Genomic DNA, 220,502 nt, shown 5'->3' on the forward strand with positions numbered 1-220,502 from the left:
AAGGAGGTGGCGCGGCGCGCCCCGGGCCGGGGCGCGCCGCGAGGTGTCAGCGGCGGCGGGCGCGGGTGCGCTTGACCTTGAGTTCCTCGAAGCGGGGGGTGTCGCCCTCGCGGACCCGCTGCCACGCCCTGCGGTACAGGTCCGCGACGGGCTGCGCGGGCACCATCGGGCCCACGGCGGCGGCCTCGTACATGGGGAGCTTCCATTGCTCCACCGGCAGCACCGGGGAGTTCTGCTCCGACCAGCCGCCGGGCAGGAAGAGGGAGCGCCCCGCCCTGCTCCGGGTGGCTTCCACCACCAGGTCGGTGGCCGCGAGTTCGGAGCGGGCCGCCTTGAGGCGGGCGGGCTTCCAGCCGGTCCAGCGGGCCGTGTTGCGGTCGGTGGGGTCGGGCATGGCGAGCAGCATCAGGTACAGCACGGCGGCGTCGGCGCCGAGGCCGTGCGCGGCTGCCGCCTCGGCCACCAGGTCGGGCACGGACCGGCCGGGGTCCTGCGGCCACCAGGTGCCGTCCGCGTCGACGGTGCCCGCCGCCGGGGCGCCGGGGTCGGCGAGCAGTGCGGCGAACGCCGGGTCGTGGACGAGCCGCAGGGCGCTCTCGTTCCGGCTGGGCTGCTGGTCGGCGCCGCGCAGCAGCGGCAGGTACGGGTCGCGGCCGGTGGAGTCGAGCAGCGTCGGCCGCAGCACGGGCATGGGCCGGTCGTCGTGGGTGGGCAGGATGACCGCGCCGTAGCGTTCGTAGCCGTCGGGGCCCTCCACGGTCTCGGTGGGGGTGCCGGCCGCCTTCCGGAATTCGGCGATGTCGGTGTAGTACCCGATGAGGAGGAGCAGTTCGGGGGCGGCCAGCCGCTGCCGGAGGGCGGTCAGCACGGGCGGCAGGGCCGCGCGCACCGGGTCGCCCGCAGGCAGCCGGTGGGCCATCCAGGCGGCCAGGGCGAGGGCGCTGTTCAGCACGGTCGTGGTGAAGGGTGCCGTGGCCGGCTCGGCGGGCTCGGCGCGGTCGCCCTTGACCCGCCAGGGCACGTCGGCGGAGAGCTCCGGCGAGGCCTCGGGGTCGAGAACCGCGGGCAGGGCCCGGTGCAGGGACCAGCCGCCGCGCATGGCGCGCGCGGCCTCGGTGAGCAGCCAGTCGGGTACGGGCGTACGCCGTCCCACGCGCCGGTTCCACACCTGCGCGGCCGCGGCCGCGTCGGGGCCGTCGCTCCACAGCCGTTCGGGGTCGGCGGGCAGCAGGGCGGCGACCACCTCGCGCCGGACCTCGGCGTCGAGGTCCCGGAGCTCGTCGCGGGCGTGGTCGGCGTCGGCGGACTTGACGCCGAGGGCGGTGCGCAGCGGTGCGGGCAGGAAGTGGTGCTGCCGCTCGTCGATGTGCGGGAGGCCGGCGACGACGAGCCTGGCGACGGTGCCGGAGACTCCCGTGAGCCGGGCGAACTCCTCTGCGGCCTCCGGGTGGAAGGGCACGGGGCCGTGCTTCTCGGCGGCGTCGAGGAAGGTACGCAGCCAGCCGGCGGCCCGCTCGCGGTCGCCCAGCGGTGCCTCGCCGCGCAGGGTGTAGGGGCCGGGGACGTCGAACCGTCCGGTGGGGTCGTGCAGCAGGGCGCCGAACTCGTGTCCGTCGGGGACGGAGTTGTGGTGCTCGGTGAGGGCCAGTACGGCGCCGCCGCCGAGCGGGAGCAGGCTGCGGTGGTACACGCTGCGTTCGGAGCCGTCGGGGGTGCGCAGGTGGCGCTGGTCGAGGTGGAGCAGGACCCGGCGCCAGTGGCCGGCGGAGCCCGCGGCCGAGTCGAGGCCGAGCGCGTCCACGGCGTCGAGGAGGCAGCGCAGGGCGGCCCGCTGTTCGTCGGTGGAGGTGGAGCCGGCGGCGCGGTAGGCGAGGGCGGCGGGCTGGTCGAGCCAGGGCGTCCACGTCAGGTTGGAGTGCTCCAGGGCGGGCAGGTCCCAGTGGAGGCGTCCGGGCACCCCGGGTGCGTCGGCGTCGGCGCGGGCCGCGGCGAGGGCGCGCAGGAGGCGGTGGGCGCCGTCGTGGTCGGGGCCCCAGTAGTAGTGCGCGGTGCCGACGAGGCCGCTCAGTGCCTCGCCGAGCAGGCGGTCGGTGGGGCCGGTCTCCTCCTGACGGGCCGGGTCCCGGTCCGGGTGGAGCCGGGCGGCGACGGCGTCCAGGGCCTTCTGCTGGGTGAGGGCGAAGCGCAGCACCTCGATGATTCCGCCGACCAGTTCGGGGGCGGTGATCTGCGGGAAGGCGGCGCCGACCAGGCCGGGCAGGTCGGAGACCTTCTCCGCGGCGGCGGCCGACTCCAGGAGGGCGGCGACCGTGTCGCGGTCGGCGGCGCGCAGGGCGGTGGAGCCCTCGGGGTCGCGGGGGCGCAGGGCGTACCAGAAGGGCAGCGGCGGAAGGTCGACACTGCCGGTGGCGAAGCCCTCGTTGCGGTGGTCGCCGTTGGTCAGCGCGGTGACGACGCCGTCGGGGTCGGTGATGTTGAGTTCGCGCCAGCGGTGCGTGAGGGCACGCGGCCGGTCGGCGCCGGGGAAGGCGAGGGCGGCGACGGGCATGTTGCCGTCCTCGGGCGTGCGGACGGTGCGTCCGGCGGTGTCCGTCCCGTACCAGCCTTCGCCGTTGACGCGTACGGCGCACCAGCCGAGGAGCCCGTCGGCGGGCTCGCCGAGGGCCGAGCCGGCGACGGTGGGCGCGGGCCGCAGCCAGGCGGAGCGGGCCGAGAAGTCGGTGGCGGGGCGGCGGGCGGCCAGCGTGTCGGTGAGGAAGGCCGGCTGGGAGAAGCGTCCGTGGGTGCCGTCGGCGGGGTTGTACTCGCACCAGCCGGAGCCGCCCTGGTCCTTGTCGCGGGACCGCCACACCCAGTACGAGGTGCCGTCGCACAGCACGGACCGCTCGGGGGGCAGTTCGGTGTCCCCGGCGTGCAGGACGCCGCCGCCGACGGTGCGGCCGCCGCCGGCCAGGGGCAGGCTGATCTCGTCGGAGCGCAGCGACCAGTGGGCGCGGTCGGTCTTCAGTGTGAAGACGTGCTGGGGGTCGGTGTGCCAGTAGCCCTGGACGTCGCTGCCCCAGGTGGACCAGAAGACGAGGAGCGCGCCGTCGACGTAGTGGAATCCGTACCGGTAGGAGCCGCTCCGGCCGCCGGCCGGGACGCGCAGGTCGTGGGTGAGCACGGTGGAGTCGGCGTCGATGACGCGGACCTGGACGCCGTTGGCGACGATGAGGTGGGGCCAGGCCTCGACGACGGTCAGGTTGGTGCGGTGCAGGGCCTTGCGGTCGGCGAGTTCGACCAGCGCCTCCTCGAACGCGGGCCAGACGAACTCCTCGAAGAGGCCTCCGCGCAGGGTCCGGGTGAGGATCGCGGCGAGGTCGGCGGCGGCCGCCTCGGCCACCTCCTCGCGGGCGAGTTCGAGGGCTTCGGCGGGCAGCCAGGTGAGCCGGCTGATCGCTTCGGGCAGCCCGGGCAGGCCCGCGGCCTTGGAGTTGCGGGCGACCTCCCGCATCCATTCGGTGAGCATGGGGCGGCCGCCGGGCGAGGCGGCGAGGCGGCGCATGACGTCGCCGCCCGTGGTGGCGTCGCCGAAGGCGTTCAGGGCGCGGGCGAACGCGGGCCGGAAGCGCTGGTCGGCGCCGAGCGCGAGCAGCTCGCGGCGCTCGTCGGCGCGTGCCCAGTCGGCCACGTTCAGCTGGTCGTGGCGGTAGTACCGGGGGGCGTTCTCCTCGGGGTCGGCGACGGGGATGCCGAGGGTGAGCACCAGGTCGAGCAGGTCGACGTCCTGGACGCCGATGCGCAGGCCGGTCTCGCGGCCGGGCTCGGCCAGCTCGGTGCGCAGCCGGTCGGCGGCGCGGGTGACGAGGCCGAGGAGGGCAGGCGGGGTCGGGCGCTGGCCCCAGCCCGTGTGGCGGGCGGTGTGGTAGCGCTCCAGCCAGCCGACGGCTCCGTCGGCGCAGCGCTGCTCGGCGGGCAGGGCCTCGTCGACGAGGCCGGCGGTGGCGCCGGATTCCTCGAGGATCTGCAGCCAGAGGTCGGACAGTTCGACGTCGCCGCCGGGCGGCATCAGGCCGAGCAGCGTTCCGCGTACGGAGGGGACGCGGCGGGCCAGCGCGACGAGCGCGGTGCGGTGGGCCTTCCACCAGCCGGTGGCGGCGCGCAGGGTCGCGGGCAGCGGCAGCAGTTCGGCGAGGTAGTCCTGCTCGGCCTCGGTGCCCTTCTGGCCTGCGGCGCGGGCGAGGCGGCGCAGCTCGGTGGCGGCCTGCGCGGAGGGCGGCAGTCCGCCCGCGGTGCGGCGCACGCACAGGCGGCGGAAGCGGTCGTAGGCCTCGGCGGGGGCGACGCGTGCGGCGAGGTCCTTGCCGTAGCCGGTGAGGACCTTGACCGGGAGGGCACCGGCCAGGGCGAATTCGAGGAAGACGGAGTCGAGGCGGTCCTCGTCGACGCTCAGCCCGTGCTGTGCCTCGGCGGTCCGGGCACGGCCGAACAGCTGGGCGGCGTAGGTGGTGTTCTCGACGGCGAGGAAGATCCGGGCGGCCTGCTCGTAGAAGACGGGCAGGAAGTGCGGCACGGCGGCGGCGAGCCGGCCGGCGAGCTCGTTGCAGGCGTCGAGGGCGGCCTTGGGCTTGGTCTTGGCCTGCGGGGCGATGCGGTCGAGTTCGGGGACGACGGCGAGGGCGTGGTGGCCGTCCTCGGGGTGGTGCACGAGGACCCATTCGGGGAAGCCGAGTGCCTGGCGGCGGCTCAGGCCGACGACGGGCGGCTCGGCCTGGTGGGGCACGAGGCCCAGGAACCCGGCGGCGAGGTCCTCGGCCGCGCCCAGTTCGGCGGGGGCGAGGCGGACGACCACGCGGTCGTCACCGAGGGCGGGGTGGCGGTAGGAGCGTGCGGTCAGCTCGACGGCGGTGGGTCCGGCGCCGGGGGGGCCGGGCGGGAGCACCGCGCCCGCCCTGAGCAGCAGTTCGGCCTCGCCGGTGGTGGTGGCGTCGTCGTTCTTCAGGTTCGTGCTCATGCTCCCGTGCCCTCCTCGATCTTGCGCCCGGCGTACAGCGCCGCGGCCATGCGCATGCCTTCGGACCAGGCGACCGGTCCCACGTGGGCCAGGGTCACCGCCCGCCCGTTCTCGTCGTGCCAGGTCAGGGCACCGGTGGTGGTCTCGTCCTCGTAGTAGGGCTCGCCGATCCACACCGCCGCCTCCGTGCCGGAGCCCGAGTCCCCGACCTTGCAGGTGGCGTAGCCGCCGGAGACCCGGTAGCCGAGGCTCGTGGCCCGGGCGGCGAGGCTGAAGCGGGTGGGGAACTTCCCGCCCGCGTAGTCGCGGACCTCGGTGGCGCCGGGGGCGAGCCCCTCGGGCTTCTGCCAGGTGGCCCGGTGGATCTGCTCGACGCCCTGCACGATGCCCAGTTCGGCCGCGAACTCCCGTACGTCGTCCAGGTCGGGCAGCAGCACCGGGTGCGGCAGGGTCACCGTGCGCGGCGAGAGCCGTACGGTCTCGCCGTCGAGGTTGACCACCTTCAGCTCGCCGGACTCGGTGGCGTCCCGCAGGAAGCCGACCTCGTCCGGGTCGTCGCCTACGACGGCCACGTCACGCAGCGCGCTCTGCCAGGCCTCGTCCGGCCAGACCCGGGCGAGCAGTCCGGTCGGGACCGGGAGCGAGGACACCATCCAGGTGTCGACCTGGGCGGCGCAGGCCGCGGCGTGCCGGTCGAGCCATTCGGCGAGCCGGCGCAGCCGGTCCACCTCGGGGTGTTCCTTGAGGGCCTTGGGCAGTGACTTCAACTGCCGTCCCGCCGCCCGGCCGGTGGTGGACCGTGCCGCCACCCGCCCTTCCACGAGGGAGATCTCGTACCCCTCGCCCGCCGCCAGCCATGCCATCAGACCGTGCCCCTCGCTTGCCTGTACCCAACGGATCAGCGCAGCCTTGACAGGGGGGACGAAGACCCCCCTGAGCTGCGGTATGCCGGGAGACTAGCGAGAGGCACTGACAATGCCCGCCGGAGGGTCCCCGGCCGGTTCCATGTCCGGTTCTGGGTAGTCTTCCGGGGTCAGTTGTGGAGCGGGGCCGGGCCGGGGTGGGGTTATGGGACGTCATACGAGGGCGAGGGCCGCGGTGGTGGCGTCCGCGCTGCTGCTGACGGTGGCCGGATGTTCGGGGACGGCGGTTCCCGGTGCTCCGGACGCGAAGCCGTCCGGGGCGGCTTCGTCCGCGCCCGCCGACGCCAAGCCGGCCGGCGGTGAGGTACTGCCGGGGATGGTCACCGTCGCCGTCGCCCGCACCCAGTTGGAGGGGCTGAAGGTGGCGCCGGTGGGCACGATGGCCGGTTACAGCCGGGACAAGTTCACCCACTGGATCCAGCAGGGCGACAAGTGCGACACCCGTGAGGTGGTCCTCGGGCGCGACGGCAAGGACGTCACGCGGGACGCCGAGTGCCGGGCGGTGTCCGGGACGTGGAAGAGCCTGTACGACGGGGTGGTCGTCACCGACGCCGGGAAGATGGACATCGACCACATGGTCCCGCTCGCGGAGGGCTGGCGCTCCGGGGCGGCCGGCTGGGACGCCGCCAGGCGCAAGGCGTTCGCCAACGACCTGACCCGTCCTCAGCTGCTGGCCGTGAGCGCGGCCTCGAACCGCTCCAAGGGCGACCAGAGCCCGGACCTGTGGCAGCCGCCGGACAGGTCGAGCTGGTGCCAGTACGGGCGGGCCTGGACCACCGTGAAGTCCACCTACGGACTGACCGTCACCGAACCGGAGAAGAAGATGCTCACCACGATGCTGGACACCTGCGCCTCATGACGGGCGCGCTCCGCTGGCAGGACGACGTGACCGCCGGCCCGGGCGGCGCCATGACCGACGAGGTCGGCGTCGTCACCGGGCCGCTCACCCTGCGCACCACGGTGCTTCCCGGGGACCGGGTCCGCTTCGACGTCCAGTACAAGGACGCCGACGAGTGGTACACCCTCACGGGCAGCCCGCTCCCCCACCACGGCGCCCCGCGGTCCCTGCACGCGGCGGCCCTCGCGGAGATCCGCGCGGGCCGCGGCGCCCAGGCCCCGGGCACGAGACCCGCCTGAGCGGCCCGGCCCCGGTGAGCGGCTCTGGGGACGGGTCGGAGCGGCTCAGAGCACGGCGATGCCCAGGGGGCGGCTGCCCGCCGGGAGGCGGTGGGTGGTGCCCGTGGTGAGATCGACCGTGGTGATGCCGTTCCAGTAGCCGTCGCGGGTGTAACCGCCGGTGACGTAGGCGGTGCGGCCGTCGCGGGAGACGGCCACCGTCTCGTGCGGGCCGTCCAGCGGATACACGCGTTCCGTGCCGTCCGGGGAACGCACCGTCAGGGAGGGGCCTTTGCCCGTGCCGGGTTCCACCGCGCCCGTGCCGACCACCAGGAGGCGTCCGTCGGGGGTGAGTCCGGCCCCGTGCTGGTGGGTGTCGGCGGTCATCGGCTCGATGGTGGTGCGGCCGGTGCGCGGGTCGACCACCGCGAGCCGTTCGCCCTCGAAGGGGAGGAGCAGCATCCCGTCGGAGGGGCGGACGGCCGTGTAGTGCGGCTTGAGCCAGGAGCCGAGCCCGCCCCCGGTCCCGTAGGGGGCGACCTCGATGCGGCGCGGCCGCAGCGAGCCGGTGTCGACCACGGTGACGTCGAAGGAGTCGTGGCCGGTCGCGTAGACCTCGGAGCCGTCGGGCGACACGTCCACGTCGAAGGGGCGCCGGCCCACCGGCACGGCCGCGGTGACCGTGTTCGTGGCGGTGTCGACGACCTCCAGGACGCCGTTCCCGCCGGGGACGTTGACCCCGACGTAGGCGTGCGCGCCGTCGGGCGAGAGGGCGATCCCCATGCCGCCGCCGCGGTACTCGCCCTCACCGGCCGGGCCGGTGCCGGTGCGGTACGGGACGTCAGCCACCCGGGTCCGGCTGCGGGTGTCGACCACGGCCACACCCTCGGCGGTCGCCACCCAGGCGCGGCTGTCGGCACCGACCGCGAGACCGTACGGGGCCCGTCCCACGGTGACGGAGGCGACGGCTCCGCGCCGCGGGTCGACGAAGGTGACGGTGTCGGCCCCGAAGTCGGCCGTCAGCAGCAGCCCCTGCGGCGTCGGCGCGCCGGCCGGCAGCGGGGAGGCCGCGGACGGTGCCGGGGCGGGTGCCGAGGTGGCGGCCTGCGTGCACGCGCCGAGCAGCAGGGCCGCGGCGAGCGGGGCGAGGACCGTACGGGCGGCAGGCGCGCGGCGGTTCACCGGCCCCTCTCCCGCTCCGCCTCGGCCGCGCGCAGGAGCTGGGCCATGCCGTCGAACCCCCGTCGGGCGGCGTGCTCGTACGGGGTCACGCCGTCGTGGTCGCCCAGTGCGGGGTCGGCGCCCGCCGCGAGCAGCAGGGCGACGGTCTCCTCGTGGCGCGGGCCGCCGTCGCCGAGGATCACCGCCTCCAGGAGCGCGGTCCAGCCGAGCCGGTTGACGTGGTCGACGTCGATGGCGGTCTCTTCGAGCACGGCGCGCACGTACGCGGTGTGTCCGCGTTCGGCGGCGGGGATGAGGGAGATCCCGCCGAACCGGTTGCGCTGCTTCAGGTCGGGCCCGGCGGGCAGCAGCAGCCGCATCATCCGCACGCTGCCCGTGACGCCGGTGACCAGCCAGGGGCTGTCCTCGCGCGAGTCGGGGGCGTTCGGGTCGGCTCCGGCGGCGACCAGCAGCTCGGCGACGGCCACGTGGTCCCCGAGCACGGCCAGCAGCAGGGGCGTGCGCAGCTGTTCGTCGCGGGCCTCGACGGCGGCGCCCGCGGCGAGGGCGGCGCCCACCGCCGCCGCGTCGCCGCGCCGGGCGCCGTCGAGGAGCTGTCGGTCGTGCGTGTTCATGGTGTCCCTCTCGGCTCCGGGGCGGGGAGGTCCCGGGAGGGTCCGGTGCGCCTCCCGCCCCGGTCCATCGTCGCCCGGCGGCGGCCGCGGACCGGTCCGCCTGCGGGATGGTCCCCGGGATCGTTCGGACGACCCCGGGGTCAACCGATCGGTCGATGCGGCCGGAGGGACGCGTGGTCCGCCGGATCAGGCCTCGTACTCGGTGAGGTCGATGCCGTGGATCTGCAGGAGGTGATGGTGTTCCGGGTCGGTGGTGTCGCGTTCGTGCTCCATGCCGAGCTTGCGGATGACGTTCTCGGACTCCTCGTTGCCGGCCCGGTTCACGGCGATCACCCGGTCGAGCCCGCGGTCCTGGAGGGCGAACTCCAGCGAGGCCTGGGCGGCCTCGGAGGCGTAGCCCTGGCCCCAGTACTGGCGGCCCAGGCGCCAGGTGACGGCGATGTCCGCGAGGGCCTCGGGCGGGCCGTCCGGCACCGTGAGGCCGACGACACCGATCAGTTCGCCCGAGGCGAGGAGTTCGACGGCGAAGAGCCCGAAGCCCTCCTCGTCCCACTCCTCCTCCATGCGCTCGATCTCCTCGGCGGTCTGGTCCAGGTCGAGCGTGGAACCGTCGCCGATCCAGCGCATCACCTCCCGGTCGGCGTTGATCTCCGACAGGGGGACGAGGTCGTCGTCGGTCCAGCGGCGGAGGAGGAGTCGGGGGGTGCGGATCTCGGTCATGACCCCATCCTGCCGAAGTTCGGCGGATCGGCCCAATCGGCCCCCGCAGGGGCCGCGCGGCCGGCCCGGCCCAGGTCAGGGGGTGTGGAAGCGGACTTCCGGGGCGTCGGCGGCCGGGCCGTCGAGGACGGGCTGGGGCGTGCCGCGCAGGTGCAGGTCGAGGAAGGCGGTGACGTAGCGGCGGGTCAGTTCGACGGAGCGGGTGCCGGGGAGCGGCGCGCCCGGGTCGAGCGGGAGACCCAGCTGTTCGCCGATCGCCGGGAAGTCGGAGAAGGTGAAGTGGCCGGAGCCGGTGAAGGTGATCCAGCGCTTCCATCCGTCGAGCAGCGGCCAGTCGCGGTCCCAGCTCGGGTTGCCGCCGGGGCCGCGTTCCTGTGCGCCGACCAGCATGAAGGGGCGCCCGCCGAGCCCGGCCGCGGGGACGGGCGTGGCGAGTCCGCCGTCGAGGTTGATCCCGGCGCGGATCCTCGGGTCCGCCGCCATCGCGGCGACCGCGGAGGCGCCGCCGATGGAGTGGCCCGCCATCGCGATGCGGTGCTCGTCGATGAGTCCGGAGTGGCGCCAGACGGGGTCGTGTCCGGTCAGGCGGTCCAGGAGGAACGACACGTCCCGGGCGCGGTTGTCGCTGACCGCCCGCATGGGGGTCCCCGCCTCGGTCCTTTCGCAGGCCAGGCACTCCAGCACCCGCCCGCCGGGGAAGGCGGTGCCCACGCTCTCGTACGCGTGGTCCACGGAGGCCACCACGTAGCCGCGGGAGGCCAGCTCCTCGGCGAGGGCGGTGAGGGTCGAGCGGTGGACGGTGAAGCCCGGGGAGAGGACGACGAGCGGGTACTTCCCGGCGAGGGGGCGGGCCCCCGACCGGGAATGCGTGACGGTCCCGGCCAGTGTCCCGACCGGGACGACCTTGTCGAGCCCGCGGTCCACGAGCAGCAGGCGGGCCTCCTCCGGGGTGAGGTAGCGCGCGGTGCCGCCGGTGTCGCGGCGGGCGGGGTAGCGCATCGTGACCATCAGTTCCCTCGGCCCGGACCGCGCCCAGGGATCGGTGCGGCCGCGGTCGACGAGGTGGAGGGTGTCCTGCCCGACGGCGAAGCGGCCCGTGGGGCGCGGGAGTTCCGGCACCGCGGTGCGGCTCGCGGCCGCGGACGGGGAGTCGGCCGCGGACGCGGTGCCCGCGGCGGCGAGCGGTATCGGCAGGAGGAGGACCAAGAGGGCGGCGGTGGTCACCGCGCTGCGTGAATTCATGAACTGGACGCTACGGAACGGAGCATGGCGGATCGTCAGCTCACAGGATGATCGGGCCGTCCCACCTCGGCGGGGCGCGGGTCATTCCGAGGTCGCACCGTCCCCCGGCACGCTGATCGCGTCCAGTTGTCCCCGCAGGTACACGTGGGAGTCGACGGGGTCGTGGGCGATCCGGCCGATGGGGGCGGGCAGGGATTCCACGCGGGTGTGCGCGTCGCATTCGTAGAAGTAGACCAGGGAGATCAGCTCCTCGGCCGGGCTGTCGGCGGGCGGCGGCAGCACCCGGTGGCGGCCCGCCCGCCACCGGTCGCCCGTCCAGCGGGCCATGAGGTCGCCGATGTTCACGGTGAGCGCCGCGGGGTCGAAGGGCGCGTCCTGCCAGCCCTCGGCGTCGGTGTGGATCTGGAGTCCGCCCGAGCCGAGCTGGCGGTCGAGGACGGTGACGGTGCCGAAGTCGGTGTGGGCGCCGATCCGGAACTGGCCGGGCAGCGGCGGGCCGACGGTGTCGGTGCCGGGGTACCAGTTGAGGTTGAACCCCCAGGTGGGGTGTGAGGTGTGGCGGGTGAAATGGTCCTGGGCGAGCCCGAGGGCCGTGGCCAGCAGCTCCAGCAGTTCGTCGGAGAGGGCCCGCATCAGGCGCAGGTACTCCTCCACCAGCGGCCGCAGCGCCGGAACCTCGGCCGGCCAGGTGTTGGGCCGGAACCATTCGGCGTCGACGGAGGCGATCCCCGTGGGCTCGTCGGCCGCGAAGGACCAGGACTCCTTGAGGTCGGGCGGCGAGGGCTCCCCCTCCGCGTAGCTGTTGGCCTCGGCCCCCGGCCCGAGCCAGCCGCGCCCGCCGACCGTGACCGCGTACGGCTCCTTCACGTCGGCCGGGAGCCGGAAGAACTCTCCCGCCGCCTCCCGGATCCGGGCGGGCAGCGCGGGGTCCACGCCGTGCCCGGTGACGAGCAGGAATCCGGCCGCCCGCAGGGCCTCGTCGACCCGGGCGGCCGTACGGGCCCGCGCGTCGGGGCCGCCGGACCGCCACGGGCCGAGATCGATCACGGGAACGACGGGGGTCGCGGCCATGCCGGGGGGCGCGGAGGCTGCGGCCGCGGAGGCGGCAGGGCCGGCGGGATTCGCGGGAGCCGGGGAACCGGCCATGGGAGACCTGCCTTCCGAGGGTGCGGGTACGCGTCCGGGACCGAGGCTAGCGCGGCGCGGCGGCACGGATCACCACGGAGCGTGATTCAGGTTCACTTCTCGTATACGAAGGGGAAAGTCGACCGGGTGGGTCGTCCCCAAAAGGACCAGAATGGGACCAGGGGTGCGCGAGGGATGGAGCGAGCTGTGGAGATTTCGACGCGGGAGGTCTTCGGGGCGCCGTGCTGGGTGAGCCTGATGGCCCGCGACCTCGACACGGCGCAGCGCTTCTACGGTGCCGTCGCGGGCTGGAGGTTCCGGCGGGCCAGCCTCGGCGAGGCCTTCTCGGTGGCGCTGCTGGACGGTGTCCCGGTGGCGGGCATCGGCGCCCTCGCCGGTGATCTGGCGGTCCCGGTGGCCTGGACCCCGTACTTCGCCGTCGACGACGCCGATGTGGCGGTGGACCGGATCCGGGAGCGCACCGGCACGATCGCCGTCGGTCCGGTCTCCTTCGAGTCCGGCGGCCGCGGGGCCCTGGTGGCCGATCCCGACGGCGCGGTCTTCGGGATCTGGGAGGGCGACGTGGCCGCGGACTGGCGGGTGGGCAAGGGCCCGGCGCCGGCCTGGCTGGAGCTGCGTACCAGGAACGCCCTGGACGCGGCGATGTTCTACGGCGCGGTGCTGGAGTGGGCCACCGGGCGCCCGGGCTGCTGCGAGGTCAGTTACGAGGAGGACCAGGTGGTGCTGCGGCAGGAAGGCGTGCCCGTCGCCCGGCTCAACAGCGGCCCGGTCGAGCTGGCGTCCTACTCCCCGCACACCCGGCCTCGCTGGCACGTGCACTTCCGGGTGCCGAAGCTGCAGCCGGCGGTCGAGGCCGCCGTCGCGCTCGGCGGCCGGACCGTCTCGGACATCGCCTCGAACGCCGAGGAGCGGTGGGTGACGCTCCGCGACCCGGACGGCGCCCTGTTCACGCTCACCACCGCCCTCGGGGCGGACACGGCCTGATCTCAGCCGAGCACGGCCAGCACCCGGTCGGGGGTGAGGGGAAGGCTGCGCAGCCGGTGTCCGGTGGCGTGGGCGACGGCGTTGCCGATCGCGGCGGCCACGCCGACGATGCCGATCTCGCCGATGCCCTTGGCGCCGAGCGGGCCCACGTGTGCGTCGTGCTCCTCGATCCAGTGCGCCTGGATGTCGGGTACGTCCGCCTGCACGGGCACGTGGTAGGCGGCCAGGTCGCTCTCGGCGAAGTCGCCGTGGGCCGGGTCGACCGAGCTGTGTTCGGTCAGGGCCATCCCGAGGCCCATGACCATGCCTCCGACGAACTGGGACCGGGCGGTGACCGGGTTCAGGATCCGCCCGGCCGCGTACACCCCGAGCAGGCGGTGGACGCGTACCTCGCCGGTGACGGTGTCGACCCGGACCTCCGCGAAGTGGGCGCCGAAGGAGTGACGGGCGTACGGGGGCTTCTCCTTGGCCGCCGCGGCGGTGTCGGCCGTCGCCGAGAGCCCTTCCGGCGGCAGCGGCCCTCGGTGGCCGGCCAGGCGGGCGGCGAGGGCGGTGCACGCCTCGTGGACGGCCCAGCCCCAGGAGGCGGTGCCGGCCGAGCCCCCGGCCAGCGGGGCCGCCGGGAGGCCCGAGCTGCCGATGGTGACGGTGACGGAGTCGGCCGGGACCCCGAGGGCGTCGGCGGCCACCTGCATCAGGACGGTGCGGGCGCCGGTGCCGATGTCGGTGGCGTTGAGTTCGACTACGTGCTCGCCGCCCGGCCGGGCCACCGCCCGCGCGGTCGAGGGGGCGATCCACACGGGGTAGGTGGCGGCGGCCACCCCGACCCCGCACAGCAGCGGTCCCTCGCGGCGCGGTGTGCGCAGGGCGGTCCAGCCGAACCGTTCCGCACCCTCGCGCAGGCATGCGACGAGGTGGCGGCTGCTGAAGGGGAGGCCGCTGTCCGGCTCGACGGCGGGCTCGTTGCGGACGCGCAGCTCGACCGGGTCCATGCCGAGGGCGTCGGCGAGTTCGTCCACGGCCGATTCCAGGGCGTACATGCCGGGCGTCTCACCGGGCGCCCGCATCCAGGAGGGGGTGGGGACGTCCAGGGGCATGATGCGGTGACGGGTGCGGATGTCGGGTACGTCGTACATGATCCGGGTGGGCACGGCGGACTGCTCGACGAACTCCCGCACCCGCGAGGTGTGGCTGGTGACCGTGTGGGTGAGGGCCGTGAGCGTGCCGTCGCGCCGGGCGCCCAGCGCGATCCGGTGCAGGCTGGGCGCGCGGTGCCCGACGACGGCGGGCAGGTGGCGCCGGGGCAGGGCCAGGGTGACGGGGCGGCCGGTGCGCAGCGCGGCCATCGCGGCCAGGACGACGTGGGGGCGCGGGGTGCCCTTGCTGCCGAAGCCGCCGCCGACGTGCTCGGCGTGGACCTCGACCTGGTCCTCGGGCAGGTCGAAGAGGGCTCCGAGGGTCTTGCGCACGAGGCCCGTGCCCTGGCTGGAGTCGTGCACGGTGAGCCTGCGCCGGGCGGTGTCCCAGGCGGCGGTGGCGGCGTGCGGCTCCATGGGGTGGTTGTGCAGCGGCGGCACGGTGTACACGCAGTCGATCCGCACGGGCGCTGCGGCGAGCGCCGCGTCCGGGTCGCCCCGCTCGCGCAAGGCGGGGAAGCCGCCGTTGACCTCCTCGGGGGTGTGGGCGGCCGGGTGGTCCTCGTACAGGACGGCGTCGTGCGGTTCCGTGGCGTACTCGATGCGCAGCGCCTCGGCGGCGGCGCGGGCGGCCTCCGCGGTGTCGGCGACGGTCAGGGCCACGTACCAGCCGCGGTGCGGGACGGCCGGGTCCTGGAGCACGTGGAGGGTGGGGTCGTCGTCCCAGGGGCCCAGGCGCGGCGCGTCGAAGGGGGTGAGGACGGCGAGCACGCCGGGCAGGGCCAGGGCGGCGGCCGTGTCGACGGCGGTGACGCGTCCGCGCGCAATGGTGGCGGGGACGGGCCAGGCGTGGGCGCGGCCGGGCGGGCTGTGGTCGGCGGCGTAGCGGGCGGCGCCGGTGACCTTCTCCGGCGCCTCGGCGCGGACGGTGGGGGTGCCGAGCGCGGGGTACGGGGGCACGGGGCGGCTCCTCTCCGATGCTGCGGGGGTCACAGGGCGGTGTCCCGGGCGAGTGCGCCGAGTACGTCGCAGGCGAGGTTGCGGGCCAGTACGACCTTGAAGCCGTTGTCCCGCAGGGGCCGGGCCTCGGCCAGTTCCGCCTCGACCGCCCGCCGGAACGTCTCGGCGGTCGGCGCGGCTCCGGTCAGCGCCCGCTCTGCCGCGGTGGCCCGCCAGGGCCGGTGGGCGAGTCCGCCGAAGGCGAGAGCGGCGTGGCGGACCAGGCCGGATCCGGGGTCGACGTCGAGGACGGCGGCGACGGAGGCCAGCGCGAAGGCGTACGAGGCCCGGTCGCGGGCCTTGCGGTACCGGGACCTCGCTCCGGGCGCGACGGCGGGCAGCAGCACCCCGGTGATGATCTCGCCGTCCCGGATCTCGGTGTCCCGCTCGGGGTGGTCCCCGGGCAGCCGGTGGAAGGCGGTGGCGGGCACGGTACGGGTGCCCGCCGTCCCGTACAGCTCGATGCCCGCGTCGAAGGCGGCGAGGGCGACGGCCATGTCCGAGGGATGGGTGGCGACGCAGTGGGTGGAGTGGCCGAGCACGGCGTGGTCGCGGTGGATCCCGTCCAGCGCGGAGCAGCCGGTGCCGGGCTCGCGTTTGTTGCACGCCTTGGAGAGATCCTGGAAGTAGCTGCAGCGGGTGCGCTGGAGGAGGTTGCCGCCGGTCGTGGCGACGTTGCGCAGCTGCGCCGACGCCCCTGCGAGCAGGGCCTGGGCGAGGGCGGGGTAGCGGGTCCGTACGAGGGGGTGGGCGGCCACGTCGGCGGCGCGGGCGTTGGCTCCGACGAGCAGGGCGCCGCCGGGGCGCTCCTCGACGGCGCCGAGCGGGAGCCGGGAGATGTCGATGAGGGTGGCGGGACGCTCGACGCCGAGTTTCATGAGGTCGACGAGGTTGGTACCGCCGGCGAGGTAGCGGGCGGCGGGGTGCGCGGCGTGGGCCTCGGCGGCTTCCCGGAGGGAGGCGGCCCGGACGTAACCGAAGGGCTTCACCGGGCGGCGTCCCGGTCGGCGGCGTCCTCGGCGGCGTCCTCGGCGGTGGCTTCCCGTACGGCCACGTCCCGTACGGCTCGGACGATGGCCGGGTAGGCGCCGCAGCGGCAGAGGTTGCCGCTGAGCCGCTCCCTGGTCTCCTGCTCGGTGAGGGTGACCGGGCCCGCGGGGTCGGCGGCGGCCTCGGTGAGGGCGCCGACGGCGGAGCAGAGCTGGCCGGGTGTGCAGAAGCCGCACTGGAAGGCGTCCCGGGCCGTGAACGCCCGCTGGAGCGCGGCGCCGGTGGCGGTCCCGGAGAGCCCCTCCACCGTGGTGACGGCGGCACCGTCCTGGGCGACCGCGAGCAGCAGGCAGCCGCAGACCCGCCGCCCGTCGAGCAGGACGGTGCAGGCACCGCACTGGCCGTGGTCGCAGCCCTTCTTCGCTCCGGTGAGGCCGAGATGGTCACGGAGGGCGTCGAGCAGGGTGGTGCGGTGGTCGAGCTCCAGGGCGTGTTCGGTGCCGTTGACCCGCAGCGTGATGCGGGTGCTGGTGAGGGTGCTCGTGCCGGGGCCCGGGCTGGTGCCGGGGCTGGGGCTGGTGCCGGGGCTGAGGGCGGCGTCTTCGTCCGGGTCGTTTCGGCTCACCCCCACAGGTTCGCCCTGGGGCCCGGCTCCGGCATCCGCGGTCGGCCATTCGCGTCGTCCCGTACCCCGCCGCTGGGCTCCGTTTCACGCTCCGTGACGGTTCGAGATGCGTGCGCGCGGCGGTGCTGGTTCGCTGGGTCCGCCCGCTCTCCCCCACTGATCCGAGGAGCGATCATGAGCGTTTCAGGCGAGTCCCGCGGCCGGTCCCAGCAGATGCGCATGAAGGCCAAGGAGCTGAACGACGCGGCCGCGCGTTCGACCGACCCGGAGGAGCGCCGCCGGCTGACGGAGAAGGCGCGCCGCCTGCAGGAGCAGAGCGAGCAGGAGGGCCGCATGGACGACCGGGGCATGGACCCCATGTAGGTCCGTCCCCTCCCACGTGCCGTACCCCGGCCGGTGGGCGCCGCGTCTCCCGTCGCGGCGGCCACCGGCCGGAGCGTTTGCGCACTCCCTTACTACTGCACGCGTACTACTGCACGCGTGGCACGTGCTGGGTGACGCAGTGGACGCCACCTCCGCCCCAGGCCAGGGTGCGTGCCGGGGTGCCGACCACCTGGCGGCCGGGGAAGAGCGAGGCGAACCGGTCCAGGGCGGGCGCGTCGGCGGGTTCGCCCGAGAGCGGGACGACGACGCTGCCGGAGGTCAGGTAGTAGTTGGTGTAGCTGAAGGTCTCCACCAGCAGTCCCTTGTGGCGGAAGTGGGGCTGGAGCTCCATCTCCACCACCTGGAAGGGCCTGCCGCAGGCGTCGGTCGCGGCCTGGAGGACCGCCTTGTTCGCGGCCATCCGGGCGTGGTTGGGTTGGGACGGATCGGGCTGGGTGTGGAGCAGGATCCTGGCCGGTCCCAGATAGGCGGCGACGAGGTCGACGTGGCCGTTGGTGATGTCGTCGTGGTGGAGGCCGTACGGCAGCCAGATGACCTTGCTCGCACCGTACGAGGCGAGCAGCTGGGCTTCGATCTGGGCCCGGGTCATGCCCGGGTTGCGGTTGGGGTTGAGGAGGCACTCCTCGGTGGTGACGAGGGTGCCCTGCCCGTCGGTGATGACCGACCCGCCCTCCAGGATCATCCCGACCTGCGTGCGGGGGTCGCCGAGGTACGCGCAGACCCCGACGGGGAGGAAGTCGTCCTTGTCGTACGGATACTTCCCGCCCCACCCGTTGAACCCGAAGTCGACGCCGGTGCGGCGCGTGGTGCCCGGGTCGACCACGAAGAGCGGTCCGGTGTCCCGGGTCCAGCAGTCGTTGACCGGGTACTCGACGACGGTGACCGTGCTGCCGCACTGCTGGCGCGCCTGGGCGGCCGTGCCCGGTTCGGCAACCATGATCACCGGCTCGAAGCGGGCGATCTCCCGGGCGATCCCGGCGATCTCCGCCTGGACGTCGGCGAGCAGCGAGCCCCAGCCGGCGGTCCTGTCCCAGGGCCAGGCCATCACACAGCCCGCGTGCGGCTCCCATTCGGCCGGAGCGCGGAGCAGGTCCGCGCTCGCCTCGGCGGAGGCGGTCCGGGCGAGCAGGGGAACGGCGGCGGCCGCGAGCGCGGCGACGCCGAAACCGCGGCGGGTCATGCGCGGCAGGTTCGTACGGGCTGCGGTCGGACGTGGCAGGTCCATGACATTACTCCTTCGATGTGAAGCGGATGCCTGAAGCACGGCAGAGCTGCGGGATGAGAAGAGGATCAGCGGCGGACCGGAGCGGTCAGCGGCGGACACGAGCGGTCAGCGGCGTGCCGGAGCGATCAGAGCCGGTCGGCGGCGAGGACTCCCCCGCTCGGCTCACCCGCCGCGGCCGTGCGCAGCGCGTGGTGGGGCTTCTTGACCGCGAGGTAGAGCAGCCCGACCGTGATCACCGCGCCGGTGCCGATCAGACCGGCCCAGACCTGGTACCAGGGGGCTCCGAGCGGCGCCATGACGGCCCGCGGCCAGCAGACGTTGACGACCTCGAAGGCGGTCCACAGCACGGCCAGCACGTTCAGGAAGGTGCCCTTGCGCCCGAGCCGGATGTGCCCGGAGGGGACCCAGGTCCCGCGCACCCGGGCGATCAGCGCGGCCAGCGCCACCAGGAAGAACGGCAGGAAGGTGGCCGCGGTGCCGAAGGCGATCAGACTGCCGATGGCGGTGGCGTTCAGGCCGAGCAGCAGGCCGGTACAGCTGACGAGGGTGGAGGCGATCAGGCCGCCGATGGGGGCCTGACGGCGGTTGACCTTGCGCACATGGCGCGAGAAGGGGAAGCCGCCGTCGCGGGCCAGCGAGTACACACCGCGGGCGGCGCCGCCCTGGGAGGCCATGGCGCAGGCGAGGAAGCCGACCAGGACCACGGCCACGAAGGGCTTGTCCGACCAGGAGCCGAAGGCGGTGGTGACGGCGGTCGTCACCGGGTCCAGGTCCTCACCGGCGACGACGGCCTCGGGCGCGGGGTGGGCGAGGGCCACGGCCATCGCGTTGAGGATGACGACGAGGCCGACGCTGAGCAGCGCCCACCACATGGCGCGCGGTACCTGCCGGCCGGCGTCCTTGGTCTCCTCAGCGGTGGAGACGCAGGCGTCGAACCCGATGAACCCCCAGCCCGCGACCGCCAGCACGGCCAGGAAGGCCGCCACGGTCGATCCGCCGGACAGCTCCTCGGCGCCGAGGGTCTCGGTGAACAGCGAGAAGCCGTGTTCGCGGAAGAACAGCAGCAGCGCGAAGCCGACGATCACGGAGGCGATGGCCTCGGCGGCGATGCCCAGGGAGACGAACAGGCTCAGGATCCTGATCCCGTACGCGTTCACGAGCATGCACGCCAGCAGGATCCCGGCGGCCACCGCGACCATGGCGCCCGGGGTGGGGGTGACGCCGACGAGGGCGAAGACCCAGGGGGCCGCCAGGTAGGCGACGGTGGTGTTGCCGAACATGACGGCGAACTGCCACACCCAGCCGCTCATCCAGCCGAAGGACGGGCCGAGCAGCCGGCGCCCCCACTGGTAGGGCCCGCCGGCGAGGGGCCACTGGGAGGCCAGCTCGGAGTAGACGTTCACGACGAGGCACTGGCCCAGCAGCACGATCGGCAGCGCCCACACCCAGGCGGGCCCGGCGATCATCGTGCCGACCATGGAGACGGCGTACAGGGCCACGACGGGCGAGACCACGGCGAAGCCCATGGCGATGTTGCCGAGGACGCCGAGGCTGCGGTTCAGCTCCTGGGTGTAGCCCAGGTCGCCCAGCCGGGCGGCATCCGTATCGGTGCGCGCATCCGGGCCCGGGCCTGGGCCCGCGGCCGCGCTCGTGCTCGCGTCCGGGCGGGGGGAGGGAAGGTCTGGCATGTGTACCTCTCATGACGCCGGGGCGCGCCGGGGCGGCCGGCACGACCCGGCACGTTAAATCTAACGTCGTTAGGTTGCGGGATTGCGGGGACCTTAACCCGACCCGGACCTCAGGGGAAGACCTTGCCAACGGGTAACCTGACGGCCACGAACGAGGGGGATCACACGTGGGCCGTCCGAACCAGCCGCTGCTCAGCCGGGGGAACATCGCCCGCGCGGCCCTCGAGCTCCTCGACGAGGAGGGCCCGCAGGCCCTCAAGATGCGCACGCTCGCCGACCGGCTCGGGGTCAGGGGCGCATCGCTCTACCACCACGTCGCCTCCAAGGAAGACGTGCTGGACGCGGTCTCGGAGCTGATCAACGAGGAAATCGACCTGAGTCCGCTCGACGGACCCGACTGGCGCGAGGGGATCGCCGCGTACGCGCGCGGCTACCGCCGCGTCTACCTGCGCCACCCCAACGCGATCGCACCGGCGGCCCGCCGCCGCGTCGAGGCGGACCGGGCGCTGCGCGGTTACGACGCCCTGCTCGGGGCGCTCGTCCGGGCGGGCTGCACCCCGGCCCGGGCCGCCGAGGCGGCCGCCGCCATCGACTACCTGGTGCTGGGCTCCGCGCTGGAGACCTTCACCGCCGGCTTCACCCGCCCCGCCGCCGAGTACCGGCCCGAGTACCCCGCGCTCGCCGACTCCCTCGCCGGGGCGGCCGCCACCGGGGAGGGCCTGGCCGCGCTCGACGACCGCGGCTTCGAACTGGGCCTCCGACTCGTCCTCGACGGACTGGCCGCCGGACCCGGAGCACCTGTGCCCGCCATGTGAGAACCATTACCTTCTCTCCCTAATCGGACATTTCCATGGTGATGATGGATGACCTCAACCGTCATCTACGCGCCCCTGCCGCGGCCTGCGAGCCGCCCGGCGACCGGTCGGCGCCACAAGGAGAGATGTGCGACCTGCGGGCAGCTGGACAGGAAATCGGCGGATCGCCGCGATGGCGACGGGTGGCGCCCTCGCCCTCGGGCTGGGCGGCCTCTACGTCGCCGGGCTCGTGGCCGGGGACGACATCGCCCCGGGCACCCGGGTCCGCGGCGTGGACATCGGCGGTATGAGCCCCGCGGCGGCGGAACGCAAGCTGACCGGCGCCCTCGGGCCGCGCGCGACCGCGCCGGTCGCCGTGCGCGTCGGCGACCGCGTCGAGGAGGTCGCACCGGCGGCCGTGGGGCTGTCCCTGGACACCTCCGCGACCGTCGACCGGGCCGCCGGTCCGGGCACCGGGCCGTTCGGCGTCATCGGCCGGCTGTTCGCCTCCGGGGACCCGGACGTCGAGCCCGTGATCCGTACGGACGCGCAGACCGCGCGCACCGGCGTCGAGCGGCTCGGCGAGAGCACCGCGCAGCAGGTCCGCGACGGATCCATAGCCTTCGACTCGGGCAGGCCCAGGGTGGTCGCCGCACAGGCCGGAGTCACCCTCGAACAGGGCGCGGCCTTCGACACCCTCCGGAACGCCTACCTCGCGCCCCGCGCGGAGTCCGGCCCGCTCGAACTGCCGGTCCGGCGCACCGAACCGCGGGTGGGCGCCGAGGAGACGAAGCGGGCCCTGCGCGAGTTCGCGGAGCCCGCGGTGTCCGGGCCCGTGACCCTGACCGTGGCCGGCACCCGCGTACCCGTGAGCCCCGTGGTCCTCGGCGAGCACCTGAAGATGAAGGCCGACGCGGCCGGCCGGCTCGTACCGGCGCTGGACTCCGGCGGCCTGCTCGCCGACCCCGCCGTGGCCGGCCCCCTCGGGGAGGCCGCCGGATCCCCGCGCGACGCCGTGCTCGGCGTGGACGCGAAGGGCCGCACCGTGGTCACCGAGCCCAGCCGCTCCGGGCACGAGGTCACCGAGGAGGCCCTCGGCCGCGCCGTGATGCCGCTGCTGACCCGCTCGGGCGCCGAGCGCAGCGCCGTGGTGTCCACGACGGCCGTCCAGCCGCAGCTCACCGACGCCGCGGCCGTGCGCCTCGGCATCAAGGAGAAGCTGTCCTCCTTCACCGTCCAGTTCCCGGCGGCCCCGTACCGCTCCAAGAACATCGGGCGGGCGGTGGAGCTGATCAACGGCTCCGTGGTCATGCCGGGCGAGGAGTGGAGCTTCAACCGCACGGTCGGGGAGCGCACCAAGGAGAACGGTTTCGTCGACGGCATCATGATCAACGACGGCCGGTACGTGAAGTCGCCCGGCGGCGGCGTGTCCGCGGTCGCCACGACGATGTACAACGCCGTGTTCTTCGCCGGTCTGAAGCCCCTGGAGCACGGGGCGCACTCCTTCTACATCGAGCGCTACCCGGAGGGCCGGGAGGCGACCGTCGCATGGGGCACCCTCGACCTGCGCTGGCTCAACGACTCCGGCCACCCCGTCTACGTCCAGGCGCAGTCGACCGACACCTCGCTGACGATCACCCTGCTGGGCACGAAGAAGTACGACGAGATCCGCGCGACCAAGGGTCCGCGCACCCACGTCACCCCGCCCGCCAAGCACACGGACCCCAGCCCGACCTGCGAGGTCCAGACGCCCCTGGAGGGCTTCGACGTCAAGGTCGGCCGGATCTTCGTCAAGGACGGCCGGGAGGTGAAGCGGGAGGAGTACTCCACCCACTACACCCCGCGTGACGAGATCGTCTGCGAGCCCGCTCCGGCGCCCTCCACGACGCCGGGCACCGGCCCGACGGCGGCCGCGCAGGCGGCGCCGTCCCCGGGCGCGGCGTAGGACCTGGCTCCGGCCGCCGCGTCACCACCAGTAGACGGGGTAGGCCGGAGCCTTCCGGCGCACGCGGGAGGCCGCGTACCCGGTCAGTACGAGCAGGACGGTCGCGCCGAACAGCAGCGGGACGAACCGGCCGGGGGCGGGCGTCTGGAGCACGATGATCACGGCGGTGGCCACGGCCGGCGAGTGCGGGGTGCGGGCGAGCATGTTGAGGCCGAGCGTGAGGCCGGCCGCCACCGCGGCGGCCCAGGCGCTGCTCCCGGCCGCCGCGAGCACGGCGTAGCCCATGGCGCTGCCCAGCAGGTGGCCGATGACGACGTTGCGCGGCTGGGCGAGCGGCAGGGTCGGGGCGCTGTGGACCAGGGCGGCGCTCGCGGCCAGCGGGGGTATCAGCACCGGTTCGTGGATCATCGCGCCGATGGCGACGAGACCCAGCAGGACCGCGGTCGCCGCCGTGATGCTGTGCAGGGCCGCCGCCGGGGCCGGCCGGGCCGGGGCCCGCACGGTGAGGTCCGGCCACCGGCGCGCCGGAGCGCTGCCGGGTGCGGGGGCGGGGTCGGCTGCTGCGGCTGTGGCTGCCGGGGCAGGCGTGGGCTGCGGGCGAAGCGCGGCGTTCGTACTCATTCAGCGGTTTCCGGGCAGGCGGCCGCACAGCGGCCGGGGAGGGCAGGACGACGCCGGGCAAGGGTGGTGCCGGGACAGGTGCGGATGCCCCCGGGGCTGCGGTGGACCGGGGACATTTCAGACGACCCTACCTGGCGGGTGCCGGGCAACCGCCGCCGAGGGGGGTGATTTCGCTCCTACGGGAGTGCGGGGGACGGGCGGGGAGCCGTGGGGCCGGCCGTGGTCGTCAGGGGCGGTGTCCGGCCACCGACCGGTGCGCGACGGGGAAGTCGAAATAGCTGTCCGGGAAGAGTTCGGGCTTGTACGTGAAGTGCCACCACTCCTCGGGCAGGTTGACGAACCCCTCCGCGGCCAGCGCCGTCCTGAGCAGCAGGCGGTTGGCGCGCTGCGCCCCCTGGACGCGCGGGTCGTCGGTGTGCGACAGCGTGTCGAAACAGTCGAAGCCCGTTCCCATGTCCACCGAGTTGTCCGGGTACCGCTCCGCCTGCGGCCCGTAGCAGGGCACCGATTCCTGCCCCGGCCGGGGCGGGGGCGCCGGGGCCGCCGGCAGCGGGACGATCGTGACGTCCGTGGTGCTGCCCCGGCTGTGCCCGGACTTCTCCGCGATGTAGCCGTCCTCGAACAGCCTGGACTTGTCGACCCGGGTATAGAACTCCACCTTCCGCCTCTCGTCGGCCAGGTCACCGGCCCACCGGACGAAGTGGTCGACGGCCCGCTGCGGCCGGTAGCAGTCGTACACCTTGAGCGAGTACCCCTGGGACACCAGGCGCGTCTGGACCCGGTGCAGGGCTTCGGCCGCCGGCCGGGTCAGGATGCAGACGGGCTGCCGGTAGCCGTCGATCCGTTCCCCGACGAAGTTGTGCGCCGACACGTAACGCATCTCCTGGATGATCGTGGGGTCGACGGAGCCCAGCGCGACGAACTCGCGCGGCGCCCTGGGCTCCGGCGCCCGGCCGGCGGCTTCGGCGCCGAGGGCCGGAGCCGCCGCGAACAGGGCCGTCGCCCCCACGGTCAAGGCGAGACGCGCCATCGTGGACATGGTCATCGGGTGCTCCCTGCGTCTGATCCGGTACCGGTCCGAATGCGGACATGCCCACCTCGGCGCCCCGCCACGCCGCACCGCCCGGCCGCCGGCCGGGTCCGGATCAGAGCCTGACGCTCCACGCGGCCGTCGCGCGCAGGGTCTTGATGATCTTCGGGTCGCGTACGGACGGGGTGCGGTCCTCGGCCGTCACCGACAGGCGGTGCGTGCGGAGGTCGAAGAGCCGGAGTTCCGCCACGGCCACGTCAGTGCGGCCCTCGAAGCGCTTGAGCTCCTTGCCGTCGAGGTACCAGCGCACCGTCAGCCGGCGCCCGTCCGCGCCCTCCAGGACCGGGACGGCCACCTTCGCCCGGTCCCACAGCCGCAGGGTGCGGTCGGTCGGGGTAAGGGGGGTGACGATCCTGGCGTGCTGGTAGAAACCGGCGATCATCGCCTCGGTGCCCGGGAGGTTGAACGGCTTCCCGAGCACCCGCATGATCGAGTTGTCGGTGGGCCGGTACAGCCCGGTCACGTAGTAGCCGCCGCCCTCGTAGGCGCCGACCGTGCCGCCGTCCGGGGACGGCTCGCCCAGCCAGCGGTACCACTTGGCCCGCTGGGTCGCCATCCGGTCGGCGGGGAGGCCGGAGACGTTGGACTCGCCCGGCTCGGGGCCCGTGTACTTCTCGTAGTCCGGGACGCCCGGGTAGAAGTACTCGTCGGCGAGCTTGCCCAGCGAGTGGCCGGTCTCGTGGATGGCGACCTGCCCGGACTTGGGGTGGCCCGCGGAGGCGGTCGAGATCCCCTCGTATCCCAGGGTGGCGCTGCGTTCGTTGTAGCCCGCGCCGCCGTACTTGGCGCTGTTGGCCAGCACGATCACCAGGTCGGCCTGGGGCGCCTTCGCCACGTACGCGTCGACCTTGGCCTGGTCCACGCAGAGCAGCCGCTCGATGTCCTCGCACCAGAAGTACGAGCCGAGGGCGGTGTCGCGCACGGTGGCCCGGTCGGGGTCGCCGGTGACTCCGGAGTCGTGGGAGACCGCGTCGACGGTCCACACGTTGAAGAGGTTGCGGTAGGTGGTGTACGGCTCGACGGCCGTCACCTCGGCCCACTTCTGCGCCGCGTCGGCGTGGAAGCGGTCCAGTTCGGCGGCGGTGTAACCGTCCCCGATGACGACCACGTCGAGGCGGTCGGCGGTGGGGCCGCTGTCGACCAGTTTGGCGACCTCGCCGTCGGCGGCCCGTTCGGCCGGGCTCAGTCCGCCGGCGGTCTTCGCCGGTCCGGCTCCGCCCGGCGGGACCAGGACGTGCCCGGATCCGGCGTCGCCGCCCTGCTCGGGCCCCGGCACCTCGACGGCCACCCGCGGTTTCGCGGGCGGTTCGCCGCTCGCGGCGCGGGCGGGGCCCGCGGCCACCAGAACGGCCGTCGCACAGGCCGCGGCGGCGACCGCGCGCAGGGCGGCGCGAGCGCCCGGGCGTATACCGACGTCCATGAAGTCCTCCCCCGTGAAAGGCAGTTAAGCGTGCTGTTAAGTCTGGTGAAGCAGCTGCTTAAACTAGGCGGGGTGCGGGGGCCTGCGCAATGGCCCACTCCCCCTGAATACCGGGGAGTTCGAGCGATCAGGGAGTCTCCATGGACGAACCGGCCAGCATCGGACGCAGGGTTCAGCGCCTGCGCAGCGAACTCGGCCTGACCCAGCGCCAGCTGGCGGAGCCCTCCTACACCTCCGCCTACATCTCCACGCTGGAGTCGGGCAAGGTCCGCCCTTCCGAGACGGCTCTGCGCTTCCTCGCCGGGCGCCTGGGCACCTCGTACGAGGAGCTCACCACGGGCCGCCCCGCCCGCCTGGCCACCGAGCTGCGCCTCGCCCTCGCCGACGCGCAGCAGACCCTGGCCACGGGCGAGGCCGACGAGGCCGCCGACCGCTACCGGGGCCTGCTGGCCCGCGCCGAGGAGCTCGCTCTGGCGCCCGAGCAGGCGGAGGCCCGCCTCGGGCTCGGTGAATGCGCCCTGGAGTCCGGCGAACTGGCTGCGGCGATCGGCCACTTCGAGGAGGCGGAGCGGCTGCTGGCGGACGAGCCGCTCCCCCGCCGGGCCCGCCCGATCCGGGGCCGCGCCGTGGCGCACCTGCTCTCGGGCGAGCTGCGCTACGCCTGCTACCTCCTCGAATCCACCATCGACGAGCTGGGCGCGAGCGGTCTGGCCGATCCGGAGGCGCTGGTGCTGCTCTACGCCGCGGTGATCGGGCCGTACATCGACATGGGCGCCCACGCCCGGGCCGCGCGCGCCGCCGAGCTGGCGCTCGCGCTGGCTCCGCAGGTCGGCGATCCGGCGCTGGTGGCGGGCATGCACCGGCAGGTGGCGCGGACGTTCCTCGCGGAGGGCCGGGTCGCCGACGCCGACGCCTCCCTCGCCAAGGCCCAGGCGATCTACGGGCAGTTGCGGCTGCGGACCGATCTGGCGCACTGCCACTGGATGCGCGGCTACGTCCAGGCCCAGAACGGCGACCTCGCCTCGGCGGAGCGGGAACTGCGCACGGCCCGGTCCATGCTCTCGGCCCGGCGGGCCGCCCTGTACACGGCCCAGGTGGAGGTGGAGCTCGCGGACGTACTGCGCCGGCTCGGGCGGTACGAGGAGGCCACCGGGCTGCTGTCGGCGCTGCTGGAACTGGACGAGCACCACGGCGCGGTGCACGCGGGCGGCGCCCACCGGCTCCTCGGGCTGATGGCCGAGGAGCGCGGCGAGACCGGCGCCGCCGAGCGGCACTACGTGCAGGCGCTGGCGCTGCTGGAACGCAGCGGGGCGACGGGCGATCTGGCCGACCTGTGCCGGCTGCTGGGCGATCTGCTGCGGCGCACGGGCCGGGTGGAGGCGGCGCTGGACGCCTACCGCACCGGACTGGGGCACCGCGCGGCACCGGGCACCACCACGCTGGGCCCGGCGCCGGCCGGGCTGAGCCCGGTCAGTGGTTCTCGGTGGGCCGCAGGTCGTGCGGAATGAGCGTCCAGGTGGTGGCCGCGGCGGCGACCGCGAGGGCGCCGGCCATCAGGAACGCGGGTGTGATCGCCAGGGTGTAGGCGTGCGAGGCCGCGTCGAGCAGGGTCTGGCCGACCGCACCCCCGAGGCGTTCGGCGGTGTGGGCCGCCTCGCCCACGGAGTCCCGTACGGCGGCCTCGGCGGGTCCGTCCAGTTCCAGGGCGGGCAGGTTGCCCCGGTAGAGGGCGGCGGCCGTGGAGCCGAGGATGGCGACGCCCATGGCCGAGCCGAGTTCGTAGCAGGTCTCCTCGATCGCGGCGGCGCTGGAGACCTCCGCGGCGGGGGCGGCGGAGACCAGCGTCACCGAGGCCACCGTGGTCGCCGAGCCGGCGCCGAGGCCCATCACGGTCAGGGCGGCGGCGAAGGCAGGGTAGCCGAGGTCCGTGAACTGCTGGAACACCCAGGGCAGGGCCATCCCGGCGGCGAGTACAACCAGTCCGGCGCCGAGCACGTGACGGATCGCGAAGCGCTGCATGAGGGTGGGAGCCACCATCGAGGCGGCGATCAGCGCAAGGGGTGCGGGCAGCAGGCGCAGGCCCGCCTCCAGCGGGGTGTAGCCCTGGCCGTACTGGAACCACTGGGTGACGAGGAACAGGATCGCGCCCATGCCCACCATCGGCAGGAAGATCGCCGTGGCGGCGACGCTGAAGGCGGGCTTGGCGAACAGCCGCACCTGGAGCAGCGGGTTCGGCACGCGCAGCTGACGGCGCACGAAGACGGTCAGGGCCACGGCGGCGAGGAGGAGCAGACCCCAGGGCAGCGGGTCGCCGACACCGCTCTTGCCGAGCTGCTTGATGCCGCCGGCGAGGGCGAGCATGCCCACGACGGACTGGCCGACGCCCCACCAGTCCCAGGCGCCGTCGGTGCGCGGGGCGCGATTCGGGGAGGTAGCGCATGCCCGCAGCCATGATCACGGCGGCGACGGGGAGGTTCAGGAGGAAGGCGGAGTGCCAGCCGTAGTCCTGTACGAGCAGCCCGCCGATGACCGGGCCGAAGGCCATGCCGCCACCGAAGACGGCAGCCCAGACGGCGAGCGCGAAGGCGCGCTCCTTGGCGTCGGTGAAGACGCTGCGCAGGATCGACAGGGTGGACGGCATGATGGCCGCGCCGCCGACGCCGAGCAGGGCGCGGGCCGCGATCACGTGCCAGGCCTCGGTGGACGGCACGGCGATCAGCGAGGCGAGCGAGAAGATCGCGAAGCCGGCCATGAGCAGCCGCTTGCGGCCCCAGCGGTCGCCGAGGGCGCCCGCGGTGACGAGCAGGCCGGACAGGGCGAGGGCGTAGACGTCGATGATCCACAGCTGCTGGACCGCGCCCGGCTGGAGGTCGCCGACGAGGGAGGGGAAGGCCACGTTGAGGATCGTGGTGTCCATGGAGATCAGCAGGAGGCTGCCGGACAGGATCGCGAGGACGATCCAGCGGCGGGCGTCCTGCGTGGGGGTGTGCATGGGAATCCGTTCAGGGTTGAGCGGGGCTGGGGTGCGAGGGCCCGCGGTCACGGGTTCGGGGTTCGGGTCCGGCCGTCCGCGCTAGGCGGTGGGCCGTACGCCGCCGAGGAAGGAGGTCAGGACCAGGTGGCCGATCTGGCGGGGCGCGAGGTGGCCGTCGCGCACGCCTTCGGCGGCGGCGTCGAGCAGGCCCCAGAGCGAGTACCAGATCCAGTAGGGCGGGAGGTCGGCGCGCAGCCGCCCCAGCCGCTGGCCCAGCGCGAGGAAGGCGAGGGCCCGCTGGTCCTGCCGGTCCACGCCGGCCCGGAACTCGGGGTCGGCGAGCACGGTGGCGTCGCGCGAGGTGAAGCCGTACAGGTGCGCGGCGGGCAGCAGGGCGACGACCAAATCCTCCAGGGCGGCGTCGAAGGCGGCCCCGTCGGCGCTCTGCGGCAGGTCGGCCGGGGTGAGGCAGGCGTCGACCACCTGGATGGCCCGCACGGCGACGGCCTTCAGCAGGGCCTCGCGGGTCGCGTAGCGGCGGCCGAGGGTGGCGCGGCTGGTGCCGATGCCCGCGGCGATCTGCACCATCGAGGCGCTGTGGTCGCCGGCGAGGACACGGGCTGCCGCGTCCAGCAGTTCTTCTTCACGCACGAGAGTGAACCTCCTTCACCTCGGATGATACAAAATTGTCTCACCTGAGGCGAAGAAGGTCCACTCCTTTACCCTGCGTCTCCCGGGTCACGGGTCACGGGTCACGGGTCACGGGTCACGGGTGTCAACGGGTCACGGGGCACGCGGCACGGGCCGAGCCGGGGCCGGCGGCCCGGCCTATTCCTCGCCGGTGCGCGCGCGTGCGCCGTCGCGGGTGCGGGACGCGGTCTGGGCGCGCTGCGGGTGGCGGCGTACGTACTCGTGCTCCAGCTCGTTCATCCGCTTGGTGTGGGTGACCAGGGCGTCGTCGGACCCGTGCAGCAGGGTCTCGTGGCGCGTGCGGTGGATGGCCTCCAGCTCCTTGAGGAGCCTGCCCTCCTCCAGCTTGCTCGCCGACGGACCGCCGTCGTGCTCCGTCATGTCGCGTGCACCTCCTCGGCACGAGTCCTGCGGACTTCGCCCCCCGCCTCCATCATGCGCCGCCGGGGCCCCGGCCGCCGATCTCCGCCACGAGCGCGCCGCAGAACGCCTTGAGGTCGCGCGGTCGGCGGCTGGTGATCAGGGTGGCCGGCGCCGCACGGCAGACGTGGACCGCCTCGTCGACCCAGGCGCCGCCGGCGTTGCGGATGTCGGTGGCGAGGCTGGGGTACGAGGTCAGGGTCCTGCCGCGCACCACGTCGGCCTCGACCAGGATCCAGGGGGCGTGGCAGATCGCGGCGACCGGGCGGCCCGTGCCGAAGAACTCCCGGACGAACGCGACGGCCCGCCGGTCCATGCGCAGGGCGTCGGGGTTGGCAAGACCTCCGGGCAGCACCAGCGCGTCGAAGGTCTCGGCCGGGTCCTCGCCCAGGACGTGGTCGACGGCGTGGGCCCCGGCCTTGTCGAGGTGGTGGTAGGCGCGGACGACGCCCGGTTTCGTGGAGACCAGCCGGGGGATCGAGCCGGCCTCCAGTACGGCCTTCCAGGGCACGGTCAGTTCGACTTCCTCGACGCCCTCGGGCGCCGTCAGGAACGCGATGCGCATGCGGGTGGCCTCCTTCCCTCCTCCCAGGGTGCCCGCCCGGGCAGCACCCGGGCGCGCGGGAGCCCGCGAATGGGGGGTGCGGCGCCGCGGGCGGCCGCGCAGCAGGCGCCGATCACGGCACCCGTCGGCAGCGGAGCCTGCCATGGTGGCCGGCCCTGGCTGACCCGGAGCGCCCCGTAGGCCCGTTGGCCCGTTGGCCCGTTGGCCCGTTGGCCCGTTGGCGTGAGTAGACATTGTCTACTCACGCTGGTAGACAGTGTCCATGGACGAGCAGGAGAAACCGCTCCGGGAGCGGCTGATCGACGTGGGCGTGGAGCTCGTGACGACCGAGGGCACCGCCTCCCTCGGGCTGCGGGAGATCGCCCGCCGGGCCGGGGTCTCACACGGGGCGCCGCGCCGGTACTTCCCCACCCACCACTCCCTGCTGTCGGCGATCGCCCGGCGCGGGTTCGCGGATCTCGGCGCGCGGTTCGCGGCGGCGTGCGCCGGGCAGCCCTCCCCGCGCGGGCAGGTGCGGGCCCTGGGGACCGCGTACGTCGGCTACGCGCTGGAGCGGCGCGGGATGTTCGAGCTGATGTTCCGCCACGACCTGCTCGACAGCACCGGGCAGGAGCCCACGGGCGGGCCGGGGCTGCGGGAATCGACGCTCCCGCTCTTCGGGATGCTCGTCTCGCTCGTCTCCAGCTGCGGGGCGGCGCAGCCGCAGGTCACGGCGGCCGCGCTGTGGGCCAACCTGCACGGCGTGGCGCAGTTGTGGGGCTGGGGCAGCCTGCCGCTGGTGGTGGCGGACGCGGGGATCCCCGTCGAGCGGCTGGTCGAGGCGGCGCTGGACGCGCACCTCGGCCCGGCCTCCGGGAGCCCCTCGTGAGGCCCCGGATCGCGCTGGTCGTCAGCGTGGCCGGCGCCATGGTCGTGGCGCTGGACGGCACGGTGCTGAGCGTGGCGCAGCCCAGCCTGCGGCGTGACCTCGGGGCGAGCCTCGCGCAGGTGCAGTGGACCAGTACCGCCTATCTCCTCGCGGTGGCCGCGTTCCTCGTCGTCGCCGGGCGGCTGGGCGACCGGTACGGGCACACCCGGCTGCTGTTCACCGGCGTTCTCGGCTTCGCCGCGGCTTCGGCGGGCATCGCGTACGCGCCCGGCGTGGGCTGGGTGATCGCGCTGCGCGGCGCCCAGGGGGTGTTCGGGGCGCTGCTCCAGCCCGCCACGCTGGCACTGCTGCGCCTCGCCTATCCGCCGGAGCGGCTCGGCACCCCGGTCGCGGTGCGGACCAGCGCCATCGGGGTGGCCGCCGCGGCCGGTCCGCTGCTGGGCGGTGCGCTGGTCGGACAGTGGGGCTGGCGGGCCGTGTTCGTGATCAACGTGCCGGTGGCGCTGCTGATCGCCGTGCTGACCCTCGCCGTACGGGCGCCCGCGCCCGCCCGCGAGGGGTACGGGCGGCTGGAGTTCACCGGTTCGGCCCTGCTCACGGCGGCGCTCGCGGTGTTCGTGCACGCGCTGGTCGGGGTGCCCGCGTACGGGTGGCTCTCCTGGCCGACAGTGCTGGGGCTCGGCGCCACGGCCGGGCTCGCGGTGGTGTTCGTAGGCCGTGAACGGCGGGCCGCCCGGCCGCTGGTGCCGGCCGCCGTGGCGCGCTCGGTGCCGGTGGCCGCGTCGATCGGGCTGCTGCTGGCCGTGTCCGCGGGGCTGTTCGGGGCGCTGTTCACGGCGACGTTCCGGCTCCAGGACGCCCAGGGCCTCGATCCGCTCGCCACCGGGCTGCGGGTGCTGCCGCTGACGCTGGCGATGGTCGCCGGGGCTCCGGTGGCCGGGCTCGCGCTGCGCCGGTTCGGGCCGCGGCGCACCGCGCTCACCGGTGCGGGCCTGGTGGCGCTCGGCATCGCGGGGCTGGGCTCGGCTTCCGGGACGGCTTTCGGGGTGCTGGGCGCCGGGTTCACCACCGTGATGGTCACCGCCACCGGGACCGTGGTCGGTGAGGCGCCGGCCGGGTACGCGGGGGTGATCGGAGGTCTCAAGCAGACGGCGATGAACGTGGGCCCGGCGCTGGGCATCGCGGTCGCGGCGGGCGCGGGGGCCGGCCCGCTCTCCCTCGCGGCTCTGGCCGCGCTTGCCCTCGCCGGACTGGTGCCGGCGTCACTGCTGCCCGCGTCACCACTGGCCGCGTCACCACTGGCCGCGCCACTGCCGGCCGCGTCACTGCCGGCCGGCGCCGGCCGCGCGGGCCGTGCAGCTGCGGGCGACTTCGTCGGCGAAGGCGAGGGCCGGCGGGGCGAGGGCGGACCAGCGGCGGACCGCCCAGCCGACGGCGAGGGGCGGCAGGCCGGGGACGGGGACGAGCCTGAGCGGGCCGTCGGAGCCGGGGACCCGCCAGCCGGGCAGCGCGGGCACGACGGCGTGGCCCAGGCCCAGTTCGGCCAGTAGCAGGGCCGTGTCCCAGTCGGCCACGCTCGTGTCGGAGCGGACCCGGATGCCGGATTCCGCGAGGGCGGCGTCGAGGTGGGCTCGGGAGGTGGAGTTCTCCGGGAGCCGGATGTGGCGGATCCCGGCGAGGTCGGCCGGCTCGATGCGGGCGCGGGCCGCGAGGGGGTCGTCGGCGCCGACCGCGAGCACCCACGGCAGTTCCATGACCGGGCGCTGCTCGATGCCGCGGACCGGCGCCCCGATGGTGATCCAGGCGAGGTCGAGGTCGTCGGCGGCGAGGGCGTCGAAGCAGCTGCGGCTGGAGTTCTCGGTCTGGAACTCCAGGCTGACCCCGGGGTGGCGGCGGCGGAAGGTGACGACGGCCTCGGACATGAAGTGGCGCACGGTGGTGGCCCCCGTGGTGACGCGCACCGTACCGGCGCCTCCTCCGGCGAGTTCGTCCAGGCGGCGCAGGGCCCCGTCGAGACCCGCGATCCCGTCGGCGGCGGCCGCCTGCAGGATGCGGCCCGCCTCGGTGGGCACGACGCCGCGGGCGTGACGTTCCAGCAGGCTCATGCCGGTGCGCTTCTCGAGCCGGCGGACGTGCTGGCTGACGGCGGACTGGGTACGGCCGAGGTCGCGGGCGACGGCGCTGAGGCTGCCCGCGCGGCAGACGGCCACGAACACACGGAGATCGTCCAGGGTCACGTGACCCAAGGTATCGCTTGGATGCGGGGAGCAAACCGGAGGATTGACTTGGGTTTTGGACTGGCCCAGGATCGTTGCAGGCCCGGGCGGCAACCCGTCCGACGCCTCCGCCTGGGGTCCGGACCCCAGGCGGAGGCGAGGACGGGTGCCGACCCGTCAGCGGTGGCTCACGGTGTGAAGGTCCACCGCTGGGCCGGGGTGCTGTCGCAGGCGGTACGGGTGAGGGCGGTGCCGTCGGCGGTGGCGGAGCCGACCGGGGCCAGGCACTGGCCGGCGTTGCGCAGCGTGCTCTGGGGGCCTGCCTGCCAGATCTGGCCGGCGCTGCCGTCGCAGGTCTGGACGGTCACCCGGGAGGCCTTCGCGGCGTCGAGACAGACCCCCGCGAGGCCGGTGAGGCGGCCGTCGGGCTGGAGGGTCCAGCGCTGGTTGGGGCCGCCGTGGCAGGGGTAGAGGGTGGGTTCGGTGCCCGGGGCGGTGGCGCTGTGCGGGAGGTCGGCGCAGGTCGCGGAGGCCGCGTTGACGAGTTCGGCGTCGGCCGGGAGCGGGGCCGGGCGGCCGGTGAGGGTGATCTCGGCGGCGCTGCTCCAGGGGCCCCGGCCGCCCGCCTCGGTGAGGGCCCTGAGGCGGACGTAGCGGCCGGCCTTCGGGGAGAGGGCCGTGTTCTTGGCTGTCGCCGTGTCGGCGAAGGTGCCGCTCGCCACCGGGGTCCCCCAGTCCGCGGTGGTGTCGGAGACGTAGACCTCGTAGGAGCCGATCCGTCCGTTGACCCCGCCGTCCTGCCGCGGCAGGTAGCCGAGGCCGTCGACGGTGTGGCGGGCCCCGAGGTCGATCTGGATCTCGTGCGGGAGCGCGGCGGGCTTCGAGGAGGACCAGGCGGTGTGCCACATCGTCGCCGGGTTCCCGTCGATGGCGTTCGCCGCGGCGCCGTTCTCGGCGGCGGTCTCCTGGCTGTCGGCGTACACCAGGGACCAGGCCGACCGGTCGATCGGCGAGGGGGAGGGCAGGGCTTCGGCCGCGGGGACGCTCGTGCCGGTGGCCGAGACGCTGAACGCGCCCGTCTTCGTACCGGTCTTGACCCACAGGACACCGGAGCGGTCGGCGGCGTCGAAGAACCATCCGGTCGCGGCCGCGTCGTAGGCGGCCTTGGAGACCTGCCGGGTCAGTGCGGCGCCGTCCACCGTGACGGCGGCGGGCGCGGAGGCGACGTGGAGGGTGAACTCGTAGCCGCGGGAGGCCGGTTTGCCGGCGTAGTCACCGGTCGGGGCGCCCACGGAGACGGTGACCGCACCGGAGCCGCCGGTGGGGGCGGTGACGTCGACCCGCTGGCGGGCGTAGGCCCCGGACTGGTGGGCGCGGGTGCGGCCGTCGTCCTCGTACAGGCTGAAGGAGGAGGCGCCGCGCGGGTGGATGTCGTAGGTGAGCGTGGAGACCGGCTTCTCGCCCGTGAAGTTCATCTGCGGCCACATGGGCACGATGCCGCCGCCCTTGACGAAGAGGGGCAGGGTGTCGAGGGGCGCCTGGTAGCCGTTCAGCCAGCCGGGGCCCGCGTACGTCTTCCCGGTCCAGTAGTCGGTCCAGCTCCCTGCGGGCAGGTAGATGCCGTCGCGGACCGAGGTGTCGGAGACGACGGGCGCGACGAGGAGGGAGTCGCCGGCCATGAACTGGCCGCTGGTGAGGTTGCCGCGGGCCACCGGGTCGTCGGGGTACTCCAGGACCATCGCGCGGGTGCTGGGGACGCCGCTCTCGTGGGCGACGCGGCTCATCGTGTAGAGGTACGGCATCAGCCGCATCTTCAGCTGGAGGTACTTGCGGTTGATGGAGAGGTACGGCTCGGCGAAGCGCCAGGGCTGCTTGTCCTGGTATCCGGCGGACGGATTGGTCGCGCCCCAGCCCGACATGGTCATGAAGGCCGGGGTGAGGGCCTTCCACTGGAGGTCGCGCGTGTACGTCTTGGGGCTGCCGCCGAAGATGCCGTCGACGTCGCCGGAGGCGTAGTTGAGGCCCGACAGGCCCGCGCCGGCGATGGCGGGGACGTGCCAGCGCATGTCGTCCCAGGTGCCGTAGGTGTCACCGGTCCAGACGACGGCGTTGCGCTGGGTGCCGGCCCAGCCGTCGACGGTCCAGACGTAGCGGCGGGCGTCGGAGTTCTTCTCGATGCCGTCGACGGCCTGCTGGACGCCCTGGAAGGCGGTCTTGTAGCCACCGCCGATCCAGGCCACGTCGGTCTTCACGCCGCGGGTGCCGGCGGTGCCGACCTCGTCGGCGATGGAACCGAGGCCTGTGGAGGTCCACAGGCCGGTCTCGAAGCCCTTGGCCTTCAGGGCGTCGACGGTCGATTTGAGGGGCGCGGTGTAGCCGCAGCCGTAGCCGTCGTTGGGCAGGAACCAGCCCGAGGGCATGTCGGCGGCGCGCGCGTCGGTGGCGTACCCGACGACATCCGGGGTGGTCTGGTGGCGCAGCCGGTCGTGGTCGCCCTGGTAGGCGGGGTTGGAGGCGTTGAAACAGTCCGCGTTGCCCAGCTCGAAGCCCCACATCGGCGCCATGAACGGTTTGCCGCTGACGTCGGTGTAGGCGTCGAGCACGGACTTGAGGGAGTCCCCGGTGAAGTACCAGGCGTCGAAGCGCTTCTCGTCGTGGGCGAGGGTGCTGGGCGCGTTGAATCCGTAGGAACCCGGGGCCCAGGTGTTGCGCATGACGCCGTAGCCGTTGGTGGACATGTAGAAGGGGGCGGGGCTGGCGTTGTCGTTCTCGCGCCATTTGTTGTCCACGGCCACGGGGACGGTCTTGCCGCGCAGCGCCCATTCGCCGAGTCGCAGGCCGGTGCCGTAGAACTGCTCGTCGGCGCCGCGGGCCAGGTACTGGGTGGTCCGGCTGTTGGTCCAGCTGGTGGGCTGCGTCTCCTGCCAGACCGGGGTGGTGTTGTCGGCGCGGTAGACGGAGAACTGGAGGGGTGATTTGTTCACCCGGATCGACAGGGCTCCCGTGGTGATCCGGTAGTACGTGCCCGCGTCCGCATAGCCGGTGGCGACCGGGCCGAAGTCGGTGGTCGGGGCGAGGTCGGAGCCGGCCGGGTCGTTGGTGAAGGTCCCGTCCGGGGAGAGCCAGAGCCGGAAGATGTCGGAGCGGGCGACGACCACGCGGGCCTTGGCGCCGCCGGAGGCGGTGACGGTGAAGGTGTTCCCGGACTGGGTGAAGCCGGTGACGTCGCCCGCCGTCGCGGCGGGGGCCGCGGACGCCGGTGTGGCGACGGGTCCGGCGGCGGCCAGACCCAGGACGGTGAGGGCGCCGGCGAGCAGGGCGGCGCGCAGGCGGCCGGCCCGGGGGCGGATGCGGGGCAGTCTCATGGGGCAGCTCCTCGTGCGGTCCGGATCACGAACTCAGCTCTTTGGCATGCACCTGGCAACTTGCACGGGCAACATAGCGCCCGCGAGGCTCCACTTGAAGGATGATGCTCGAAATTGCCACTGATCAAGCAACTTTGAGCACGGAAAGGGCGCGCACCTCACCGGCACGGCCGGGTGGACCGCAGGGCTGCCTAGCTTCCGGAGCCCTGGAGCACGACCGTCAGTACGGGCGCGGCCGGGGAGATCCGCCGGTGGCCGCAGGGCTCGAAGGCCAGTACCACCGGCTCCCCCGGCCGCTGGCGCCAGGAGATCCGCTCCGCCGCTCCCCCGCACACCGGGCAGCAGGGCAGCGGGCCGGGCTCCGGCGGGCACTCGGGGGCGGCCGCGAGGGGCGTGGGGTGCGGATCGCGCATGGAGGCTCCCTGCTGGTGCGGGTGGTCTGATCGCACTGTGCCATGGCGGGGCCCGTCACCGCACGGGCGGATCCTCCAGTGTTCTGGCTGGTCAGAGGTGTGGTCGGCAGGGGGATTCCGGTCTTCTTGGGGGCACTTGGTGATCAACCGCTCCCGCCCGCGGCCGACACCAGGCCGGATTCGTAGGCCGCGATCACCGCTTGCGCCCGGTCGCGGACGCCGAGCTTGCCGAAGACACCGGTGATGTGGTTCTTGACCGTGGACACGCTGATGTCCAGTTCCCGGGCGATCTCGGCGTTGTCGAATCCGGTGGCCAGCAACTGCCAGATCTGCAGCTCGCGCGGGGTCAGCTCGGCGGGCACCGCTGCCGCCGTCGGGCGGGTGCGCGCGGGGGTGCGGACGTACGCGGCGATCAGCCGGGTGAGCAGCCTCGGCGCGACGGCGGCCTCTCCGGTGTGCACGGTGCGGACGGCCGCGCCGAGCTCCTCCGGGGAGACGTCCTTGGGCAGGAAGCCGTACGCGCCGGCGCGCAGGGCCGCGACCACGTACTCGTCCATGTCGAAGGTGCTGAGGGCCAGGACGCGGGCTTCGGGGAAGGTCCGGGCCAGCTCCTCGGTGGCCTTGACCCCGTCGAGGACCGGCATCCGGATGTCCATGACGACCACGTCGGGCTTGAGCTCGGCGGCGAGGGCGACGGCCTGGGCGCCGTCCTCGGCCTCGCCGACCACCTCGAACTCGGGATCGGGGCCGAGGATCAGCGCGAGGCCGCGGCGCACCAGCGGCTGGTCGTCCGCGATGAGGATCCGGATCACCGGGTCGCCTCCGCCTCGGCGGGGGCCGGGAGGCGGGCCGCGACCCGGAAGCCGCCGCCGTCCGCGGCACCGGCCTCCAGGGTTCCGCCCTGGAGGGCGACGCGCTCGCGCATGCCGATCAGCCCGTACCCGGGCCGGTGGGCGGGCCGGTGGCCGGGCCGGGCTCCGGCCGGGGTCCCCGTGCCGTCGTCGCGGACCTCCACCGCCACCTCGCCGGGCCCGTAGGTGAGCCGGACCGTGGCACTGGCACCGGCCGCGTGCTTGCGGGTGTTCGTCAGCGCCTCCTGCACGATGCGGAAGACGGTCAGGCCGACGGTCGGCGGCAGCGGGCGGACCGGGCCGTCCACGGTGAACTCGGTCTCCGTCCCCGACAGCCGGGCCTCGGCCACGATCCGCCCGAGGTCCGCGGCGCCGGGCTGCGGGGCGGTCGGAGCGTCCTCCGGTTCATCACCGGCCCGCAGCACGTCGAGGAGCTGGCGCATCTCGCGCAGGGCGAGCCGCCCCGAACCCTCCAGGGTGACGAGGGCCTCGCGGGCCACCTCCGGATCGTGCGCCAGGTTGGCGCGGGCCCCACCCGCCATCAGCTGCATGGTGGTGATGTGGTGGGCGACGATGTCGTGCAGCTCGCGGGCGATCCGGCGGCGTTCCTCGGCCACCGCGCGGTCGGCGAGGAGCCTGCGGTGGTTCTCGGCCTCCCGCTCGCGGCGGTTGACGACCTCGGCCGCGCCGACGGCGAGCAGGGTGACGAAGGCGTTCCCGAACAGGCCCCACCAGCCGAAGGGCAGGGGCCAGCCGCTCTGGCCCACGGGTATGAGCGGTACCGCGGCCAGGGCCGCCACCGCGCTCACGGCCGGGCGGCGGTACCTCGCCACCGAGTAGAGGGCGGCCACCAGGGTGAGGCCGAAGTGCGGGGAGTGCGGCGTGGCCAGGTTCAGCAGCACGCCGAGGGCCAGGACCGCGGCGAGGACCGACACCGGGTAGCGGCGACGGGCGAGCAGCGGCAGCCCGGACACCACGGCGATGACCGCCGCGCCGACGGTGAGGGACGCGCCGTCGGAACGGGAGCCCAGGGAGAAACCGATGAGGTCGGTGGCGGCGGCCCCGACGGCCACGAGGGCGTCGTTCCGCGTCCAGGCGGCCCACCGCGCGCCCCCGACCGGCCCCGACCCGCCGCCCACTCCCCGGGCCGGGGCCGGGGCCGGGGCCAGGCCCGGCGGCGGGACCGAGGCCGAAGCCGAAGCCGAGGCCGAAGCCGAAGCCGGAGCCGAAGCCGAAGCCGAAGCCGAAGCCGAAGCCGAAGCCGGAGCCAAGGCCGGAGCCGAAGCCGAAGCCGAAGCCGAGGCCGAAGCCGGAGCCGGAGCCGAGGCCGGAGCCGAAGCCGAAGCCGAAGCCGAGGCCGGAGCCGAAGCCGAAGCCGAAGCCGGAGCCGGAGCCGAAGCCGAAGCCGAAGCCGAGGCCGAAGCCGGAGCCGGAGCCGGAGCCGAGGCCGGAGCCGGAGCCGGAGCCGGAGCCGAGGCCGGAGCCTCGGGCGCCGCCGGGGTTCGACTGCCGACCTGGGTCCGGCCGACGGCCGGGAGCTGGACCGCAGCCGAGGACCGGCCGGAGACCGGGGACGGGCCGGAGACCGGAGACTGACCCGCCGCCGGAGACTGGCCGGAGGCCGAGGAGCGGCCCGTGGCAGGGGGGCGGGGGGTGGCTTCGGGGGTGGGGCCGGGCGGCACCTCGTGCTCGGCCGAGCACGGCGTGCCCGACGCCTCGTCGACAACCATCGTCGCAGGTCCTCCCCCTCCGGCCGGCCCTCCCGGCGGGTGCCGGCGGGCGCGCGGCCGCGCTTTCCGGTGGTCCATTCTGGCATCGGCGGCGGCCCCCGCCATCGGCCCCGGGCCGGATCCGGACCAGGACCCCGGTCCTGGTCGCGGCCCGCCCCCGGACCCCGGTACCGGCGCCGGGATCCTCCCGCGACCCGACGTCTTCCGGGCCCGGCCCTGATGGTCTGGAGTCAGGCCGGGAAATCCCCCGGCCGGCACCGCACCGACCTGAGGAGACCAGTGATCCGCGCCCTGACCGGAGTCTCGACGAGGCATCCGTGGAAGGTCATCGCCCTCTGGGCGGTCCTCGGCATCGCCCTGACCATCCTGGGCCAGGCGACCGTCTTCCGCGCCACCCAGAGCGGCACCGGCGGCTTCCTGCCCGCGCAGTACGACTCGGCCGCCGCCCTGCGGATCGCCGAGGACCGCTTCGGGGCCGATCCCGACGCCAACCCCCTGACCGTGCTGGTGGCCCGGTCCGACGGCGCACCGCTCGGCGCCGCCGACGAGGCCCGCATCGACGCGGAGGCCGCGCGGCTGGCCCGGACCCGGGTCGCCATGCCCCGGACCGAGGAGACGATGCCCTTCGCGCAGGACCATTCGCAGCTCCCGCGGGTCGCCCCCGCCATGACGGCCCCCGACCGCTCCTTCCGGCTGCTGTCCGCCGAACTCACCGGCAACCCGGCCGATCCGGGGCTGCTCGACACCTACCGTGCCTTCCGGGATTCCGTACGCGAGCAATTCGCCCGGGAAGGTTTCCGTACGGGCTTCACCGGCGGCCTCGCCGACCGGACCGACACGGCGGACGCCGAGAAGACCAGGACGATGGTGGTCGGCATCCTCATGCTCGGGGTCATCATCCTCCTGCACGTACTGGTCTTCCGCAGCCTCCTCGCCGCCCTGCTGCCGCTGCTCGCCGTGACGGTCATCGGCGGGGCCGCGGCCGGTGTCGTGGTGTGCGCCGCGCTGCTGACCGGGACCGGACTGGCCGACTCCACACCGGGGCTGATCAACGTGGTGCTGGTGGGCATCGGCATCGACTACTTCCTCTTCCTGCTCTTCCGCTTCCGCGAGCAGTTGCGGCGCGACCCGGAGCAGTCGGGCCGCGCGGCGGCCGCCGAGGTCGCGGGACGCGTGGGTACGGCGATCACCTCCGCGGCGCTGACGATCGTCGCCGCGTTCGCCACGCTCGGGGTGGCCTCCTTCGGCCAGTTCCGGGTGCTCGGCCCGGCCATCGCCCTGTCTGTCCTGGTGATGCTGCTGGGCAGCCTGACCTTCATGCCGGCCCTTCTCGCGGTCGCCGGCCGCAGGATGTTCTGGCCCTCCCGCTCCCTGAAGCACGCACCGCGGCCGGGCGCCGCCGCGGGGACGGGTGAGCTGGTGGCGCGGCGGCCGCTCGTACTGGTCCTCGCCTCGGTGGCGCTGCTCGGCGCGCTGGCCGCCGGAATGCTGGGCATGCGGATGGACTACGGGCAGGGCGGCGCGGGCGGGGAGCGCACCGCCGCGGCCGTCACCGCGGCGGAGGTCGCGCGGGCACTGCCGGCCGGGGTCTCGGACCCGACCAGCGTGTTCGTCACGGCGAAGGACGGCTCCGTACTCGACGCCGAGCGGCTGGGCGGGCTGTCGAGGGCGCTCGCCGGGGTCCGGGGTGTGGGCCGGGTCGCGGGCACCGTGCTGAGCGAGGACCGCAGGGCGGCGCGGATCGACCTCTTCCTGACGGCCGACTCGCAGACGCAGGAGGCCCGTGACCTGGCCTCCGGGCCGGTACGGCAGGCGGTCGCGGCGAACACGCCGGCCGGTACGGAGGCCCATGTGGGGGGCACCGCCGCCCTGTTCGCCGACATCTCGGCGGCCGTGGACGAGGACCTGAAGGTGGTCTTCCCGGTGGCGGCCGCGCTGATCGCGCTGATCCTGTTCGCGCTGCTGCGCAGCCTGCTCGCCCCGGTGATCCTGCTGGCCGCCGTCGGGCTGGGCTTCGCCGCGACGCTCGGCGCGTCGACCCTGCTCTTCCAGCACGCGCTGGGGCGGGCCGGGGTGGACTTCACGCTGCCGCTGGTGCTGTTCCTGTTCGTGGTCGCGCTGGGCACGGACTACAACATCCTGATGAGCGACCGGATCCGGGAGGAGATGGAGCGGCCCGGTCCGGCCCGCGCGGCGGTGGGGCGGGCCGTCCGGCACACGGCGCCGGCCATCGCGACGGCGGGTCTGGTGCTGGCCGCGTCCTTCGGGAGCCTGGCGGTCAATCCGGCCCCGTCGACGCAGCAGATCGGTTTCGCGACGGCCCTCGGGATCCTGTTCTCGGCCTTCGTCCTGTCGATCGTGCTCGTGCCCGCGGTGGCCGCCCTGCTGGGGCGGGCCACGTGGTGGCCGGTGCGGCCGCGCCCGGCCCGCGGGGCCGCCGGTCCGGAGCGCGCCCCGGACCGGGTCCTGGTCGGCTGAGCACACCGCACCGGCTCGGGCGCGACGGACGCCGGGTCGCGCGGGACCGTACGGGTCCCGCGCGCCCCGGCGCCCTCCGCCACGTCAGCGCGGCGTCCTCCGCCACGTCAGCACGGCGTCCTCCGCCACGTCAGCCCAGGGCGTCGGCCTCGGGGTGCTCCTCGAGCCAGGCGCGGACCGCCTGCTGCTCCTTGCCCTTGCCGGTCCGCTGGATCTCCGCCTCCAGGCTGGTCAGCTGCTTCTCGCTGAGCTTGAACGAGCGCAGCCAGGAGGCCACCTCGGGCTCGTCGGCGGCGAAGCCCTTGCGGGCGAGGCTGTGGATGCCGTCGCCCTTGCCCCAGGCCCCCTTGGGGTCCTGCAGCTTGGTCAGCTCGTACGTGGAGTACGCCCAGTGCGGCGACCACAGCACGACCGCCACGGGCTCCTTCTTCTCGTAGGCCCGCTTGAGCTCGGCGAGCATGCCGGGGGTGGAGCCGTCGACGACCTGGTACTCCGAGTCGAGGCCGTACTCCTTGAGGACCTTGTCCTTGAGCGCGCCCATCGCACCCGCGCTGGGTTCGATGCCGATGATCCGCCCCTTGAACTGCCCGGCCCTGCCCTTCAGGTCGGCGAGGGAGCGCACGCCCTCGACGTACGAGGGCACGGTCAGCTCCAGCGAGGTGGGGCCGTACCAGGAGCCGAGGTCCTCCAGCCGGTTCCCGTACTTCTCCCAGTACTGCGCCTGGGTGACGGGCAGCCAGGCGTCGGTCTGGAAGTCGAGCTGCCCGCCCGCGAGCCCGGTGAACAGCGCGCCCAGCTCCAGCTGCTTGGCCTCGACCTTGAAGCCGCGGCGCTCCAGGAGCTCCTTCCAGAGGAAGGTGGAGGCGGTGCCCTCGTCCCACGGGATGTAGCCGACGGACAGGGTGCGGCCCTTGCCGATGTTCGCGGTGCCGGCCGGTCCGTCACCGGTGGAGGACCCGCCGAAGGTGTTCAGGCCGCCCGCGACGAGGGCCAGGACGACGGCTCCGGTGACGGCGAACGCCGGCTGGGGGCGATGGCTCCACAGCCTGGCCGCGCCGGTGGCGGCGGACCGCGCCTTGGCGAGGGCGCGCCGGCCCAGCGGGGAGACCTGGCGGCCGAGCGCCCCGGTCATCCGGTCGAGGTACATGGCGAGGATGACGATGGCGATGCCGGCCTCGAAGCCGAGGCCGATGTCGACGCTGCCGATGGCCCGGTAGACGGCGCCGCCGAGCCCGCCGCCGCCGACCATGCCGGCGATGACGACCATGGACAGGCCGAGCATGATGACCTGGTTGACACCCGCCATGATCGTCGGCAGGGCCAGGGGCAGCTGCACGCGGACGAGGGTGTCGCGCGGGGTGGTGCCGAAGGCCTCCGCGGCCTCGACCAGTTCGGAGTCGACCTGGCGGATGCCGAGTTCGGTCATCCGCACGCCCGGCGGCAGCGAGAAGATGATGGTCGCGATGATGCCGGGCACCACGCCCACCCCGAAGAAGATGATTCCGGGGATGAGGTAGACCATGGCCGGCATGGTCTGCATGAAGTCCAGGGCCGGCCGCAGCAGCGCGCTGACCCGGTCGGACCTGGAGGCCCAGATGCCGAGCGGGATCGCGAACAGCAGCGTGACGAGGGTCGCGACCAGGACCAGGGAGAGCGTGGACATGGCGTCGGACCACAGGCCGACGGAGTCGACGAGTGCGAAGCCCGCGAAGGCCAGCAGGCCCGCGAGCAGCCCGCGCAGCCACCAGGCGCCGAGCGCGAGGATGCCCGCGGACAGCAGGGGGGCGGGGGCGTTCAGGACGGCGTCGATGCCGTCGTAGAGGCCGGTGACGAGCGCGCTGACTGCGTCGAACAGCCAGGACAGGTGGCGCTGGAGGAAGTCGACACCGCTGTCGACCCAGGCGCCGAGGGGCAGGCGGGGCATCAGGCGGCCACCTCCGCGCCACAAGCCATCGGGGGCCGCTGTTCGTCGCCGATGAAGGCGACGAGCCGGTCCTGCGGCACGGAGCCCACGACGGTGCCCGCACCGTCGGTGACGGCGACCGGGTGCGGGACCAGGGCGCTGACCGCGCAGAGGTCGGCGAGCGGGGTGTCGGCGTGGACGGTCGGGCAGCCGCAGGGGGCTGCCTCGGGCTCGTCCATGACGGCTTCGGCCGTGAGCACCCGCGAACGGTCGACGTCCTGCACGAAGGAGGCGACGTAGTCGTCGGCGGGGCGGGTGAGGATGTCCTCGGCGGTGCCCTGCTGGACGATGCGGCCGTCGCGCATGACGGCGATGCCGTCGCCGATGCGCATGGCCTCGTTCAGGTCGTGGGTGATGAAGACGATGGTCTTCTTGAAACGCTTCTGGAGTTCGAGGAGCTGGTCCTGCATGTCGCGGCGGATCAGCGGGTCCAGGGCGCTGAACGACTCGTCCATCAGGAGCAGGTCGGCGTCGGTGGCCAGGGCCCGGGCGAGGCCGACGCGCTGCTGCATGCCGCCGGAGAGCTCGTCGGGCCAGGAGTCCTCCCAGCCTTCCAGGCCGCACAGCGCCAGTGCCTCGGCGGCGCGCCGGTCGCGCTCGGCGCGCGGCACTCCCTGCACTTCGAGGCCGTAGCCGGCGTTCTCCAGGACGTTGCGGTGCGGGAAGAGCGCGAAGTGCTGGAAGACCATGGAGATCTTCGTGGAGCGGACGCGGCGCAGCTCGCCCGCGCTCAGCGCGGTGAGGTCCTGGCCGTCGAAGAGGATGCGCCCCGAGGTGGGCTCCAGCAGTCCGTTCAGCATGCGCAGCAGCGTGGACTTGCCGGATCCCGACAGACCCATGACGACGAAGATCTGGCCGGCTTCGACGCGGAACGAGGCGTCGATCACCGCTGCCGTGGTCCCTTCGGCGCGCAACTCGTCACGGCCGGTGCCGTTTTCGAGCGCGCGGACCGCGTCGCCGGGCCGTCGTCCGAACACCTTGTAGACGTGCTCGGCTTGGAGCGTGGACACATGCACCTCACGGGTCGTACGGGTACGGCGCGCCGGCGGCGCCGGCGGGCCGTAGAGCGGGACGGGATCTGCCCGTGTGCGCCGAGCCGCCGGCACGCATGGCCGGAGGGATCGGTTCCGCTCCACGTCGACCATGCCCCGTGCTCGTTCCCTCAATCAAACTCGGGCGTGATCCTCGTCACTTGTGGGAACCGTAGGCGCTCCGCCGCGGCGGGCACCGGGGACCGGGCGGCCGAGGGCGTGTACGCGCATGCTCCGGACGGGAGTTGCGCCGGGCTCGCGGTGGTCCCGGACCCGCCGGGGGGCCCGGCGCGCCGCCGCCCGGGGCGTGTCGGAAGCCACAGTGCGCGCCGGGCGGCCCGGCGGGGGTCCCGGGCCGGCCCGGGGATGTGAGCTACGTGACGCGGAAGCCGGCGGCGGCGCGGTCGGGGCGGTGGCGGTGCAGGACGAGCCGGTCCCAGGTGGGGAAGGCCAGGTCGGTGACGGCCAGCAGCAGACCGGAGCCGTCGTGCAGGGTGCGGCGGGCGGTCAGGCCGCAGGCCGCGGCGGCGACCGGGGGGTGGGTGGTGCGGGTCATGGTGAGGGTTTCGGTGACCCGGCCGTCCACCGCGGCCCGTTCGAGCCAGTGGTGCACCGTTCGAGGGTCCGCGTCCCCGCCCGCCGCCATCCGGTCGCGGCAGCGGGCGAGTTCGGGGCTGCTGGCGATGGCGCCGGGGCTGACGTAGGTGACGGCGTCGCGCAGCGCCTCGCCCGCGGGGCCGCGTTCGCGGTGGTGGTGCACCAGGGTGCGGTCCCCGCCGCGCATGCCGAGGAGGACGGCGAGCGAGGGCGGGACGGTGACCAGGTCGACCCGGCTCAGGGCGGCCGGGGCGCGGCGCGGCGCGGCCGCCGTCGCGGGCGCCGGCGCCCCGGCCGCAGTGGCGGGTCGCGTCCCCCGGCGTCCGGTGACGACGAGGCCGTCCTCGCGCAGGTGCTGGAGGGCGGCCCTGATGGTCTGCCGGTTGACCTGGTAGCGGGCGGCCAGGGTCCGCTCGGAGGGCAGCCGGGCCCCGGGGATGTGCGCGGTGCGGGCGAGTTCGTGCCGCAGCGCTGCGGCGATCCGCTGGTACTTGGGCATGGCGGCCGGGCCGCCGCTCCGCGAAGGGGAGGGCATGACATCTCCTCTGACGGGGGGTCAGGACTGCGCGGTCTGCCCGACCAACCTAGCATTGGTCTATACCTGTTGGTGAGGGGAGGCCGCCCCCGCCGCCCACCTTGGCCGATTCCTTACTCCGCCCGCAGCGGGTTCGGCAGCGGGATGTAGCGGGCGTCCGCGCCGTCCGCGCGGGTCCAGCGCAGCAGCAGGTTGGTCTTGCCCGGGAGGGACGGGGCCGTGAGGAGATCCGCGATCTCGGGGAGCTCGTGGGCGGCCGCGTAGCGCAGGAACTCCTCCCGCGCGGCCGGCCACAGCCCGGGGGCGGCGTGCGGGTGCCGGTCGGCGAGTTCCGCCGCGATCTCCGTGAGGTGGTTGACCACCAGGCAGTAGACCAGCCGCTGCCAGGCGGCCTCGCGCGGCAGGTCCGGCAGCAGCTTGACGCCCTCCGCGTCCCGGAACAGCGCCTGCACGGGCGTCCCCGCGGCGTCGACCGCGACCAGTGTGTTCTGGAGGTGGGCCTCCAGTACGACCCCGTGCCGCTCGAAGAGCTCCAGCACCGGCGGGACCACCTGGCGCAGGTACGCCCGCCACCAGGCGGCCGGATCGCGCGTGCCGGCCAGCGGGCTCCCCGGATAGCCCTCGGCGAGCGCGGCGGCCAGCAGCGGGGTGGCGCCGGGGACGGTGTGCGCGCGCAGGCCGTCGCGGACCAGTACGGCCAGTTCCTCGAAGGCGAACCGCGCGGTGCGGTACCCGCGGTCGGGGAGCCAGGCCGCCCGCGAGCCCGACCGGCGCAGCTGCGCGAAACCCGCCTCGACCGCCGCGTCGGTGCGGCGCAGTTTCAGCAGGTCGTGCCGCCACAGCCGGCGCACGTCGTTGGTGATCCGCACGTCGAGGCTGAACTTCACGAAGAGGTCCGCCGATGCGTCCGGCGCGTACAGGGTACGGATCGAGGCGGTCGGCCAGGCCGGCCGCCGGCCCTCCCCCAACCGCAGCAGGCGCCCGTCGGCGAAGGCGTCGCGCACCGCGGGCCGGGCGGCGACCAGGTCGAGCTGCCACGGGTGGGCGGGCAGCAGCCGGTATCCGGCGGGCGCGCCCGGCCCGTCGAACAGGCCGGCGAGGGAGTCGACGGCCTCGGCGGCGGCCGGCCCGCCCTCCTCGGCGCACTGGTCCTCGCGCAGCCCCAGGAAGAGCAGCGGGAAGCGGGCGTGGGCCTCCGGCGCCCAGGGCAGCCAGCTCGCGGCCGGGGCCCCGCCGCGGGCCTTGGGGGCGGGGTGGTGCGGATGGCCCATGACGAGGGACTGTTCGGAGAGCAGGTACGGATCCGCCGGGGGCTCGGCGGCCAGACGGGCGGCCAGCAGCGCGGCGATCGTGTCGCGGCTGTCGGCGATCTCGCCGGGGAGTTCGTCGTTCGGGGTACCGGTGAAGCGGCCCAGCTCCTCGGAGGTGAGCTTGACCAGCTCGGTGTGGCCCAGCGGATGCCAGCCTTCCGCGGTGCGCAGTTCCGGGCGCGCGGAGCGGCGCCCGCCGTGGACGCGCAGCAGCCGGCCGCTGCCGCGCAGCCGGTGGACCTCGCCCCCGAGCGGTTCCGCGGCCTCCCTCAGCAGGCAGTTCAGGAGCGGGGTGGTGGCGTACGCGTCGGCGGCGGCGTTGAGGTCCACGGATTCCATTCGGTCTGTCCGGTCCATCCGGTGCGCCGGGGGTTCGCGGGACGCGACCGCCCGGCCGTGATCCTCAGTATCCGCGATGATGAAGTGATCATCCCTTCGAGCCACGATCCGCGGAGCCGCAGCATGTACCTTCCCGCTTCACCGGCCGAAGACGCCGTCGCCGCCGAGCTGGAGGGCGTCCGCCCCGCCCTCTCGGCCGCGTACGCGGACGCGCTGGGCGGGGCCCGGGCGGCGGTGCTGACCCGGCTGTGGCGTGCGCTGGCCTTCGAGCCACTGCCGTGGGTGGTGGGCCGCGAGCGGGGGCCGGGCGGGCTGGCGCTGCTGCTGGAGGGGGGCGCCCGGCTGGAGGGCCCGGCGCCGGACCCGTACGCGACGGCGCCCTACGTCCGCGAGCTGCTGCTCGACGGGCGGCCGTACGGGCAGCCCGCGCGCCTGGTGGCGGCGCTGGGGGTGCCGCACGGGGAGGGCTTCGCCGCCGAACTGGACGGGAGCACGGCCAACCTCGCGCTCTCCCGCGCCGGGCAGCCCCCGGCCGAACGGGACACTCGCGCCCTCAGTACCTGGGAGTGGGAACAGCGGATCGTGGACGGGCACCCGTACCACCCGAACTGCCGCTCCCGGCCCGGTTTCTCGGTGGCCGAGCAGCTGGCGTACGCGCCGGAGCACCGACCGCTGGTGGAGCTCGGGCTGGTGGCCGTACGGGAGCAGGAGTGCCTGCTGACCGGCGGCTGGCCGGACGAGCTGAGGGACGGCGGCCGGATCCTGCTCCCGGTGCACCCGTGGCAGGCGGCGCACACCCTCGGGCACGAGCCGGTGCGGGCCGGTTTCGCGGCGCACCCGCTGATGGCCCTGCGCACGCTGGCGCCCGCCGACGGCGGTCCGCACGTCAAGACGGCGCTGAGCGCCCGGCTGACCTCCTCCGTGCGGGACATCTCCGTCTACTCCATCGAGACGGCGGCGGCCGTCTCCGCCTTCGCCGGGGCCCTCGCGGAGCGGCTCGACGGGCGGCTGCACATCACCCGCACCCTGGGCGCCGCGACCGCGCACAGCCCCGACCTGGCGGCCGTGCTGCGCGAGCCGCCCGAGGCGTACGCGGACGCCGCCGCCGGTGAACGGGTCCTTCCGGTGGCAGCGCTGGCCGCGCTGCCCGAGGCGCGCTCCGCTGCCTGGCGGGCCGGTTTCGCCCGCCTGTCGCTCTCGGTGTGCCTGCGCGTGCTGGAGCTCGGGGTGGCGCTGGAGGCCCACGGCCAGAACCTCCTCGTCGTGCTGTCCGCCTCCGGGGAACCCCTGCGGCTGGTCTACCGCGACCTCGCCGACATCCGGATCAGCCCGGCCCGCCTCGCCCGGCACGGGCTGCCGGTGCCCCCGCTGTCCGGGCGGCTGATCACCGACGACGTGACCGTGCTGCGGCGCAAGCTCTTCGGCTCCCTGCTCGCCGGGGCGCTCGGGGCCACCGCGGGCTCGGCCGCCGCCTTCCGCGAGGACCTCGCCGCGGCCGTCCCGGCCCTGCCGGCCACGGCCGACGCGCAGGCACTGCTCACAGGGCCGCTGCCGGTGAAGGCGCTCACGCTGATGCGGCTGAGCCCCGGCGTTCCGGGGGACCAGTGGGCGGACCTGCCCCATCCACTGGCCGTTCACCGGCCGGGGGATGAACCGGGGCGCCGCGCGGGCTACTGTCCAGGGGCATGACAGGTACCTCGGATCTGAGCTCCGTACGGGCGTCCTACGACTCCGTCGCCGTCGACTACGCCCGTCTCCTCGGCGCGGAGCTGTCCGGCAGGCCCCTGGACCGGGCGATGCTGTCCGCGTTCGCCGAGTACGTACGCGGGGACGGGGCCGGCGAGGGGCGTGGGGACGGCCGCGGCGGCCGCCCGGTCGCGGACGTCGGATGCGGTCCGGGCCGGATGACGGCCCATCTGGCCGGGCTCGGGGTGCCGACCTTCGGCATAGACCTGTCCCCGGCGATGGTGGCGGTGGCCCGGCGGACGTATCCGGGCCTGCGCTTCGAGGTCGGTGCGATGGCGGCGCTGGACGTGGCGGACGGGGTGCTCGGCGGGGTGCTGGCCTGGAACTCCACCGTGCACACCCCGCCGACGGAGCTGCCCGCCGTGTTCGCCGAGTTCGCCCGGGTCCTGGCGCCCGGCGGTCATTTCCTGATCGCCTTCAGGGCGGGCGACCGGCGGGCCCGGCTGGAGCACGCGTACGGGCATCCCGTCGCCTTGGACGTGTACTGGACACCGCCGGAACTGATCGCCGGGCTGCTGGCCGGGGCCGGGCTCACCGAGGTGGGCCGCCTGGTGCGCGAGCCCTTCGGGGACGAGGCGGGTCCGCAGGGCTTCCTGCTCGCCCGCAAGGCCTGATGCCCCGGCTCACCAGCGCAGCGGGAGGCGGCTCACTCCCCTCATGAGGGTGCCCGGAAGCCACCGCAGGGGGCCCGCGTCCGGGTCCTCGGCGAGGTCCGGGAAGCGTTCGAGGAGCGAGCGGATAGCGATCCGGCCCTCCATGCGGGCCAGCGGCGCGCCCAGGCAGAAGTGGATGCCGTGGCCGAAGGCCAGGTGGCTCTGGCCGGTGCGGCGGATGTCGAAGACGTCCGGTCCGGGCTCCGCGAACCGTGCCGGGTCCCGGTCGGCCGCCGCGAGGGCGACCAGGACCGAGGAACCGGCCTCGATGCGGGTGGAGCCGATCTCCAGGTCGGTGCGGGCGAAGCGGTACGTGGCGTGCTGGACGGGGCCGTCGTAGCGGAGCATCTCCTCCACCGCCCCGTCGATGAGGCCGTCCGGGTCGGCGCGCAGGGCCGCCAGCTGCTCGGGGTGCGCGAGGAGGGCCCGTACGCCGTTGCCGATCAGGTTGACGGTGGTCTCGTGGCCCGCCACCAGCAGCAGGAAGGCCATCCCGATCAGCTCGTCGGGGGCGAGCTGGTCGCCGTCCTCGTCGCGCGTGCGGATCAGGGCGCTCAGCAGGTCCTCGCCGGGCTTCTCGGCCTTGGCCCCGACGAGTTCGAAGAGGTACGCGGTCATCTGCTCCATGGCCCGGGGGTCCGGGCCGGCGGGGTCCGCCGAGGTGACGATCTCGCTCGACCAGAAGCGGAAGCGCTCCTGGTCGAGGTCGGGGACGCCGAGCAGCTCGCAGATGACGGTCATCGGCAGGGGCGCGGCGAAGGACCGGATCAGGTCGGCCCTCCGGTCGGGGCGGGCGGCCATCGCGTCCAGCAGCTCGTCGGTCACCTGCTGGACCCGGGGGCGCAGCGCCTCGACGCGGCGGGAGGTGAACTCGCGGGCCACCAGGCGGCGCAGCCGGGTGTGGTGCGGCGGGTCGGACTCCAGCATGTTGCGGTTGGCGGCGTAGGCCTGGGAGGTGTCGAACAGCTCGGATCCGAGCCAGTTCTTGGACAGGGCCGGGTGGTTCAGCGCCTGTCTGGCCTCCTCGTGGCCGACGACCAGCCACGAGCGCTCCCCGCCGATCACTATCCGGTGGACGGGTCCCGCCTGGCGCAGCGCTGCGTAGAAGGGGTAGGGGTCGGCGTCGAACTCCTCGGCGTGCGAACCGAGATCCACAAGAGGCATGCGCGCAGCGTACGGCTGTCCCCCGCCGGGCCGAAGCGGATATCCGGAGCGATGTACGGAGCGATGTCCGAAGTGTTTGTCAGACGAGCCGAAGCGTTTCCTCGGCGGCCGCCGGCGGTGGGCCGTTCGGGCGGCAAGGCCGGTCCGTGTGGGCCCGCCTGCACGGGGATCGGGCCGGGCGGTGGCAGAAGGGAGTATGAGCCTTCCTCGCCGCCGGGTCCTGGGCAGCGCCGCAGCGGCCGTCCTGGCCGGCGTCGGGGCGGTGGGCCGCGGCCCCGACTACGCCGCTCTGGCCCGCGGTCTCGACGGGCGGCTGGTGCTCCCCGGCGACCGGGACTACGCCGAGGCACGGCAGCTGTTCCAGCCCCGCTACGACACCGTCGCCCCGGCCGCGGTGGCCTATCCCGCCCACGCCGCGGACGTGGCGGCCTGCCTCGACTTCGCGCGCCGCTCGGCCGTTCCCGTGGTGCCACGCGGCGGCGGGCACGGTTACGCGGGCTGGTCGACGCGCGCCGGGGGGCTGGTCGTCGACCTCGGGGCCGTGGCCGGGGTGACCGTGGCGGGGGACGGCGTGCGGATCGGCGCCGGGGCCCGGCTCGGGGACGTCAACGCGGCGCTGGCCGCGCGCGGGCTGGGCGTCCCGACCGGGCTGTGCCCCTCCGTCGGCATCGCCGGCCTCGCCCTGGGCGGCGGTCTGGGCCTGGCCTCGCGGTCGTACGGCGCCACCTGCGACCGGCTGACCGGGGCCACGGTCGTCACCCCCGACGGGGCCGTCCGCGAGGCCGGCCCGGATCGGGAGCCCGAGCTGTACTGGGCCCTGCGCGGCGGCGGGGGCGGCAACTTCGGGGTGGTCACCGAGTTCCGGTTCCGCACGCATCCGGTGGCCGACGCGGCCTTCGCCGAACTGCACTGGACGGGGGCCGACTCGGCGGCGGTGCTGCGGGGCTGGCAGCGCTGGCTCACGGCGCTGCCCGACCCGTTCTGGAGCCAGGTGGAGTTCACCGCCGGCGCCGGCCCGGGGGCCGACGGCGTGCCCGCGCTGCGCGTGGTGTGCCTCGACGGGCGGCGCGAGCTGGAGCGGGAGCTCACCCGGCTGACGGACCTGGTCGGCAGGCCGGTCCGGGACGACTGGATCGTCGTACGGGGGTACGGGGACACGGTGCGGGCCATGGCGGGCTGCCTGGAGCGGAGCGCGCAGGAGTGCCGGCTGCCGGGGGTGCTGCCGGGCCGGGGCCCGGGCGGACGACTCGGCCGGGAGTCGTACGCCGCCCGCTCCGACTTCTGGACGGGCGCCGGACTGCCGGACGCGGCGATCGGCGCGGTGCTCGGCGCCCTGCGGCGCCATCGGTCGGCGGCGCCCCGGGGCGGGCTGGCGGTGGTGCAGTTCGACGGGGTCTGCGGCGGGGCCCTGAACCGGGTCCCGGCCGGCTCGACCGCGTTCGCGCACCGCGCCGCCGCCTTCCTCGGCCAGTACCTCGTCTCCTGGCCCGGGTCGGCCCCGGCCGCCGAGGTGGCCCGGCGCCAGGACTGGCTCGACGGGCTGTGGCGGGACCTGCGCCCGTGGGCGAGCGGGAGCGCGTACCAGAACTACAGCGACCCGAGGCTGACCGGCTGGCGCGAGGCCTACTACGGGCGGAACCTCGCCCGGCTGGAGGCGGTCCGGCGCCGCTACGACCCCGACCGGCTGTTCCGTTTCCCCCACGCCCTCTAGGAGCTGCGCATGGTGCTACGTACGTTGACGACGGCCGCTGCGGCGGCCGCGCTGCTGGTGCCCGGCGGGCGGCCGCCCCTGGCCGCGGCGGAGCACGCCGTCGCCGTCCCGGAGGCCGTGACCGCCGGCCGCTGGACCGCCCGGGCGGCGCGGTCCTTCTGGACGCCCGAACGCATGGCCTCCGCGGTCCCGCTGCCCGACGGCCCGTCCGCGAGCGCGGCCGACGCCGCCCCGGGGACGGTCCCGGCGGCGACCCCCGGCCGCCCCGCCCGCGCCCCGGCTCCCGAGGCCACGCCCTCACCGGCTCCCGCCCCGGCTCCGGACCACGAACCGCCCCCGGTCCCGGACGTGGACCCGCTCCCCGGTCCGCTGCCGGTCCCGGACGTGGACCCGGACGTCGAAGCGGTGAACCCGCCCCCGATCCTGGACCCGGCCTCGCCCCGCCTGCCGGCCCCGGGCCCCGGCGTCGGTCAGGACTTCAACGGCACTCCGGTCGTCGGCAGGATGTACCTCGTCAAGGGCGGCGGCGCGTACTTCTGCACGGCGAGCGTGGTCGCCTCCCCCGGCCGCGACCTGGTGATGAGCGCGGCGCACTGCCTGACCGGGTCGGACTACCAGCAGGTGGCCTTCGTACCGCAGTACACGCGGGCCAGCCCCCAGCCGTACGGCATGTTCCCGGTGCGGCGGACCGCCGCGGGGAAGTCCAGGATCTGGATCGATCCGCGCTACCGCTCGCAGGGCGTCAACCGGGCCGCCGCCCTCGACGTGGCCTTCGCGCAGGTGGGGCCGGACGCCGACGGGCTGCCGGTGGAGGACGTGGTCGGCGGTAACCGCCTGGTGACCGGAGCCGGTTACGCGCACCCCAAGGTGACGCTGATCGGCTACCCGGCCTCGGCCGCCCGGCCGCGGCTGTGCGTGAACCGGACGACGAAGTTCACCAGCTCGGACGCGGACATCCCCGGATCGTTCCTGCGCATCGACTGCACCGGCTATCCGGGCGGGACCAGCGGCGGCCCGTTCCTCAGCCGGTACGACGCGCGGACGGGAACCGGTGACGTGATCGGCGTCATCGGCGGCTGGAAGACCGGCGGGGACACCGCCGACACCTCCTACAGCTCCTACTTCGGCACGGCCGTCAGGAAGTTGTACGAGAAGGCGGTTGCCGAGGCGAAGGCGGGCTGATCGGCACCCGCACCCAGCGGGTGCGGCGCGGGTTGCCGACCGTGCGCGGGGCCGCGGGCAGCCCGTCGGCGGTCAGCGGGTCGGCGGGTGCGAGGCCGAGCCGGCGCCGCAGGTCGGCGAGGGCCGCGTGGACGGGCGCGAGGACGACCTCCGCGCCGGGGTCGATGTGCGCGAGGGCGTGCGCGGTGGTCTCGATGGCTTCCGCGGCGTCCTCGGCGGCGCCGCGGCTCCACCCCCCGTGCAGGGCGCTGTCGTAGAGGTGGCAGGCGGCATCGGCGACGGCGTCGGCCCGTTCACCGACACCCGGCGCCGCGATGGTCGGCAGTTCCATACCGGGTCAACGAGCCGGTCCCGCCGGAGGCTACGACCGGATCCGGCGGGCCACCGCGTGCGCGGCCACCGTGGCCGCCCCGGCCACGGCCAGGGCCCGGACCAGGTCCGCCGGCCGCGTGGGGCGCAGCACCCCGGCCCGGCGCAGCCGTCCGCGCGCCCACAGGGTGAAAGGGATGACGAGCAGCGGTGAGGTGACCACCCCGGGCGTGTAGCCGCGGGTCGCGGCGGCCTGCGCGAGGTGGACGAGGCCGTGCAGCCCGAATCCGTTGAGGGAGTCCTGGTAGAAGGCCGAACGCCCGCCCGTGCGGTGGCCGTCCGCGGCGGCGGCCGCGACGACGAGTCCCATGACGCCGACGGCGGTGGCGAACTCGCGGCCGTCCACGGATCCGAGGCTCTGCAGGACCCGGTCGGGCAGGCGGGGACGGCGTTCCCGCAGCACCGGGACCCGGGTGCGCGACCAGCGGGCCATGGTGGCGACCTCTTCGAGGTCGTGCACGGCCCAGGCGGCGAACAGTCCGAGGGTGGCGGCGCCCGCCGGTAAGGAGATTCGTGTCATGGGACGACAGTCTGCAGCCAGAGCGGCAGCAGCAGGAGGGAGATCACCGAACTCTTGATCACGAGGGAGGCGGAGAGGTCGACGCCCACGTCGTAGCGCTGGGCGAAGATGAAGAGGTTCTGCGGGGTGGGCATCGCCGCGATCAGGACCAGGTACGCCAGCCACTCGCCCCGCACCCCGAACAGCCACCCGCACACCGCCCAGGCCAGCAGCGGGAATGCCAGGCACTTGAAGCCGATCAGGGCGAGCTCCTCGCGGGTGGTTCCCCGGATGTCCAGCCCGAGGCCGCCGAGGTGGAGGCCGAGGGCGAACAGCGCCACCGGGGAGGCGCTGTCGCCGACGAAGGCGGCGGCGTCCAGGACCACGGAGGGCACGTGCACGGACAGCAGGTTGAGCAGGATGCCCGCGTTGCAGGAGAGGACCAGGGGCGTGGCCAGCGAGGCGCCGACCGCGCGCCCGAGGCGCCGGCCGGGGCCGCCGCCCGTGGTGGGGTCGGCCCGGCCCAGTTCCATGAGCGAGATGACGGCCAGGGACAGGACGCAGACCTGGAAGAGCAGGATCGGGAAGATCGGCGCGGCGGTCCCGAAGACGGTGATGAAGACGGGGACGGCGAAGTAGGCGGTGTTGACCTGCACCCCGGCCATCACGCGCAGGGCGACGGCGCGCGGCTCCCGCACCGAGCGGGCGACCGACGCCACCGCGACGAGGGCCACCGCGAGGGCGGCGGCGGTGGCGTAGCCGCTGATCGACCGCCAGTCGAAGAGGGCGCCGAGGTCGCTGGCGTAGATGTTGCCGAAGAGGTAGCAGGGGACGGCGAAGAGGAAGGCGTAGTCGGAGAAGGCCTTGGACGCCTCCGCCGGAACGGTCTTGCGGCGGGCGAGCAGCACCCCGCCGCCGAAGGCCAGCAGCACCGGCAACAGCTTCTCCAGCGCGGCTGCGCCACCCATGCGTACCGGACTCCCCCGTGATCGACCGGCCAGCAGCCTACCCGTACCCGCGGTTCCCCCCGGGTCCGGTCCGCGGGCGCATAGGCTGGACCGATCATGAGCGACAGACCCCGCGTCCGGCCGGGCCGCCGGAACCGTGAACGCCCCCGCGAGACCGGGGCCGCCGGGCCCGGCTCGCTGGCCCGGCTCGGCGTCATGCTGCGGACGCCGGCCCGGGAGGGGGAACCCCTGCTGGCGCAGGCTCCCAAGGCCTGGCAGCGGATCCTGCCCTTCGCGGCCGTCGGCGCGTTCGTGGTGTCGCTGCTGCCCGTGACCATCACCGTCCTGACCGTCGACTACGGGCTGGGCGGCGGCTGGTCGGGGGCGCTGGGCGTGGCGCAGACCGTGCCGCTGCTGCTGGCCGTGACCCGGCCGGTGCGGGCCTGGGCGGTGGTCCTGCTGGCGGACACCACCGGCGCGCTGCTGCTGACGCATGCCGAAGAGGTCGCCTCGCACCCGTGGCCGTGGCCGCCGATGACCATCGTCGGCTACCTGCTGCTGATGGCGTGCCTGGGGCTGCGCGAGTCCGTACGCACCATGGTCGGAGTGTGGCTGGCGACCGGCGCGGTCGGGTTCACGCTCGAACTCCTGCGGCCCACGGGCACGTCGACCACCTCCGCCCTGCTCTTCGTGCTGGCCGGGGTGGTGCTGGCGCTGACGGGCGCGCTGCGCGGCTACGGCGACGCCCAGCGGAGGATCGCCGAGCAGGAGAGCATCAGCGAGGCGGAGCGGGCCCGGCGCACCCTGCTGGAGGAACGGGCCAGGATCGCACGTGAGTTGCACGACGTGGTGGCCCACCACATGTCGGTGATCACCGTGCAGGCGGATTCGGCTCCGTACCGGCTGCCGGGCATGGCGGAGCCGGTGCGGGAGGAGTTCGCGGCGATCGCGGCGAGTGCGCGGGAGTCCCTCGGCGAGATGCGGCGCCTGCTGACCGTGCTGCGCGGCGACGGCACCGAGCGCGCCGAGGGCGAGAAGGCCCCGCAGCCGGGGATCGACCGGCTCCAGCAGCTGGTGGAGGCGACCGTACGGGCGGGCCAGCCGGTGGAGTTGTCCCTGTCGGCGGACGCGGCCGGGGCGGCCCGCACGGCGCCGCCGGCCGTGGACCTGTCGGCGTACCGGATCGTGCAGGAGGCCCTGGCCAACGTGGTGCGGCACGCTCCGGGGGCGGCGACACGGGTCTCGGTGACGGTGGACGCGGACGAGGTGCTGGTGCTCGTGGTCAACGGCCCCGCCAGGGGCGCCGCGGTGGCGCTGGAGAGCTCGGGCACCGGGCACGGTCTGGTGGGGATGCGGGAGCGCGTACGGTTGACCGGCGGGACCCTCGACACCGGCCCGCTGCCCGACGGCGGCTTCCGGGTGGCGGCCCGCCTGCCCCTGAACGACGCTACGCGGGAGACGACTTGACCATCCGGGTGCTCATCGTCGACGACCAGGCCATGGTGCGGGCGGGGTTCGCGGCCCTGCTGTCGGCGCAGGCGGACATCGACGTGGTGGGCGAGGCCCCGGACGGCCGCCAGGGGGTTCAGGTCTCGCGTTCCACGCATCCCGACGTGGTGCTCATGGACGTACGGATGCCGGAGATGGACGGGCTCAGCGCCGCGCGGGAGCTCCTCGATCCCCCGCCGGGGGTGGTGCACCGGCCGAAGGTGCTGATGCTGACCACCTTCGACATCGACGACTACGTGTACGAGGCGCTGCGCGCGGGCGCCTCCGGCTTCCTGCTGAAGGACGCCCCGCCGGCCGACCTGATCTCGGCGGTCCGGGTCGTCGCCTCGGGCGAGGCCCTGCTGGCCCCGTCGGTGACCCGCCGCCTGATCGCCGACTTCGTCCGGCGGCGGCCGGCCCCGCGCAAGGACCCCGCGCTGCGGCTGAACGGTCTCACCCCCCGCGAGACCGAGGTACTGGAACTGATCGCGCGCGGCCTGTCCAACCAGGAGATCGCCGGCCATCTCGTCCTCGCGGAACAGACGGTGAAGACCCACATCGGCCGGGTCCTGGCCAAACTCGGCCTCCGGGACCGCGCCCAGGCCGTGATCTTCGCGTACGAGGCGGGCCTGGTCCGCCCGGGCGGCGCCGGCTGACGGGACCGTCCCCGCTCACGCCTCAACCCGGCGAGCGGCCCGGCGACTTCGAGCCCGGTGGGGAGTACTCCTCGCACACCGGCCCCTCGTCTCACACCCGGCTGCCCAGCACCCGCGGGGGCTTCCGGCCCTCCCGGAGGGCCTGGGCCGCCGGCGCCGTTCGGGCAACGTCTCCTCCACCCCCTACCGGGGTATGACATCCGACTTGGCTCCCCGGTGCGACGCCGGCCCCGGTACCGCGTTCCTACCTTCCTCCCCGTCACGAGAGCTCGCCACGAGGAAGGGAGAAGGGGCATGCGCCGCTTCGGGAGGACGATGGTCACGGCCGCGGTGGCGGTGGCCGTCGTCGCGGGGACCGCCGGATGGGCCGCCGGGGAGGGCCAGGCGGCCGTCACCGGGCCGCCGCCGGGCGCCGCGGCCTGGCGGGCGGACTCCGTGCACGGCAGGGCGCTGCCCGATCCGGCGGGCGCCACCCCGGCCGAGGTGGCCCGGTTCTTCGCCGGGCTGGACGACGCCGCGCGGCAGGCGCTCGTACGGGCTCACCCGCTGGTGCTGGGGAACCTGGACGGGGCGCCCCTCGCCCTGCGGTACGAGGCCAACCGGATCGCCGTCGAGGCCACGGGCGAGGCCCGGTACGCCTCCCTCGCGGCGCCGGGCCGCCAGGTCCTGGCCTTCGATCCGCGCGGCCGGGGGCAGGTCGCCGAGGTGTTCGGGGACATGGAACGGGCGCGGCACGTCTCGGTGGTGGTGCCCGGGTCGGACAACGACGCCACCGCCTACGACGCGGTGCGCCGAGCCCACACCGGTCCGGCCGGGATGGCCCGTGCCCTGCGCGCGGCCGCCGGGAGCGGGGGCAGCGGCTCGGGGGATCCGGCCGTGATCGCGTGGACCGGTTACACCACCCCGGCCGGTGCCGGCTGGGACGTGGCCGACGGCCGGCTCGCCGCGGCGGGCGCACTCCGGCTGGCCCGGTTCACCGCGGGGCTGGACGCGGTCGGCGTGCCCGACCCGGTGCTGTTCTGCCACAGCTACGGCTCGGTGGTCTGCGGGCTCGCCGCCCGGCACACCGACGCCACCGACATCGTCGCCTTCGGCTCCCCCGGCATGCGCGCCGCCACCGCCGCCGCCCTCGGCACCCGCGCCCGTGTGTGGGCGGCCCGGGGCCCCTCCGACTGGATCGCCGACGTGCCGAACGTCCGGTTCGGCGGGATCGGCCACGGCACGGACCCCACCTCCCCGGCCTTCGGCGCGCGCCGCGTTCCCGCCGCCGACGTACAGGGCCACACCGGCTACTTCGCGCCCGGCACCCAGTCCCTGGCGGCCTTCGCCGCCATCGCGAGGGGAGAGGTCCGATGAGCACCCTCACCGCTTTGAGGCGGGCCGCCGAGCGGATCGACCGGCGGACTCCCGCCCACCGCGACCGGGCGGTCGACGGACTGCGCGCCCTGGCGCTGCTGGCCGTGCCGACCGGTCACTGGCTGCTCGGCGGTTTCACCCTCGACGCGGACGGCGGCCTGCACAACGCCAGCCCCCTGTCTGCCTTCGGCGCGCTCGCCCCGGCGAGCTGGGTGCTCCAGATGCTGGGCATCTTCTTCCTGGTCGGCGGGTACGCCTCGGCGCTCTCCTTCAACCGCCGCAAGGGGTCGACGGGTGCCTGGCTGAAGGGCCGGATCGTGCGGCTGGGGCGGCCCGTGCTCGGGGTGACCGCCGTGTGGGCGCTGGCCGCACCCCTGCTGTACGCGGCCGGGGTGCCGGAGGCGACGCTGCGGACCGGGGCGACGCTGGTGATCCAGCCGCTGTGGTTCGTCGGGGTGTACGTGGTGATCACTGCGCTGACCCCGTATTGCGTGCGTGCGTCGCACCGGCTCGGCGGCTGGGCGGCGGCCCCGCTGCTCGGTGCGGTGGCCGTGGTGGACTTCCTGCGCTACGGGCCGCTCTCCGGTTCCGTGCCGTCCTGGGTATCGCTGCTGAACATCCTGCCGGGCTGGCTGTTCGCGTACCAGCTGGGCGTCTCGTGGGGCGAGCGGCGGATCGGGCGGCGCGGGGCCTGGCTGCTGCTGGCCGGCGGGACGCTGCTGTTCGCCGCACTGCTGGTGGTCTTCCACTACCCGGCGTCGATGGTGGGCGTACCGGGCGCGGCGCGCACCAACTCGCACCCGCCGTCGCTGCTGGTGCTGGCCCTGGCGTCGGCCCAGTCGGGGGCGGCGGTCCTGGTGCGCGACCGGCTGGCGGCCCTGCTGGCGCGGCCCGCCGTGTGGGCCCCGGTGGTCGTGGTCAACCTGTGCGCGATGACGATCCTGTGCTGGCACCAGACCGCCATGCTGGCGGCGGCCGTTCCCGGTTCCTTCGTGGGCGGGGCGGCCGGGCCGGCGGGGCTGGCGGGGCTGACCACGGCCCCGGACAGCCTGGGGTGGATCGCGGCGCGGGTGGCGTGGATGCCGGTGTTCGCGGTGCTGCTGGTGGTCATCGCCCGGTACGCGCGCCGGTTCGAGGAGGCGCCGCGGGCCGTGCGGGAGGGCCGGGCCGTGCGGCGGACCGTGGCGGGGCTGCTGGCGGCCGGGTTCGCGGTGTTCGCGCTGGGCCTCGCGTAGACGTCCGCGGATACGTCGAGAGCGCCGCTCCCCTCGGGGAGCGGCGCTCTCGACATCCCGTACGCGAGCGTGTCAGGCGATCGAGGCGGCGACGATGGCGGCCACGGCGAGGTTGCAGGAGGCCGTGACCCAGACCGCCGGGTGCGGCTCCGGGTCGACCACGATGGCGCCGAGCTTGCCGGGGGTGACCAGGTCGAGGACCAGGAAGGCCACCGCCATCAGGACCAGGCCGAGCAGGCCGAAGGCCGCCGTGGACAGCAGGCCCTTGCCGAAGTCGTCGTAAGTGGTCCAGATCGAGGTGAAGACGATGCCGCCGATGCCCAGCAGCGCGGAGCTGAGCATGATGGCCGCGTTGCGGTTGCGCTCTTCCCAGATCTGCTTGGGCAGCTTGCCGGGCGTCAGCACGTCGACGAGGACGATCCCGAGGATCAGCAGGACCAGGCCGAGGGCACCGTAGGCGCTGGTGCGGCCAAGTCCGTTGACGATGTCGCTCATTGAGAAGCCTGTCTCCGCGGGGGTGGGATAAGTATGTGCCGTGGGCTGGCCGAATGTATCGCACAGCCCTACGGCAGACCATGGGGAGGTCGGCAATTGGTAAAGGTCAGGCCCGCGCGTGCGGACGAGGCCGAGGCCCTGACGGGGCTGGTGATGCGGTCGAAGGCGCACTGGGGGTACGACGCCGGCTTCCTCGCCGCGTGCGCCGGCGAACTGCGGATCCGGGCCGGGGAGGTGACCGCCCGCAGGATCGTGGTGGCCGAGGACGGGGGTGGGACGGTGCTCGGGCTCGCCTCCCTGGAGGGCGCTGCCCCGCACGCCGTCCTCGGGCTGCTCTTCGTGGAACCGGCGGCCATCGGGCGGGGCGTGGGGCGGCTGCTGTACCGGGACGTGCTGCGGCGGGCGTTGGAGCTCGGAGTGCGCCGACTGGCGATCGGCTCCGACCCGCACGCCGCCGGGTTCTACCGGGCCATGGGGGCCCGGGCCGTGGCGGGCGGCCCGGGCGCGGGCAGCGGCCCGGGCGCGGGCACCGGCGCGGGCGGGAGCACGGACCCCAACACCCTCGTGCCCTTCGAGGTCACCCCCGTCCCGCTCGCCGCCTGGGCCCGGGAGTGGACCGGCGGCGGCCGGGCCGTGCACCTGGGCAACGTCGCCGAGTACAACGTGCAGTTCGCCGACGCCACCTTGGACCGGGAGCAGCGGCCCGCCCACCACTACGCGTCCCTGGCCGCCTTCTACAGCCCCGAACCGGCCGTGCTGGTGCTGCCCAAGGCGCTGCCCCGCGGCTGGACCGACCTCGTGGGCCGCCAGCTGGGCTGGTCGGGGGTGGAGGTGTACGACGGACTGGTGGAGCGGGGCCCGGGGCTGCTCGACGCCGTACGGGCACGGCCGGCGCTCGCCGCACGGCTGACGGGGGCCGGGCTGCCGCTCGTACCGTGGGGGCTGACGAAGGCGTACGGGGAGCTGACGGGCCGGCCGTGGCGGCCCCTGGAGCTGCGGTACGAGTCGAAGGCCGCGGCGCACGGGCTGTTCGGCCGGATCCTGGCGGAGGGCGGGCATCCCGGCATCGTCCTGCCCGCGCAGTGGTGGGCGGCCACCCGGCGGGCGGCGGTCCGGCTGCTGTCCGCCCGGGCGGAGGCGGGCGAGAGTACCGTTCTGAAATCGGAGCACGGTGTCGGCGGCTCGGGCACGACGGTGGTCACCCCCGAGCGGCTGCGGGCGGCCGGCGGGGCCCGTGCCCTGCTGCGGCGGCTGCCCCGAGGACCGCTGCTGGTGGAGGAGCACGTCGAGGACCCGGCCGGGGACGACGGCCCGCGCGACCTCACCTACGACGGCTTCGTGGGATCCGACGGCCGCGTCCACGAGGTCGGCGGGGCGGTGATGGAGGTGCGGGACGGCTGCTACGCGGGCGCCACCGTCGGGCCCGGGGTGGTGCCGGCGTGGGCCGGGAAGGCTCTGACCGCCTTCGGCACGGCGGTGGGCCGGGAGCTGGCGGCCTCCGGCTACCGGGGCTGGTTCGACGTGGACTTCGTCGCCGCCCCGGGGCGGCGGCTCGCGCCGACCGAGACGAACCTGCGGCTGACCGGGCCGTCCGTCGCCTTCATGGTGGCGGCCCGGCTCGACGCGCTGCGGGGCGCGGGGCACCTCGTTCGGATCGTCGACCGGGTGGAGCTCGGGGCGCGGCTGCCGGAGGCGCAGCTGGACGAGCTGTGCACGGACCTGGCGCGGGCCTGCGCCGGGCTGGGGGCGCTGTTCGTCCCGGCCATCGCGACCGCGGCCTTCGACCCGGCGCCCTGGCTCGGCGCGCTGGTGGCCGCGCACAGCGCGGAGGTCCTGGACGCGGCGGAAGCGCTGGTGCGGGCCGGGGCGCTGGCGGTGGGCACCCCTTTCGGCCCGCCCCTGGCTCCCTAGGCCTTCTCCTCCGGGTCGAAGTGGAAGGGGTCGTCCGGCTTCCTGGCGAGGAACAGGGCCACGATGAGGCCCGCGATCATCAACGGGACGTTGAAGAGGTAGACGAGGAGGGCCTGTTGCGGCCAGTCCTGCTTGGCCGCCAGCCGGTAGAGGTTGTCCTGCGGCCACCAGGCCAGGAGGAGGTAGCTCGCGGCGAGGTGGGCCGCCCTGGTGTGCCGCCGGCTCAGCTTGCGGTGCTTCATCCTGCGGTGCCCGTTGATCAGGAACAGCACTCCGGCGCCGAAGGCGAGCACCTCGCACACGTAGAGGAGGAAGAAGAGCGTCGACCACGGGAACGGCACCCCGCTGAGGTCCGTCGAGCCGGGCCACAGCACGTTGGTCAGCAGCATCGCGACGAAGCCCACTACCGCCGCCATGCAGCCGAAGGCGCAGCCGCCGGGACTCCCGGCTGCCTGGGCGACGCCGCCGAACTTGTTGGGCCGTGCCACCGATTGGGGGACGTGCCGTGCGGGCAGCGGCAGAGCCGTCCGGTCCTCCTGTCCGGCCCGGCCTCGCGGCAGGGCGCGCAGCTTGATGACGCTGCGCGGGGTCTCCTCCTTGGGCACCACTCCCGCGAGGTGGTCGCGCAGCCCCCCGATGTCCGGCAGCGCGGCGGCCGCGTCCCAGGCGATCTCGTCACCGGGCGGCGGGGCGACGTACGCGACGAGGCGCCGCTCCCCGGTGGCGACCTCGACGGCGGTCACGGCGGCCCGCCCGACGCCGGGGTGGCTGCGGATCGCGGCCTCGACGGGGTACGGGTCGAGGGTGCCTCCGGGCACGCCGATCCGGTCCCGGAGCCGGCCGCGGAACTCCAGCAGCCCGTCCGGGCGGAGCAGCCCGAGGTCTCCGGTGGGGATCTCGTCACCGCCGCCGGGCGGCGTGAGCCGTATCTCCCCCTCCTGGACGCGGACCCCGACGCCGGGGAAGGGGACGCCGAGCAGCGAGAGCCCGTACGGTTCGTCGACCGGGCCCCGCAGCTGCGGTAGTTCGAAGTGGGCGGCGATTCCGGCCGTCTCGGCCAGGCCGTAGACGCTGAGCACCCGTACGCCCGGCCGCAGCCGCGACTGGAGGGCGTCCAGCTCGTCGAGGAAGACCCGGTCCCCCGTGAGGGCGAGCAGGCGCAGGGACCCGAAGCCCGCCCCGAGCGTGCCCCGGCTCCGCGGCACCCCGGGTGCGGGTTTGGACGCGCGTACGAGGAGCCGTTCGGCGGAGGCCGGGTCGGTGTGCAGGACGGAGACCCGCTCGCCGTCGACCGCCCCGCGCAGGTCCTCGGGCTTCCAGGGGGAGATGACGGGGAGGACGAGGGTGCCGCCGGAGCACAGGGCCCGGGTCCAGCCCGCGGCGAAGTCGGTGAGGGCCGCTCCGGCGGTGATCAGGTGTCGGTCCTCGGGGGCGGGCCGGGCCACTTCGGCCCACGCCTCGTACGCGGCGAGCAGCGTCGTGTGGCTGGTCGGTACGGCTCGCGGCTCCGAGCCCCCGGTGAAGAGGACCGCGGCCGTCCGGGCGGGCCCCGGGGCGTCGGGCGGCCCGGCGGGCTGTCGCGCGATCGCGGCGGTCTGCTCCTCCAGGCGGATCACCCGCAGGCCGTTCCCGTTGTCGAGGGCCGCTGCCTGCGCGGCCCGGGTGAGCAGCGCGAAGGGTTCGACGGCGGCGAGCTGGAGCCGTCCGGTGCGCGGGGTGTCGACGTCGACGACGGTGTAGGAACCGCCGGCCTTGAGGACGGCGAGGACGGCGATGAGGAGTTCGGCCTGGCGGGTGGCGCCGATCGCGACGAGGCCGCCGGGCGGCAGTCCGGAGGCGAGCAGGTGGTGCGCCGTCCGGTTGGCGTCCGTGTCGAGCTGCTCGTAGGTGAACGTCTCGTGCCCGGCGACGACGGCGAGCCCGTCGGGTGTTTCGCGGGCCCACTGCTCGAAGCGGTGCAGGACTGTCTCGGTGGTGCTCCTGCCGATGCGGACTGACTCGGATCCCTGCGTCATGGACCGATGATGCCACCGGGCACCGACAGCGGGCGGAAGTCGGCGATTTCGGCGCAGGGAACGCCGGTTGGGCGTTCCCTCCGCGGGCGGCGGGTCAGTTCGTGGCGCCGTACCAGGTACCGTCACGCCCGCCCATGCCGGTCTTGACGGTCGAGTTGTGGCTGCCGCTGCAGTCGCTGCTGCTGTAGAGGTAGAGGGTCGGGCCGGAGTTCCACCACCAGCCGTTGAACTGCGTCTCCCAGCCGGGCGTCGACCAGCAGGGATCCTTCAGAAGGCCTTCCTGGTTGTAGCCGACGACCCGCACGGAGTTCGCGACGTGCTGGTTGTCGAAGAACTCGATCTGACGGTTGATGTTGGTGAGTGTGGTGTTGCCCGGGCGTCCGATCGCCTGCCAGTCGTTGCTGGAGGTCACGGGGATGTTCACGGACCACTGATAGCTGCTGTTGGCGGTGTTGTTGTTGCTGCAGTTCGTGGAGTTGTCGTACCAGTAGACCGTCATGCTGTCCCGCCACCACCAGCCGGAGATCCAGGTCTGGTACCCCGAGACGGAGAAGCACTGCCGGACGGGGTTGCCGTCCTGGTCGTTGCCCCGGACCAGGAAGGTCTTCGCGGTCCCGCCGTTGTCGAGGACCATGATCTGCTGGCCCCTGCTGCCCGCGTGGGCACTGCCGGCAGTGGCCAGGCCGACGGTGAGGGCGAGGCCCAGGGACCCGACGATGGCTGCGATCTTGTGGCGCACGGTACTCATGGTTCCCCCGAGGATGGTGCGGCGGGAGCGGCGCTAGCCCGTTCCCGGTGGCTGATCTGCCGCCGGAATGATCGCGGGACGGCCCTTCTTCAGTCAACTGGCTTGTTTCATCGCTCTCTTGAGGGTCTTACGACGGGAACCCTTGCCCTCAAGTTTGGTTGAGGTATTAGCGTTCGGGCCATGGACATGGAAGTCACCGCCTGGACCTCGCTCCACAGTGCGATCAACGCCCAGCAGGACCGCCGCCCGCTCTCCCGGGCGAGCCTGCGCCGCGTCGCCGCCTTCGCCCGCCCGCACCGTCGCGGGCTCACCTTCTTCCTGCTGCTGAGCGTGGTCACGGCCCTGCTCGCGGTGGCCACCCCGGTGCTCGCCAGCCGGGTCGTCGACGCGATCGTCGCCGGGCGGGACAGCGACACGGTCGTCCGCCTCGCCCTGCTCATCGCGCTGATCGCCGTCGTCGAGGCGGGCCTGGGTCTGCTGACCCGCAGGCTGTCCGCGACGCTCGGCGAGGGACTGATCCTGGACCTGCGGACGGCGGTCTTCGACCACGTGCAGCGGATGCCGGTCGCCTTCTTCACCCGCACCCGCACCGGAGCCCTCGTCAGCCGGCTCAACAACGACGTGATCGGGGCCCAACGGGCCTTCAGCAACACCCTGTCGGGCGTGGTCGCCAACACCGTGACCCTGCTGCTGACGCTGGCCGTGATGCTGAGCATCTCCTGGCAGATCACCCTCCTCGCGCTGGTGCTGCTGCCCGTGTTCGTGCTGCCGGCCCGCCGGATGGGCGCGCGGATGGCGGCGATGCAGCGGGAGGCCTCGGCGCTGAACGCCGCGATGGGCACGCAGATGACGGAACGCTTCTCCGCCCCCGGCGCGACGCTGGTCAAGCTCTTCGGGCGGCCCGCGGACGAGTCCGCCGAGTTCGCGAAGCGGGCGGCGAGGGTGCGCGACATCGGCATCCGTACGGCGATGGCCCAGTCCGCCTTCATCACGGCCCTCACCCTGGTCTCCGCCCTGGCCCTCGCGCTCGTCTACGGCCTCGGTGGCTTCTACGCCCTGCGCGGCACCCTGGACGCCGGTTCCGTCGTCGCCCTCGCCCTGCTCCTGACCCGGCTGTACGCCCCGCTCACCGCGCTCGCCGGCGCCCGCGTCGAGGTGATGAGCGCCATGGTGAGCTTCGAGCGGGTCTTCGAGATCCTGGACCTGAAGCCGCTGATCGCCGAGAAGCCGGGGGCCCGGCGGGTGCCGGACGGCCCGGTGACGGTGGAGTTCGACGCCGTCTCCTTCGGCTACCCCTCCGCCGACAAGGTCTCGCTCGCCTCGCTGGAGTCGGTCGCGACGCTCGACACCCGGGGCGGGACGCGGGTGCTGCACGAGGTGTCCTTCCGCGCGGAGCCCGGCCAGATGATCGCCCTGGTGGGCTCGTCCGGTGCCGGCAAGTCGACCATCGCGCAGCTGCTGCCCCGGCTGTACGACGCGGACGCGGGCGCGGTCCGCCTTGGCGGGATCGACGTACGGGACCTCACGGCCGACTCGATCCGCGAGACCCTCGGCATGGTCACCCAGGACGGGCACCTCTTCCACGAGTCGGTACGGGCGAACCTGCTGCTGGCCCGGCCCGACGCCACGGAGGAGGAGATCTGGGAGGCTCTGCGCCGCTCCCGCCTGGACGGGCTCGTCGCCTCGCTGCCGGACGGGCTCGACACGGTCGTCGGCGAGCGCGGCTACCGGCTGTCGGGCGGGGAACGGCAGCGGCTGACCATCGCGCGGCTGCTGCTGGCCCGGCAGCGGGTGGTGGTCCTCGACGAGGCCACGGCCCATCTGGACTCCACCTCGGAGGCGGCGGTGCAGGAGGCCCTGGGCGAGGCCCTCGCGGGGCGGACCGCGGTGGTCATCGCGCACCGGCTGTCGACCGTACAGGCGGCGGACCTGATCCTGGTCGTCGAGGACGGCCGGATCGTGGAGCGGGGCACGCACACCGAGCTGCTGGCGGCTCGGGGGCGGTACGAGGAGCTGTACCGGACGCAGTTCGCGGCGGCGGACACGGCTCCGGGCGACGGGGTACCGGTCCCGGGCGGCGGGGCACCGGTCCCGGGCGGCGGTGTCGCGGCTCCTGGCGCATGATGCCGGGATGGACATCAAGCTGGAACTGGTCGCCGTACCCGTCACCGATGTGGACCGGGCCAAGGCCTTCTACGAGCGGATCGGCTTCCACGCCGACCACGACGTGACCGTGAGCGAGGACATCCGCTTCGTGCAGCTGACCCCGCCCGGGTCCGCCTGCTCGATCGCCATCGGCAAGGGCCTCACCCGGATGGCCCCGGGATCGCTGGACAACATGCAGGTCGTCGTCACCGACATCGAGGAGGCCTACCAAGACCTGCGGGGCCGGGGCATCGAGGTCACCGAGATCCAGGACATGCCGTGGGGGTCGTTCGTCTACTTCTCCGACCCCGACGGCAACGGCTGGGCGGTCCAGCAGACCACCCCGCGCGAGGCGGCCGGTGCCGAGGCGGCCGAGCCCCCCGCGTGATCAGCGCGGAGCCGGCCGCCGGGGCGCGGGCGGACGGCGGTCAGGCCTCCGCGGAGACCACGTCGTGGTGATGGTGGTCGAGTTCCCAGGCGTGGTGCTTGAACTCGTGGCGGAAGTCCGCGTGGTCCTCCCACTGACGGGCGATCCCGCGCAGGACGTCCCAGTTGTGCTCGACCGACTGGTCGATGACGCGGCGCATGGCCGGTTCGGCCGACTCGCGCTTCTCCAGCAGGCCCTTGATCGCCGAAGCCTCCAGGACGGCGTTGCGCAGCGCCCGCAGCGCGCGGCCCGTGTCGTCCATGGAGAAGCCGTACTCGCTCCCCGTCTCCGCGTCGAACAGCGGGGTGAGCCGCGCTTCGATGAATGCGGTGATCCGCTCGAAGTGCTGCACATCCATCAGGGGCTCCCTCTCCTGCCGGGCCTCTCTTCGGCCCGGCGTCTCACACGTCCACTCGCTTCGGCTGTCCGGCGCCATTATGCCGGGCCCCGCCTCCGGTCTACTTTGATCATCATCCGCCAGGGGAGGAATGAAGAAGTGGACCAGAGCCCGACATTGACGGAGCGCTTCGAGGAGCACCGCTCTCATCTGAGAGCGGTGGCCTACCGGATGCTCGGCTCGCTCAGCGAGGCCGACGACGCCGTGCAGGAGGCCTGGCTGCGCCTGGACCGCTCCGACACCGGCGAGGTCGAGAACCTCGGCGGCTGGCTGACCACGGTCGTGTCACGCGTCTGCCTGAACATGCTGCGCGGCCGCCGGACCCGGCGCGAGGACTCCATCGACGCCTACCCGACCGACCCGGCCGCCGGCCGGGAGGACGGGATCGATCCCGAGGAGGAGGCGGTGATGGCCGACTCCGTCGGCCTGGCCCTGCTGGTCGTGCTCGACAAGCTGGCACCGGCCGAGCGCCTCGCGTTCGTCCTGCACGACATGTTCTCCGTGTCCTTCGACGAGATCGCCGAGCTGATCGAGAAGACTCCGGCCGCGACCCGCCAGCTCGCCAGCCGGGCCCGGCGCCGGGTCAAGGGCGTGCCGCTGGTGCCCGATGCCGATCTGACCCGTCAGCGCGCCGTCGTGGACGCGTTCCTCGCCGCCACCCGCGGCGGCGACTTCGACGCGTTGGTCACCCTGCTGCACCCCGGCGTGGTGCTCACCGCCGACACGGCGGTCGGCCCCTCCCCGAAGCCGGTCGTCGTCAGGGGTGCCGTCACCGTGGCCACGGGTGCGATGGCCGCCATGCAGCGCGCCCTCGCCACGCAGACCGCGCTCGTCGACGGCACGGTCGGCCTCGCGATGGCGCCGTACGGACAGCTGTTCCTGGTCCTCCGCTTCACCGTCGAGGACGGTCTGATCACCGCGATCGACATCGTGGCGGAGCCGGAGCGGCTGAGCGGGATCGAGATCGCCGTTCTCGACGCCTGACGGCGCGCGGCTGTGCGGCGCCGGCGCGGATGACCGCGCCGGCGCCGTGTAACGGGCCGCGGCAGCGGGGAAATGCGGTTGAGTGGTGGGCACGGACCGGGGGCGACGAGGACGGCGAGGTGGACGTGGGCACGCAGCGCGTCATTGTGGTGATGGGCGTGGCCGGCACGGGCAAGACGACCGTGGGCCAACTGCTCGCGGAGGCCCTGGGCGTTCCGTACGCGGAGGGCGATGCCTTCCACCCCGCGGCGAACGTGGCCAAGATGTCGGCCGGTAGCCCGCTCGACGACGCCGACCGGTGGCCGTGGCTGGACGCCATCGGCGAATGGATCCGCAACAGCGCCGGGCTGAACGGCGGGGTGGTGGCGGCCTCCTCGCTCAAGCGCGTCTACCGGGACCGGCTGCGCGCGGCGGCGCCGGGGGCCGTGTTCGTCCACCTCACCGGTGACCGTGCGCTGATCGAGAAGCGGATGGCCGCCCGCAAGGGGCACTTCATGCCCACCTCGTTGCTGGACTCGCAGTTCGCCGCCCTGGAGCCGCTCCAGGCGGACGAACTCGGCGTCGCCGTCGACGTGTCCGGGTCTCCGGAGGAGGTCGCCGGGCGGGCGCTCGCCGCACTGCGCCGGCTCCGCGCCACGGACGGCTGAGGGGCGGAGCGGTCACTCGTCCCGCAACTGCACGGCGGCGAGGGCGAGACCGGCGGCTGCCGTCGCGCAGCGGTCGGCGAGCGTCGCCACCTCGGCGCGCAGACCGTCGGTCTCCGGGCCGTGCCAGCCCGGCGCGGCGGCCGTCGCGCGCAGCCGGACGGCGTACGAACGCAGCGCAGCGGCGTGGTCGCAGAGGCCGAGCGGGCCGCCGGACGCCGGACGCGGTGCCCGCCCGGGCAACTGCCCGGCGGCCCGTGCCCGACGGGTGGCGGCCTGCCGCGCACGGGCCGGCTGTACGGCGGCGAGCCAGGCGGGCTGCCCGGCGCACGGCTGGGCCCTCGTCCTGGAGCGCGGCTCGGCACCCGGCTCGGCTTGCCCCACGGGCCGTTCCGACAGGCCTTGTCCCCGGGCGCAGAAGGCGAGGAAGGCGGCGCCCAGCCCCAGGAGCGGTTCGGCCGTCTGGGCCCGCCCCGTGGCGACCTGCCAGCCGGCGTGGTCGTTGAAGGGGTTGACGTCGGTCAGGGCGCTCCAGGCCAGGACGTCGGCGAAGTACGGGGACAGCAGCCCGTACGCGTGCTCGGCTCCCCGGTCCCGCACGATGCGCCGGAACCGGCGGACCGCCTCGGCCTGCCGCCCCTCCCCCACCGCCGCGAGGACGGCCGCCGCGCCCGGGTCCGCGAGGAGTTCGGGACAGGTCGCGCCCGCCGCCCTGATCCTGGCCCTCAGCCCGCACACCGCGATGCTGATCGCGAGGCTCTCACGGCCCGTCAGGACCCCGGCGATCCGGCCCACCCCCGCCATTCCGCGGCCCCGCGGTGCCCAGCCCAGCCCCGCCGGGTCGGTGAGGGTGCGCAGCAGGGTGCGCCAGCCGAGCCGGTGGGCGCCTCCCCGGGCGAGGGCCGCGGCGGGCAGCCGGCGGCCGAGGGCGAGGGCGGAGGCGTCGCGGGCGGCCTCGCCGACGGCGTCGGCGGCCTCGGCGAGCCCGCGGCACAGGGCGTCGAGCAGGTCGGCGTCCAGGTCGGGAGGCGGGAACGGCGGGTACGGCGGGGAGGACGAGGACGCGGTCGCGGCGTCGGGCATGGGTTCCTCTTGGGGTCGGCCGGGGGACGGAGGGCGAGGGGTCGGACGGGACCGTCAGCGGCGGGTGAGCGTGATCCGGACGGCGCCCGGGTCGAGCGTGGCGGGCAGCGGCCCCACCGGGTCCAGGACGGGCCGGGCGGCGGCGAGGCGGTGGCCCCGCAGGACCTCCGCGCAGAACGCCGCGGTGATCATCAGGCCGAGCTGGTCGCCCGGGCAGCGGCCGCCGCCGTGGCTGAAGGGTGCGATGCGGATGTCCTGGTCGGCGTCGGGGTTCTTCCACCTGCCGGGCACGAACACGTGCGCCGCCGGCACCCGTTCGGGATCGCGCTGGTGGAAGGCCGCCGGCAGCAGCACGGAGGTGCCGGGCGGGTAGCGCACGCCCCGCCATTCGGTCTCGGTCCGGGTGACGCGGATCAGGTCGGGCACCACCGGGTAGAGCCGCAGCGCTTCCCGGACGCAGGCCCGCAGCCGGGGCAGTTCACCGTCGTCCCCGCACCGCAGGGCTTCCGCGGCGGCCGCGTCCTGTTCGGCCGGGTGTGCGCCGAGCAGGAGCAGGGTGCGCAGCAGGGTGCCCGGTACGGCGTCCATGGCGAGGAGCCAGTGGTGGGCCTGGCGGAGCGGGTCGAGGGCGCCGGCCGGGTCGGCGCTTCGGGTGGCCCGGCCGACGAGGGTGTCCTCGCCGGCGCGGGCGGCGTACCGCTGGATGCGCGCGTGGGCCTTGGCGTAGACGGTGCGGGCGGACCGGGCCCGGCCGCCGCGCAGTTGCCGGAGCCAGCCGGCGAGCTCCTCGTCGGAGGCAGCGTCCTCGCCGAGCACGATCCTGCGGGCCGCGCGGTGGACCGCGTGCCGGGCGCGTACGAGGTCGAGGGTGCGGGCCGCGGTCAGATGGGGGGCCTCGGCCGCGACGGCGGCGAGGAAGCTGCCGTACGAGGGGTGCACGGGCATGCCGGCCGCCAGTGTCTCCTCGTTGATCCGGCGCCGCTGGGCGCGCAGTTCACCACGGGCGCAGCCGATGCCGGCGGGCTCCTCGGCGGCGGGGCCGCGGCACTTCTCCGGCGGGTCGGCTGCGAGCAGGCTCACGGGTTCGGCGTAGAAGCGGTCGAGGTCGCGGGGGTCGAGCAGGACGAGGAAGGTGCGTCCGGACCGGGTGCGCAGGAGGGCGGGCGCGTCGCCCCGGCGGGCCCGCAGGGCGCGCAGGGCGGCGGCGGTCGCGCGCGGTGTGCCCGTGCGGACGAAGCCGCGCAGGCGGGCGCCGAAGGTGGGGGCGGCGGGTGTCCGCCGGTCCGGAGCTTCCGTGCCGAGGCCCCGGACACGGGCTCTCAGCCCGTCCAGGGCGGCCCCTTGGACCGTACGCATGCGTGTACCTCCGCGGCATGGGCGACGACGGTCGGTGACATCGGCATCACCGTACGTCCCGCCCCGGGAGTGCGCGAGCGCCGGTCCGCTGGAAGGCGGCCTCGCGGAAGGCGGTGCGCAGGGGCCGCTGTCCGGGGCCCGTCGGGAGGAGGAGCGACCACCGCCGCAGGCGCGGGGAGACGCATACGGCCGGGCCGTCGTCGGCGGGGGCCGGGTGGGTCCAGACGCCGTGGGGGGCGGGGTGCCAGAGGAGGCCCCGGGCGGGGGTGAGTTCCCCGGTACGGATGCGGAGGGACTCGGTGGTCCAGTCGTGGGTGGGCGCCGTTGGGCCGGTCGGCTGCGTCGGCCCGTGCCCCGGACCCGGCTCCGGCCCTCGACCCGGATCCGGCGCGAGGAGGTGGCGCAGGAAGCGGACGAGGTCGTCGAGGGAGGCGTGGAGGGTGCCGTCGGCGAACCGGGTGGCGCTCATGCCGAGGGGGCCCCAGACCCTGGTGGCGGCGAGCTCGCCGAGGGGGCTGCCGGAGAGCCGTTCGGCGAGCCGGGTGAGGTCGGCGGTTCCGGCGGGGTGCGTCAGGAGGTGGTGCGCGGTGGTCCCGGCGGGAGCGTCCGTGTCCCCGTAGGCCGCGATCGGGGTGTGCAGCCGCAGGGAGCCCTCCTCGACGAGGCTTCCGATCACCGGCCAGAGGGCCAGCACCGCGCAGAGCCCGCCCGCGTCGACGACGGTCCGCCCGTCGTGCGAGCCCGCGTGGACGCCGTCGCCGTCACCGAAGGCCCACACCGCCCCGGGATCGGCGGCGGCCACGAGGGCCCGGACGTCGTCGTCGGCCTGGTCGCTCAGGAGCGTCATGGTCAGCCACGCTAACCAGCGGCGGGCCGGCCGCGGCGCCCGTCGCGCCGGAGTCCGCGCGCCGGCCACTCGAATGCCGGTCCGCCCGTCCGGCCCCGCCCGCCGGGAGCGGCTGCCTCCGGGTGGCCTTTCGGGGCCGCGCGCGACAGCCTGGGGGCATGACCGCACCCTCCGGCCCCGGTGACCGGGGCGACCCGGGCGCCCCCCGGGGTTCCGCAGCTCCCGCAGCTCCCGGTGTCGCGATCGCTTCGGCGCGGGGCCGGTGGATCCTGCTGACCACGGTGCTCGGGTCGAGCATGGCGCTGCTGGACTCCACGGTGGTCAATGTCGCCCTGCCGCGCATCGGGCAGGACCTCGGCGCCGATCTGGCCGTGCTGCAGTGGACGGTCAACGCGTATCTGCTGACCCTGTCCGGGCTGATCCTCGTCGGCGGGGCGCTCGGTGACCGTTTCGGGCGGCGGCGCGTGTTCGTGCTGGGCGTGGTCTGGTTCGCGGTGGGGTCGCTGCTCTGCGGGATCGCGCCGAACGCCGGGGTGCTGGTGGCCGCCCGCGCGCTGCAGGGCGTCGGCGGGGCGCTGCTCACGCCCGGTTCACTGGCGCTGATCCAGGGCTCGATCCGCGGCCGGGACCGGGGGCGGGCCGTCGGCCTGTGGTCGGGGCTGGGCGGGGTGGGCGCGGCGGTGGGGCCGTTCCTGGGCGGCTGGCTGGTGGACGGGCCCGGCTGGCGCTGGGTGTTCCTGCTGAACGTGCCGCTGGCCGCGGTGTGCGTGCCGGTGGCGTTGCGGCACGTGCCGGAATCGCGGGATCCGCAGGCGCACGGCCGCTTCGACGTGGCCGGCGCGGTGCTGGGCGCGGCCTCGCTGGCGCTGGTCACGTACGCGCTGATCGAGGCCCAGGCCGCCACGGCCCCGGTGATCGCCGCGGCGGTGGCCGGTGTGCTGCTCGCGGTCGCGTTCGTGTGGCTGGAGCGGCACCGGGCCGACCCGATGGTGCCGCCGGAGATCTTCCGCTCGCGGCAGTTCACGGCCGTCAACCTGGTCACGCTGTGCGTGTACGGGGCCATCTCGGGGTTCTTCTTCCTCGTCGTGCTCCAGTTGCAGGTGGTGTCCGGGTACTCGGCGCTGGCCGCCGGGGCGGCGATGCTGCCGACCACCGTGCTGATGCTGCTGCTGTCGGCGCGTTCGGGTGAGCTCGCGGAGCGGATCGGGCCGCGGATCCCGCTCACGGTGGGGCCGCTGGTGTGCGGGGCGGGGGCGCTGCTGATGCTGCGGGTGGGGCCGGACGCGTCGTACGCGGGGGACGTGCTGCCCGCGACGGCCGTGATGGGCCTGGGGCTGGTGGCCCTGGTGGCTCCGCTGACGGCGACCGTGCTGTCTTCGGTGGACCCGGGCAGGGCGGGTCTGGCCAGCGGCATCAACAACGCGGCCGCGCGGGCGGCCGGGCTGCTCGCGGTGGCGGCGCTGCCGCTGCTGGCGGGGATGGGGCCGGAGTCGTACCGCTCGCCGGTGGAGTTCGACGCGGCCTTCGGGCGGGCGATGGGCTGGTGCGCGGGGGCGTTCGCGGTGGGCGCGGCGGTGGCCTGGGCGACCGTGCGCTCGCCGGCGCCGGGGGCCTGTCACCCGGAGTGCCAGCGGTACTGCGCGGTGGCCGCTCCGCCGCTGGAACCGCAGCGGGAGGCCGATGAGGGGCGTGGGCGGAGTTGACCGCGGCCTCGGGCCCCGTGGCCGAAGCCGGGCTGATCGCGTGTGCTGGAGCGCCACGGCCGATCTGGCGGCGGGCACGGTCATCGCCGGCGTGGGGGTGGTGTGCCTGGCCCGGGTCCGGCGGGTGCGCGATCTGCCGCTCGCGGCGCTGCCGCTGCTGCTGGGCGTGCACCAGCTGCTGGAGGCGGCCGTCTGGGCGTCGGACGGCGGCCGCTCCGCCGCCGCCACGGCCTGGGCGGTGATCGCCTTCCCCCTGCTGCCCGTGTGGGTGCCGCTCGGGGTGGTCCTCGCGTCCGGGCCGGCGGCCCCGCGCCGCCTGTGGGGGCCGTTGGCCGTGGGCGCCGCCACCGCGGGCGTGCTCGCGTACTGCCTCTGGGCGGGGCCGGTCAGTGCCGAGGTGCGGGGGCGCACGCTCGGGTACGGCGTGAATGTTCCATGGATGCCGGTGGTCCTGGCGGGCTATCTGTTCGCCACCCTGGGCTCCCTGCTGCTCGCCGGTGACCGGCGGCTGCGGGTCCTCGGCGCAGTGCTCGCCGCCGGGGCATTGGCCTGCTCAGCGCTGTGGCGACTGGAATTCGCCTCCACGTGGTGCGCGTTCGCGGCGGTCGCCTCCGTTCTGGTCCTGGGGTGGCTCCGGGGCCGGGATCCGGCCCCCGCGGTTACGTGATCGACCGAAAGTTACCTAGACGTATGTAGTGACTTCACACGAGGGCGGCAGTAGAACTCGTTCCCATTCCGCCGAGAGTGAGGAACGTCACATGAGTGACAGAACCCTGCCCGGAAACGATTCCAATGGATTTTCGCGCCGCGGATTCATCGCTAGAACGAGTTCCATTCTCGGGGCCGTGACCCTCGCCGGTCACATCGCCCCGGCCGCCGCCCAGGCACAGGAACAGGCCGCCGCGGGGGCCGGCCCCATCCCCAGCGGCGCCCACGTACCGGCCCTGGTCATCGGCACCGGCTACGGCGGCTCGGTGGCGGCGCTGAGGCTCGCGGAGGCGGGCGTCGACGTGCAGATGATCGAGATGGGCATGGACTGGGTCACCCCGGGGTCGGACGGCAAGGTCTTCCCCAAGGTGACCAGCCCGGACTACCGGTCGTTCTGGCTCCGCACCCGGACCAAGGCGCCGCTGAGCAACTTCCTCGGGTTCCCCATCGACAAGGACGTCCCCAAGTACACGGGCATCCTCGACGCCGAGGACTTCGCCGGCATCACGGTCTACCAGGGCCGCGGCGTGGGCGGCGGCTCGCTGGTCAACGGCGGCATGGCCGTCACGCCCAAGCGGGCCAACTTCCAGTCCGTGCTGCCGTCCGTGGACGCGGAGGAGATGTACGCCACCTACTACCCGAGGGCCAACGCGGGCCTCGGGGTGGGGATGGTGGACCCGGCCTGGTTCGAGACGGCCGAGTGCTACCAGTTCTCCCGGGTGGGCCGGAAGCACGCCCAGCGTTCCGGCTTCGCGTGGACCTTCGTGCCCGACGTGTACGACTGGGACTACATGAAGCAGGAACAGGCGGGTACCGTCGCCAGGTCGGCGCTGGACGGCGAGATCCTCTACGGCAACAACCACGGCAAGAAGTCCCTGAACCAGACCTACCTCGCCCGGGCGAAGGCCACGGGCAGGGTCACCATCTCCCCCCTGCACAAGGTCACCTCGGTCTCCCCCGCGACCGGCGGCGGCTACACGGTCGTCATCGACCAGCTGAACACCACCGGGGACACGGTGGTCACCAAGACGGTGACGGCGGACCGGGTGTTCTTCGCGGCCGGCAGCGTCGGCACCAGCAAGCTCCTGGTCAAGCTGAAGGCCACGGGCGCGCTGGCGAACCTCAACGGCGAGGTCGGCAAGGGCTGGGGGGACAACGGCAACGTCATGTGCGGCCGCGCCAACCACATGTGGGACCCGACGGGCAAGCTCCAGTCCACCATCCCCTGTTCCGGGATCGACAACTGGGACGCGGGCGGCGCGTTCGCCGAAGTGGCGCCGCTGCCCACCGGGATCGAGACGTACGCCTCGTTCTACCTGTCGATCACCAAGAACCCCAACCGCGCCGAGTTCACCTGGAACGCCGCCACCGGCAGGGCCGACCTCAGCTGGCAGACCGCCTGGAAGCAGCCCTCCATCGACATGGCCAAGACCATCTTCGACAGGATCAACTCGAAGGAGGGCACGATCTACCGGACCGACCTGTTCGGCGGCAACAAGATCTGGAACGACACCCTCACCTACCACCCGCTCGGCGGCGCGGTGCTGAACAAGGCCACCGACAACTACGGCCGCCTGCACGGCTACAGCGGCCTGTACGTGATCGACGGCGCGCTGATCCCCGGAAACACCAGCGTGAACCCGTTCGTCACCATCACGGCGCTCGCCGAACGCAACATCGAGAAGATCATCGCCACCGACCTGTAAGAGGCGGCCGAGCCCCCCGGGGCGGCCGAGCCTTCACCCCCCACCGCAGCCGCCGCCCGGCGGCTGCGGTAGACCCGTGTCAGTGGCCGGGCAGGACGCACACGCTGTCGAGGCCCAGGACGTGGTTCAGCCGTCCGAAGGCCAGCCAGGAGCCGATGCTCATGGTCAGCTCCACGATCTCCAACTGGCTGTAGTGCGCGGTCATCCGGTCCCAGAACTCGTCGTCGAGGCCGTGGTGGTCGAGCACGTACCGCTCGGCGTACTCGGCGGCCAGACGGGTCCGGTCGTCGAAGGCCCCGGTGGTGCGCCACTCGGTGACCGCCTCGGAGAACTCCTCCTCGACCTTCTCCCCGTCGCGCTCCGTGCGCCAGTCCAGGCAGAAGACGCACCCGTTGATCTGCGCGACGCGCAGCCGGGCCGCCTCGAACTCCCGCAGGCCCAGGGTCGTGTGGGCGTACACCGACAGCGAGAAGTTCGCCGCGGCCATGCCGATGCCGGGGACCATGTCGCCCCAGACGTACTCGATGGGGTGCTGGCCTTCGGGGATGTCGATCCTCATGACTGTTTCCTTCCGAGTCTGCCGATGGCGGGGCGCAGCGGGACGTCGAGGGCGTCGTAGAGTCCGGGTTCCGCCTCCGTGAGCCAGTCGATGGCGCTCACGAGACGGCCCACGGCGGTGGCGTTGCCGCCCGCCGAGCGGTTGTCGCCCTCGTCGGTGGCCTCGACGGTGACCTCGATGCGGGGCCGGCCCTCGATGACGACGCGGTGGGCACCGTCGCCGCCGTCGGGCGGGGTCGGCCAGTCGGGAGCGCACGAGGCGTGGATGCGGGTGACGTGCTCGATGACGATGCGGGGTTCGCCCTCGACGATGCCCTGCACCTCGAAGCGGATGGCCCCCTGGGTGCCGGCCTCGAACGCGCCCATGGTCCGGGTCGTCACGGTGGTGTCGAGCGCGCGGCGCTCCGACGTCTCGCGGATCTCGTCGAGTTCGACGCCGAGGGCGCGGGCCATCATCCGGATCTGCCCGCCCCACACCATGGTCGGTACGGAGGGCATCAGCATCATCGGCTCGTAGTCCATGGGCCGGCCCATACCGACGAGGTAGCGGACGGAGTCCGGCTGGTCGTAGGTGGAGTAGTCGAAGATCTCCTGGCAGCGGATGGCGTCGACGGTGGTGCCGAGTCCGCTGATCAGGAGCGGGAGGACGTCGTTGCCCCAGCCGGGGTCGACGCCGGAGGCGAAGAGCGAGCCGCCCCCCTCCTCGATGGCCGCCAGCACCGGATCACGGAACTCCGGCGGGGCGTTGCGGTGGTCGTAGAGCGGATAGAGAGCGGGGCTGACGACGACGGCGCCGGACCGGACGGCCCGGGTGATGTCGGCGAGCGCCTCGTCGGGGCGGACGTCGCCGGAGGCGGCGTACACCACGGCCCGGGGGCGGGCGGCCAGGACGGCTTCGATGTCGTCGGTGGCCGCCACCCCCAACGGGTGGTCGAGGCCGCCGAGTTCGCCCGCGTCGCGGCCGACCTTGGCCGGATCGTGGACGATGACGGCGGTGAGTTCCAGCGCGGGATGGGCCTCGACGGCGCGTATGGCCAAACGGCCGACGTTGCCGGTGCCCCAGACAACCGTGGGAATCATGCGCGGAGGGTAGCCGCGGGACCTGCACGTTTCCAGAGTCGTGCGGGGTGCGGTCGGATGCCCCGCGGCATCACTGGTTCTGGCCTCCGAGCACGAAGAGGAGGTAGACGAAGAAGGCGAAGAGGTGGCCGACGAACAGGTAGGCGACCAGCCGGATCACGAGCCCGCGCGGGAACTTCGATTCGAAGCGCGCCCGTATGGTCATCTGGGTCTTTCCTTCGGACATGGGTACGGCTCCTCGGCTAGGCGCGGTGCGTGGACGTGGTGGATCCGCCGAGGCACAGCCCGGCGAGACTGCTCTGCAGCAGGGTGTGGACGAAGAGCAGATCGGCCCCGCCCGTGGAGGCGGCGGCGATCCGGTGCGGGGTGAGCGAGTCGAAGTGGGCGCTGTCCCCCGGTTCGAGGAGGTGCTCGGCCTCCCCCAGGTGCAGCCGCAGCCGGCCGTCGAGCACGTACAGCCATTCCTCGCCGGGATGTACGCGCACCAGTTCGCCCTGGCTGCGTCCGTGCGGGACGTGCACGCGCAGCGCCTGCATCCCGCGCCCGGAACCGCCGGCCTGCCAGTACGTCCACCCGTCGGCCTCGCGGGCGCCGGGCCCGCCGGCCCGTACGATGGGATCCGCCACGGCCGGGGTCTCGCCGAGCAGCTCCGAGACCGTCGTGCCGTAGGTGCGGGCGAGCCCGAGCAGGAGCGGCAGCGAGGGCTGGCGGCGGCCGGTCTCCAGGCGGGACAGATGGGCGGGCGACAGCCTGGCCCGGGCGGCCGCGGCCTCCAGGGTGAGGCCCGCGCGGCGGCGCAGTTCGCGCAGTTGCGGGGCGACGGCGGGCAGCTCGTCCGCCGGGGCGCCGGTACCGGCCGAGCCTTCGGGGCCGGTGTCGGATCCGGAAGTCATACGCCGATTGAGCCAGAGGATTGCCCGTATGGCAAACCCTCTTGCCTCTGAGGCAAACCGTCGTCGGGAGCGGCCCCGCCTCACCTGTTCGGGGCCCGTCCCCAGGGCGAATGCGTCACCGCGGTTGCGCGCGCTTCCCCGCCGCACAGGCTGGGATCCACGGCACCGGATGACCCACGGCGAGGGACCATGATCGTATCGATGCTGTCCATGCCGGAGGGCACCCTGACCCATGGCGACGTGTCGCAGGCCCGCGAGCGTCTGGCCACCTCCCCCTTCCTGTTCATGGACGTGGAACTGCCCGGGGAGGAGGACGAGGGGGACGACACATCCGGCGGACCGCCCCTCGACCACCTGCTCGGCCTGGAGGCCGAGGGCGTGCCGTGGCTGGGGCGGAAGGACGAATCCCCACGCGCCGAGATCTCCGGGGACGGCGGGGCCTTCGTCGTGCCGGCGGTCGACGGGGACCGGGTCGTCCACGTCCACGTCCTGGTGACCGAGCGGTATCTGCTCGCGGTGCACCGGGGGCCGGCACCCCTGATCGGGGACGTGACCGCCCGCTTCCCGGCCGAGGACCCGCAGGACTCCGTGGCCATGCTGTTCCTGCTGCTGGACGAGGCCATGGACACCTACCGCCGGGCCGCCGTCCAGGCCCTGCTGGAGGTGGAGGACCTGGAGGACGCCATGTTCCGCCGGCGCGAGCCGAACCAGCTGTACCGCCTGTCGCGGCTGCGGCGCACCGCGGCCATGCTCCACCACACCCTCCTCCCTTACCACCGCGTGGCGGAGGAGAGCGTGACGCGCCGGATGATGTACCGGGGGTTCCAGGAGGAGCGCGGGCAGCGGGTCCGCGAGTACCGGCGCACCGCGAACCTGGGGCTCGCGGACATCGAGTCCCTCCAGGAGACCGCCAGGCGGGCCTTCGCCAGCTACTCCTCCCTGGTCTCGGGCGACCAGAACGGCGTGATCAACCGGCTGGCGGTGGTGTCGACGATCTTCCTGCCGCTGACCTTCCTGACGGGGTTCTTCGGCATGAACTTCGCCTACCTGACGGACGAGCTGGAGAGCAGGGCCGTCTTCTGGCTGCTCGCGGTGGGCCTGCAGGTGCTCTTCCTGCTCGCGGCGCTGTACCTGCTCCACCGCACCGACCTCTGGCGCAGGCTGCGCGAGGACGACAGCGACGTCGACGGCTGAGACCGCACGCCGACTGCCGGGCGTACGCCGCTTCTACCGGGCGTACGCCGCTTCTACCGGGCGTACGCCGCCAGGACGGTGTCCACCGTGTCCGCCTCGGCCGCTGTCTTGTCCGGGCGGTGGCGCAGCACCCGGGCGAAGCGCAGGGCCACCCCCGCCGGGTAGCGCGGGGAACGCTGGAGGCCGTCGTAGGCGATCTCCACGACCAGCTCCGGCCGCACCCGCACGGTGAACCCGTCGTCCGAGGTGGCCAGGGCGCGCAGCGCATCCGTCTGCCAGCGCAGCATCTCGTCGGTGAGTCCCTTGAAGGTCTTGCCGAGCATGGCGAAGGTGCCGTCGGCGGCCCGTGCCCCCAGATGCAGGTTCGACAGCAGGCCGGTGCGCCGGCCGTGGCCCCATTCGGCCGCGAGGACCACCAGGTCGAGGGTGTGCACGGGCTTCACCTTCAGCCAGTGCTTCCCGCGCCGGCCCGCCGCGTAGGAGGAGTCGAGGCCCTTGACCATGACCCCCTCGTGGCCGCGCCGCAGGGCCTCGGCGCGGAACTCCTCGGCGTCGTCCGCCTGTGCCGCCGGGTCCTCCACGACCAGCCGGCGCACCCGGGCGTGCTCGGGCACGAGGGCGGCCAGGGTGGCGTACCGCTCGCGGACCGGCAGGTCGAGCAGGACGTCCTCGCCGCTGACCAGCACGTCGAAGAAGTACGGGACGACCGGGAGCGTCCGGCGGGCCGCGGCGACGTCCACGCGGGAGCCGACCCGGCTCGCGATCTCCTGGAAGGGGACCGGCCGGCCGTCCTGTGCGAGGCCGATCACCTCGCCGTCGAGGATGAACCGCTCCCCTTCCAGCGCCCGCGCCAGCTCCGCCACCTCCGGGAGCCGGTCGGTGATCTCGTCGAGGGAGCGCGTGTACACCCGTACGGCGTCCCCCTCACGATGGACCTGCACCCGGATCCCGTCGAGCTTCTCCTCCACCGCGCAGGGCCCCAGCGCCGCCAGGGCCTCGGCCAGCGATCCGGCGGTGTTCGCCAGCATGGGCTGTACGGGCTGCCCGACGCGCAGGGTGAACTCGCCGAGCGCGCCCGCGCCCCGGGCCAGCACGGCCTGTGCGACCCGGGGCAGCGAGCCGTCCAGCATCACCGCCCGGCGCAGGGCAGCGGCCGGCACCCCGGCGGCCGCGGCCACGCCTTCCAGGGCCACCGCGTCGAGGGCGCCCTGGCGCACCTCCCCGGAGAGCAGGCCGCGCAGGAAGGCCTGTTCGGGCCCGGTGGCCGCGCCCAGCAGGGTGGCGATGATCCGGCGGCGCTCCGCCTGCGACCCGGCGCCCGTGGCGGCGGCGAGGGCGGTCACCGCCTCGTCCACGTCGAGGACCCCGAGGCCGGGCTCCCGGGCGGGAGGAACGTCCTGGGCGAGGGCGCGCCAGCCGATGCCCGGGCGGCCCTGCGGGAGGCGCCCGGCGAGGTAGGAGATCACCAGCCCGGCCTCCTCGGGCGGGGCGGCGGCGAAGACCTCCGCGAGCAGGGCGGTCTTCCTCGAACGGGCGGAGGTCTCGGCGACCTCCCGGGACACGCGCGCGACCTCGGCCAGCAGCATGCGGCCATCCTCCCGCCCCCGGGCCCGCACCGCAGGTCGGATCCGGGGGCCGTGTACCGCGGACGCGGTACACGAGCGCGGCTGGAGTACTCCTCGGGAAGTGCGGGACATCCCCCTCCGGGCGCTCGGGCGCGGGGCATCGCGGCGTCTAGTGTTCCCGTATGAAGCTCCGATTGCCCCGGCGCCGCCGGGACCGCCTGCTCGCGGGCGCGGCCGCCCTCGTCGTCGTCGCGGGAGCCGGCACGTGGTCGGCCGCGGCGGGCGACGACGGTCCGGCCGTGCACCGCCGGGACCAGGTACTGAACATGGCCGGTCCGGCCGCGCCCGGACAGCCTGCCGCCGATGTCGGGATCGACATCTCGTACTTCACCACCGGCGGCGGGGAGAAACGCCCCGCGGTGCTCCTCGGGCACGGTTTCGGCGGCAGCAAGGACGACGTCCGCGCGCAGGCAGAACGGCTGGCCCGCGACGGCTACGCCGTCCTGACCTGGTCGGCGCGCGGCTTCGGCCGCTCCGGCGGCCTGATCGGGCTGAACGATCCCGACCACGAGGTCAAGGACGTCTCGCGGCTCGTCGACTGGCTCGCGGCCCGCCCGGAGGTGCTCCTCGACGGCGAGGGCGATCCGCGCGTCGGCGTGGCCGGTGCCTCCTACGGCGGGGCCGTCTCCCTGCTCGCCGCCGGCCACGACCGGCGGGTGGACGCGATCGCCCCGCAGATCACCTACTGGAACCTCGCCGACTCCCTCTTCCCCGGCGGCGTCTTCAAGAAGCTGTGGTCCGGGATCTTCTTCACCACCGGCTCGGCGGGCGGGATGCAGCAGCAGGCGGGACCGCAGCGGGCCGCCGCCGGCGCCCCCGCGCCCGCGGCCCCCGGCTGCGGCCGGTTCCAGCCCGAGCTGTGCGCCATGTACGAGCGCGTCGCGGTCGCCGGGAAACCGGACCCCGAGGCGCGCGCCCTGCTGGAGCAGCGCAGTCCGTCCGCCGTCGGCGCCAGGATCAAGGTGCCGGCGCTGATCGTGCAGGGGCAGGACGACTCCCTCTTCCCCCTGGACCAGGCCGACGCCATGGCCAAGGCCATCGCCGCGAACGGCGCGCCCGTCTCGGTGGACTGGGCCGCCGGCGGTCACGACGGGGGCATGCGCGAGGCGGACCGGGTGGAGGCCCGGGTCGAGGCCTGGTTCGACCGCTACCTCAAGGAGGACACGGGCGCGGACACCGGTCCGGTGTTCAGGGTCTCCCGCTCGGGAGGCATCGACTCCACCGACGGTGAGGTGAAGCTGCGCGGCGCGAGCGGCGGGCAGTACCCCGGGCTGACCTCCGCCCCGCGGGAGTTCGCCCTGGCCGGACGCGAGCAGAGCTTCGCCAACCCGGCGGGAGGGGCGCCTCCCGCGCTGTCCTCGCTGCCGGGCATCGGCGGGCAGCTCTCGGCCCTCGGCGCCGGTCTCTCACTGGACTTCCCCGGGCAGAACGCCCGGTTCGACTCGGAGCCCCTCGACCGGGAGCTGCGGATCACCGGTACGCCGACCGTAACCCTGAACGTGAGGTCGACGGCTTCCGACGGTTCGGCCGTGCTGTTCGGCAAGGTGTACGACGTCGGGCCGGACGGCCGCCAGCAGGTGCTGCCCAGCCAGCTCGTCGCCCCGGTCCGGGTGGAGAACGCCCAGCAGGGCACGGCCGTGGAGCTGCGGCTGCCCGCGATCGACCACTCGGTGGCGGCGGGACACCGGCTCCGGCTGGTGGTCGCCGCGACCGACCTCGGCTACGCGACCCCGGCCGCGCCGGCCACGTACACGGTCTCGGCGGGCGGCGCCCTGGCCGTGCCCGAAGCCCCGCAGGTGCGGACCGCCGCGGCCGGGCTCCCCGGCTGGACGTGGGGGCTGCCGCTGGGCGCCGCCGCGCTGGCCGCGGCGCTGCTCGGGATCCGGCGGACCGGCCGGACCCCGGCGGCACCGCCGCCGCAGGCCGCGCTGGCCGACGTACCGCTGGAGATCAGCGGTCTGACGAAGCGGTACGCCGGGTCGCAGGACCGCTACGCGGTCCGGGACCTGTCCTTCCGGGTCGAGAAGGGGCAGGTGCTGGGCCTGCTCGGACCCAACGGGGCCGGGAAGACCACCACCCTGCGGATGCTGATGGGGCTGATCTCGCCGGACGCCGGGGAGATCCGGGTGTTCGGGCACGCGGTGCGGGCCGGGGCGCCGGTGCTGTCGCGGGTCGGGGCCTTCGTGGAGGGCGCGGGATTCCTGCCGCACCTGACCGGGCGGGCCAACCTGGAGCTGTACTGGCAGGCCACCGGGCGGCCCGCCGAGGACTCCCACATGGCGGAGGCGCTGGAGATCGCCGGGCTCGGCGACGCGCTGGAGCGGGCGGTGCGCACCTACTCGCAGGGCATGCGCCAGCGGCTCGCGATCGCGCAGGCCATGCTCGGGATGCCGGACCTGCTGATCCTCGACGAGCCGACGAACGGGCTGGACCCGCCGCAGATCCGGGAGATGCGGGACGTGATGATCCGTTACGCCGCGGGCGGGCGGACGGTCATCGTCTCCAGCCACCTGCTGTCGGAGGTGGAGCAGTCCTGCACGCACCTGGTCGTCATGGACCGGGGCCGGCGGGTGGCCGCGGGCGAGGTCGCCGAGATCACGGGCGGCGGGGACACCCTGCTGGTGACGCTGGCGGAGCCGGTGGACGAGGCGGGCGTCGAGAAGGTGGCGGCGCTGGAGGGAGTGGGTTCGGTGGCGGTCGCCGACGACGGGCTGCTCGTACGGCTGGAAGGCGCGACGGCCGCGGGGCTGATCGCCGAACTCGTGCGGCTGGAGGTGCCGGTGACGGGAGTGGGTCCGCACCGGCGGCTGGAGGACGCGTTCCTCACCCTGATCGGAGGTCCGGCATGAGCGCGGTGCGGAACGTGGCGCGGGAGGTGGCCCCGGGCTACCGGGCGAACCGTACGCTGCCGCTGCGCGTGGAGGCGCTGCGGCAGTGGCGCCGGCGGCGGACGCTGGTGATGGGCGGGGTGCTGGCCGCACTGCCGTTCATCCTGGTGATCGCGTTCGCGGTGGGCGGGGGGCCGGGCAGCCGGGGTGGCGGTGACGGCCGGATCACCCTGATCGACACGGCCACTGCCTCGGCGGCCAACTTCGCCGCGACCTGCCTGTTCGTGTCGGCCGGTTTCCTGCTGGTGGTGCCGGTGGCGCTGTTCTGCGGGGACACGGTGGCCTCGGAGGCCAGCTGGTCCTCGCTGCGGTACCTGCTGGCCTCGCCGGTGCCGAGGGCCCGGCTGCTGTGGAGCAAGCTGGTGGTGGCCCTCGCGTTCAGCCTGGCCGCGATGGTCCTGCTGCCGGTGGTGGCCCTCGCCGTGGGGACGGCGGCGTACGGGTGGGGGCCGCTGAAGCTCCCGGCGGGCGGGACGCTGCCGGCCGGGGACACCCTGCCGAGGCTCGCGCTGGTGGTGGCGTTCGTCTTCGTGTCGCAGCTGGTGACGGCGGGGCTGGCGTTCTGGCTGTCGACCCGGACGGACGCGCCGCTCGGCGCGGTCGGCGGGGCGGTTGGGCTGACCATCGTCGGCAACGTGCTGGACGCGGTGACCGCGCTCGGCTCCTGGCGGGAGTTCCTGCCGGCGCACTGGCAGTTCGCCTGGGCGGACGCCTTGCAGCCGCACCTGGAATGGGGCGGGATGGTCAAGGGGGCGGCGGTGTCGGTGTCGTACGCGCTGGTGCTGTTCGCCCTGGCCTTCCGGGGGTTCTCCCGCAAGGACATCGTCTCGTGACGGTCGCGAGCGGGAGAACCGTCCGGAGTCAGACGGCCTGGCCGAGCAGTCGAACGGGTGAGCCGTCGAGGAACGCGACGATGTCCTCGACGGCTTCGCCGTAGTACGTGGCGTAGTTGGCGCGGGTCACGTACCCGAGGTGCGGGGTCGCGAGCAGGCGCGGCGCCGTGCGCAGGGGGTGGTCGGCGGGCAGCGGCTCGATGTCGAAGACGTCGATGCCCGCGCCCGCGATCCGGCCCGCGCGCAGGGCGGCGAGGAGCGCCTCCTGGTCGACGATGGCGGCCCGGGAGGTGTTGACCAGGTAGGAGCCCGGCCGCATCAGCTCCAGCTCGGCCGCGCCGACGAGCCCCCGGGTGCGGTCGCCGAGCGCGAGGTGGACGGATACGAAGTCGCTGCTCGCCAGCAGTTCCTCCTTGGAGGGCGCGAGGGTGACGCCCACCTCGTCGGCGCGTTCCTTGGTGAGGTTGCTGCTCCAGGCGACCACGTCCATGCCGAAGGCGAGCCCGACCCGGGCCACCTTGCTGCCGATCTTGCCGAGGCCGAGCAGCCCGAGCCGCCGTCCGTGCAGGTCGGCGCCGACCGTCTGCTGCCAGGGACCGCCGTCGCGCAGCGCGGTGGACTCCTGCACGAGGCCGCGGGCGAGGCCGAGCAGCAGGGCCCAGGTCAGCTCCACCGGCGGGGTGGAGGAGCTGGCGGTGCCGCAGACCGTCACGCCGTTGCGTGCGGCGGCCGCGTAGTCGATGACCGAGTTCCGCATGCCGGAGGCGACGAGCAGGCGCAGGCGGGGCAGCCGGTCGAGCAGGGTGGCGGGAAAGGGCACGCGCTCGCGCAGGGTGACGACGATGTCGAAGTCCGCCAGGCGGGCGGCGAGTTCGTCCACGTCGTCGGTGTGCCCCGGAAAGCTGACCACCTCGACGCGCCCGGCGAGCGCGGACCAGTCGGCGGCGGTGGTTCCCACGCCCTGGAAGTCGTCGATCAGCGCGCAGCGCAGCGGCGGTACGCCGGTCATGCGACGGCCGGGGCGATGGCGTCGATCTCGGCCAGCAGTTCGGCGTCCAGCGGCCGGTCGGCGACGGCCGCGTTGGCGCGCACCTGCTCGGCGGAGGTGGCACCGGCGATGACGGAGGCGCAGCCGGGCCGGGCGGAGAGCCAGCCGATGGCGAGTTCGAGGACGGTCCGGCCGTGCTTGTCCGCGAGGGCCGCGAGGGCTTCGACCACGTCGAGGCGCTCCTCGGTGACGTAGCCGTCGCGGCCTTCGAGTCGGGAGCCGGCGGGGACGGGCGCGCCGCGGCGGATCTTGCCGGTGAGCAGGCCGTTGGCGAGCGGGAAGTACGGGAGCACGCCGACGCCGTAGTGCAGGGCGGCGGGGACGAGTTCGCGCTCGGCCGAGCGCTCCAGCAGCGACCACTGGTTCTGCGCGGACACGAAGGGGACCGCGCCCGTCTCGCGGGCGACGTGGGCGGCTTCGGCAAGCTGCCAGCCGGTGAGGTTGGAGTGGCCGATGTAGCGGACCTTGCCCTCGGTGACGAGCTCGGTGAGCGCGGCGAGGGTCTCGGCGATCGGGGTGGCCGGGTCGGGGCTGTGCAGCTGGTAGAGATCGATGTGGTCGGTGTCCAGGCGGCGCAGGGACTCCTCGACGGCCCGCCGGATGTAGGCGCGCCCGCCGCGGGATCCGGCCGCGGGCCCGTACCGCATGTCCATGCCGGCGAAGCCGAACTTGGTGGCGAGGACGACCTGGTCGCGGCGGCCCTTGAGGGCCTGGCCGAGGTGGCTCTCGGAGCCGCCGAGCCCGCCGTAGATGTCGGCGGTGTCGAGGAGGGTGATGCCCGCGTCGAGGGCGGCGTCGACCACGGCCCGGGTGGCGCGTGCGTCGAGGCGGCCGCCGAAGTTGTTGCAGCCGAGGCCGACGGCGGAGACCTGGAGACCTGAATTGCCCAACGGGAGATGGCGCATGTGATTCGTTCCTCCGCACTCGTCAAGACGAAGATCGACCGAGCAGACAGTCTAGGCGGGTCGCCCGGGCCCTTCGGCGGCGCCGCCACACGGCACCGGTCCCGCGTCGGGGTCCCCCTGGTCGCGGACTCACGCGTCCGAGTAGTCGTACTTCATACCGATGCCCAGCGTGCTCTGGGACGGCAGGAGGCCGGTGGCCACGATGTCGAGGACCGGAGGGAGGAGCAGGTCCGCGAGCCGGGCCGCCTCCTGGACGCTCAGTGCGGACCACGGGGCCGCGGCGAGTTCGTCGGTCAGCTTCTCGACGGCGGTGCGCACCGCCATGCCCGCCTCGGTGGCCGTGCCGTCCTCGGACAGGAGGTTCCGGGCGGCGAGACGGCCGTGGGCCCGGTGCCATGCGCCGGCGGACCACTGGCGGCTCTCGAAGGCCTCGGCCGGCGCCGCTCCGGCCCCGGCGTGCAGGACCAGGGACTCCACCGGGTCGAGGTGGTGGGCCTGGAGCGCGACGAGGTGGCCGTCCCCGCGGTGCTCGCGCAGGATCGTGGCCGCGTGCCACAGCACCGCGTGCGGGGCCTCGGGCCAGGGCAGCGCGGCGTTGGCGGCGGCCAGCGGGCGCCCGGCGGTGACGGCGGCCTCCGCCGCGCGGCGGGCGAGCCCCGCCGCCTCGGCGAGCTCGCGGGAGGCGGCGCGCTCCCCGAGCGCCGCCCGCAGGGAGCGGTCGGTGGCCGCGGCGCGGGCCTCCAGGACCCGGGCCGGCGGCGCGACCTGCCAGGACCGTCCGGCGTACCGCCGGACCATGGCCGGGCTGAAGCTGTAGAAGAGGGCGTTCACGAGCTCCGCGTCCACCGGCCCGAGCGGAGCGGCCCGGAAGGCGAAGTACATCGGCCACCGGTCGTCGGTGGCGTATCCGAGGGCGCCCGCTTCCTCGTAGGACTCCGGCGCGAACCAGACGAGGGCGTGGACGGGCTCCAGCAGTTGCCACAGCTGCCGGACCGTACCCAGGTCGTGTGCTCCGTCGTACGTCATCTCGCTTTCCCCCAGGCTCGGTTGGTGCAACGGAACGGACGGGTGCCAGCCTAGATCAGCGGCGGCGGCCGGGTCGGCCGAAAGCGGGTTCGAAGCGTGACATAACGTGCCCCCATGGATCAGGAGCACATAGCCGGGGTCACCGGGAGCGGCGACGTCGCGGGCAGGCGGCGGTTCCTCGCGATCGCGACGGGGGCGGCCACCGTGGCCGGGCTGGGGGCCGTGTCCGGCTGCGCGGGCGCGGACGGCGGCGCCGAACTGCACGGCGGGGACCGGCAGGGCGCGTCCGGCGCCCCCGGCGGCAAGCCCTCGCCGGCCGCACCGCACGCCTTCGACGTGAAGGCCGAGAACGCCCGCCCCGGCAACGCGGACTGGCCGGTGACCAAGGCCGGTCCGGACCGCGCCGTCGAGGGGTTCGCCGACAAGGTCAGCGTGCTGCCGGGCGAGTCCTTCGGGCTGTACGTCTCGACGACGGCGCCCCGGTTCACCGTCTCCGCCTACCGGATGGGCTGGTACGGCGGGGCCCGCGCCCGGCTGGTGTGGCGCTCCGAGGCCCTCCCGGGGGTGCGGCAGCCCGAGCACACCGTGGACTCCGGGACCCGCATGGTCCGCACGCGGTGGGCCCGCACCACCACGGTGGAGACGAAGGACTGGCCCGAGGGCAGCTACCTGCTGCGGCTGGACGCGCAGGGCGGCGAGGGCCAGCGCTTCGTGCCGGTGACGGTACGGTCGGCGTCCACGGCCGGACGTACGGTCGTGGTCAACGCCGTCGCCACCTGGCAGGCCTACAACCGCTGGGGCGGCTACAGCAGCTACGACGGCCCCGGCGGCGGCTACGCCTCGCGCTCGCTCGCGGTGACCTTCGACCGGCCGTACGACTACGACGACGGCGCCGGGCTGTTCCTGGTGTACGAGGCCCCGCTGATCGCGCTCGCCGAGCGGCTCGGCATACCCCTCGCGTACGCGACCACCACCGACGTCGCACGGGAGAAGCGGCTGCTGGAGGGGGCGGCCGCGATCCTCTCCCTCGGGCACGACGAGTACTGGTCCCCGGAGCAGCGGGCGCACATAACGGCCGCGCGCGACGCGGGCACCAACCTCGCGGTCCTCGGGGCGAACTGCTGCTTCCGGCGGATCCGCCTCGAAGCCTCCGACCTCGGCCCGGACCGTACGGTGGTCTGCTACAAGTCCTCGTACGACCAGGATCCGGCGATCCGGCGCGGCCACCCGGCGACGGTCGACTTCCGCTCGCCGCCGGGCGCGGACCCGGAGAGCTCCCTCCTCGGCGTGATCTACGACGGCTACCCGGTGGACGCCCCGTACGTGGTGACGAACCCCGGTCACTGGCTGTTCGAGGGCACCGGCGCGCAGGCGGGCGACCGCTTCGAGCACCTGGTGGGGGTGGAGTACGACAAGGTGAACACCGGTTTCCCGACGCCCCGGCCGATCGAGATCATCGCGCACTCCCCCGTGGTGTGCGACGGCCGCCCGAGCCACCAGGACACGGCGTACTACACGACCACGAGCGGCGCGGGGGTCTTCGCGACGGGAACGATGCGGTGGGTGGAGGCCCTGGACGCCACGGGCGACGGCCGCAGCGGCCGCAACCACGGCCTCGACGCACGCTGCGGGACGCTGACGACCCGCGTGACGGAGAACCTCCTCCGTGTCTTCGCGGCGGGCCCGGCGGGCCGGACGCATCCGGCGCAGGACAACGTCAAGGCGGTGTACGGGGGTTCGTGAACGAGCAGGCCGCCGCCGGAGGCCGGGACAAGGCGGTGGACTCCGCCCGGACGCCCCCATAGGATCGTGATCACGGCATCGCGTGCCGGTCACCGACCGGGTGAGGCATGGAGGTGCCCGTGACGTGCCTTTCGGAGGCATTCACTCATGTCAGTCGAACTGAACCACACGATCATCCACTCCCGTGACAACCGGGAATCCGCCGCCTTCCTGGCGGACGTCCTCGGCCTGGAGGTCGGGGCGGAGTGGGGTCCCTTCATCCCCGTCGGAACCGCCAACGGCGTCACCCTGGACTTCGCGACCGTCCCGGCCGGGTCCATCACCGTGCAGCATTACGCCTTCCTCGTCTCCGAGGAGGAATTCGGCGCGGCGTTCGAGAAGATCCGGGCGGCGGGGATCCCGTACTTCGCCGACCCGCACGGCAGGCGCCCCGGCGAGATCAACCACAACGACGGGGGCCGCGGGGTCTACTTCACGGATCCGAGCGGGCACGGGATGGAGATCATCACCCGCCCGTACGGCTTCCAGGAGGCGGCCGGCACCGGGCAGCCCTCCACCGACTGAGCACGCGCGCCGCGGGGGATGAGTATCCGCACTCATCCTCCTCGGCCGCCGCCCCGCCAGACTTGGTACATCACCCCGCACCACCAGTCGCGAGCAGGGAGCCCCGAACATGTCCGCCCCGCACCCCACCCAGCCCTACCCCTACTCCCCCGCGCCCGCGCCCGCGCCCGCGCCCGCGCCCGCGCCTACCAACAAGCTGCTCGTGGCAACGGCCGTACTGCTGTGGGGCATCACCGGGACCGCGCTCGCCGTCATCGCCTTCTTCGTGCTGATGGTCGGCGTCTGGAGCGCCGCGTCCGGAACGGACGTCACCGGGCTGCTGCTCTGGCCGGTGGTCGTGGTCGCAGGGGCGGCCGGGGTCCTCACCCTCCTCTACTTCGCCCCCGGCGTCCGACGCCTGTCCCGCGAGGCCCGCTTCGCCCTGCTGGGCGCCCTGGCCTGCCCGGCCCCGGTCGCGCTGGCGCTGTACGCGGTGACGAGGTGATGCCGAGTCCGTCGCGTCCCCGGAGGGACGGCCGAGGCCCTGCCCGGAGTGTGATCGTTTAGGGTCCGAAGGCTCGGACCTTACGAACTCTGGGGGATGGCATGGAGCAGCTTCTGGCCTTGGTCGGCGGGCTGGCGTGGACGGTTGTGTACGTCGAGGCGATACGGGTGGGACGGCGGGACCGGACGTACGCCATACCCGCCGGGGCCCTGGCGCTGAACTTCGCGTGGGAGGCGACGTACGCCGTCGAGGGATTCAGCGGGTCCGCGGACACGGCCCAGGCTGTCATCAACGCGGTGTGGACCGTCGCCGACGTCGTCATCGTCTGCGCGTACCTGCGCTACGGTCGGGCCGAGTTGCCCGACTTCGTCACCCCGCGACTGTTCGCCGTGTGGAGCGTGCTCCTCTTCGCGAGCGCTTTCGTCGTCCAGTGGCTCTTCATCGCGCAATTCGGCCCGCAGGACGGGGGCCACTACTCGGCCTTCCTGCAGAACCTGCTGATGTCCGGCCTCTTCGTCGCCCTCTACGCGAGCCGGCGTGGCCCGCTCGGCCAGTCGCTGGTCATCGCGGTCGCCAAGTGGATCGGCACGCTCGCCGCGGCCTTCCTCTTCGGGGTCGTGGAGTATTCCCCGCTCGTCCTCGGGCTGGGAGCACTCTGCTCCGTCCTGGACCTCACCTACATCGCGCTGCTGGTCAGGAATCCGGCAGCCGAGAGGCGGCCCGCCGCCGCCCCTCCGGCGGTGGACGGACCGGCGACCACGGTCTCCACGAGCTGAACCCCCGGCGGTTCACCCGCCCCCGACTGCCCGTGTGACACGGCTCGCGAGAGCCAGAGCGGGCTCGGTGGCGTGGGAATCGAACTTGTCCATGACCGCCCCGAGTTCACGGGCGCTTCGACGCGAGAGGGCCTGCATCACCGAGTCCAGGAGCAAGCGGCCCTCGACCGGGTTTCCGCAGCAGTACCAGTGTGCGCTTCCCCACTCGCAGAGGTCCCACTGGCGGCTCTCCGGGCAGCGGACGAACTGCTGCCAGCGGTGGAGGGCGAGGAGGACGTCCCCGACGTTCAGGTAATTCCTCGTGAGTTCGAGCCGGAGTATCTCCCCCACCGCCCGACCGGACAGCCCGTCGACGGACGGGCCCCGGCGGCGTACCGCGGAGCGTTCGTGATTCTGGGCAGCCTGGACTCGTAGCCGCCTCGGCCGGCTACGCGGCACGGGCCTTTCGGAAGGTCGTCATGCCCTCCATGCTGACACGGTCGCGGGGAGTCCGCGCGGACATTTGTGTGCGCCGCAGCGGGGTCGGGTCCGTGCGGACCGGTCTCGCCCGGCTCTGTCGGTGGCGGATGCGATGCCGGCGTCTTCACCGCCTTCCGGCTCGGCGCAGAGCACTACGCACCCTCCGCGCTCTCGGACCGAGCCGGACCCGGCCCCTGACCGGCCGCCTCGGCGTTGAGACGGGCCGCCTGTCGGATGAGGTGGGTGCGTTCGGCCACGGTCGGGGCGCGGTGGGCGGCCTCGGCGTAGAGGCGGGCCGCACCGGCGGGGTCTCCGTCGCGCTCGTGGAACCAGGCCTCGACCGCGGTGTAGCGGGGCAGGTCCGGGTCGAGTCCGGCGAGCGCTGCGAGGCCGGCGCGCGGGCCGTCGGCTTCTCCGACAGCCACCGCCCGGTTGAGGCGGGCGACGGGGCTGCCGGTGAGGGCGACGAGTTCGTCGTACCACTCCACGATCTGGGGCCAGTCGGTCTCCTCGGCGGTGGGCGCGTCGGCGTGGAGGGCGGCGATGGCGGCCTGGGCCTGGTACTCGCCGAGCCGGTCGCGGGCGAGCGCGCCGTGCAGGATCCCGATGCCCTCGGCGATGGCGGCCGTGTCCCAGCGGCCGCGGTCCTGTTCGGCGAGGGGGACGAGGCTTCCGTCGGGGGCGGTGCGGGCCGGGCGGCGGGCGTGGTGGAGGAGCATCAGCGCGAGCAGTCCGGCCGGCTCGGGGTGGTCGACGTACGCGACGAGGCGGCGGGTCAGGCGGATGGCCTCGGCGGCGAGGTCGACGTCCCCCGAGTACCCCTCGTTGAAGACGAGGTAGAGGACGCGCAGCACGGTGGCGACGTCGCCGGGCCGGTCCAGCCGGACGCCCGAGACCGTCCGCTTGGCGCGGCTGATGCGCTGCGCCATGGTCGCCTCGGGCACGAGGTAGGCGCGGGCGATCTGGCGGGTGGTGAGACCGCCGACGGCCCGCAGTGTGAGGGCTACGGCCGAGGACGGGGAGAGCGCGGGGTGCGCGCACAGGAAGTAGAGGCTGAGGGTGTCGTCGGTGTCGGGCGCCTGGCCCGGCTCCGGCTCGCGGTCGACGAGGTCCTCGCGGCGCCGGCGGGCGGTGTCGGCCCGGGTCGCGTCGAGGAAGCGGCGCCAGGCGGTGGTGACGAGCCAGCCCCGCGGGTCGCGGGGCGGGTCGGCGGGCCAGGTGCGGAGGGCGTCGACAAGGGCGTCCTGTACGGCGTCCTCGGCCGCGGCGAAGTCGGCTCCGCGGCGGACGAGGATGCCGAGGACGGCCGGGGTGAGCTCCCTCAGCAGGGCCTCGTCGACGGTGGACGCCGGGGCGGCGCCGGGGCCCGGGGCCGGGGCCCCGGCCCGGACGGCGGGGTCCGGGCCGGGGCGGGAGTCCGGGGTGGGGGCGGTCATCGGGGCCGGTCACTCCGTGATGGTGGGCGGCTCGGCCATGAAGGGTCGCAGCTCCAGCCACTCGTGGATGGGCCGGCCGCCGGCACCCGGGGCCGCGGACAGCTCGGCGGCGAGCTCCAGGGCCCGGTCGTGGGTGTCCACGTCGATCACCATCCAGCCGGCGATCAGGTCCTTGGTCTCGGCGAACGGGCCGTCGGTGACGGGCGGGCGTCCCTCACCGTCGTACCGGACCCATGTTCCCTCCGGCGCCAGCGCCTGTGCGTCGACGAACTCTCCGGTCTGCTCCAGCTTCGCGGCGAAGTCGCGCATGTACTGGATGTGGGCGGAGACCTCCTCGGGGGTCCAGCGGTCCATGGGGACGTCGTTGCCCGGGGCCGGGGCGCCGCGGTAGTGCTTGAGCAGCAGGTACTTGGCCATGACGGTTCTCCTCGATCCGTTCCGACGCGTCCATTCTGGCCGCGCTCACACCTGGGACGGAGCCGGCGCCGGATTCTCGACATCCCTCTCGAAGATTTTTTTCCGGGGCTGGAGCGCCTCAGGGCGGTGCCTCGCCGACCGGGCCGGTAATCCGTTGTCCGCTCCGACAGCGGGTCGGGTATCTTCACGCCGCACGTCACCCGCGTGCGCCCGATCCTGGATGGAGTCCCTTGCAAGACAACCACATCGCCGCCGGCCTCGTCGGCCTGCTCCTCGTCGTCGTCGCGTTCCTCATACCGCTGGGGGGAGCTGTCGTCGCCGCACTGGCGATCCGCCGACGAGGGCGGAACGCCCGCCTCGCCATGGCGGGATGCCTGGTCATGCTGCCCGGGCCGATCGTGTCGACGGTCGGAACCGCTGTGGGCCTGGGACCGCTCACGGAGGCCGTCGGAATCTACATGGCCCCCCATGTGCTCACCGCGATGACGCTGCCCTTCCACCTGGTCGGCTTCGGGCTCGTCCTGGCCGGGGCGCTCTCCGCTCCGAAGCAGCCGTCCGCACCGGACCTGCCGCGACCGGCTCGGGTCCCGGCCCCCGCCGCGGCCGTGGCGACCGACGTCCGGCCGCACTGACCGCCCTTCCTCGCGGTGGCGCACGTCGGTGGCGTACGGGGTGGAAATGAGGGAGGCTCGGGCGCATGGTTTCGATGGTGCAGAACGTGGCGATCGACTGCGCGGATGCGTACGAGCTGGCCCGGTTCTGGAGCAGAGTGACGGGCCGTCCGGTGGATCCGGAGTCCGAACCGGGTGACCGGGAGACTCGGGTGCTGCTGGCGGAGGGCCCGGTGCTGTACTTCAACCAGGTGTCCGAGGCCAAGAAGACGAAGAACCGGATCCACCTGTGTCTGCGCCCCGAGACATCGCGTGAGCAGGAGGTGGACCGGCTGCTCGGTATCGGCGCCACCCTTGTCGGTGATCACCGGAATCCCGATGGGACCGGCTGGGCGGTCCTCGCCGACCCCGAAGGCAACGAGTTCTGCGTTCTCCGCAGCGAGTCCGACCGAACGGCGAGGGCTTCCTGACGCCACGCGGCAGCCCGTCACGGCTGCGCGGCGTCCGCTTCACCGGCTCGGGCGCCACCGAACCCAGCCAGATCTCGGCCATACGGGCAGGCTACCGGCGGGCCGGGCCTCCGCGAGCACGAGCGCGGGCTCGGGCTCGGGCGCGGGCTCGGGCTCGGGCGCGGGCTCGGGGTCCGGGTACTAGCCGACCAGACGGCGGCGCCAGTCCAGGCGGGTGACGGTGATGGCCCTGCCGGGGTCGCGGTCCCACTCGGGGTGGAGGCCTACCGTCTCGAGGGCGGCCACGACCTCGTGGCCGATGGCCGCAGTCGTATCGGCCGAGCCGTCGAAGCCGCCGTAGAAGAGCGTCAGGCCGTGGCCGGCTGCGGCGGAGTCCGTGCACTGGGTGTGGAAGTAGACGAAGCCACGGGCGTCGGGGCCGGCTTCGTCGCCGATCTCGGACTGGCCGCAGCTGCGGCAACAGGTGAAGTTCTCGCGGGCGGTGATGCCGGCCTCCTGCAGCGCGGTGAAGGCGCGGGTGAGCCGCTCGGGGTCGGTCTCGCCCTGCCATCCGGCCTGCTCCGCGACCCGCTCCAGCCACATCCGGTCCGCCAGCGCCTGCGCCTGCTCGCGCGAGACGGGCCGGCGGTCCCCGGTGACCAGGTAGTCCTCGGCGAGCTCGGCCAGTTCCGAGCGGGTGGAGTAACCGCCGACGAGTACCTCGCGGACGCGCTCCTCCAACTCCCCGCGTTCCTCTTCGTCGAGGGCCAGGGGTGGCACCTCGGAGGCAGGGCCCATGTCCAGCAGCGCCCAGGCCGCACCACCGTCCCATCCCGCCTCCTGACGGGCCCAGCCGGCGAGCGTCTCGATCACCGCCCCGGGCCCGTCCGCTGTCGCGTGGAAGTGGCGGTCGGCGGCACCGTCCCGGTGCTCCAGCGTGTAGTCGCCGCCGGCCTCGTGCCAGACCTGTGCGAACACGTCGGGCAGGTCGGGTACCCGCTGGACCACCAGGAACCGGTCACCGTCACCGCCGATGCGCCGGACCAGACCGGCCAACTCCTCCACGGACACGCGGACGTGCCGCTCCCGGTTCTCCGTCTTCACCACGATCTCGAGCATGCGGCGACTCTGCCACGTCCCTCTGACAACAGGTGTCCGGTGGTCAGGGTCCCGATACGAAACGGTCGAGCCGCTCACCGGCGCCGCGAGGAAGACGCGCGACGGCCGCCTCCGGCAACGCCGCGACCACGGTGCGCAGCTGTCCGGCGAGGTCCGGCAATGGAGACCAGGCAGCGGAAGGGACGTCCACCGTGGCGAGCAGCAGGTCCCCCTCGGAGAAGTAGGCGTCGATCAATGGCTCCTCGAGCAGCAGGCGCACCGCGAGGGGGAGCGTGTACAGCAGCGCCACCTGCTGCGAGACGAGGGTGCGCAGATCCGCAGGGCCGATCTCCCCGAGCGGGACGCGCCGCAAGGCGTGCACCTTGCGGACCAGATGCGTCGCGCCGGGGGCAGGAGGCCCCCAGTGGGGTGGGTCCAGCTCATCGAGTGTGCGATCGAGATGCAGCAGATGATCCATGCCGTCAACGGTCGCACGGTCCTGGCCTGCGGCTCATGCGGTCGGCTGCCGGGCCCGCCCCCGAGGGTCACCCGCTGTGCGGGACGTACGCCAGGCCGTGGGCGCCGGCTTCGCCGAGTTTGGCGATGTCCAGGCGGGCCAGGCGCTCCAGCGACTCCAAGTCGACGATGTCGACGGTGGAGGAGACGACGCAGGACACGTAGCCGAGCCTGCCGTCTGGCGACGAGGTGATGGTCAGGGGGAAGAGCCCGACCTCGACCTCGCCCAGGTGCTTGCGGGTGTCGGCGCAGAACACGGTGAGGCGGCCCGGTGCGTGGCGTCCGAGGTGCGCGCCCGGCTCGGCGGTCATGCGCAGCTCGCCGGCGAGGAGCCTGCCCGTAGACGTCAGGTGCACCGGCAGGATGACGTTCTCCGTGGGGAGGGTGTCGACGACGGTGGCCGTGCGGGGGTCGATGACGCGGATGCCGGCGGCCGGCCGGTCCCCGGCGCTGCCGGAGAAGTTGCCGTACGGCGCCGCGACGAAGGCGTGGGCGCCGTCGGCGGAGACGGCGAGCCCCTCGCTGCCCGGCACCTCGACCTTCGCGGTGAGGACGCCGCGTTCGAGGTCCACGACGGACACGAAGGGCGCCTCCTTGTTGGTGGCGTAGCCCGTGCGCCCCGCCGGGTCGATCGCGAACCAGTGCGGGCCCGGAGCGTCCGTGTCGATCCTGCCCAGGGGCCGGCGGGTCCCGGTGTCGACGACCACGACGCCGCCGGGCCGGTCCTCCCCGCCTTCCACGCTGACGTAGAGCCGCCCGCGCGCGGTGTCCAGCGCGAGCCCGTGCGGCCCGTGTTCGGGGGCGAGGTCGACGATCTCGACGATGCGGCGGCTGTCGGGGTCGATGACGGCCAGTTCGGTGCGGCGGCCGCCGTTCGCGTGGTAGTAGCCCGAGTGGTACGTGAGCGTGCACCACAGCAGGCGTTGCGTGGGGTCGTAGCACAACTCGTGCGGTTCGGCGGGGACCTGCACCTCGCCGAGCCGGAGGTCTGACGCGGCGTCGAAGAACGAGACCGTCGGTCCGCTCTGACTGACGACGGCGAGTACGTCGCCTTCCCGGCCGGTACGGGGGGACTGCTGCTGCACAGGGGCTCCTTGCACGGGGGTGAAGCGGGAACGCCGCGCGGCTTCGCGGGCCCCTCCACTCTCCGGTGCCGGTAGTCGGCACAGCAATGCAAAGATTGGCACCCAATCATTGCTTCAGACGGAAAACTGCAGTTCAGGAGTGCTCGTCGATGGATCTCAACCTTCTGCGCGTCCTGGACGCCCTGCTCCAGGAGAACAGCGTGACCCGCGCCGCCGAGCGCCTCGGCACCTCGCCCGCCGCAGTCAGCCGTACCCTGGCCCGGCTCCGCCGCACCGTCGGCGACCCCCTGCTGGTCCGCGCCGGCCAGGGTCTGGTCCCGACCCCGCGTGCCGACGAACTCCGCGAGGAGGTCGGTGCGCTGCTGCGCGGTTGCGACAACGTGCTGCGCCCCGGCGCGGGGTTCGACGCCGCCCGGCTCCAGCGCACCTTCACGGTGCAGGCCGCCGACCTGCTGCTGGTGGGCGTGGCCGGGACCCTGACCGAGCGGATCCACGCGGAGGCCCCTCAGGTGGACGTCGTCTTCCTGCCGGAGGCGGTGGAGGGCGGCCCCGGGTTGCGGCAGGGCTGGGTCGACGTCGAACTGGGCGTTCTGGGACACCTGGACCCCGAGATCCGGACCCGCCGGCTCACCCGGATGCCCGTGGTCGGGATCGCCCGCAGTGGTCACCCCCTCTTCGCGGGGCGGACCGACGGCCGGATCGACGCCCGCCGCTTCGCCGAAGCCGACCACATCGGCATCTCCCGCCTCGGCAAACGCAGCGGTCCCATCGACACGGCCCTCGCGGAGCTCGGCCTGCGCCGCCGCACCGCGGTGGTCGTGCCCAGCCACACGAGCGCGATGATGCTCGCGCGGGAGACGGACCTCGTCGCGCTCGGCCTGGTCGACTGGCTGCCCGACACCATCGCCGCCATGGGCCTGCGGACGTTCCCCATCCCCCTGGACCTGGAGCCCCTGGACCTCGGGATGGCCTGGCACCCCCGCAACTCCGCGGACCCGGCGCACCGCTGGTTCCGCGACCACCTCGCCGCCGCCGTCCTGACCCCGGCCGGCCCGCGTCCGTCGTCCACCCGCACCCCGGACTGACCACCCGCACCCAGCCGCCCGGACCGACCGGACCGACCGGCCTGTCCGGCCTGTCCGGCCTGTCCGGCCACGTTCAGCCAGGCCATGGCCGGCTTCCCTCCCCTTGCCGACGCCGCCGGTCCAGAACGCTGTCGTGGCGGTGTCTCCTCCCCCCATCCTGGCTGATTACAGATGGGGTTGAGGGTGCCGCTGGGGCCGGGTGCGTCGGTGAGAAGGCTTCCAGCGCCTCGAACGGCCCTGTTCAAGCGTCCACCGCGCGTCTCACGAAACGGTCGTTTCTTTGCGGGTCCGAGCGTTTCCGTGATCTAGTGGCCGGAACAGGTCGCGGACTTGTCCGGGCCACACGTTCCCTTCCATCCTGTCTGGAGGGTCGATGAGCGACGCGTACGAGCAGCTCGCTGAGACCATCAGAGAAGTCGAGGCCCTCCAAGCGGAGTCGAAGCTCGACCGCGCTTCGGTCTTCAACCTGCGGGACCTCTCCTTCCACACCTCCCTCCCCGAGGCCGACATCCGGCGCCTCCTCGACGGCGAGGTCGTCGAAGCTCCCGCGAGCGGATCGGCCGAGCTCGCCCGCCGCATCATGTTCCTCAGGGAAACGCGCCTGACCGTGGACGGGAACACGGGCGGCCGGCGCCAGTACACGACCGCCGAGATCGCCGCCGGCAGCGGGATGACGCCGCAGTGGCACGGCAAGTTGCTGAACCGGAGCACGCCGAACATCTGGCACGGAGCAGGTCTGGCCAAGTTCTTCGACGTCCCGATGGAGTACTTCACGCACACTCCGCCCGAGGCCCTGAAGCGAGTCCTGGAGCGGACGGTCATCCCGGACCTCACCGCGTTCCTCAAGAATCCTTCCGAGGCCGTGCGCAACCGTCACGCGATGCAGATCCAGCTCCGTCTCGGCAACAGGGAGCTGCCGCCGAACCTGGAGACGGCGCTGATGGCCTTCGTGGACGCGATCGCGCGGGAGAGCTCCGGCTCCTGACACCGGGCGCGGCGCGGCCCGGGGGCGGCCCGGGGGCGGCCCGGGGGCGGGGCCGCCCGGGGCGCGCGGGACACGGACCGCGGACACGTGGCGCGGGTACGCAGGCGACTGGCCTGAACTTCAGTCACAGCAAGCGCGAGCAGCGCAGGAAGCGGCACGGCTGGCCGCGGCTTCACCACCCATCGGAGGGAACGCAGAGTGGGGGCATTCGCATGAACGAGCGGCACACGGCCGGCTTTCGCCAGGGGATACTCGCGGCCCTCCGCCGGCCGGCGCCCCCCCGGGGCCTGCTCACGGCGCCGAGGAGGCACCTGGCCCGGCGGGCTGCCGAGCGCAGGATCGCGAGGTTCTGCGACGAGGTCATCGCGGGTCTCGCCAGGCCGATCCCCTCGGATCCGGACCGTCTGTTCGCGGTGTTGCGGGCGGACGTCGAGCGGCGCCTCAACGAGGACCGCGGCGATCTCCCGTACCGCCCGGTCCTCCTGTGCTTCCGCGAGTTTCCCGAGGATACGGCCAGCGGCCTCACCGCGCGGTTCGACGACCGGCTCGTGATCGTCGTCGAGCGCCGTACGAGCGCGCTCCACCAGTTCGTGATCTTCGCCCACGAGATGTGGCACGCCCTGAAGGGCGAGTGCCTCTCCCACGGGACGCACAGCGCCGTCGGTACGGCTGCCGCCCGCTCCCTCGGGGGTGAACTGGCCGGCGACGAGCTCGTCGCCCTGGCCGCGAGGAGTCACGTCCGCACCGAGGAGGAGAGCGACGCGGAGGAGTTCGGGCTGCAACTCGGAGCCCGGCTGCGGGAGCACCTGCAAGGCGGCGGTGCCGTGCCGATCACCGGTCTGGCAGGCCGGATCCAGTCCAGCATGGGCAGAGGCTACTGAGCGTGACCGGATCGGATTACTACATACCCGCCGCCGTCCTGGCGGTCGCCCTGGTGGTGAAGGGGCCCTCGTTGTGGAGTACTTGGCACTCACCGATGTCGAAGTCGATCTTCGTCATCCTCGTGTCCTCGGCCTCGGGCTTCGTGTTCGGTGCTCCGCCGACGATCGCGCGGGTCAACCGGATCACCGGCGTCCCGAACATCTCGGCGCTCATCGTCTACTGCATCCTGTCGTGCCTGTCGTGCGGCTCGCTGGTGCTCCTCATGCACTGGCGCGGGGGGCCCGAGGAGACCGTCCGACGGCACACCAGGATGTGGATCGTGGCGACCACCGCGGTGATCGCGACGTTCTGCGTGCTCTTCTCGCTCAGCCACGTGCCCATCGAGCAGCAGCGCGACTTCGACACGTTCTACGCGACCACCCCGTACGCGCGCGAGATGATCGTCCTCTATCTGACGGCGCACACCGCCACGAGTCTCGTCGTGGCGGCGAAGTGCTGGCGGTGGGCGCGTGAACTGCGGGAACTCCAGGCCGCGTGGACCCATTGGGGCCTGCTCATCCTGGTGGCCGCCTTCGGCCTCACCCTGTCGTTCTCCCTGGTCAAGTTCCTGGCCGTCGGCGCCCGCTGGGCCGGTACGGACACATGGGACTCGCTCAGCACCGACATCGCGCCTCCCCTCGCGGGGCTGGGCGCGGGCATGACCGCGGTCGGGTTCCTGGTGCCCGTCGTCGGGCCGCGGCTGGGGTCGATGTGGGTGTCCTGGCGGGCCTACCGGGCGATGGAGCCCCTCTGGCGTGCGCTCGAACCGTTCGCGGGGCCCGGGAAGCCGATGCGGATCGGTCCCACCTCGTCGCCCGAGATCCGGGCCATGGCCAGGTCCACCGAGATCTCCGACCGTCTGCTCAATCTGGCGCCCCACCTGGACGTCGGCCACCGCGAGGCGGCCGAGCGGTACGCCTCCTCGCAGGGCCGTGCGCCGGAGGACGCCCTCCTCTTCGCCGAGGCGGCCACGATCCACGCGGCCCTGCTCGCCGCGGAGACCGTCGCGATCGAGGGGATGGAGGGGGCCGAGGGGACGGGCGGGATCGACGCGACGAGCGGGATCGACGCGACGGGCGGGATCGACGTGACGAGCGGAATCGACGCGACGGGCGGGATCGACGAAGTCGACGCTGTCGACGAGACGCAGGCGTCCGCGCAGACGGCCGTCGCCGTCGAGACCAACGCCGCGGCTCCCGCCCGCGTATCCGGTACGGACAGCCTCGCGCGGCTGAGTATCCAGTTCTCCAGCATCCGCCGCTCCGGCCTCCCGGTCGGCGCCGCCCCCTCGAAGAGCAGCTGATGAGCGCGGGTACGGCCTTCGTGTGGGCGACCGCCGGCCTGGTCTCCGCTTCCGCCGTCAAACTCTGGGCGCTGCGCAAGAACCCCCGGGATCCGCTTCTGAGGGCCGTCACGGCGACCCTCCTCGTCGCCTCGCTGCTGTTCGTGACCGCCGCTCCGCCGAGTCTGACGGCCGTCAACGCGGCGCTCGGCGTGCCGAACATCGCGGCGCCCCTCGTGTACTCGCTCCTGACGGCGTTCGACGGCATCAGCATCGTGCTGCTGATCCGCTGGCGGGGTGACGACGATCCGCGGGTCACCGTGCGCCGGACCCGGCGGTGCCTGGCGGCCTACGCCGTCGTGATCGTGGCCATCTGCACCCTGTTCGCGCTGGGCGACGCACCGGTCGAGCGGACCCGCGACCTGGACACGTACTACGCCCGCACCCCCTGGATCCGCGAGATGATCCTGCTCTACCTGACGGCGCACACCGTGGCGGCCGTCACCACGCTGGTCCTCTGCCGGCGCTGGTCCGGGCAGGTGCCCGGCACGCTGAAGGCGGGGCTGCTGCTGATCTCCGCGGGCGCGGCGGGCGCGTTCTCGTACGACCTCCTGAAGTACACCGCGATCGTGGCCCGCTGGCTCGGCCGCGACTGGGACCGGCTCAGCACCGACGTCGCCGTCCTCCTGGCCTGTGTGAGCGCCTTGCTGACCGCCTGCGGTTTCCTCCTCCCGCCCATCGGACAAGGCGTCGGCTCCCGGTGGCGGGCCCTTCTCCGCTTACGGCGGCTGCGGCCCCTGTGGCTGGAGATCCGCCCGGAGATCCCCCGTACGAGTCCGCCGCCCATGCCGTGGTGGCAGCCCGTGGAGCGCCGCCTCATGCAGCGGGAGCGGGACATCTTCGACGCGTTACTGCGGCTGACGCCCTGGTTCGACCGCTCGACCGGCTCGGAGGCGTACGCGCTCGCCCTGGCCGAGCACTCCGACGGCGCCCGGGCCCGCGGCGAGGCCGATGCCTCGGTGATTGCCCACGCGGTGATCCGGAAGGGCTGTTCCGCGCCCGCGGTCACGCCGGAGCACCGCTGGACGGTCGGTTCCACCGAGGACTCCGACGACCTCGTCGGCCTGTCCGCAGCCATGCTGTACTCCCCGCGGGTGCGGATGACACGGCAGTCCACGGCACGGGCCTGACTCCACGACTTCACACGACGACACCCTGAGGGGAACCCTCCATGCACCTGTCCACACCTCTCGTCCTGCGGAACGGCACCCGCATCGCGAACCGGATCGCGAAGGCAGCCATGGAGGAAAGCCTCGCCCGCCAGCCCGGGCAGCTGCCCGGCCCGGAGATAGAGGCGCTCTACCGCAGCTGGGCGCGCGGCGGCAGCGGACTGATCATCACGGGGAACGTGATGGTGGACCGGCGGGCCCTGACCTCTCCGGGCACGATCGTGCTGGACGCGGAGACCGACCTGGCCCCCTTCCGCCGCTGGGCCGCCGCGGCCGGCTCGGGGGGCGCCCAGGTGTGGATGCAGATCAACCACCCCGGCCGGCAGGTCCGCTCCGACCTGCCGGGGGTCGCCTGGGCGCCGTCGGACATCGGCGTCAGCCTCGGCAGGCACACGAGTCTCTTCGCCCGGCCCACGGCCATGACCGAAGCGGACATCCGGGCCACCATCAGCCGGTTCGCCACGACGGCACGGCTCGCGGAGGAGAGCGGCTTCCACGGCGTCCAGGTCCACGCGGCCCACGGCTACCTGCTGAGCCAGTTCCTCTCCCCCCTGGTCAACCGCCGTACGGACCAGTGGGGCGGCAGCCTGGAGAACCGGTCCCGGCTGCTCCTGGAGGTGGTGCGCGCCGTCCGCGCCGCGGTGTCCCCGTCCTTCGCCGTCGGAATCAAGATCAATACGGCGGATTTCCAGCGCGGCGGCTTCGACGTAGACGAGGTGGAAGAGGTCCTCGCCTCACTCAAGGACCACGAAGTGGACCTCGTGGAGCTCTCCGGCGGCAGCATGGAGAGCGCCGCGACCATGGGCCGCACGGCCGACGACACGAAGCTCGGCAGGGAGGCGTACTTCCTCGCCATCGCCGAGCGGCTGGTCGCGTCCGCGCCCATGCCGCTGATGCTGACGGGCGGCATCGGACGGCGCGCGTCCGCCGAGCGGGTGCTGGCGAGCGGGTTCGCGATGGTCGGACTGGCCACCGCCCTCGCGCTGCGCCCCGACCTGCCGGCGCGGTGGCAGGAGGGCGAGGACGTCGAGGTCGCCGCGGTGCGCCTCGACTGGCGGGACAGGGACATGGCCAGCGCGGCCGTGCTGGCCGTCGTACGGGCGCACATGAGCCGTATCGCCCGCGGCCGCGCACCGCGTCCGGGGGCCTCCGCGCGTCTGGCCCTCCTCCTCGACACCCTGCGGAACCGGGGGATGATCCGGGCGTACGGGCAGTGGCTCGCCCGCAACCCGGCACCGGAGGCGACGACACCGTCCGGCGGCTGACGGACCGGCCCGGCGAAGTCGTCTGCCGACGCCGGGAGGATCGCGGGATGCCGCTGCCCCGGCACATCCCTTTGCCGCCGCCGGTTGCCAGGGGGCGATGCCTACGCGGTCGTGGCGAACGGGGCCGCTGTCGGCGCCTGCTGGCTGTTCCGCCGCGAGGGGAGTCCGGAGAGGGGGCGCGAGCTCGGCTACTGGCCGCACCCCGCGGCCACCGGCCGCGGCCTGGCCACCCGGGCCGCGCGGGGAGTTGACGGCGAAGGCCCGGACGGACAGAAGTCCGGCCCGGGCGTGGTCGTTGGCAGGGGTGGCAGGATTCGAACCTGCGGCATCCGGTTTTGGAGACCGGCGCTCTGACCAGCTGAGCTACACCCCTTCGGCGAGACCAACCATGGCACGGACCGCTCCGGAGATCCAATGGATTTGGCGAATGTCCACCTCCCGGGACGACCGCCGGTGGCGCGGGCCGGCGTCGGGGAGGATCGTAGGCAGGGTGACCAGCGGATCCGGGGGTTGCCTCACCTACAGGAGACGGGGACGGGGACGGCTCGGGGTGGGGGCGGGTGCCCTCGTGCTCGTCGTCGGCGCGCTGGTCGGGGTCGAGGGCGGGCCCGGCGGTTCCGGGGAGACCGTTTCGCTCGGCGGGCCGGGGAGCGGCGAGCGGCTCGACGTCACCCTCGTGCGGGTGGTCGATCCGGCGGCTCCCGCGACCGTGGTCGCGGCCGTTTCCGGGGACGCCCGGGTCGACGAGCGGCTGGTGGCCGTGCGGTTCCGGCTGGAGAACACCGGGAGCGCCCGCTACGAGGACTCCCCCGCCGCCTCCGCCCACCTGCTGGACTCCGAGGGCCGTCGGTTCGAGGGGACCGATGTCCCCACGGCCGCCGGGCCTTCCTTCCCCCGCACCGTCAGGCTGGACCCCGGCGGCACGGCCGAGGGGTTCGTGACCTTCCGGCTGCCTCAGGACGCGGGCCCGGCCGCGGTGCAGTTCGCGTTGAACGGCGGGCTCGCCGATGACGTCGGCCAGTGGAGTCTGGCGCAGCGATCCCCGTCCCACCCTTGACGCACTCTGGTCCAGACCAATAGTTTCCGGCATGCACAGCGCACGCGCACACCCCTCGGTTCCCCGCCTCCGCAAAGGAAGCCCATGCGCCGCAGCACGCTCGGCAGGCTGGCCGTCGCCGTCTGCTCCCTCTCCCTGCTGACCGCCCTCGCGCCCGCCGACGCCGCGGCGCAGGCCGACGGCGGGCACGACCGCCCGTACAGGAAGGTCGGCTACTTCACCCAATGGGGGGTCTACGGGCGGGACTTCCAGGTCCAGGACCTGGAGGCGAACGGCTCCGCCGGGAAGCTCACCCACATCAACTACGCCTTCGGCAACATCGGTCCGGACGGCAAGTGCTTCACCGGGAACGTGCCGGGTGAGGCGGACGCCTGGGCCGACTACGTGCGCCCGCTCGACGCGGCGAACTCCGTCGACGGTGTCGCCGACACCTGGGAGCAGCCGCTCGCGGGCAACTTCAACCAGTTGCGCGAGCTCAAGGCGAAGCACCCCGGTCTCAAGGTGCTGATCTCGCTGGGCGGTTGGAGCTGGTCCACGCACTTCTCGGACGCCGCGCTCACCCCGGCCTCCCGCAAGGCCCTCGTCGAGTCCTGCATCGACCTGTACATCAAGGGCAACCTCCCGCAGGACGGCACCCGTGGCGGGGCGGGCTCGGCCGCCGGGGTGTTCGACGGCATCGACCTCGACTGGGAGTGGCCGGGCTCGGCCGGGGACACCGACACCACGTACCGCCCCGAGGACAAGGCGAACTTCGCCGCGCTCGTCAGGGAGTTCCGTACGCAGCTCGACGCGTACGCCCGCAGCCGCGAGCGGAAGCCGGCGTACGAACTGACGGCCTTCGTCCCCACCGCCCCCGCCAAGATCGACGCGGGCTTCGACGTCCCCCGGATCATGCGCGACCTGGACTTCGTGACCCTCCAGGGTTACGACTTCCACGTGTCCGGTGAGCCGCGCACCGCCCAGCAGTCCGCGCTGTACGCCCGGGGCGACTTCAGCGTCGACGGCACCGTGGAGGCGTGGCGGCGGCGCGGGGCGCCCGCGCGCAAGCTGGTGACGGGCATGCCGTTCTACGGGCAGGGCTGGACGGGCGTGAGCGGCGGCGGGGACGGCATGGGGCAGCCCGCGACCGGTCCCGCGCCGGCCACCTGGTCGGCGGGGTACGAGGACTACAAGGCGCTGAAGAAGCTGGCCGATTCGGGCGCGTACGAGGTCTACCGGGACCGGCGCGGCGGGCACGCCTGGCTGTTCGACGGCAGCACCCTGTGGACGTACGACGACCCGCAGGTGCTGCGCGCCAAGACGGCCTACATCCGCGAACACGGCCTGGGCGGAGCGATGTTCTGGTCGCTGGACGCGGACACCGCGGACGGCGAGCTGATGAGCGCCGTCGACCGCGGGCTGCGCGGCCACTGACCGGCGCCGCCGGGCCGCGGAAAATGGACCCGGCCCGGCGGCGTCCTCCACGTACCCTCCCCCGCATGAGGATCTCGACGGTACGGGCGGTCAACCGCCTCACGCGGCGGTGGGCCGCGCAGGACACGGCCGACGGCGGGGGCACGGTGTTCACCGCGGCCGGCGTCTGGCCGCTGCTGGCGCTGCTGGCGGACGGCGCGGGCGGAGCGGCGCGCGAGGAACTGGCCGAGGCCCTCGGCATCGGCGCCGGGTCCGCGGCGGGGGCCGCGCGCGAACTGCTCGCCGCGCTGGACGGCGTACGGGGGCTCCAGGCGGCGACGGGGCTGTGGACCGCGGCGGGATTCCCGCTGGAGGAGCGCTGGTCGGAGCGGCTCCCGCCCGGTACCCGGGGCGCCCTGACGGGGGACGCGGCCCGCGACCGCAAGGCGCTGGACGCCTGGGCGGCGGAGCGCACCGGCGGGCTGATCGAGCGCATGCCGGTGCCGGTCACCGAGGACACCCTGCTGGTCCTGGCGTCGGCGCTGACGCTGCGGCTGCGGTGGATACGGCCGTTCACCGAGTACCCCCACGTCCCCGACGCGGGCCCGTGGGCCGGGCGCGAACTGCCCGTGCTGTACCGCACCACCGCCCTGCTGGACCGCGTGTCGGTGGCCCGGGGGCCGCGGGGCGCGGTCACCGTGCTCGACGTGGTCGGCAGCACGGGGGTGGACGTCCACCTCGTGCTGGGGGAGCCGGAAGCCACCCCCGGGGCGGTGCTGGCCACCGGGATCGACGCGGTCACCGGGGCCCTGCCGTCGACGGGCGCGAGCCTGCTGCCCGAGGGGGCCGCCGGGCCGGGGCTGACCGTCGGGACCGTGCGGTCCACGGATCCCGAACACCTGCTGACCGTCCGGACGGTCGCCTTCGAGGTGCGCGCCGAGCACGATCTCCTCGCCCACGCCGGGCTGTTCGGGCTGAGGACGGCGAGCGACGAGAGCCGCGGGCACTTCCCCGGCGTCGGCCCGGAGCCGCTGGCCGTCGAGGCGGCCCGGCAGTCGGCGCTGGCCCGGTTCCACGCGAGGGGCTTCGAGGCCGCCGCCGTCACCGCGGTCGCGGCGGCCGCGGGGTGCGCCCCGCCGCGGCTGAGGTACCGGGTACGGCGGGTGGACGTCCGGTACGACCGGCCCTTCGGGTTCCTGGCCGTGCACCGCGCGTCGCGGCTGGTCCTGGCCGCCGGGTGGGTCGCCGAACCCGGACCGGTACGGTCTCACGATGATTACTGACATGATCACCGCGGATGCCGCGGGCACCTGGCGGCTCGGCGACCTGACCGTCAACCGGATCGGCTTCGGCGCGATGCGGCTGACGCAGGACGGTGCCGCGCTCCGGGCCGACGCGCCCGCGGGCGACCGCGACCGCGCGATCCGCGTGCTGCGTCTCGCCGTCGAGCTCGGTGTCGACCACATCGACACCGCCTCGTTCTACTTCTCCAGCCTCCGCTCCGCCAACGAGCTGATCAACCGGGCCCTCGGCCCCTACGCCGACGGGCTCGTCATCGCCACCAAGGTCGGTCCCGGACGCGATCCGTCCGGCGCCTTCCACTGGGCCACGCCGGAGCAGCTGCGCGGGCAGGTGGAGGAGAACCTGCGCCAGCTGGGCCGGGACCATCTCGACCTGGTCAACCTGCGCCTCCCGGGCTCCGCGTCCGAGTCCTCGCTCGCCGAGCACTTCGGGGCGCTGGCCGACCTGCGCACGGCAGGGCTCGTCAGGCACCTCGGGATCTCCAACGTGCGCGCCCACCACCTGGCGGAGGCCCGGTCCATCGCGCCGGTCGTGTGCGTGCAGAACCCGTACGGAATCGATTCGCCGGCCGAGGACCACGCCCTCGTCGACCTGTGCGGCAGGGAGGGCATCGCCTTCGTCCCCTTCTACGCCATCGCGGGCGCGGGCAAGGAGGCCGGGTCGGTGGCGGACGAGGGCGAGCGCCTGCGCGCCGCCGCCGCGGCACGCGGCGTGTCCGTCGCCCAGCTGCGGCTGGCGTGGACCCTGCACCGGGGCCCGCACGTACTGGCGATCCCCGGCACCGGGAACCCGGACCACCTGGTGGAGAACGTCGCCGCGGGGGCCCTGCGCCTCACGGCCGAGGAGATCTCGGCGCTGGAGGCCCGCCCGTCCTAGCGGCCAGCTCCGCCGTCTCCGTGAAGGCGGGCACCCGCCCGGTGCCTCCCCGGCCGGCGACGGAGAGGGACGCGGCGGCGATGCCGTACGCCACCGCGTCCGCGAGGGTGTCGCCGAGGGCGAGGCGGGCGGTGGCGGTCCCGGTGAAGCAGTCACCGGCTCCGGTCGCGTCGACCGGAGCCGGGGCGGGCGGTACGGGGTGGTGGCGGGCGGTGGTTCCGTCGTCGAGCAGCAGCCGGCGGGCGCCCGCGGTGACGGCGACCGCACGGGCGCCGAGGGCGCGGTAGCGTGCGGCGGCCGTCCCGGGGTCCTCGGTGTCGACCAGCGCCAGTGCGTCGGCCGGGCAGGAGGTCTTCAGCAGCCCGGTCAGGGGGGCGATCCGGGCGAGGAGCTCGCGGGCCTCGGCCCGGCCGGTCAGCCGGGGGCGGAAGTTGGGGTCGTAGGAGAGGTGCCCGCCGGCCCCGTGCACCAGGCGGGCGGCGGCGAGTACGGCCGCGCGGCTGGTGGGTGACAGGGCGCCGGTGATGCCGCTGGTGACGAGCGCCCGGCAGCCGGTGAGCAGCCCCCGCCAGGACTCGACGTGCTCGGGTGCGAGGGTGGAACCGGCGCTGCCGGTGCGCCAGTAGACGAACTCGCGTTCGCCGTCCGGGTCGGCGGAGAGCAGGTAGGCACCGTTGGGGCGCGGGGCGCGGCGTACGTGGGAGACGTCGACGCCCAGGTCGGCGGCCCGCCGCAGCAGGGGCACGCTGAGCTCGTCGTCGCCGACCACGGCCAGCAGCGCGGTCCGGGCCCCGGCGGCGGCCGCCGCTGCGGCCGCGTTGAGGGCGTCCCCGGAGTAGGAGATGCGGGCCGGGGTGCCGTCCGCCGCGCTCCGCAGGGGCGTGCCGGCGTGGATCTCCACGAGCACCTCCCCGAGCACGAGGACGTCGTAAACCTGGGGGCCGCTCACCCGGCCTCTCCCGTCCCGCAGTCCGCGCAGCGCTCGCCGCACGGCCCGGCCGATCCGGCGAACAGGGCGGCCAGCTCTCCCGGGTCGGCGGGGAGGCCGGAGCCGATGCCGACGGCGCTGGCTCCGGCGGCGATCCAGTCGGCGACTTCCGCGGGCCGGATCCCGCCGGTGGGGATGATCACCGCGCCGGGGAGGACGGCCTTGAGGGAGCGGATGAACCCCGGACCGCCCACATGGGCCGGGAACACCTTGGCGGCGCCCGAGGAGCGGACGGCGGCGGCGATCTCGCCGGGGGTGAACCCGCCCTCGACGAAGACGGCTCCGCGGGCGGCCGCACGTGCGCGCACCTCGGGGGCCGGGTACGGGGAGATCAGGAAGGCGGCGCCCGCGTCCAGGGCGGTCTCGGCCTGCGCGGCCGTGGTGACGGTGCCGACGCCGATGAGGGCGGGGCGGCCGTGGGCGTCCGCGAGCGGGACCGTACGGGTGAGGGCCTCGGCCCAGCCGGGGGTGGAGGTGGTCAGTTCCACGGCCCGGCAGCCGGCGGCGAGCAGGGCGCGGGTGTCGCGTACGGCTTCGTCGGCGTCGGCGTTGCGCAGCACCGGCAGCAGGCGCTGGGCCGCCAGTACGTCGTACGGGTGGCAGGACAAGGACCCCTCCCCTGTGTTCCACGCGGTGGAACGCCCTGTCGTCGTTCGCCGCGCGGAGACGATGTGGTCTAGACCCTACCCGGACGGCCCGTCAGATGCGGTGGATGCGGTCGATCCCGTACCACTTCGACACGCAGGCGGCGACCCAGTCCTTGTCGTAGGCGGACGTGTAGAAGGGCTCGGCCAGGTTCCCGATGTGCAGGGGGCGGTATCCGATGTCGGTGGCTCCGCGTGCGGCCTCGGTCCAGATGCGGGAGTTCTGGGCGTCCCAGGCCACGGCGCGGGTGACGGTGGCGGTGGTGAGCTGCTGGACGGCGGGGACGAGCGCGGCCAGTGCGGCCAGCGCGAGGCCGCCCGCGGCCACGATGCCGGCGGGCAGGGCGAACGCGGAGGTCCGCCCGCGTGCCGGGAGCCGCCGGGCCCACGCCCCGAGCAGCGCACCGTAGGCGCACAGTGCCAGTTCCATCGGCACGAGATAGTTCGTCCACGTGCGGGCGTACGTCCACCCGCTCGGGCCGTAGCCGCTGCGCAGGCCCAGCACCACGGCGAACGAGCCCAGGACCACCACCGGCACCGGAAGCAGCAGGGCCGCGACCAGCGTGGCCCGCGGGACGGCGGGGCCCCGGTCGCGCTGCCGCAGCCGCGTCGCCGGGACGCGCAGCCCTGCCGCCAGGCCCAGGAGGACGCCGACGGCGACGGCGCCGAGGTAGGCCCACTGGCCGGTCACGGTCTCCCACATGTGGAGCCAGTCGCGCAGGGCGGCCCGGAGTTCGGCCGGGGAGAGCGGGGACTCCTGCTCCGGCTGCTGGGCACGGCGCCATCGGGCGCCGGGTGAGGTGTAGAGCACGATCAGGCCGCAGAGGAGTCCGGAGCACCAGAGCAGGCACCAGGTGGACGGGCGCCAGGTCCGTGCCAGGCCGAGGCGGGGCAGCGCCAGCAGCCCGGCTCCCGCCGCCAGCAGGCCGCTGACGAGCGCGAACGGTTCGCTGAGGGTGCCGATCGCGAACCCGATGAGGAACGCCGCGGCGAATCCGAGCGCACGTGCGCCGGAGCGGGACGTGCCGGCGGTCCGGATCGCCAGCAGGAACGCCCACACCCCGATGACGCTGGGGACCGTGTGCGAGATCGTGGCGGGTGCCCAGAGCAGGACCTGGAAGCTGCGCGTTCCGGCGTAGTAGAGCACCGCCTGGATGACGAGGGCGCAGGCGGTCAGCGTCAGGACCCCGGGTCTTCCGCCGAGGAGGCGGACGAACCGGCTCCCCAGCAGGACCAGGCCGACCGTGAAGGCGACCGTGATGACGGTCGGGAGGATCTTGACTCCCGCGAGTCCCTCCCCGTAGACGAGGCCGCTCAGGAAGGCGTTGGTGAGGCGGCCGTTCTGCGTCAGGTAGAAGTCGGAGGTGATGCCGACGACGCCGAGGTCCCGGGCTTTCCAGGCGGCGCACCAGTCGTCGGAGGTGGGCCGCAGGTAGAGGCCGAGGAAGCACCCCACGGCGACCAGGGCTCCGGCCGCCGCGAGCACGGCCGCGCCGGCGCCCCGCAGCATCCGGTGGACGAGGCGGCGCCGGCCCGTTTCGCGGCCCGCCACGGAGGCGTGCGTCCGGCGGCCCGCGTCCTCGTCCTCGGTGTCGCTCCCGGTCGTGGCAGTGATCATTCGGCAGTCCTCCGCAGCGACGGCTCCCGGCCGGGCCGACGGCCGGTGTGCCTGCCGGTGGCGGTCACGTCAGGGCGGGCCCGATCACACCAATGTGCACACTCCGCCGCCGACCGGCATCCGGGGCGGGCCCGGTCACCCGGGCGGCGGGCGTGTCGTGGCGGGCCTGCCGCGCCTGCCCCACGATGGGCCTTCCGGGGGTCCGCGTGCGCAGAAGGAGCGGTCATGTCCGCTGTCCCGCTGGTCCGCTGGGCAGTCGTCACGGCGACCCTCGCCGGCGTCGCGCTGCCGGTGTGCGTCGCGGCGGTCCCGGTCGCCCGGCCCGCCGCCGAGAAGCGACAGGTGTTCTTCGTGCGGGCCCTGGGGCACCAGAGCCACGGGGAAGCCGAGGGCAGCTACGCGCCCTCGGCGATCCTCGCCGTCCCCACCGTCGGCCTCCTGGCCCACGCGACCGCCGTCGAGGGCATCACCGCGGCGCTGGCCAAGGACGCGCAGTACGTCGAGCGGAGCAACGTACTGCGGCTGCCGTCCGGCCGCTGGAGGTACGTCCCCGCCGACCGGACGGCCTCGGTTCCGGTCGCCGCCGGCGATCCGGCGGCCCGGCGGCAGATCGCGCGGAGCCGCGGCTGGCTGGCGGCCGGCCGGGTGCCGGGCAGGTCACCCGCACAGCGGGCGGCGGCGGAGCGGGCCCTGCTGTCCACGCGCGCCCTGCTGCGGCCCAACGGGGCCCTGGCGGCGGGATGGACGCCCGGCTGGATGTACTCCTGGCCGCGGGACGCCAGTTTCGCCGCCGCCGCGTTCGCCCACACCGGTCACGAGGACGAGGCGTACCGGATCCTGCGCTACAGCGCGGCGACCCAGCGGAAGGACGGTACCTGGGACGCCCGGACGAAACTCGACGGCTCCGGTCCCCCGGACGGCCGGCGGTGGCAGCTCGACGCCAACGGCTGGGTCCCCTGGGCGGCCTGGCAGTGGTACCGGACGGCACCGCGGGCCACCCGCCACGCCCGGCTGACGGCCCTCTACCCGATGATCCGCAAGGCGGCCGACCGCGCGGCGGCCTCCTTGGGGAAGGACGGGCTGCCGCCGGCGTCCCCGGACTACTGGGAGCTGATGACGGCCACGACGAACCTCGGCACGGCCGCACCCCTGCTCGCCGGGCTCAACGCCTCCGCGGACCTCGCCCGGGAGCTCGGCCGCCCGGCCGAGGCGGCACGCTGGTCCGGCGCCGCCGCGCGGCTCTCCGCCGGGATCGCCGGCAGGTTCGCGCCGCTGGGGTACCAGCGCACCGTCGACGGACAGCACGGCCGCGACAGCGCGGTCACCTTCATGGCGCCGCCGTTCAACGCGGCCCCGGCCGACCTGCCCCGCGCGCTCGACGCCACGTACAGGGCCCTGCTCCTGCCCCAGGGGGGCCTCACCCCCGGAAACGATCCGACGGCGCCGTGGGGCGGCTACGCCTGGACGCCGAGTACGTCGCTCTTCGCCCTCGCCTGGGCCGGCACGGGCAGGACGGCGGAGGCCGGGAAGGTCCTGGACTGGGTCCTCGCCAAGCGGAACATGCTCGGCGAACTGCCCGAGAAGGTCGACCGGGCGGGCAGGCCCTCGTCGGTGGCACCCCTGGCGTGGACGGGTGCGATCCTCGTCCTCTCGCTGGTCGCGCTCGACGACGGGGGCCTCCCCGCGCCGCCGTCGCGGTCCTGAGGTCCGCTCCTGTCCGGGCCGGACGTCGCCTCAGACCGGCTCCGTCCCGTCACCCGGCGGCGGAGCGGTGCGCACGCGCTCCAGCTCTGCGAGGAGGTGCTCGTACGCGCGCCGCTCGGCCCGCACGGCGCGCGTGAACGGGAGGTGGTGCGGATCGTGCCCGGCCGCCGCCTGCCCCGCGGCGGCGGCCCGCCGGGCCCTGGCTCCGTGGAGCTCGTTGCGCGCGGCCACGTATCCGGCGTCGACGAGCTCGTGGTCGAGGACCTGCGTGAAGGCCCGTTCCGCCAACGCGCCCATCCGGTCGAGGTGTTCCACGCAGCTCGCGGGGGTCGTCTCGTCACAGCCCTCCGCCAGGCTCGCGGACAGCGACCGCAGGGTCGTCCTGAGCTGCGGGTACCCCCAGGCGGGCGCGGCGTCGTTCCTGCACCCCGTCACCAGGGCCACGAGGGCCGCACAGGCGGCCGCGGCACGGATCGCACCGGGCCGCACGCACGCGCCCCGTCCGCACGAGGGGGAGGGAGGGGTCATGGGCACCCCGATCGCTGGTCGGTGGGGGTCGTGCCGCCGGCCCGCGGGGTGGTCCGTCGCCCGGCGAGGTGGTCCGGCGGTTCGCGAGGTGGTCCGACCGTCATCGTCGCCCGCTTCGCCCGCCGCGGCCACCCGGGTTCCGGGTCCGCGGGCGCACGGCGCGGGTCACCGCAGCGGAGGTCCTCCCGCGACGGTCCGGCCGGCGTTCGCGTCCTGCGCGTGCGGCCGGGGCTGGACCGCCCTGTGCCACGGGGAAAGGGTCCGGCCGCCGTGCGGCCCGGCCGGCGGGACGTCGTTGATGACGTGCAGCTCGGCGTCCAGGCCGAGGACCACCGCGAGGGCGGTTCCGGCCGGCCCGGCCACGGCCGCCGGGGCGCCCGTGTAGAGCATCTGGGACTGCTGCCAGGAGCGCGTGCCGTCCGTGACCGCCGATCCGATCGTGCCCGCGTCCGCGCGCCCCGTGAGCAGGTGGCCGGCGACGCCGACCGCGCCGTAACCTCCCAGGCCGCCCTCCTCGGCGACCGGGGAGAACTCCGGCGCGGGCGAGCCCGCGCCGGCCAGGCTCGTGGCGACGTTGCCGGTGCCGGGCCGGCGGAAGAACAGCCGGACCCCGTCGCCCTCCGGGGTCGCCGAGAGCACGCCCGTGGTCTGCGGGAGCCCGGTCGGGAACGGGCCGTCGAACGGCCCTTCCGGTGCCTGCCGGACCCAGGCCAGGACCGACCCCGAGGTCGCCGCGTACACGTGCTGCCGCCCCGATCCGTCGGTCGCGGTGACCGGATCGCCCAGGAGGCCGGCGCCGCCCAGGGCTTTCCACGCGCCGAACGGGCCGCCCGGCGCCGTCTGCGTCCGGGCGCGCAGCGTGTGCGCGGAATCGCGTACGTACACCGTCATCCGGCCCGCCGGATCGACCGCGACCGCCGGTCCGCTGATCGCCGAGGTGCCGGATATGTCCACGCTGTCGGGGGTGCCGAGGGACTGCCACGGGCCGAACGTCCCGCCCGCGGCGGCCTGGACGGCGTACACGACGTCCCTGCCGTAGTCCTGGGGCGTCGTCCCGAGGGTCGTGCGGGTGGCGAACACGGCGATCCTGCCGTCGGGCAGCCGTACCGCCCTCGCACCGGTGTCCACGACGGTGCCGGCGCCGGTGCCGGGGAGGAACCGGGGGCCCTGCCAGGGGGCCTGCGCGCCGGTGCGCGACCAATACGCCACCCGGCCGTCGAGCACCGCGAAGGCCCACAGCCGCCCCCGGGCGCCTTCGGTCATCCAGGACGTGCCGTCGCCCCGGCTGTAGCGGATGGTCTGGCTCCAGCCCGCGCCGGTGGGCCGGGTCGCGGTCTTGCGGTCGCCGCAGCCGGCGGGGCTGCCGCACCAGTCCTGGTGGTCCGTCCAGGCGTAGGTCTTGAGGTAGCCGAGCTTCTCCTCGGCGGTCCGCGGGTCGAGCGTCGGGGGCAGCGCGCTGTTCGGGTAGCTGACGTAGTTCTGGACGGAGAAGTGCGGCCGGTCCGCGGACTTCGCGTAGCGCTCGGCGGCCGCCTGCACGAAGCGGGCGCCGTACACGTGGTCCTGGTGGTCGAGGAAGGTGCCGGCTCCCGTCCTGCCGGGGGTCGGGTCCTGCGTCCGTATCGTCGTCGGCCGGTAGCGCGCGAACACGTCCGCTATGGCGGCCACCGCCTGGTCCCTGCTGTACGAGAACCAGGGCTTGACCGGCGTCCCGGAGGTCAGCTGCGCCCCCAGGGCGGGCACCTTGCCGTCCCACAGTCCGCGCAGGCTGTCCGGGTTGTCCCCGGAGATGCTGCGGGCCTCGCGGAGCTGCATCCACACCAGGTTGACCTCGGGCCTGGCGACGAGCACGTCCACCTCCGCGCTGCCCCCGCCGGCGGTGGGTATGGACCTGCGCTGCCAGGCACTGGTGCGTTCGCCGGTCGCCATCTCCGCGTAGGCGGCCCGGATGCCGTTCTGCCGGGCCTCCGCGTAGGCGGCGCGGTCGGCGGGGCCGGCGGCGTCCTGCAGGTGCGGGCTGTGGGCCTCGTTCCTGCCGTCGGACTCGCCGGAGGTCAGGTAGACGGTGGTGACCTTGATGCCCGTCGATATGGAGCGGCTCAGGTCGGGGTTCATGAAGAAGAGGTCGTCGTCGGGGTGGGCGACGACCTGGAGCGCGGCGCCCTCGGTGACGCTCGGTGTGACGAACGCCTCAGGGCCGCCCGTCTGTCGATCGGTCACGTGCCCGTAGGCCCAGGCCGTCGTCCCGGCGACGCCGACGGTGATCGCGGCGAGCAGGGCCGCGAGGCGGGGGCGGCTGGCCAGGAACATGTGCGGGTGCCTTGGGGGTCGGTCGGTGCGGAAGTCCGCCTGGGAGATTGGTCCGTGCCCCCATGGCTCCACCGCTTCCGGAGACGACCGGTCCGATTATGCCTCGCACGATTGCCACTGACACAGCATCAAGGGGCATATGACGGAAAGGGAGTTGATTGGGCGCTTTCACCCATTTGTACCTTTTTGACGGTTCTCGGGGCGCCGGGAAAAAGAGGTTCCGGATAACTGTTATCGGGGCCCCTCTCGACGGTCTCCCAGGTATTGGGCATCATCGACCGCCGGTACGGACAGGGACATCACATGAGTACTCAGCAGACGGCAGCGCTGGTGGCAGCGGCCCGCGCGGGCGATCCGCGGGCGCAGGACGAGCTCGTCGCCACCCATCTGCCGCTGGTCTACAACATCGTCGGGCGGGCGCTGAACGGGTCCGTGGACGTGGACGACGTGGTCCAGGACACCATGCTGCGCGCGCTCGACGGGCTGGGCGGCCTGCGCTCGGACGAGAGTTTCCGGTCCTGGCTGGTGGCGATCGCGATGAACCGGGTCCGGGCGCACTGGCAGGACCGCCGGAACGGCTTCGGCCAGAGCGCCGGTCTGGACGCGGCCGATGACGTGGCCGACCCGGGGGCCGACTTCGTCGACCTGACCGTCGTACGCCTGAACCTGTCGGGCCAGCGGCGCGAGACGGCCCGCGCCACCCGCTGGCTGGAGCCCGACGACCGGGCGCTGCTGTCCCTGTGGTGGCTGGAGTGCGCAGGGGAGCTGACCCGCGCCGAGGTGGCCACCGCGCTGGAACTGCCCCCGCAGCACGCGGCGGTGCGGGTGCAGCGGATGAAGGCGCAGCTGGAGGCGGCCCGGGTGGTCGAGCGGGCGCTGGACGCACAGCCGCGGTGCGAGGAGCTGCGGGCCGTGGTGGCGACCTGGGACGGGGAGCCGTCCGCGCTGTGGCGCAAGCGAATAGCCCGCCACGCGCGCGAGTGCGCGCGGTGCTCCGGGCTGTGGAGCGGTCTGGTCCCGGCGGAGGGGCTGCTGGCCGGACTGGCGCTCGTACCGCTGTCGGCGGCGCTGCTCGCGTGGAGCCGTACGGCCGGGGCGGACGGCTTCGCCCCCACCGCCTCGGCGGCCGACGCGGGCCCGGGCGAGCTCGCGCAGGTGGGCACCGGCGCGGGCGGGGCGGGGGACGGCGGCCGCGGCACACTGCGCAGGCGGCGTCGGCAGCGCCGCCGCGTGGTCGGCGCCGCGGTGATCGCGGCGTGCGTGGCCGGCGGCGGCCTGGTGTACCTGGGCACGCTGCCCGGTTCCGGCGGTGAGAAGGACGCGGACGCGCCCGCCCCGCTGGCCGCGCTCTCGGCGACCGAGTCCGCCGCGGCGCTGCCCTCCCCGTCGGCCTCCGCCTCGCCGTCGCCCTCCCCGTCGGCTTCGGCATCCGCCTCCGCGAGCCCGAGTCCCAGCCCGACCCCGGCGAAGACCTCGGCCTCCCCGGCCAGGAAGACCTCCGCTCCCCCCGCGGCCCCGGCCCCGCAGGGCATGGCCGGGCAGGTGATAGCCCTGGTGAACTCCGAGCGGGCGGCGGCCGGCTGCGGCCCCCTGAAGGAGGACTCGCAGCTGCGGGCGGCCGCCCAGGGGCACTCCGACGACATGGCGGCGCGGAACTTCTTCGACCACACCAACCCGGACGGCCAGGACCCGGGCGACCGGACGACCGCGGCCGGGTACCGCTGGTCGACGTACGGCGAGAACATCGCGCGGGGCCAGCAGACGGCGAAGTCGGTCATGGACTCCTGGATGAACAGCCCGGGCCACCGGGCGAACATCCTCAACTGCTCCTTCAAGGACATCGGGGTCGGCATCCACCAGGGTGCGGGCGGCCCCTGGTGGACGCAGAACTTCGGCGCCCGGTGACCGTGCCCTAGGCGGTCCGGGCCCGGAGGCCGCGCAGCTTCCGCGGATTGATCGCGAGGCGCAGCGCGGTGATCCGGCCGTCCACGGCGTCGAAGGTGAGGGCTCCGGCGTTCAGGCCGCCGTGCACGAGCAGCAGGCCGGGCTCGCCGTTGATCTCGGCGGGGTGCATCTCGACGCCCTGGACCTCCGGCTTGGCCAGGACGCCGAGGAACCATCGGGCGACGTGGTCCGGGCCGTGGAGCGGGCGGCGGGCGGCCGTGACGACACCGCCGCCGTCCGACCAGGAGACGACGTCGGGGGCCAGGAGCGCGAGCACCTCGCCGAGGTCTCCACCGGCGCAGGCCGCGCGGAACTTCTCGGCGATCTCGCGCTGTTCGGCGGCGTCGGCGGTGAAGCGGGGGCGGCGGGCCCGCAGGTGTTCGCGGGCCCGGTGGGCGGACTGGCCGACGGCCGCCTCGGACTTGCCGACGACCTCGGCGATCTCGGCGTAGGAGTAGCGGAAGACCTCGCGGAGCACGAACACGGCGCGCTCGGTGGGGTTCAGGGTTTCCAGGAGGACCAGGACCGCCGTCGAGACGGTGTCCGCCAGTTCGGCCTCCTCGGCTGTGTCGGGCGTGGTGAGGAGGGGTTCGGGGAGCCAGGGCCCGACGTACGTCTCACGCACGGCCCGGGCCGACTTCAGCCGGTTCAGGCTGAGGTTGGTGACGGTGCGCACCAGGTAGGCCCGGGGGTTCCCGACGGATGTCCGGTCGGCGCGGTGCCAGGCCAGCCAGGCGTCCTGCACGATGTCCTCGGCGTCGGCGACGCTGCCCAGCATGCGGTAGGCGGCCGCGAACAGCAGGCGCCGGTGCTCCTCGAAGGGGTCAGTCATGATCGACACGTTGGCACCGCCCGGCCGGACGATCAAGGTCCGGCCGGCGTCCGTCGTGGTTTCCCGCTCGCCTTCCCGCTCACCCGGCAGCGAGCGCCCGAAGGACCTCGGTGCATCCGGGGTGGCTCGGCGCCCAGCCGAGACCGGCCCTCGCCTTGGCGTTGGAGACGCGCATGTTGGTGTTGACGACCCGGTGGACGTAGGAGAAGGGGCGCATCAGCCAGGCGGGCACGGTCGGCGGCTTCGGGGTGCCGAAGGCGTCGGCGACCTTCTTCACGTACCCGCCGAAGCCCATCGGGGTGTCGTCGACGATGTTGTACGCCTCTCCCGGGCGGCCGCCTTCGACGGCGAGGGCCACGGCGCGGCCGGCGTCGGCGAGGTCGACCCAGGGCAGCACCCTGCCCCGGTCGGCGACCGCCGCGATCTTCCGCTTGCGCAGCAGCTCGACGAACGACTCGGTTCCGCCGGCGCCGTAGAAGAGGCCGAAGCGCAGCGCGATCCCCTCGATGTCCCGGTCGCCGAGGACCAGTTGCTCCTTGACCCGCATCCCTTCGAGGTGGCGTTCCACGGCCGGGTCGCCGACCGGGGCGTAGGGGTCGGCCTCCTCGGTGACGACGTGGTCGCCGAAGTCGCGGTAGCCGTAGCCGAAGACCATCGACTCGGCGACGACGCGGCGGGCGCCGACGATGTGGGCGGCCTCCATCAGGTACTTGGTGCCGGTGAGGCGCAGGTCGTCGGTGGCGAACACGTCCTTGTGCCGCATCGGGGCCTCGCGCAGGGCGGTCGCGGCGTGCACGACGGTGTCGGCCTTGAGGCCGTCGACCGCGCGCAGCAGTCCGTCACGGTCCATCAGGTCGGCCCGGACGTCGGCGCCGGCGCCCCGGCCGAGGCTGATCACGGTGTATCCGGTGCGGGTGAGGGCCTCGGTGATGTGGCGTCCCAGGACTCCGCTCGCCCCGGCCAGCAGTACGTTCTTGGTCTCGTTCATGTCCATGGGACAAGACAACCCGACCGGACTTGACGCTCCCTGGTGTGACCCGTGTCACGACCTTCCGGGCGCCTGCGTCAAAATCAGGGCAGGATAGGAGCTGGAGACGAATCAGCAGATCAGGGGGGTGGGTGAGGCAGATGGTGAGAAAGCAGCTGCGCCCGCACCAGCGTGAGGCCGTCGACGCGGTGGTGCGGGCCCTGGAGCTGCCCGCCGACGGCCGGGTCCCGGAGGCCGGGCTGCGCACCCAGGTGATCATGGCGACCGGGTCGGGGAAGTCCCTCGTCGCCGTCCGCTCGGCCGAGGAGCTGCGGGCCGGGCGGGTCCTGGTCCTGGTGCCCTCGCTGGACCTGCTGGTGCAGACCGCGGCGGCCTGGCGGGACGGCGGCCGCACGGGGCGCTCGCTCGCCGTGTGCTCGCTGCGCGGTGAGGACGCCGGGGTCCCCACGACCACCGATCCGGCGGAGCTGGCGCGCTGGTGCGGCCCTTCGGTGGACCGGGTGACCGTGTTCGCCACGTACGCCTCGCTCGGCCTGGGCATCGTCGAGCGGGCGCACCTGTCGGGGCTGCCCGGCTGGGACCTGGTCGTGGTGGACGAGGCGCACCGGACCTCGGGGCGGATCGGCAAGCCCTGGGCGGTGGTCCACGACAACACCCGGATCCCCGCCGTGCGGCGGCTCTACATGACGGCCACGCCACGGGTCTGGCAGGACGGCGAGGAGAGCGAGGAGAGCGAGGAGGGGGGCCGCGGCAGCGGCGCCAAGGGGCGCGGCGAGTTGGTCGCCTCCATGGAGGACGACCCGCGGGGGCCGTTCGGCGCCCGCTGCTACACCCTCTCGCTGTCCGAGGCCATCGACCGGGGGATCTGCGCGCCGTACCGGGTGGTGTGCGTGGACGTGACCGATCCGGGGTTCCAGGCGGCCGTGCTGATGGGCCGTGACGGGCGGTCGGACGAGGTGCGCGGGGCCCGGCTCGCCGCTCTGCAGACGGCACTCGTGAAGGCCGCGGTGCACCAGGGGTTCCGGCGGACGCTGGTCTTCCATCACCTGACCAAGGAGGCGGAGGCGTTCGCCGCCGGTCTGCCGGCGGTGGCCACGCGGCTGCGGCTGGCGAGCCGCAGCCCGCGCCCGGTCCATCCCCGCCGGGTGTGGGCGGACTGGCTGTGCGGACAGCATTCGGCGGCGCACCGGCGGCGGGTGCTGTCCGCGTTCGCCGATCCCCGCGTCGCCGAGAAGGCGTTCCTGGGCAGCGTCCGGGTACTGGGCGAGGGCGTGGACACCAAGGAGTGCGACTCGGTCTTCTGGGCGGACGTACGGGGATCCATGCCCGACCTGGTCCAGGCCGTCGGGCGGGCGCTGCGGATCCGCCCCGGGGAGGGGAAGGTCGCCTCGCTGGTGGTGCCGGTGCTGCTGGGGCCCGGCGAGAGCCCCGCCGAGATGCTGACCTCCCGGGCGTACGGGGACCTGGCGCGGCTGCTGGAGGCGCTGCGCGCGCACGACACCCGGCTGGTCGAATCGCTGGCCCAGCCGCAGGTGCCGGGCGGGACCCCGGCTGCCGTGGCGGCGCCGGGCGGCCTCAGCGGCGGGGCCCAGGGGCTGCTGAGCTTCTCCACGCCCCGGGATCCGGCGGTGCTGGCCGCCTTCGTCCGGCTGCGGGTGCTGAACCCGGAGCACGAGCACTGGCGGCGCGGGGTCGAGGCCGCCCGGATCTACGCCGCCCTGGCCGGGGACCTCAAGGTCCCCTTCGGCTTCAAGGCGCCGGCGGGCGACGAGGCCTGGCCGGCCGGGCTCGCCCGGTTCCCGCTCGGCCAGTGGATCGCGGACGTGCGGCGCACCTACCGCCGGGGCGCGCTCGGCCGGGAGCGGGCGGCCGAGCTCGACGCGCTGGGCATGGTGTGGAGCCACTTCGACGTGGCCTTCGCGGAGGGGCTCTCGGCGGCCCGCGGCTGGGCGGCGGAACACGGGCACCTGCTTCCGCCGGTGGAGGCCACCTGGGGCGGTGCGCCGGTCGGGGTGTGGGTGAAGAACCAGCGGGCCGCGGCCCGCCGGCAGGGCGCCGGGGCACTCTCGGAGGACCGCCGGGAGGCGCTGGAGGCCATCGACGCCTCCTGGTGCCCGGACTGGGAGATCTCCTGGCAGCGCGCCTTCCACCTGACCCGGGTGCACCTGGATGCGGGCGGCCGGCTGCCGCTCGCCCCCGGCGAGGTGCTGGTCCAGGGCGAGGACCTGGGCGCCTGGGTGCGTACCCAGCGGCTGAACTGGGAGCGGCTGTCCTGGGCGCAGCGCTGGCTGCTGGAGCACACCCTCGGTGTGACCCCGGCGAGCGGGGCGGAACGTCCGGCGCCGCGCACCAGCCACACCGAGGCGTGGGCGAACCATCTGGAGGCGGCCCGGCAGTTCCACCTGCGCGAACGGCACCTGAGGGTGCCCCGCAGGCACGTGGAGCGGGTCGGCGACCGGGAGGTGCGGCTGGGGGCCTGGATCGCCAACCAGCGCTCGCGGGCGGGCTCGCTCACCCCGGAGCGGGTGGCGGCCCTCGACGCCCTTGGCATGCGCTGGTCGGCGTCCGGCTGAGGACCTCAGTGGTGGAAGCCCGACCGGGGCTCGGTCGCGGGCGCCGGCGGGGGCGTGGCGGTGAGGTGGTCGACGGCCCGGCGCATGTCGCCGGCGAGGAGGGCGATCTGGTCGCGGGTCACGCCGTGCCGGATGAGCACCCGCTGGATCACGGTGTCGTCGCGGGCGGGCGGCAGCGGGTACGAGGGCACCTGCCAGCCGCGCATGCGCAGCCGGTCGGAGAGGTCGTAGAGGGTGAACGGGGAGGCCGCCGGGTCGGTGAGCGTGTAGGAGACGGCGGGGAGTCCGCCCTGGCCGTCGTAGAGGAGGGTGAAGGGGCCCATGGCGGCGATCTCGCCGGCCAGGTACCGGGCGGTGTCGGCGCAGGCCTGCTGGACGCGCCGGTAGCCGCCGCGGCCGAGCCGCAGGAAGAGGTAGTACTGGGCGATGACCTCGCCGCCGGGGCGGGAGAAGTTGAGGGCGAAGGTCGGCATGTCGCCGCCGAGGTAGTCCACGTTGAAGACGAGGTCCGCGGGGAGCAGGTCGGCGGTGCGCCAGACGATCCAGCCGACGCCGAGGGGTGCGAGGCCGTACTTGTGCCCGGAGGTGTTGATGGAGGCCACGCGCGGCAGCCGGAAGTCCCACACCACGTCGGGGTGGAGGAAGGGCGCGACGAAGCCGCCGCTCGCGCCGTCGACGTGGATGGGGACGTCCCAGCCGTGCTCGGCCTGGATCGCGTCGAGTGCGGCGGAGAACTCGGCGACGGGCTCGTAGTCGCAGGTGTAGGTCACGCCCATGATGGCGACGACGCCGATGGTGTTCTCGTCCACGTAGTCGGCGAGCTGGTGGGCGCGCAGGCCGGTGGCGCCGGGCTCGAGCGGGACCGGGCGCAGTTCGACGTCGAAGTAGCGGGCGAACTTCTCCCAGCAGATCTGGACCGGGCCGCAGACCAGGTTGGGGCGGTCCACGGGCAGGCCCTGGGCGCGACGGCGCTCGCGCCAGCGGAACTTGAGGGCGAGTCCGCCGAGCATGGCGGCCTCGCTGGAGCCGGTGGTGGAGCAGCCGGTGGCGGCGGTCCCGGCGGGGGCGTTCCAGAGGTCGGCGAGGATGTTGACGCAGCGTTCCTCGATCTCGGCGGTCTGCGGGTACTCGTCCTTGTCGATCATGTTCTTGTCGAGGCACTCGTTCATCAGGCGGTGCACGCCGTCGTCCGACCAGGTGGTGCAGAAGGTGGCCAGGTTCTGGGCGGCGTTGCCGTCGAGGAGGAGCTCGTTGTGGAGGAGCTGGTAGACCACCTCGGTGGGTGAGTGCTCCTCGGGGATGCGGTACTTGGGGAGGATCTGGCCGCTCAGCGCGGAGGCGAACACATCCGTCTCGGCGTCGAGCGCGCCCTCGTCCTTCGTCTCATGGAGAGCCATATCGGGACTATATGGGACAAAAGGTAAGGAACCCTGGCGGCAGCCGGTCGGCACGCAGCGCCGCTTCCGGCCGACTCGGGGATGTGACCCTCTCCATAGCCCGCCGGTTCGACCGCAGGATTTACCGTCCAGTAGGGTTCTGCCCGCAGGTCTTCCCGTTCGGGCCACTGGAGCCGGTCCGAACGGGAAGATCATCCAACTTGTTCTACCGGCAACTTATCCATGGATGTCCGGATATCGGTCGATGGTCTTCTGTGCCCTGATACCTCTTCGGCCATGAACAAGATCACCCGCCGACAGGCCTTGGCAGGCACCACTGCCGGCGCACTCACCGCTTTGGGCATGGCGGCCACCGCCGCGAACGCCACCCCGGCCACCACCCCGACGACCTCGGGCACGGCCACCGAAGAGGTCTACCAGGGCCGCCGCATCCGGATATCACAGGACGGGGGCGGCCACCACGGCGGCCACCACGGCGCCGGACTGCCCACGGTCCGGATAGACGGCCGCGAGCTGCACGTGATGCGCAACGCCGACGGCACCTGGATCAGCGTGGTCAACCACTACGAGACGTTTGGCGACCCGCTCTCCCTCGCCCGCGCCGCGGTCCGCGAGCTGCAGGGCTCCGAGCTCGCCCCGTTCGGGGGTGCGGCATGACCGTCCGCAAGAACCAGGCCGCGCTCACCGCCGAGGAGAAGCGCGCCTTCACCGCGGCCCTGCTGGAGCTCAAGCGCACCGGCACGTACGACCGCTTCGTGACCACGCACAACGGTTTCATCATGTCCGACACGGACTCGGGCGACCGGGTCGGCCACCGCTCCCCCTCCTTCCTGCCCTGGCACCGCCGCTTCCTGCTGGAGTTCGAGGCGGAACTGCAGAAGGTCGACAAGAACGTGTCGATCCCCTACTGGGACTGGACCGCCGACCGCACCTCCCGCTCCTCCCTGTGGGCCGCCGACTTCCTCGGCGGCACCGGCCGGGCCCGGGACGGCCAGGTGCTCGACGGGCCCTTCGCCCACGCGGGCGGCAAGTGGAACGTGAACGTACGGGTGGACGGGCGCGCCTACCTGCGCCGGGCCCTCGGCACGGGTGTCGCCGAGCTGCCGACCCGGGCGGAGGTGGACGCCGTTCTGGCCATCCCCGTGTACGACGCGGCCCCCTGGAACAGCGCCTCGGGCGGCTTCCGCAACAGCCTGGAGGGCTGGCGGGGCGCCAACCTGCACAATCGGGTGCACGTGTGGGTCGGCGGGCAGATGGCGACCGGCGTGTCCCCGAACGACCCCGTCTTCTGGATGCACCACGCCTTCGTGGACAAGCTGTGGGCCGACTGGCAGGCCCGCCACCCGCAGTCCGCGTACCTGCCGGCGGCGGGCACCCCGAACGTCGTGGACCTGCACGACACCATGCGGCCCTGGAACGACGTCACCCCGGCGGACATGCTGGACCACCGGAAGTTCTACACGTTCGACGCGTGAGGCACCGCCGGAAGCCAGCGGTAGTGCAGTTCGGGGCGGCCGACCTGGCCGTAGCGGGGGGTCCGGTCCGCGCGGCCGGTGTCCACCAGGTGCTCCAGGTAGCGGCGGGCGGTGATCCGGGAGATCCCGGCCGCCTCGGCCGCCCCCGCCGCGGTCAGCCCCTCGGCCGCCGCCCTCAGCAGGGCGGCGACCCGGTCCAGGGTCGGCGCGCTCAGCCCCTTCGGGAGCTGCGCCGGGCGGGGGGCGCGCAGGGCGGCCATCGCCCGGTCCACGTCGTCCTGGCCGGCCGCCTCGCCCGCCGTCTGGCGGAACTCGGCGTACCGGAGCAGCCGTTCGCGCAGGGTCGGGAAGGCGAAGGGCTTCAGCACGTACTGGACCACGCCGAGGGAGACGCTCTCGCGGACCACGGCCAGGTCCCGCGCCGAGGTCACCGCGATCACGTCGACGGGATGCCCGGCGGCCCGCAGCCCGCGGGCGAAGCGCAGCCCGTGCCCGTCGGGCAGGGTGAGGTCGAGCAGCAGCAGGTCGACCCGGGTCCGCTCCAGGATCCGGGTGGCCTCGGCCAGCGAGTGGGCGACCCCGGCCGCCGTGAATCCGGGCACCCGCCCGACGTACAGCGCGTGCGCGTCGGCGGCGACCGGGTCGTCCTCGACGATCAGCACCCGCACCTCTCCCGGGCTCACCGGGCACCGCCCGGGGCGGGCAGCCGTACGGTGAACTCCGCGCCCCCGGCCGGGCCCTGGGCGGCGGTCACGCTCCCGCCGTAGCGCTGCGCCACCTGGCGCACCAGCGCGAGACCGAGGCCCCGCCCCTCGCCCTTGCCGGACCAGCCGCGGCGGAAGACGTCGACGCCCTGCGGCAGCCCGGGGCCGTTGTCGGCGACCCGCAGCAGCAGTTCGTCCCCGTCGGGGCGCAGCGTCACCGCGATCCGCGCGCCGGGGACGGCCGTGACGGCGTCGGCCGCGTTGTCGATGAGGTTGCCCAGCACCGTGACCAGGTCACGGGCCGGCGGCAGGCCGCGCCCCTCGGCGAGGCTGCGGCTGTCGGGGGTGACGACCAGCTCCACGCCCCGCTCGTGCGCCTGCGCGGCCTTGCCCAGCAGCAGCGCCACCAGCACCGGCTCGTCGACCGCGGCGATGACCTGGTCGGTCAGCGCCTGCGCGAGCTCCAGTTCGGCGGTGGCGAACTCCACCGCCTCGTCGGCGCGGCCGAGTTCGATCAGCGAGACCACGGTGTGCAGCCGGTTGGCGGCCTCGTGGGCCTGGGAGCGCAGGGCCTGGGTGAACCCCCGCTCCTGGTCCAGTTCACCGGTCAGCGCCTGGAGTTCGGTGTGGTCGCGCAGGGTCACGACCGTGCCGCGACGGCCGCCGCCCGCGACCGGCGCGCTGTTGACCACCAGGACCCGGTCCGCGGTCAGGTGCACCTCGTCGACCCGGGGCCGGTCCGCCAGCAGGACGCCGGTGAGCGGGGCGGGCAGGCCCAGGTCCGCGGCGCCGGATCCGGTGACCGTGCCCCGCAGGTTCAGCAGTTCGCGGCCCGCGTCGTTGATCAGGGTGATCCGGCGCTGCCCGTCGAGCAGCAGCAGTCCCTCGCGGACCCCGTGCAGGGCCGCCTGGTGGTAGTCGTACATCCGGCTGAGCTCGGCCGCGTTCATGCCGTGCGTGTGCCGCCGCAGCCGGGCGTTGACCACGTACGTGCCGAGGCCGCCGAGGGCGAGGGCCCCGCCGGCGACCCAGGCGAGGGCCGAGAGCTGCGCGGCGAGCCGGTCGCTTATGGCGCGCACGGTGATCCCGGAGCTGACCAGGCCGACGATCCGGCCGCCGTCGGCGATCGGGGTGACCACGCGGATGGACGGGCCGAGGGTGCCGGTGTAGGTCTCGCTGAAGGTCTCGCCGCGCAGCGCGGGCGCGGTGTTGCCCAGGAAGGGCTCGCCGATGCGCCGCGGGTCGGGGTGGGTCCAGCGCCGCCCGTCGGGCGCCATGATCGTCACGAAGTCCACGCCGGAGCCGGTGCGGACCTTCTCCGCGTAGGGCTGGAGGGCGGCCGAGGGGTCGGTCCCGCGCGCCGAGCCCCGTACGGCCTCGTGCACGGACGGCGAGTCGGCGACCGCGTGGGCCACGGCCCCGGCCTGCCGCCGGGCGGCGTCCTCGGCCTGGCCCCGCGCGGTGGCGTACGCGAAGACGGCGCAGCCGGCGACGACCACGGCGACCAGCAGCACCTGCATGGCGAAGAGCTGGCCGGCGAGGCTGCGCGGGGGCCGGGGAAAGCGGAGCATGGCGCTCAGTGTGCACCGGGTCGTGAACTCAATGAACGCAAGGGTGACCGGGGTCACAGCGCTGGGCGATGGTCTCCCGGAACGACTTCACCACCAGGAGGCATCGTGGCCGCCAGGCGCGACAGAACGCACTATCTCTACATCGCGGTGATCGCCGCGGTGCTGCTCGGCATCGCCGTCGGCTTCGCCGCGCCCGGCGTGGCCGTGGAGCTCAAGCCGCTCGGCACCGGCTTCGTCAACCTCATCAAGATGATGATCTCGCCGGTGATCTTCTGCACGATCGTGCTGGGCATCGGTTCGGTCCGCAAGGCCGCCAAGGTGGGGGCGGTGGGCGGACTCGCCCTCGGCTACTTCATGGTCATGTCCACGGTCGCGCTGGCGATCGGCCTGCTGGTCGGCAACCTGCTGGAGCCGGGCAGCGGGCTGCACCTGACCGAGGCCGCCAAGCACGCGGGCGAGGCGCAGGCCAAGGCGGGCGGGGCCCAGAGCACCCCCGAGTTCCTCCTCGGGATCATCCCGACCACCCTGGTGTCCGCCTTCACCGGCGGGCAGGTGCTGCAGACGCTGCTGGTGGCGCTGCTCTGCGGGTTCGCGCTGCAGGCCATGGGCGCGGCGGGCGAGCCCGTGCTGCGGGGGATCGGGCACGTGCAGAAGCTGGTGTTCCGGGTGCTCGCGATGATCATGTGGGCGGCGCCGGTGGGTGCCTTCGGCGCGATCGCGGCGGTGGTCGGGGCGACGGGCATGGACGCGCTGAAATCCCTGGCCGTCATCATGATCGGCTTCTACACGACCTGTCTGCTGTTCGTGTTCCTCGTGCTGGGCACGCTGCTGCGGGTGTGCACGGGGGTCAGCGTCTTCGCCCTGCTGCGCTATCTGGGCCGGGAGTTCCTGCTGATCCTGTCGACCTCCTCCTCGGAGTCGGCGCTGCCGCGGCTGATCGCGAAGATGGAGCACCTGGGGGTCTCCCGTCCCGTCGCGGGTATCACGGTGCCGACCGGCTACTCCTTCAACCTGGACGGGACCGCGATCTACCTGACGATGTCCTCGCTGTTCATCGCCGAGGCGATGGGCAAGCCGCTCGCGCTGGGCGAGCAGATCTCGCTGCTGCTGTTCATGGTCATCGCTTCGAAGGGTGCGGCCGGGGTCACCGGCGCGGGCCTGGCCACGCTGGCGGGCGGACTCCAGTCGCACCGGCCGGAACTCGTCGACGGCGTCGGCCTGATCGTGGGCATCGACCGGTTCATGAGCGAGGCTCGGGCGCTGACCAACTTCGCGGGCAACGCGGTCGCGACGGTGCTGATCGGGACGTGGACGAAGGAGTTCGACCACGCCCGGGCCGGTGAAGTCCTCGCGGGACGGCTGCCGTTCGACGAGAGCACGCTCATCGACGACGGGCACGGGACGGGCCACGCGGACCAGGGCGACCGGGCCGCGGAGCCGGTGGCCGCGGTGCCGCAGCCGGCGGGCGGCCCCAAGGACGGCGTTCCGGCCTAGCCGGTACGCCCGTACGGGTCGGCCGGGCAGGGTTCGCCCCCACGGTGCCCAGCCCCGCCGGCCCGGCATCCCTGCCGACCCCGGCATCCCCCGACACCGCTGGCAACAGTCGATTTTCAGCCAAACGCCCGCGAACCGTAGTGCTGTAAAAGGTACTTCCGTACCGGGGCATGCGTCTGACATCTTGCGTCCACCACTCGTTTCGTACGACGCGACAGGTGCCACCCGCACCATCGCGTCCTCGGAGGACGCATTGATACCCCACATATCCAGCCGACCTCGACGTACCCTCGTGCTGGCCGCCACCCTCGGCGCCGCACTCGCTTTCGGGGCCCCCGCCGCGCTCGCCGGCACCGCCCCCGTCTCGCCGGGCGGCTCCCCCGCCAAGGCCGGCTCCGCCGCCGCGGCGCCCAAGGCCGCGGCGCCGGCTTCCCAGAGTGCGACCTGGGTTGCCGGCACCCGCGCCTACCTCGTGATCACCGCTCCCGGTGACACCACGGCGGTCCGCAACGCCGTGACTGCCAACGGCGGCACGGTCTTCCAGTACTACGACGCGATCGGCGTGATCGTCGCCCACTCCGCCTCCGGCACCTTCGCCACGACGATGCGCGGTGTGAGCGGGGTCCAGCAGGTCGGCGCGACCCGTACCTCGGACGTACCGGCCGACGCCTACAACCCGGCACTGCCCGCCAATCCGGCGCAGGCCACGACGCCGGCGGGCGAGCCGAACCGCGTCGACATGACCCAGATCAAGGCCGACCAGGCCTGGGCCGTCACCACCGGCTCGCCTTCCGTCAAGGTCGGCATCCTGGACACCGGTGTGGACGACCAGCACCAGGACCTGGCGCCGAACTTCAACGCGGCGGACTCCGCCTCCTGCGCCTACGGCAAGCCGGACACCCGCACGGGCGCCTGGCGCGACGTCGGCACCCACGGCACCCACGTGGCCGGTACGGTCGCCGCCGCCAAGAACGGCAAGGGTGTCATCGGCGTGGCCCCGAGCGTGAAGATCTCCTCGGTGCGCATCGCCGAGCCCGGCTCCTCGCTCTTCTTCGCCGAGAACACCGTGTGCGGCTTCATGTGGGCCGGTGACCACGGCTTCCAGGTCACCAACAACAGCTACTACACGGACCCGTGGCAGTTCAACTGCCCGGACAACGCCGACCAGGCCGCGATCATCGAGGGCGTCAAGCGCGCCCAGGAGTACGCGGAGGGCAAGGGTTCGCTGCAGGTCGCGGCGGCCGGCAACTCCAACATCGACCTGGCCAACAAGACGACCGACACCGAGAGCCCGAACGACTCGACCCCGGTCACGCGCACCATCACCAACGCCTGCCTGGACATCCCGACCGAACTCCCGGGCGTGGTCACCGTCGCGGCGAACGGCACCGGCACCACCAAGGCCTCGTTCTCCAACTTCGGACAGGGCGTCATCGACGTCTCCGCGCCGGGCAGCAACGTCTACTCCACCGCGCCGGGCGGCACCTACGCCACCATGAGCGGTACGTCGATGGCCAGCCCGCACGTCGCGGGTGTGGCGGCGCTGATCGCCAGCACCAACCCGGGCATCACCCCGGCGCAGATCCGCGCCAAGCTGGCCGCCCAGGCCAACGACGTCGCCTGCCCGTCGGACAGCCGCTGCAAGGGCACCACGGCCAACAACGGCTTCTTCGGCGAGGGCCAGGTCGACGCGCTGAAGGCGGTCGGGTCCACCCCGCCCCCCGGCAAGTACTTCGAGAACACCGGTGACTTCGCCATCGGCGACAACACCACGGTGGAGAGCCCCATCACCGTCAGCGGTGTCACGGGCAACGCCCCGGCCACCCTCAAGGTGGGCGTGAACATCGTGCACACCTACATCGGTGACCTGAAGGTCGACCTGATCGCCCCGGACGGCACCGTGTACACGGTCCACAACCGGGCCGGCGGCAGCGCCGACAACATCAACCAGGTCTACACCGTGAACGCCTCCTCGGAGGTCGCCAACGGCATCTGGAAGCTGCGGGTCAACGACAACGCCGGCGGCGACACCGGCAGGATCGACTCCTGGAACCTGACCTTCTAGTCCCACCGGTTCCGCAGCACCGCCCCGCGGGCCATCGGGGAGCAGCCCGGCTCCTCCCCGGTGGCCCGCTCCGCCGTGCCCGCTACTTCGTGCGCAGCACGCAGTCCCCGCACAGCCCGCCGCCCGGCACCCGGTAGTAGAGGCAGCAACTGCGCCGTACGAAGGCCACGCCGAGCCCTTCCTCGTGGATGAAGGCGCCCGTCCCCGCGAGGGCCCCGCCCTCGGCGAGCAGTTCACCGGCCAGGGCCACGGCCGCGCCGCCCGGCACCCGGTCGAGCAGTACCCGCAGGGCTCCGACGAGCCCCGACGCGGCATTGCCGCGCAGCACCTTCGGCGAGACCCCGAAGCGCTCCCGCAGTCCCGCGTCGAGCACGGCCAGGTTCCCGAGGACGTTCTCACCGAGCTCCCGGGCCGGCCGGCCACCCGGCTCGGGCAGCCACAGCTCCAGCGAACCCGCCCGCGGCAGCCGCCACCAGACGCGGTCCGGTGCCAGGTCCGGCACCCGCCCGGCCAGGGCGGCGCAGCCGAGCCCGACGGACCAGAGCCGCGAGGCGATGCCGAGCTGGGCCGTCGAGGCGGCCACCCGCCCGGGCCCGCTGCCGATCCGCCGCCCGACCTCGGCGACGTACGGCTCCAGCCGCTCGCCGTACAGCTCGCCGAGCGGCCGGAACCCCTCCCCGGGCGGCTGCGCGCCGTGGGGCACATCGAAGAACGGCCCGACGGAAGCGAGCCTGCGCAGTACCTCGTCCATGCCCGGATGATCTCAGGCGTGCCCGCTCGGTCCGCCGGGTGTGCCGCCGAGGACCAGGCCCAGGGATCTGCCGCGGCCGTCCCCGCCCCCGCCTCAGCCCGGACGCACGGCTTCGGCGACCCCGTCCCGGGACTCGCCCCGCGCGCGGGCGGCCTCGGCCCGGCGCACGGCCGGGCCCATCCCGTACGAGGCGGCCAGCAGGACGGCGCCCAGCAGCAGCCACCCCGGGATGCCCCACACCAGCAGCAGCGAGGTCAGGACCAGCGGCCCCAGGGTGCGGGCGACGGGGACCCCGGTGCCGAAGAAGCCCTGGTACTGCCCGATCCGGTCGGCGGGCGCCAGCGCGAAGCCGATCTGCCAGGACCCGGCCGACTGCCTCATCTCGGCGTCCACCTGGAGCACCGCGCCGGCCACGAGCAGCCCGGCCGCCGCCCAGCCCGCCCCCGGCAGCGCCGAGAGGGCGAACACGGCGCACGAGGCGGCCATCACCACCCCGGAGATCCGCAGCGCCCGCCGGGCGCTGTCCAGGCCGGTCACGGTCCGGGCCGCGCGCACCTGGAAGAGCATCACGGCGACGGTGTTGAGCACGAACAGCGCCGACACCAGCCAGCCGGGGGCGTGCGTGCGCCGCACGATCCACAGCGGCACGGCGAGGCTGAGCAGCGGCATCCGCAGCAGCAGGACCGCGTTCAGGAGCGTGACCAGTGCGTACGGGCGGTCGCGGAGCACCGCCAGCCGGGGCTCGCCGGCCGCCCGCCCGGGGACGGGCGCCACCGCGGGCAGCGTCAGCAGCAGGGCGGCGCAGCCGAGGAAGCCCGCGGCGTCCAGGACGAAGACCGCGAGGTAGGCCCGCTCGGTGTCCGCGCCCAGGGCCAGGCCTCCGAGCGCGGCGCCGAGGGCCAGCCCGCCGTTGAGCATCGACTGCAGGTGGGCCAGCACCCCGGTCCGCCGCTCCGCCGGTACCAGTCCGGCGAGCAGCGCCTGCCGGGCGGCACCGAGACCGCACTGGGCGGTGGCGTACACGACCACGGCCGCCAGGAAGGCCCAGAAGGACCGGATGACGAGGAAGGAGAGCACCGAGGCCGCGGTGGCGGCCGCCAGCACCGCCGAGGCGCCCCGGGGCCCGCGCCGGTCGGCGAGCGCCCCCAGGGGGACGCCGGCCACGGAGCCCACGGCCCAGGCGACGGTCAGCCCGAGACCGATCTGCGCGGGCGAGAGACCGGCCACGCGGGTGAAGTAGAGGGCCGAACACACGTAGTAGGCGCCGTCACCGACGGAGTTGCTCAACTGGGCCGCGGCGAGCCGTCGCGGGGCCCCGGGCGGGGGCAGGATCCGTAGCGTCACCCCGTCATTCCAGCAGCCGGGTGGCCCGCGCGGGAGAGCCATTCACGGCCCGGGATCATGGGCCAATCAGAGCCCCGCGAGGAACTCCAGCAGCGCCCGGTTGAAGGCCTCCGGCCGCTCCACCCCGGGCAGGTGGCCGGCGCCCTCGATGACCGTGAGCACGGAGTGGGGCATCAGCGCGTGCATGGCCTCGGCGTCGGCGACCGGGGTGTAGACGTCGTCCGCCCCGACGATCAGCAGGCAGGGCTCCGAGGCCCCGGCGAGGACCGGGCGGTAGTCGGGGCGCTCGGCCCGCCCGCGCAGGGCGGCGGCCGCGCCCTCGGGGTCGGTCCCGCACATCATGGCGCTCACCCGGGCGGCCGCCTCGGGCATGCCGGTCACGTTGTAAGGCGCCAGCATCTTGTCGATGACCTCTTCCGCGTACCCCTTCATGCCCTCGGCGAGGAGCCGTTCCGCGAGCTCCCGGCGGTACTTCCTGCCGTCCTCGGTCTCCGGTTCCATCGATGTGTCGGAAAGCACGAGGGCCCGTACCACACCCGGGTGGCGCAGCCGCAGCTCCATGGCGATCTGCCCGCCCATGGACACACCGCCGACGACCACCTGTTCGATGCCGAGGCGGGCGAGGAGACCGGCCAGGTCGTCGGCGAGGTCGGCCAGCAGCGCCTTGCCCGGGAGGACCGGGCTTTCCCCGTATCCTCGCAGGTCAGGGGTGATAACCCGGTAGCCGGCGGCCGTCAGCGCGGCTGTCTGGGGGCCCCACATCGTGCGGTTGAACGGATGTCCGTGGATCAGGATTACGGGCGCTCCGTCCCGGGGACCCACATCATCGAAAAAGACGTTCACGCCATTGCCAAATTGGGGGTTCATGAGAGGACTTTAAGGGGCTACATTGAGCCACTCGCGTTCACCTGACAGCCCGTTGCCTTTCACCCGTGTTTTGCACGGGGGGCGACGTCAGAGACGCACACTGTGCAACCACCCCACCGCCCAGAAGGACCGAAGGCTCCGTGCCCGTACCCGTACTCCTCGCCGGCCGCTCCGTGCGGCTCGAGCCCCTCGCCCCCCACCACACCGAGGCTCTGGCCGTGGCCGGGGCCGAGGATCGTACGACTTACGCCTTCACCCCCGTACCCCATGGGGTGCAGGCGTCCCACGAGTACATCGAACGCGCCCTCGCCGATCAGGCGGCGGGCCGGTCGCTCCCGTTCGCGGTGGTCAGAGCCGCGGACGGCCTTGTTGTCGGTTCCACCCGGTTCCTGGAACTGGACTACTGGCAGGGTCCGCTGGTGTGGCCCGCCGTGCCCGGTGTCCCGTTCGGCGATCCGGCGACGGCGATCCCCGATGCCGCCGAGATCGGCAACACCTGGCTGTCCCCGGGCGCCCAGGGCACCGGCATCAACACCGAGGCGAAGCTGCTCATGCTCCGCCACGCCTTCGAGACCTGGGGCGTGCGACGCATCTCACTGCGCGCGGACGCCCGCAACGTCCGCTCCCGGGCCGCCATGGAACGCCTCGGCTTCACCTGCGAGGGGGTCCGCCGGGCCCATTCGCGGGGGCTCGACGGGGCCGTCCGCAGCACCGCCTTCTACTCGATCCTCGACGAGGAGTGGCCGGCCGTCCGGTCGATCATCGAGCTGAGGCTCTCGGCGAAGGCCCCGCGCAAGCGCCGCCGCAAGACGCTGGTTCCGGCGTAACGGTCCTGCGGTCCCCCGCGCCGGCCCTCCTCACCCGAGGAAGGCCGGGGCGAGGGCCGACGCCATGAGCCGGACCGGGGCGCCGCTGCCGTCGGCCGGCACCGTGTACAGGTCGGCCCCGAAGTCCCCGGGCAGGGAGTAGGCGACGGTCCGCTCGTCCAGCCACACGGCCTGGTCGTCCACGCTGCGCTCCTCGGCGAGCGGGGTCTCCGCCCCGGAGGCCAGGTCCAGGGCGTACAGCCGCCACGGGGCCTCGGCCGGCAGGCCCTCCACCCGCTTCTTGAACACCAGCCGCTTCCCGTCCGGCGCCAGCGACGGGCACTCCACGTTCTCGCGCAGGGTGGTCACCGTGCGTGCGGTCAGGTCCCCGCGGACCAGGTGGGTGCGGCCGCCGGTGGCCATGGTCGCGTAGAACGCCTGCTCGTCGGCGGTGAAAGTGACCCCCCAGAAGTTGACGTCGGCGTTGCGGTACTCCTTGCCGTCCTTGAGGACCGTGAAGTCCTCCAGGGAGGCGTCGAGCCTGCCCGTGCGCAGGTCGAGCACCGAGGTCCGCGTCGAGAAGTTCGTACCGGCGTACGAATCCCCGCCGACGAAGACGGTCCACGCGACCAGGTGCCCGCCGGGCGAGACCCGGGCGCGGGTGGGGATGCCGGCCAGCGCGTGCGCGGACACCTCCTTCAGGCGGGCGTCGAGCACGACGGCCCGGTAGCCGTCCTGGACGCCGCCCTTGACCGCCTGGAGGCAGACGCCGGTGCCCGCGGCCGAGTGGAAGCGCAGGCAGCTCACTCCGGAGGCGGTACGGGGTCCCTCGGGCGCCGAGGCGGGGACGGAGGCGAGTTCGTCGCGGTGCGGTCCCCACGCCATGTTGCGGAAGAGGATCCGCGGGCCGCCTTCGGCCGGGGTCAGGGAGAGCTCGCCCCGGGTGATCTCGGGGCCGCCCGGCCGGGCCCGGTTCTTCTGTTCGGCGCGGTCGGCGGCCCGCAGGAACGACAGGCCCGCGACCACGGCCAGCACGCACACGACGGCGGCCAGGATCAGGATCCGGCGGCGGAGGGACAAGGGGGGCATCGGTGGCATGGGGGCCTTTCGGGGCGGCTTCGGGGATGGTCGGGGGCGGCCGCGTCAGGCGTCGCCCGCGGGCAGCAGCCGTACGGACACGCAGACGGCCGCGGCGAGCAGGACGGCGGCCGCGGCGAGGGCGGGGCGGGCGCCCCAGACCGTCCAGGCGGCGCCGAAGGCGACGGAGGCGGCGAACCGGGCGAGTGCCTGGCCGGTCTGGACGAGGGCCAGCCCACCGCCCCGGTGCTCCTCGGGGACGGCTCCGGCGGCCGCGGCCATGAGCACGCCGTCGGTCGCCGCGTAGAAGCCGCCGTGCAGCAGGAGCACCGCGTACGGCAGCCACGGGCCCGCGCCGCCGGCCAGCAGCAGTCCGTAGGCGAGCAGCAGGGCGAGGTGGCCGCCGACGAAGACACGGCCGCGGCCGATCCGGTCGGCGAGCCGGCCCAGGGGCAGCGCGAGCAGGAAGAACGCGGCGGCGGTGCCGAGCGGCAGCAGGGCGAACCAGCGGTCGGCGATGCCGGTGGCGCGCTGGAGCAGCAGGAAGACAAAGGCGTCACTGACCGTGCACAGGCCGAGGAGCAGCGCGCACAGGCCGATGCGGCGCAGGCCGGCCCGGCGCAGCAGCCCGAGGGAGGCGCGCAGCGAGACGGGCTCGGCGTCGGCGGCCGGTGCGGTCCGCCGGCCGGGGACGAACAGTACGAGGACGAGGACACCGAGGGCGGCCACGCAGGCGCTGACGGTGAACACGGCGTCGTAGCCGTCGGCGGCGCCGCGCAGGATGAGGAAGGCGAGGACCGGCCCGATGAGGGCGCCGGCGGTGTCCATGGCCCGGTGCGCGCCGAAGGCCCGGCCGCGGTCCTCGGGGGCGGCCGCGAGGGAGATCAGGGCGTCGCGCGGGGCGGTGCGCAGGCCCTTGCCGGTGCGGTCGAGGGCGAGGACGGCGCCGATCGCGGGCAGGGTGTGCGCGAACAGGAGCAGCGGCTTGCAGAGCGCGGAGAGCCCGTAGCCGATCCCGGCGAGGGCCTTGTGGCGGCCGAGGCGGTCGCCGAGGTGGCCGCCGGTGAGCCGGACCAGGGCGCTCACCCCGTTGTAGAGGCCGTCGAGCAGTCCGAAGCCGAGCGGGGAGAGGCCGAGGCCGGCGACGAGGTAGAGCGGGAGCACGGCGGTGACCATCTCGGAGGAGACGTCGGTGATCAGGCTGACCGTGCCGAGGGCGAGGACCGTGGGGGCGAGGGCGGCGCGCCGCCCCGGGTGGGATCCCGGGGCGGCGGCCTGCGGCTCGGGGGTCACGGCGGGCGCGGGGGTCCCGCGGCTGTCCGCAACGTACATGGTCAGGAGGCCCAGATCCCCGTGATGTCCTTGGCGGTGGCCGCGTTCCCGGCGTGGGTGGTCAGGCCGGCCAGGCCCTCGAGGGTGCGCAGCACGTCGTAGTGGTTGTAGGTGGTGCCCGACGTGGAGCCGGGGGTGACGGGCTGGCCGTAGAGGACCGTGGGGATCTTGTTCCCGGCGAGCCGGTTGTCCTCGTCGAAGGTGACGACGAGCAGGCTGTTGTGCGTCTTGGCCCAGTCGGCGTAGGCCTTGATGTTGTTCTTGAGCCAGGTGTCGCCGGTGCCGACGGAGCAGTCGTGCATGTCGTTGCACAGGTCCGGGACGACGAAGGACACCTTGGGCAGGGTGCTGAAGTCCGTCGGGAACTGGGCCATCGTCTTCGCGGTGCTGGTGGGGACGTTGGAGAAGGCGAACCAGGGGTTGTGCTTGCGGGCGTACTTGCCGCTGCTGCAGGTGGTCGAACCGGCGCTGGGGAGGCCCTCGTTGTAGCTGCCCCAGCTCTTGCCCGCGGCGATCAGCTCGGAGGCCAGGTTCGGCGCGGAGCTGAAGCCGGGCGTGTAGCAGCTGTCGCTGGTGACGCCCTGGTTGGAGCCCGAGAAGAGCTGGAGGTAGTTGGGCTGGCTCGGATGGGTGATGCCGTACGACTGCGTCAGGTTCGCGCCGCCGCTCTTGAGCGAGTTGATGTACGGGGCGCTGGAGCTGCCGATGACCTGGTTGTAGGCGTGGTTCTCGAAGACCACCACCACGACGTGGTCGGGCGCCGGCAGGCCTGCGGCGTGGGCCGGCTGGACGGCGCCGACGCCCGCCCACAGGGCGGCGCCGGCGACGCTGAGGCCGAAGGCGGTGGCGAGGGCGGTCCTACGACGGGAGCCTGGCAGGGACATGCCAAACACGGGTTACCTCCGGGCGGAATGGGGGTTCGGACGGCGGCGCGGAGGCACCATACCCAGGGGCATGTGCACTGGCCAGGGATACTCGGCGAACAGAATCCGAACTCCACCGGCCCTTCAGGCGCCGGGTAATGGCCTCCCCCAGAAAACCCCAAGAGAAGCAAAAATACGGAACCCGGCCACGTATTCGTTCATCTTCCGAACGGACGGGACCAGCCGTTCAGACCACACCGCCCCCTCGGGGGCAGCATCAGCCGGAGAGCCACCGCGAATGTCGTACTCACCCGACGGGCAGCAGTTCCAGCCGTACAGGCCGCAGGGGCAGAGCCCCCAGCCGCCCTACGGGGACCAGTACGGCGGGCCCTACGGACAACAGCAGGCCCCCGGCCGGCCCCCGCAGGGCCCTTACGGGCAGCAGCCGCCGTACGGCCAACAGCCGGAGTACGGCCAGCAGTACGGCCAGCAGGAGTACGGGGACCAGTACGACTACGATCCGGAGCCCCCGCCGCGCAGGTCGCGGGTGCGCCGCTGGGTGATCGCGGGCGCCTCCGTGCTGGCGCTCGCCGGCATCGCGGCGCTCGTGATGAACCACTTCGAGATACCGCCGTTCACCGACAAGGGCTCCGACGTGTCCTTCGGGCAGCCCGCGGGCGGTGACGGCAAGAAGAAGGACGCCGGGCAGCCGGCGCCGAACTCCAAGATGCTCATGCCCACCGGGCCTGCCGCCGAGTTCAAGAACTCGATGACCCTGGCCGACGGCACGCACGTGGCCGTCACCACGCTGGACGGCAAGAAGTCGGGCTTCAAGGGCAAGGTCTGGGTCTGGGCGCCCAAGGAGTACAACGACCCGAAGTTCGCCAAGAGCGGCTTCCCGGTCATGATCGCCCTGCCCGGCGGCGCCGGTTACCCCAGCAACTACTGGATGGGCACCGACCTCGGCCTGCAGACCAGCATCAGCAAGTGGTACGCGGAGGGGAAGAGCAAGCCCTTCCTCCTCGCCATGCCGGTACTGAACCCCGGGTCGGACGAGAAGGGCATCTACTGGGACGGCTCCGACATCCCCGACCAGCCGAAGATGGGCACCTGGCTGACCGAGGACGTCCCGGACCTGATGAAGGCGAACTTCCGCACCGTCAAGTCCCGTGACGGGTGGGCCTTCATGGGCTCCTCCACGGGCGGCTTCGCGAGTCTGAAGGCCGTGCTCAAGCACCCGGACAAGTTCAAGGCGGCGATCTGCTCCGGCCCGGACATCGTCCCCGACTCCTCGCTGTGGAAGGGCCACGACAAGGAGAAGGCAGAGAACAACCCGGAGGTCCTGGCGAAGGCCATGATCGACAAGAAGACGGGGCCGGACGTCTACCTCGCCTTCCAGGTCGGTGACAACGAGAACAACAAGAAGACCCTGCCGGACGTGCAGAAGTTCATCGCCACCTACGGCAACAAGGGGCCGATCCACACCAGCCTGAGGGTCATCCCCGGCGGCCAGCACAACGCCAAGACCTACGTCCCGAACATGGGCGAGGGGCCGATCCAGTTCATCAGCAAGGTCATGGAAGGACCCGTCGAGTAGCCCGCGGCTCCTCGACCCGCTCCTCCTTCGTCCGCGGCCCGCCGAACGTCCTCGGCGGGCCGTTGCCCTCCCAGGGCGCCCAGCCCGGCTCCCCGGTCACCGCGAAGCGCACCCACGCCGCGTGCATCTCGTCGGCGAGCGCCTGCGGGGCGTCCGGGCCGGCCAGCCACGAGGCCTCCGGCACTCCGAGGGAGTCGAACACGAAGCCGAGTTCCAGGGCGTGGCAGGCCCCGAGGCCCGGTACGCCGGACTGCCAGGCGAATTCGTACAGGTAGCTCGGCGCGGCCCGCCTGGCTCCGGCGAGCCTGCGCAGCGGGTCGCGCAGCAGGCCGTCCGTGAGCAGCTGCCCCGCGAGCTCGGCGGGGCCCGCCCCGGGCAGGGCGGCGCACAGGGCCCGTACGTCGGCGCGGTCCTTGCCGCTGCGCAGGCGGGCCAGCCGCAGGGCGAGCGGGCCGAGCCGGTCCAGGAGCCGCATCGCGCCGGTGGGGGCGAGCCAGAGCCGGTACTCCTCGGTGGTCCAGCCCATCAGCAGCGGCACGTCACTGCGGGCGGCGGCTTCGAGAGGGTCCTCGGGGAGCGTGTTCGGGTCGGTCACCAGGCCGAAGGCGGGTCCGCCGACGAGGGGGCTCGACTTGTGGAGCACGGCCGCCTGGGCGGCGAGCAGGTCGGGCAACGGAGTGGCGGCGAACGCCTCCGCGGTGGCCTTGGTCTTGAGCAGGGAGGCCATCCGGCGCACCATCGCGCGGACCTTGTCGCGCGGCAGCGCCTGGGGTGCCCCGCTCTGCAGGACCGCCTGGGAGAAGAGCCCGGCGGCCCGCGGAGCGGCGAGCAGGGCGCCGGTGCTGATGGCTCCGGCGGACTCGCCGAAGACCGTGACGCGGGCGGGGTCGCCGCCGAAGGCCGCGATGTTCTCCCGGACCCATTCCAGGGCGGCGATCTGGTCGAGCAGGCCGCGGTTGGCGGGGGCGTCGGGGAAGAGCCCGTAGCCGAGGACTCCGAGGCGGAAGTTGCAGGAGACCAGCACGACCCCGTCGCGCGCGAAGGCGGCACCGTCGTAGACGGGCACGGCCGAGGAACCGCGGGTGTGCGCGCCGCCGTGCAGCCACACCATGACGGGCAGCCCGGCCGCCGGGGCCGGGTCGGGGGTCCACACGTTGACGGTCAGGCAGTCGTCCCCGGGGATCTGCGGGTCGGGCAGCAGGGCCGCGAAGGTGTGCTCGTAGGGCACCTTGGGCGCTGTGGGCCCGAACTCCCCGCAGTCCCGTACGCCCTCCCAGGCGGCCGGCGGCGCGGGGGCGGCGAATCGCAGGGCTCCGACGGGCGGGGCGGCGTAGGGGATGCCCCGGAAGACGGCGCTGCCGTGCACGTCCGTCCGGCCCTCCACCAGGCCGGAGCCGGTCCGGACCCGAGGCCGCGCCTGGCCGTCGTCACCGGGTGCGCTCATCTCGTCCTCCTGCTGTCGCCTGTGCGTGCGCGCACGGTCGCACAGCCCTCCGACGGGTGACAAGGCGTGACCGCGTCGGGGCCCCTCCTGGTTGGGCGGGGTATGCGATCCCTGCGTATCCACCACATTCTGCCCGTCCTGCTGCTGGCCGCCACCGGGATGACCGCCACCGGCGCCGCGGCCGCGGCCGAGCCGGACTTCCAGTACGTCGGCCAGGACGACCGGCCCCATGGGCTCACCGCGCCGAAGGGCTGCGTCGCGGCGGAGGGCGGCGGCGGCCGGGCGGTCTCGAACAGGACCCGGGCCACGGCGACCTTCTACCGGGACCCCGGCTGCACGGGGCGGGTGGTGGAGGTGCTGGGGCCGGGCTCCGTCACCCAGGTGCGGTCCTCCTTCGCCTCCGTGTCCTTCGCCGTCACCGGGTAGGCCCAGGGGCCGTGACCCCTCGGCGCTCCCCGCGTTGTATGCCATGTCAAATGCCGCAGATTCTGTGGCACCCCATATCTCACGAGGAGATCTTTGATGTCGCGTATCGCGAAGGCATTCGCCATCACCGCTGTGGCCGGTAGCGCCGTCACCGCCGGTGCGGGTCTGGCTGTCGCCGATGCCGGAGCGCACGGTGCGGCGGTCGGCTCCCCCGGTGTCCTGTCGGGCAACGTCCTCCAGGTTCCCGTCCACGTCCCCGTCAACGTCTGCGGCAACACGGTCAACGTGATCGCGCTGCTCAACCCGGCGTTCGGCAACACCTGCGTCAACGCCTCGGGCGGCGGCGACCACCACACCGAGGGTGGGGACTACGGCCACTGATCGCCTGATCTCCTGATCGGCTGATCACCAAAGGGCCCCCGCCGCGTGGCGGGGGCCCTTTCCGCGCCGCTGGGGCTGTCGTCGTCATTCGTAGCGGTAGACGCCCCGGTGGCTGAGCACCTCGCGGGGGGTGATGTTCCACGGCGGCATCGGCTCGTCGAGGGCGATGACCCGCCCGCGCTGGAGGTCCCCGTAGGGCAGGGGCGCGGCCGGCAGGTAGCCGGAGTCGGGGTGCTTGGCCTGCCAGCGGTCCCAGATCAGGTCCACGAAGGAGTGGTGCAGCCAGAACGCCGGGTCGTTGGGGGCGGTGCCGCCGGTCATGTGGCCGCCGATCCACTGGTGGACCTTGTTGTGGTTGCGCCAGCGCTCGCTCCTGGGCGCCGCCCAGCCCTCCAGCCGGTTGCGGAAGCTGCCGCCGGCGGCCGTGGAGTCCCAGGGCGAGGAGTCGTACGTCGGATCGTCGATCGCCCACTGGAGTTCCGCGGGGGTGGGCAGGCTGATCGGGTTCTGCGGGCGGCCGAGGTTGCGGGTGAGGAAGGCGGACTCCGTGATGCCCACGGTCACCGTCCAGTTGCCCTTGTCGTAGGCGAACGGCCCGGTCATCACCTTGCGGTCGCTCTCCCGGCCGGTCCCGCCGAGGAAGTCGTCGGCCCAGAGCGAGGAGACCGGGCTGGTGTCGGTGGTCCAGTCCCAGTAGGGGATGGAGACGCCGGGATCCACGCGCTGCAACTCCCGCTCGAACTGCAGCAGGTAGAGCCGGTGCCAGGGGAAGAAGGACGGCGACATGTGCCCGACGCGCAGCTTGCGGTCGCGGTCGGGCACGAAGTACTTGTCGTGGGTGCGCACGAAGGAGTCGTAGGTGCCGTCGCGCTTCAGCTCCAGCACGGCCGCCGTGAACCGCCTCTTCTGGGCGCTGGTCAGGTTCTTCTGGTTCTGCCGGGTGTACAACGCGGGGCTCCTCCCGTTCCCGTACGTGTGTCAGCCGTGGTGCGGGGCCGCGAACGCCAGCTGGGCGGTGCCCAGTTCGTCGACGGCGGCGCGGGCCAGTTCCATGGGCGTCCCGAAGGACTGGAAGTGGTTGATCCCGCTCAGGTAGCTGCCGTCGGCGCGGCGCATGACGTGCAGCGGGCGACCGTCGATGCGCACCCCGGCGAGGTCGACTGCGATGTGCCGCCCCCGGTAGGTCTCCTCCTCGGAGAGCGGGGCCGGGGTGAGCGTCTGGCGGGGGCGGCGGGCGCGCAGTACGGGGGCCAGGGCGGCGGCCGTACCGGCGAGCACCGTCGCGGTGAAGGCCGTTCGCAGGACCGCGCGGCGGGTCATGGGTGCGGTGGCGGCTGCGGACAACATACGGTCTCCCTCGCTCGGTGGCCGGCGGCTACGGGTCTAACGCCGCGCGGCGGGCGAGGTCACCCTTGGGGGTGCTTGTAGAAGAGGGTCGTGGGGTGCAGGCGGCCGGCCGGGTCGGTGGCGTAGTCGGGGATGGTGCCGACCTCGGTCCAGCCCGCCCGGAGGTAGACCTTCTCGGCGCCGCTGCCGGTCTCGGTGTCGAGGAACAGCAGCACCACCCCGGCCCGGGCGGCGGCCGCCTCGGCCTCGGCGAGCAGGGCGCGGGCAGTGCCCCGGCCGCGGGCGCCGGGGTGGACCATCAGCTTGCGCAGCTCGGCGCGGTGGCGGCCGTTGGGCTTGGACTCCCGGTACCAGCTGACGGTGCCGTCGATGCGGCCGTCGCCCCCGGTACGGGAGACCCACAGGGCCAGGGAGCCCTCCTCGACGGCGGGCAGCAGGGAGTCCCACCAGGCGGCGGCCCCCTCGTGGTCGAGGCCGGCGAGGAACCCGAGCGAGGAGCCGCCCTCCACGACCGCGAGGAGGAGGGCGGCGAGTTCGTCGCGGTGCGCGCGCAGGCCGGCGGCGTCGAGGCGGCTGATGGCGGTGATCATGTGGCCAGCGTACGGATCGGGAGGGTGGGCGGCGGAGGCGGGGAGGAGGGCCGGCGCGAACGCTTTCGCGCGCCGCGACAAGTACGGGGTGAGGGCCGCTACGACGGGCGGCCGGGGAGGGGAGCGCGCGCGTATGGACGCGGACGAACTGCTGCTGACGCTGTCGGCGGAGAAACCGGCGGCCTTCGAGACGCTGGTGGTACGGCATTCGGTGGGCCTGCACGGCTACCTGACGCGAAGAGCACCCGGCGCGGCGGACGACCTGCTGTCCGAGACGTGGCTGCAGGCCTTCGCCGGACGGGCCGGTTTCGACGCCGAGCGGGGCACGGCCCGGGCCTGGCTGTTCGGTGTGGCCCGCAACGTGCTGGCGGGCCACTGGCGGCGGGCCGCCCAGGACCGGACCGGTGTGCCCGTGCCGGGCACCGACAGCAGCGATCCCTGGGAGGCCGTGGACCGGCGGCTGGACGCCGCGTCCTGCGGGCCGCTGCTGCGCGAGACGCTCGCCGGCCTGCCGGCCGTGGAGCGGGAGCTGCTGCTGCTCGTCGCCTGGGAGCAGCTGACGCCCGGCGAGGCGGCGGACGTGGTCGGCATCCCGGCCGGAACGGCGCGTTCGCGGCTCCACCGCGCCCGGGGCCGTCTGCGGACCGCCCTCGCTTCCCCGAACTCCCTTCGTCTTTCTGGAGAGATGGCATGACGGACCGTACGACGGACTTCCGGGTTCCACTGGACTTCCCCGGTGCCGACGAGCTGCGCGCGGCAGGTGAGGTGGCCGCGCCGGCTCCCGACGTGGTGGGCACCGCCCTGGCGGCCGTGCGCACCGCCGCGGCCGCGGAGCGGGAGGCCGTCGCACCCGAGGTCGTACCGCTGCGACCGCGACGCGCCGTGCCGCGCGGGCGCAGGCTCCTGGTGTCGGCCGCGGCGATAGCCGCGATCGCGGCGGGCGTGAGCGTCTACCCGGTCGCCGGCCTGAAGGGCTCTCCGCCCGCGGCCACCGCCAGCGCAGCGGATTTCCTGCGCCAGGTCGCGGCGAAGGAGGCCAAGGGAACGGCCACGGCCGCGCCGTACTGGAAGACCCGCACGGTGTCGTCCCTCTGGGGCAGGCCCCACTCCGAGTACTCCGAGACGCCGGAGGTCGATGACACGACCCTCTGGAGGGCGGCCGATGCCGTCTTCATCCAGCACGGAGCCGACGGGGAGGTCCGCAAGATCGCCGCCTTCAAGCAGTCCTGGATCGTTCCCCTCCTCAACACCCGCCCCGAAGGCCTCGGCTGGGAGGAGGTGACACGGCTTCCCTCCGACGCCGCGGCGCTCAAGGCGGTCCTGGAGAGGTTCTATCCCGCGGGCCCCGGGGCGGATCACACGGCCGACGTGTACCAGGCCTACTTCAGAACCCTGACCGGTCTGCTCACGTCCGCGCCCCTCGAACCACCACAGCGGGCGGCCGTGTACGAGGTCCTGGCGGACATGCCGGGGCTCCGGCTGGTCGGGCCGGTCGAGGACAGCACCGGCCGTGCCGGGACCGCCGTGGAGGCCGACGTCCGCGACTGGCGCATCCGCCTTACCATCGACCCGGAGAAGGGCGGGCTGCTGGAGGAGACCTACCACATCCGCGGAGGGGAGCACGACGGAAAGATCGGCTTTCGCACGACGCTCCTGTCCGCCGGTCCCGAGCAGAGCATCCCGCCCTACCTGGACCTTTCGGAGAAGTCCAAGGCCACGCCCGAGTAGAGCACCTCGGCCGCTGGGACCTGTCGTCAAACTCCCGTCGTCGCCCGGAGGGCGGCCCCGCGGCGTCTGGTGCGTGCTCTCGGTGCGCCGGGCGGAAGCTCGCGTACTGGACGTACTTGGCTTTCGCCCGGTGCGGCGAGAGCACGTGCCGGGCGTCGCGGGGCAGACGGGAGTTGGACGCCAGGGCCTAGGGCGCCGGGAGCTCCGCGAAGTCGGCCACCAGGCCCCGGTGGTGGCCGGCCGTGCCGAAGGCCAGGGAGTCGGCCTTGGCGCGCTTGAGGTAGAGGTGGGCGGGGTGCTCCCAGGTCATGCCGATGCCTCCGTGGAGCTGGACGCACTCCTCGGCCGCGCGGACGGCCACGCCCGAGCAGTACGACTGGGCGACGGCCACGGCGAGCGGGGTGTCGGGAGCCCCGGTGGCCAGGGCGTCGGCCGCCGCCCTGGCCGCCGCGCGGGCCGAGGCGACGTCGAGCCAGAGCCGGGCCAGGCGGTGCTTGACGGCCTGGAAGGATCCGACGGGCCGGTTGAACTGGTGCCGGGTGCGCAGGTACCCGACGGTCTCGGTCAGGCACCACTCGGCGATCCCGACCTGCTCGGAGGCCAGCAGTCCGGCCCCGGAGAGCAGGGCCCCGGCGACCGCCGCCCGGGCGGTGGCGGGGTCTGCGAGCAGGGTGCCGGCGGCCCCGTCGAGGGTGACGGTGGCCAGGGGGCGGGTCAGGTCCAGCGGGACCTGGTCCGTCAGCCCGGCGGCGGCCGCGGGGACGGCGTGCAGCCCGGTGTCGGCGAGGACCAGCAGCACGTCGGCCGCCACCGCGTCCGCGACGGAGGTGACCGCGCCGCTCAGGGTTCCGCCACCGGAGTCCCGGACGGCGGCCGGCAGGGGGGCGCCTGGGGCGAGGGTCAGCGGTACGGCCGGCACGCAGACCCGCCTGCCCGAGGCCAGCTCCCGCAGCAGCTCGGCGGCTTCCGGGGTGTCGCAGCCGAGCAGGATGTCGGTGGCGAGCACCGAGCTCGTCAGGTACGGAAGGGGGGCCACCGCGCGGCCCAGCTCCTCCAGGACCACGGCCGCCTCGCGGTGGCACGCGCCCTGGCCGCCGAGCTTCTCGGGCACGAGGAGACCGGCGGCTCCGATCCCGGCGGCAAGGGTCTCCCACAGGGCCGGGTCGTGCGGCCTGCCGGTCTCGGCGCGGGCGAGGACCGCCGCGCTGTCGCACCGGTCGGCGAGCAGGGACCGCACGGCGGAGCGGAGCTCCTCCTCCGTCTCGGAGTAGAGCAGGTCGCGGGTCATCGGGCCAGGTCCTTCCACGGGAGGTCCTTGTCGTCGCGCGGCTCGGGGGGCAGCCCGAGGACGCGTTCGGCGACGATGTTGAGGAGGATTTCGCTGGTGCCGCCCTCGATGCTGTTGCCCTTGGCGCGCACGTAGCGGTAGCCGGCCTCGCGGCCGGTGAAGTCGACGCCCTCGGGGCGGCGCATGGTCCAGTCGTCGTACGACAGGCCCTCCTCGGCGAGGAGTTCGACCTCCAGGGCGCTGATCTCCTGGTTGAGCCGGGCGAAGGTGAGCTTCATGCCCGAGCCCTCGGGGCCGGGCTGCCCCGCGGCGAGCTGCTGGCGCAGCCGCTCGCCGGTGAGGCGGGCGACCTCGGCCTCGACCCACAGTTCCAGCAGCCGCTGGTGCAGGGCGTGGGTGCGCAGTTCGGGGCGCTCTCGCCAGGTGGCGGCGACGAGGCCGATCATGCCGCCCTCGCGCGGGATGCGCATGCCGCCGATGGAGACGCGTTCGTTCATCAGGGTGGTGCGGGCGACGGCCCAGCCCTCGCCGACGGCGCCGAGGCGGTGCGCGTCGGGGATGCGGACGCCGGTCAGGAACACCTCGTTGAACTCGGCCTCGCCGGTGATCTGGCGCAGCGGCCGGACCTCGACGCCGGGGGCGTGCATGTCGCACAGGAAGTAGGTGATGCCCTGGTGCTTGGGGAGGGCGGGGTCGGTGCGGGCGATCAGGATGCCCCAGCGCGCCGTGTGGGCACTGGAGGTCCACACCTTCTGGCCGTCGACCACCCACTCCCCCGAGGCTTCGTCGAGGACGGCGCGGGTGGCGAGCGCGGCCAGGTCGGAGCCGGCTCCCGGCTCGCTGAAGAGCTGGCACCAGACCTCCTCGCCGGTCCACAGGGGCCGCAGGAAGCGGCGCTTCTGCTCCTCGGTGCCGTACGCGAGAATCGTGGGCGCTGCCATGCCGAGGCCGATGCCGATCCGGCGCGGGTCGTTGTCGGGGGCGCCCGCCGCTTCCAGTTCGGCGTCGACGGCGGCCTGCAGGGTGCGGGGCGCGCCGAGTCCGCCGAGGCCCTCGGGGTAGTGGACCCAGGCGAGTCCGGCGTCGAAGCGGGCGCGCAGGAAGTCGGCGGGGGCGGTGGTCGCGGGCGGGTGGGCCGCGAGCAGGTCCCGTACGCGGGCGGAGAGTTCCTCGGCGGTGACGGCCGGGCGGGTCATCGGGCCGCTCCTTCCTGGGCCGGAGTCTGGGGCCGGGCCTGGGACCGGGCCTGGGACGGTACGACGACCAGCCGGCCGGTGGTGGTCCCGTCGGCGAGGCGCTGCACGGCGTCGGCGGCCGCGGTCAGCGGGAGGCGTTCGCTGACCAGGGGTTTGACGGCCCCCTCGGCGGCGAGGCGGGTGAGTTCGGTGTGGCAGGCCAGGACGGCGGCGGGCTCCCTGGCGGCGTAGAGCCCCCAGTGCAGGCCGAGGATCGAGTAGTTCTTGACCAGTGCGTGGTTGAGGGCGGGGGTGGGGATGGTGTCGCTCGCGAAGCCCACGACGACGATCCGGCCCTCGAAGGCCACGCATTTGGCGGAGGCGGTGTAGGCGTCCCCGCCGACCGGGTCGTAGACCACGTCGGCGCCGCGGCCGGCGGTGAACTCCTTGACCCTGGCGGCGATTCCGGCGACGTCCTCGCCGGTGCGGTCGATGACCAGGTCGCAGCCGAGTTCCTCGGCGGTGCGGGCCTTGGCCTTGCCGCCGACGACGCCGATGACGGTGGCCTTGGCGGCCTTGCCGAGCTGGACCGCGGCGCTGCCGACCCCGCCGGCCGCGGCGTGCACGAGCAGGGTCTCGCCGCGCTGGAGCCGGGCCCGGCGGTGAAGGCCGAACCAGCCGGTCTGGTAGCCGATGTGCAGGGCGGCGGCCTCGGCGTCGTCGAGGCTCTCCGGTGCGGGGAGCAGGGCACGCGCGGGGGCGGTGACGTACTCGGCGAAACCGCCGTGCGGGAGGCTCGGGTTGGCGATGACGCGGCGGCCGTCCTCGGTCTCGGCGCAGACCTCGACGCCGGGGGTGAAGGGCAGCGGCGGGCGGATCTGGTACTGCCCGCGGGCGAGCAGGGCGTCCGGGAAGTTGACATTGGCGGCGAGCACCCGGAGCTTCACCTCGCCCTCGCCGGGCACCGGCTGGGGAACCTCTTCGAGACGCATGACCTCGCGGGGTTCGCCGGGGTTGTGTACGCGCCATGCCTGCATCCGGGGCCTCCAGCCGCCGTCGAGAATCACGCTCCGCGCCGCATACTAAGCGGTCGCTTGCCGTTCTGTGAACCCATCGGCGCCCCCGGGGGAAGGCGCCGCTCCGCGTTGACGGCGGCCCCGCGTCCGGCGGTTCCGGCGGAGGGCTGTGTTCACGGGCCGCCGTCGGGCAGCATGGCACCGTAGATCAACAGGCAGATGCCGTACGGCATATGCCGCGCACCGCGCACCTCAGGGGGATACCAGAAGTGAACGCCATCAGCAGGAGGAGCGCCACGGCCGCCGCGGGAGCCGCCGTCGTCCTCGCGGGACTGATCACCGGCACCGGACCGGCCGCGGCGGCCACGACGACGTGCACGCCCGGCATCACCGTCCTTCCGGAGCTGACGGCCGGCGGCCTCGGCACGGTGACCGACTTCGGGCCGGGGGGCCTGACGGTCGGCTCCAGCGGCGGACGTCCGGTCTACTGGACCGCCGACCACGCGGTCCACGCCGTGCCGATGCCCGAGGGTTTCCTGACGGGCTCGGTCAGCGCCGTCAATGCCAAGGGCCTGATGGTGGGCACGGTCCGCAGCGGCGCGCCGGGCTTCCCCGGGGCCGGCTTCACCTACCGGCTGGGCGACCCGTCGGTCCGACTGATCACCACCACGTCCACGCTCTCCGCCGTGACGGACGTCAACGACGCGGGCCGGGTCGTCGGCGTGGACGGCGGCGTGGCGAAGGAATGGCAGAACGGCAGGGTGGTGCGCGAGCTGCCCGTACCCCCGGACGCGCACCCGGGCACCGTCATCAGCTCGGTCGACGCCGTCAACAAGCGCGGCGACATCCTCGGCACCGCCTACACGGACTACGTGGACGAGGCGACCGACGAGATCGTCGTCAAGAGCGTCCCCGTCGTCTGGCCCGCGGGCGACTACCCGACCTACACCCTCCCGGTCTGGAACGAGAACGACAGGACCATCGGCACCCATGCGACCGGCATCGACGACCGCGGCCGGGTCGTCGGCTACGAGAAGGTGAGCTACCGCGACCAGCAGGAGCGCCGGCCCGCCCTCTGGAAGCGGCCCTACGACGCGCTTCCCGCCGACCCCGGCCGGGTCGCGGGCTACGCGCACCTCACCCTGGACGCCGTCAGCCCGACCACGAACCGGGCCGTCGGCACGGCCGTCACCTTCGTCGAGGGCTACCCCAACCACGTCCGGGCCGCGTACTGGCCCGGCACGGGGCCGGTGCTGACCCTCCCGCACCCCGCGGGCGCCACGCCGGACGACCGCAGCGAGGCCCGCGCGGTCTCCGACGACGACCGGGTCGGCGGCAGCTACCTGAACTGGAACGGCACGGGGTCGGGAGCGGTGATCTGGACCTGCGCGAGCAGGCAGGCGTACGCACCGCAGGGCTGATCCCGTCCGCGCCATGGTGATCTCGGCGCCCGCACGCTATCGATGGCGCATGGAGAATCCCCTGCGCGGGCTGCCCGCGCCACCGCCGCCCGGCGCCGCCGCCCTGCCTCCCGGTACGTACGCGGGCCAGGTGGTCCTCGTGACCGGCGGCGGCACCGGGCTCGGGAAGGCCATCGCGGCCGAGTTCGCCCGGCTGGGCGCCGACCTGGTGATCGCGGGGCGGCGCGCGGAGCAGTTGAAGGCCGCGCAGGACGAGCTGGCGGCGGTGCCCGGGGCGGGCCGGGTGACGGCCGCCGTCTGCGACATCCGGGACCCCGAGCGGGTCGCGGAGGTCTTCGACGCGGCCGGGGCGGCCTTCGGCCTCCCGGACGTGCTGGTCAACAACGCAGCCGCCAACTTCCCCTGCCCGGCGGAGGACCTGTCGCCGAACGCCTGGCGGGCGGTGGTCGACACCACCCTGACCGGCACCTGGTTCATGACCCGCGAGTTCGGCCGCCGCCACCTCGCCGCGGGCAGCCCGGGATCCATCGTGAACATCGGCGCCTCCTACGCCTGGACGGGCGGCCCGGGTTTCGCCCACAGCGCCGCCGCCAAGGCCGGGGTGAAGAACCTGGTGGAGACCCTCGCCGTCGAGTGGGGCCCGTACGGCATCCAGATCAACGGGCTCGTCCCCGGGCTGTTCCCGCACGCCGACATGACCGCCGACATCCGCGGCGGCCTGGAGCGGGCAGCGCCCGACGCCAAGGACGCCCGGCAGCCCGCGCTGCGGGTGGGCGCGCCGCGCGAACTCGGCTGGGCGGCCACCTTCCTGGCCTCGCCCTATGCCCGCTTCGTCACCGGTCACACGCTGGTGGTCGACGGGGCGAACTGGCAGCGCCGGGCCGTGGTCAACCCCGAGGTGGTCCCGCTGCGGGAGCAGCTGGGGCGGGGTCCGTTCGCCGGGTGAGGGGTCAGCCCCCGGTGAAGCTCGGCGGGCGGCGGGCCGCCTTGGCGCCGTAGCCCTCGCGGGCGTCCTCCGAGGTGAGGGTGAGGGCCGCGGTCATCGCCACCCGGTCCAGGGCGGCGGGCAGGGCGGCGTCGGCGTAGGCGTCGATGCCGCGCTTGATGCCCTGGACCGCGAGGGGGGCGTTCGCGGCGATCTCCGCCGCCAGCTCCCGGGCGGTGGGCTCCAGTTCGTCTCCCGGGACGGTCAGCTGGACCAGGTTCAGGCGCTGCGCCGTCGCCGCGTCGATGCGGCGGCCGGTCAGGGCCAGGTACTTGGCCCATCCCGCGCCGGCCTCGCGGGCGACGCGCAGGTCTCCGCCGGCGTCCACGGCCACGCCCAGTCCGGCTTCCGGCAGCGCGAAGACGGCGTCCTCGGCGGCCACCCGGATGTCCGCCATCAGCGCCAGCTCGAAGCCGAAGCCCAGGCAGTAGCCCTGGACCGCGGCGACCACCGGCTGCGGGAGGCGGGCGAGGACCGCGAAGCGCTCGTGGACCCAGCGGATGCCCTCGTAGTAGTTGCGGGTGCGTTCGGCGGCCGAGGCCCCGGTGATGGCGCCGCCGGGCGCGGTGACGTCGATGCCCGCGCAGAAGGCCCGGCCCTGCGCGCGCAGCAGCACCACCCGCACGGAGGGGTCGAAGCGGATCCGGTCCGCGAGCAGGCCGAGCTGGCGGGTGGACTCCCAGCTCCAGCCGTTCAGCTTGTCCGGACGGCAGAGGGTGAGGACCGCGATCCCGTCCGCCGTTTCCAGCCGGATCCGTTCCTCGCCCTCCGCGATCTCCGTGGAGACGGTGTCGATCACCGTGCCGCACCCCCGCCCTCTTCTGACGAAGCGTCAGAGTAGGGGCGTCGGCTCAGCGGGGGAAGACCTCGAACAGCACCGCCGGACGGCCGCCGAACCGGGCTCCCGCCTGTTCGGCGGCGCCGCCGAGGAAGCCGCGCACGTACTCCTCGGGGTCCTGCTCCGTCAGCACCTCGATGTACGCCTTGTGTGCCATGAGGGACTTCACGGCCCGCTCCATGCCCGGCCCGGCGTCGGCCGCGTGCGTCGGGGTGGTCGTCCCGGTCACCGCGACCCAGCGCACCCCGTTCCAGGGCTCCAGGCCCTGCTCGGTGATCAGCTCGGGGAAGATCCAGCGGTTGCCCGCGTCGGCGGCGGCGTCCAAGGTGGCCCGTCCCACGGCCTTGTGGTCGGGGGTGTTCCAGTAGCCGCCACCGTCGGCACCGCCCCAGGTGTCACGGTGGTTCATCGTGACGACCAGCTCGGGGCGGTGGCGGCGGATGGCGGCGGCGATGTCCCGGCGCAGGTCCAGGCCGTACTCGACCACGCCGTCGCGGTAGTCGAGGAACTCCACCTCGGACACGCCGACGGCGGCCGCGCTCGCGCGCTGCTCCGCCTCGCGCAGCGGAGCGCATTCGGCGGGCGCGACGGTGTCGATGCCCGCCTCCCCGCGCGTGGCGAGGACGTAGACGACCTCGCGGCCGCCGTCCGTCCAGTCCGCGATGGCGGCGGACGCGCCGTACTCCAGGTCGTCGGGGTGGGCGACCACCGCGAGCGCACGCCGCCAGTCGGTGGGCATGGGCGGCAACGGGGGCTGCTGAGGCTGCTGTTCGGTCATACGTCGAACCATAGGCGACCGGCCCCGGCCGGCTCAGGCCTCGTCGCGTACGAGGGCCAGCAGCCGGTCCAGGACCCGCGGGCCGCCCGCGCGGACCCCGACCCGCGCCGAAGAGATCACGCAGTTCAGCGGTGATCAGGACCGCGTCCACCTGCTCGTGCACTACCCGCCGAAGGCACGCACCCCCGGCGGGGGCCCGGATGCCGTGTTCCGCCCGAGTCCAGGGCCGGAGCGCCGGGGCTCCGGCCCTGGACCTCCGGGGCCCCTGGGTTACGGGAACTCGACCACGGAGCGGAGCACCTCGCCGCGCTCCATCCGGGCGAAGGCTTCCTCGACCCCGTCGAGCGGGATGGTCTCGGAGACGAACGCGTCGAGGTCGAGCCGGCCCTGCAGGTACAGGTCGGTCAGGAGCGGGAAGTCCCGCTCGGGCAGGCAGTCCCCGTACCAGGAGGACTTGAGGGCGCCCCCGCGGCCGAAGACGTCGAGGAGCGGGAGTTCGAGCTTCATGTCCGGTGTCGGCACGCCGACCAGGACCACGGTGCCCGCGAGGTCGCGGGCGTAGAAGGCCTGGTGATAGGTCTCGGGGCGGCCGACCGCCTCGATGACCACGTCCGCGCCGTGGCCCCCGGTCAGCCTCCGGACCGCCTCGACCACGTCCTCCGTACGGCCGTTGACGGTGTGCGTGGCACCGAGGCCGCGGGCCCACTCCAGCTTCCGGTCGTCGAGGTCCACGGCGATGATCCGGGAGGCGCCCGCGAGCCGGGCCCCGGCCACGGCGGCGTTGCCGACTCCGCCGCAGCCGATGACGGCGACGGAGTCGCCGCGTCCGACGTTGCCGGTGTTCAGGGCTGCGCCGAGGCCGGCCATCACCCCGCAGCCGAGGAGTCCGGCGGCGGCGGGCGAGGCGGCCGGGTCCACCTTGGTGCACTGACCGGCCGCGACCAGGGTTTTCTCGGCGAAGGCGCCGATGCCCAGCGCCGGGGACAGCGGGGTGCCGTCCTCCAGGGTCATCGGCTGGGTGGCGTTGTGCGTGGCGAAGCAGTACCAGGGCCGACCGCGCCGGCAGGCCCGGCAGGTGCCGCACACCGCGCGCCAGTTGAGGACGACGAAGTCGCCGGGGGCCACCGAGCTGACGTCCGGGCCGACCGCTTCGACGATCCCGGCGGCCTCGTGGCCGAGCAGGAAGGGGAACTCGTCGTTGATGCCGCCTTGGCGGTAGTGCAGGTCGGTGTGGCACACCCCGCAGGCCTGGACCCGTACGAGCGCCTCGCCCGGGCCGGGATCGGGCACCAGGACCGTCGTCGTCTCCACCGGTGCGCCCTTGCTCCGGGCGATGACCCCTCGTACGCGATGCGTCACGTCTACCCCGCTCTGCTGTCGTCGGCTCCGTCGGTACGGAACGTACACGGGCGGCGCCGCGCAGGGCAGTTGTGTCACGGCACGGCGCGCGATCCGGCCAGTTCCGGCGGCACGGCCGCGCGCAGGGCCGCGCCGAAGGCGGCCACGGCCGGGTGGGCGGCAGCCCCGCTGCGGAACGCGAGCTGGGTGCGGCGGCTCATGAGCAGGCGGGTGAGGTGCACGGCCGGATCGGCGGGGGCGGTGATGCCGAGCTGCGGTACGACGGCGACCCCCTGGCCGGCCGCGACCAGGGCGAGGACGGTGGCGAACTCGTCGACCTGGTGGCGGATCCGGGGCGTGAACCCGGCGGCCTGGCAGGCCCGCAGGGTCATGGCATGGCAGAGGGTGCCGGGCGTGGCGGTGATCCACGGCGCGTCGGCGTGCGCGCGCAGGACGGAGTCCTGGTCGGCCCGGCGGCCTGCGGGGCCGACCGCCAGGACGGCAGACGGGCCACCGTCCCGGACGTCCCCCCGCGCAGGGCCATGGGCCGGGGTGGCCGCCGCGGCACACCAGGCCCGGCCCTGGGCCGGGGCTTGGCCGTGGGCCTGGGCCTGGGCCTGGGCTTGACCGTGGGCCGGGGGCAGGGCTTGGCCATGAGCCGGGGCCTCGGCTTGGCTGTGGACCGGGACCGAGGCCCGGCCGTGGGCCGGACCCTGGGTCGAGCCTTGGCCGTGGACCGGGACCTCGGCTTGGCTGTGGACCGGGACCCCGGCTTGGCCGTGGGCCGGACCCTGGGCCGAGGCCAGACCCTGGGCCGAGGCCAGACCGACGGCCAGGGACGGACCGACGGCCAGGGACGGACCGACGGCCGAGGCCAGACCGACGGCCAGGGACGGACCGACGGCCAGGGACGGACCGACGGCCGAGGCCAGACCGACGGCCGGGGACGGACCGACGGCCGGGGGCGGGGTGGCCAGGTACATCGCCTCGGTGTAGAGGGGCTCGGTCGCCAGGCCCGGCTCCTGGGCGGCGGGGACGAAGTCGTACTCGTGGACGAGGGCCACGTCCAGGTCCCCGGCCCGCAGGGCGTGCGCCACGGCCGCCGGGTCGGTCTCCGAGACCATGGGCTCCAGCGCCGGGTGCCGCCGGGCGAGGGCCGTCAGGGCCGCGGGGACGATGGCCCGCGTCGCGGTGGGGAAGGCCCCGATCCGCAGGGCTCCGGCCAGGCCTCCGCGCGCCTCCGCGAGATCGGCCTCGGCCTGTTCCAGCCGTTCGAGGACGGCTTCGGCGTGCTCGACCAGGTGCCGGCCGGCCGGCGTCAGCCGGACCCGGCGGCCGGTGCGTTCCAGCAGCGGCAGACCGGCTTCCCGTTCGAGGACGCCGAGCTGCTGGGACACCGCCGAAGGGCTGAACGCGAGGGCCTCGGCCACGGCGGCGATGGTGCCCCGGCGGGCCAGTTCGCGCAGCAGGCGCAGGCGTCGTACATCGAGCATCGGCTCAGCTTACGCATGGCGTAAGAAACGCGAACTGGATCTGTCGGTTCTGCCAGGACAGGCTCTACGGCATGGCACTCGACACCGATGCGCTCCCTGCGCTCCCCGCCGCACTGCGGGGGATCCACGTACCGCTCGTCACCCCCTTCGACCGCTCGGGGGAGGTGGCCGCCGAGGCCCTGGAAGGCCTGGCCCACGAGGTGCTCGACGCGGGCGCCACCGGGATCGTGGCCCTCGGCACCACCGCGGAGAGCGCGGCTCTCGACGAGGCCGAGCGCGACCTCGTCACCGATGTGTGCGCCCGGGTCTGCCGGGAGCGGGGCGCGATGCTGACGGTCGGCGCGGGGGCGAGCGCGACGCGGGCCGCCGAGGCCTCGCTGGCCCGGCTGGCGCGGTGGCCGGAGGCACGGGCGGCCCTGGTGACCGTCCCGTCGTTCGTGCGGCCCTCGGCGGCGGGCGTGCTGGCGCACTTCGCGCGGCTGGCCGGGGTGAGCCCCGTACCGCTGATCGTCTATCACATCCCGTACCGCACGGGGCAGCCGCTGGACGCTGCCGCGCTGCGGGCGCTCGGGGCGCTGCCCGGGGTGGCCGGGATGAAGTACGCGGCCGGGGGCATCGGCGAGGACACGGTCGCGCTGCTCGGGGACCCGCCGGCCGGGTTCGAGGTGCTGGCGGGGGACGACGCGTACGCGTCCCCGCTGCTGGCGATGGGCGCGTCGGGCGCCATCCTCTCCTCGGCCCATCTGGCGACGGACCGGTTCGCGGAGCTCGCCGCGGCCTGGCGGGCGGGGGACGCGGCGCGGGCGCGGCCGCTGGGGCACGCCCTGGCGCGACTGTCCGCGGCTGCCTTCGCCGAACCCAATCCGGTGGTCGTCAAGGGCGTCCTGCACGCGCGGGGGCGGATCCCGTCGCCCGGTGTGCGGCTCCCGCTGCTGCCGGCGTCCGAGGCGGCGGTGTCGGCCGCGCTGGAGCGGCTCGCGGAGCTCGAACCGTAGGAATTCGGCGCCCGAAAACGTCCGATTCAGACGTTTCGCCACCTAAGGGCCAGTCGCCCGAATGAGCCGCATGCGGGCCGGACTTGTCCGGATTGGGCGCGAGGCCTCCGGCCCGTGATGTGAGTCACGGCGATTCCTCCAACATCATTCCTCCGGGACGGCCGATTCCCTTTTCCTGGAAAGGGAATCGGCTATTTCGCCGGTACGTCACCAAGGTCATTTTCCGGACCTAAAGCAGGAAGTCGATCTACCGGCGGAATTCGGGTCTTGTTGCCGCCCGGCGGACTCACCTACGGTCACCTCACTCCCGGTGGTCCCCAGCCGAATCCGGTCCACCCACCAGGGTCTCCCGTCCCCCCACGTGAGGAATTCCGCCATGCCCGCAAAGGGTAAGCACCGTCGGCCGAAGCACCAGAAGATCACCCGCAAGCTGGCTCTCGCCGGCACCGGTGGCGCGGCCCTCACCCTCCCGCTGATCAGCGCGACCACCGCTGGGGCAGTGGAGACGACCACCGCTCCCGCGGCGCGCACCATCGCCGCCGCGACCCCCGCGGCCGCTGCCGCGACCTATTCGGTGAAGGCCGGCGACACCCTTTCCGGGATCGCGTCGAAGCATTCCGTGAAGGGCGGCTGGAAGACGCTCTACGCGGCGAACAAGAGCGTCATCGGCAACAATCCGTCGATCATCCGGCCCGGCATCGAGCTGAAGCTCGGTACCCAGCCGGAGGCCGTCCGTGCGAGCCGCTCCGCCGCCCGGACCGCGCTCAAGCCCGCCGCCGCGCCCGCCTACCCGAACAACCTCGACGGGTGGATCCGCGAGTCCCTGGCCGTGATGGCCAAGCACGGAATTCCCGGCACCTACAACGGAATTCACCGCAACGTGATGCGCGAGTCCTCGGGCAACCCGCTCGCCATCAACAACTGGGACATCAACGCCCAGAACGGCATCCCGTCCAAGGGCCTGCTCCAGGTCATCGACCCGACCTTCCAGGCCTATCACGTGCCGGGCACCTCGCTGAACTCGTACGACCCGGTCGCCAACATCACCGCGGCGTGCAACTACGCGGCCGCCCGCTACGGTTCCATCGACAACGTCAACGGGGCCTACTGAGCCCCCTCCGGGCACGCACGAGGGTGCGCAGGGGTGCCACCAGCCCGTAGCCGACGTCCCGGCGCAGGGCGGTGACCCCCGCGCGCTCCACCGCGGTCAGCTGGTGCTCCATCAGTTCCCGCATCGTGGCGATCACCGGACGCAGTCCCGGTTCGGCCAGTCCGAGGATGCCGTCCGTGGCGTCGAGGGAGGTCCGGGCGCGCCGGGTCTCGGCGGCGAGCAGGGCCCGCACGGCAGGGGTGTCGCGGGCCCGTTCGAGGTCGGCCCGGGTGACGGAGTGCTCGGCGAGGCTGCTGCGCGGAATGCACAGGCGGCCGTCCGCGAGGTCCCCGGACAGGTCGGCGAGGAAGTCGACGCGCTGGGCCGCGTCGACGAACCGCCGCCAGCCGGCGGCCTGTTCGGGGTCGGGGCCGCCCTGGTACTGGAGTCCGGTGAAGACCAGAACCCCGGGCCAGGCGTAGGCGTCGAGGTAGGCCTGGAAGTCCTCTTCGGTGCCGAAGCCGTCGAAGCCCGCCTCGGCGGTGGCGGCGCCGTCCAGGAAGCGGGATATCCAATGCGGGGGCAGCGCACGGGTGTGGACCGCGTGCGCGTAGGCGCGCAGGACGGGGTCGGGGCCGTCCCCGGTCTTCAGGGCCTCCTCCACCCGCCCGGTCAGCGCGGCGATTCCGTCGGCCCGCTGACCGGGCGTGCCGGTCTCGGCCACGTCGTCGACCAGGTTCATGAAGGCGAGACCGGCGGCGAGGTACGGCACCAGCGCCGGCGCGGCCAGCAGGCGCAGGGCGAGGTAGGGGGCGGGTTCCCGGCGCAGCACCCGGCGGGCGGCCCGCGTGTAGTCGTCGCGCAGCCGGGGGCCGGAGATCCCGGCCCCCGTGAGGGAGTTGCGCCAGCTGGCCATGTCGGTGGTGCTCCTCGGCGTGTCGGACCGTACGTGCGTACAGGTGCACGATGTCAGAAGGGGACGACCTTCTTGACCTTGCCGTCGGTCCCGGCGAGCACGTAGCCGCCGCGGCCGTACTCGTCCGTGAGGTAGGGGCGCATGCAGGGGACCTGGTCCATCATCCAGGGTTCGACGATGACGTAGCGCGAAGCCGGGTTGGGGATCTTCAGGTCCTTCTTGGACTGCTCCAGCAGGCCGGGCAGGGCGTCCCAGTTGACCGAGGCCATGTCGATCAGGGGTTCGCCCTCCTTGACCGTGCCGTCCGGACCGGTGCGCTTGGCTGCGCCGTCGCGGTACTGCCAGGCGTCGACGGTCTCGGCACCGGGGGCTGTGGGGATGGAGGCGAGGACGTATCCGTCGTAGACCGTCAGGTCCACGAAGGTGGTCGTGCCCGCCTGCTGCTTGAAGGCCTCCAGGGCGATCCGGATGTTCTCCGGGGTGAGCATGCTGCCCCGGGGCGCGCTCGCCTGGGACCCGCCCGTCTTCGCGCCGGGGGTGGCGGTGGCGGGCGGGTTGGCGCCGGAACTCGTCGAGACGGAGGGGCGGGCGGAGGAGCCACCCTTCGCGCCGTCACGGCCGCCGTCGGCGTTCCCGTCGGGCAGCGCCCGGACGATCCCGGTGACCGCGGCCGCCAGGACCACCACGGCGACGGCGCCGATGAGGGCCTGGCGCCTGCGCGGGGCCGGCGCCGAGGGGAGGGGCGTCGTGGGGGCCGCGTAGGGGGACGGGGGGACCGGGCCGAACGGCGGCGGGGTGGGCGGCCCGTACTGCCCGTAGGGCGACGCGGGGACGCATGCGACGACGGGCGCGGCCACGGGGGCGGGGGCAACCCCGGCTCCGGCTCCGGCTCCGGCTCCGGCTGCGAGAGCGGTGCTCGCGTCCCGGAGCAGCTGTTCCAGCCGCGCGCCGTCGGGCCGCGCGGCCGGGTCCCGTACGAGCAGCCGTTCCAGTACGGCTCCCAGCGGGCCCGAGCGCACGGGCGCCGGGATCGGTTCGTCCAGTACGGCCACGACCGTGGCCAGGCTGGTGGCGCGGCGCAGCGGATGGACTCCCTCCGCGGCCACGTACAGCATCATGCCCAGCGACCACAGGTCGGAGGCGGCGAGCCCCTCCTCGCCCCGCACGCGCTCGGGCGCGATGTACTCCGGCGACCCGATCAGCACACCGGTCGCGGTGAGCCCCGTCGACTCCTGCAGGGCCGCGATGCCGAAGTCGGTGAGCACCGCCGATCCGTCGGGCCGCAGCAGCACGTTGGCCGGTTTCACATCCCGGTGCAGGATCCCCTCGGCGTGTGCCGCGCGCAGCGCGGACAGCACGTCGAGGCCGGTCCGCAGCACGTCCGCGAGCGGCAGCGGGCCGGCCGCCAGCTTGTCGTGCAGCGAACCGCCGCGGACGAGTTCCATCACGATCCACGGGTGTCCGTCCGCTCCCTCGGGCGGCTCGACGATGTGGTGGATCGTCACCACGTGGGGGTGGGCGAGGCGGGCGAGGGCGCGGGCCTCGCGGACGGCCCGTTCGCGGAGCTGATCGGCCAGACCGGGCTGGGCCGCGGCGGTCGCCGGGTCCGGCGGGCGCACCTCCTTGAGTGCGACCTCGCGGTGCAGGGCGACGTCGCGGGCCCGCCACACCGTACCCATTCCCCCGCTGCCCAGGGGGGCGACGAGTTCGAATCGCCCGTCGATCATCTGTCTGCCGGCCTCACCATTGCTCATGGCCGGTCATCGTAGGCCCCCGCGCCGTCAGCAGCGTCGCCGGTCCACCGTCAGCGTTCCCTGCACGGTGGTGATCGTGCGGTCGTAGCAGCCGCCCGGCGCCCCGGACCCGTGCAGCCGGTAGCGGGCGGAGGTGGTGGCGACCGCGTGGCGCTGGTCGCGGGGGACGTTCGCGGTGTAGGTGGCGTCGCCCGTGTACCCGTCGTCGAGGCGGGTGACGTCGACGCCGCGGCCGCCGCGCAGGGTCACGGTGTCGGCGCGGTCGCCGAGCGAGAGGACGGTCCGCAGCCGGTCCCCGGCCCCCAGGGTGGTCGCGCCGTCCATCGTGTACGTGCGGACGGTACGGGTGGTGGTGGGCCCGCGGGTCACGCTCTCCTCGTCGGTCCACGTCGCGGTCAGCGCGTCCCGGTCCTCGCCCTCGGTCCAGCGGTGCACGGAGGTGCCCCGCACGGCGCGGGTGACGGTGGTGGTGACCCGGCCGTGGGAGGTGTCCAGGTACCCGGAGACGGTCAGCCGGTGGCTGCCCTCGGTGTCCAGGCGGTGTTCGCCGCCGGGGGCTGAGGGCGTCCAGCGGGTGGAGCCGGCCGGTTCGCCCTGCTCCTGCCGGGTCAGGGCCCCGGTGACGGTCTCGCGGGCCTCGTCCTGCCAGAGCAGCAGGTTGGTCGGGGTGCTCCAGCCGCTCTGCCCGGCCGGGACCCCGGCCACGGTCACCTCGATCCGGTGCGGACGGCCGTCGTTGAGGAGGGCGGCGTAGGGGGTGAGGTCGTAGAGGATCGGCTGGACGTCGAAGGCGCGGGGGCCGGGGGTGACGTACCAGAGGAAGGGGTTGGACCAGCCGCCGGTCCAGACGGTCGGGAAGGGCGCGGCGATGCCCGCCGGCTGCCCGTCGACGGAGATCCTCACCTCGCGGTGGGGGCCCTTCTCCGCCTTGCAGGAGTACGGGGCCGGGTCGGGGACGGTCATGTACCAGTACTCCTCGCAGCCGCCGCCGGAGCCGGTGGCGTACACCTCGGCGAGGAGGCGTTCGGTGTTGCGCGGGGTGGTGACCGCGGGGGTCGTGAGGGGCAGCACGCGGTCGGGGGTGTCCGGGGCCGGCGGGGTGCCGCCCTCGGCGGCGTGGAACGTCAGGGTGACCTTGACGTCGATGATTCCCGTGTAGGTGTCGTCGACGACGTTTCCGATGAGCATCTCGACGGGCTGCGGGCGGGCGAGGACGTCGCGGTAGCGGGTGACGTCCTTCTCCACGGACCAGGCGATGCCGTCGGGAGAGGGCTGCGGGGTGGAGGTGCGCAGGATCTCGACGCCGCCGAGGGTGAGGTTGCCCAGGCGGTCGTACTGGCGTCCCTTGACCTTGCCGTCGAGGCGGAGCACCACCTTGGCCCAGTTCCCGGGGCCGCAGTCCGCGGGCGGTGCGTAGCCGCCGCGGTAGGGGGTGAAGTCGCGGAACTGCGCCTCCGCGAGGGTCACCCGGCAGGACCGGGTCCCGGGCCGGACGACCGGCGGGGCGGGTGTCAGCGGGTCGTGCCAGTCGGTGCCGAACTCTGCGGGCGGGTCGCCCGCCGGCGCGGTCGCGGGGCGGGTGGCGACGGGGGTCCCGGTCGAGGCGTGCGCGGCCGTCGCGTACGCGGGCGTGGTGCGCGCGGTGGCGGCGTGCGCGGGGGCTGCGTGCGCGGGTCCCGCGGCGGCCAGGGTGCCGGCCGCCAGCGCGATCGCGCAGAGCGGGCCCATGATCCTGTCTCGTCTCATGGGCCCGCAGTGAAACCCGGCCCGCCCGGGCGGCGCCAGGGCGGGCCCGGCGGATGTGGCGCGATCTCGCCCCTCGCGGCGCAGGCCCCGCGGCCCTGCGCGCCGGACGTGGGACTCCGGCCCGCCGGAAGGACGGGGCTCAGGCCGGGAGGACCACGACGCCGTCGTCGTCGGCGTGGACGGTGTCCCCGGGACGGAAGGTGGTGCCTCCGATGGTGACGGGCACGTCCACCTCGCCCGCGCCGGTCTTCCCGCTCTTGCGGGGGACCGTGCCCAGCGCCTTCACGCCGAGGTCGAGCCCGCCGAGGGCCACGCTGTCGCGGACGGCGCCGTTGATGATCAGGCCCGCCCAGCCGTTGCGCTCGGCGGCGCCGGCGATCAGGTCGCCCACGAGGGCGGTGCGCAGCGAGCCCCCGCCGTCCACGACGAGGACGGCGCCCTCGCCGGGCCCGTGCACGAGTTCGCGCAGCAGCGCGTTGTCCTCGTGGCAGGAGAGGGTCCGCACCGGACCGGCGAACAGCCGGCGGCCGCCGAGCTGCCGGAACCGCGTCGCACAGATGCCGAGGGCCTCGCCGTGCTCGTCGTACAGGTCGGCCGTGGGGACGGGGGTGACGCTCATGTCGCTGGAGGTTCCTCGCTGCTCGTTGTCGCTCGTACGTCGCGCCGTGCGGCCAGCGTAACGGCCGCCCGGCACTCGCTCACCGACGCGGTCAGCGGCGGGAGTGGCCGAAGAGGATCCGGTAGGCGATGAGCAGGACCAGCGAGCCCGCGATGGCGGCGCCCCAGGTGGTGAGGTCGAAGAACTCGGTCTGGATCGGCTTGTCGAGGAACTTCGCCGAGAGCCAGCCGCCGATGAACGAGCCGGCGACGCCGATGAGGGTGGTGACGATCAGGCCACCGGGATCCCGGCCGGGCAGCAGGAACTTCGCTATGCCCCCGGCCAGCAGTCCCAGGACGATCCAGCTGACGATTCCCATGCCCAGTCACTCCGTTTCGGTGGTCCGCTGTTCTCCGGGGAGGACGCGGCGCGGACCGGAACGGTTCTCAGGCGGCGGCTCCGGCCATGGCGGCGGGCGGTGTCCGGGTCAGCAGGAGCACCCCGCGCGTCGCGGCGAGGGCTCCGGCCACCGCCAGCAGCACGCCCAGCGCGCCGCCCTGGAGGCGTTCGCCCAGCAGGAGCATGCCGATGGCGGCCGCCGCGAGGGGGTTGGAGAGGTTGACCACGGCGAGCGGGGCGCCGAGGCCGCCCCGGTAGGCCCGCTGGGACAGCAGCATCCCGCCGACCGCGAACACCACGACGAGGAGGGCCGCCGCGACGACCCGGACGCTGAGCAGGTCCCCGCCCCGGCCGCCCGCCACGGCGACGGTCTGGGTCAGGGCGGAGGCGGCCGCGGAGGCGAGCCCGGACGCGGTCGCGTGCCGGAGCCCCGAACGCGGGTCCTTGCGGGCGGTCAGCAGCAGGATCACGGCGGCCGTCGCGCCGGAGACGGCGAAGGCCTCGGCCAGGGAGAGGGTGTCGTCGGGGGCCGGTCCGGAAGCCGGGAGCAGCAGCAGGCCGAGCCCGGCGACGGTGGCCAGGGTGCCCCGCCACTCGGTGGCGGCGACCCGGCGCCCGGCTCCGTGCGCGCCGAGCGGGACCGCGGCCACCAGGGTGAGCGCGCCGAGCGGCTGGACCAGGGTGAGCGGCCCGTACCGCAGGGCGGCGGCGTGCAGCAGCGCGGCGGCGGCGTTCAGCCCTGCCGACCACCACCAGGCGCCGTTGCCGAGGAGGGCCCCGACGCTGCGCGCGACGGCGGCCCGGGCGAGCCGCTCCTGGGCGACGGCCGCGGCCGCGTACGTGACGGCCGAGGCGAGGCAGAGCGCGACGGCGAGAACGGTGGCGTTCACGGGCGTGCTCCTGCGGAGGCGGTGGCCGGGGCCGAGGCGGTGGCAGTGGCCGGGGCGGTGGCAGTGGCCGAGGCGGTGGCAGTGGCCGGGGCGGTGGCAGTGGCCGGGGCCGGGGCCGGGGCCGTTCGCGGCGCCGGCAGTGCGGTGGCGGCCCGGTCGGGGGAACCGCTCCGCGGCGGACGCGGCGACCGCGGCGGACCCGTCGGACGCGGGACCACGAGGAGGGCCGCGCCGAGCAGGACGGCGGCCACGATCGAGTCGAGCCAGTAGTGGTTGGCCGTACCGACCACCACCAGCAGGGTCACCAGTGGGTGCAGCAGCCACAGCGCACGCCACCGGGAGGTGGTGGCCGCGATCATGCCGAGCGCGAGCATCAGCGCCCAGCCGAAGTGCAGGGAGGGCATCGCGGCGAACTGGTTCGCCATCGTGTCGGCGGCCGGCTCGGCTCCGTAGACGCTGGGCCCGTACACCTGGCCGGTGTCGACGAGCCGGGCCGCTGCGAGCATCCGCGGCGGGGCCAGCGGGAAGGCGAGGTGCAGGACGAGGGCGGCTCCGGTGAGGACGGCCAGGACCCGGCGGGCCCACAGGTAGTGGCCGGGGCGGCGGACCCAGAGCCAGATCAGGAAGAGAGCGGTCGCCGGGAAGTGGACCGCGGCGTAGTAGGTGTTGGCCGTGTGCACGAGGGCGTCGCCGTGCAGCAGCAGGCGCTGCACCGCTCCCTCCCCGGGCAGGTGCAGGGCGCGCTCGGCGTCCCAGGTCCACCCGGCGTTGCGGAAGGCCGCGTCGGTGCGGCCCGTCGAGAGGGTCCGTCCCGCCTTGTAGAAGGCGAAGAGTCCCGCGACGAGCAGCAGCTCGCGTATGAGCCGGCGACGCGCCGACCCGGGTTGGCCGGGCTCCTCGGATATCCCGGTGGTGTGGGTCTTCATCCGCCGGTCTCGCTTCCTCTTCGCACACGCATCGGTCCTGCGCCCCCCTGACCTCGGCCTGCTTCCGGGCCGATATCGACACGCCAGTGTATCGATACATTCGCGTATCGATACGACCCTGTACCGATACGCTCGCGTTCCCGTAGACTTTCACCAGACCCCGCCACCGAGGCGCCCCGAGGAGAGCCGCATCCATGACGTCGACGCCGCCGGCCCCCGCGCGCCGCTCCAAGATCACGCCGGAGCGGGAGCAGCAGTTCTTCGACGCCGTCCTGGAGCAGCTGCGCGAGCACGGCTACGAGGCCCTGACCATGGAGGGCGTCGCCGCCCGCGCCAGCTGCGGAAAGTCCACGCTCTACCGGCAGTGGCGGACCAAGCCCCGGCTGGTCGCCGCAGCCCTCCGCGCGAACCGGCAGGGCACGCTCGCTGCGGTGGACACCGGGTCGCTGGCCGGCGATCTGCGCGAGGCCGCGCGCATCGCGGCGTGCACCTCGGGCCGGGACACCCGGCTGACGCAGGCCCTCGGGCATGCGGTGCTGAGCGACGAGGAGCTCCAGTCGGCGCTGCGCGAGGCACTGGTCGAGCCGGAGCTGGCGGCCTTCGACGCGATGGTGGAGCGGGCGGTGGCGCGGGGCGAGATCACCGCGGACCACCCGGCCGTGGAGTTCCTGCCCGCACAGCTGATGGGCGTGCTCCGGATCCGCCACGTACTGGAAGGCGAGTACGCCGACGCCGACTACCTGGTCCGGTTCGTCGACGCGGTCATGCTGCCCTCGCTGGGTCTGTCGCCGCCCGGCGGTCGGACCCCCTGAAACCGGCGGGCCGCCGTCCCGATGACCTGACGGCTGCCTGCCCGCGCTGCCTCGTGGGGACGGTGGCAGCGCACCACCCGGGCCGGGCGACGGTCACTCACTCGAAGAGTGGCCGCCGCCCGGGCCGTGTGGGCCGCCCTGCACCGCACGGCCGCACGGTCACACGACGGCGCGGCTGCGCGGGCCGTCAGCTCGCGGAGCCCATCTCCCGCACGTACTCCTCCGGATCGGCGTCGAAGCCGCGCACCCGCGCGTCGAGGGACCAGGTGCCCGAGGAGTCCCGGAGGAACTCGGCCACCGTGGCCGCCGTGGCGGTCGGCACGTCCCCGAAGTCGCCCTGCGCCAGGTCGGTGTGGCCCTCCCGGATCCGGAAACCCGTACCGCCGACGCCTGCGAAGGTCTTCGCACCGCCGGCGGCGCTCGCGAGGGTGTTCTGGATCACCACGCCGACGACGACCCGGCGCACGTCCTCGCCCATCCGGTCGAGTTCGATCGTCATCACCTCGTCGAAGCCGAAGCCCTGGCCGGTGTGGCTGTCCCGGTTCAGGGTGATCGTGCCGTCGGGCGAGCGCCTGCCGAAGTGGACCAGCTGGACGGGTTCCCGGTGGAGGTCGGCCGCCCCGTAGGCGGCGGCGATGATGTCCAGGTCGTTCGCGGGCGTGCCGGCCGGGCTGGGATCCCACTTCAGGGCGACCTCCACCTTGGCCAGGCCCTTGCGTACACCGGTCACCGAACTCCCCCTCCGTTCAACGGGTATGGCCCGGCCATGATCCCATGCACACTGCCGCCGGGGCCGAACGGCCGTACGTTCCCAGCCAGTCGGCCCCGCCCCCGTCGTCCGCCCCGCATCCGGTCTACCAGTCGCCGTCCCGTACGGGCCTGCCCGGCCGCGGGGCGTTCCCCAGCGGCTTGATCTGGCCGGGGGCGGGCTCCACCCAGGGGTCGTGGTCGTCGCCGAGCCACTCCCCCACCGGCTTGACCCGCCCCAGCGCGTCGGCCGCCGGGAGGTCGGCGGCGGACTCGTCGTAGTGGTGGAACCAGGGCAGGCCGGCCTTGGTGTAGGCGGCCCGGTCGACCGGAGAGGGCGGGGCGTCCTCCCCGGTGATGCGCCGCCAGGCGGGCGGGGGCACCAGGTGGACGAAGACCCGCCCGGCCGGTTCCCGGGCCCAGTCGGACAGCGGCCGGTCGTCCCGGTAGACCTCCTGGCGCATGGTGCCTCCCGCACCGAGCCCCATCGCGGGAGCCGCGGGCGGCGGGGCCGAGCCGGGGGCGCCGCCGCGCATCAGGGGCGCCTGCGTCATGGGCGCGGGCATCTGCGGGGGCACCGCCGCGGGCGCCGGGCCGCCGAAGCCGCCGGGGGCCGGCGCGAGCCCGTACCCGGCGCCTCCGGGGGCCTGCGGAGTCCCGCACCCGGCGGCTCCGCCCCCGCCCGGCCTCCCCGCCCACGGATCGACCCGGGCCGCCCGGGCCCGCCGCCATGCCGCGAGCGCCTCCGGGCCCAGCGGGAACGCCTGGAGCTGCACCCCGCCGGTGGCCTCCTCGCCGGTCACCTGGCCCTCGACGGTGGCGCCCAGCCCCAGCGGCACGGCCACGAACTGGCGCACCGTCCCGTCGCCGGAGTTGATCCCGTCCAGCCACGGCTGCCGGGGCAGCGTGACGTAGTTCTGGGGGTCGCGCGCGAGCCGGCCCGTCCAGCGCTCGCCGGAGACGGCGCAGACCCTGCCGACCCCGACCTGGAGCGCCGCCGGCTCGGGGGTGCCGCCGAAGCGCAGCCACATCGCCTCGCGCAGGTACACGGGCAGCATCACGCCGCCCTTCGCGAGCCACTCGGGCGGCACGGTGTCCGGATGGTCCTCCACGCGGCGCAGCGGGAACTCCCCCAGTCCCGGCGGCAGCGCGTGCGTACCGGACTCGGGAAGGCGCAAAGTCCGGATGAAGTGGATCCGCACCCCTTCTCCGAGTATCAGAGCATTTCCGTGCACCCTCACCGAACCGGTTCCCATGCCGCCCCTTTTTTCCGTCCGGGCGCCGATCGGCCGCAGGATCGCCGGTCGGTCCGGATCGTTATCCTCAAGTTTTGCTCAGATCTAGTGACGCTGAGCCGGTCACCTTCCTAGCTTCCTCGTACACGCGTCTTCCTCGTACGCGTGTCTCGACGTCCCCCCACGTCTCCGCGGTTCCACGCGACCGGCGATCCCGGCGTACACCGCCGCGTCCAAAGAAAGAGTGCAAGATGAAGGTTCCCCAGGCCGGTGCGGTCGCCGCAGTGATCGCCCTCACCCTCACCACCGCCGGGTGCGGTGGCGACAACGAGGCCCAGGGGACCCTGTCGGTCGGCATCAAGTTCGACCAGCCGGGCATCGGGATGCGCGAGCCGGACGGCAGCTTCACCGGCTTCGACGTGGACGTCGCCACCTACATAGCCAAGGAGCTCGGCTACAAGGCGGACCAGATCGAGTTCAAGCAGGTGTACAGCAACGACCGCGAGCTGCTGCTGCAGTACAACGAGGTCGAGCTGGTCGCCGCGAGCTACTCGATCAACGACAAGCGCAAGGAGAAGGTCGACTTCGCCGGCCCGTACTTCGTGGCGCACCAGGACCTGCTGATCCGCGCCGACGACACGAGCATCACCAAGGCCGAGGACCTCAACAATCCCGCCAAGCGGCTCTGCTCGGTCACCGGCTCCACCTCGGCCGAGAACCTCAAGAACAAGCTGGCGCCGAAGGCGGGCATCCTGGAGGTCGCCGGCTACTCGGAGTGCCTCGTCGCCCTTCAGGACCACCTGGTCGACGCGATGACCACGGACAACTCCATCCTGGCCGGTTACGCGGCCCGGAAGGGGAACGAGGGCAAGTTCAAGCTCACGAACCAGAACCTGAGCGTCGAGAACTACGGCATCGGTGTCAAGAAGGGCAACAAGGAACTCCAGGGCAAGATCAACGCCGCTCTGAAGAAGATGGTCGAGGACGGGTCCTGGGAGGCGGCGGTGAAGAAGAACTTCGGCGCCGACTACAAGGCCGACCAGGCCCCCGCGGTCACAGCGGGCAGCTGACGATCGTCGAGGCGGTGGCCGGGTCCGCCCAGTCGGCGTCGAAGCGGGCGTTGACCACGTAGAGCCGGTCGCCGTACACGGCCGCGGTGGTGGGCTCGTCGAAGCGCGGGTCGGTGATCCGCTTGGTGAACCGGGCGCGGCGGCCGTCCCCGCTCAGCGTGAACACGTCCACGGCGTAGGCCCAGTTGCGTACGACGTACAGGGTGCGGCCGTGGACCACGAGCCCGTCGCCGTTGCCCACCGAGCCGCCGTCGAGGACGGTCCGGGTCGCGGTGCCGGTGCGCGGGTCGACGCGGAAGAGGGCCTCGGCCGTGTCGTGCACCAGCAGCAGGGCCTGACCGTCGGGGGTGCGCTCGATGCCGTTGGCGCCCCAGTACTGGCCGCCGGGCGGGACGGGGACCCACTCCCCGCCGAGGTGCAGCGGGCGCGGCGCGGCCTCGGCGCCCGTGAGCGAGCGGCCGGCGGGCAGGAAGTACACCACGTCGGCGAAGGAGTCGGTGAACCAGGCCCCGCCGCATCCCACGACCACGTCGTTGATGAAGGCCGTACCCGTGGCGGCCTGGTGCGTGGCCAGAACGCGGCCGTCGCCGGAGTGGATCACCCGGATCTGGCCGCTGTCGCCGCCGGCGACGAGGAGCCGGCCGTACGCGTCGAGCTTGAGGCCGACGGACATCGGCCCCTGGCCCCGGGTGATGATCCGGCCGGTGCCGGTGGCGAGGTCGGCGCGGTAGATCGAGCCGTCGATCAGCGATCCCGTGTAGGCCACGCCGCGGCCCGAGACGGCGATGCCCTCGGGCTGGAAGCCGGCCGGGGTGGCGACGGTGTCGGGGCGGGAAGTGGCGTCGGGGCGGGAACCGGCGGGCGAGGGCTCGTCGGCCGTCGTACGGGCCTGGGCGAGCGGGGCGAGCGGGCCGGCGAGCGCGACGCCGCCGAGGGCCGCGGCCGCCCCGATGAACCCGCGCCTGCCCAAGGGTCGTCCAGTCACGGTGGTGTCCTTTCAACTGCCTTGAATTCAGCATCGATTGACCCACCCACCTCAACACACCCGCCCTGTCCCGTCAGCATGCCCGCCCGGACACTTCACAAGGGAATGGGGAGCCTCCCCTTCACCGCGCCCGGCCCGCGGAGCGCGGGCCGGGCGCGGTGACGGGCGTCGGGATCAGGCCACCGGGGCCTTGCCGCGGAGCACCGTGAGGAACTCCCGCATCCAGCGCGAGTGGTCGGGCCAGGCGCGGGCCGAGACCAGGGTGCCGTCGACCACCGTCTCGGAGTCCTCGAACTCCGCCCCGGCGGCCTTCATGTCCAGCTCCAGCGCGGGATAGGCGGTCACCCGGCGCCCGGACAGGCTCCCGGCCGCGGCCGTGATCAGGGGGCCGTGGCAGATCTGGGCGATCGGCTTGTCCGCCTCGGCGAAGGCGGCCAGGATCCGCCGCACCTCGGGGTCGTTGCGCAGGTACTCCGGCGCACGGCCGCCGGGCACGACCAGGGCCGCGTACTCCTCCGGCGCCACGTCGGCGAAGGCCACGTCGGCGGGCCAGGTGTAGCCGGGCTTCTCGGTGTAGGTGTCGAAGCCCTCCTCGAAGTCGTGGACCACGAACCGCAGCTTCTTCACCGCGGGCGCCGCGATGTGGACCTCGTACCCTTCCTCGCGCAGGCGCTGGTACGGGTACAGGACCTCCAGCGATTCGGCCGCGTCGCCGGTCACGATGAGGATCTTCACTGCCATGGGCTGCTCCCGGTAGGGGTGTTCACGGTACGGAGGTGCGCGATCGGCCCGGCCCCGCCGGGCCACCGCTACCCTGCCCGCGCCGCGGCGGCCGCACACACGAAGATCCGCACGCCGGACACATGGTCTTTACCTGCCGGGCACATGACAATGTGAGCCTCGCTCTGCCACCTGACACCCCGCCAACACCCAGGGCGGGGGCGGTGTTTGTGGAGAGGAACCCCCACGTCATGAGATTCTCCCGGCTGACCCCCTGGGCCTGTGGCCTCGCCGTGGCCACCCTGATCGCGATACCGGCGGCCGCCTCCGCCGGCCAGGACCGGACGGCCGCCGCCACGGCCGCGAGCCCTTCCGTCTCCGTGGACGCGTACTACGCCGCCGCCGAGGGCAAGTCCGGCGCCGCGCTGAAGACGGCCCTGCACGACATCATCAAGGTGCAGTCGAAGGTGAGCTACGACGGCGTGTGGAACGCGCTGAAGGTCACCGACCAGGACCCGGCGAACCCGAACAACGTCATCCTCGTCTACTCCGGCCGCTCCCAGTCGAAGTCCACCAACGGCGGCGGGGTGAACGACTGGAACCGCGAGCACGTCTGGGCCAAGAGCCACGGGGACTTCGGCACCGCCACCGGCCCGGGCACCGACCTGCACCACCTGCGCCCCGAGGACGTCACGGTCAACAGCACCCGCGGCAACAAGGACTTCGACATGGGCGGCAGCCCGGTCGCCGAGGCCCCGGGCAGCTTCACCGACGGCGACTCCTTCGAGCCGCGCGACGCCGTCAAGGGCGACGTCGCGCGGATGCTGCTCTACATGGCCGTGCGCTACGACGGCGGCGACGGTTTCGCCGACCTGGAGATGAACGACAGGGTCAACAACGGCACGGCGCCGCTGTTCGGCCGGATCAGCGTGCTGAAGCAGTGGAACCGGATGGACCCGCCGGACGCCTTCGAGCAGCGCCGCAACCAGGTCATCTACGACACGTACCAGCACAACCGGAACCCGTTCGTCGACCACCCGGAGTGGGTCGACTCCATCTGGCCCTAGGACTACGGCAGGTAGACCTCGTCGAGGGTGTCGATCGCGCCGTCGGCGCCCAGGTGGTACTGGAACGGGCGGCCCGAGTCGGGGTGGGCGGTGACCCAGTCGATCAGCTGCTGGAGCGTGATCTTCTTCGATGCCGAGCCCTCGACGATCGGCGCGGTGGCCGTGATCTCGGCGGTCTCCGCGATCGGGACGAAGACCTCCTTGCCGACCGCGTCGAAGTACGCGCCGTCAGCCGGCGTGCCGCAGCTCCAGTTCCCGTACCGGACGATCAGGTTGTGCGAGCCGCCCTCCGGCGTGTAGCGGTTCACCGCGATCAGGTCGGGCGCGATCGGCATCTTGTGGTCGCAGGTCGCGTCCGGCGCCGGGGAGGCCGGCTTCTTCGTGGCGGCGGGCTTCACGGCGGACTTCGCGGCGGACTTCGACGCCGAGGGCGCCGGGGCCTTCGCCCCGGTGGAGGGGGCTGCGGGGGCCGGGGATCCGGCCGGCCCGGCGGACCCGGCCGAGGCGGCGGGACCGGCCTTCCCGGCCGCAGGGCCGCAGGCCGTCAGGGCCAGCGCCGCGCTCACCGCCACGGCGGCCAGTGCCGCACGCCCCGGGCTCCTGCGCGGGCCGCGTACCGCTCGCATGGTGGTCTCCCTCTGCCTGGTCGAAGTGTCGGGTCAACCTAGCGTGCGGGTTCCGGTCATGACGATGGCCTGATCACGATCGTCACCGGTCCGGCATCCGTCCGTTGCGGACCGGGGATCCGGGCCTGCCTCAGAGGCGGTCGGCGAGGGCCTCGAACCCGGTCCAGGGGAGGGCGGGCGTGCGCGCGTCCCACACCTTCTGGGAGAGCGCGGCCAGCGGCAGCCGGATGCCCGCAGCCACCTGGGCCGGGGTCTGGGCGCCGGAGAGATCGCACCAGACGGCGAGCCGCGCGCCAAGGATCTGCGGCGCGTACGAGGCCGGGACGGCTGTGGTGCCGCGCAGGACGAGCGGGGTCCACTGCTCGTAGATGCGGCGGCCGGTGGGGTAGGTGAACTGGTTCGGCTCGCCCAGCACGTAGTACAGGTACTCGTCGTTGAGGTTCACGACCTTGCGGCCCTCGCGCAGGTACTCCAGCGGCGGGCGGGCGCCGATCTCCTTGCCCGTCCAGTACTCGGCCTGGAGGTCCTTGGCGGCGGTGGTCACCCCGCCCGTGAAGAAACCGTCGTTCCAGGCCTTCAGCGCCTTGCCCGAGGGGCGGACGACGGCTGCCCGGTCGTTGAGCCAGCCCGTCGCCAGGTCCTGGACCCGGGCGTTCGCCCCGTACCGCTGCCGTGCGGCGGTGGCCAGCTGCGGGAAGGAGGCCTGCGGGTCGCGGTAGACGAGTGCCTGGTACTCGTCGGCGCCCAGGTGCCAGGCCCCGCCGGGGAAGAGAGGCAGGTACTCGCGCAGCAGTTCGTCGACGAGCTTCGCCGCCGCCGGGTCGGATATGTCCACCGCGCCCTTGACCGCCCGGCCCTGTACGTCGTGCAGTTGCAGCCCGGGGTGGGCGCGTATGACCGCGCCGAGGTGCCCGGGCGAGTCGATCTCCGGCACGACGGTGATGTGCAGCCGGGCGGCGAGGGCGTTGATGTCGCGCACCTGGGCCTTGGTGAGGTGCGGGGTGGACACGATCTCGGGGTGGCTGGTGGATTCGATCCGGAAGGCCTGGTCGTCGGAGAAGTGCAGGCCGAGCTGGTTGAGCTTGAGGTCGGCCATCTCCCGCAGCCGGGCCTTGATCCAGTCGGGCGTGAAGTACTTGCGCGCGATGTCCAGGTTGAGCCCGCGCTGCGGCTTGGCGGGAGCGTCGCGCACGGTGCCCTCGGGGGCCGAACCGGCCGTCTTGACCGCCTGCTTGAGGGTGCGGGTGCCGTAGAACACCCCTGCCTCGTCGCGGCCGGTGACGTGGACGCGGCCGTCCTTCACGGTGAGGGTGTAGGACTCGGGCGCCCCCGACGCCGCGTCGCCGAGGGAGAGTTCCACGTCCCCGGTGCGCGGCGCCGCCGACTCGGCGTAGCCGATGCCGAGTTCACCGGCGAGCAGTCTGCCCTCGTCGGAGAGGGCCGCCTTGTCGTCCGCCGGGACGACCACCCGTGAGCCGGGGGCGGGCTTCCAGCCGGGGCCGCGGGCGGGAACGTGCTCCCGTACGGCCGGGATGGTCTGCGGGGCCGTGGAGAGGGGGTACGTGCGGGTCGGCGAGGGGGTGGGGGCCGCCTCGGAGGCAGGCTCGGTACTGCCGTCGGGCGGTGTGGTGGCGGTGCCCGGCTCCCGGGTCGGGGCGGAGGGGGCGGCCGGGGCGCGGGCGTTGTCGGAGGCGGCCGTACAACCGGGCACGGCGAGCGTGACCAGCGCGGCGGCGGTTGCCGTCGCGATGGCGTGGACCCTCCTGTGCCGCCTCGGATTGCGCATCATGCTCCCGTGTCTCCCCGTACCAACCTGGCACGGGGGACGCGGGAGCGCGACCGGTGGGGCTCAGCGGCGGGCTGCGGCGCGGGCGGGTTCGGGGCTCCCCGAGGCGATGATCCGGCCGGGCCGGGCCGCCGTACGGCGCTCCAGGGCTCCGGAGACGAGGGCGAGCACGAGCGCGGAGGCGGCGAGGGCGGCGCCGACCCAGTTCGGCGCGGTCCAGCCGAGGCCGGCGGCGATGACCAGGCCGCCGAGCCAGGCGGCGAGGGCGTTGCCGAGGTTGAAGGCGCCGATGTTGACGGCGGAGGCCAGGGTGGGTGCCCCGGAGGCCTGGTCGAGGACCCTCTTCTGGAGCGGCGGGACGGTGGCGAAGCCGAGGGCGCCGATGAGGACGACGGTGACGGCCGCGCCCGCCTTGGTCTGCGCGGTGAGGGTGAACAGGGCCAGTACGACGGCGAGCGCGCCCAGGGTCGCGTACAGCATCGGCATCAGCGCGCGGTCGGCGAACCGGCCGCCGACGAGGTTGCCCGCGACCATGCCCAGGCCGAAGAGGACGAGCAGCCAGGTGACGGAGGTGTCGGCGAATCCGGCGACCTCGGTCATCATCGGGGTGATGTAGGTGATCGCCGCGAAGACCCCGCCGAAGCCGAGGACGGTCATGGCCATCGCGAGGAGCACCTGGACGTTGCGGAAGGCGGCCAGCTCGTGGCGGATCGGCACGCCCTGCGGCCGGGGCAGGTCGGGCACGAGGCGGGCGATGCCGAGCAGGCCGAGGACGCCCAGGGCGGCGACGATCAGGAAGGTGAGGCGCCAGCCGGCGGTCTGTCCGACGAGGGTGCCGAGCGGGACCCCGACGACGTTGGCCACCGTGAGGCCGGTGAACATCATCGCGATGGCGCCGGCCTTCTTCTCCGGGGCGACGAGTTCGGCCGCGACGACCGCTCCGATGCCGAAGAAGGCCCCGTGCGCGAGGGAGGCGACGACCCGGCCGGCGAGCATGGCGCCGAAGGCGGGGGCGAGCGCGGAGAGCACGTTGCCCGCGATGAACAGACCCATCAGCAGCATCAGCATGCGCTTGCGGGGGACGCGGGTGCCGAGGACGGTCATCAGCGGGGCGCCGAGGACGACGCCCAGGGCGTAGCCGGTGACCAGGAAGCCCGCGGTGGGGATGGAGACGCCGTAGTCGGCGGCGACCTCGGGCAGCAGGCCCATGATCACGAATTCGGTGGTGCCGATCCCGAAGGCCCCGATGGCGAGGGCGAGGAGGGCGAGTGGCATGAGGGGAGCCCCTTCAGGGGAGATTGCTTGCGCGGCTTACGTGCGTCCACATTAATTGCAGACGCGGGATATTTGCAAGCGCGGGCTATTGCGGTTCTCGCCTATCCTGGGGGCATGACGGCCATGGACAGCGCACCGGCCACCCTCGCCCAGGGCTGGTGCGCCCTCTCCCTCCTGCACGGGCGCATCGAGTCGCACATCGAGCGGGCGCTGCAGGCGGGGCACGGGCTCAGCGTGCGCGAGTACTCCCTGCTGGACGTGCTGAGCCGGCAGCACTCCGGCCCGGGCGGACACCTCCAGATGAAGCAGGTCGCGGACGCGGTGGTGCTCAGCCAGAGCGCGACGACCCGGCTGGTGACCCGGCTGGAGGACCGCGGACTGCTCGCCCGCTACATCTGCGACACCGACCGCCGGGGCATCTACACCGACGTCAGCGAGTCGGGCCTGGCCCTGCTGGCCGAGGCCCGGCCCACGAACGACGCGGCCCTGCGCGAGGCCCTGGACCAGGCCGCGCTCACTCCGGAACTGGCCCCGCTGGTGGCCGCGGTCCGGGGCGCGGGTACGGCTTAGGGGGTGTTGCGGAAGTCCTGTGCGGTGCCCGCGGTGTCCGGTGCGTGCTCTCGGCGTGCCGGGCGAAGGTCCTCGTACTGGGCGTACTCGGGGCTTCGGCCGGTGCGGCGAGAGTGCGTGCCGGGCGCCGTGGGCGCCGTGCGGGACTTTCGCAACACCCCTAGTCCCTGCCGGGGTTGGGCGGGCCGCCCGCACGGCCGTCGAGGCGGCGCGGGCCCGCGGCGCCGGCACCCGCGGGTCCGCCGGCCGGGGCGACTCGGCACGGGTCGCGGCCCCGTCCCGCCGTGTGACGGCCTCCGGGGCGGCCGGGGACGGCCGGCGTCGGCGCGCGGCGCCGGGCCCTTCGCCGGCGGTCCGTCGCGTACGCCCGCCGGCGGCCCGGCCCGCTCCTGGTGCATTCGCTGCCGGCAGCGGGCCGTCCTGCGTCACCCACGCGGCGCGGGAGGTCCCCGTCCCCGGGTCGTTGAGCCGGGGCGGCCGCCCCGGCCTCGCGCATGACGCGCTGGATCAGGACCTCGCGCTGCGCCCCGGTGTCCCGTGGGTCAGGACGGGCTCGGCGAGGCGGGGACCGACGGCGAGGGCGGCTTCCCGCCCGGGCTCGGGAAGCCCGAGGGCGTGACGCTCCGGCTCACCGAGGCCCCCGGGGTGGGTGGCGAACTCGCCGACGGCGACTGCGACTTCGGCGCTCGCGTCCCTCCCGGCGACGGCGTGGCCGAACCCGGGGACGACAGCGAGGGCGACGGCGAGGGCGAGGGCGGGACCGGCTCGGGCGGCGCGGCCGGCGGCACCGGGCGGACCGGTGCGTCGTCCGGGGCGAGGACCAGGTACCCGGCCAGAGCGGCCGCAGCCACCCCCAGCCCGGCCAGCGCGAAGGTGAGGCGCCGCCGCAGCCGCGGGACGGCCAGGTGCGGCCCGGGCGGATCGGCGGGCCGGAGCGTGCGTACGGTGACCTCGGCCGCGCGTGCGTCCAGGGCCTGCCGCAGCCGCCGCTCGACGGGGCGTTCGCCGTCGTGCGTCGTGGGCGGCGTCGTGGGCGTCATATCCGTCCCTCCAGGATCCGCTCCAGCGCGTCCAGACCGCGGCTCGCGTTCGACTTCACCGCTCCCCGGCTGATCCCGAGGGTGGTGGCGATCTCCGCCTCGCTGAGCTCGGCCCAGTAGCGCAGTACCAGGACCTGGCGCCGGCGCGGGCTCAGCCGGCCGAGCGCGGCCAGCACCTCGCGGTGCGCCTCGTCGAGCACGACGGACGCCTCGGCGGACGGCACGTCGGCCGGGGCGGGCGGGGTCCAGGCCCGGGCGGTGCGCCGGCGGCGCAGTACGGAGCGCGAGGTGTTGACCACGGCGGTGCGCAGGTAGCCGAGCGCGTTGTCGACCTCCGCGATGTGCTCGCCGTGGCGGCGGTACAGGGCGGTGAAGGCGTCCTGGACCACGTCCTCCGCGGTGGCCGGGTCGTCCACGAGCAGCACGGCCAGCCGTACCATCCGCAACCGGTGGGCGTGGTAGAGCGCGGACACGGTGGGCGGCTGCCCGGAGTCGCCGTGGCCGGTGAAGTCGTAGGTGTACGGGGGCCCGTACGCCGGTGCGGTGACCGGCGGGGCGGAGCGTTCGCGGCGCAGCAACGCCCACAGGCCCCGCCACGCCCGGTCGAGGACGGGCATGGCGGGGCCGGCGGTCGGTACGAGGTGAAGCACGGGTTTCCTCAGCCGTTGGTGCGGCGCCGGACGGCGTACAGGGTTCCGGCTCCGGCGGCGAGGAGGGCGGCGGCCCCGGCGCCGAGGGCGGTGGTGGTCGCGGAGGAGCCAGTATGCGCGAGCTCCGCGTCGCCGGACGCGGCGGGTGAGGGGGAGACGGTCGAGGCCGGGCCGGTCACGGCGCTCGGGACGGCGGACACGGACGCCGAGGGCGCCGCGCTCGGCGATGCGCTGCCCGGGACGCTGACCGAGGGGGTCGGCTTCGCCGTGCCGGAGGGCGCCTTCGGCGGGGCGCTCGGCGAGGCGCTGGAGGCGGGCGCGGGCGACGGCGAGGCGGAGGCTCCCGTGGCGAAGGCCGGTCCGGCGAGGGCGACGACCGCCCCGGCGGCGGCAACGGTGACGGCCGCCCGGGCGGTTCGGCGGGCGGGTCGGGCGGCGGTTCGGGGGGCGCGCTTCAGGTTCGTCACGGTGGTTCTCCACGGTCGGGTCGAGGGCGCGGGACCGCACCCTTCACCCCCGCACGACGCGCGACCCCCCTGGAGGTTGCTTCTTTTCCCGAAGAAGTTCGCGACCGGTCCGCGAAAGGTCCTCCAGGGCTCGGCCCAGCGTGGCGACGCCCTCTTCGATCTCGCTCACGGAGCCGACCGCGTAGCCGAGGATCAGGCCCGGCGCGCCCGGTCGTATCCGGTGCCAGGACAGCGGATGGGCCTTGACCCCGAGGGACAGGGCCGCCGAGGCCAGGTCGGTGTCCGCGAAGCGGGCGCCGTCGAAGGTGACCATGAGGTGCAGGCCGGCCGCCGTTCCGTGCACCCTGGCGCCGGGCAGCCGGTCGGCGAGGGCCCCGAGCATCGCGTCCCGGCGGCGGCGGTGGCGGCGCCGCACGAACCGCAGGTGGCGTTCCAGCTCGCCCGATTCCATCAGCCGGGCCAGGACGAGCTGGGCGAGGACCGGATTGCCGAGGTCGGCGTACCGCTTGGCCTCGATCACGCGGTCGCGCAGCCGCGGCGGGACCAGCAGCCAGCCGAGGCGCAGCGCGGGCGCGAGGAGCTTGGAGACGCTCCCGGCGTAGCAGACGCCCTCCGGGCACAGGGCGCGCAGCGCGGGGACGGGGGCGCGGTCGTAGCGGTGTTCGGCGTCGTAGTCGTCCTCGATGACCAGCCCCCCGGCGGCCGCCCAGTCGAGCAGGTCCCGGCGGCGTCCGCCGTCGAGGACGACCCCGGTCGGGAACTGGTGCGCCGGGGTCGTCAGGACGACGCCGGCCCCGCCGGCGCGCAGGGCGGCCACGTCCAGCCCGGCCCCGTCCACGGGTACCGGTACGGTCTCCAGCCGCCCGTACTCCAGCTGCTGCCGGGCCCCGAGGGAGCCGGGGTCCTCCACCGCGGCGCGCCGTACGCCGTCCTCGCGCAGGACCTGCGCGAGGAGCCCGAGGGCCTGGGCCACGCCCCCTACGATCACCACTTCCTCCGGATCGGCCCGGATGCCCCGGTTGCGCGACAGCCACCCGGCGACGGCGCCGCGCAGCGCGGGCGCGCCCTGTGGGTTGCCGTAGCCGAAGTCGGCCGGGGTGAGGGAGGCGAGCACCCGGCGCTCGGCCTGCAGCCAGGCGGTGCGGGGAAAGGCGGTGAGGTCGGGGACGCCCGGCGAGAGGTCGATCCGGCACGGCACGGCGCGCAGCGCGTCCACGAACCCCTGCCGTTCCGGGGCGGGGACGGGAACGGCCGCCGGGGGCGGTGCGGCGACCACGACCGTGCCTCCCCTGCCGCGGCCGGACACCTGGCCGGTCTCGGCCAGCCGCTGGTAGGCCTCGGTGACCAGCCCGCGCGAGACGCGGAGTTCGGCGGCGAGCACCCGGCTGGCGGGGAGCCGGCTGCCGACCGGGAGGGTCCCGTCGGCGATGGCTGCGCGGAGCCGGCCGGCGAGCCAGTCGGTCCGGCCGCCGGCCGGGGCCTCGCCTATGTCGAGCTGGAGGAAGTCCGCCCCGGCCGACGCCGTTCTGGACCCCTGCACCGCGCTCTCTTTGGACCTGCTCATGGGTCCATTGTGGGGCCAGGCTGGTCCGCATGAACCAGAACACCTTCCGGGACCTGGCTCCCGGGATCACCGGCATGGCGCTGGTCGGCAGCAGCGTCACCGTCTCCCACTCCCTCGTCGGCGCCCCGCTCTTCACCCTCCAGGCCGCCCGGTACGCGGGCGCGGCCCTGCTCCTCCTGGCACTGGCCCGGGCGGCGCGGGTGCCGGTGCTGCGGCCGCGCGGCCGGGAGTGGCTGTGGCTGGCCGGGATCGCGGCGACGGGCCTGGTGCTGTTCAACGTGGCCGTGGTGCGGGGGGTCGCGCACGCCGAACCGGCCGTGATCGCCGTGGCGGTGGCCTCCGTGCCGATCCTGCTGGGCCTGCTCGGCCCGCTCCTGGAGGGGCGGCGGCCCAGCCGGCAGGTGCTGCTCGCGGCTCCCGTGGTCGTCGCGGGGGCGGTCCTGGTCGAGGGGACGGGCCGGACCGACGCCGCCGGGGTGGCGTGGGCGGCGGTGGCGCTGGGCTGCGAGGCCGCGTTCACGCTGCTCGCCGTTCCGGTGCTGCGGCGGCACGGGCCGTGGGGGGTCTCGGTGCACGCGGTGTGGATGGGCGCGCTGATGTTCGCGGGCCTCGCGGGGGCGTGCGAGCACGCCGGGGAACCGGGCGCGGTGACCGGGACGCAGTGGGCGGCCTCGGGGTATCTGGCGGTCATGGTCACCGCGGTGGCGTTCGTCCTCTGGTACCGCACGGTCGCCGCGGTGGGCCCGGGGCGGGCCGGGCTGCTGACCGGGGTCGCGCCGGTCGCGGCGGCGGGGGCCGGGGTGTGTGCGGGTGGCGGGGTCCCGGGGGCGATGGTGTGGCTGGGCCTGGCCGTGGTGATCGCCGGCCTGGCCCTCGGCCTCCGGCCGGCCCGTACGCCGTCCCGTACGCCGTCCCGCCCGAGCGCACCCGTCCGTCGAGCATCCAGCCCCACCCGTTGACCCGGCCCGCGCCGCCGGGGCCGGGTGTGCGTTCCCGGTGCTCGGCGGGGGCTCCAGTGCATCGCCGCGCCGCCGGGGCCGGGGCCGGGCCTGCGTCGGGGCGCCCCCGCCTGGTGACCGTCAGGCGGAGGCGGGGACCAGAACCACGGCCGTCCCGTACGCGCACACCTCGGTCCCGACGTCGGCCGCGTCGGTGACGTCGAACCGCATCATCAGCACGCCGTTCGCGCCCCGCGCCTTCGCCTGTTCGATGAGCCGTGCCATGGCCTGGTTGCGCGTCTCGACGAGGGTCTTCGTGAGGCCCTTCAGCTCGCCGCCGATCATCGACTTCAGGCCGGCGCCGATCTGGCTGCCCAGGTGGCGGGAGCGCACGGTGAGTCCGAAGACCTCGCCGATGACCTGCTCGACCCGGTATCCGGGGACGTCGTTGGTGGTCACGACGAGGATGCCGGTCTCGTGCGCGCCGGGACCGCCGCCGTAGTCTTCGATTCCCATGGCACACACTCTGGCCCGGCCCGCCGCCACCCGCATCCGGAAGTCCGGCGGGCTGCGGCCGAGCCGGTCCCCGGTGGGCACCGTCCCTCCGGGCCCAGGACGGGGCCGACGCGGATTGGGCATATCGGGCTAATCGGCGGTGCGGCACCCGGAGGCCCCGCGCGGCCCTCGCCATAGTCGTCCGTGGCAACCGCCCGGTTGCCGCCCCGTGCCGCGCTCGGCGGCCGGGCGGAAGTCTTCGCAGAGGAGCCCGCTCATGCTGAAGCCCACCAGGACCGTCCTCGCCCTCGCCGCCGGAAGCCTGGTGCTCGGCCTGGTCGGTGCGGGCGCCGCGGCCGCGGACGACGGCGTGTTCCGCATCGCGGGCCACACCACCGGCAAGGTCGTCTCCAAGGGCCCGCTGAAGGTCCGGAGCAAGCCGACCACGCACTCCCGGGCCGTCGGCGAGGTGCGCCCGCACAGCAAGGTCGAGATCTGGTGCAAGAAGCGCGGCGAGAGCGTCGGCGGGAACAGCATCTGGTACCGCCTGGCGGAGCGTGACGACGAGGAGAACGCCGCGCCGGAGAACGGCGGCTCCGGGCGCGGCGACTGGCAGACCGGCAAGCCCGAGAACGGCCGCAAGGACCAGGCCGACTGGCAGAACGGCTCCCGCCCCGACCACCGCAAGGCGTACGGCGAGGAGCGCTGGGTCTCCGCCCGCTACGTCGAGAACCACGGCTGGGTGCAGTACTGCCGCTGAACCGCCCGCCCGGCCCGGGTCAGTCCTGCGGGCGTACGGAGCGCGGCCCCACGCACCGCGCTCCGTACGCCGCCACCCGGGCCCGCAGTTCGCGGTCGGCCGTGACCACCACGCAGTCGCGGTCCGCGTAGGCCGCCGCCAGTTCGACGATCCGGTCGTCGCCGCTGCCGGGCGCCGGGTCCACCCGTACCCCGGGCACGGACTCGACGCCCCGGGCCGCGCCTTCGACGACGAGGATGATCTCCTCGCCGGCGTCGCGCGCGGCCAGCCGGTCGCGCAGTCGCTCGGCGGCGCCCCGCCGGTCCCGCCACCAGCCGTCGGGCACCGAGCCGACGACGTTGGCCGCGTCCACGATCAGCACGCCCATCTTCACTCCCCGCGCTCCGTGCTCCGGCGCCTAGAAGTCGCCGTAGTTGACCTGCCAGGTGGGCAGGCCCATCCGGCGCCAGACCGCGACCACCCGGTCCCGGTCGTCGAGCGACACGCGTACCGCGTACCGGTGGCGCACGTGCGCGTCGAACAGCTCCGACTTCACCACGTCGTCGCGGCGCTGGTCGCCCGACGCGCGCATCCACAGTTCGTCGTAGGGGACTTCGTGCCGTGCCAGCCAGCGCTCGGTCTGCGGCCGGAACTCCTCGCTGCGCCCCGACAGCAGCACGATGGTGTCGCCGTCGGCCCGCCGGAAGGCTCCGAGGGCGTGCCGGACGGACTCGTTGAGCAGGTCGAGCTCGCAGCGCGTGAAGTCGTACGGGCCCCGGTCGCCGGTCAGCGCGAGGGTGCCGTCGATGTCGCACATCACGGCGGAGGGCAGCGACGGGTCGGGGACGTACTCGGTCACCGGGGGCACCGCGGCGCCGCCGGAACCGCCGTTCATCCACTCCGAGGTCAGGCGCCATCCGCCCTTGCGGGCCTTGTCGTGCTTCTCGGCCAGTATGCGGATGATCTCCTCGCCGACCCGGCGTTCCCGGCCGGCGTCCCGGCGCAGGCACTCCTCCAGCGGGACGTCGGTGAAGTCGTGCACGACGAACGTCGCGAGGCCGCCGACCGCCGCCTTGAGCCGCTTGGGGATGTGCTTGGTCAGGTGCGTGTTGTCGACGACCACGTCGAAGCCGCCGTCGACCGCGGCGCGGACGGCCGCGTCCTGGACCGCCAGGACCGTCTGCTCGTGCGCGAAGCTGCGGCCGCGCTCGGGGTCGGGCAGGTCGAGCATGCTGCGCAGGTCGTCGAGGTTGACGCGGCGCATGCGCCCGCCCGCCTCGGCCTGCAGGGCGCGCGCGGCCGTGGTCTTGCCGGAGGCCGGGAGACCGGTCATGACGTGCACGACGGGCAGCCGGTCCTCCTCGGCCGCAGTCCCGGCGGCCGCGTCGGTGACGGCGGTGAGGCCGGCGACGTCGGTGACGGCAGGGGCTGCGGCTGCTGCTGCGGGTACGGGTGTCTCCTCGGACACGGGTCAGTTCTCCTCGTCGTTCGTGAAGGGGTCGGAGGCCTCGGGCCGGACGAACCGCCAGACGACCAGGTCCGTGGGCTTGCCGTCCAGGCGCAGGAACATCGCGGCGCGGATGGCACGGTCGGGCAGTTCCCGGACGGCCCGCGCGAACGCTCCCCGGTCCGCGGCGAGATGCGCCAGTCCCTCGTAGGCCTCGTCCACCGCGCGCTCGCGCCGCCCGGCCTCGTCCTCGAAGCGCGCGATCATCTCGCGCACCCAGGTGTCGAACTCGTCGGGCACCTGGTCGAGCAGCGCGTCGAGCGGCTTGCCGCCCGAGGCCTCGATCTCGGTGACCGTGCAGCCGAGGCCCTGCGCCACCTGCTTGGCGGGCAGGCCGGCGAACCGCTGGATGCCGTGGGCGCGCCAGATGTCCCGCTCGGTGACCTTGGTGAGCACCCGGTGGAGCCGTACGTACTCGGACAGCTTGGCCTTGGCCCGTACGCCGGACGCGAAGCGCAGGACGAAGCCCTCCGCGTCGATACCGCTCGCCGGGGCGCCGCCGGGCAGGGTGTTGGAGGCGGTCAGTGCCATCAGCTCGTCGAGGGGCATGGCGGGCCACACGGTGACGACCGAGCCGATGCCCTCCCAGTGGGCCGCGGCCTCGGCGAGCGGGACCTCGACCCCGTCGGTGCCGAAGGCGGCGAGCAGCACGAGGTCGCGCCGGTCGCCGTAGTCCACGACGATGCGGTTGCCCGGGTAGAGGATCTCTGCGAGGTAGGTGACGCCGGGGCGCAGCGCCGAGGTGTCCTTGCCGTCGAGCCGTCGCTGGGCCCAGGCGGCCTGGGCGCTGATGAAGGATCCCTTGGAGGCCACGTGCCAGCGGCCCGCGTAGTGGAAGACCACGCCGAGGCTTCCGTCGACCTTGTCGTACACCTCGAACGGTTCGTCCGGCAGGGCGGGCGCGTAGGGCCTGCCCGATTCGTGCTCGCTGACGTTGAAGAACTTCGGCAGCGGCAGCGCGACGATCGCGCCGGTGGTGTCGTCGGCGACGAGTCCGCGGCAGCGCGTGGTGACCTGGTTCCAGACGTGTTCGTACTGCGCCGTCCGCGTGTAGGTGTAGATGGACAGCGGCAGTTCGGGGTGCGTCTTGCGGGTCACGTGGCCGGCCTCGATCGCCTGGCCGAGGGCCTGGGCGGGCAGCAGGTCGTGCAGAGTCAGGATCTCCTGGCTCATGGGTTCCTCCCGGTTTGAGATGCGTCATTCTGACGCGCGGGAGGTTCTGCCCGGTACTTAATTATGCCTGGTCACGCGTGCGCCCAGGCGGTTGATGTCGGCGGGCCGGTGGAGCCGGGTCCCGGAGGGCACTGCGCGCACCGGCTGGACGATGCCGGCGCTGAACACGTAGGCGCGGAAGGGGAGTTCCCTCAGGGCGTTCTCGGTCCTCCCCTTCACCCGGGCCCACATCAGCCGGCCGCACTCGGTGCTGTCCGTGCCCTCGCCGGAGACATTCCGGTCGCGCCGAACAGGAGGACGTTCACGGGACCACCTCGGGACCGCCTCAGTGGGAGATGCAGAGTTCGTTGCCCTCGGGGTCGGTGAGCGTCGTCCACGCCGAGGGGCCCTGGCGACCCTCGTGGAGGCGCTCGGCGCCCTTGGCGACGAGGCGTTCCACGACGGCCTGCGGGTCGTCCTCGCCGGTGCGGACGTCGAGGTGCACCCGGTTCTTGACCGTCTTGGGCTCGGGCACGAACTGGAAGAGCACCCGGGGCGCCCGCTCCAGCCCCTCGGGGTGACGGATCCCGGCTCCGGCCTTCCAGACGAGGGTGCCGCGGTGGGTCGCCGTGTCCTCCATGCTCGCGTGGCCGGCGGCGACCATGCTGCGGATGAACTCCTCATCGGTCTGCTCCACTTCCCAGCCGAGGGCGTCGGCCCACCAGTCCGCGAGCGTGTGGGGGTCGGCAGAGTCGATGGTCACCTGGAACGTGTACGCCATGCCCGCACCCTACCTTCGGCCGTTCAGACGTTCGAGTCGGCGACGGGAAGTGATCATGGCGGCGCAGGTCAGCACGCAGGCGCCCACCGCGATCCAGAGGAGCACCCCGCCCACCGGGCGCAGCCACGCAATCCCCGCGGGTTCCGCCACGGCGAGGCAGGCGGTGGCCGTCATGCCGAGGGGGAAGACGGTGGACCAGCGCCGGATGTCGTAGCGGTGCCGGGGATGGCGCAGTTCCGCGCCGAGGAGGACCACGTACCAGGCCAGGGACAGCGCAAGCAGGATCAGGGTGACGCCGCGCAGGGCCGTGTGCGCGGCGCCGGTCCACACGGGCGCCGCGGTGAGCTTGGATCCGGCGAGGGCGGAGATGGACAGCGCCCCGCCCGCCACCCAGTGGTCACCCGCCCCGCCCGCCACCTCGCCCGGGTCGAAGCGGCGCAGGGCCGCCACGTAGAGCAGCAGCCCCAGCAGGAAGAGGGCGAGAGCCGCCTGGTCCAGCCATACGGGGCCGCCCGCGGCGGCGAGGGTCGCGGCCAGGACGGCCAGCCCCTGGGTGGCCACGCAGACGAGGAACGCCGCGCCCGGCATGTGGCGGCGCCAGTGCCGCAGGACGTGCACCAGCAACCCCGGCCACAGTACGGCGGCCAGCGCGAGCAGGGCCGCGGCCGTGGTCTGCCGGCCGAGCAGGGAGATCCGGGTACCGAGCACGGTGGTGGCGGCCACGGCGGTGAGCGCGGCCGGGGTGTCGGCCTCCGCGCGGAACCGCCGGCGGTCGCCCAGCAGGCGGCTCGTGAAGTCGACGGCCAGGACGAGCCACAGCACGGCCGCCACGACCAGCGCCGCGAGCGACAGCGCCTCGTGCCCTGTCAGGTGCAGGCCGACGGACAGGATGCCGGTGGCCATGACGGCGGCGCCCGCCGCGGGCGGGAGTCCGGCCCACCAGCCACGGCCGGGGAAGGGGCTCACCCCTCCAGCGGACCCCACCCGCCGCCGGGCCGCCACTCCGGCCGCTCCGCACGGGCGGCCCTGCCAAACCCCGGTGCACGGATGATCAACAGTCCGTGCGCGCGATGCACACACCCGCGCGCGGGCCGCCCCTAGGCTCGTACCAGGACGAGGACCGCCGGTCCGTGACAGGGGTACGGACCGTCCGGTTCCGCGGATCGAGGCGCCGTCGCGGCGGCGGCCGGGCGATCCGCACGCGTCGCGAGCGCGGCCGGGGCGTCACGGGATCAGGAGTCACCGTGGCACCCGGCCGTGCTCGCCGTCCTCCGGAGCACATGGCGGCAGGAGGGGTGGAAGCCGTCAGGCCCGGCTTCCCCAAGGGGAGGCCGGGCCTGACGGGAGGGGTCGGCGGCGAGCGCCGGTCAGGAGCGCGAACCGTCCGCCTTGTCGGCCTTCTGAGCGGCCTTCGCCGCCTTCTCGGCGTGCATCTCCTTGATGCGGACCGTCTCCTTGCGGACCTCGGCCTGCGTGGCGCGCTCGCGCTGGAGCCACTCGGGGGCTTCCTGCTTCAGCGCCTCGATCTGCTCGGTGGTCAGGGCCTCGGTGACCCCGCCGCGGGCGAGGCCCGCGATGGACACGCCGAGCTTGGCCGCGACCACCGGGCGCGGGTGCGGGCCGTTGCGCCGCAGATCCTGAAGCCACTGGGGCGGGTCGGCCTGCAGCGCACTCAATTCACTGCGCGAGACGACACCCTCCCGGAACTCTGCGGGGGTGGCCTCGAGGTACACGCCCAGCTTCTTGGCCGCGGTCGCGGGCTTCATCGTCTGGGTGTTCTGGTGCGACGTCATGGTGTCAAGGGTATCGAGCGTGTGCGCTACCTCCGACCACGACCGGTTAACCTGGCGGGGTGACAGGCTCGGAAGTACCCCATTCGTTCCGTCTCGCCTATGTACCGGGCGTGACCCCCGCCAAGTGGGTACGGATCTGGAACGAGCGGCTGCCCGACGTCCCGCTGACCCTGGTCCAGGTGTCCCCCGCCGAGTCGTTCGGCGCGCTGCGCGGCGGCGGCGCCGACGCGGGTCTCGTCCGGCTGCCGGTCGACCGTACGGATCTCAGTGCCATCCCCCTCTACACCGAGACCACCGTGGTCGTGATCCCCAAGGACCACCTGGTGGCGGCGGTCGAGGAGATCACCACCGCGGACCTCGCCGACGAGATCGTGCTGCACCCGCTCGACGACACCCTCGACTGGGAGAAGCTGCCCGGCCGGCCCGCGTTCGAGCGCCCCGCCACGACGGCGGACGCCATCGAGCTGGTGGCCGCGGGGATCGGCGTGCTCGTCGTCCCGCAGTCCCTGGCCCGCCTCCACCACCGCAAGGACCTCACGTACCGGCCCGTCACGGACGCGCCCGAGTCGCGGGTCGCGCTGTCGTGGCGGCAGGAGGACACCACGCCCGATCTGGTCGAGGAGTTCATCGGCATCGTCCGGGGCCGTACGGTCAACAGCACGCGCGGCCGTGGCGGCCCGACGCCGCCCCAGCCGAAGGCCAAGCGGGCCGAAGCGGGCGGGGCGGCGAAGCGGAACCCCGCGGCGGCGGCCGGGAAGTCCGGCGGCAGGACGGGGAGCAAGGCGGGCGGCAGGAATCCCCGCGGCGGCTCCGGCGGCGCGGGCGGCTCCGGCGGCTCCAAGGGCGGGAAGGCCACCCCCAGGCGCGGGAAGCCGCGCAGCCGCTGAAGAGCAGGCGCTGAGGCGTGCTCTGAAGAGCAGGCGCTGAGGCAGGCGCTGAAGCGGCCGTGAAAAGGGGCACCGGGCGGCCCCGCACGGGCTCCCGAGGGGCGAGAAGGGGTGGCCCCGACGGCCTCGCGTGGCGGATCCGGGCCGTCCGGCGGTGTATGCAGGTGGGATGGATCTCCGACCGCAGGGCACGCCTCGGCAACGGTCCGAGCGCGTGCGCCACGCACAGCTCGCGGTTCCGTTCGTACTGATCGCCGCCGTGACCGTGGTCGACATCCTGGCCCCGCCCGATGTCCACCTCGGTCCGTTCCTGGTCGCCGCGCCCGCCCTGACGGCCTCGTTCCGCGGCCCCCGGATGACGGCGTTCGTCGGCCTGCTCGCCGTGATCGCGCAGGTGGTGGTCTCGGCGGTGCGCACCACCCTCACCGACCTGAACCACACGTTCCAGACCATCGCCCTGATCATGATCTCGGTGTTCGTGACCCTCTTCGCCTACCTGCGCGAGGAGCACGAGAAGGAACTGGTGCAGCTGCGCTCCGTCGCCGAGACCGCCCAGCAGGTGGTGCTCAGACCGCTGCGCGAGCGGATCGGCCCGCTCCGCGTCGCCTCCGTCTACCTGGCCGCCGCCGCCGAGGCGCGGATCGGCGGCGACCTGTACGCCGCCGCCCGCACGGCCACGAGCACCCGGCTGATCATCGGAGACGTCCGCGGCAAGGGCCTGGACGCGGTCGGGGAGGCGGCGCTGGTCCTCGGCGCCTTCCGGGCGGCCGCGCACCAGGAGGCCGATCTGCGGCGGCTGGTGGACTACCTGGAGGGCGCGGTCGCCCCGGACCTGTTCGACAGCACGGCCCCGGACGACGGCGAGGACGGGGGCGCGGGTCCGAGGACCGGGGAGGACGAGGGCTTCACGACGGCGGCCGTCCTGGACATCCCGGACGACGAGCCGTTGCTGCACCTCGTCAGCTGCGGCCATCCGCCGCCGCTGCTCCTGCTGCGCGAGGGGCGGCCCGTTCCCCTCGAAGTGGCCCGGCCCTCGCCGCCGCTCGGCCTCGCCGGGCTCGCGGACGGCCCGGTCGCCGCGCAGACCTTCGCCTTCGGGGTGGGCGACGTCCTGCTCCTGTACACCGACGGCGTCCTGGAGGCGCGTGACCGGGCCGGGGTCTTCTACCCCCTCTCCGAACGCGTGGCCGCGTGGAGCGGACTGCGGCCGCAGGCCGTCCTGGACCACCTCTGCGCCGACCTGCTGGCCCACGTGACCGGCAGCACGCTCGGCGACGACGCCGCGATGGTGGCGATCGAGCGGCTCGACCGGCTCCCGCGTCCGTAGCGTTTGCCAGAATCGGATCATGCTGACCATCGGAACGATCGTCATGGGCGCCGAAGACGTGCGCCGCGCCGCGGAATTCTGGTGCCGGGCGCTGGGGTACGTACCGCGCGGGGGCGAGGTGGACGAGCGGTGGACCGTCCTGGTCCCCGCCGACGGCGGCGGGCCCGGCCTGGCGCTCGGGCGGAGCGTGTCGCCCGTACAGGAGCGGCCGCGCGTCCACCTCGACCTGTACGCGGCGGACGCGGCGGAGCAGGAGGCGCAGGTGAAGCGGCTGGTGGAGCTGGGGGCTTCGCCCGTGGACTGGGACTCCTACCCCGAGGACCCCGATTTCGTGGTGCTGGCCGACCCCGAGGGCAACCGGTTCTGCGTCATCGACGCCACGCACTGAGGGGCGCCCTGCGCCTTGCCCCCCGCCCGGGTGTGGACCCAAGGACCGCCGAGAGGTGGATCACCTCTGGGACGGTCTCCATACGGGGCAAGGTGCCGCGGGGGCAGGTGCAGCGGGGGCAGGTTCGTCCGCCGGTACGCCGTGATCACTCCTGCCCCGCGGAGATCGACCCGCACCGCCGGATCCTTGCTGAGGTCCTGTCACGTGGACTGCAACGTGCGAACTCGGGCACGGAAGACACGCCAGCGCCGCTCGTTGTCATGCACCAGCGTTGCCGACTCCGTCATCAGATCAGCCGCCCGGTCCAGCAGCTCTGAGGCCGAATACAGGTAGGCGGGGGCCGTCCGCTCGCCTCCCAGATCGACCCGCAGCGCCGCGGGAGCGAAGTCGACGCGGGCCAGCAGGTCAAGAGCGCGCCGAAGCAGCCGTGCGACCAGGGCCAGGAGGCCCGCCGACTGCCAGTCGTTGGCGATGATCCGATGCCGCTCCCCGAGCAGGTCGACCAGTGCGGGATAGGCGGCCAAGCCCCCCGCGATCTCCCACGCCTGCTCCATCGCACCGGCCAGCCAGGCACCCGTCTGCTCGACGTCATCCGCCAGCAGGCCGATCTCACGCTTCAGCCGCTGCAGTTCGACCGGCTCGCCCTCCCCTTCCATGAAGAGGATCCCCGACGCCGCGACGAGCCCGGGGGCATTGAGGTCCGCCGTGCCGGCGAACGCAGCCGCCGGCCCCGGCTCGCCCACGCCGACCACGCTCCAACGGTCGGCCAGCGTCTTCAGCGACCGAGACCTCTCCTGCAGATCGCCGGCCTGCCGCAACGGTGCCCGCGAGTAGTACTCCTCGTGCTCGCGATGGAACCGCGCGAGATTGTCGATCAACTGCAACAGCGACTCAGGAGGGCTGAGCTGCGCCTCGTCTGCGGCCATATCAGCAGTGTGCACCAGGTCTCAGGCGCACAGACGTCCAGCCACGCCCGGACGCGTCGCATACGAGGGGCGGCCCCGGGGGGCCAGCCGGTGAGCCACATGAGGCAGCACGAGCTGGATCTGCATGGATTGCCACGGACGGCGGGGAGCCGGAACCCTCCAGGTGGAAACGCTGCACAACGGCGCTTCCTTGGCCCTCCCTTTCCCCTTCCTTAAGCGGAACGTAAGCCTCGAAGGCTCCGCCCCCAAACGAACGAATGTCCGTTTCGGGGCGGCTAGCGTGCTGCCGCATCCCCAACTCCCCGGTAACACGAAGGCAGGCACGCGATGGGCAGCACAGTCGGGCACCGGCGCAGGACGAGCCGTACGGCGAAGGTCACGGGAGCGGTCCTCACGGCGGCGGTGATCGGGGGCGCGGTGTTCGCGTTCACCGGGACCGCGCAGGCCAGTTCCGTCGGCGCGGTGTACACGAAGTCCAGCTCGTGGAGCGGCGGTTACACCGGCCAGTACGTCATCACCAACAACACCGGCCAGGCGCAGGCGGATTGGACGCTCCAGTTCGACCTCCCCGCCGGAACGAAGATCGACTCCCTCTGGAACGGCACCCACACGGTCGAGGGACGCCGTGTCACCGTGAAGCCCGCGGACTGGAACCGTGAGCTCGCGGCGGGCGCCTCGGTCACCGTCGGCTTCGTCGCGAGCGGCGGTGGCACCGGCGCCCCGGCGGATCCGACCCGCTGCCTGATCAACGGCCTGAAGTGCTCGGTGGACCAGGGCGCGACGGCCCAGCCCAGCGGACGCCCCACCACCCGCCCCACCGCCACCTCGACACCGACCGCACCCGCGCCGACCACCTCCTCCGCGCCGACGAGGACCGCGACCCCCGCCCCCACGACCCCCACCACCCCGCCGCCCACCGGCGGCGGCTCCCCCGCGTCCGGAGCCCGCTTCGCCCCGTACGTGGACACCTCGCTCTACCCCGCCTACGACCTGCTGGACACGGCGGCGAAGACGGGGGTGAAGGAGTTCCACCTCGCCTTCATCACCGCGGGCGGCGGCTGCGCACCGCTGTGGGGCGGGGTCACGGACCTCGCGAGCGACCGGGTCGCCTCCCAGATCGGCGCGCTGCGCGCGAAGGGCGGGGACGTCCGGGTCTCCTTCGGCGGGGCCGCCGGGCGCGAACTGGCCCTGAACTGCGGCACCGTCGACGAGCTGGCCGCCGCGTACGGCAAGGTCGTCGACCAGTACCGGCTCACGAAGGTCGACTTCGACATCGAGGGCGCGGCCCTGCCGGACACGGCGGCCAACTCCCGCCGGGCCCAGGCGATCGCCCGCCTGCAGAAGTCGCACCCGGGCCTGGACGTGGCGTTCACCCTCCCCGTGATGCCCGAGGGCCTGACCCAGCCGGGTGTGGCACTGCTGGCCGACGCGAAGAGCAACGGCGTGCGCGTCGACTCCGTGAACGTCATGGCGATGGACTACGGGCCGGCGTACGGCGGGGACATGGGCCAGTACGCGATCCAGGCCGCGACGGCGACGCAGGCGCAGCTCAAGGGCGTCCTCGGCCTGTCGGACGCGGCGGCCTGGAAGGCGGTGGCCGTCACCCCGATGATCGGCGTGAACGACGTCGCGAGCGAGGTCTTCACCGTCGAGGACGCGACGCAGCTGGCGGACTTCGCCGCGTCGAGGGGCATCGGCCGCCTGGCGATGTGGTCCGCGACCCGCGACAAGCAGTGCGCCTCGGGTGCGGTGCCGTACGCGGACGCCACGTGCAGCTCGATCCTCCAGCAGCCCCTGGCCTTCACCAAGGCCTTCGCCGCCCTCAAGTAGCCGCGGGCGTAGGGGGTCGCTGCCCCAGCACGAGCCGAACCGGGAACCCCTCCTCCCGGTTCGGCTCTGCGCCGCGGTCCGAACCTGCCGGTCGGCCCGAGCGTCCCACCGGCCGGGTGGCGGGGGCCGGGTCGGCCGAAATGCCGATGGGCGGGACAGGTGTGGGCTGGGAGGCTTGTGGGCAGGGGGCGGTCCGATTCCCACCGATTCCCCGCTGGACAGGAGCTGCGCCCATGCTCGTCCTCGGCTCCTCCCGTGCGGACACCGCACGAGCCCGCCGCGCCGCCGCCGTGTACGTGCGCGCCAGGTGCCCGTGGGCCGACGCGGACGACGTGCTGCTCGTGGTCAGCGAACTGCTGGGGAACGCGGTGCGGCACACCGACGACGGCCGGTGGCGGCTGCGGATGAGCTGCCCGGCCGGGTCGCTCGTCGTCGAGGTGTACGACCACAGCAGCGCCCGGCCCGTTCCCCGCGCGGGGGACCCCGGCAACGGCGGCGGTTTCGGCTGGGGCATCGCCGAGCAGCTGACCTCCTCGCTGACGGTCCTGCCCCATGGCATCGGCAAGTCCGTGCGGGCCGTGTGGTGCGAGGCCGTGGCCGGCGTGGGCGAAGCGCACGCGCCGTCAACACCGGTTCTCGCGGCGTGACGTGGCGGGGGCACAGGGCCGCCGGGACCACATGCTGAGAGGATTTGCGTCCTCATCCGGCCTGCGAAGAGCGGTTCGCGCCATTGTGTCCGGCAGGTCAACTGAGCACGGTGGAAAGCGGGTTACGGTCCCGCCATGTCTTCGAACATACGCGCTGTCGACACCGCCACCGGCACCCGGGCCCCCGCCTCCGCCCCGAGCCGCCGCACCCTGCTGCGCGGCGCCGTGGCGGGCACGGCGGTCGCCGGTGCGGGCCTGGCCTTCGGTACGGCCTCCCCCGCCTCCGCCGCCTCCCGGGAGGCCGAGAGCACCGAGCGGATCACCACCCCGGCGCAGGCGCTGCGTCGGCTGGCGGCGGGGAACGAGCGCTGGCGCACGCTGCGCCAGGAGCACCCGCACGAGTCCGCGTACCTGCGCCGCCGGCTCGTCGACGGCCAGCAACCGTTCGCGATCGTGCTGGGCTGCGTCGACTCCCGGGTTCCGCCCGAGCTGGTCTTCGACCAGGGGCTGGGCGATCTGCTGACCGTGCGCTCGGCGGGCGAGGTCCTGGACGAGGCGGTCCTCGGCAGCGTCGCCTACGGCGTCCTCGAACTGCGCATCCCGCTGATCATGGTGCTGGCCCACCAGTCCTGCGGGGCCGTCGCCGCGGCCGTCCACGCCGACGAGACCGGCCAGCCGCTCCCGGCGCACATCCAGTACCTGGCCGATCAGATACGGCCCTCCATCGACCACGGCCAGAGCGGGCCCGCCCGCGTCGACGCCACGATCAACGCGAACGCACGGAGCGTGCGCGACAGGCTGGCGGCCGAACCCGACCTCGCCGCGAAGGTGGCCACGGGCGAACTGGCCGTGGTCGCCGCCCGTTACGAGCTGCGCGACCAGCGCGTACGCACCTTCTCCTAGGACCTGGCGTCACCCGCGCGTACGGCTCGCCCCGGCCGTGGCGCGGGCCGGGGCGAGCCGTCATCACGGGGTGCGTCAGGCGTTGACGCAGGTGTTGGCGGCGGCCGGGTTGAGGGCGCCGACCAGGTTCACGGTGTTGCCGCAGATGTTGATCGGCACGTGGACCGGGATCTGGACGAGGTTGCCGGACAGGACGCCCGGCGAGCCCGCCGCGAGGCCCTCGGCGGTGGCGTCGGCCGAGGCCACGGAGGCACCGCCGATGACCACGAGACCGGCCGCCAGGGCAAGACCCGCGCTCTTCCACATACGCAACATGTGACATCTCCTCGCAACGACACGGCGGAGCCGGAGCACCGCACGGCCCCGAGCGGGGCCATCCCCCGTTCCTTCGGCAGCCGACGGCCGCGAGCTCCAACCCGGGCCGCCCGGTTCCCTCGAAGAGGTGGCCGGCCCGCCTCCGTTCGGGGGCATCGGCGCCCGCGCCCGTACGATGTGCGCATGAACGAGGGCATGCACCTGGCAGGTGCGCGGGATGCGCAACGACAGGGTGCCCGGCTGGAGACGGCCGCGTCCGTGCTGGCCCTGCTCTCCGACCGCACCCGGCTGGCCCTGCTCGACGAGCTCGGCCGGGGCGAGGCGGACGTCACCACCCTCACCGAAGCCTGCGGGGCGGCCCGGCCCTCCGTCAGCCAGCACCTGGCCAAACTCCGGCTTGCCGGCCTGGTCACCGCCCGCAAGGACGGTCGGCGCGTCGTGTACGCGCTGCGCCACGGGCATCTGCGGCGGCTGGTGGACGAGGCGCTGAACGTGGCGGATCACCAGCTCCACTCCCTGCCCCCGCACGACTGAGGCCCGCACGACCGAGCGCCCCGCGACTCAGCCCCCCGCCACGGGGTCGTCCTGTCTCGCGAATGCGTGCATAGGTACGCACATGTTGGCTACGATGGGCGTCCCTCCCAGCGACCGCCGACCGGGAACGGGGCCCGCCGATGCTCTCCGTATGGCGCAACCGCACCTACCGCCGCCTCTTCACCGCCCACGCCGTCGCCCTCACCGGCACCGGGCTCGCGACCGTCGCGCTGAGCCTGCTCGCCCACGACCTGGCCGGGGACCGGGCCTCGGCGGTGCTCGGGACCGCGCTGGCGATCAAGATGATCGCCTACGTCGCCGTCGCCCCCGTGGCGTGTGCCGCCGCCCGCCGGATCCCCCGCCGGACCCTGCTGGTGACCAGCGACGTCCTGCGCGCGGCGGTCGCGCTGGCCCTGCCGTTCGTGACCGAGGTCTGGCAGGTGTACGTCCTGATCTTCGTCCTCCAGTCGGCGTCGGCGGCGTTCACTCCCGCCTTCCAGGCCACCGTCCCCGCCCTCTTCCCGGACGAGCGCGACTACACCCGGGCCCTGTCGACGATCCGTCTCGCCTACGACCTGGAGAGCCTGTTCAGCCCGGTCCTGGCCGCGGCCCTGCTCACCCTGGTCTCCTACGACTGGCTGTTCGCCGGGACGGTGCTCGGGTTCCTCGCCTCGGCCGCCCTGATCCTGTCGGCCGCCGTTCCCGGGCCCGGTCCCGGCCCGGGGCAGGGCCCGGCCGCCCCCGCGGCCGGGGTCCGCGCCGGCGCCTCGTACGGCGTGCGCCTGTTCCTGGCCGTCCCACGGCTGCGGAGCCTGCTCGCCCTGGACCTCGCGGTCGCGGCCGCCGGGGCGATCGTCTTCGTGGACACCGTCGTACTGGTCCGCGACCACCTGGGGCGGCCGGCCGGCGCGGTCTCGCTGGCCCTGGGCGCGTACGGGGCCGGCTCCATGGTCACGGCGCTGCTCCTGCCGCGCCTGCTGCGCCGCCTCGACGACCGGGCCGTGATGCTCCCGGCCGCCTTCGCCCTCCCGGTGGTCCTGGCCGGGGTCGTCGTCCTCACCGCCGCCGCCCCGGGCCCCTGGTCCTGGCCCGGCCTGCTGGCCGCCTGGGCGGCCGTCGGCGCCGCCTGCTCCGCCGTCCTGACCCCCGGCGGGCGCGTGGTCCGCGACTGCGCCGCGGACGAAGACCTGCCGGCCGCGTTCGCCGCCCGGTTCTCCCTCTCCCACGGCTGCTGGCTGCTCACCTATCCGCTCGCCGGCTGGCTCGCCGCGGGCGCCGGACTCCCCGTGACCGCGGCCGTGCTCGGCGTGCTCTCCCTGGGCGCGGCCACCACGGCGCTCCTCGTCGCCCCGACGGCGTCGCCGCTTCCGGCGGCCGTCCGTCAGCCCGCCTGAGCGCCTGGCTACCGGGGCCGTCAGGCGTCGGGGCCGTCAGGCCTCGGGGCCGCTCCAGTCGAACGGGATGTGCTTGCTGGACCGGCCCTCGCGGTCCCACTGGAAGCCGAACGTGTCGGCCCGGTCCACCGTCGCCCGGCCCCAGGTCACGACCTGGCCCGGCCCGGTCTCGGAACCCGGCATGTTCATCGACTGGACGCGCGCGCCCTCCGGCGTCGTCGGCCCGGTGAGCGCCTCGGCCCGGGCCTCCACCCGGCCCGGGATCGCCGCCCGCCAGCTGCCGAGGTCCTCATCGACCTCGATCTCGATCGGGGCGAAGTCCATGCCCCGCATCTCGGGTCCGAGCGTGCCCACCAGCTGCGCGGGCCAGCCGCCCGCCCGGCCTCCGAAGATCATCTGAAGGGCCTCGCGCTGTGCCTCGTCCGCGCGCTCGTCGAAGAACACCGCGGCGTACGCGTCCGAGTGCTCGCCCCACAGGTTGCCCTCGAACGAGCCGACCAGCAGCACGTTGAGCCCGTCGAGCGGGACGTCGCCGTAGCTCCCCCGGATGACGTGCCAGGCCAGCACGCCGTCGCAGGCGTCGAAGGTGGGCGGCTGCGCGAAGTTGCAGGGACAGGGGATGTTGCACCTGCAGGTGTCGAACCAGTCGCCTTCGACATGCCATCTCGGAACGGTCGCCGCGGTCGTCTCTGACATGGTCCCGCCTCCTCGCGAGTCCCCGGGCACCATTCTCCGCCCGGAACGGTGCGGGGACCAGGCCGGGCGGGCACCGTTCGCGGTTCTGTGCTGTGCTGGAAGGGTCCTCGCGCGTCCGGGAGGAGTGCCATGCCGCACGTCCGACTGGCGCCACCGGCCCCCACCGGGCCGGGCGTCCTGCTGCCCAGGCGCGAGCTGGCGGTCGCCTGGATCCTGCTGACCCTGCTCGCCGCACTGGCCTGGGCGCTGACGGTTGCCCAGGCCCGCGAGATGGGCGCGGGCACCGGCACGATGGGCATGGCGCCCGCCCCGTTCCTGGTGCTGTGGGTGGTCATGATGGCCGCCATGATGCTGCCCTCGGTTGCCCCGGTAGCCCTGACCTGGGTCGCGGCGATCGGCCGTACGTCCGCGAACCCGGCGGTCCGGGCCGTGCGGACCGCCGGGTTCCTCGTCGGCTACCTGCTCGCGTGGACCGCGTTCGGGCTGGTCGCGTACGGGCTGCTCGCGATGACCGACCGGCTGCTCGGCGGCCACCCGGGGGCGGGCCGCTGGATCGGCGCGGGCGCCTTCCTGCTGGCGGCGGTCCAGCAGTTCGGGCCCCTGAAGTCGGTCTGCCTGCGGCACTGCCGCAGTCCGATGTTCCAGCTGCTGCGGTACTCGCGGTTCCGGCCCTGGGCCAAGGACCTGCGCGTCGGCGCGCACCACGGGGCGTACTGCGTCGGCTGCTGCTGGGGACTGATGATCGTCCTGATTCCGCTCGGGGTGATGAACGTGGCCGCCATGGCCGGGCTGGCCGCCGTGATCTTCCTGGAGAAGCTGTGGCGGCAGGGTCCGTGGCTCGCCTGGGCGGTGGGCGCCGTCTTCCTGGTCCTGGCGGTGCTCGCGCCCTTCCAGGACTGGGTGCTCCCGGGCCTGCAGACGTCGGATCCGTCGATGGACATGGACCGGATGCTGGGATGGACACACTCGTGAGAGGAGCGGCGAGATGCCGAACAAGGCGGTGCTGGAGGGTGGACCGGACGACCTGCCCGAGCGGAGCGTCCCCGTCGCCGCCCCCGGCGAAGACCTGAAGATCCCGCACCGCGGCGGCTACGAACACTTCCGCAGCACGTCACGGACCCAGGACGGCCCCGAGGGCCGGCAACCCGTCTACGAGTGGTGGGAGCGTACGGAAATCGCCGAATGATGTTGACCGATTTGCAGACGGTCATCACGTGAGGGAGACGCTACGATCACGGCATGGTCACAGCCCGCACCCGCTCAGGCACTCCCTGGGCGCGCGGTGTGCTGCTGGCCGTCCTCACCGCGCTGCTCTTCGCCGCGTTCCACTGCTCCACCTATCCGCACGGCGACGGCGCCGGGCACACCGTCTCCACCGCCTCGGCCGGGCACGAGGAGCCCGCCCACACCGAGCACGGTTCCGCCTGCGCCGCGCCCGCACTGACCCCGCAGGCCCAGGCCGGTGCCCGGGGCACGGTGGCACCGGACCTCGCACTGCCCGTCGCCGGTGCCCCACCGGCCATGACGGCGGGCCCCGCCGCGGCGCCCCGCGCCGAACTCTCCGCGATAGACCGATCCGGCCGCTCCACGCTCACCGGCGTGTGTCGATGGCGCGTATAGGCCGCTCCCGTCGAGCGAGCACCTGACGCATCTTCGATTGAGAGCGGAAAAATGCATACATCGATCACCGACCCGTCGTCCGTGACCCCCGTGGCGCCCCCGGCCCGCACGGCGCTGTCCGGGCTCGTCGGCAACACCCCCCTGCTCCACGTCTCGGAGCCCCTCGCCCCGGCGGGGCGCGGCTTCTGGGCGAAGCTGGAGGGATTCAACCCGGGCGGCATCAAGGACCGCCCCGGCCTGCACATGGTCGAACGCGCCCGTGCCCGCGGTGACCTGGAGCCCGGAGCCCGGATCATCGAGTCGACGAGCGGCACCCTCGGCCTGGGCCTCGCCCTGGCCGGCATGGTCCACGGCCATCCGGTCACCCTGGTCACCGACCCGGGTCTGGAGTCGTCGATGACCCGGCTGCTGACCGCGTACGGGGCGCAGGTCAACGTCGTCTCCGAACCGCACCCCGCCGGCGGCTGGCAGCAGGCCCGCCGCGACCGGGTCACCCGGCTGCTGGAGCGGCACCCCGGCTCGTGGTGCCCGGACCAGTACAACAACCCCGACAACACCACCGCGTACACGCCTCTGGCCCTGGAACTGGCCACCGGGATGGGCCGCATCGACGTCCTGGTGTGCAGTGTCGGCACCGGCGGACACTCGGCGGGCGTCTCCCGGGTCCTGCGCAGGCTCTACCCGGGACTGACGCTGGTCGGGGTGGACACCGTGGGGTCCACCATCTTCGGCCAGCCCGCCCGGACCCGGCTCATGCGCGGCCTCGGGTCGAGCATCTACCCCCGCAACGTCGACTACGAACAGTTCTCCGAGGTCCACTGGGTGGCCCCGGCGGAAGCCGTGTGGGCCTGCCGCCGGCTCGCCGCCTCGCACTACGCCACGGGCGGCTGGAGCGTCGGCGCCGTCGCGCTCGTGGCCGGGTGGCTGGCCCGCACCCTGCCCGCGGACACCCGCATCGCCGCGGTCTTCCCCGACGGGCCGCAGCGCTATCTCAGCACCGTGTACGACGACGACTACTGCGCGGCGCACGGACTGCTCGACGGGCCCCCGGCCGCCGAACCCGACACCATCGGCCGGCTGGACGAGAAGGAGGTCACCCGCTGGACCCGCTGCGCCGCCGTGGTCGACCCCCTCGCGCTGAGCCCGCGGGCGGACGGCACGGAGGAACGGGCCCGATGACCGGCACGATCGCACAGGTCCGTTCCTACGGGCGCGGCATCCGGCTGCTGATGGTCAACCAGTTCACCATCAACCTCGGCTTCTACATGCTCATGCCCTACCTGGCCGCGCACCTCGCGGGCCCCCTGGGGCTCGCGGGCTGGACCGTCGGGCTCATCCTCGGCGTCCGCAACTTCAGCCAGCAGGGCATGTTCCTGATCGGCGGGACCCTCGCCGACCGGTTCGGCTACAAGCCGATGATCATCACTGGGCTGGTGCTGCGCACGGCCGGTTTCGCCACCCTCGGGCTGGTCGACTCCGTACCGGCCCTCATCGGCGCCTCCGCCGCGACCGGGCTGGCCGGGGCGCTGTTCAACCCCGCCACCCGGGCGTACCTGGCCGTGGACGCGGGCGAGCGCCGGGTGGAGGCCTTCGCCCTGTTCAACGTCTTCTACCAGGCGGGCATCCTGCTGGGGCCGCTGGTGGGCATGGTGCTGACGGGCGTCGACTTCCGCGTCACCTGCCTGGCCGCCGCCGGGATCTTCGCCGTGCTGAGCCTCGTGCAGATCCGGGCCCTGCCCGCGCGCAGGGGGGACGGCGGCGGGGCCGCGCCCCGGGACGGCGGCCGGCGCGAGAGCGTGTTCGGGCAGTGGCGGGGCATCCTCGCCAACCGTCCGTTCCTGCTCTTCTCCCTGGCCATGATCGGCTCGTACGTCCTGACCTTCCAGGTCTACCTGGCGCTGCCGCTGGAGGTCCGGCGCCTGGGCGGCGGGGGCGCGGGCGGCACGGCCGCGGTGGCGGTGCTGTTCGCCGTGTCCGGGCTCGGCACGATCCTCTTCCAGACCGGGGTGACCGCCTGGTGCAGGGCCCGGATGGAGCCGGGCCGGGCGCTGGTCCTGGGGCTGCTGACCATGGCGGCCGCCTTCCTGCCGCTGCTGGCCGCGACGGCGCTGCCGGTGCCGGACGGCGGGCCGGGGCGGTGGCTGGTGGCCTCGGTGCCGCCGGCGCTGGCCGCCCTGCTGCTGGCGCTGGGCACGATGATCGCGTACCCCTTCGAGATGGACACGATCGTCCGCCTCTCGGGCGACCGTCTGGTGGCGACGCACTACGGCCTCTACAACACCGTCTGCGGGGTCGGCATCGCCGTCGGCAACCTCCTCACGGGCGCGGCGCTGGACACCGCCCGGGCCGCCGGTATGTCCGCGCTGCCGTGGCTGGCGCTGTCAGCCGTGGGCCTGGGGTGCGCCGCCGCCCTGTACGGACTGCAGCGGACGGGCCGCCTCGCGGCGCCGGTGGCCGCGGCGCGGCCCAAGGGGGTATCCGTCTGACCCCGCACCCCGGACGCCTCTGACGGGCCGTCCCCTGATCAGGGGACGGCCGCCCGCGCTCCCGCCGTGCCGGGAGCGGTGAGCGGTCGGGCCGCCGACCCGGCTGCCCCCTGCCGCCCCGGCGTGGGCCGGGCCGGCGCCCCCGAGCCCGCCGGAAGGTCTCGTCCGCCCCGGCGGACGGGACCCGGCGGCGCGCCGGAATCGCCCCGTGCGGAAGCGGGCGGTGTCCGGGGTTACCGTCTGCGCCATGGACGGTGATCGCCGAGGGTGGCGGCAGTGCGTGCTCATGGGGGCGGTGTTCGCCGTGTGCATGGCGGGCACCACGCTGCCGACCCCCCTCTACGGCCTCTACCGGGAGGAATTCGGATTCTCCGAGCTGACGGTGACCGTGGTGTACGCCGTGTACGCCTTCGGGGTCATCGGCGCGCTGCTGCTGGCGGGCAACGCCTCGGACACCGTGGGCCGGCGGCCGGTGCTGCTGGTGGGTCTGGGCTTCGCGGCGGCGAGTGCGGTCTGCTTCCTGTACGCCAGCGGGCTCGGCTGGCTGTACGCGGGACGGCTGCTCTCGGGGCTGTCCGCCGGCCTGTTCACGGGCGCGGCGACGGCGTACGTGATGGAGCTGGCACCCGAACACGGTGCCTCCCGGGCCACGTTCGTGGCGACGGCCGCCAACATGGGCGGGCTGGGCTGCGGCCCGCTGCTCGCGGGGGTGCTCTCGCAGTACGCCCCGTGGCCGCTCCACCTGCCGTTCGTCGTGCACCTGGCGCTCGTGGCCTGCTCCACGGCCGTCCTGCTGCTGCTACCGGAGACGGTGCGGGAGCGGCGGCCGTGGAGCGCCGTACGCCCGCAGCGGCCGGCGCTGCCCTCGCAGGTGCGGGTGGTGTTCGCACCCGCGGCGATCGCCTCGTTCGCCGGCTTCGCCCTGTTCGGGGTGTTCACCTCGGTCAGCCCCGCTTTCCTCGCGGAGTCCCTGGACGTGCACAACCGCGCCGTCACCGGGCTGGTCGTCGCCCTCGCCTTCTTCGCCTCGACCGCCGGGCAGCTCGCCGTCGGCCGGGTCGGGGTGGGGCGGTCACTGCCCCTGGGGTGCGTCGGGCTCTTCGCCGGGCTGGCGCTGCTGGCGGCCGCCCTGTGGTGGGACCTGCTCGCGCTGGTGGTGCTGAGCGCGGTGGTGGGCGGGGTCGGGCAGGGTCTGGCGTTCCGCGGGGCGCTCGCCGCGGTGGCCGCCGCCTCCCCCGCGGACCGGCGCGCCGCCGTGATCTCCACCCTCTTCGTGGTGGCGTACGCGGGCATCTCCGTCCCGGTGATCGGCGTCGGGCTGCTGGTGGGGCCGATCGGACTGGAGGGCGCGGGGCTGGTGTTCATCGCCTGCATGGCGGCCCTGGTGACCACCGCGTTCGGCTATCTGCTGCGGCATCCGGTCCGGTTGGACGCGTGACGCCCCCGCGCCCGGGTTGCCGGTGTCACGTGTTAGCGGTCCACAATGGGGTACTCGCAGAGCAGGCAGCACGAGTCTCGGGAGGTGGCCATGGACGGCCCCGAGCTCTCCCGGCAGGAGCGGATGATCCTCGACGACATGGAGGCCCGGCTCCGGACGGATCCGGTCCTCGACCGCAGACTGCGTACGCTGCGCCGCGGCATCAGGCCATGGACGGGCTCCCTGAGCGACGGGCTCGTGCTGTGCGCGTGCCTGCTCTCGCTGGCCTCCGTGGCGGCGTTCCTGAGGGCCGCGACCTCGACCTCACCGGCCGGCATCGTGACCTTCGCGGTCCTGTGGGTGCCCACGGCGGCCTGCCTGCTCGCACTGCTGTGCCGATGGAGCCGCACCGCCCTGGCGAAACGTTCCGTCCGGAAGAGGAGCGGAGGCTGACGGATTCCGCCTGCGGCGGTCGGAGCTCGTCCCCCCGCGGTCAGGCCAGCGGATCCGCGGCGAGTTCGACGACCTCGGCCGGGCCCGCGCGGAAGGCCGGGCTCGCAGCGTCGGCCTCGATCATGTGCGGGGTGACGTCGTGCGCGGCCAGCGCCTCCCTCGACGCCCACCGCTCGATGAGGACGAAGCGCTCGGGCTCGCCGCTGACCTGGGGCATGTCGTACTGCAGACATCCCTCTTCGGCCCGCACGAGCGGGGCGAGCCGCTCGAACGCCGCGATCTGTTCCCGGCCCCTGCCCGGAAGGGTCGTGATGAGGATGACGAGTTTCACCGGCTGCGACATGGGCCGCATCCTAGCCAGCGCCCGTCCGTAGACGATCAAGGGGGCCGGGTCCGTCCGGAGACGGCCCCGGCCCCGGGCCCCGATCCGCGTCAGACGCGGTCGGCCGCGATCAGTACGTACTGGAAGGAGCCGTCCTTGTACGAGTTGATGAAGGCCTCTTCGATGCCCGTGACCAGGGAGGACGTGGCCCGGAGCTCCCAGTAGGGCAGGGTCTCGGGGGTCAGGTCGATCACGGCCTGCGGTACGAGGCGGTTGTCGGCCATGGCGCGCAGGTACTCGCGGCGGGAGTGGATGTTGCACTCGAAGTGCGCGTTGATCTGGGAGACCCACTTGGAGGGCTGGCCGTACCGCGGGTTCCAGCAGCCGGTGATGGTCACGTAGCGGCCGCCGACCGCGAGGACCCGGGAGTGCTCGGCGAAGAGGTCGTCGAGGTCGACGTACATGCTCGACTCGTTGTTCCACGAGGCGGCGGCCTGGCCGGTCTCGAAGGGGGTGCTGAGCATGTTGCAGACGCGGGCGCGGACGGAGTCCTCGATGCCGAGTTCACGGGCCCGGTTGTTGGCGAAGTCGGCCTGCTTGGCCGACAGGGTGACGCCCTCGACCGTGCATCCGAAGCGCTGGTGGGCCATGACCATCGAACCGCCGCGGCCGCAGCCGGCGTCGACGAGGGTGTCCTCGCGGCCGATGGGCCCGAGGTGGTCCAGGAGCAGTTCGGCCTGGGCCGACTCCAGCCGGTGCAGCTCGGCGATCAGCTTCTTCTCGTATGCGCTGTCCGAGGTGTCACCGAGGGCGGCGTGGTCGACGTCGCCGATGCCGTAGTGGTGGTGGTAAAGGCCGTCGACGTCCCCCAGGCGCAGGTTGACGGGGCGGGCCTCGTTGTTCCAGTAACGGGCGATGTCCCCCTGGTAGGCCGTCGCCGGGGCGGGAATGAAGGCGGAGAGATCAGTGCTGGTCATGAAAAGGTCCCATTCCTTACCAGAAGTCGGGCAGGCTGTATCGGTAGGTGTTCGTCTGGTGCCAGTAGTGGTTGCCGTCGACCCATACGGCCACTCCCCGCAGGAAGCGCAGCACGCTGGGGGCGGGGCAGGCCGCGGCCAGGGCGGCGGCTTCGGATTCGAAGTCGTGCATGAGGTCGTTGTGGACCTCGACCGCCTTGAGGTACGCCTCCCGGTCGGAGAGGCCCTCACGCTCGGCGATGACCACCGGCAGGTTCAGGTGCTTGCCGGGAGAGGCCAGTTCCTTGGTGTAGGAGTAGAGGTCGTTCACGATCGTCGTGGCGTTCCCGGCGAGCGCGAGCACCCGCTGCATGGCGGGCTGGGCGTGCAGGTCCGCCGGCAGTTCGTAGCCGCCGACGGTGTCCGTGATGGTGGGGCAGGGGCGGAAGTTGTTGAACTGGCGCATCGCCAGGTACTCCCACACCTCGGGCACGTGGTCCGTCTGGGCCCAGGCGGCCTCGGCGAGGTATCCCATGTGCAGCCGGGCCATGTCGTGCCGGAACCGGTCGGCCTGGGACGGGGTGGACTGCCGGACGAAGTACTCCATGGCGGAGCGGTAGGCGCGCCGCGGGGCGTCCGCGTGCAGCGACTCCTCCCAGTGCGGGTGGTACTCCTTCGTCGTGTGCAGGTGGTCGAGGGCGGTGTGGGCCAGCAGGAGGCGTCCGCCGAGACCGATCGGCGAGCCCCCGTGGTCCTCGCAGTAGCAGTCGTCGACCGCGTTCTCGGCGACCATCAGCCGGGTGGCGATCATCAGGTGCTCGATGCTGGGGGCGTCCGGGTGGCAGGCGACCATGTAGCGCCCGACGGAGAAGCCGTCGAACTGGTCCTCCCAGTCCTCGGGGTACAGCTCGACCTCGTCCAGCGCCCAGGCCTTGATCCGGCGGCTGACCTCCTCCACCCGGAGCGGGTCGGGCTCCGGGACCGGGTGGTGGTACAGGCCGGGGATCGGGCGGCCCACCGCCGGTCCCGGCGGCTCCGGTGCTTGCGGGGCCGGCGGTGCCGGTGGTTCGGCGCGCCGGGCCAGGCTCAGCGCCGCCGTTCCGAGACCGCTGGGGCCGCGCAGGATCCGTTCCATGGCCGGGGTCGGCCCCCCGTCCGGGGCGGGGACGTCGGCGGGAACCGCCTCCGCGCCGGGGGCGCGGCCGAAGGGCAGGACCGGCGGCAGCGGCAGGGCCGCCGCCGCGGGGGCGGCGGTGTCCTGCGCCGCGTCCCGGCCGTGGGCCAGGGCCTCGGCCAGGACGTGGACCCCGAAGCGGGCCGCGGCGGCGGGCAGGCTCGACTGCAGGGGGGAAGGCCCGGGATCGGGCATCCGTGGCTCCTTGGTGAAGTGGAAGGGCTGTCCCGGATCCCGGGCGTGCTGGGCGTACTGGGCATGGAGGCGGCGGGCCGGGGAGCCCCCGGGCCGCCGCGGGAGTGGTGACGGCCGCCGGGGCCGCCGGGCGGGACTAGTCCCGCCTGCGGGCGATCTGCACGTTCTCCAGCACACCGAGCGCGTCGGGCACCAGGATGGCGGCGGAGTAGTAGGTGGTGACCAGGTAGGAGATGATCGCCTGCTCGTTGATGCCCATGAACCGCACCGACAGGCCCGGCTCGTACTCCTCCGGCAGACCGGTCTGGCGCAGGCCGATCACGCCCTGGTTGTCCTCGCCGGTTCGCATGGCGATGATCGAGCTGGTGTTCTCCTTGCTGATCGGGATCTTGTTGCAGGGCAGGATCGGGACCCCGCGCCAGGCCGGGACCGACTGCCCGCCGACATCGACGTGGTCCGGGTAGAGACCGCGGGCGTTGAGCTCGCGGCCGATCGCCGCGATCGTCCTGGGGTGGGCCAGGAAGAGCTTGGTGCCGCGACGGCGGCAGAGCAGCTCGTCGAGGTCGTCCGGGGTGGGCGGGCCGGAGTGGGTCTGGATCCGCTGCTTGAAGTCGGCGTTGTGGAGGAGACCGAACTCCCGGTTGTTGACGAGCTCGTGCTCCTGGCGCTCCCGCAGGGCCTCGATGGTCAGCCGGAGCTGCTCCTCGGTCTGGTTCATCGGCCCGTTGTAGAGGTCGGCGACCCTGGTGTGGACCCGCAGGACGGTCTGCGCGATGGAGAGTTCGTACTCGCGCGGCTTCAGTTCGTAGTCGACGAAGGCGCCGGGGAGTTCGGCCTCGCCGGTGTGGCCGGCCGACATGGCGATCTCGGCCTCGCCGTGCTTGTTCTGCCGCTGCTGGGGCAGCGAGCTGAACCGGTGGATGTGGCTCTGGAGGCTCGGCGCCGACGAGAGCACGGAGGCGAAGTCGGCGCGGGAGAGGGTGAGCAGCGTACCGGGGGTCTCGGCGGTGGCCGTGTAGTCCCAGCCGGCGTCGCCGTCCAGCAGGGCGTTCTCGCCGAACCGGTCGCCGTCGGCGAGGACGGCGACGGACACCTCGTCGCCGTACTTGCCGACGGTGGTCTGGCTGATCCGGCCGTGGGCGATCAGGTGGATGTGCTCGGCGGGGGCGCCTCGCTGGACCAGCACTTCACCGGCCCGGAACTCGCGCTGGACGCACCGGCCGGCGAGCTCGTTGAGCACGTCCACGTCGTCGAAGCCGCGCAGCAGGGCCAGTTCGCCGAGTTCCCGGGGGATCACGCGGACGTTGGCGCCGTCCTGGACGAAGTCGATGCGCCCGTCGCCGACGGTGTAGCTGAGGCGGCGGTTGACCCGGTAGGCGCCGCCCTTGGTCTCCACCCAGGGGAGCATCCTGAGCAGCCAGCGGGAGGTGATCTCCTGCATCTGCGGGGCGGACTTGGTGGTGGTGGCAAGGTTGCGGGCGGCAGCCGTGCTCAGGCTGGACTGCGGGGGTTGGTCCAGCTGCGCTTCCGGGCTGGCGTCAACGGTCATCGGACGAGCTCTCTTTCTCAGGGGCGGCGATCGGCGCATGGCGCGCATCACCGGTGCAAAGAGGAAAAAGGGGGGTGAATATCTGGGAATCCGTCCAGATCCGTGGGAACACTAGCGGCCCGTACGGCCGGATGACCTTGAAGAGCCGTCTGCATTACCTCGATGCAGTGATCTCGTCAGGCGCGGGGTTTGGCTCGCATTTCGAAAGCTTTCGGACACCGGCGAGCGGTCGTACGGGCCCGGGCCGGCGCGGAGGCCCACTCGGTCGAGCGCTGACCTGTGGGTTCGTGTGACCGCGCCAAGGCCCCCGGGAGCCCTTGGCGGGGTGGGAGCCGGATCCCGCCAAGTGGATTCCTGCGCGGGGGTGATGGGGCGGGGTGATGGCGCTAGCGGGGTGGCGCAGGCGTTGTGGCGCAGGGGTGGTGGCGCAGGGGTGGTGGCGGCCTGGGATCAGCCCTGGTCGACGACGAGGTCGGCGCGGTGGCGGCCCCGGGCGACGAGTCGGGCGTTCGGCTCGTCCGAGCGGGCCACCCAGGCTCGGGCGTACTCCGGATCCTTGCCGTGGCGCACGTGCCGGTCGACCAGGCGCCGGACCCGCAGGTCCTCTTCCGGGGCGAGGTACCAGGCCTCGTCGAGCAACTCCCGGACCGAGGCCCACTCCCCCGCGTCGTGCAGCAGGTAGTTCCCCTCGGTGATCACCAGCGGTACGTCCGGACCGACGGGGATGCTGCCCGCGACCGGTTCCTCGAGGGAGCGGTCGAAGGCGGGCGCGTAGACCGTGGCCGCGCCGGATGAGCGCAGCCGGTGCAGCAGGGCCGCGTATCCGGCGGCGTCGAAGGTGTCCGGGGCGCCCTTGCGGTCCGCCCGTCCGAGCCGGGCCAGTTCGGCCTGGGCGAGGTGGAACCCGTCCATCGGGACCACCACCGCCGTGTCCGGTCCGAGTGCCTCGGCGAGCCGGGCGGCCAGCGTCGACTTCCCGGCCCCCGGCGGCCCGGCGATGCCGAGGATCCGCCGGCCGCCGCGGCCGCCCCGGGCGGCCAGCGCGGCCGCCCTCGTCACCAGTTCGCTCGTCGTCGGCACCCGCACATCCTGCCGCACTGGGACCCCGCCGGGCACTGTCGGTGCGGCGTGCGACGATCCGGAGCATGATCGCCTCGCTCGAAGCCCTGTTGCCCGCGGCCGGCCCGCACGCCTCGACCACCTACGCCGACTGGGTCGCCGCGTACGATCCGGCCGCCGGACCGATCGCGCGCGACCTGATCGACGACATGCGCTCCGAGCTGGGCCGCCGCCGGACCAGGCCCGGAGGGTTCGTCGACGCGATGGCCGTGCGGGCGCGGCGGCTGCCGCCCGCCCATCTGCCGTGGTTCTGGGACACCGTGGGGCACCGGCTGATCGGTTACGGGAGCAAGCCGGGCGGGCGTGCCTACGCGGCGGCCCGTGCCGCCGAGGCGGAGCACGGGCTGCCGGTGGATCCCGGCTACCGGCGGGCCAACGCGCTGCTGTTCGCCAGGGGCGGGGCGATGCCGGCCAAGGAGTTCGGGGCCCATCAGCGGTACCTCGCCGAGGTGCTGGAACCGGCCGCGGCGCACGAGGCGCTGGACGCGTTCCTGACCGCGTGGGCGGCCTCGTCCGCCGACCTGCCGGCGGACCTGGTGCGCCGGGTGAGGGCCTCCGCCAAGGCGGCCGGGCACGGGGAGGAGGAGGTCGCCCGGCTGGTGGGCGCGATCCTGTCGGTCACCCGGCGGAAGTCGGTGCCGGACGCACTGCTGACCGCGGCGGCCCCGGTCCTGACGGCCCATCCGCCGCAGCAGGAGGTCGCTGCCGGGCTGGTGGAGGTCTTCCCGGACGGGGCCACCGACGGCGGGGCGTGGCTCCGGCTGCTGATCGGCTGCGGCGCGGCCCGGGCCATGGAGTCGGGCCGACTGGTGCCGGAGGGCGGACTGCACCGCTGGGTGGGCGAGTTCGTGCGGATGTACCAGTACGCGGTCCGGTCCGGCGGCGGCGTCGGACGCCAGCCCCTGCCGGAGGAATTCCTCGGCCTGGTCGCCCGGCTGGGGCCCCGGCTGCGGGCGGCGGGTGCCGCGGTGACGTTGCACCCGACCCGGCACCACTACCAGGGCTTCGACGCGGACGTCCTGGACGCCTGCCTGGCGGCCGGGATCCCGGTGGTCGACCCGGGCCCCGAGGTCGGCATGCGCTTCTGGGGGGAGCGTTCCCGGCGCGACATGGCCGCGCTGGCCGCCGACCCGGTGTTCGGCCCCCGCCTGGAGGGGACGGTGCACGCGGGTCTGCTGCCGAACCGGACGGCGGCCGGCGTGCGCCGGGCCGGGTCGGCGGTGACGCTGCTGCCGGGCAACGAGGGGATCGCGAACGAGGTGGCCGTACGGGTCGGCAAGCTCGTCGACACGGTCGCGGGCGGCGGTATGGCCGGGGCCGAGGAGGCCGTCACCGAGCTGGAGACCCTGCTGGACCGGCCGACGGTGTCGGCGCTCGGCGGCATCGGCGACGCCCTCGCCGGAGCCTGTGCGGCGGGCGCGCTGCGGCGCTCGCTGGCGGCGGGGCTGCCGGAGGAACTGGCATGGCCTGCGCTGGAGTCGGTGTACGCGGAGTTCGCGGCCGACGCCCTGCCCGGGGAGGCGGACCACACGCTGCCGGGCGTGGCGGGGGTGACGTCCACCTGGCCGGTGCTGACGGTGTTCGGGCGCGGGCGGGCGGTCGCCGTCGCCCCCGACGGGGTGCGCGGCTCCTGCCGGTTCACGGTGCCCGAGGGGGCCACCATGTACGCCGTCCACTACGCCGGCGGCTCCTTCCTGGTGAGCTGGACCCTGAAGCCGAACCCCTACTTCTGCGACACGGCCGTCTGGGCCGACCGGCCCGGGGAGCCCTTCACCCCGGACGAGTCGCGCGGGCTGGTGCCCTTCGGCGGGAGTCTGGACGGGGCGTACGGCTTCCAGTTCGAGAGCGCCGACGGCGGCGGGCGCCACGGCGGCCTGCGGGTGCTGCGCCCGGGCGGCACCGGGGGCATCGACGGTGACGAACTGCAGCTCGGTGACGGCTCGCGGATCTGGACCAACGGCGTCTTCAACCGCACGCCGTGGGAGGTCGTGGACCCCGTCACCGGGGAGCGGCGGGGTGCGACGGCCCTGCCGGACTTCCCGGGCCGCCCCGCGAACCCCGACCCGGCCGCGGAACCGTCCGAGGCCGGTATGGCCCTGGCCGCGGAGGCCCTGCAGCTGGCGCCGCTGCCCGCCGGGCTGGACGGCTCCCCGCTGGGCAGCCGCGACGGCCTGGTCGGGACCCGGGTGCTGTTCCGCACCGGGCACCGCGACCCGGCGCCCGGCCACTACCTGGTGGAGAGCATCGACGGGCGCTCCGCCCGCTTCGACATCGACCGGGCGGGACAGGAGCCGTGGGGGCTGTGGTCCCCGCCGGAGGGTGCGCCGCAGGACGTCGTGCTCGCCGAGGCGCAGACCCGTACCGGAGTGCGCGCGTACGCCGCCGACGGCGTCCTGCTGTGGGAGCTGGACGGGCACCACTCGCCCCGGCACCCGCGGGTGAAGCCGGTCCGGCGGGTCACCGCGTCGGGCGGTGTGGCCCTGCCGCCGGCCTTCTGGTACCTGCTGCGGACGCGGGACGCGGCCGGATCGCGGGCGCTGCGGGGCGTGCGGCGGCAGACGGCGGACGTCCTGCTGGCGGCCGCGCTCGAGGACGCGGCTGCCGCCGGGGGCACGGCGGACCCCGGCGGCACGGCGGACCCCGGCGGCACGGCGGACCCCGGCGGCACGGCGGACCCCGGCGGCACGGCGGACCCCGGTGGCACGGCGGCCCTTCGCGCGGCCGTGGCGCGGGAGTTGCCCGAGGTCGGCGACCCGGTCCTGGTCGAGGCGGTCGTGGCGGTGGCCGTGCGGGCCGCCCGGGTGGAGGAACGACGGCGGGCGCTGCACCGGCGCGTCGCCCTGCTCTCCGAGGCCCCGCCCGTCCTGCCGCGCCGGTCCGCGCCGGACACCGAGCTGCTGCCCGCGCTGTTCGGGCTGCTCCCGGACGGCCGGCCCGATCCGCGGCTCCCCCTGCCCGCGACGCTGGCCGCGCTGGCCGCCGACGGTGCCGCTCTGGCCGGGAGCATCGCGGAGGAGGTACGGCGGGTCTCGCCGCCCGCGCCGCCGCAGGACTGGTCGCAGCTGCTCGGCTCGATCGACTCCGCGGCCTGGCGGGCGGCCGTGGCGCCGACCCCGGACCCGGAGCGGGCGGCGCTGCTGGCGCTCCTGGACACCTGGGCCGACCAGCCGTTCGCTCGTGCGGGCAGCACCTGGTGGGCGGGCCGCGCCGACGGCTCCGACCTGGACGCGCTGCGGGCCGGGGGCACCGCCGTGGCGTCCGCCGCCGTGCGGGAGGGGAGCGCGCAGCACTGGTTCGTGGCTGCCGCCGACGGCACGGACGGCGACCCGGTGCCGGCCGCGGCCGCAGGGGCCCGGCTGGTACGGGTGGAGCGGGACGACGCGGCCCGGCTGCGGGCGCTGGTGGCGGCGGTCGAGGAGCACGGGCCCGTCCCGGTACCGGAGTCCGCGGCCGCGCGCTTCGCCGAACTCACCGGCGTACGCAGGCCCGTGGCGCGGCTCGTGGTGGCCGGTCTGGTCGGCCGGCCCGGCCGGGAGGAGGCCCGCTCCCTGGCCTGCAAGGCCCCGTACAGGGCGACCCCGATGACGGCGGAGTCGTACGAGAAGCTGCGCGCCCGGCTCGGAGCCGCCGGCCGGCGCGCCCTGCTGGCCGCGGCCCTGCCCGAGGACCCGGTCGAGCTGTGGCGGCCGGGCGGGGTCGTGGCGGCCGTGGAACGCATGGCGGCGGAGTGGCAGGAGCGCCTCGGAACCCTCCCGGCCGTGCACGACGAGGCGGCCGACGCCCTGGAGGCCGATCTGGGCCTGTCGGAGGTGTGGGCGCGTCGGCTGGCGGGCGGCTACGACGCGGCCGCGGACACGACGGTGCCCGCCGCGGGCTGGGAGCTGGCGGCGGCCCGCTACGGCACCGGGGTGGAGGTCAGGGCCGTGCCCGCGGCCGGGTCGGAGCCGGCGTACGGCACTCCGGTGGGACTGCAGCTCGGCCGGATCGCGAGCGCACTGGTGTGGGCGTGGACGGACCGGCCGGTCGGAGATCCCGCCGTGGCCGGCGCGACGGCGCTGTACGAGCGGCTCCGGGCGGAGCTGGAGCGCCCGGAGCTGCTGCTGGCCCTGCCCGGCGGCCGGGTCGCCGACTCCTCCACGCCGCTCGCCGAGCAGTTCGGACCCCGGCGTCTGCCCGTGGCGACGGACCGCCGCAAGGAGGGGGACACGGCTCCGTTGACGGCGTACGACTCCGGGGCCCTGGTGGTGTGCGTGCCGGGAGGCGCCGCCGTGCTGCGGCCCTCGGCGGTCGCCGGCCCCCAGGAATGGCGACGGCTGCGCGGGATCACCGGTCTCGCGGAGGCCCTGGACCGGGTGGCGCCGCTGCTGCCCGGCGGCGCGCTGGAGCGGATGATGCTCCGGGCCGCCTCGGGAGCGGTGCCGGCCGGCGCGTACGAGGCGGATCCGCGGCAGTCCTGCCCGGAGCTGGTCGCCCGGGTGGCGGCGGAGCTCGGCACGGGGGCGGACGCGGCGGCGCTGTACCTCCAGCTGGCGACCCTGGCCGCACCCACGGACCGCAACGTCCGCCGGTGGAACGGCTGGACGGCCAAGCGGCACACCGAGGTCCGGGCTGAGCTGCTGGCCACGGGCGCGGTCGTGGAGGCCAAGCGGGCACGGGCGGGCCGGAGCCTGTTCCTGCCCGGGGAGTGGACCGAGCTGAAGGCGCCGCACCTGCCGCTGGAGAGCGTGAAGCTGGAGAGCCACCGGGTGCGCCCGCTGTGGCGGGGCCGGATCGAGGCGCCGTTCGACCGGGTGCTGCCGACGGCGCCGCTGCACGAGATGTTCGCGGAGGCCTGGGCCCGCGGGACCGCCGGCTGCGGCGGGTGACGTCTCCCGGGCACGCGCCGGACAATCCACCCTTATCCCACCGAACCGCATGTACGGTCACACTACGACCAGGAGCAATACCGGAAGCACGGTACGAGCGGGACGAGAGGAGGCTGCCATGGTGCTGGTGGCAGCGGATGTGCCGGGTGCGCCGTGCTGGCTGAGCCTGATGGCACGCGACCTTCAGGCTGCGGAGCGCTTCTACGGCGCCGTCCTGGGCTGGACCTTCAGGCGGGGTGTCTTCGGGCGGGCGTCCTCGGTGGCCGAGCGGGACGGCGTGGCCGTGGCGGGCATCGGGGCGACGGCCGGGGAACGGACCGCGCCGGTGGCGTGGACGGTGTACTTCGCGGTCAACGACGCCGACGCCGCCGTGGCCGGGATCCGCGAGCGCGGGGGCACGGTCGGGGTGGGGCCCGTGTCCTATCCGCCGCGCGGCAGGGCGGCCCTGGCCACGGATCCCGAGGGTGCGGCGTTCGGCGTCTGGGAGGGCGAGCCCCTGTCCGAGTGGCGCGCCGGTGAGGGCGGGGCACCCGCGTGGGTGGAACTGCACACCCGCAACGCGTTCGACGCGGCGGTCTTCTACGGCGAGATCCTGGAGTGGGTCGCCCACGAGGACGGGGACGAGGACGACGGGGAGAACGAGCACGCGGACTGCTGCGAGGTCTCCTACGAGGAGGACCAGGTGGTCCTGCGGCGCTCGGGCCAGGTGGTCACCCGTCTGAACAGCGGCCCGGTGGAGGCGTCCGCCGACAAGCCGCTGCTGCGGCCCCGCTGGCTGGTCCACTTCAAGGTGCCGGACCTTCAGGAGGCGCAGCGGGCCGTCGTCGAGAACGGCGGCACCATCGTCCCGGACCCCGCCGGGTGGGCGGGCGGTGAGCGCGTGACGGTGTGCGATCCGGACGGCGGTCTCTTCACCCTCGACGAGTCGCCGGCCGCCTCGGGATCCCGCTCCACCTCCGGGTCCGCGTCCGGGTCCCGGACCGCGTCCGGGACCCGCCGCACGTCCGGCTGACGCGGCCGGTCACCGGCGCCGGCCGCCGACCGGCTGCCGGGATTCGACTCCCATGACGAAGCCGCTGCGGGGCCGGGTGGGGATCCGGCTCAGCGGGATGGACAGGTCCTGCTGCGGTACGGCGAGGTCCAGGCGGGCCAGCGCCGGCGAGAGCGTGCAGAGCAGGGCCAGGGTGATGTCCTCGCCGGGGCACCGGTGGCCGGTCCGGGCGTCGCCGCCGCCCTGCGGGATGAGTTCGCCGCGGCCGGGGGTGTGGCCCAGGAAGCGTGCGGGGTCGAAGTGGTACGGGCGGTCCCACAGCTCGGGGTCGTGGTGCTGCCCGTACACGTCGAGGAGGACGAGGGTCCCGGCGGGGATGCGCTCACTCGCGTAGGAGAGGTCCTGGGCGGCCACACCGCCGATGAAGGGCACGAAGGGGTAGAAGCGGCGCACCTCCTGGGCGAACGCGAGGGCGTAGCCGGGGCCGTCCGTGCGCAGGTGGTCACGCTGGGCGGGGTGGCGGTGGAGCGCGTGTGCGGCGAAGGTGACGAACCAGGTGACGGCGACGGTCGGGCGGATGATGTTGAGGAGCTCGCCGGCCGCCGTACAGGGGTCGAGGAGGGTGCCGTCCGGCTCGCGGTGCAGGGCGACTGCCTCGGCGACGGTGCCGCCGGCTGGTCCGGGGTGCTCCGCCCGTGCGCGGATGCGGTCGACGGCGGCCATGAGGCCCTGTTCCTGACGCTGCCGGGCGCGGCGGGCCCGGGCGTGGCGGGGGCCGGCGGCGGCGAACCCGTCCACCATGGCGACGCAGTCCTCGGCGATCTCCCGGGCCGCGTCGTCCGGGACGGGCAGCCCCACCCAGTCGCAGACCGCTCCGGCGAGGAGGGCGGCCACCTCGTCGAAGAGCACGATCCGGCGGTCCTCCCAGCCGGTCACCGCATCGCGCCAGCCGTTCTCGACGCGTGCGGTGAGGCGGCCGACGCCGTTCGGGTCCATGAGCAGTGAGGCCATCATCCGCTTGCGGTCCCGGTGCCGTGCTCCGTCGAGGGTGTGCACCGCTCCCCTGCCGAAGAGGGTGTCGGCCACCTGGGCGGGCAGGGCGTCGTGCCGCCGGATGCGGCTCTCGTCGTAGAAGAGGCCGACCGCCTCGGTCCCGTGCAGGAGCGCCGCGTGCCGCCCCATGAGCCGGGCGTGCACCAGCGGCGCCCCGCCGTGGGCCCGGCGCAGGTCGGGGGCCCATACGTAGCCGTGGGCGAGCAGGGAGACCGTGCTGTCGACGAGGTGGCTGTGACCGGACATACCCGGCCCCTACCCGGGGGACGCCCTCCCATGCCGTGTCCCCGCGGGGCTCGGCGGTACGGGGACGGTTCCCCGCGGGCCGGGTGCGGGAGCCTGCCTCGGCGGGGCCGGCCCCTCCGGGGGAGACGGGCCGTGGCAGGGTCAGGGGTGGGTGCGGGGGGTGGGGCGTACCTCGAAGCCCGGGGGGCACGGTGGGGCCGGCGGGGGGTCGTGGATCTCCACCGCGCGGACCACCGCCGCCGGTGGTCCCGTACGCGCCCACCGCACCATCGCCGCCACCGCGTCCTCGTCGCCCTCGAACAGGGCCTCGACGTCCCCGCCGGGAAGGTTCCGCACCCATCCGGACACCCCGTGGGCCAGCGCCTCGCCGCGGCAGGTGTCCCGGAAGAACACCCCCTGCACGGTCCCCGACACGATCACGCGCTTGCGTACCATGCTCCGACCATACGGCCGGATCGAGCCGTTCTCCGGGCGCCTGCGGGTCACCGGAGCGGCGCGGCGGCAGACTGGAGGGGCCACGAGCCGACCGGAAGGAGCAGCGTGCCCGTTCCGATCATCATCGACTGCGATCCCGGACACGACGACGCCCTCGCGATCATGCTGGCGGCCGGCGACCCGGCGGTCGAGCTGCTGGCCGTCACCACGGTCGCCGGCAACCAGACGCTGGAGAAGACCACCCTCAACGCGCGGCGCGTCTGCACGGTCGCCGGGATCACCGGGGTGCCCATCGCGGCCGGATGCGGCCGCCCGCTCGTCCAGCCGCTCGGCGTCGCCGCCGATGTGCACGGGGCCTCCGGTCTGGATGGGCCGCGGTTCCCCGAGCCCACCGTGGACGTCGTCCCGGAGCACGCCGTGGACCTCGTCCACCGGATCCTGGCCCGGCACCCCGAGCCGGTGACCCTGGTGCCCACGGCCCCGCTCACCAACATCGCGCTCCTGCTGACCCGCTATCCGCAGGACGCCGCCCTCATCCGCGAGATCGTCCTGATGGGCGGCTCGACGCAGGGCGGCAACCGCACGCCGGCCGCCGAGTTCAACGTCCTCACCGATCCGGAGGCCGCGGACATCGTCTTCCGCAGTGGTGTGCCCGTCACGATGTGCGGTCTCAACGTGACCCACCAGGCGCTGGCCACGCCCGAGGTGGTGGCCCGCTTCGAGGGGCTCGGTACGCCCCTCGGGCAGGTCTGCGCCGAGCTGCTGACCTTCTTCGGGTCCACGTACCGCAGGCTGTGGGGGTTCCCGCACCCGCCGTTGCACGACCCGGTCGCCGTGGCCCGCGTCATCGATCCCGGTCTCGTGGACTGCGTGGACGCCAACGTCGTCGTGGAGCTGCACGGCCGGTACACGCGGGGCGCCACCGTGGTGGACCTCCACCAGTACGTAGACCGGCCGGTCAACGCCCGGGTCGCCGTGCGGCTGGACGCCGACGGCTTCTGGGACCGGATGGTGGGGGCCGTGGCCGCCCTCGGATAATGGGGTGATGACACTCAAGGAAGGCCAGCGGGTGGAGCTGGTGGCGGAGCTCGTGCTGGCCGGGTCGGTCGTGGTGGCGGGAGCGGACCCGGCACTGACGGCTCCCGTCGCCGGTTCCCTGTCCCTCGCCCCGGGCACCGGCGGAACCGTGGAGCGGGTGTACGGGGAACAGCAGGAGCAGCAGAGCCCCGAGGTCCGCGAGTACCTGCGCCTCAAGTCGCTCATGGACGACTTCGGCCACCAC

The 220,502-nt window shown here is 74.1% G+C and carries 203 protein-coding genes, 1 tRNA gene and 3 pseudogenes (1 of these 207 only partly in view); 89 read left to right on the plus strand and 118 right to left on the minus strand.

Translation table 11 applies throughout. The features are described 5' to 3' along the window. Window positions 1-46 precede the first annotated feature (46 nt). Both ACZ6Y1_RS00255 and ACZ6Y1_RS00260 read right to left on the minus strand, forming a co-directional pair. Window positions 47-4,993: a DNA-binding protein gene (locus tag ACZ6Y1_RS00255; protein ID WP_469619987.1), complete on the minus strand. Its 4,947-nt coding sequence runs from the start codon at window positions 4,991-4,993 to the stop codon at window positions 47-49. Next, window positions 4,990-5,856, minus strand: coding sequence for a DUF4132 domain-containing protein (locus ACZ6Y1_RS00260; RefSeq protein WP_469619990.1), 867 nt, complete (start codon window positions 5,854-5,856; stop codon window positions 4,990-4,992). The genes ACZ6Y1_RS00255 and ACZ6Y1_RS00260 overlap by 4 nt, the downstream gene beginning before the upstream one ends. Window positions 5,857-6,061: 205 nt before the next feature. Between ACZ6Y1_RS00260 and ACZ6Y1_RS00265 the strand changes: the two genes are divergently transcribed. Together ACZ6Y1_RS00265 and ACZ6Y1_RS00270 are read left to right on the plus strand one after the other, a co-directional pair. Further along, window positions 6,062-6,775, plus strand: a complete 714-nt coding sequence (locus tag ACZ6Y1_RS00265; RefSeq protein ID WP_469619993.1) for a GmrSD restriction endonuclease domain-containing protein — start codon at window positions 6,062-6,064, stop codon at window positions 6,773-6,775. Further along, entirely contained in the window at window positions 6,772-7,053 is a 282-nt protein-coding gene (locus ACZ6Y1_RS00270) for a hypothetical protein (RefSeq protein ID WP_469619996.1), read from the plus strand. The genes ACZ6Y1_RS00265 and ACZ6Y1_RS00270 overlap by 4 nt, the downstream gene beginning before the upstream one ends. Window positions 7,054-7,098: 45 nt before the next feature. Here the strand turns inward: ACZ6Y1_RS00270 and ACZ6Y1_RS00275 are convergent, their stop codons facing one another. The 5 genes from ACZ6Y1_RS00275 to ACZ6Y1_RS00295 all read right to left on the minus strand — a co-directional run bounded on the left by ACZ6Y1_RS00275 (window position 7,099) and on the right by ACZ6Y1_RS00295 (window position 11,861). Beyond that, complete coding sequence (locus ACZ6Y1_RS00275) at window positions 7,099-8,214, minus strand: YncE family protein (RefSeq protein ID WP_469620000.1); 1,116 nt, start codon at window positions 8,212-8,214, stop codon at window positions 7,099-7,101. Next, window positions 8,211-8,828 (minus strand): ankyrin repeat domain-containing protein, encoded by a 618-nt coding sequence (locus tag ACZ6Y1_RS00280; RefSeq protein WP_469620003.1) that lies wholly within the window; start codon window positions 8,826-8,828, stop codon window positions 8,211-8,213. The genes ACZ6Y1_RS00275 and ACZ6Y1_RS00280 overlap by 4 nt, the downstream gene beginning before the upstream one ends. A gap of 186 nt (window positions 8,829-9,014) precedes the next feature. Then, window positions 9,015-9,548 carry a GNAT family N-acetyltransferase gene (locus ACZ6Y1_RS00285; RefSeq protein ID WP_469620006.1) on the minus strand — a complete coding sequence of 178 codons (534 nt, stop codon included), beginning with the start codon at window positions 9,546-9,548 and terminating at the stop codon, window positions 9,015-9,017. 75 nt (window positions 9,549-9,623) lie between these two features. Beyond that, on the minus strand, window positions 9,624-10,790 hold the full coding sequence (locus ACZ6Y1_RS00290; RefSeq protein WP_469620010.1) for an alpha/beta hydrolase family protein: 1,167 nt from the start codon (window positions 10,788-10,790) through the stop codon (window positions 9,624-9,626). Between the two features lie 81 nt (window positions 10,791-10,871). After that, the gene (locus ACZ6Y1_RS00295) at window positions 10,872-11,861 is read right to left on the minus strand and encodes an isopenicillin N synthase family dioxygenase (protein WP_469620013.1); all 990 of its coding nucleotides are present in this window, start codon (window positions 11,859-11,861) and stop codon (window positions 10,872-10,874) included. A gap of 312 nt (window positions 11,862-12,173) precedes the next feature. Between ACZ6Y1_RS00295 and ACZ6Y1_RS00300 the strand changes: the two genes are divergently transcribed. Beyond that, the gene (locus tag ACZ6Y1_RS00300) at window positions 12,174-12,920 is read left to right on the plus strand and encodes a VOC family protein (protein ID WP_469621683.1); all 747 of its coding nucleotides are present in this window, start codon (window positions 12,174-12,176) and stop codon (window positions 12,918-12,920) included. A gap of 2 nt (window positions 12,921-12,922) precedes the next feature. Here ACZ6Y1_RS00300 and ACZ6Y1_RS00305 read toward each other — a convergent pair whose 3' ends face one another. From ACZ6Y1_RS00305 to ACZ6Y1_RS00315, 3 genes are read right to left on the minus strand one after another with little or no spacing between them, the layout of a single operon-like run. Next, the gene (locus tag ACZ6Y1_RS00305; RefSeq protein WP_469620015.1) at window positions 12,923-15,016 is read right to left on the minus strand and encodes a xanthine dehydrogenase family protein molybdopterin-binding subunit; all 2,094 of its coding nucleotides are present in this window, start codon (window positions 15,014-15,016) and stop codon (window positions 12,923-12,925) included. A 29-nt stretch (window positions 15,017-15,045) separates the two neighbouring features. Beyond that, window positions 15,046-16,044 carry an FAD binding domain-containing protein gene (locus ACZ6Y1_RS00310; protein WP_469620017.1) on the minus strand — a complete coding sequence of 333 codons (999 nt, stop codon included), beginning with the start codon at window positions 16,042-16,044 and terminating at the stop codon, window positions 15,046-15,048. Continuing rightward, window positions 16,041-16,565 carry a (2Fe-2S)-binding protein gene (locus ACZ6Y1_RS00315; protein ID WP_469621685.1) on the minus strand — a complete coding sequence of 175 codons (525 nt, stop codon included), beginning with the start codon at window positions 16,563-16,565 and terminating at the stop codon, window positions 16,041-16,043. Before ACZ6Y1_RS00315 ends, ACZ6Y1_RS00310 begins: the two co-directional genes overlap by 4 nt. 279 nt (window positions 16,566-16,844) lie before the next feature. On the opposite strand from ACZ6Y1_RS00315, the gene ACZ6Y1_RS00320 reads away from it, so the two are divergent. Further along, window positions 16,845-17,033, plus strand: a complete 189-nt coding sequence (locus ACZ6Y1_RS00320; protein WP_469620020.1) for a DUF6381 family protein — start codon at window positions 16,845-16,847, stop codon at window positions 17,031-17,033. A 106-nt stretch (window positions 17,034-17,139) separates the two neighbouring features. Here ACZ6Y1_RS00320 and ACZ6Y1_RS00325 read toward each other — a convergent pair whose 3' ends face one another. Then, window positions 17,140-18,279 carry an agmatine deiminase family protein gene (locus ACZ6Y1_RS00325; RefSeq protein ID WP_469620024.1) on the minus strand — a complete coding sequence of 380 codons (1,140 nt, stop codon included), beginning with the start codon at window positions 18,277-18,279 and terminating at the stop codon, window positions 17,140-17,142. Between the two features lie 125 nt (window positions 18,280-18,404). Continuing rightward, window positions 18,405-19,967 (minus strand): APC family permease, encoded by a 1,563-nt coding sequence (locus tag ACZ6Y1_RS00330; RefSeq protein ID WP_469620027.1) that lies wholly within the window; start codon window positions 19,965-19,967, stop codon window positions 18,405-18,407. A gap of 167 nt (window positions 19,968-20,134) precedes the next feature. Between ACZ6Y1_RS00330 and ACZ6Y1_RS00335 the strand changes: the two genes are divergently transcribed. After that, window positions 20,135-20,782, plus strand: coding sequence for a TetR/AcrR family transcriptional regulator (locus ACZ6Y1_RS00335; RefSeq protein ID WP_469620030.1), 648 nt, complete (start codon window positions 20,135-20,137; stop codon window positions 20,780-20,782). 172 nt (window positions 20,783-20,954) lie between these two features. Then, entirely contained in the window at window positions 20,955-22,706 is a 1,752-nt protein-coding gene (locus ACZ6Y1_RS00340) for a VanW family protein (protein WP_469620033.1), read from the plus strand. A 21-nt stretch (window positions 22,707-22,727) separates the two neighbouring features. Here ACZ6Y1_RS00340 and ACZ6Y1_RS00345 read toward each other — a convergent pair whose 3' ends face one another. The 3 genes from ACZ6Y1_RS00345 to ACZ6Y1_RS00355 form a co-directional block, all read right to left on the minus strand. After that, window positions 22,728-23,327 carry an HPP family protein gene (locus ACZ6Y1_RS00345; protein WP_469620036.1) on the minus strand — a complete coding sequence of 200 codons (600 nt, stop codon included), beginning with the start codon at window positions 23,325-23,327 and terminating at the stop codon, window positions 22,728-22,730. Window positions 23,328-23,553: 226 nt separating this feature from the next. Then, on the minus strand, window positions 23,554-24,372 hold the full coding sequence (locus ACZ6Y1_RS00350) for a M15 family metallopeptidase (RefSeq protein WP_469620041.1): 819 nt from the start codon (window positions 24,370-24,372) through the stop codon (window positions 23,554-23,556). A 100-nt stretch (window positions 24,373-24,472) separates the two neighbouring features. After that, window positions 24,473-25,837: a M64 family metallopeptidase gene (locus ACZ6Y1_RS00355; RefSeq protein WP_469620043.1), complete on the minus strand. Its 1,365-nt coding sequence runs from the start codon at window positions 25,835-25,837 to the stop codon at window positions 24,473-24,475. A 140-nt stretch (window positions 25,838-25,977) separates the two neighbouring features. On the opposite strand from ACZ6Y1_RS00355, the gene ACZ6Y1_RS00360 reads away from it, so the two are divergent. Next, a complete protein-coding gene (locus tag ACZ6Y1_RS00360; protein ID WP_469620045.1) occupies window positions 25,978-27,345 on the plus strand; it encodes a tetratricopeptide repeat protein in 1,368 nt (455 codons plus the stop codon). Here the strand turns inward: ACZ6Y1_RS00360 and ACZ6Y1_RS00365 are convergent. The 5 genes and pseudogenes from ACZ6Y1_RS00365 to ACZ6Y1_RS00385 all read right to left on the minus strand — a co-directional run bounded on the left by ACZ6Y1_RS00365 (window position 27,308) and on the right by ACZ6Y1_RS00385 (window position 30,486). Continuing rightward, window positions 27,308-28,198: an MFS transporter gene (locus ACZ6Y1_RS00365; protein WP_469620049.1), complete on the minus strand. Its 891-nt coding sequence runs from the start codon at window positions 28,196-28,198 to the stop codon at window positions 27,308-27,310. The two genes, ACZ6Y1_RS00360 and ACZ6Y1_RS00365, sit on opposite strands and share 38 nt — an antisense overlap. An 82-nt stretch (window positions 28,199-28,280) precedes the next feature. Further along, window positions 28,281-28,829 (minus strand): annotated as a pseudogene (locus tag ACZ6Y1_RS00370) (MFS transporter); the annotation flags it as partial. 81 nt (window positions 28,830-28,910) lie between these two features. Then, a complete protein-coding gene (locus tag ACZ6Y1_RS00375; RefSeq protein WP_469620052.1) occupies window positions 28,911-29,462 on the minus strand; it encodes a TetR/AcrR family transcriptional regulator in 552 nt (183 codons plus the stop codon). A gap of 177 nt (window positions 29,463-29,639) precedes the next feature. Next, a complete protein-coding gene (locus ACZ6Y1_RS00380) occupies window positions 29,640-29,882 on the minus strand; it encodes a DUF6158 family protein (protein WP_469620055.1) in 243 nt (80 codons plus the stop codon). Window positions 29,883-29,934: 52 nt separating this feature from the next. Continuing rightward, window positions 29,935-30,486 (minus strand): type 1 glutamine amidotransferase domain-containing protein, encoded by a 552-nt coding sequence (locus ACZ6Y1_RS00385; RefSeq protein WP_469620057.1) that lies wholly within the window; start codon window positions 30,484-30,486, stop codon window positions 29,935-29,937. Between the two features lie 262 nt (window positions 30,487-30,748). On the opposite strand from ACZ6Y1_RS00385, the gene ACZ6Y1_RS00390 reads away from it, so the two are divergent. Both ACZ6Y1_RS00390 and ACZ6Y1_RS00395 read left to right on the plus strand, forming a co-directional pair. Beyond that, the gene (locus ACZ6Y1_RS00390; RefSeq protein ID WP_469620060.1) at window positions 30,749-31,354 is read left to right on the plus strand and encodes a TetR/AcrR family transcriptional regulator; all 606 of its coding nucleotides are present in this window, start codon (window positions 30,749-30,751) and stop codon (window positions 31,352-31,354) included. A 38-nt stretch (window positions 31,355-31,392) separates the two neighbouring features. Further along, window positions 31,393-32,472, plus strand: a pseudogene (locus tag ACZ6Y1_RS00395) (MFS transporter); the annotation flags it as partial. 204 nt (window positions 32,473-32,676) lie between these two features. On the opposite strand, the gene ACZ6Y1_RS00400 reads toward ACZ6Y1_RS00395, so the two are convergent. The 5 genes from ACZ6Y1_RS00400 to ACZ6Y1_RS00420 form a co-directional block, all read right to left on the minus strand. Then, window positions 32,677-33,591: a LysR family transcriptional regulator gene (locus ACZ6Y1_RS00400; protein WP_469620062.1), complete on the minus strand. Its 915-nt coding sequence runs from the start codon at window positions 33,589-33,591 to the stop codon at window positions 32,677-32,679. Window positions 33,592-33,758: 167 nt separating this feature from the next. Next, the gene (locus tag ACZ6Y1_RS00405) at window positions 33,759-36,935 is read right to left on the minus strand and encodes a discoidin domain-containing protein (RefSeq protein WP_469620066.1); all 3,177 of its coding nucleotides are present in this window, start codon (window positions 36,933-36,935) and stop codon (window positions 33,759-33,761) included. A gap of 191 nt (window positions 36,936-37,126) precedes the next feature. Further along, window positions 37,127-37,348: a hypothetical protein gene (locus ACZ6Y1_RS00410; RefSeq protein WP_469620068.1), complete on the minus strand. Its 222-nt coding sequence runs from the start codon at window positions 37,346-37,348 to the stop codon at window positions 37,127-37,129. A gap of 143 nt (window positions 37,349-37,491) precedes the next feature. Continuing rightward, window positions 37,492-38,160, minus strand: a complete 669-nt coding sequence (locus ACZ6Y1_RS00415; protein ID WP_469620076.1) for a response regulator — start codon at window positions 38,158-38,160, stop codon at window positions 37,492-37,494. After that, a complete protein-coding gene (locus ACZ6Y1_RS00420; protein WP_469620080.1) occupies window positions 38,157-39,272 on the minus strand; it encodes a sensor histidine kinase in 1,116 nt (371 codons plus the stop codon). The genes ACZ6Y1_RS00415 and ACZ6Y1_RS00420 overlap by 4 nt, the downstream gene beginning before the upstream one ends. Here ACZ6Y1_RS00420 and ACZ6Y1_RS00425 point away from each other — a divergent pair. Both ACZ6Y1_RS00425 and ACZ6Y1_RS00430 read left to right on the plus strand, forming a co-directional pair. Then, complete coding sequence (locus tag ACZ6Y1_RS00425; RefSeq protein ID WP_469620084.1) at window positions 39,241-39,795, plus strand: hypothetical protein; 555 nt, start codon at window positions 39,241-39,243, stop codon at window positions 39,793-39,795. The genes ACZ6Y1_RS00420 and ACZ6Y1_RS00425 overlap by 32 nt on opposite strands. Before the next feature lie 413 nt (window positions 39,796-40,208). After that, window positions 40,209-42,407 carry an MMPL family transporter gene (locus ACZ6Y1_RS00430; RefSeq protein WP_469620087.1) on the plus strand — a complete coding sequence of 733 codons (2,199 nt, stop codon included), beginning with the start codon at window positions 40,209-40,211 and terminating at the stop codon, window positions 42,405-42,407. Between the two features lie 130 nt (window positions 42,408-42,537). Here ACZ6Y1_RS00430 and ACZ6Y1_RS00435 read toward each other — a convergent pair whose 3' ends face one another. The 4 genes from ACZ6Y1_RS00435 to ACZ6Y1_RS00450 all read right to left on the minus strand — a co-directional run bounded on the left by ACZ6Y1_RS00435 (window position 42,538) and on the right by ACZ6Y1_RS00450 (window position 48,182). Beyond that, the gene (locus tag ACZ6Y1_RS00435; RefSeq protein WP_469620095.1) at window positions 42,538-44,331 is read right to left on the minus strand and encodes an ABC transporter permease/substrate binding protein; all 1,794 of its coding nucleotides are present in this window, start codon (window positions 44,329-44,331) and stop codon (window positions 42,538-42,540) included. After that, window positions 44,331-45,380, minus strand: coding sequence for a quaternary amine ABC transporter ATP-binding protein (locus ACZ6Y1_RS00440; RefSeq protein ID WP_469620098.1), 1,050 nt, complete (start codon window positions 45,378-45,380; stop codon window positions 44,331-44,333). The genes ACZ6Y1_RS00435 and ACZ6Y1_RS00440 overlap by 1 nt, the downstream gene beginning before the upstream one ends. A 394-nt stretch (window positions 45,381-45,774) precedes the next feature. Then, on the minus strand, window positions 45,775-46,533 hold the full coding sequence (locus tag ACZ6Y1_RS00445) for a GntR family transcriptional regulator (RefSeq protein WP_469620102.1): 759 nt from the start codon (window positions 46,531-46,533) through the stop codon (window positions 45,775-45,777). A 113-nt stretch (window positions 46,534-46,646) separates the two neighbouring features. Continuing rightward, complete coding sequence (locus ACZ6Y1_RS00450) at window positions 46,647-48,182, minus strand: IucA/IucC family protein (RefSeq protein ID WP_469620104.1); 1,536 nt, start codon at window positions 48,180-48,182, stop codon at window positions 46,647-46,649. A 123-nt stretch (window positions 48,183-48,305) separates the two neighbouring features. Between ACZ6Y1_RS00450 and ACZ6Y1_RS00455 the strand changes: the two genes are divergently transcribed. Further along, entirely contained in the window at window positions 48,306-49,871 is a 1,566-nt protein-coding gene (locus ACZ6Y1_RS00455; protein WP_469620106.1) for an IucA/IucC family protein, read from the plus strand. Beyond that, window positions 49,868-50,542 (plus strand): class I SAM-dependent DNA methyltransferase, encoded by a 675-nt coding sequence (locus tag ACZ6Y1_RS00460; protein WP_469620108.1) that lies wholly within the window; start codon window positions 49,868-49,870, stop codon window positions 50,540-50,542. The genes ACZ6Y1_RS00455 and ACZ6Y1_RS00460 overlap by 4 nt, the downstream gene beginning before the upstream one ends. A 9-nt stretch (window positions 50,543-50,551) precedes the next feature. Here ACZ6Y1_RS00460 and ACZ6Y1_RS00465 read toward each other — a convergent pair whose 3' ends face one another. Beyond that, window positions 50,552-51,745: a cytochrome P450 family protein gene (locus ACZ6Y1_RS00465; protein WP_469620112.1), complete on the minus strand. Its 1,194-nt coding sequence runs from the start codon at window positions 51,743-51,745 to the stop codon at window positions 50,552-50,554. A 196-nt stretch (window positions 51,746-51,941) separates the two neighbouring features. Here ACZ6Y1_RS00465 and ACZ6Y1_RS00470 point away from each other — a divergent pair, with 196 nt between their 5' ends. Both ACZ6Y1_RS00470 and ACZ6Y1_RS00475 read left to right on the plus strand, forming a co-directional pair. Further along, entirely contained in the window at window positions 51,942-53,456 is a 1,515-nt protein-coding gene (locus tag ACZ6Y1_RS00470) for an FAD-binding oxidoreductase (protein WP_469620117.1), read from the plus strand. A 9-nt stretch (window positions 53,457-53,465) separates the two neighbouring features. Then, complete coding sequence (locus ACZ6Y1_RS00475) at window positions 53,466-54,638, plus strand: trypsin-like peptidase domain-containing protein (protein ID WP_469620120.1); 1,173 nt, start codon at window positions 53,466-53,468, stop codon at window positions 54,636-54,638. On the opposite strand, the gene ACZ6Y1_RS00480 is transcribed toward ACZ6Y1_RS00475, so the two are convergent. From ACZ6Y1_RS00480 to ACZ6Y1_RS00490, 3 genes are read right to left on the minus strand one after another with little or no spacing between them, the layout of a single operon-like run. Then, a complete protein-coding gene (locus ACZ6Y1_RS00480) occupies window positions 54,592-54,969 on the minus strand; it encodes a hypothetical protein (protein WP_469620123.1) in 378 nt (125 codons plus the stop codon). The two genes, ACZ6Y1_RS00475 and ACZ6Y1_RS00480, sit on opposite strands and share 47 nt — an antisense overlap. A 30-nt stretch (window positions 54,970-54,999) precedes the next feature. Further along, a complete protein-coding gene (locus ACZ6Y1_RS00485) occupies window positions 55,000-55,527 on the minus strand; it encodes an HXXEE domain-containing protein (RefSeq protein ID WP_469620126.1) in 528 nt (175 codons plus the stop codon). Continuing rightward, window positions 55,524-56,474 carry an AEC family transporter gene (locus ACZ6Y1_RS00490; protein WP_469620130.1) on the minus strand — a complete coding sequence of 317 codons (951 nt, stop codon included), beginning with the start codon at window positions 56,472-56,474 and terminating at the stop codon, window positions 55,524-55,526. Before ACZ6Y1_RS00490 ends, ACZ6Y1_RS00485 begins: the two co-directional genes overlap by 4 nt. Window positions 56,475-56,570: 96 nt before the next feature. Here ACZ6Y1_RS00490 and ACZ6Y1_RS00495 point away from each other — a divergent pair, with 96 nt between their 5' ends. The 4 genes from ACZ6Y1_RS00495 to ACZ6Y1_RS00510 all read left to right on the plus strand — a co-directional run bounded on the left by ACZ6Y1_RS00495 (window position 56,571) and on the right by ACZ6Y1_RS00510 (window position 61,188). Next, window positions 56,571-57,920 carry a sensor histidine kinase gene (locus ACZ6Y1_RS00495; RefSeq protein ID WP_469620133.1) on the plus strand — a complete coding sequence of 450 codons (1,350 nt, stop codon included), beginning with the start codon at window positions 56,571-56,573 and terminating at the stop codon, window positions 57,918-57,920. Beyond that, window positions 57,917-58,597, plus strand: a complete 681-nt coding sequence (locus tag ACZ6Y1_RS00500; protein ID WP_469620138.1) for a response regulator — start codon at window positions 57,917-57,919, stop codon at window positions 58,595-58,597. Before ACZ6Y1_RS00495 ends, ACZ6Y1_RS00500 begins: the two co-directional genes overlap by 4 nt. 294 nt (window positions 58,598-58,891) lie before the next feature. Continuing rightward, on the plus strand, window positions 58,892-59,953 hold the full coding sequence (locus ACZ6Y1_RS00505) for an alpha/beta hydrolase (protein WP_469620142.1): 1,062 nt from the start codon (window positions 58,892-58,894) through the stop codon (window positions 59,951-59,953). After that, window positions 59,950-61,188 (plus strand): acyltransferase family protein, encoded by a 1,239-nt coding sequence (locus tag ACZ6Y1_RS00510; RefSeq protein ID WP_469620146.1) that lies wholly within the window; start codon window positions 59,950-59,952, stop codon window positions 61,186-61,188. Before ACZ6Y1_RS00505 ends, ACZ6Y1_RS00510 begins: the two co-directional genes overlap by 4 nt. Window positions 61,189-61,260: 72 nt before the next feature. On the opposite strand, the gene ACZ6Y1_RS00515 is transcribed toward ACZ6Y1_RS00510, so the two are convergent. Continuing rightward, window positions 61,261-61,683 (minus strand): DUF350 domain-containing protein, encoded by a 423-nt coding sequence (locus tag ACZ6Y1_RS00515; protein ID WP_469620148.1) that lies wholly within the window; start codon window positions 61,681-61,683, stop codon window positions 61,261-61,263. Between the two features lie 96 nt (window positions 61,684-61,779). Between ACZ6Y1_RS00515 and ACZ6Y1_RS00520 the strand changes: the two genes are divergently transcribed. Beyond that, complete coding sequence (locus tag ACZ6Y1_RS00520) at window positions 61,780-63,594, plus strand: GNAT family N-acetyltransferase (RefSeq protein WP_469620151.1); 1,815 nt, start codon at window positions 61,780-61,782, stop codon at window positions 63,592-63,594. Here the strand turns inward: ACZ6Y1_RS00520 and ACZ6Y1_RS00525 are convergent. Both ACZ6Y1_RS00525 and ACZ6Y1_RS00530 read right to left on the minus strand, forming a co-directional pair. Beyond that, window positions 63,591-65,609: an AMP-binding protein gene (locus ACZ6Y1_RS00525; RefSeq protein WP_469620154.1), complete on the minus strand. Its 2,019-nt coding sequence runs from the start codon at window positions 65,607-65,609 to the stop codon at window positions 63,591-63,593. The two genes, ACZ6Y1_RS00520 and ACZ6Y1_RS00525, sit on opposite strands and share 4 nt — an antisense overlap. Before the next feature lie 94 nt (window positions 65,610-65,703). Beyond that, window positions 65,704-66,357, minus strand: a complete 654-nt coding sequence (locus ACZ6Y1_RS00530) for a hypothetical protein (protein ID WP_469620157.1) — start codon at window positions 66,355-66,357, stop codon at window positions 65,704-65,706. 180 nt (window positions 66,358-66,537) lie between these two features. Between ACZ6Y1_RS00530 and ACZ6Y1_RS00535 the strand changes: the two genes are divergently transcribed. Together ACZ6Y1_RS00535 and ACZ6Y1_RS00540 are read left to right on the plus strand one after the other, a co-directional pair. Further along, window positions 66,538-68,481: an ABC transporter ATP-binding protein gene (locus ACZ6Y1_RS00535; RefSeq protein ID WP_469620160.1), complete on the plus strand. Its 1,944-nt coding sequence runs from the start codon at window positions 66,538-66,540 to the stop codon at window positions 68,479-68,481. Window positions 68,482-68,488: 7 nt separating this feature from the next. After that, on the plus strand, window positions 68,489-68,890 hold the full coding sequence (locus ACZ6Y1_RS00540; protein WP_469620163.1) for a VOC family protein: 402 nt from the start codon (window positions 68,489-68,491) through the stop codon (window positions 68,888-68,890). Window positions 68,891-68,930: 40 nt separating this feature from the next. Here ACZ6Y1_RS00540 and ACZ6Y1_RS00545 read toward each other — a convergent pair whose 3' ends face one another. After that, entirely contained in the window at window positions 68,931-69,287 is a 357-nt protein-coding gene (locus ACZ6Y1_RS00545) for a hypothetical protein (RefSeq protein WP_469620166.1), read from the minus strand. A 138-nt stretch (window positions 69,288-69,425) separates the two neighbouring features. Here ACZ6Y1_RS00545 and ACZ6Y1_RS00550 point away from each other — a divergent pair, with 138 nt between their 5' ends. Together ACZ6Y1_RS00550 and ACZ6Y1_RS00555 are read left to right on the plus strand one after the other, a co-directional pair. After that, window positions 69,426-70,310, plus strand: coding sequence for a sigma-70 family RNA polymerase sigma factor (locus tag ACZ6Y1_RS00550; protein WP_469620168.1), 885 nt, complete (start codon window positions 69,426-69,428; stop codon window positions 70,308-70,310). A gap of 152 nt (window positions 70,311-70,462) precedes the next feature. Continuing rightward, window positions 70,463-70,957, plus strand: a complete 495-nt coding sequence (locus tag ACZ6Y1_RS00555; protein ID WP_469621688.1) for a gluconokinase — start codon at window positions 70,463-70,465, stop codon at window positions 70,955-70,957. Between the two features lie 12 nt (window positions 70,958-70,969). Here the strand turns inward: ACZ6Y1_RS00555 and ACZ6Y1_RS00560 are convergent, their stop codons facing one another. From ACZ6Y1_RS00560 to ACZ6Y1_RS00570, 3 genes are read right to left on the minus strand one after another with little or no spacing between them, the layout of a single operon-like run. Continuing rightward, window positions 70,970-72,037 carry a hypothetical protein gene (locus ACZ6Y1_RS00560; protein WP_469620172.1) on the minus strand — a complete coding sequence of 356 codons (1,068 nt, stop codon included), beginning with the start codon at window positions 72,035-72,037 and terminating at the stop codon, window positions 70,970-70,972. 54 nt (window positions 72,038-72,091) lie between these two features. Then, window positions 72,092-73,393, minus strand: a complete 1,302-nt coding sequence (locus ACZ6Y1_RS00565) for a cytochrome P450 (RefSeq protein ID WP_469620174.1) — start codon at window positions 73,391-73,393, stop codon at window positions 72,092-72,094. Between the two features lie 46 nt (window positions 73,394-73,439). Further along, entirely contained in the window at window positions 73,440-74,240 is an 801-nt protein-coding gene (locus ACZ6Y1_RS00570; RefSeq protein ID WP_469620178.1) for a hypothetical protein, read from the minus strand. Between the two features lie 158 nt (window positions 74,241-74,398). On the opposite strand from ACZ6Y1_RS00570, the gene ACZ6Y1_RS00575 reads away from it, so the two are divergent. The 3 genes from ACZ6Y1_RS00575 to ACZ6Y1_RS00585 all read left to right on the plus strand — a co-directional run bounded on the left by ACZ6Y1_RS00575 (window position 74,399) and on the right by ACZ6Y1_RS00585 (window position 78,357). Next, window positions 74,399-75,943, plus strand: coding sequence for an MFS transporter (locus ACZ6Y1_RS00575; protein WP_469620182.1), 1,545 nt, complete (start codon window positions 74,399-74,401; stop codon window positions 75,941-75,943). A 40-nt stretch (window positions 75,944-75,983) separates the two neighbouring features. Next, window positions 75,984-76,610, plus strand: coding sequence for a DUF6629 family protein (locus ACZ6Y1_RS00580; RefSeq protein ID WP_469620185.1), 627 nt, complete (start codon window positions 75,984-75,986; stop codon window positions 76,608-76,610). Window positions 76,611-76,701: 91 nt separating this feature from the next. Continuing rightward, on the plus strand, window positions 76,702-78,357 hold the full coding sequence (locus ACZ6Y1_RS00585; RefSeq protein WP_469620187.1) for a GMC oxidoreductase: 1,656 nt from the start codon (window positions 76,702-76,704) through the stop codon (window positions 78,355-78,357). Between the two features lie 79 nt (window positions 78,358-78,436). Here ACZ6Y1_RS00585 and ACZ6Y1_RS00590 read toward each other — a convergent pair whose 3' ends face one another. The 4 genes from ACZ6Y1_RS00590 to ACZ6Y1_RS00605 all read right to left on the minus strand — a co-directional run bounded on the left by ACZ6Y1_RS00590 (window position 78,437) and on the right by ACZ6Y1_RS00605 (window position 80,888). After that, window positions 78,437-78,916, minus strand: coding sequence for a carboxymuconolactone decarboxylase family protein (locus tag ACZ6Y1_RS00590; RefSeq protein ID WP_469620190.1), 480 nt, complete (start codon window positions 78,914-78,916; stop codon window positions 78,437-78,439). Further along, window positions 78,913-79,995 carry an NAD(P)H-dependent amine dehydrogenase family protein gene (locus tag ACZ6Y1_RS00595; protein WP_469620193.1) on the minus strand — a complete coding sequence of 361 codons (1,083 nt, stop codon included), beginning with the start codon at window positions 79,993-79,995 and terminating at the stop codon, window positions 78,913-78,915. The genes ACZ6Y1_RS00590 and ACZ6Y1_RS00595 overlap by 4 nt, the downstream gene beginning before the upstream one ends. A 70-nt stretch (window positions 79,996-80,065) precedes the next feature. Beyond that, entirely contained in the window at window positions 80,066-80,221 is a 156-nt protein-coding gene (locus ACZ6Y1_RS00600) for a DUF6126 family protein (RefSeq protein WP_469620195.1), read from the minus strand. Window positions 80,222-80,237: 16 nt separating this feature from the next. Further along, window positions 80,238-80,888, minus strand: a complete 651-nt coding sequence (locus tag ACZ6Y1_RS00605; protein ID WP_469620198.1) for a helix-turn-helix domain-containing protein — start codon at window positions 80,886-80,888, stop codon at window positions 80,238-80,240. Window positions 80,889-81,089: 201 nt separating this feature from the next. Here ACZ6Y1_RS00605 and ACZ6Y1_RS00610 point away from each other — a divergent pair, with 201 nt between their 5' ends. Beyond that, window positions 81,090-82,082, plus strand: a complete 993-nt coding sequence (locus ACZ6Y1_RS00610; protein ID WP_469620201.1) for a CorA family divalent cation transporter — start codon at window positions 81,090-81,092, stop codon at window positions 82,080-82,082. A gap of 53 nt (window positions 82,083-82,135) precedes the next feature. Here the strand turns inward: ACZ6Y1_RS00610 and ACZ6Y1_RS00615 are convergent, their stop codons facing one another. Further along, window positions 82,136-83,668, minus strand: a complete 1,533-nt coding sequence (locus ACZ6Y1_RS00615) for an ATP-dependent DNA ligase (protein WP_469620204.1) — start codon at window positions 83,666-83,668, stop codon at window positions 82,136-82,138. Window positions 83,669-83,829: 161 nt separating this feature from the next. On the opposite strand from ACZ6Y1_RS00615, the gene ACZ6Y1_RS00620 reads away from it, so the two are divergent. Both ACZ6Y1_RS00620 and ACZ6Y1_RS00625 read left to right on the plus strand, forming a co-directional pair. Beyond that, window positions 83,830-86,556 (plus strand): alpha/beta fold hydrolase, encoded by a 2,727-nt coding sequence (locus ACZ6Y1_RS00620; RefSeq protein ID WP_469620208.1) that lies wholly within the window; start codon window positions 83,830-83,832, stop codon window positions 86,554-86,556. Beyond that, window positions 86,553-87,428 carry an ABC transporter permease gene (locus ACZ6Y1_RS00625; protein ID WP_469620211.1) on the plus strand — a complete coding sequence of 292 codons (876 nt, stop codon included), beginning with the start codon at window positions 86,553-86,555 and terminating at the stop codon, window positions 87,426-87,428. Before ACZ6Y1_RS00620 ends, ACZ6Y1_RS00625 begins: the two co-directional genes overlap by 4 nt. A gap of 28 nt (window positions 87,429-87,456) precedes the next feature. On the opposite strand, the gene ACZ6Y1_RS00630 is transcribed toward ACZ6Y1_RS00625, so the two are convergent. From ACZ6Y1_RS00630 to ACZ6Y1_RS00640, 3 genes are all read right to left on the minus strand, one after another. Continuing rightward, a complete protein-coding gene (locus tag ACZ6Y1_RS00630; RefSeq protein WP_469620214.1) occupies window positions 87,457-88,437 on the minus strand; it encodes a D-2-hydroxyacid dehydrogenase family protein in 981 nt (326 codons plus the stop codon). After that, window positions 88,434-89,381, minus strand: coding sequence for an aldo/keto reductase (locus ACZ6Y1_RS00635; RefSeq protein WP_469620218.1), 948 nt, complete (start codon window positions 89,379-89,381; stop codon window positions 88,434-88,436). Before ACZ6Y1_RS00635 ends, ACZ6Y1_RS00630 begins: the two co-directional genes overlap by 4 nt. A gap of 129 nt (window positions 89,382-89,510) precedes the next feature. Continuing rightward, window positions 89,511-90,407, minus strand: a complete 897-nt coding sequence (locus ACZ6Y1_RS00640; protein ID WP_469620220.1) for an SCO6745 family protein — start codon at window positions 90,405-90,407, stop codon at window positions 89,511-89,513. Window positions 90,408-90,521: 114 nt separating this feature from the next. On the opposite strand from ACZ6Y1_RS00640, the gene ACZ6Y1_RS00645 reads away from it, so the two are divergent. From ACZ6Y1_RS00645 to ACZ6Y1_RS00660, 4 genes are all read left to right on the plus strand, one after another. Then, complete coding sequence (locus ACZ6Y1_RS00645) at window positions 90,522-92,150, plus strand: N,N-dimethylformamidase beta subunit family domain-containing protein (protein ID WP_469620224.1); 1,629 nt, start codon at window positions 90,522-90,524, stop codon at window positions 92,148-92,150. A 147-nt stretch (window positions 92,151-92,297) separates the two neighbouring features. After that, complete coding sequence (locus ACZ6Y1_RS00650) at window positions 92,298-92,714, plus strand: VOC family protein (RefSeq protein ID WP_469620226.1); 417 nt, start codon at window positions 92,298-92,300, stop codon at window positions 92,712-92,714. 109 nt (window positions 92,715-92,823) lie between these two features. Further along, window positions 92,824-93,198 (plus strand): hypothetical protein, encoded by a 375-nt coding sequence (locus ACZ6Y1_RS00655; protein WP_469620228.1) that lies wholly within the window; start codon window positions 92,824-92,826, stop codon window positions 93,196-93,198. A gap of 101 nt (window positions 93,199-93,299) precedes the next feature. Then, the gene (locus tag ACZ6Y1_RS00660) at window positions 93,300-93,974 is read left to right on the plus strand and encodes a transmembrane-type terpene cyclase (RefSeq protein WP_469620231.1); all 675 of its coding nucleotides are present in this window, start codon (window positions 93,300-93,302) and stop codon (window positions 93,972-93,974) included. Window positions 93,975-93,986: 12 nt separating this feature from the next. Here ACZ6Y1_RS00660 and ACZ6Y1_RS00665 read toward each other — a convergent pair whose 3' ends face one another. The 3 genes from ACZ6Y1_RS00665 to ACZ6Y1_RS00675 form a co-directional block, all read right to left on the minus strand. Continuing rightward, window positions 93,987-94,304, minus strand: coding sequence for a hypothetical protein (locus ACZ6Y1_RS00665; protein ID WP_469620234.1), 318 nt, complete (start codon window positions 94,302-94,304; stop codon window positions 93,987-93,989). A 281-nt stretch (window positions 94,305-94,585) separates the two neighbouring features. Beyond that, window positions 94,586-95,869 (minus strand): RNA polymerase sigma factor, encoded by a 1,284-nt coding sequence (locus ACZ6Y1_RS00670; RefSeq protein ID WP_469620237.1) that lies wholly within the window; start codon window positions 95,867-95,869, stop codon window positions 94,586-94,588. Window positions 95,870-95,878: 9 nt separating this feature from the next. Further along, the gene (locus ACZ6Y1_RS00675; protein WP_469620240.1) at window positions 95,879-96,286 is read right to left on the minus strand and encodes a YciI family protein; all 408 of its coding nucleotides are present in this window, start codon (window positions 96,284-96,286) and stop codon (window positions 95,879-95,881) included. Window positions 96,287-96,516: 230 nt separating this feature from the next. Here ACZ6Y1_RS00675 and ACZ6Y1_RS00680 point away from each other — a divergent pair, with 230 nt between their 5' ends. Together ACZ6Y1_RS00680 and ACZ6Y1_RS00685 are read left to right on the plus strand one after the other, a co-directional pair. Continuing rightward, window positions 96,517-96,918, plus strand: coding sequence for a hypothetical protein (locus ACZ6Y1_RS00680; RefSeq protein ID WP_469620243.1), 402 nt, complete (start codon window positions 96,517-96,519; stop codon window positions 96,916-96,918). Between the two features lie 65 nt (window positions 96,919-96,983). Continuing rightward, complete coding sequence (locus ACZ6Y1_RS00685; RefSeq protein WP_469620247.1) at window positions 96,984-97,367, plus strand: VOC family protein; 384 nt, start codon at window positions 96,984-96,986, stop codon at window positions 97,365-97,367. A 180-nt stretch (window positions 97,368-97,547) separates the two neighbouring features. Here ACZ6Y1_RS00685 and ACZ6Y1_RS00690 read toward each other — a convergent pair whose 3' ends face one another. The 3 genes from ACZ6Y1_RS00690 to ACZ6Y1_RS00700 form a co-directional block, all read right to left on the minus strand. Further along, window positions 97,548-98,465 carry a DUF6891 domain-containing protein gene (locus ACZ6Y1_RS00690; protein ID WP_469620250.1) on the minus strand — a complete coding sequence of 306 codons (918 nt, stop codon included), beginning with the start codon at window positions 98,463-98,465 and terminating at the stop codon, window positions 97,548-97,550. 43 nt (window positions 98,466-98,508) lie between these two features. Beyond that, window positions 98,509-98,922, minus strand: coding sequence for a contact-dependent growth inhibition system immunity protein (locus ACZ6Y1_RS00695; RefSeq protein ID WP_469620252.1), 414 nt, complete (start codon window positions 98,920-98,922; stop codon window positions 98,509-98,511). Window positions 98,923-98,989: 67 nt separating this feature from the next. Further along, window positions 98,990-100,045: a YncE family protein gene (locus tag ACZ6Y1_RS00700; RefSeq protein WP_469620256.1), complete on the minus strand. Its 1,056-nt coding sequence runs from the start codon at window positions 100,043-100,045 to the stop codon at window positions 98,990-98,992. Window positions 100,046-100,194: 149 nt separating this feature from the next. Between ACZ6Y1_RS00700 and ACZ6Y1_RS00705 the strand changes: the two genes are divergently transcribed. From ACZ6Y1_RS00705 to ACZ6Y1_RS00735, 7 genes and pseudogenes are all read left to right on the plus strand, one after another. Beyond that, window positions 100,195-101,130, plus strand: a complete 936-nt coding sequence (locus tag ACZ6Y1_RS00705) for a LysR family transcriptional regulator (protein ID WP_469620259.1) — start codon at window positions 100,195-100,197, stop codon at window positions 101,128-101,130. A 373-nt stretch (window positions 101,131-101,503) separates the two neighbouring features. Beyond that, window positions 101,504-102,115, plus strand: coding sequence for a hypothetical protein (locus ACZ6Y1_RS00710; RefSeq protein ID WP_469620261.1), 612 nt, complete (start codon window positions 101,504-101,506; stop codon window positions 102,113-102,115). A 212-nt stretch (window positions 102,116-102,327) separates the two neighbouring features. Next, on the plus strand, window positions 102,328-102,996 hold the full coding sequence (locus tag ACZ6Y1_RS00715) for a toxin-antitoxin system, toxin component (RefSeq protein ID WP_469620262.1): 669 nt from the start codon (window positions 102,328-102,330) through the stop codon (window positions 102,994-102,996). Window positions 102,997-102,998: 2 nt separating this feature from the next. Continuing rightward, on the plus strand, window positions 102,999-104,339 hold the full coding sequence (locus ACZ6Y1_RS00720; protein ID WP_469620267.1) for an MAB_1171c family putative transporter: 1,341 nt from the start codon (window positions 102,999-103,001) through the stop codon (window positions 104,337-104,339). After that, window positions 104,339-105,508 carry an MAB_1171c family putative transporter gene (locus ACZ6Y1_RS00725; RefSeq protein ID WP_469620270.1) on the plus strand — a complete coding sequence of 390 codons (1,170 nt, stop codon included), beginning with the start codon at window positions 104,339-104,341 and terminating at the stop codon, window positions 105,506-105,508. Before ACZ6Y1_RS00720 ends, ACZ6Y1_RS00725 begins: the two co-directional genes overlap by 1 nt. Before the next feature lie 41 nt (window positions 105,509-105,549). Further along, complete coding sequence (locus ACZ6Y1_RS00730; RefSeq protein ID WP_469620273.1) at window positions 105,550-106,812, plus strand: NADH:flavin oxidoreductase/NADH oxidase family protein; 1,263 nt, start codon at window positions 105,550-105,552, stop codon at window positions 106,810-106,812. Between the two features lie 111 nt (window positions 106,813-106,923). After that, window positions 106,924-107,049: pseudogene (locus tag ACZ6Y1_RS00735) on the plus strand (GNAT family N-acetyltransferase); the annotation flags it as partial. Window positions 107,050-107,108: 59 nt separating this feature from the next. On the opposite strand, the gene ACZ6Y1_RS00740 reads toward ACZ6Y1_RS00735, so the two are convergent. After that, window positions 107,109-107,185 (minus strand) — tRNA-Trp (locus ACZ6Y1_RS00740). Window positions 107,186-107,362: 177 nt separating this feature from the next. Here ACZ6Y1_RS00740 and ACZ6Y1_RS00745 point away from each other — a divergent pair. From ACZ6Y1_RS00745 to ACZ6Y1_RS00760, 4 genes are all read left to right on the plus strand, one after another. After that, complete coding sequence (locus tag ACZ6Y1_RS00745; protein ID WP_469620276.1) at window positions 107,363-107,869, plus strand: DUF4352 domain-containing protein; 507 nt, start codon at window positions 107,363-107,365, stop codon at window positions 107,867-107,869. 84 nt (window positions 107,870-107,953) lie between these two features. Beyond that, entirely contained in the window at window positions 107,954-109,282 is a 1,329-nt protein-coding gene (locus tag ACZ6Y1_RS00750; RefSeq protein ID WP_469620280.1) for a glycoside hydrolase family 18 protein, read from the plus strand. A 65-nt stretch (window positions 109,283-109,347) separates the two neighbouring features. Further along, window positions 109,348-110,544: a serpin family protein gene (locus ACZ6Y1_RS00755; RefSeq protein ID WP_469620282.1), complete on the plus strand. Its 1,197-nt coding sequence runs from the start codon at window positions 109,348-109,350 to the stop codon at window positions 110,542-110,544. Further along, on the plus strand, window positions 110,534-111,439 hold the full coding sequence (locus ACZ6Y1_RS00760) for an aldo/keto reductase (protein ID WP_469620284.1): 906 nt from the start codon (window positions 110,534-110,536) through the stop codon (window positions 111,437-111,439). The genes ACZ6Y1_RS00755 and ACZ6Y1_RS00760 overlap by 11 nt, the downstream gene beginning before the upstream one ends. Here the strand turns inward: ACZ6Y1_RS00760 and ACZ6Y1_RS00765 are convergent. From ACZ6Y1_RS00765 to ACZ6Y1_RS00775, 3 genes are all read right to left on the minus strand, one after another. Beyond that, a complete protein-coding gene (locus ACZ6Y1_RS00765) occupies window positions 111,396-112,388 on the minus strand; it encodes a PfkB family carbohydrate kinase (RefSeq protein ID WP_469620287.1) in 993 nt (330 codons plus the stop codon). The genes ACZ6Y1_RS00760 and ACZ6Y1_RS00765 overlap by 44 nt on opposite strands. Next, window positions 112,385-113,035 (minus strand): bifunctional 4-hydroxy-2-oxoglutarate aldolase/2-dehydro-3-deoxy-phosphogluconate aldolase, encoded by a 651-nt coding sequence (locus ACZ6Y1_RS00770; protein ID WP_469620290.1) that lies wholly within the window; start codon window positions 113,033-113,035, stop codon window positions 112,385-112,387. Before ACZ6Y1_RS00770 ends, ACZ6Y1_RS00765 begins: the two co-directional genes overlap by 4 nt. A 91-nt stretch (window positions 113,036-113,126) precedes the next feature. Beyond that, on the minus strand, window positions 113,127-114,689 hold the full coding sequence (locus tag ACZ6Y1_RS00775; RefSeq protein WP_469620292.1) for a DUF6056 family protein: 1,563 nt from the start codon (window positions 114,687-114,689) through the stop codon (window positions 113,127-113,129). A 225-nt stretch (window positions 114,690-114,914) separates the two neighbouring features. Here ACZ6Y1_RS00775 and ACZ6Y1_RS00780 point away from each other — a divergent pair, with 225 nt between their 5' ends. After that, window positions 114,915-116,393 carry a glycoside hydrolase family 15 protein gene (locus ACZ6Y1_RS00780; RefSeq protein WP_469620294.1) on the plus strand — a complete coding sequence of 493 codons (1,479 nt, stop codon included), beginning with the start codon at window positions 114,915-114,917 and terminating at the stop codon, window positions 116,391-116,393. A gap of 30 nt (window positions 116,394-116,423) precedes the next feature. On the opposite strand, the gene ACZ6Y1_RS00785 is transcribed toward ACZ6Y1_RS00780, so the two are convergent. After that, on the minus strand, window positions 116,424-116,921 hold the full coding sequence (locus ACZ6Y1_RS00785; protein ID WP_469620296.1) for a hypothetical protein: 498 nt from the start codon (window positions 116,919-116,921) through the stop codon (window positions 116,424-116,426). Between the two features lie 165 nt (window positions 116,922-117,086). Next, window positions 117,087-119,231, minus strand: a complete 2,145-nt coding sequence (locus ACZ6Y1_RS00790; RefSeq protein WP_469620299.1) for a PIG-L family deacetylase — start codon at window positions 119,229-119,231, stop codon at window positions 117,087-117,089. A gap of 303 nt (window positions 119,232-119,534) precedes the next feature. On the opposite strand from ACZ6Y1_RS00790, the gene ACZ6Y1_RS00795 reads away from it, so the two are divergent. Continuing rightward, window positions 119,535-121,136, plus strand: a complete 1,602-nt coding sequence (locus tag ACZ6Y1_RS00795; RefSeq protein WP_469620302.1) for a sigma-70 family RNA polymerase sigma factor — start codon at window positions 119,535-119,537, stop codon at window positions 121,134-121,136. Window positions 121,137-121,143: 7 nt separating this feature from the next. Here ACZ6Y1_RS00795 and ACZ6Y1_RS00800 read toward each other — a convergent pair whose 3' ends face one another. Then, window positions 121,144-122,007: an RNA polymerase sigma-70 factor gene (locus tag ACZ6Y1_RS00800; protein WP_469620305.1), complete on the minus strand. Its 864-nt coding sequence runs from the start codon at window positions 122,005-122,007 to the stop codon at window positions 121,144-121,146. A gap of 79 nt (window positions 122,008-122,086) precedes the next feature. Further along, entirely contained in the window at window positions 122,087-123,001 is a 915-nt protein-coding gene (locus ACZ6Y1_RS00805; protein ID WP_469620310.1) for an NAD-dependent epimerase/dehydratase family protein, read from the minus strand. 134 nt (window positions 123,002-123,135) lie between these two features. On the opposite strand from ACZ6Y1_RS00805, the gene ACZ6Y1_RS00810 reads away from it, so the two are divergent. After that, on the plus strand, window positions 123,136-125,568 hold the full coding sequence (locus ACZ6Y1_RS00810; RefSeq protein WP_469620313.1) for a helicase associated domain-containing protein: 2,433 nt from the start codon (window positions 123,136-123,138) through the stop codon (window positions 125,566-125,568). Window positions 125,569-125,573: 5 nt separating this feature from the next. Here ACZ6Y1_RS00810 and ACZ6Y1_RS00815 read toward each other — a convergent pair whose 3' ends face one another. Continuing rightward, window positions 125,574-126,965 (minus strand): glutamate decarboxylase, encoded by a 1,392-nt coding sequence (locus ACZ6Y1_RS00815; protein ID WP_469620330.1) that lies wholly within the window; start codon window positions 126,963-126,965, stop codon window positions 125,574-125,576. Window positions 126,966-127,241: 276 nt separating this feature from the next. Between ACZ6Y1_RS00815 and melC1 the strand changes: the two genes are divergently transcribed. Together melC1 and melC2 are read left to right on the plus strand one after the other, a co-directional pair. Further along, window positions 127,242-127,622, plus strand: coding sequence for an apotyrosinase chaperone MelC1 (gene melC1 / locus ACZ6Y1_RS00820; protein ID WP_469620345.1), 381 nt, complete (start codon window positions 127,242-127,244; stop codon window positions 127,620-127,622). Further along, a complete protein-coding gene (melC2, locus tag ACZ6Y1_RS00825; RefSeq protein WP_469620348.1) occupies window positions 127,619-128,440 on the plus strand; it encodes a tyrosinase MelC2 in 822 nt (273 codons plus the stop codon). The genes melC1 and melC2 overlap by 4 nt, the downstream gene beginning before the upstream one ends. Here the strand turns inward: melC2 and ACZ6Y1_RS00830 are convergent. Together ACZ6Y1_RS00830 and ACZ6Y1_RS00835 are read right to left on the minus strand one after the other, a co-directional pair. Next, window positions 128,422-129,123, minus strand: a complete 702-nt coding sequence (locus tag ACZ6Y1_RS00830; protein ID WP_469620351.1) for a response regulator — start codon at window positions 129,121-129,123, stop codon at window positions 128,422-128,424. The genes melC2 and ACZ6Y1_RS00830 overlap by 19 nt on opposite strands. Then, entirely contained in the window at window positions 129,120-130,715 is a 1,596-nt protein-coding gene (locus ACZ6Y1_RS00835) for a sensor histidine kinase (protein WP_469620355.1), read from the minus strand. Before ACZ6Y1_RS00835 ends, ACZ6Y1_RS00830 begins: the two co-directional genes overlap by 4 nt. Window positions 130,716-130,820: 105 nt before the next feature. On the opposite strand from ACZ6Y1_RS00835, the gene ACZ6Y1_RS00840 reads away from it, so the two are divergent. Both ACZ6Y1_RS00840 and ACZ6Y1_RS00845 read left to right on the plus strand, forming a co-directional pair. Next, complete coding sequence (locus tag ACZ6Y1_RS00840) at window positions 130,821-132,209, plus strand: cation:dicarboxylate symporter family transporter (protein ID WP_469620359.1); 1,389 nt, start codon at window positions 130,821-130,823, stop codon at window positions 132,207-132,209. Window positions 132,210-132,501: 292 nt separating this feature from the next. Further along, window positions 132,502-134,274 (plus strand): S8 family peptidase, encoded by a 1,773-nt coding sequence (locus ACZ6Y1_RS00845; protein ID WP_469620363.1) that lies wholly within the window; start codon window positions 132,502-132,504, stop codon window positions 134,272-134,274. Window positions 134,275-134,356: 82 nt separating this feature from the next. On the opposite strand, the gene ACZ6Y1_RS00850 is transcribed toward ACZ6Y1_RS00845, so the two are convergent. The 3 genes from ACZ6Y1_RS00850 to ACZ6Y1_RS00860 all read right to left on the minus strand — a co-directional run bounded on the left by ACZ6Y1_RS00850 (window position 134,357) and on the right by ACZ6Y1_RS00860 (window position 137,236). Next, window positions 134,357-135,025: a (2Fe-2S)-binding protein gene (locus ACZ6Y1_RS00850; RefSeq protein ID WP_469620366.1), complete on the minus strand. Its 669-nt coding sequence runs from the start codon at window positions 135,023-135,025 to the stop codon at window positions 134,357-134,359. 93 nt (window positions 135,026-135,118) lie between these two features. Then, on the minus strand, window positions 135,119-136,369 hold the full coding sequence (locus ACZ6Y1_RS00855; RefSeq protein ID WP_469620370.1) for an MFS transporter: 1,251 nt from the start codon (window positions 136,367-136,369) through the stop codon (window positions 135,119-135,121). A 66-nt stretch (window positions 136,370-136,435) separates the two neighbouring features. Next, window positions 136,436-137,236, minus strand: coding sequence for an alpha/beta fold hydrolase (locus tag ACZ6Y1_RS00860; RefSeq protein ID WP_469620373.1), 801 nt, complete (start codon window positions 137,234-137,236; stop codon window positions 136,436-136,438). Between the two features lie 140 nt (window positions 137,237-137,376). On the opposite strand from ACZ6Y1_RS00860, the gene ACZ6Y1_RS00865 reads away from it, so the two are divergent. Next, window positions 137,377-138,063 (plus strand): GNAT family N-acetyltransferase, encoded by a 687-nt coding sequence (locus ACZ6Y1_RS00865; RefSeq protein ID WP_469620378.1) that lies wholly within the window; start codon window positions 137,377-137,379, stop codon window positions 138,061-138,063. Between the two features lie 30 nt (window positions 138,064-138,093). On the opposite strand, the gene ACZ6Y1_RS00870 is transcribed toward ACZ6Y1_RS00865, so the two are convergent. The 3 genes from ACZ6Y1_RS00870 to ACZ6Y1_RS00880 all read right to left on the minus strand — a co-directional run bounded on the left by ACZ6Y1_RS00870 (window position 138,094) and on the right by ACZ6Y1_RS00880 (window position 141,335). After that, entirely contained in the window at window positions 138,094-139,122 is a 1,029-nt protein-coding gene (locus tag ACZ6Y1_RS00870; RefSeq protein ID WP_469621691.1) for a TolB family protein, read from the minus strand. Between the two features lie 63 nt (window positions 139,123-139,185). Continuing rightward, entirely contained in the window at window positions 139,186-140,451 is a 1,266-nt protein-coding gene (locus ACZ6Y1_RS00875) for an MFS transporter (RefSeq protein ID WP_469620381.1), read from the minus strand. Window positions 140,452-140,453: 2 nt separating this feature from the next. Next, window positions 140,454-141,335 (minus strand): alkaline phosphatase family protein, encoded by an 882-nt coding sequence (locus ACZ6Y1_RS00880; protein ID WP_469620384.1) that lies wholly within the window; start codon window positions 141,333-141,335, stop codon window positions 140,454-140,456. A gap of 277 nt (window positions 141,336-141,612) precedes the next feature. On the opposite strand from ACZ6Y1_RS00880, the gene ACZ6Y1_RS00885 reads away from it, so the two are divergent. After that, entirely contained in the window at window positions 141,613-142,911 is a 1,299-nt protein-coding gene (locus ACZ6Y1_RS00885; protein ID WP_469620388.1) for an alpha/beta hydrolase, read from the plus strand. Here ACZ6Y1_RS00885 and ACZ6Y1_RS00890 read toward each other — a convergent pair. Continuing rightward, the gene (locus ACZ6Y1_RS00890; RefSeq protein WP_469620392.1) at window positions 142,889-144,355 is read right to left on the minus strand and encodes a carboxylesterase/lipase family protein; all 1,467 of its coding nucleotides are present in this window, start codon (window positions 144,353-144,355) and stop codon (window positions 142,889-142,891) included. The two genes, ACZ6Y1_RS00885 and ACZ6Y1_RS00890, sit on opposite strands and share 23 nt — an antisense overlap. Before the next feature lie 102 nt (window positions 144,356-144,457). On the opposite strand from ACZ6Y1_RS00890, the gene ACZ6Y1_RS00895 reads away from it, so the two are divergent. Together ACZ6Y1_RS00895 and ACZ6Y1_RS00900 are read left to right on the plus strand one after the other, a co-directional pair. Next, on the plus strand, window positions 144,458-144,781 hold the full coding sequence (locus ACZ6Y1_RS00895) for a hypothetical protein (protein ID WP_469620396.1): 324 nt from the start codon (window positions 144,458-144,460) through the stop codon (window positions 144,779-144,781). Window positions 144,782-144,877: 96 nt separating this feature from the next. Beyond that, the gene (locus ACZ6Y1_RS00900) at window positions 144,878-145,162 is read left to right on the plus strand and encodes a chaplin (RefSeq protein ID WP_384579191.1); all 285 of its coding nucleotides are present in this window, start codon (window positions 144,878-144,880) and stop codon (window positions 145,160-145,162) included. Between the two features lie 84 nt (window positions 145,163-145,246). Here ACZ6Y1_RS00900 and ACZ6Y1_RS00905 read toward each other — a convergent pair whose 3' ends face one another. Genes ACZ6Y1_RS00905 through ACZ6Y1_RS00915 form a run of 3 tightly spaced genes read right to left on the minus strand, consistent with a single transcriptional unit; the run spans window position 145,247 to window position 147,099 of the window. After that, window positions 145,247-146,110, minus strand: coding sequence for a tyrosinase family protein (locus ACZ6Y1_RS00905; RefSeq protein ID WP_469620399.1), 864 nt, complete (start codon window positions 146,108-146,110; stop codon window positions 145,247-145,249). A 30-nt stretch (window positions 146,111-146,140) separates the two neighbouring features. Next, entirely contained in the window at window positions 146,141-146,509 is a 369-nt protein-coding gene (locus tag ACZ6Y1_RS00910; RefSeq protein WP_469620404.1) for a tyrosinase family oxidase copper chaperone, read from the minus strand. 59 nt (window positions 146,510-146,568) lie between these two features. Beyond that, entirely contained in the window at window positions 146,569-147,099 is a 531-nt protein-coding gene (locus ACZ6Y1_RS00915; RefSeq protein WP_469620407.1) for a GNAT family N-acetyltransferase, read from the minus strand. Window positions 147,100-147,232: 133 nt separating this feature from the next. Between ACZ6Y1_RS00915 and ACZ6Y1_RS00920 the strand changes: the two genes are divergently transcribed. Both ACZ6Y1_RS00920 and ACZ6Y1_RS00925 read left to right on the plus strand, forming a co-directional pair. Continuing rightward, window positions 147,233-147,793, plus strand: coding sequence for an RNA polymerase sigma factor (locus ACZ6Y1_RS00920; RefSeq protein ID WP_469620411.1), 561 nt, complete (start codon window positions 147,233-147,235; stop codon window positions 147,791-147,793). Continuing rightward, window positions 147,790-148,827 (plus strand): CU044_5270 family protein, encoded by a 1,038-nt coding sequence (locus ACZ6Y1_RS00925; RefSeq protein ID WP_469620414.1) that lies wholly within the window; start codon window positions 147,790-147,792, stop codon window positions 148,825-148,827. Before ACZ6Y1_RS00920 ends, ACZ6Y1_RS00925 begins: the two co-directional genes overlap by 4 nt. A gap of 187 nt (window positions 148,828-149,014) precedes the next feature. On the opposite strand, the gene ACZ6Y1_RS00930 is transcribed toward ACZ6Y1_RS00925, so the two are convergent. Genes ACZ6Y1_RS00930 through ACZ6Y1_RS00940 form a run of 3 tightly spaced genes read right to left on the minus strand, consistent with a single transcriptional unit; the run spans window position 149,015 to window position 152,327 of the window. Then, the gene (locus ACZ6Y1_RS00930; RefSeq protein ID WP_469620418.1) at window positions 149,015-150,115 is read right to left on the minus strand and encodes an acyl-CoA dehydrogenase family protein; all 1,101 of its coding nucleotides are present in this window, start codon (window positions 150,113-150,115) and stop codon (window positions 149,015-149,017) included. Beyond that, on the minus strand, window positions 150,112-151,311 hold the full coding sequence (locus ACZ6Y1_RS00935) for an acyl-CoA dehydrogenase family protein (protein WP_469620421.1): 1,200 nt from the start codon (window positions 151,309-151,311) through the stop codon (window positions 150,112-150,114). The genes ACZ6Y1_RS00930 and ACZ6Y1_RS00935 overlap by 4 nt, the downstream gene beginning before the upstream one ends. Further along, window positions 151,308-152,327: an NADPH:quinone oxidoreductase family protein gene (locus ACZ6Y1_RS00940; protein WP_469620426.1), complete on the minus strand. Its 1,020-nt coding sequence runs from the start codon at window positions 152,325-152,327 to the stop codon at window positions 151,308-151,310. Before ACZ6Y1_RS00940 ends, ACZ6Y1_RS00935 begins: the two co-directional genes overlap by 4 nt. A gap of 248 nt (window positions 152,328-152,575) precedes the next feature. On the opposite strand from ACZ6Y1_RS00940, the gene ACZ6Y1_RS00945 reads away from it, so the two are divergent. After that, window positions 152,576-153,727, plus strand: a complete 1,152-nt coding sequence (locus ACZ6Y1_RS00945; protein ID WP_469620429.1) for a hypothetical protein — start codon at window positions 152,576-152,578, stop codon at window positions 153,725-153,727. A gap of 49 nt (window positions 153,728-153,776) precedes the next feature. Continuing rightward, window positions 153,777-154,673 (plus strand): SDR family oxidoreductase, encoded by an 897-nt coding sequence (locus ACZ6Y1_RS00950; RefSeq protein WP_469620431.1) that lies wholly within the window; start codon window positions 153,777-153,779, stop codon window positions 154,671-154,673. A 4-nt stretch (window positions 154,674-154,677) separates the two neighbouring features. Here the strand turns inward: ACZ6Y1_RS00950 and ACZ6Y1_RS00955 are convergent, their stop codons facing one another. The 4 genes from ACZ6Y1_RS00955 to ACZ6Y1_RS00970 all read right to left on the minus strand — a co-directional run bounded on the left by ACZ6Y1_RS00955 (window position 154,678) and on the right by ACZ6Y1_RS00970 (window position 159,159). Then, window positions 154,678-155,511, minus strand: coding sequence for an enoyl-CoA hydratase/isomerase family protein (locus ACZ6Y1_RS00955; RefSeq protein ID WP_469620435.1), 834 nt, complete (start codon window positions 155,509-155,511; stop codon window positions 154,678-154,680). A 52-nt stretch (window positions 155,512-155,563) separates the two neighbouring features. Then, window positions 155,564-156,328 carry a PIG-L deacetylase family protein gene (locus ACZ6Y1_RS00960; protein WP_469620439.1) on the minus strand — a complete coding sequence of 255 codons (765 nt, stop codon included), beginning with the start codon at window positions 156,326-156,328 and terminating at the stop codon, window positions 155,564-155,566. A 270-nt stretch (window positions 156,329-156,598) separates the two neighbouring features. Then, a complete protein-coding gene (locus tag ACZ6Y1_RS00965; RefSeq protein WP_469620443.1) occupies window positions 156,599-157,687 on the minus strand; it encodes an S-(hydroxymethyl)mycothiol dehydrogenase in 1,089 nt (362 codons plus the stop codon). A 74-nt stretch (window positions 157,688-157,761) separates the two neighbouring features. Further along, the gene (locus tag ACZ6Y1_RS00970) at window positions 157,762-159,159 is read right to left on the minus strand and encodes a LysR family transcriptional regulator (protein ID WP_469620446.1); all 1,398 of its coding nucleotides are present in this window, start codon (window positions 159,157-159,159) and stop codon (window positions 157,762-157,764) included. 71 nt (window positions 159,160-159,230) lie between these two features. Here ACZ6Y1_RS00970 and ACZ6Y1_RS00975 point away from each other — a divergent pair, with 71 nt between their 5' ends. Continuing rightward, a complete protein-coding gene (locus ACZ6Y1_RS00975; protein ID WP_469620450.1) occupies window positions 159,231-160,154 on the plus strand; it encodes a dihydrodipicolinate synthase family protein in 924 nt (307 codons plus the stop codon). Between the two features lie 376 nt (window positions 160,155-160,530). Next, a complete protein-coding gene (locus ACZ6Y1_RS00980; protein ID WP_469620454.1) occupies window positions 160,531-161,265 on the plus strand; it encodes a LysM peptidoglycan-binding domain-containing protein in 735 nt (244 codons plus the stop codon). Here ACZ6Y1_RS00980 and ACZ6Y1_RS00985 read toward each other — a convergent pair. From ACZ6Y1_RS00985 to ACZ6Y1_RS01015, 7 genes are all read right to left on the minus strand, one after another. Continuing rightward, window positions 161,249-162,160 (minus strand): squalene/phytoene synthase family protein, encoded by a 912-nt coding sequence (locus ACZ6Y1_RS00985; protein WP_469620457.1) that lies wholly within the window; start codon window positions 162,158-162,160, stop codon window positions 161,249-161,251. The two genes, ACZ6Y1_RS00980 and ACZ6Y1_RS00985, sit on opposite strands and share 17 nt — an antisense overlap. A gap of 53 nt (window positions 162,161-162,213) precedes the next feature. Then, a complete protein-coding gene (locus ACZ6Y1_RS00990) occupies window positions 162,214-163,914 on the minus strand; it encodes a serine/threonine-protein kinase (RefSeq protein WP_469620461.1) in 1,701 nt (566 codons plus the stop codon). 27 nt (window positions 163,915-163,941) lie between these two features. After that, a complete protein-coding gene (locus tag ACZ6Y1_RS00995; RefSeq protein WP_469620464.1) occupies window positions 163,942-165,660 on the minus strand; it encodes a peptide-N4-asparagine amidase in 1,719 nt (572 codons plus the stop codon). A 139-nt stretch (window positions 165,661-165,799) separates the two neighbouring features. Beyond that, complete coding sequence (gene rraA, locus ACZ6Y1_RS01000; RefSeq protein ID WP_469620469.1) at window positions 165,800-166,279, minus strand: ribonuclease E activity regulator RraA; 480 nt, start codon at window positions 166,277-166,279, stop codon at window positions 165,800-165,802. Between the two features lie 91 nt (window positions 166,280-166,370). Continuing rightward, window positions 166,371-166,637, minus strand: a complete 267-nt coding sequence (locus ACZ6Y1_RS01005; RefSeq protein ID WP_469620472.1) for a GlsB/YeaQ/YmgE family stress response membrane protein — start codon at window positions 166,635-166,637, stop codon at window positions 166,371-166,373. 67 nt (window positions 166,638-166,704) lie between these two features. Further along, window positions 166,705-167,547, minus strand: a complete 843-nt coding sequence (locus tag ACZ6Y1_RS01010; RefSeq protein WP_469620477.1) for a hypothetical protein — start codon at window positions 167,545-167,547, stop codon at window positions 166,705-166,707. Continuing rightward, window positions 167,544-168,473, minus strand: coding sequence for a phosphatase PAP2 family protein (locus ACZ6Y1_RS01015; RefSeq protein WP_469620479.1), 930 nt, complete (start codon window positions 168,471-168,473; stop codon window positions 167,544-167,546). Before ACZ6Y1_RS01015 ends, ACZ6Y1_RS01010 begins: the two co-directional genes overlap by 4 nt. A gap of 194 nt (window positions 168,474-168,667) precedes the next feature. Here ACZ6Y1_RS01015 and ACZ6Y1_RS01020 point away from each other — a divergent pair, with 194 nt between their 5' ends. Further along, on the plus strand, window positions 168,668-169,285 hold the full coding sequence (locus tag ACZ6Y1_RS01020) for a TetR/AcrR family transcriptional regulator (RefSeq protein ID WP_469620482.1): 618 nt from the start codon (window positions 168,668-168,670) through the stop codon (window positions 169,283-169,285). A 187-nt stretch (window positions 169,286-169,472) separates the two neighbouring features. Here ACZ6Y1_RS01020 and ACZ6Y1_RS01025 read toward each other — a convergent pair whose 3' ends face one another. Together ACZ6Y1_RS01025 and ACZ6Y1_RS01030 are read right to left on the minus strand one after the other, a co-directional pair. Then, window positions 169,473-170,015: a TerD family protein gene (locus ACZ6Y1_RS01025; protein WP_469620486.1), complete on the minus strand. Its 543-nt coding sequence runs from the start codon at window positions 170,013-170,015 to the stop codon at window positions 169,473-169,475. Between the two features lie 124 nt (window positions 170,016-170,139). Next, entirely contained in the window at window positions 170,140-171,288 is a 1,149-nt protein-coding gene (locus ACZ6Y1_RS01030; RefSeq protein WP_469620489.1) for a hypothetical protein, read from the minus strand. Between the two features lie 230 nt (window positions 171,289-171,518). On the opposite strand from ACZ6Y1_RS01030, the gene ACZ6Y1_RS01035 reads away from it, so the two are divergent. Then, on the plus strand, window positions 171,519-172,337 hold the full coding sequence (locus tag ACZ6Y1_RS01035) for a glutamate ABC transporter substrate-binding protein (RefSeq protein WP_469620491.1): 819 nt from the start codon (window positions 171,519-171,521) through the stop codon (window positions 172,335-172,337). On the opposite strand, the gene ACZ6Y1_RS01040 is transcribed toward ACZ6Y1_RS01035, so the two are convergent. Further along, entirely contained in the window at window positions 172,321-173,322 is a 1,002-nt protein-coding gene (locus tag ACZ6Y1_RS01040) for an SMP-30/gluconolactonase/LRE family protein (RefSeq protein ID WP_469620494.1), read from the minus strand. The two genes, ACZ6Y1_RS01035 and ACZ6Y1_RS01040, sit on opposite strands and share 17 nt — an antisense overlap. A gap of 174 nt (window positions 173,323-173,496) precedes the next feature. Next, window positions 173,497-174,063, minus strand: coding sequence for a DJ-1/PfpI family protein (locus ACZ6Y1_RS01045; protein ID WP_469620496.1), 567 nt, complete (start codon window positions 174,061-174,063; stop codon window positions 173,497-173,499). A 230-nt stretch (window positions 174,064-174,293) separates the two neighbouring features. Between ACZ6Y1_RS01045 and ACZ6Y1_RS01050 the strand changes: the two genes are divergently transcribed. Further along, window positions 174,294-175,109: an endonuclease I family protein gene (locus ACZ6Y1_RS01050; protein WP_469620501.1), complete on the plus strand. Its 816-nt coding sequence runs from the start codon at window positions 174,294-174,296 to the stop codon at window positions 175,107-175,109. Between the two features lie 2 nt (window positions 175,110-175,111). On the opposite strand, the gene ACZ6Y1_RS01055 is transcribed toward ACZ6Y1_RS01050, so the two are convergent. The 3 genes from ACZ6Y1_RS01055 to ACZ6Y1_RS01065 all read right to left on the minus strand — a co-directional run bounded on the left by ACZ6Y1_RS01055 (window position 175,112) and on the right by ACZ6Y1_RS01065 (window position 178,796). Further along, window positions 175,112-175,735 carry a hypothetical protein gene (locus tag ACZ6Y1_RS01055; protein ID WP_469620504.1) on the minus strand — a complete coding sequence of 208 codons (624 nt, stop codon included), beginning with the start codon at window positions 175,733-175,735 and terminating at the stop codon, window positions 175,112-175,114. Window positions 175,736-175,865: 130 nt separating this feature from the next. Continuing rightward, window positions 175,866-177,524 carry a family 20 glycosylhydrolase gene (locus tag ACZ6Y1_RS01060; protein ID WP_469620508.1) on the minus strand — a complete coding sequence of 553 codons (1,659 nt, stop codon included), beginning with the start codon at window positions 177,522-177,524 and terminating at the stop codon, window positions 175,866-175,868. Between the two features lie 60 nt (window positions 177,525-177,584). Next, window positions 177,585-178,796, minus strand: a complete 1,212-nt coding sequence (locus ACZ6Y1_RS01065; RefSeq protein WP_469620511.1) for an MFS transporter — start codon at window positions 178,794-178,796, stop codon at window positions 177,585-177,587. Window positions 178,797-178,910: 114 nt separating this feature from the next. On the opposite strand from ACZ6Y1_RS01065, the gene ACZ6Y1_RS01070 reads away from it, so the two are divergent. Next, the gene (locus ACZ6Y1_RS01070) at window positions 178,911-179,366 is read left to right on the plus strand and encodes a MarR family winged helix-turn-helix transcriptional regulator (protein ID WP_469620514.1); all 456 of its coding nucleotides are present in this window, start codon (window positions 178,911-178,913) and stop codon (window positions 179,364-179,366) included. A 542-nt stretch (window positions 179,367-179,908) separates the two neighbouring features. Here the strand turns inward: ACZ6Y1_RS01070 and ACZ6Y1_RS01075 are convergent. From ACZ6Y1_RS01075 to pdxR, 4 genes are read right to left on the minus strand one after another with little or no spacing between them, the layout of a single operon-like run. Beyond that, complete coding sequence (locus ACZ6Y1_RS01075) at window positions 179,909-180,406, minus strand: hypothetical protein (protein ID WP_469620518.1); 498 nt, start codon at window positions 180,404-180,406, stop codon at window positions 179,909-179,911. Continuing rightward, a complete protein-coding gene (locus ACZ6Y1_RS01080; RefSeq protein ID WP_469621694.1) occupies window positions 180,403-181,023 on the minus strand; it encodes an RNA polymerase sigma factor in 621 nt (206 codons plus the stop codon). Before ACZ6Y1_RS01080 ends, ACZ6Y1_RS01075 begins: the two co-directional genes overlap by 4 nt. A gap of 41 nt (window positions 181,024-181,064) precedes the next feature. After that, the gene (locus tag ACZ6Y1_RS01085) at window positions 181,065-181,523 is read right to left on the minus strand and encodes an LAETG motif-containing sortase-dependent surface protein (protein WP_469620520.1); all 459 of its coding nucleotides are present in this window, start codon (window positions 181,521-181,523) and stop codon (window positions 181,065-181,067) included. Window positions 181,524-181,566: 43 nt separating this feature from the next. Next, window positions 181,567-183,087: a MocR-like pyridoxine biosynthesis transcription factor PdxR gene (gene pdxR / locus ACZ6Y1_RS01090; protein ID WP_469620522.1), complete on the minus strand. Its 1,521-nt coding sequence runs from the start codon at window positions 183,085-183,087 to the stop codon at window positions 181,567-181,569. A gap of 29 nt (window positions 183,088-183,116) precedes the next feature. Here pdxR and ACZ6Y1_RS01095 point away from each other — a divergent pair, with 29 nt between their 5' ends. Then, window positions 183,117-184,046, plus strand: coding sequence for an EamA family transporter (locus tag ACZ6Y1_RS01095; protein ID WP_469620526.1), 930 nt, complete (start codon window positions 183,117-183,119; stop codon window positions 184,044-184,046). Window positions 184,047-184,166: 120 nt separating this feature from the next. On the opposite strand, the gene ACZ6Y1_RS01100 is transcribed toward ACZ6Y1_RS01095, so the two are convergent. Continuing rightward, window positions 184,167-184,541 carry a YbjQ family protein gene (locus tag ACZ6Y1_RS01100; protein ID WP_469620529.1) on the minus strand — a complete coding sequence of 125 codons (375 nt, stop codon included), beginning with the start codon at window positions 184,539-184,541 and terminating at the stop codon, window positions 184,167-184,169. Between the two features lie 256 nt (window positions 184,542-184,797). Between ACZ6Y1_RS01100 and ACZ6Y1_RS01105 the strand changes: the two genes are divergently transcribed. Further along, a complete protein-coding gene (locus tag ACZ6Y1_RS01105; RefSeq protein WP_469620532.1) occupies window positions 184,798-185,280 on the plus strand; it encodes a hypothetical protein in 483 nt (160 codons plus the stop codon). A gap of 19 nt (window positions 185,281-185,299) precedes the next feature. Here ACZ6Y1_RS01105 and ACZ6Y1_RS01110 read toward each other — a convergent pair whose 3' ends face one another. From ACZ6Y1_RS01110 to ACZ6Y1_RS01140, 7 genes are all read right to left on the minus strand, one after another. Continuing rightward, complete coding sequence (locus ACZ6Y1_RS01110; protein WP_469620534.1) at window positions 185,300-185,647, minus strand: NYN domain-containing protein; 348 nt, start codon at window positions 185,645-185,647, stop codon at window positions 185,300-185,302. A 30-nt stretch (window positions 185,648-185,677) separates the two neighbouring features. Beyond that, window positions 185,678-186,727: a phosphatase domain-containing protein gene (locus ACZ6Y1_RS01115; RefSeq protein ID WP_469620537.1), complete on the minus strand. Its 1,050-nt coding sequence runs from the start codon at window positions 186,725-186,727 to the stop codon at window positions 185,678-185,680. A 3-nt stretch (window positions 186,728-186,730) separates the two neighbouring features. Further along, window positions 186,731-187,939 (minus strand): RNA ligase, encoded by a 1,209-nt coding sequence (locus tag ACZ6Y1_RS01120; protein ID WP_469620540.1) that lies wholly within the window; start codon window positions 187,937-187,939, stop codon window positions 186,731-186,733. Window positions 187,940-187,996: 57 nt separating this feature from the next. Continuing rightward, a complete protein-coding gene (locus tag ACZ6Y1_RS01125; RefSeq protein WP_469620544.1) occupies window positions 187,997-188,158 on the minus strand; it encodes a hypothetical protein in 162 nt (53 codons plus the stop codon). 106 nt (window positions 188,159-188,264) lie between these two features. Continuing rightward, window positions 188,265-188,699 carry a VOC family protein gene (locus tag ACZ6Y1_RS01130; protein ID WP_469620547.1) on the minus strand — a complete coding sequence of 145 codons (435 nt, stop codon included), beginning with the start codon at window positions 188,697-188,699 and terminating at the stop codon, window positions 188,265-188,267. 9 nt (window positions 188,700-188,708) lie between these two features. Further along, complete coding sequence (locus ACZ6Y1_RS01135; RefSeq protein WP_469620550.1) at window positions 188,709-189,665, minus strand: tellurite resistance/C4-dicarboxylate transporter family protein; 957 nt, start codon at window positions 189,663-189,665, stop codon at window positions 188,709-188,711. A 401-nt stretch (window positions 189,666-190,066) separates the two neighbouring features. Next, complete coding sequence (locus tag ACZ6Y1_RS01140) at window positions 190,067-190,492, minus strand: DUF5997 family protein (protein WP_469620553.1); 426 nt, start codon at window positions 190,490-190,492, stop codon at window positions 190,067-190,069. A 59-nt stretch (window positions 190,493-190,551) separates the two neighbouring features. Between ACZ6Y1_RS01140 and ACZ6Y1_RS01145 the strand changes: the two genes are divergently transcribed. From ACZ6Y1_RS01145 to ACZ6Y1_RS01155, 3 genes are all read left to right on the plus strand, one after another. Further along, window positions 190,552-191,379, plus strand: coding sequence for a LysR family substrate-binding domain-containing protein (locus tag ACZ6Y1_RS01145; RefSeq protein ID WP_469620558.1), 828 nt, complete (start codon window positions 190,552-190,554; stop codon window positions 191,377-191,379). Window positions 191,380-191,548: 169 nt separating this feature from the next. After that, complete coding sequence (locus ACZ6Y1_RS01150; RefSeq protein ID WP_469620560.1) at window positions 191,549-192,706, plus strand: PP2C family protein-serine/threonine phosphatase; 1,158 nt, start codon at window positions 191,549-191,551, stop codon at window positions 192,704-192,706. A 19-nt stretch (window positions 192,707-192,725) separates the two neighbouring features. Further along, window positions 192,726-193,094, plus strand: coding sequence for a VOC family protein (locus tag ACZ6Y1_RS01155; protein WP_469620563.1), 369 nt, complete (start codon window positions 192,726-192,728; stop codon window positions 193,092-193,094). A 200-nt stretch (window positions 193,095-193,294) separates the two neighbouring features. Here the strand turns inward: ACZ6Y1_RS01155 and ACZ6Y1_RS01160 are convergent, their stop codons facing one another. Then, on the minus strand, window positions 193,295-194,020 hold the full coding sequence (locus ACZ6Y1_RS01160; protein ID WP_469620567.1) for a hypothetical protein: 726 nt from the start codon (window positions 194,018-194,020) through the stop codon (window positions 193,295-193,297). 327 nt (window positions 194,021-194,347) lie between these two features. Between ACZ6Y1_RS01160 and ACZ6Y1_RS01165 the strand changes: the two genes are divergently transcribed. From ACZ6Y1_RS01165 to ACZ6Y1_RS01175, 3 genes are all read left to right on the plus strand, one after another. Continuing rightward, window positions 194,348-195,850 (plus strand): glycoside hydrolase family 18 protein, encoded by a 1,503-nt coding sequence (locus ACZ6Y1_RS01165; protein WP_469620570.1) that lies wholly within the window; start codon window positions 194,348-194,350, stop codon window positions 195,848-195,850. 233 nt (window positions 195,851-196,083) lie between these two features. After that, on the plus strand, window positions 196,084-196,497 hold the full coding sequence (locus ACZ6Y1_RS01170) for an ATP-binding protein (protein ID WP_469620573.1): 414 nt from the start codon (window positions 196,084-196,086) through the stop codon (window positions 196,495-196,497). A gap of 135 nt (window positions 196,498-196,632) precedes the next feature. Continuing rightward, on the plus strand, window positions 196,633-197,400 hold the full coding sequence (locus ACZ6Y1_RS01175) for a carbonic anhydrase (RefSeq protein WP_469620576.1): 768 nt from the start codon (window positions 196,633-196,635) through the stop codon (window positions 197,398-197,400). A 75-nt stretch (window positions 197,401-197,475) separates the two neighbouring features. Here the strand turns inward: ACZ6Y1_RS01175 and ACZ6Y1_RS01180 are convergent, their stop codons facing one another. Beyond that, the gene (locus tag ACZ6Y1_RS01180) at window positions 197,476-197,715 is read right to left on the minus strand and encodes a chaplin (RefSeq protein WP_469620580.1); all 240 of its coding nucleotides are present in this window, start codon (window positions 197,713-197,715) and stop codon (window positions 197,476-197,478) included. A gap of 183 nt (window positions 197,716-197,898) precedes the next feature. On the opposite strand from ACZ6Y1_RS01180, the gene ACZ6Y1_RS01185 reads away from it, so the two are divergent. Both ACZ6Y1_RS01185 and ACZ6Y1_RS01190 read left to right on the plus strand, forming a co-directional pair. Continuing rightward, entirely contained in the window at window positions 197,899-198,249 is a 351-nt protein-coding gene (locus ACZ6Y1_RS01185) for an ArsR/SmtB family transcription factor (protein WP_469620583.1), read from the plus strand. Window positions 198,250-198,389: 140 nt separating this feature from the next. Continuing rightward, window positions 198,390-199,643 (plus strand): MFS transporter, encoded by a 1,254-nt coding sequence (locus ACZ6Y1_RS01190; RefSeq protein WP_469620587.1) that lies wholly within the window; start codon window positions 198,390-198,392, stop codon window positions 199,641-199,643. A 36-nt stretch (window positions 199,644-199,679) separates the two neighbouring features. Here ACZ6Y1_RS01190 and ACZ6Y1_RS01195 read toward each other — a convergent pair whose 3' ends face one another. Continuing rightward, window positions 199,680-200,339, minus strand: coding sequence for a DUF1326 domain-containing protein (locus tag ACZ6Y1_RS01195; RefSeq protein ID WP_469620591.1), 660 nt, complete (start codon window positions 200,337-200,339; stop codon window positions 199,680-199,682). Window positions 200,340-200,468: 129 nt separating this feature from the next. Between ACZ6Y1_RS01195 and ACZ6Y1_RS01200 the strand changes: the two genes are divergently transcribed. From ACZ6Y1_RS01200 to ACZ6Y1_RS01230, 7 genes are all read left to right on the plus strand, one after another. After that, window positions 200,469-201,311: a DUF2182 domain-containing protein gene (locus ACZ6Y1_RS01200; RefSeq protein WP_469620595.1), complete on the plus strand. Its 843-nt coding sequence runs from the start codon at window positions 200,469-200,471 to the stop codon at window positions 201,309-201,311. A 13-nt stretch (window positions 201,312-201,324) separates the two neighbouring features. Beyond that, window positions 201,325-201,525 carry a DUF5988 family protein gene (locus ACZ6Y1_RS01205; RefSeq protein WP_469620598.1) on the plus strand — a complete coding sequence of 67 codons (201 nt, stop codon included), beginning with the start codon at window positions 201,325-201,327 and terminating at the stop codon, window positions 201,523-201,525. 53 nt (window positions 201,526-201,578) lie between these two features. Then, complete coding sequence (locus ACZ6Y1_RS01210) at window positions 201,579-201,959, plus strand: hypothetical protein (RefSeq protein WP_469620601.1); 381 nt, start codon at window positions 201,579-201,581, stop codon at window positions 201,957-201,959. Between the two features lie 51 nt (window positions 201,960-202,010). Continuing rightward, the gene (locus tag ACZ6Y1_RS01215) at window positions 202,011-203,138 is read left to right on the plus strand and encodes a PLP-dependent cysteine synthase family protein (protein WP_469620604.1); all 1,128 of its coding nucleotides are present in this window, start codon (window positions 202,011-202,013) and stop codon (window positions 203,136-203,138) included. Next, window positions 203,135-204,445 carry an MFS transporter gene (locus ACZ6Y1_RS01220; RefSeq protein WP_469620606.1) on the plus strand — a complete coding sequence of 437 codons (1,311 nt, stop codon included), beginning with the start codon at window positions 203,135-203,137 and terminating at the stop codon, window positions 204,443-204,445. The genes ACZ6Y1_RS01215 and ACZ6Y1_RS01220 overlap by 4 nt, the downstream gene beginning before the upstream one ends. A gap of 247 nt (window positions 204,446-204,692) precedes the next feature. Further along, window positions 204,693-205,883 carry an MFS transporter gene (locus tag ACZ6Y1_RS01225; RefSeq protein ID WP_469620609.1) on the plus strand — a complete coding sequence of 397 codons (1,191 nt, stop codon included), beginning with the start codon at window positions 204,693-204,695 and terminating at the stop codon, window positions 205,881-205,883. 90 nt (window positions 205,884-205,973) lie between these two features. Further along, a complete protein-coding gene (locus ACZ6Y1_RS01230) occupies window positions 205,974-206,315 on the plus strand; it encodes a DUF3040 domain-containing protein (RefSeq protein WP_469620613.1) in 342 nt (113 codons plus the stop codon). Between the two features lie 40 nt (window positions 206,316-206,355). On the opposite strand, the gene ACZ6Y1_RS01235 is transcribed toward ACZ6Y1_RS01230, so the two are convergent. The 5 genes from ACZ6Y1_RS01235 to ACZ6Y1_RS01255 form a co-directional block, all read right to left on the minus strand. Next, the gene (locus ACZ6Y1_RS01235; RefSeq protein WP_469620616.1) at window positions 206,356-206,658 is read right to left on the minus strand and encodes a putative quinol monooxygenase; all 303 of its coding nucleotides are present in this window, start codon (window positions 206,656-206,658) and stop codon (window positions 206,356-206,358) included. An 89-nt stretch (window positions 206,659-206,747) separates the two neighbouring features. Next, window positions 206,748-207,614: a geranyl diphosphate 2-C-methyltransferase gene (locus tag ACZ6Y1_RS01240; protein WP_469620621.1), complete on the minus strand. Its 867-nt coding sequence runs from the start codon at window positions 207,612-207,614 to the stop codon at window positions 206,748-206,750. A gap of 16 nt (window positions 207,615-207,630) precedes the next feature. After that, window positions 207,631-208,962 (minus strand): family 2 encapsulin nanocompartment cargo protein terpene cyclase, encoded by a 1,332-nt coding sequence (locus ACZ6Y1_RS01245; protein ID WP_469620624.1) that lies wholly within the window; start codon window positions 208,960-208,962, stop codon window positions 207,631-207,633. A 136-nt stretch (window positions 208,963-209,098) separates the two neighbouring features. After that, window positions 209,099-210,511: a family 2B encapsulin nanocompartment shell protein gene (locus tag ACZ6Y1_RS01250; protein WP_469620628.1), complete on the minus strand. Its 1,413-nt coding sequence runs from the start codon at window positions 210,509-210,511 to the stop codon at window positions 209,099-209,101. 450 nt (window positions 210,512-210,961) lie between these two features. Continuing rightward, window positions 210,962-211,591: a nucleoside/nucleotide kinase family protein gene (locus tag ACZ6Y1_RS01255; protein WP_469620631.1), complete on the minus strand. Its 630-nt coding sequence runs from the start codon at window positions 211,589-211,591 to the stop codon at window positions 210,962-210,964. Window positions 211,592-211,656: 65 nt separating this feature from the next. Between ACZ6Y1_RS01255 and ACZ6Y1_RS01260 the strand changes: the two genes are divergently transcribed. Together ACZ6Y1_RS01260 and ACZ6Y1_RS01265 are read left to right on the plus strand one after the other, a co-directional pair. Then, on the plus strand, window positions 211,657-216,495 hold the full coding sequence (locus tag ACZ6Y1_RS01260) for a hypothetical protein (RefSeq protein WP_469620634.1): 4,839 nt from the start codon (window positions 211,657-211,659) through the stop codon (window positions 216,493-216,495). Window positions 216,496-216,613: 118 nt separating this feature from the next. Beyond that, window positions 216,614-217,507 carry a VOC family protein gene (locus ACZ6Y1_RS01265; RefSeq protein WP_469620637.1) on the plus strand — a complete coding sequence of 298 codons (894 nt, stop codon included), beginning with the start codon at window positions 216,614-216,616 and terminating at the stop codon, window positions 217,505-217,507. Window positions 217,508-217,516: 9 nt separating this feature from the next. On the opposite strand, the gene ACZ6Y1_RS01270 is transcribed toward ACZ6Y1_RS01265, so the two are convergent. Next, window positions 217,517-218,785, minus strand: coding sequence for a cytochrome P450 (locus ACZ6Y1_RS01270; protein ID WP_469620642.1), 1,269 nt, complete (start codon window positions 218,783-218,785; stop codon window positions 217,517-217,519). Between the two features lie 141 nt (window positions 218,786-218,926). Next, complete coding sequence (locus ACZ6Y1_RS01275; protein ID WP_469620647.1) at window positions 218,927-219,220, minus strand: acylphosphatase; 294 nt, start codon at window positions 219,218-219,220, stop codon at window positions 218,927-218,929. A gap of 105 nt (window positions 219,221-219,325) precedes the next feature. Here ACZ6Y1_RS01275 and ACZ6Y1_RS01280 point away from each other — a divergent pair, with 105 nt between their 5' ends. Both ACZ6Y1_RS01280 and ACZ6Y1_RS01285 read left to right on the plus strand, forming a co-directional pair. Continuing rightward, window positions 219,326-220,258 carry a nucleoside hydrolase gene (locus ACZ6Y1_RS01280; RefSeq protein WP_469620649.1) on the plus strand — a complete coding sequence of 311 codons (933 nt, stop codon included), beginning with the start codon at window positions 219,326-219,328 and terminating at the stop codon, window positions 220,256-220,258. Between the two features lie 7 nt (window positions 220,259-220,265). Then, window positions 220,266-220,502, plus strand: the 5' portion of a protein-coding gene (locus tag ACZ6Y1_RS01285; protein WP_469620652.1) for a hypothetical protein. It continues 162 nt past the right edge of the window; 237 of the gene's 399 nt are visible here — the first part of the coding sequence; it begins with the start codon at window positions 220,266-220,268; the stop codon falls past the right edge of the window.

It is taken from the genome of Streptomyces sp. NPDC053432 (assembly GCF_055585365.1).

Coding starts and splice junctions, on each gene's coding strand:
- ACZ6Y1_RS00725 (WP_469620270.1), top strand. CDS start 104,339: ATGAGCGCGGGTACGGCCTTCGTGTGGGCGACCGCCGGCCTGGTCTCC.
- ACZ6Y1_RS00325 (WP_469620024.1), bottom strand. CDS start 18,279: ATGGACCTGCCACGTCCGACCGCAGCCCGTACGAACCTGCCGCGCATG.
- ACZ6Y1_RS01095 (WP_469620526.1), top strand. CDS start 183,117: ATGAACCAGAACACCTTCCGGGACCTGGCTCCCGGGATCACCGGCATG.
- ACZ6Y1_RS00995 (WP_469620464.1), bottom strand. CDS start 165,660: ATGAGACGAGACAGGATCATGGGCCCGCTCTGCGCGATCGCGCTGGCG.
- ACZ6Y1_RS00650 (WP_469620226.1), top strand. CDS start 92,298: ATGTCAGTCGAACTGAACCACACGATCATCCACTCCCGTGACAACCGG.
- pdxR (WP_469620522.1), bottom strand. CDS start 183,087: ATGAGCAGGTCCAAAGAGAGCGCGGTGCAGGGGTCCAGAACGGCGTCG.
- ACZ6Y1_RS00595 (WP_469620193.1), bottom strand. CDS start 79,995: ATGATTCCCACGGTTGTCTGGGGCACCGGCAACGTCGGCCGTTTGGCC.
- ACZ6Y1_RS01130 (WP_469620547.1), bottom strand. CDS start 188,699: ATGGCGTACACGTTCCAGGTGACCATCGACTCTGCCGACCCCCACACG.
- ACZ6Y1_RS00655 (WP_469620228.1), top strand. CDS start 92,824: ATGTCCGCCCCGCACCCCACCCAGCCCTACCCCTACTCCCCCGCGCCC.
- ACZ6Y1_RS00925 (WP_469620414.1), top strand. CDS start 147,790: ATGACGGACCGTACGACGGACTTCCGGGTTCCACTGGACTTCCCCGGT.
- ACZ6Y1_RS00515 (WP_469620148.1), bottom strand. CDS start 61,683: ATGAGCGACATCGTCAACGGACTTGGCCGCACCAGCGCCTACGGTGCC.
- ACZ6Y1_RS01055 (WP_469620504.1), bottom strand. CDS start 175,735: ATGCGAGCGGTACGCGGCCCGCGCAGGAGCCCGGGGCGTGCGGCACTG.
- ACZ6Y1_RS00555 (WP_469621688.1), top strand. CDS start 70,463: ATGGGCGTGGCCGGCACGGGCAAGACGACCGTGGGCCAACTGCTCGCG.
- ACZ6Y1_RS00280 (WP_469620003.1), bottom strand. CDS start 8,828: ATGAACACGCACGACCGACAGCTCCTCGACGGCGCCCGGCGCGGCGAC.
- ACZ6Y1_RS00285 (WP_469620006.1), bottom strand. CDS start 9,548: ATGACCGAGATCCGCACCCCCCGACTCCTCCTCCGCCGCTGGACCGAC.
- ACZ6Y1_RS01170 (WP_469620573.1), top strand. CDS start 196,084: ATGCTCGTCCTCGGCTCCTCCCGTGCGGACACCGCACGAGCCCGCCGC.
- ACZ6Y1_RS01140 (WP_469620553.1), bottom strand. CDS start 190,492: ATGACGTCGCACCAGAACACCCAGACGATGAAGCCCGCGACCGCGGCC.
- ACZ6Y1_RS00705 (WP_469620259.1), top strand. CDS start 100,195: ATGGATCTCAACCTTCTGCGCGTCCTGGACGCCCTGCTCCAGGAGAAC.
- ACZ6Y1_RS00270 (WP_469619996.1), top strand. CDS start 6,772: ATGACGGGCGCGCTCCGCTGGCAGGACGACGTGACCGCCGGCCCGGGC.
- ACZ6Y1_RS00930 (WP_469620418.1), bottom strand. CDS start 150,115: ATGACCCGCGACCTGCTCTACTCCGAGACGGAGGAGGAGCTCCGCTCC.
- ACZ6Y1_RS00505 (WP_469620142.1), top strand. CDS start 58,892: ATGCGCCGCTTCGGGAGGACGATGGTCACGGCCGCGGTGGCGGTGGCC.
- ACZ6Y1_RS00625 (WP_469620211.1), top strand. CDS start 86,553: ATGAGCGCGGTGCGGAACGTGGCGCGGGAGGTGGCCCCGGGCTACCGG.
- ACZ6Y1_RS00460 (WP_469620108.1), top strand. CDS start 49,868: ATGACAGGTACCTCGGATCTGAGCTCCGTACGGGCGTCCTACGACTCC.
- ACZ6Y1_RS00330 (WP_469620027.1), bottom strand. CDS start 19,967: ATGCCAGACCTTCCCTCCCCCCGCCCGGACGCGAGCACGAGCGCGGCC.
- ACZ6Y1_RS01015 (WP_469620479.1), bottom strand. CDS start 168,473: ATGAAGACCCACACCACCGGGATATCCGAGGAGCCCGGCCAACCCGGG.
- ACZ6Y1_RS00435 (WP_469620095.1), bottom strand. CDS start 44,331: ATGCCCCGCCTGCCCCTCGGCGCCTGGGTCGACAGCGGTGTCGACTTC.
- ACZ6Y1_RS00860 (WP_469620373.1), bottom strand. CDS start 137,236: ATGAACCCCCAATTTGGCAATGGCGTGAACGTCTTTTTCGATGATGTG.
- ACZ6Y1_RS00605 (WP_469620198.1), bottom strand. CDS start 80,888: ATGACTTCCGGATCCGACACCGGCCCCGAAGGCTCGGCCGGTACCGGC.
- ACZ6Y1_RS00495 (WP_469620133.1), top strand. CDS start 56,571: ATGAGCGACAGACCCCGCGTCCGGCCGGGCCGCCGGAACCGTGAACGC.
- ACZ6Y1_RS00675 (WP_469620240.1), bottom strand. CDS start 96,286: ATGGCCAAGTACCTGCTGCTCAAGCACTACCGCGGCGCCCCGGCCCCG.
- ACZ6Y1_RS00540 (WP_469620163.1), top strand. CDS start 68,489: ATGGACATCAAGCTGGAACTGGTCGCCGTACCCGTCACCGATGTGGAC.
- ACZ6Y1_RS00950 (WP_469620431.1), top strand. CDS start 153,777: ATGGAGAATCCCCTGCGCGGGCTGCCCGCGCCACCGCCGCCCGGCGCC.
- ACZ6Y1_RS00670 (WP_469620237.1), bottom strand. CDS start 95,869: ATGACCGCCCCCACCCCGGACTCCCGCCCCGGCCCGGACCCCGCCGTC.
- ACZ6Y1_RS00660 (WP_469620231.1), top strand. CDS start 93,300: ATGGAGCAGCTTCTGGCCTTGGTCGGCGGGCTGGCGTGGACGGTTGTG.
- ACZ6Y1_RS01180 (WP_469620580.1), bottom strand. CDS start 197,715: ATGTTGCGTATGTGGAAGAGCGCGGGTCTTGCCCTGGCGGCCGGTCTC.
- ACZ6Y1_RS00300 (WP_469621683.1), top strand. CDS start 12,174: ATGGCCCGCGACCTCGACACGGCGCAGCGCTTCTACGGTGCCGTCGCG.
- ACZ6Y1_RS00265 (WP_469619993.1), top strand. CDS start 6,062: ATGGGACGTCATACGAGGGCGAGGGCCGCGGTGGTGGCGTCCGCGCTG.
- ACZ6Y1_RS01275 (WP_469620647.1), bottom strand. CDS start 219,220: ATGGTACGCAAGCGCGTGATCGTGTCGGGGACCGTGCAGGGGGTGTTC.
- ACZ6Y1_RS00755 (WP_469620282.1), top strand. CDS start 109,348: ATGAGGATCTCGACGGTACGGGCGGTCAACCGCCTCACGCGGCGGTGG.
- ACZ6Y1_RS01270 (WP_469620642.1), bottom strand. CDS start 218,785: ATGTCCGGTCACAGCCACCTCGTCGACAGCACGGTCTCCCTGCTCGCC.
- ACZ6Y1_RS01230 (WP_469620613.1), top strand. CDS start 205,974: ATGGACGGCCCCGAGCTCTCCCGGCAGGAGCGGATGATCCTCGACGAC.
- ACZ6Y1_RS01020 (WP_469620482.1), top strand. CDS start 168,668: ATGACGTCGACGCCGCCGGCCCCCGCGCGCCGCTCCAAGATCACGCCG.
- ACZ6Y1_RS01050 (WP_469620501.1), top strand. CDS start 174,294: ATGAGATTCTCCCGGCTGACCCCCTGGGCCTGTGGCCTCGCCGTGGCC.
- ACZ6Y1_RS01160 (WP_469620567.1), bottom strand. CDS start 194,020: ATGGCCGCAGACGAGGCGCAGCTCAGCCCTCCTGAGTCGCTGTTGCAG.
- ACZ6Y1_RS00380 (WP_469620055.1), bottom strand. CDS start 29,882: ATGACGGAGCACGACGGCGGTCCGTCGGCGAGCAAGCTGGAGGAGGGC.
- ACZ6Y1_RS00990 (WP_469620461.1), bottom strand. CDS start 163,914: ATGAGCAATGGTGAGGCCGGCAGACAGATGATCGACGGGCGATTCGAA.
- ACZ6Y1_RS00450 (WP_469620104.1), bottom strand. CDS start 48,182: ATGGAATCCGTGGACCTCAACGCCGCCGCCGACGCGTACGCCACCACC.
- ACZ6Y1_RS00910 (WP_469620404.1), bottom strand. CDS start 146,509: ATGTTGTCCGCAGCCGCCACCGCACCCATGACCCGCCGCGCGGTCCTG.
- ACZ6Y1_RS00445 (WP_469620102.1), bottom strand. CDS start 46,533: ATGCCCTCCCCTTCGCGGAGCGGCGGCCCGGCCGCCATGCCCAAGTAC.
- ACZ6Y1_RS00590 (WP_469620190.1), bottom strand. CDS start 78,916: ATGAGGATCGACATCCCCGAAGGCCAGCACCCCATCGAGTACGTCTGG.
- ACZ6Y1_RS00425 (WP_469620084.1), top strand. CDS start 39,241: ATGAGGTCGGTGGCGGCGGCCCCGACGGCCACGAGGGCGTCGTTCCGC.
- ACZ6Y1_RS00630 (WP_469620214.1), bottom strand. CDS start 88,437: ATGACCGGCGTACCGCCGCTGCGCTGCGCGCTGATCGACGACTTCCAG.
- ACZ6Y1_RS01060 (WP_469620508.1), bottom strand. CDS start 177,524: ATGATGCGCAATCCGAGGCGGCACAGGAGGGTCCACGCCATCGCGACG.
- ACZ6Y1_RS00530 (WP_469620157.1), bottom strand. CDS start 66,357: ATGAGTACCGTGCGCCACAAGATCGCAGCCATCGTCGGGTCCCTGGGC.
- ACZ6Y1_RS01215 (WP_469620604.1), top strand. CDS start 202,011: ATGCATACATCGATCACCGACCCGTCGTCCGTGACCCCCGTGGCGCCC.
- ACZ6Y1_RS01045 (WP_469620496.1), bottom strand. CDS start 174,063: ATGGCAGTGAAGATCCTCATCGTGACCGGCGACGCGGCCGAATCGCTG.
- ACZ6Y1_RS00915 (WP_469620407.1), bottom strand. CDS start 147,099: ATGATCACCGCCATCAGCCGCCTCGACGCCGCCGGCCTGCGCGCGCAC.
- melC1 (WP_469620345.1), top strand. CDS start 127,242: ATGAACAAGATCACCCGCCGACAGGCCTTGGCAGGCACCACTGCCGGC.
- ACZ6Y1_RS00490 (WP_469620130.1), bottom strand. CDS start 56,474: ATGGGTGGCGCAGCCGCGCTGGAGAAGCTGTTGCCGGTGCTGCTGGCC.
- ACZ6Y1_RS01185 (WP_469620583.1), top strand. CDS start 197,899: ATGAACGAGGGCATGCACCTGGCAGGTGCGCGGGATGCGCAACGACAG.
- ACZ6Y1_RS00635 (WP_469620218.1), bottom strand. CDS start 89,381: ATGCGCCATCTCCCGTTGGGCAATTCAGGTCTCCAGGTCTCCGCCGTC.
- ACZ6Y1_RS01075 (WP_469620518.1), bottom strand. CDS start 180,406: ATGACGCCCACGACGCCGCCCACGACGCACGACGGCGAACGCCCCGTC.
- ACZ6Y1_RS00565 (WP_469620174.1), bottom strand. CDS start 73,393: ATGCGTACGGTCCAAGGGGCCGCCCTGGACGGGCTGAGAGCCCGTGTC.
- ACZ6Y1_RS01155 (WP_469620563.1), top strand. CDS start 192,726: ATGCTGACCATCGGAACGATCGTCATGGGCGCCGAAGACGTGCGCCGC.
- ACZ6Y1_RS01190 (WP_469620587.1), top strand. CDS start 198,390: ATGCTCTCCGTATGGCGCAACCGCACCTACCGCCGCCTCTTCACCGCC.
- ACZ6Y1_RS00350 (WP_469620041.1), bottom strand. CDS start 24,372: ATGACCATGTCCACGATGGCGCGTCTCGCCTTGACCGTGGGGGCGACG.
- ACZ6Y1_RS00535 (WP_469620160.1), top strand. CDS start 66,538: ATGGACATGGAAGTCACCGCCTGGACCTCGCTCCACAGTGCGATCAAC.
- ACZ6Y1_RS01245 (WP_469620624.1), bottom strand. CDS start 208,962: ATGCCCGATCCCGGGCCTTCCCCCCTGCAGTCGAGCCTGCCCGCCGCC.
- ACZ6Y1_RS00255 (WP_469619987.1), bottom strand. CDS start 4,993: ATGAGCACGAACCTGAAGAACGACGACGCCACCACCACCGGCGAGGCC.
- ACZ6Y1_RS00775 (WP_469620292.1), bottom strand. CDS start 114,689: ATGATCACTGCCACGACCGGGAGCGACACCGAGGACGAGGACGCGGGC.
- ACZ6Y1_RS00850 (WP_469620366.1), bottom strand. CDS start 135,025: ATGGACGAGGTACTGCGCAGGCTCGCTTCCGTCGGGCCGTTCTTCGAT.
- ACZ6Y1_RS00885 (WP_469620388.1), top strand. CDS start 141,613: ATGTCGTACTCACCCGACGGGCAGCAGTTCCAGCCGTACAGGCCGCAG.
- ACZ6Y1_RS00525 (WP_469620154.1), bottom strand. CDS start 65,609: ATGACGCAGGGATCCGAGTCAGTCCGCATCGGCAGGAGCACCACCGAG.
- ACZ6Y1_RS01105 (WP_469620532.1), top strand. CDS start 184,798: ATGCTGAAGCCCACCAGGACCGTCCTCGCCCTCGCCGCCGGAAGCCTG.
- ACZ6Y1_RS01005 (WP_469620472.1), bottom strand. CDS start 166,637: ATGGGAATCGTCAGCTGGATCGTCCTGGGACTGCTGGCCGGGGGCATA.
- ACZ6Y1_RS01120 (WP_469620540.1), bottom strand. CDS start 187,939: ATGAGCCAGGAGATCCTGACTCTGCACGACCTGCTGCCCGCCCAGGCC.
- ACZ6Y1_RS00880 (WP_469620384.1), bottom strand. CDS start 141,335: ATGTCCCTGCCAGGCTCCCGTCGTAGGACCGCCCTCGCCACCGCCTTC.
- ACZ6Y1_RS00470 (WP_469620117.1), top strand. CDS start 51,942: ATGAGCCTTCCTCGCCGCCGGGTCCTGGGCAGCGCCGCAGCGGCCGTC.
- ACZ6Y1_RS01070 (WP_469620514.1), top strand. CDS start 178,911: ATGACGGCCATGGACAGCGCACCGGCCACCCTCGCCCAGGGCTGGTGC.
- ACZ6Y1_RS00795 (WP_469620302.1), top strand. CDS start 119,535: ATGAGTACTCAGCAGACGGCAGCGCTGGTGGCAGCGGCCCGCGCGGGC.
- ACZ6Y1_RS00510 (WP_469620146.1), top strand. CDS start 59,950: ATGAGCACCCTCACCGCTTTGAGGCGGGCCGCCGAGCGGATCGACCGG.
- ACZ6Y1_RS01235 (WP_469620616.1), bottom strand. CDS start 206,658: ATGTCGCAGCCGGTGAAACTCGTCATCCTCATCACGACCCTTCCGGGC.
- ACZ6Y1_RS00760 (WP_469620284.1), top strand. CDS start 110,534: ATGATTACTGACATGATCACCGCGGATGCCGCGGGCACCTGGCGGCTC.
- ACZ6Y1_RS00465 (WP_469620112.1), bottom strand. CDS start 51,745: ATGCCTCTTGTGGATCTCGGTTCGCACGCCGAGGAGTTCGACGCCGAC.
- ACZ6Y1_RS01080 (WP_469621694.1), bottom strand. CDS start 181,023: ATGCCCGTCCTCGACCGGGCGTGGCGGGGCCTGTGGGCGTTGCTGCGC.
- ACZ6Y1_RS00685 (WP_469620247.1), top strand. CDS start 96,984: ATGGTTTCGATGGTGCAGAACGTGGCGATCGACTGCGCGGATGCGTAC.
- ACZ6Y1_RS00940 (WP_469620426.1), bottom strand. CDS start 152,327: ATGCAGGCATGGCGCGTACACAACCCCGGCGAACCCCGCGAGGTCATG.
- ACZ6Y1_RS00715 (WP_469620262.1), top strand. CDS start 102,328: ATGAACGAGCGGCACACGGCCGGCTTTCGCCAGGGGATACTCGCGGCC.
- ACZ6Y1_RS00600 (WP_469620195.1), bottom strand. CDS start 80,221: ATGTCCGAAGGAAAGACCCAGATGACCATACGGGCGCGCTTCGAATCG.
- ACZ6Y1_RS00585 (WP_469620187.1), top strand. CDS start 76,702: ATGAGTGACAGAACCCTGCCCGGAAACGATTCCAATGGATTTTCGCGC.
- ACZ6Y1_RS01035 (WP_469620491.1), top strand. CDS start 171,519: ATGAAGGTTCCCCAGGCCGGTGCGGTCGCCGCAGTGATCGCCCTCACC.
- ACZ6Y1_RS00780 (WP_469620294.1), top strand. CDS start 114,915: ATGTCCGCTGTCCCGCTGGTCCGCTGGGCAGTCGTCACGGCGACCCTC.
- ACZ6Y1_RS00260 (WP_469619990.1), bottom strand. CDS start 5,856: ATGGCATGGCTGGCGGCGGGCGAGGGGTACGAGATCTCCCTCGTGGAA.
- ACZ6Y1_RS01100 (WP_469620529.1), bottom strand. CDS start 184,541: ATGGGAATCGAAGACTACGGCGGCGGTCCCGGCGCGCACGAGACCGGC.
- ACZ6Y1_RS00340 (WP_469620033.1), top strand. CDS start 20,955: ATGGCGACGGGTGGCGCCCTCGCCCTCGGGCTGGGCGGCCTCTACGTC.
- ACZ6Y1_RS00410 (WP_469620068.1), bottom strand. CDS start 37,348: ATGCGCGATCCGCACCCCACGCCCCTCGCGGCCGCCCCCGAGTGCCCG.
- ACZ6Y1_RS00790 (WP_469620299.1), bottom strand. CDS start 119,231: ATGTTCCTGGCCAGCCGCCCCCGCCTCGCGGCCCTGCTCGCCGCGATC.
- ACZ6Y1_RS00355 (WP_469620043.1), bottom strand. CDS start 25,837: ATGGACGTCGGTATACGCCCGGGCGCTCGCGCCGCCCTGCGCGCGGTC.
- ACZ6Y1_RS00385 (WP_469620057.1), bottom strand. CDS start 30,486: ATGCGCATCGCGTTCCTGACGGCGCCCGAGGGCGTCGAGGAAGTCGAA.
- ACZ6Y1_RS00730 (WP_469620273.1), top strand. CDS start 105,550: ATGCACCTGTCCACACCTCTCGTCCTGCGGAACGGCACCCGCATCGCG.
- rraA (WP_469620469.1), bottom strand. CDS start 166,279: ATGAGCGTCACCCCCGTCCCCACGGCCGACCTGTACGACGAGCACGGC.
- ACZ6Y1_RS00695 (WP_469620252.1), bottom strand. CDS start 98,922: ATGGATCATCTGCTGCATCTCGATCGCACACTCGATGAGCTGGACCCA.
- ACZ6Y1_RS00985 (WP_469620457.1), bottom strand. CDS start 162,160: ATGGCCAGCTGGCGCAACTCCCTCACGGGGGCCGGGATCTCCGGCCCC.
- ACZ6Y1_RS00800 (WP_469620305.1), bottom strand. CDS start 122,007: ATGACTGACCCCTTCGAGGAGCACCGGCGCCTGCTGTTCGCGGCCGCC.
- ACZ6Y1_RS00545 (WP_469620166.1), bottom strand. CDS start 69,287: ATGGATGTGCAGCACTTCGAGCGGATCACCGCATTCATCGAAGCGCGG.
- ACZ6Y1_RS00960 (WP_469620439.1), bottom strand. CDS start 156,328: ATGACCGAACAGCAGCCTCAGCAGCCCCCGTTGCCGCCCATGCCCACC.
- ACZ6Y1_RS01205 (WP_469620598.1), top strand. CDS start 201,325: ATGCCGAACAAGGCGGTGCTGGAGGGTGGACCGGACGACCTGCCCGAG.
- ACZ6Y1_RS00475 (WP_469620120.1), top strand. CDS start 53,466: ATGGTGCTACGTACGTTGACGACGGCCGCTGCGGCGGCCGCGCTGCTG.
- ACZ6Y1_RS00970 (WP_469620446.1), bottom strand. CDS start 159,159: ATGCTCGATGTACGACGCCTGCGCCTGCTGCGCGAACTGGCCCGCCGG.
- ACZ6Y1_RS00920 (WP_469620411.1), top strand. CDS start 147,233: ATGGACGCGGACGAACTGCTGCTGACGCTGTCGGCGGAGAAACCGGCG.
- ACZ6Y1_RS01110 (WP_469620534.1), bottom strand. CDS start 185,647: ATGGGCGTGCTGATCGTGGACGCGGCCAACGTCGTCGGCTCGGTGCCC.
- ACZ6Y1_RS01165 (WP_469620570.1), top strand. CDS start 194,348: ATGGGCAGCACAGTCGGGCACCGGCGCAGGACGAGCCGTACGGCGAAG.
- ACZ6Y1_RS00560 (WP_469620172.1), bottom strand. CDS start 72,037: ATGCCCGACGCCGCGACCGCGTCCTCGTCCTCCCCGCCGTACCCGCCG.
- ACZ6Y1_RS00895 (WP_469620396.1), top strand. CDS start 144,458: ATGCGATCCCTGCGTATCCACCACATTCTGCCCGTCCTGCTGCTGGCC.
- ACZ6Y1_RS00455 (WP_469620106.1), top strand. CDS start 48,306: ATGTACCTTCCCGCTTCACCGGCCGAAGACGCCGTCGCCGCCGAGCTG.
- ACZ6Y1_RS01220 (WP_469620606.1), top strand. CDS start 203,135: ATGACCGGCACGATCGCACAGGTCCGTTCCTACGGGCGCGGCATCCGG.
- ACZ6Y1_RS00785 (WP_469620296.1), bottom strand. CDS start 116,921: ATGACCCCTCCCTCCCCCTCGTGCGGACGGGGCGCGTGCGTGCGGCCC.
- ACZ6Y1_RS00750 (WP_469620280.1), top strand. CDS start 107,954: ATGCGCCGCAGCACGCTCGGCAGGCTGGCCGTCGCCGTCTGCTCCCTC.
- ACZ6Y1_RS00615 (WP_469620204.1), bottom strand. CDS start 83,668: ATGCTGCTGGCCGAGGTCGCGCGCGTGTCCCGGGAGGTCGCCGAGACC.
- ACZ6Y1_RS00480 (WP_469620123.1), bottom strand. CDS start 54,969: ATGGAACTGCCGACCATCGCGGCGCCGGGTGTCGGTGAACGGGCCGAC.
- ACZ6Y1_RS01265 (WP_469620637.1), top strand. CDS start 216,614: ATGGTGCTGGTGGCAGCGGATGTGCCGGGTGCGCCGTGCTGGCTGAGC.
- ACZ6Y1_RS01250 (WP_469620628.1), bottom strand. CDS start 210,511: ATGACCGTTGACGCCAGCCCGGAAGCGCAGCTGGACCAACCCCCGCAG.
- ACZ6Y1_RS00575 (WP_469620182.1), top strand. CDS start 74,399: ATGACCGCACCCTCCGGCCCCGGTGACCGGGGCGACCCGGGCGCCCCC.
- ACZ6Y1_RS01210 (WP_469620601.1), top strand. CDS start 201,579: ATGGTCACAGCCCGCACCCGCTCAGGCACTCCCTGGGCGCGCGGTGTG.
- ACZ6Y1_RS00710 (WP_469620261.1), top strand. CDS start 101,504: ATGAGCGACGCGTACGAGCAGCTCGCTGAGACCATCAGAGAAGTCGAG.
- ACZ6Y1_RS01225 (WP_469620609.1), top strand. CDS start 204,693: ATGGACGGTGATCGCCGAGGGTGGCGGCAGTGCGTGCTCATGGGGGCG.
- ACZ6Y1_RS00610 (WP_469620201.1), top strand. CDS start 81,090: ATGCTGTCCATGCCGGAGGGCACCCTGACCCATGGCGACGTGTCGCAG.
- ACZ6Y1_RS00405 (WP_469620066.1), bottom strand. CDS start 36,935: ATGAGACTGCCCCGCATCCGCCCCCGGGCCGGCCGCCTGCGCGCCGCC.
- ACZ6Y1_RS00290 (WP_469620010.1), bottom strand. CDS start 10,790: ATGAATTCACGCAGCGCGGTGACCACCGCCGCCCTCTTGGTCCTCCTC.
- ACZ6Y1_RS01240 (WP_469620621.1), bottom strand. CDS start 207,614: ATGACCAGCACTGATCTCTCCGCCTTCATTCCCGCCCCGGCGACGGCC.
- ACZ6Y1_RS01200 (WP_469620595.1), top strand. CDS start 200,469: ATGCCGCACGTCCGACTGGCGCCACCGGCCCCCACCGGGCCGGGCGTC.
- ACZ6Y1_RS01030 (WP_469620489.1), bottom strand. CDS start 171,288: ATGGGAACCGGTTCGGTGAGGGTGCACGGAAATGCTCTGATACTCGGA.
- ACZ6Y1_RS00975 (WP_469620450.1), top strand. CDS start 159,231: ATGGCACTCGACACCGATGCGCTCCCTGCGCTCCCCGCCGCACTGCGG.
- ACZ6Y1_RS00890 (WP_469620392.1), bottom strand. CDS start 144,355: ATGAGCGCACCCGGTGACGACGGCCAGGCGCGGCCTCGGGTCCGGACC.
- ACZ6Y1_RS01175 (WP_469620576.1), top strand. CDS start 196,633: ATGTCTTCGAACATACGCGCTGTCGACACCGCCACCGGCACCCGGGCC.
- ACZ6Y1_RS00345 (WP_469620036.1), bottom strand. CDS start 23,327: ATGAGTACGAACGCCGCGCTTCGCCCGCAGCCCACGCCTGCCCCGGCA.
- ACZ6Y1_RS00360 (WP_469620045.1), top strand. CDS start 25,978: ATGGACGAACCGGCCAGCATCGGACGCAGGGTTCAGCGCCTGCGCAGC.
- ACZ6Y1_RS00810 (WP_469620313.1), top strand. CDS start 123,136: ATGGTGAGAAAGCAGCTGCGCCCGCACCAGCGTGAGGCCGTCGACGCG.
- ACZ6Y1_RS00805 (WP_469620310.1), bottom strand. CDS start 123,001: ATGGACATGAACGAGACCAAGAACGTACTGCTGGCCGGGGCGAGCGGA.
- ACZ6Y1_RS00980 (WP_469620454.1), top strand. CDS start 160,531: ATGCCCGCAAAGGGTAAGCACCGTCGGCCGAAGCACCAGAAGATCACC.
- ACZ6Y1_RS00570 (WP_469620178.1), bottom strand. CDS start 74,240: ATGACGCTCCTGAGCGACCAGGCCGACGACGACGTCCGGGCCCTCGTG.
- ACZ6Y1_RS00620 (WP_469620208.1), top strand. CDS start 83,830: ATGAAGCTCCGATTGCCCCGGCGCCGCCGGGACCGCCTGCTCGCGGGC.
- ACZ6Y1_RS00320 (WP_469620020.1), top strand. CDS start 16,845: ATGAGCGTTTCAGGCGAGTCCCGCGGCCGGTCCCAGCAGATGCGCATG.
- ACZ6Y1_RS01260 (WP_469620634.1), top strand. CDS start 211,657: ATGATCGCCTCGCTCGAAGCCCTGTTGCCCGCGGCCGGCCCGCACGCC.
- ACZ6Y1_RS00485 (WP_469620126.1), bottom strand. CDS start 55,527: ATGACACGAATCTCCTTACCGGCGGGCGCCGCCACCCTCGGACTGTTC.
- ACZ6Y1_RS00935 (WP_469620421.1), bottom strand. CDS start 151,311: ATGACCCGCCCGGCCGTCACCGCCGAGGAACTCTCCGCCCGCGTACGG.
- ACZ6Y1_RS00835 (WP_469620355.1), bottom strand. CDS start 130,715: ATGCTCCGCTTTCCCCGGCCCCCGCGCAGCCTCGCCGGCCAGCTCTTC.
- ACZ6Y1_RS01065 (WP_469620511.1), bottom strand. CDS start 178,796: ATGCCACTCGCCCTCCTCGCCCTCGCCATCGGGGCCTTCGGGATCGGC.
- ACZ6Y1_RS00815 (WP_469620330.1), bottom strand. CDS start 126,965: ATGGCTCTCCATGAGACGAAGGACGAGGGCGCGCTCGACGCCGAGACG.
- ACZ6Y1_RS00875 (WP_469620381.1), bottom strand. CDS start 140,451: ATGTACGTTGCGGACAGCCGCGGGACCCCCGCGCCCGCCGTGACCCCC.
- ACZ6Y1_RS00295 (WP_469620013.1), bottom strand. CDS start 11,861: ATGGCCGCGACCCCCGTCGTTCCCGTGATCGATCTCGGCCCGTGGCGG.
- ACZ6Y1_RS00365 (WP_469620049.1), bottom strand. CDS start 28,198: ATGCTCGCCCTCGCCGGCGGCATCAAGCAGCTCGGCAAGAGCGGTGTC.
- ACZ6Y1_RS01150 (WP_469620560.1), top strand. CDS start 191,549: ATGGATCTCCGACCGCAGGGCACGCCTCGGCAACGGTCCGAGCGCGTG.
- ACZ6Y1_RS00645 (WP_469620224.1), top strand. CDS start 90,522: ATGGATCAGGAGCACATAGCCGGGGTCACCGGGAGCGGCGACGTCGCG.
- ACZ6Y1_RS00640 (WP_469620220.1), bottom strand. CDS start 90,407: ATGACGTACGACGGAGCACACGACCTGGGTACGGTCCGGCAGCTGTGG.
- ACZ6Y1_RS00900 (WP_384579191.1), top strand. CDS start 144,878: ATGTCGCGTATCGCGAAGGCATTCGCCATCACCGCTGTGGCCGGTAGC.
- ACZ6Y1_RS01195 (WP_469620591.1), bottom strand. CDS start 200,339: ATGTCAGAGACGACCGCGGCGACCGTTCCGAGATGGCATGTCGAAGGC.
- ACZ6Y1_RS00690 (WP_469620250.1), bottom strand. CDS start 98,465: ATGCTCGAGATCGTGGTGAAGACGGAGAACCGGGAGCGGCACGTCCGC.
- ACZ6Y1_RS00390 (WP_469620060.1), top strand. CDS start 30,749: ATGGACGAGCAGGAGAAACCGCTCCGGGAGCGGCTGATCGACGTGGGC.
- melC2 (WP_469620348.1), top strand. CDS start 127,619: ATGACCGTCCGCAAGAACCAGGCCGCGCTCACCGCCGAGGAGAAGCGC.